Source organism: Streptomyces sp. NPDC057854, from assembly GCF_042797055.1.
Lineage (GTDB): Bacteria > Actinomycetota > Actinomycetes > Streptomycetales > Streptomycetaceae > Streptomyces.
Map to the genome: position 1 here is coordinate 123323 of NZ_JBHVMF010000007.1, position 169256 is coordinate 292578.

172 protein-coding genes, 3 pseudogenes and 1 riboswitch are annotated in these 169256 nt (G+C 74.7%); of the genes and pseudogenes, 97 read left to right on the forward strand and 78 right to left on the reverse strand.

What is annotated here, in order from left to right:
* The 4 genes from ACFVQZ_RS12655 to ACFVQZ_RS12670 all read right to left on the reverse strand — a co-directional run.
* Window positions 1–824: rod shape-determining protein MreC (locus tag ACFVQZ_RS12655; protein WP_383621507.1), on the reverse strand; the 824-nt coding region annotated here is incomplete at its 3' end.
* A gap of 111 nt (window positions 825–935) precedes the next feature.
* Window positions 936–2123 (reverse strand): globin domain-containing protein, encoded by a 1188-nt coding sequence (locus ACFVQZ_RS12660; RefSeq protein WP_383621509.1) that lies wholly within the window; start codon window positions 2121–2123, stop codon window positions 936–938.
* Window positions 2124–2194: 71 nt separating this feature from the next.
* Window positions 2195–2641 (reverse strand): RrF2 family transcriptional regulator, encoded by a 447-nt coding sequence (locus ACFVQZ_RS12665; protein WP_383621511.1) that lies wholly within the window; start codon window positions 2639–2641, stop codon window positions 2195–2197.
* An 81-nt stretch (window positions 2642–2722) separates the two neighbouring features.
* On the reverse strand, window positions 2723–3130 hold the full coding sequence (locus tag ACFVQZ_RS12670) for an SHOCT domain-containing protein (RefSeq protein WP_030493323.1): 408 nt from the start codon (window positions 3128–3130) through the stop codon (window positions 2723–2725).
* A 190-nt stretch (window positions 3131–3320) separates the two neighbouring features.
* Here ACFVQZ_RS12670 and ACFVQZ_RS12675 point away from each other — a divergent pair, with 190 nt between their 5' ends.
* Together ACFVQZ_RS12675 and ACFVQZ_RS12680 are read left to right on the forward strand one after the other, a co-directional pair.
* Window positions 3321–3758, forward strand: coding sequence for a DUF6325 family protein (locus tag ACFVQZ_RS12675; RefSeq protein ID WP_036413990.1), 438 nt, complete (start codon window positions 3321–3323; stop codon window positions 3756–3758).
* Window positions 3759–3761: 3 nt separating this feature from the next.
* Window positions 3762–4157 carry an SHOCT domain-containing protein gene (locus ACFVQZ_RS12680; protein WP_051787566.1) on the forward strand — a complete coding sequence of 132 codons (396 nt, stop codon included), beginning with the start codon at window positions 3762–3764 and terminating at the stop codon, window positions 4155–4157.
* A 31-nt stretch (window positions 4158–4188) separates the two neighbouring features.
* Here ACFVQZ_RS12680 and ACFVQZ_RS12685 read toward each other — a convergent pair whose 3' ends face one another.
* Both ACFVQZ_RS12685 and ACFVQZ_RS12690 read right to left on the reverse strand, forming a co-directional pair.
* Entirely contained in the window at window positions 4189–4647 is a 459-nt protein-coding gene (locus ACFVQZ_RS12685) for a peroxiredoxin (protein WP_030493326.1), read from the reverse strand.
* 87 nt (window positions 4648–4734) lie between these two features.
* Complete coding sequence (locus tag ACFVQZ_RS12690; RefSeq protein ID WP_030493327.1) at window positions 4735–5334, reverse strand: PadR family transcriptional regulator; 600 nt, start codon at window positions 5332–5334, stop codon at window positions 4735–4737.
* Between the two features lie 253 nt (window positions 5335–5587).
* On the opposite strand from ACFVQZ_RS12690, the gene ACFVQZ_RS12695 reads away from it, so the two are divergent.
* Window positions 5588–6076, forward strand: coding sequence for an SRPBCC family protein (locus ACFVQZ_RS12695; protein ID WP_030493328.1), 489 nt, complete (start codon window positions 5588–5590; stop codon window positions 6074–6076).
* Between the two features lie 145 nt (window positions 6077–6221).
* Window positions 6222–7544: an Ig-like domain-containing protein gene (locus ACFVQZ_RS12700; RefSeq protein ID WP_383621515.1), complete on the forward strand. Its 1323-nt coding sequence runs from the start codon at window positions 6222–6224 to the stop codon at window positions 7542–7544.
* Between the two features lie 32 nt (window positions 7545–7576).
* On the opposite strand, the gene ACFVQZ_RS12705 is transcribed toward ACFVQZ_RS12700, so the two are convergent.
* The 3 genes from ACFVQZ_RS12705 to ACFVQZ_RS12715 form a co-directional block, all read right to left on the reverse strand.
* A complete protein-coding gene (locus tag ACFVQZ_RS12705; RefSeq protein WP_383621517.1) occupies window positions 7577–7897 on the reverse strand; it encodes a cupin in 321 nt (106 codons plus the stop codon).
* 53 nt (window positions 7898–7950) lie between these two features.
* A complete protein-coding gene (locus ACFVQZ_RS12710) occupies window positions 7951–9351 on the reverse strand; it encodes a M20 family metallopeptidase (protein WP_383621519.1) in 1401 nt (466 codons plus the stop codon).
* 137 nt (window positions 9352–9488) lie between these two features.
* Complete coding sequence (locus ACFVQZ_RS12715; protein ID WP_030493332.1) at window positions 9489–10073, reverse strand: TMEM165/GDT1 family protein; 585 nt, start codon at window positions 10071–10073, stop codon at window positions 9489–9491.
* Window positions 10074–10465: 392 nt separating this feature from the next.
* On the opposite strand from ACFVQZ_RS12715, the gene ACFVQZ_RS12720 reads away from it, so the two are divergent.
* Both ACFVQZ_RS12720 and ACFVQZ_RS12725 read left to right on the forward strand, forming a co-directional pair.
* On the forward strand, window positions 10466–11575 hold the full coding sequence (locus ACFVQZ_RS12720) for a PP2C family protein-serine/threonine phosphatase (RefSeq protein WP_030493333.1): 1110 nt from the start codon (window positions 10466–10468) through the stop codon (window positions 11573–11575).
* Window positions 11576–11786: 211 nt separating this feature from the next.
* Window positions 11787–13667 (forward strand): CocE/NonD family hydrolase C-terminal non-catalytic domain-containing protein, encoded by a 1881-nt coding sequence (locus tag ACFVQZ_RS12725; protein ID WP_383621521.1) that lies wholly within the window; start codon window positions 11787–11789, stop codon window positions 13665–13667.
* A gap of 27 nt (window positions 13668–13694) precedes the next feature.
* On the opposite strand, the gene ACFVQZ_RS12730 is transcribed toward ACFVQZ_RS12725, so the two are convergent.
* Both ACFVQZ_RS12730 and ACFVQZ_RS12735 read right to left on the reverse strand, forming a co-directional pair.
* Window positions 13695–14285, reverse strand: a complete 591-nt coding sequence (locus tag ACFVQZ_RS12730) for a nucleosidase (protein WP_321192536.1) — start codon at window positions 14283–14285, stop codon at window positions 13695–13697.
* Window positions 14286–14329: 44 nt separating this feature from the next.
* Window positions 14330–14542, reverse strand: a complete 213-nt coding sequence (locus ACFVQZ_RS12735) for a DNA-binding protein (protein ID WP_030493336.1) — start codon at window positions 14540–14542, stop codon at window positions 14330–14332.
* Window positions 14543–14741: 199 nt separating this feature from the next.
* Between ACFVQZ_RS12735 and ACFVQZ_RS12740 the strand changes: the two genes are divergently transcribed.
* Together ACFVQZ_RS12740 and ACFVQZ_RS12745 are read left to right on the forward strand one after the other, a co-directional pair.
* Window positions 14742–15878: a PP2C family protein-serine/threonine phosphatase gene (locus ACFVQZ_RS12740; protein ID WP_321192537.1), complete on the forward strand. Its 1137-nt coding sequence runs from the start codon at window positions 14742–14744 to the stop codon at window positions 15876–15878.
* A gap of 183 nt (window positions 15879–16061) precedes the next feature.
* Entirely contained in the window at window positions 16062–16394 is a 333-nt protein-coding gene (locus ACFVQZ_RS12745; RefSeq protein WP_051787568.1) for a luciferase family protein, read from the forward strand.
* Between the two features lie 21 nt (window positions 16395–16415).
* On the opposite strand, the gene ACFVQZ_RS12750 is transcribed toward ACFVQZ_RS12745, so the two are convergent.
* On the reverse strand, window positions 16416–16934 hold the full coding sequence (locus ACFVQZ_RS12750; RefSeq protein WP_030493339.1) for a PaaI family thioesterase: 519 nt from the start codon (window positions 16932–16934) through the stop codon (window positions 16416–16418).
* Between the two features lie 116 nt (window positions 16935–17050).
* On the opposite strand from ACFVQZ_RS12750, the gene ACFVQZ_RS12755 reads away from it, so the two are divergent.
* Window positions 17051–17521, forward strand: a complete 471-nt coding sequence (locus ACFVQZ_RS12755; protein ID WP_030493340.1) for a helix-turn-helix domain-containing protein — start codon at window positions 17051–17053, stop codon at window positions 17519–17521.
* Between the two features lie 60 nt (window positions 17522–17581).
* Window positions 17582–18454, forward strand: a complete 873-nt coding sequence (locus ACFVQZ_RS12760) for a YhjD/YihY/BrkB family envelope integrity protein (protein WP_030493341.1) — start codon at window positions 17582–17584, stop codon at window positions 18452–18454.
* On the opposite strand, the gene ACFVQZ_RS12765 is transcribed toward ACFVQZ_RS12760, so the two are convergent.
* The 3 genes from ACFVQZ_RS12765 to ACFVQZ_RS12775 form a co-directional block, all read right to left on the reverse strand.
* Window positions 18423–18908, reverse strand: coding sequence for a DUF2267 domain-containing protein (locus ACFVQZ_RS12765; RefSeq protein WP_051787570.1), 486 nt, complete (start codon window positions 18906–18908; stop codon window positions 18423–18425). The two genes, ACFVQZ_RS12760 and ACFVQZ_RS12765, sit on opposite strands and share 32 nt — an antisense overlap.
* A gap of 81 nt (window positions 18909–18989) precedes the next feature.
* Window positions 18990–19388: a DUF2267 domain-containing protein gene (locus ACFVQZ_RS12770; protein ID WP_030493343.1), complete on the reverse strand. Its 399-nt coding sequence runs from the start codon at window positions 19386–19388 to the stop codon at window positions 18990–18992.
* A gap of 100 nt (window positions 19389–19488) precedes the next feature.
* Entirely contained in the window at window positions 19489–19923 is a 435-nt protein-coding gene (locus ACFVQZ_RS12775; RefSeq protein ID WP_030493344.1) for an Hsp20/alpha crystallin family protein, read from the reverse strand.
* Window positions 19924–20092: 169 nt separating this feature from the next.
* Here ACFVQZ_RS12775 and ACFVQZ_RS12780 point away from each other — a divergent pair, with 169 nt between their 5' ends.
* The 3 genes from ACFVQZ_RS12780 to ACFVQZ_RS12790 all read left to right on the forward strand — a co-directional run bounded on the left by ACFVQZ_RS12780 (window position 20093) and on the right by ACFVQZ_RS12790 (window position 21654).
* The gene (locus ACFVQZ_RS12780; RefSeq protein ID WP_030493345.1) at window positions 20093–20746 is read left to right on the forward strand and encodes a hypothetical protein; all 654 of its coding nucleotides are present in this window, start codon (window positions 20093–20095) and stop codon (window positions 20744–20746) included.
* A gap of 77 nt (window positions 20747–20823) precedes the next feature.
* Entirely contained in the window at window positions 20824–21042 is a 219-nt protein-coding gene (locus ACFVQZ_RS12785) for a hypothetical protein (RefSeq protein ID WP_321192538.1), read from the forward strand.
* 120 nt (window positions 21043–21162) lie between these two features.
* Window positions 21163–21654 (forward strand): peptidylprolyl isomerase, encoded by a 492-nt coding sequence (locus ACFVQZ_RS12790; protein WP_383621526.1) that lies wholly within the window; start codon window positions 21163–21165, stop codon window positions 21652–21654.
* Window positions 21655–21733: 79 nt separating this feature from the next.
* Here the strand turns inward: ACFVQZ_RS12790 and ACFVQZ_RS12795 are convergent, their stop codons facing one another.
* Both ACFVQZ_RS12795 and ACFVQZ_RS12800 read right to left on the reverse strand, forming a co-directional pair.
* On the reverse strand, window positions 21734–21982 hold the full coding sequence (locus tag ACFVQZ_RS12795; RefSeq protein ID WP_030493348.1) for a type B 50S ribosomal protein L31: 249 nt from the start codon (window positions 21980–21982) through the stop codon (window positions 21734–21736).
* A gap of 140 nt (window positions 21983–22122) precedes the next feature.
* Window positions 22123–24624: a SpoIIE family protein phosphatase gene (locus ACFVQZ_RS12800; RefSeq protein WP_383621529.1), complete on the reverse strand. Its 2502-nt coding sequence runs from the start codon at window positions 24622–24624 to the stop codon at window positions 22123–22125.
* Between the two features lie 139 nt (window positions 24625–24763).
* Between ACFVQZ_RS12800 and ACFVQZ_RS12805 the strand changes: the two genes are divergently transcribed.
* The 3 genes from ACFVQZ_RS12805 (at window position 24764) to ACFVQZ_RS12815 (ending at window position 27991) form a co-directional block, all read left to right on the forward strand.
* Entirely contained in the window at window positions 24764–25528 is a 765-nt protein-coding gene (locus tag ACFVQZ_RS12805) for an alpha/beta fold hydrolase (RefSeq protein WP_030493350.1), read from the forward strand.
* 155 nt (window positions 25529–25683) lie between these two features.
* Window positions 25684–26592 (forward strand): universal stress protein, encoded by a 909-nt coding sequence (locus ACFVQZ_RS12810; RefSeq protein ID WP_383621531.1) that lies wholly within the window; start codon window positions 25684–25686, stop codon window positions 26590–26592.
* A gap of 94 nt (window positions 26593–26686) precedes the next feature.
* Window positions 26687–27991 carry a phosphoribosyltransferase family protein gene (locus tag ACFVQZ_RS12815; RefSeq protein ID WP_383621532.1) on the forward strand — a complete coding sequence of 435 codons (1305 nt, stop codon included), beginning with the start codon at window positions 26687–26689 and terminating at the stop codon, window positions 27989–27991.
* Here the strand turns inward: ACFVQZ_RS12815 and ACFVQZ_RS12820 are convergent.
* Window positions 27985–28881, reverse strand: coding sequence for a LysM peptidoglycan-binding domain-containing protein (locus ACFVQZ_RS12820; protein WP_030493353.1), 897 nt, complete (start codon window positions 28879–28881; stop codon window positions 27985–27987). The two genes, ACFVQZ_RS12815 and ACFVQZ_RS12820, sit on opposite strands and share 7 nt — an antisense overlap.
* Window positions 28882–28885: 4 nt before the next feature.
* Window positions 28886–29072, reverse strand: a riboswitch (cyclic di-AMP (ydaO/yuaA leader).
* 351 nt (window positions 29073–29423) lie between these two features.
* Between ACFVQZ_RS12820 and ACFVQZ_RS12825 the strand changes: the two genes are divergently transcribed.
* The 3 genes from ACFVQZ_RS12825 to ACFVQZ_RS12835 all read left to right on the forward strand — a co-directional run bounded on the left by ACFVQZ_RS12825 (window position 29424) and on the right by ACFVQZ_RS12835 (window position 31991).
* Window positions 29424–30008 carry a hypothetical protein gene (locus ACFVQZ_RS12825; RefSeq protein ID WP_383621534.1) on the forward strand — a complete coding sequence of 195 codons (585 nt, stop codon included), beginning with the start codon at window positions 29424–29426 and terminating at the stop codon, window positions 30006–30008.
* Between the two features lie 109 nt (window positions 30009–30117).
* A complete protein-coding gene (locus ACFVQZ_RS12830; protein WP_030493355.1) occupies window positions 30118–31044 on the forward strand; it encodes a sugar isomerase in 927 nt (308 codons plus the stop codon).
* Window positions 31045–31154: 110 nt separating this feature from the next.
* A complete protein-coding gene (locus tag ACFVQZ_RS12835) occupies window positions 31155–31991 on the forward strand; it encodes a class II fructose-bisphosphate aldolase (RefSeq protein WP_030493356.1) in 837 nt (278 codons plus the stop codon).
* Between the two features lie 93 nt (window positions 31992–32084).
* Here the strand turns inward: ACFVQZ_RS12835 and katG are convergent, their stop codons facing one another.
* Window positions 32085–34310 carry a catalase/peroxidase HPI gene (gene katG, locus ACFVQZ_RS12840; protein WP_383621536.1) on the reverse strand — a complete coding sequence of 742 codons (2226 nt, stop codon included), beginning with the start codon at window positions 34308–34310 and terminating at the stop codon, window positions 32085–32087.
* A gap of 261 nt (window positions 34311–34571) precedes the next feature.
* Here katG and ACFVQZ_RS12845 point away from each other — a divergent pair, with 261 nt between their 5' ends.
* The 4 genes from ACFVQZ_RS12845 to ACFVQZ_RS12860 all read left to right on the forward strand — a co-directional run bounded on the left by ACFVQZ_RS12845 (window position 34572) and on the right by ACFVQZ_RS12860 (window position 37967).
* Window positions 34572–34991 carry a Fur family transcriptional regulator gene (locus ACFVQZ_RS12845; protein WP_030493358.1) on the forward strand — a complete coding sequence of 140 codons (420 nt, stop codon included), beginning with the start codon at window positions 34572–34574 and terminating at the stop codon, window positions 34989–34991.
* 131 nt (window positions 34992–35122) lie between these two features.
* The gene (locus ACFVQZ_RS12850; RefSeq protein WP_030493359.1) at window positions 35123–36079 is read left to right on the forward strand and encodes a helix-turn-helix domain-containing protein; all 957 of its coding nucleotides are present in this window, start codon (window positions 35123–35125) and stop codon (window positions 36077–36079) included.
* Window positions 36080–36230: 151 nt separating this feature from the next.
* Window positions 36231–37226, forward strand: coding sequence for a type I glyceraldehyde-3-phosphate dehydrogenase (gene gap / locus ACFVQZ_RS12855; protein WP_030493360.1), 996 nt, complete (start codon window positions 36231–36233; stop codon window positions 37224–37226).
* An 84-nt stretch (window positions 37227–37310) separates the two neighbouring features.
* Window positions 37311–37967 (forward strand): hypothetical protein, encoded by a 657-nt coding sequence (locus tag ACFVQZ_RS12860; protein ID WP_383621539.1) that lies wholly within the window; start codon window positions 37311–37313, stop codon window positions 37965–37967.
* Here the strand turns inward: ACFVQZ_RS12860 and ACFVQZ_RS12865 are convergent.
* The 5 genes from ACFVQZ_RS12865 to ACFVQZ_RS12885 are packed head-to-tail and all read right to left on the reverse strand — an operon-like array spanning window position 37957 to window position 43482.
* Window positions 37957–39051, reverse strand: a complete 1095-nt coding sequence (locus ACFVQZ_RS12865) for an acyl-CoA dehydrogenase family protein (RefSeq protein ID WP_383621541.1) — start codon at window positions 39049–39051, stop codon at window positions 37957–37959. The genes ACFVQZ_RS12860 and ACFVQZ_RS12865 overlap by 11 nt on opposite strands.
* Entirely contained in the window at window positions 39048–40424 is a 1377-nt protein-coding gene (locus ACFVQZ_RS12870) for an MFS transporter (protein ID WP_383621543.1), read from the reverse strand. Before ACFVQZ_RS12870 ends, ACFVQZ_RS12865 begins: the two co-directional genes overlap by 4 nt.
* 42 nt (window positions 40425–40466) lie before the next feature.
* Window positions 40467–41459 carry an acyl-CoA dehydrogenase family protein gene (locus ACFVQZ_RS12875; RefSeq protein ID WP_383621545.1) on the reverse strand — a complete coding sequence of 331 codons (993 nt, stop codon included), beginning with the start codon at window positions 41457–41459 and terminating at the stop codon, window positions 40467–40469.
* Entirely contained in the window at window positions 41459–42628 is a 1170-nt protein-coding gene (locus tag ACFVQZ_RS12880; RefSeq protein WP_383621547.1) for an acyl-CoA dehydrogenase family protein, read from the reverse strand. The genes ACFVQZ_RS12875 and ACFVQZ_RS12880 overlap by 1 nt, the downstream gene beginning before the upstream one ends.
* Window positions 42628–43482 carry an enoyl-CoA hydratase gene (locus tag ACFVQZ_RS12885; RefSeq protein ID WP_030493366.1) on the reverse strand — a complete coding sequence of 285 codons (855 nt, stop codon included), beginning with the start codon at window positions 43480–43482 and terminating at the stop codon, window positions 42628–42630. Before ACFVQZ_RS12885 ends, ACFVQZ_RS12880 begins: the two co-directional genes overlap by 1 nt.
* 45 nt (window positions 43483–43527) lie before the next feature.
* On the opposite strand from ACFVQZ_RS12885, the gene ACFVQZ_RS12890 reads away from it, so the two are divergent.
* The 4 genes from ACFVQZ_RS12890 to ACFVQZ_RS12905 are packed head-to-tail and all read left to right on the forward strand — an operon-like array spanning window position 43528 to window position 47307.
* Window positions 43528–44694, forward strand: a complete 1167-nt coding sequence (locus tag ACFVQZ_RS12890) for an acyl-CoA dehydrogenase family protein (protein ID WP_383621550.1) — start codon at window positions 43528–43530, stop codon at window positions 44692–44694.
* On the forward strand, window positions 44691–45482 hold the full coding sequence (locus tag ACFVQZ_RS12895) for an SDR family oxidoreductase (protein ID WP_383621552.1): 792 nt from the start codon (window positions 44691–44693) through the stop codon (window positions 45480–45482). Before ACFVQZ_RS12890 ends, ACFVQZ_RS12895 begins: the two co-directional genes overlap by 4 nt.
* Window positions 45479–46147 carry a TetR/AcrR family transcriptional regulator gene (locus tag ACFVQZ_RS12900; protein ID WP_321192540.1) on the forward strand — a complete coding sequence of 223 codons (669 nt, stop codon included), beginning with the start codon at window positions 45479–45481 and terminating at the stop codon, window positions 46145–46147. The genes ACFVQZ_RS12895 and ACFVQZ_RS12900 overlap by 4 nt, the downstream gene beginning before the upstream one ends.
* Window positions 46148–46149: 2 nt before the next feature.
* A complete protein-coding gene (locus ACFVQZ_RS12905) occupies window positions 46150–47307 on the forward strand; it encodes an acetyl-CoA C-acetyltransferase (protein WP_383621554.1) in 1158 nt (385 codons plus the stop codon).
* Window positions 47308–47389: 82 nt separating this feature from the next.
* Here ACFVQZ_RS12905 and ACFVQZ_RS12910 read toward each other — a convergent pair whose 3' ends face one another.
* Genes ACFVQZ_RS12910 through ACFVQZ_RS12925 form a run of 4 tightly spaced genes read right to left on the reverse strand, consistent with a single transcriptional unit; the run spans window position 47390 to window position 50857 of the window.
* Complete coding sequence (locus ACFVQZ_RS12910; RefSeq protein ID WP_383621556.1) at window positions 47390–48454, reverse strand: NAD(P)H-dependent flavin oxidoreductase; 1065 nt, start codon at window positions 48452–48454, stop codon at window positions 47390–47392.
* Window positions 48451–49227: a CoA-transferase gene (locus tag ACFVQZ_RS12915; protein WP_030493372.1), complete on the reverse strand. Its 777-nt coding sequence runs from the start codon at window positions 49225–49227 to the stop codon at window positions 48451–48453. Before ACFVQZ_RS12915 ends, ACFVQZ_RS12910 begins: the two co-directional genes overlap by 4 nt.
* Window positions 49224–50072: a CoA transferase subunit A gene (locus tag ACFVQZ_RS12920; RefSeq protein WP_030493373.1), complete on the reverse strand. Its 849-nt coding sequence runs from the start codon at window positions 50070–50072 to the stop codon at window positions 49224–49226. The genes ACFVQZ_RS12915 and ACFVQZ_RS12920 overlap by 4 nt, the downstream gene beginning before the upstream one ends.
* 14 nt (window positions 50073–50086) lie before the next feature.
* On the reverse strand, window positions 50087–50857 hold the full coding sequence (locus tag ACFVQZ_RS12925; protein WP_383621559.1) for an enoyl-CoA hydratase family protein: 771 nt from the start codon (window positions 50855–50857) through the stop codon (window positions 50087–50089).
* 78 nt (window positions 50858–50935) lie between these two features.
* Between ACFVQZ_RS12925 and ACFVQZ_RS12930 the strand changes: the two genes are divergently transcribed.
* From ACFVQZ_RS12930 to ACFVQZ_RS12975, 10 genes are all read left to right on the forward strand, one after another.
* Entirely contained in the window at window positions 50936–51715 is a 780-nt protein-coding gene (locus ACFVQZ_RS12930; protein ID WP_383621561.1) for an SDR family oxidoreductase, read from the forward strand.
* Window positions 51716–51779: 64 nt separating this feature from the next.
* Window positions 51780–52691, forward strand: a complete 912-nt coding sequence (locus tag ACFVQZ_RS12935) for an SDR family oxidoreductase (protein WP_383621563.1) — start codon at window positions 51780–51782, stop codon at window positions 52689–52691.
* Window positions 52692–52802: 111 nt separating this feature from the next.
* Window positions 52803–53588 (forward strand): 2-keto-4-pentenoate hydratase, encoded by a 786-nt coding sequence (locus tag ACFVQZ_RS12940; RefSeq protein WP_383621565.1) that lies wholly within the window; start codon window positions 52803–52805, stop codon window positions 53586–53588.
* A gap of 7 nt (window positions 53589–53595) precedes the next feature.
* Window positions 53596–54507: an acetaldehyde dehydrogenase (acetylating) gene (locus ACFVQZ_RS12945; protein WP_030493378.1), complete on the forward strand. Its 912-nt coding sequence runs from the start codon at window positions 53596–53598 to the stop codon at window positions 54505–54507.
* A gap of 13 nt (window positions 54508–54520) precedes the next feature.
* Entirely contained in the window at window positions 54521–55546 is a 1026-nt protein-coding gene (gene dmpG / locus ACFVQZ_RS12950) for a 4-hydroxy-2-oxovalerate aldolase (protein ID WP_383621567.1), read from the forward strand.
* A gap of 25 nt (window positions 55547–55571) precedes the next feature.
* Window positions 55572–56732, forward strand: a complete 1161-nt coding sequence (locus ACFVQZ_RS12955) for a Rieske 2Fe-2S domain-containing protein (protein ID WP_383621569.1) — start codon at window positions 55572–55574, stop codon at window positions 56730–56732.
* A gap of 1 nt (window position 56733) precedes the next feature.
* The gene (locus ACFVQZ_RS12960; RefSeq protein WP_030493381.1) at window positions 56734–56973 is read left to right on the forward strand and encodes a hypothetical protein; all 240 of its coding nucleotides are present in this window, start codon (window positions 56734–56736) and stop codon (window positions 56971–56973) included.
* Window positions 56954–58018 carry a 2Fe-2S iron-sulfur cluster-binding protein gene (locus ACFVQZ_RS12965; protein ID WP_383621571.1) on the forward strand — a complete coding sequence of 355 codons (1065 nt, stop codon included), beginning with the start codon at window positions 56954–56956 and terminating at the stop codon, window positions 58016–58018. The genes ACFVQZ_RS12960 and ACFVQZ_RS12965 overlap by 20 nt, the downstream gene beginning before the upstream one ends.
* 31 nt (window positions 58019–58049) lie before the next feature.
* Complete coding sequence (locus tag ACFVQZ_RS12970; protein WP_383621573.1) at window positions 58050–58826, forward strand: SDR family oxidoreductase; 777 nt, start codon at window positions 58050–58052, stop codon at window positions 58824–58826.
* A 28-nt stretch (window positions 58827–58854) separates the two neighbouring features.
* Complete coding sequence (locus ACFVQZ_RS12975) at window positions 58855–59301, forward strand: SRPBCC family protein (RefSeq protein WP_030493383.1); 447 nt, start codon at window positions 58855–58857, stop codon at window positions 59299–59301.
* Here ACFVQZ_RS12975 and ACFVQZ_RS12980 read toward each other — a convergent pair.
* The gene (locus ACFVQZ_RS12980) at window positions 59285–60172 is read right to left on the reverse strand and encodes an IclR family transcriptional regulator (RefSeq protein WP_030493384.1); all 888 of its coding nucleotides are present in this window, start codon (window positions 60170–60172) and stop codon (window positions 59285–59287) included. The genes ACFVQZ_RS12975 and ACFVQZ_RS12980 overlap by 17 nt on opposite strands.
* 193 nt (window positions 60173–60365) lie before the next feature.
* Here ACFVQZ_RS12980 and hsaA (ACFVQZ_RS12985) point away from each other — a divergent pair, with 193 nt between their 5' ends.
* The 10 genes from hsaA (ACFVQZ_RS12985) to ACFVQZ_RS13030 all read left to right on the forward strand — a co-directional run bounded on the left by hsaA (ACFVQZ_RS12985) (window position 60366) and on the right by ACFVQZ_RS13030 (window position 70184).
* A complete protein-coding gene (gene hsaA, locus ACFVQZ_RS12985; RefSeq protein WP_383621576.1) occupies window positions 60366–61535 on the forward strand; it encodes a 3-hydroxy-9,10-secoandrosta-1,3,5(10)-triene-9,17-dione monooxygenase oxygenase subunit in 1170 nt (389 codons plus the stop codon).
* 106 nt (window positions 61536–61641) lie between these two features.
* Window positions 61642–62808, forward strand: coding sequence for a 3-hydroxy-9,10-secoandrosta-1,3,5(10)-triene-9,17-dione monooxygenase oxygenase subunit (gene hsaA, locus ACFVQZ_RS12990; RefSeq protein WP_383621578.1), 1167 nt, complete (start codon window positions 61642–61644; stop codon window positions 62806–62808).
* A 12-nt stretch (window positions 62809–62820) separates the two neighbouring features.
* Complete coding sequence (gene hsaD / locus ACFVQZ_RS12995) at window positions 62821–63690, forward strand: 4,5:9,10-diseco-3-hydroxy-5,9,17-trioxoandrosta-1(10),2-diene-4-oate hydrolase (RefSeq protein WP_383621580.1); 870 nt, start codon at window positions 62821–62823, stop codon at window positions 63688–63690.
* Window positions 63691–63798: 108 nt separating this feature from the next.
* Window positions 63799–64692: a VOC family protein gene (locus ACFVQZ_RS13000; RefSeq protein ID WP_383621582.1), complete on the forward strand. Its 894-nt coding sequence runs from the start codon at window positions 63799–63801 to the stop codon at window positions 64690–64692.
* A complete protein-coding gene (locus ACFVQZ_RS13005) occupies window positions 64680–65162 on the forward strand; it encodes a flavin reductase family protein (RefSeq protein ID WP_030493389.1) in 483 nt (160 codons plus the stop codon). Before ACFVQZ_RS13000 ends, ACFVQZ_RS13005 begins: the two co-directional genes overlap by 13 nt.
* Window positions 65162–66043, forward strand: coding sequence for a MaoC/PaaZ C-terminal domain-containing protein (locus ACFVQZ_RS13010; protein ID WP_383621584.1), 882 nt, complete (start codon window positions 65162–65164; stop codon window positions 66041–66043). The genes ACFVQZ_RS13005 and ACFVQZ_RS13010 overlap by 1 nt, the downstream gene beginning before the upstream one ends.
* 10 nt (window positions 66044–66053) lie before the next feature.
* Window positions 66054–67724, forward strand: coding sequence for an FAD-dependent oxidoreductase (locus tag ACFVQZ_RS13015; RefSeq protein ID WP_383621586.1), 1671 nt, complete (start codon window positions 66054–66056; stop codon window positions 67722–67724).
* Window positions 67721–68524, forward strand: a complete 804-nt coding sequence (locus tag ACFVQZ_RS13020; RefSeq protein WP_383621588.1) for a glucose 1-dehydrogenase — start codon at window positions 67721–67723, stop codon at window positions 68522–68524. The genes ACFVQZ_RS13015 and ACFVQZ_RS13020 overlap by 4 nt, the downstream gene beginning before the upstream one ends.
* Complete coding sequence (locus ACFVQZ_RS13025) at window positions 68509–69273, forward strand: glucose 1-dehydrogenase (RefSeq protein ID WP_383621590.1); 765 nt, start codon at window positions 68509–68511, stop codon at window positions 69271–69273. Before ACFVQZ_RS13020 ends, ACFVQZ_RS13025 begins: the two co-directional genes overlap by 16 nt.
* The gene (locus ACFVQZ_RS13030) at window positions 69270–70184 is read left to right on the forward strand and encodes an alpha/beta hydrolase (protein WP_383621592.1); all 915 of its coding nucleotides are present in this window, start codon (window positions 69270–69272) and stop codon (window positions 70182–70184) included. Before ACFVQZ_RS13025 ends, ACFVQZ_RS13030 begins: the two co-directional genes overlap by 4 nt.
* A 75-nt stretch (window positions 70185–70259) precedes the next feature.
* Here the strand turns inward: ACFVQZ_RS13030 and ACFVQZ_RS13035 are convergent, their stop codons facing one another.
* The 4 genes from ACFVQZ_RS13035 to ACFVQZ_RS13050 form a co-directional block, all read right to left on the reverse strand.
* The gene (locus ACFVQZ_RS13035; RefSeq protein WP_030493395.1) at window positions 70260–71900 is read right to left on the reverse strand and encodes an NAD(P)/FAD-dependent oxidoreductase; all 1641 of its coding nucleotides are present in this window, start codon (window positions 71898–71900) and stop codon (window positions 70260–70262) included.
* A complete protein-coding gene (locus ACFVQZ_RS13040) occupies window positions 71897–73459 on the reverse strand; it encodes a FadD3 family acyl-CoA ligase (RefSeq protein ID WP_383621594.1) in 1563 nt (520 codons plus the stop codon). The genes ACFVQZ_RS13035 and ACFVQZ_RS13040 overlap by 4 nt, the downstream gene beginning before the upstream one ends.
* Before the next feature lie 220 nt (window positions 73460–73679).
* On the reverse strand, window positions 73680–75128 hold the full coding sequence (argG, locus tag ACFVQZ_RS13045; protein WP_030493397.1) for an argininosuccinate synthase: 1449 nt from the start codon (window positions 75126–75128) through the stop codon (window positions 73680–73682).
* A 92-nt stretch (window positions 75129–75220) separates the two neighbouring features.
* The gene (locus ACFVQZ_RS13050) at window positions 75221–76219 is read right to left on the reverse strand and encodes an endonuclease/exonuclease/phosphatase family protein (protein ID WP_383621596.1); all 999 of its coding nucleotides are present in this window, start codon (window positions 76217–76219) and stop codon (window positions 75221–75223) included.
* A gap of 159 nt (window positions 76220–76378) precedes the next feature.
* On the opposite strand from ACFVQZ_RS13050, the gene ACFVQZ_RS13055 reads away from it, so the two are divergent.
* Window positions 76379–77146: an NPP1 family protein gene (locus tag ACFVQZ_RS13055; protein ID WP_030493399.1), complete on the forward strand. Its 768-nt coding sequence runs from the start codon at window positions 76379–76381 to the stop codon at window positions 77144–77146.
* Between the two features lie 12 nt (window positions 77147–77158).
* Here ACFVQZ_RS13055 and ACFVQZ_RS13060 read toward each other — a convergent pair whose 3' ends face one another.
* A complete protein-coding gene (locus tag ACFVQZ_RS13060) occupies window positions 77159–78502 on the reverse strand; it encodes an ROK family protein (RefSeq protein WP_030493400.1) in 1344 nt (447 codons plus the stop codon).
* Window positions 78503–78675: 173 nt separating this feature from the next.
* Between ACFVQZ_RS13060 and ACFVQZ_RS13065 the strand changes: the two genes are divergently transcribed.
* The 6 genes from ACFVQZ_RS13065 to ACFVQZ_RS13090 all read left to right on the forward strand — a co-directional run bounded on the left by ACFVQZ_RS13065 (window position 78676) and on the right by ACFVQZ_RS13090 (window position 85996).
* Window positions 78676–79986 (forward strand): ABC transporter substrate-binding protein, encoded by a 1311-nt coding sequence (locus ACFVQZ_RS13065; RefSeq protein WP_383621598.1) that lies wholly within the window; start codon window positions 78676–78678, stop codon window positions 79984–79986.
* An 11-nt stretch (window positions 79987–79997) separates the two neighbouring features.
* Window positions 79998–80993 (forward strand): carbohydrate ABC transporter permease, encoded by a 996-nt coding sequence (locus tag ACFVQZ_RS13070; protein ID WP_383621600.1) that lies wholly within the window; start codon window positions 79998–80000, stop codon window positions 80991–80993.
* Entirely contained in the window at window positions 80986–81864 is an 879-nt protein-coding gene (locus tag ACFVQZ_RS13075) for a carbohydrate ABC transporter permease (protein ID WP_383621602.1), read from the forward strand. Before ACFVQZ_RS13070 ends, ACFVQZ_RS13075 begins: the two co-directional genes overlap by 8 nt.
* A 59-nt stretch (window positions 81865–81923) precedes the next feature.
* The gene (locus ACFVQZ_RS13080; protein WP_383621604.1) at window positions 81924–83291 is read left to right on the forward strand and encodes a GH1 family beta-glucosidase; all 1368 of its coding nucleotides are present in this window, start codon (window positions 81924–81926) and stop codon (window positions 83289–83291) included.
* A gap of 212 nt (window positions 83292–83503) precedes the next feature.
* A complete protein-coding gene (locus tag ACFVQZ_RS13085; protein ID WP_383621607.1) occupies window positions 83504–85690 on the forward strand; it encodes a discoidin domain-containing protein in 2187 nt (728 codons plus the stop codon).
* A gap of 135 nt (window positions 85691–85825) precedes the next feature.
* On the forward strand, window positions 85826–85996 hold the full coding sequence (locus tag ACFVQZ_RS13090; RefSeq protein WP_321192545.1) for a hypothetical protein: 171 nt from the start codon (window positions 85826–85828) through the stop codon (window positions 85994–85996).
* A gap of 38 nt (window positions 85997–86034) precedes the next feature.
* Here the strand turns inward: ACFVQZ_RS13090 and ACFVQZ_RS13095 are convergent, their stop codons facing one another.
* Window positions 86035–86619 (reverse strand): HAAS signaling domain-containing protein, encoded by a 585-nt coding sequence (locus ACFVQZ_RS13095; protein WP_030493406.1) that lies wholly within the window; start codon window positions 86617–86619, stop codon window positions 86035–86037.
* The gene (locus tag ACFVQZ_RS13100; RefSeq protein WP_030493407.1) at window positions 86616–86987 is read right to left on the reverse strand and encodes a PadR family transcriptional regulator; all 372 of its coding nucleotides are present in this window, start codon (window positions 86985–86987) and stop codon (window positions 86616–86618) included. Before ACFVQZ_RS13100 ends, ACFVQZ_RS13095 begins: the two co-directional genes overlap by 4 nt.
* A 115-nt stretch (window positions 86988–87102) precedes the next feature.
* On the opposite strand from ACFVQZ_RS13100, the gene ACFVQZ_RS13105 reads away from it, so the two are divergent.
* Together ACFVQZ_RS13105 and thpR are read left to right on the forward strand one after the other, a co-directional pair.
* Window positions 87103–88143: a hypothetical protein gene (locus ACFVQZ_RS13105; RefSeq protein WP_383621612.1), complete on the forward strand. Its 1041-nt coding sequence runs from the start codon at window positions 87103–87105 to the stop codon at window positions 88141–88143.
* 75 nt (window positions 88144–88218) lie between these two features.
* A complete protein-coding gene (thpR, locus tag ACFVQZ_RS13110; RefSeq protein ID WP_383621615.1) occupies window positions 88219–88800 on the forward strand; it encodes an RNA 2',3'-cyclic phosphodiesterase in 582 nt (193 codons plus the stop codon).
* Here thpR and ACFVQZ_RS13115 read toward each other — a convergent pair.
* A complete protein-coding gene (locus tag ACFVQZ_RS13115; RefSeq protein WP_383621618.1) occupies window positions 88787–89896 on the reverse strand; it encodes an Lrp/AsnC family transcriptional regulator in 1110 nt (369 codons plus the stop codon). The genes thpR and ACFVQZ_RS13115 overlap by 14 nt on opposite strands.
* A 110-nt stretch (window positions 89897–90006) precedes the next feature.
* Between ACFVQZ_RS13115 and ACFVQZ_RS13120 the strand changes: the two genes are divergently transcribed.
* The 5 genes from ACFVQZ_RS13120 to ACFVQZ_RS13140 all read left to right on the forward strand — a co-directional run bounded on the left by ACFVQZ_RS13120 (window position 90007) and on the right by ACFVQZ_RS13140 (window position 94112).
* Window positions 90007–91215, forward strand: coding sequence for a M20 family metallopeptidase (locus ACFVQZ_RS13120; protein ID WP_383621620.1), 1209 nt, complete (start codon window positions 90007–90009; stop codon window positions 91213–91215).
* Window positions 91212–92672, forward strand: a complete 1461-nt coding sequence (locus tag ACFVQZ_RS13125; protein WP_383621623.1) for an MFS transporter — start codon at window positions 91212–91214, stop codon at window positions 92670–92672. Before ACFVQZ_RS13120 ends, ACFVQZ_RS13125 begins: the two co-directional genes overlap by 4 nt.
* A 4-nt stretch (window positions 92673–92676) precedes the next feature.
* Window positions 92677–92997, forward strand: coding sequence for a hypothetical protein (locus ACFVQZ_RS13130; RefSeq protein ID WP_030493413.1), 321 nt, complete (start codon window positions 92677–92679; stop codon window positions 92995–92997).
* A complete protein-coding gene (locus ACFVQZ_RS13135; protein ID WP_383621626.1) occupies window positions 92984–93739 on the forward strand; it encodes an aspartate/glutamate racemase family protein in 756 nt (251 codons plus the stop codon). The genes ACFVQZ_RS13130 and ACFVQZ_RS13135 overlap by 14 nt, the downstream gene beginning before the upstream one ends.
* A gap of 64 nt (window positions 93740–93803) precedes the next feature.
* Window positions 93804–94112: an SH3 domain-containing protein gene (locus tag ACFVQZ_RS13140; protein ID WP_383621628.1), complete on the forward strand. Its 309-nt coding sequence runs from the start codon at window positions 93804–93806 to the stop codon at window positions 94110–94112.
* Between the two features lies 1 nt (window position 94113).
* On the opposite strand, the gene ACFVQZ_RS13145 is transcribed toward ACFVQZ_RS13140, so the two are convergent.
* The 9 genes from ACFVQZ_RS13145 to ACFVQZ_RS13185 all read right to left on the reverse strand — a co-directional run bounded on the left by ACFVQZ_RS13145 (window position 94114) and on the right by ACFVQZ_RS13185 (window position 102404).
* Window positions 94114–94494 carry a VOC family protein gene (locus tag ACFVQZ_RS13145; RefSeq protein ID WP_030493415.1) on the reverse strand — a complete coding sequence of 127 codons (381 nt, stop codon included), beginning with the start codon at window positions 94492–94494 and terminating at the stop codon, window positions 94114–94116.
* A gap of 41 nt (window positions 94495–94535) precedes the next feature.
* Complete coding sequence (locus ACFVQZ_RS13150; RefSeq protein WP_383621631.1) at window positions 94536–95198, reverse strand: hypothetical protein; 663 nt, start codon at window positions 95196–95198, stop codon at window positions 94536–94538.
* A gap of 120 nt (window positions 95199–95318) precedes the next feature.
* On the reverse strand, window positions 95319–96293 hold the full coding sequence (locus ACFVQZ_RS13155) for a Gfo/Idh/MocA family oxidoreductase (protein WP_383621634.1): 975 nt from the start codon (window positions 96291–96293) through the stop codon (window positions 95319–95321).
* A 1-nt stretch (window position 96294) separates the two neighbouring features.
* Window positions 96295–97599, reverse strand: coding sequence for a protocatechuate 4,5-dioxygenase subunit alpha (ligA, locus tag ACFVQZ_RS13160; protein WP_383621637.1), 1305 nt, complete (start codon window positions 97597–97599; stop codon window positions 96295–96297).
* 23 nt (window positions 97600–97622) lie between these two features.
* The gene (locus ACFVQZ_RS13165) at window positions 97623–98543 is read right to left on the reverse strand and encodes an amidohydrolase family protein (protein WP_383621640.1); all 921 of its coding nucleotides are present in this window, start codon (window positions 98541–98543) and stop codon (window positions 97623–97625) included.
* A gap of 2 nt (window positions 98544–98545) precedes the next feature.
* Window positions 98546–99235: a 4-carboxy-4-hydroxy-2-oxoadipate aldolase/oxaloacetate decarboxylase gene (gene ligK, locus ACFVQZ_RS13170; protein WP_383621643.1), complete on the reverse strand. Its 690-nt coding sequence runs from the start codon at window positions 99233–99235 to the stop codon at window positions 98546–98548.
* 22 nt (window positions 99236–99257) lie between these two features.
* The gene (locus tag ACFVQZ_RS13175) at window positions 99258–100283 is read right to left on the reverse strand and encodes an amidohydrolase family protein (RefSeq protein ID WP_030493420.1); all 1026 of its coding nucleotides are present in this window, start codon (window positions 100281–100283) and stop codon (window positions 99258–99260) included.
* Window positions 100284–100313: 30 nt separating this feature from the next.
* Window positions 100314–101522 carry a 4-hydroxybenzoate 3-monooxygenase gene (locus ACFVQZ_RS13180; protein ID WP_383621647.1) on the reverse strand — a complete coding sequence of 403 codons (1209 nt, stop codon included), beginning with the start codon at window positions 101520–101522 and terminating at the stop codon, window positions 100314–100316.
* A gap of 114 nt (window positions 101523–101636) precedes the next feature.
* Complete coding sequence (locus ACFVQZ_RS13185; RefSeq protein WP_383621650.1) at window positions 101637–102404, reverse strand: IclR family transcriptional regulator; 768 nt, start codon at window positions 102402–102404, stop codon at window positions 101637–101639.
* 122 nt (window positions 102405–102526) lie between these two features.
* On the opposite strand from ACFVQZ_RS13185, the gene ACFVQZ_RS13190 reads away from it, so the two are divergent.
* Window positions 102527–103222 (forward strand): substrate-binding domain-containing protein, encoded by a 696-nt coding sequence (locus tag ACFVQZ_RS13190; protein ID WP_030493423.1) that lies wholly within the window; start codon window positions 102527–102529, stop codon window positions 103220–103222.
* A 23-nt stretch (window positions 103223–103245) separates the two neighbouring features.
* Here ACFVQZ_RS13190 and ACFVQZ_RS13195 read toward each other — a convergent pair whose 3' ends face one another.
* Window positions 103246–103623: a VOC family protein gene (locus tag ACFVQZ_RS13195; RefSeq protein WP_383621653.1), complete on the reverse strand. Its 378-nt coding sequence runs from the start codon at window positions 103621–103623 to the stop codon at window positions 103246–103248.
* Window positions 103624–103654: 31 nt separating this feature from the next.
* The gene (locus tag ACFVQZ_RS13200) at window positions 103655–104281 is read right to left on the reverse strand and encodes a TetR/AcrR family transcriptional regulator (RefSeq protein WP_030493425.1); all 627 of its coding nucleotides are present in this window, start codon (window positions 104279–104281) and stop codon (window positions 103655–103657) included.
* Window positions 104282–104374: 93 nt separating this feature from the next.
* Between ACFVQZ_RS13200 and ACFVQZ_RS13205 the strand changes: the two genes are divergently transcribed.
* On the forward strand, window positions 104375–105220 hold the full coding sequence (locus ACFVQZ_RS13205; RefSeq protein ID WP_030493426.1) for an NAD(P)H-binding protein: 846 nt from the start codon (window positions 104375–104377) through the stop codon (window positions 105218–105220).
* Window positions 105221–105300: 80 nt separating this feature from the next.
* Here ACFVQZ_RS13205 and ACFVQZ_RS13210 read toward each other — a convergent pair whose 3' ends face one another.
* The 4 genes from ACFVQZ_RS13210 to lanL all read right to left on the reverse strand — a co-directional run bounded on the left by ACFVQZ_RS13210 (window position 105301) and on the right by lanL (window position 110182).
* Window positions 105301–106164 (reverse strand): ABC transporter permease, encoded by an 864-nt coding sequence (locus ACFVQZ_RS13210; RefSeq protein WP_383621658.1) that lies wholly within the window; start codon window positions 106162–106164, stop codon window positions 105301–105303.
* Window positions 106161–107210: an ATP-binding cassette domain-containing protein gene (locus tag ACFVQZ_RS13215; protein ID WP_383621660.1), complete on the reverse strand. Its 1050-nt coding sequence runs from the start codon at window positions 107208–107210 to the stop codon at window positions 106161–106163. The genes ACFVQZ_RS13210 and ACFVQZ_RS13215 overlap by 4 nt, the downstream gene beginning before the upstream one ends.
* A 93-nt stretch (window positions 107211–107303) precedes the next feature.
* The gene (locus ACFVQZ_RS13220) at window positions 107304–107459 is read right to left on the reverse strand and encodes a VenA family class IV lanthipeptide (protein ID WP_383621663.1); all 156 of its coding nucleotides are present in this window, start codon (window positions 107457–107459) and stop codon (window positions 107304–107306) included.
* Between the two features lie 44 nt (window positions 107460–107503).
* The gene (gene lanL / locus ACFVQZ_RS13225; RefSeq protein WP_383621666.1) at window positions 107504–110182 is read right to left on the reverse strand and encodes a class IV lanthionine synthetase LanL; all 2679 of its coding nucleotides are present in this window, start codon (window positions 110180–110182) and stop codon (window positions 107504–107506) included.
* A 271-nt stretch (window positions 110183–110453) separates the two neighbouring features.
* Between lanL and ACFVQZ_RS13230 the strand changes: the two genes are divergently transcribed.
* Together ACFVQZ_RS13230 and ACFVQZ_RS13235 are read left to right on the forward strand one after the other, a co-directional pair.
* Entirely contained in the window at window positions 110454–111128 is a 675-nt protein-coding gene (locus tag ACFVQZ_RS13230; RefSeq protein ID WP_383621669.1) for a HEAT repeat domain-containing protein, read from the forward strand.
* A 3-nt stretch (window positions 111129–111131) separates the two neighbouring features.
* Complete coding sequence (locus ACFVQZ_RS13235; RefSeq protein WP_383621672.1) at window positions 111132–112136, forward strand: HEAT repeat domain-containing protein; 1005 nt, start codon at window positions 111132–111134, stop codon at window positions 112134–112136.
* Window positions 112137–112186: 50 nt separating this feature from the next.
* Here ACFVQZ_RS13235 and ACFVQZ_RS13240 read toward each other — a convergent pair whose 3' ends face one another.
* The gene (locus tag ACFVQZ_RS13240; RefSeq protein WP_383621675.1) at window positions 112187–113242 is read right to left on the reverse strand and encodes a saccharopine dehydrogenase family protein; all 1056 of its coding nucleotides are present in this window, start codon (window positions 113240–113242) and stop codon (window positions 112187–112189) included.
* A gap of 119 nt (window positions 113243–113361) precedes the next feature.
* Here ACFVQZ_RS13240 and ACFVQZ_RS13245 point away from each other — a divergent pair, with 119 nt between their 5' ends.
* The gene (locus ACFVQZ_RS13245; protein ID WP_383621678.1) at window positions 113362–114324 is read left to right on the forward strand and encodes a helix-turn-helix domain-containing protein; all 963 of its coding nucleotides are present in this window, start codon (window positions 113362–113364) and stop codon (window positions 114322–114324) included.
* A gap of 30 nt (window positions 114325–114354) precedes the next feature.
* Here ACFVQZ_RS13245 and ACFVQZ_RS13250 read toward each other — a convergent pair whose 3' ends face one another.
* Entirely contained in the window at window positions 114355–116409 is a 2055-nt protein-coding gene (locus ACFVQZ_RS13250) for a phosphocholine-specific phospholipase C (protein ID WP_030493434.1), read from the reverse strand.
* Window positions 116410–116702: 293 nt separating this feature from the next.
* Between ACFVQZ_RS13250 and ACFVQZ_RS13255 the strand changes: the two genes are divergently transcribed.
* A complete protein-coding gene (locus ACFVQZ_RS13255; RefSeq protein ID WP_383621682.1) occupies window positions 116703–117515 on the forward strand; it encodes an SDR family NAD(P)-dependent oxidoreductase in 813 nt (270 codons plus the stop codon).
* 22 nt (window positions 117516–117537) lie between these two features.
* Here the strand turns inward: ACFVQZ_RS13255 and ACFVQZ_RS13260 are convergent, their stop codons facing one another.
* Both ACFVQZ_RS13260 and ACFVQZ_RS13265 read right to left on the reverse strand, forming a co-directional pair.
* On the reverse strand, window positions 117538–117927 hold the full coding sequence (locus ACFVQZ_RS13260) for an ArsR/SmtB family transcription factor (protein ID WP_383621685.1): 390 nt from the start codon (window positions 117925–117927) through the stop codon (window positions 117538–117540).
* Window positions 117928–118083: 156 nt separating this feature from the next.
* On the reverse strand, window positions 118084–118458 hold the full coding sequence (locus ACFVQZ_RS13265; RefSeq protein WP_030493437.1) for a hypothetical protein: 375 nt from the start codon (window positions 118456–118458) through the stop codon (window positions 118084–118086).
* Between the two features lie 225 nt (window positions 118459–118683).
* Between ACFVQZ_RS13265 and ACFVQZ_RS13270 the strand changes: the two genes are divergently transcribed.
* Window positions 118684–119352 carry a class I SAM-dependent methyltransferase gene (locus ACFVQZ_RS13270; protein WP_030493438.1) on the forward strand — a complete coding sequence of 223 codons (669 nt, stop codon included), beginning with the start codon at window positions 118684–118686 and terminating at the stop codon, window positions 119350–119352.
* Window positions 119353–119441: 89 nt separating this feature from the next.
* The gene (locus ACFVQZ_RS13275; protein WP_383621688.1) at window positions 119442–121946 is read left to right on the forward strand and encodes an ADP-ribosyltransferase domain-containing protein; all 2505 of its coding nucleotides are present in this window, start codon (window positions 119442–119444) and stop codon (window positions 121944–121946) included.
* 85 nt (window positions 121947–122031) lie between these two features.
* Here the strand turns inward: ACFVQZ_RS13275 and ACFVQZ_RS13280 are convergent, their stop codons facing one another.
* Both ACFVQZ_RS13280 and ACFVQZ_RS13285 read right to left on the reverse strand, forming a co-directional pair.
* On the reverse strand, window positions 122032–123633 hold the full coding sequence (locus tag ACFVQZ_RS13280; protein ID WP_383621691.1) for a glycerol-3-phosphate dehydrogenase/oxidase: 1602 nt from the start codon (window positions 123631–123633) through the stop codon (window positions 122032–122034).
* The gene (locus ACFVQZ_RS13285) at window positions 123630–124229 is read right to left on the reverse strand and encodes a TetR/AcrR family transcriptional regulator (protein ID WP_030493440.1); all 600 of its coding nucleotides are present in this window, start codon (window positions 124227–124229) and stop codon (window positions 123630–123632) included. The genes ACFVQZ_RS13280 and ACFVQZ_RS13285 overlap by 4 nt, the downstream gene beginning before the upstream one ends.
* Window positions 124230–124303: 74 nt before the next feature.
* On the opposite strand from ACFVQZ_RS13285, the gene ACFVQZ_RS13290 reads away from it, so the two are divergent.
* Both ACFVQZ_RS13290 and ACFVQZ_RS13295 read left to right on the forward strand, forming a co-directional pair.
* A complete protein-coding gene (locus ACFVQZ_RS13290; RefSeq protein WP_030493441.1) occupies window positions 124304–125899 on the forward strand; it encodes an FAD-binding oxidoreductase in 1596 nt (531 codons plus the stop codon).
* Between the two features lie 31 nt (window positions 125900–125930).
* On the forward strand, window positions 125931–126812 hold the full coding sequence (locus ACFVQZ_RS13295) for a diacylglycerol kinase family protein (RefSeq protein ID WP_030493442.1): 882 nt from the start codon (window positions 125931–125933) through the stop codon (window positions 126810–126812).
* A 32-nt stretch (window positions 126813–126844) separates the two neighbouring features.
* On the opposite strand, the gene ACFVQZ_RS13300 is transcribed toward ACFVQZ_RS13295, so the two are convergent.
* The gene (locus ACFVQZ_RS13300) at window positions 126845–127687 is read right to left on the reverse strand and encodes a dienelactone hydrolase family protein (protein ID WP_030493443.1); all 843 of its coding nucleotides are present in this window, start codon (window positions 127685–127687) and stop codon (window positions 126845–126847) included.
* A gap of 114 nt (window positions 127688–127801) precedes the next feature.
* Between ACFVQZ_RS13300 and ACFVQZ_RS13305 the strand changes: the two genes are divergently transcribed.
* Window positions 127802–128818, forward strand: a complete 1017-nt coding sequence (locus ACFVQZ_RS13305) for a helix-turn-helix domain-containing protein (protein WP_036414017.1) — start codon at window positions 127802–127804, stop codon at window positions 128816–128818.
* Here ACFVQZ_RS13305 and ACFVQZ_RS13310 read toward each other — a convergent pair.
* The gene (locus ACFVQZ_RS13310) at window positions 128803–129774 is read right to left on the reverse strand and encodes a WYL domain-containing protein (protein ID WP_030493445.1); all 972 of its coding nucleotides are present in this window, start codon (window positions 129772–129774) and stop codon (window positions 128803–128805) included. The two genes, ACFVQZ_RS13305 and ACFVQZ_RS13310, sit on opposite strands and share 16 nt — an antisense overlap.
* Window positions 129775–129897: 123 nt before the next feature.
* Between ACFVQZ_RS13310 and ACFVQZ_RS13315 the strand changes: the two genes are divergently transcribed.
* Window positions 129898–130293 (forward strand): RidA family protein, encoded by a 396-nt coding sequence (locus ACFVQZ_RS13315; protein WP_383621792.1) that lies wholly within the window; start codon window positions 129898–129900, stop codon window positions 130291–130293.
* Window positions 130294–130350: 57 nt separating this feature from the next.
* Here the strand turns inward: ACFVQZ_RS13315 and ACFVQZ_RS13320 are convergent, their stop codons facing one another.
* Window positions 130351–130749: a hypothetical protein gene (locus ACFVQZ_RS13320; RefSeq protein WP_321192550.1), complete on the reverse strand. Its 399-nt coding sequence runs from the start codon at window positions 130747–130749 to the stop codon at window positions 130351–130353.
* Between the two features lie 433 nt (window positions 130750–131182).
* Here ACFVQZ_RS13320 and ACFVQZ_RS13325 point away from each other — a divergent pair, with 433 nt between their 5' ends.
* On the forward strand, window positions 131183–131545 hold the full coding sequence (locus ACFVQZ_RS13325; RefSeq protein ID WP_030493448.1) for a hypothetical protein: 363 nt from the start codon (window positions 131183–131185) through the stop codon (window positions 131543–131545).
* A gap of 169 nt (window positions 131546–131714) precedes the next feature.
* Entirely contained in the window at window positions 131715–132275 is a 561-nt protein-coding gene (locus ACFVQZ_RS13330; RefSeq protein ID WP_030493449.1) for a dihydrofolate reductase family protein, read from the forward strand.
* A gap of 10 nt (window positions 132276–132285) precedes the next feature.
* Here the strand turns inward: ACFVQZ_RS13330 and ACFVQZ_RS13335 are convergent, their stop codons facing one another.
* Entirely contained in the window at window positions 132286–132837 is a 552-nt protein-coding gene (locus ACFVQZ_RS13335) for a DinB family protein (RefSeq protein ID WP_030493450.1), read from the reverse strand.
* Between the two features lie 133 nt (window positions 132838–132970).
* Between ACFVQZ_RS13335 and ACFVQZ_RS13340 the strand changes: the two genes are divergently transcribed.
* The 5 genes from ACFVQZ_RS13340 to ACFVQZ_RS13360 all read left to right on the forward strand — a co-directional run bounded on the left by ACFVQZ_RS13340 (window position 132971) and on the right by ACFVQZ_RS13360 (window position 138904).
* Window positions 132971–133588, forward strand: a complete 618-nt coding sequence (locus ACFVQZ_RS13340; RefSeq protein WP_321192551.1) for a hypothetical protein — start codon at window positions 132971–132973, stop codon at window positions 133586–133588.
* A 228-nt stretch (window positions 133589–133816) separates the two neighbouring features.
* Window positions 133817–134401: a hypothetical protein gene (locus ACFVQZ_RS13345; protein WP_383621699.1), complete on the forward strand. Its 585-nt coding sequence runs from the start codon at window positions 133817–133819 to the stop codon at window positions 134399–134401.
* Between the two features lie 82 nt (window positions 134402–134483).
* Complete coding sequence (locus tag ACFVQZ_RS13350; RefSeq protein ID WP_383621702.1) at window positions 134484–136526, forward strand: cytochrome c oxidase assembly protein; 2043 nt, start codon at window positions 134484–134486, stop codon at window positions 136524–136526.
* Entirely contained in the window at window positions 136523–137191 is a 669-nt protein-coding gene (locus ACFVQZ_RS13355) for a DsbA family protein (RefSeq protein WP_383621705.1), read from the forward strand. The genes ACFVQZ_RS13350 and ACFVQZ_RS13355 overlap by 4 nt, the downstream gene beginning before the upstream one ends.
* A 174-nt stretch (window positions 137192–137365) precedes the next feature.
* A complete protein-coding gene (locus tag ACFVQZ_RS13360) occupies window positions 137366–138904 on the forward strand; it encodes an alpha/beta hydrolase (RefSeq protein WP_383621708.1) in 1539 nt (512 codons plus the stop codon).
* 24 nt (window positions 138905–138928) lie between these two features.
* Here the strand turns inward: ACFVQZ_RS13360 and ACFVQZ_RS13365 are convergent, their stop codons facing one another.
* The 4 genes and pseudogenes from ACFVQZ_RS13365 to ACFVQZ_RS13380 all read right to left on the reverse strand — a co-directional run.
* Entirely contained in the window at window positions 138929–139714 is a 786-nt protein-coding gene (locus ACFVQZ_RS13365) for an alpha/beta fold hydrolase (RefSeq protein ID WP_030493457.1), read from the reverse strand.
* Window positions 139711–140988 (reverse strand): NUDIX domain-containing protein, encoded by a 1278-nt coding sequence (locus ACFVQZ_RS13370; RefSeq protein WP_383621712.1) that lies wholly within the window; start codon window positions 140986–140988, stop codon window positions 139711–139713. Before ACFVQZ_RS13370 ends, ACFVQZ_RS13365 begins: the two co-directional genes overlap by 4 nt.
* Before the next feature lie 38 nt (window positions 140989–141026).
* Window positions 141027–141437: a hypothetical protein gene (locus tag ACFVQZ_RS13375; protein WP_030493458.1), complete on the reverse strand. Its 411-nt coding sequence runs from the start codon at window positions 141435–141437 to the stop codon at window positions 141027–141029.
* Window positions 141438–141460: 23 nt separating this feature from the next.
* Window positions 141461–141760, reverse strand: a pseudogene (locus ACFVQZ_RS13380) (zinc-binding dehydrogenase); the annotation flags it as partial.
* Window positions 141761–141864: 104 nt separating this feature from the next.
* On the opposite strand from ACFVQZ_RS13380, the gene ACFVQZ_RS13385 reads away from it, so the two are divergent.
* Both ACFVQZ_RS13385 and ACFVQZ_RS13390 read left to right on the forward strand, forming a co-directional pair.
* Complete coding sequence (locus tag ACFVQZ_RS13385; protein ID WP_383621715.1) at window positions 141865–142536, forward strand: ArsR/SmtB family transcription factor; 672 nt, start codon at window positions 141865–141867, stop codon at window positions 142534–142536.
* Window positions 142533–143849 (forward strand): MFS transporter, encoded by a 1317-nt coding sequence (locus tag ACFVQZ_RS13390; RefSeq protein ID WP_383621718.1) that lies wholly within the window; start codon window positions 142533–142535, stop codon window positions 143847–143849. Before ACFVQZ_RS13385 ends, ACFVQZ_RS13390 begins: the two co-directional genes overlap by 4 nt.
* Before the next feature lie 95 nt (window positions 143850–143944).
* On the opposite strand, the gene ACFVQZ_RS13395 is transcribed toward ACFVQZ_RS13390, so the two are convergent.
* On the reverse strand, window positions 143945–145144 hold the full coding sequence (locus tag ACFVQZ_RS13395) for a S8 family peptidase (protein ID WP_383621721.1): 1200 nt from the start codon (window positions 145142–145144) through the stop codon (window positions 143945–143947).
* Between the two features lie 162 nt (window positions 145145–145306).
* On the opposite strand from ACFVQZ_RS13395, the gene ACFVQZ_RS13400 reads away from it, so the two are divergent.
* Window positions 145307–145594, forward strand: a complete 288-nt coding sequence (locus tag ACFVQZ_RS13400) for a hypothetical protein (RefSeq protein ID WP_030493462.1) — start codon at window positions 145307–145309, stop codon at window positions 145592–145594.
* Between the two features lie 99 nt (window positions 145595–145693).
* On the opposite strand, the gene ACFVQZ_RS13405 is transcribed toward ACFVQZ_RS13400, so the two are convergent.
* Complete coding sequence (locus tag ACFVQZ_RS13405; protein WP_383621725.1) at window positions 145694–146254, reverse strand: TetR/AcrR family transcriptional regulator; 561 nt, start codon at window positions 146252–146254, stop codon at window positions 145694–145696.
* 73 nt (window positions 146255–146327) lie between these two features.
* On the opposite strand from ACFVQZ_RS13405, the gene ACFVQZ_RS13410 reads away from it, so the two are divergent.
* From ACFVQZ_RS13410 to ACFVQZ_RS13420, 3 genes and pseudogenes are all read left to right on the forward strand, one after another.
* Window positions 146328–147524: an FAD-dependent monooxygenase gene (locus tag ACFVQZ_RS13410; protein WP_383621728.1), complete on the forward strand. Its 1197-nt coding sequence runs from the start codon at window positions 146328–146330 to the stop codon at window positions 147522–147524.
* 314 nt (window positions 147525–147838) lie between these two features.
* Window positions 147839–147967: pseudogene (locus tag ACFVQZ_RS13415) on the forward strand (response regulator transcription factor); the annotation flags it as partial.
* A gap of 210 nt (window positions 147968–148177) precedes the next feature.
* Window positions 148178–149413, forward strand: a complete 1236-nt coding sequence (locus ACFVQZ_RS13420; RefSeq protein ID WP_030493465.1) for a serine hydrolase domain-containing protein — start codon at window positions 148178–148180, stop codon at window positions 149411–149413.
* 170 nt (window positions 149414–149583) lie between these two features.
* On the opposite strand, the gene rpmF is transcribed toward ACFVQZ_RS13420, so the two are convergent.
* From rpmF to rpmB, 3 genes are all read right to left on the reverse strand, one after another.
* Window positions 149584–149748, reverse strand: coding sequence for a 50S ribosomal protein L32 (rpmF, locus tag ACFVQZ_RS13425; RefSeq protein WP_030493466.1), 165 nt, complete (start codon window positions 149746–149748; stop codon window positions 149584–149586).
* A gap of 144 nt (window positions 149749–149892) precedes the next feature.
* Window positions 149893–150198, reverse strand: a complete 306-nt coding sequence (rpsN, locus tag ACFVQZ_RS13430) for a 30S ribosomal protein S14 (protein ID WP_030493467.1) — start codon at window positions 150196–150198, stop codon at window positions 149893–149895.
* Window positions 150198–150434 (reverse strand): 50S ribosomal protein L28, encoded by a 237-nt coding sequence (gene rpmB, locus ACFVQZ_RS13435; protein WP_030493468.1) that lies wholly within the window; start codon window positions 150432–150434, stop codon window positions 150198–150200. Before rpmB ends, rpsN begins: the two co-directional genes overlap by 1 nt.
* A 68-nt stretch (window positions 150435–150502) precedes the next feature.
* Between rpmB and rpmG the strand changes: the two genes are divergently transcribed.
* Genes rpmG through rpsR form a run of 4 tightly spaced genes read left to right on the forward strand, consistent with a single transcriptional unit; the run spans window position 150503 to window position 152397 of the window.
* Window positions 150503–150667 carry a 50S ribosomal protein L33 gene (rpmG, locus tag ACFVQZ_RS13440; RefSeq protein WP_030493469.1) on the forward strand — a complete coding sequence of 55 codons (165 nt, stop codon included), beginning with the start codon at window positions 150503–150505 and terminating at the stop codon, window positions 150665–150667.
* A gap of 43 nt (window positions 150668–150710) precedes the next feature.
* The gene (locus ACFVQZ_RS13445) at window positions 150711–150956 is read left to right on the forward strand and encodes a type B 50S ribosomal protein L31 (protein WP_030493470.1); all 246 of its coding nucleotides are present in this window, start codon (window positions 150711–150713) and stop codon (window positions 150954–150956) included.
* Window positions 150956–152113 (forward strand): GTP-binding protein, encoded by a 1158-nt coding sequence (locus ACFVQZ_RS13450; RefSeq protein ID WP_030493471.1) that lies wholly within the window; start codon window positions 150956–150958, stop codon window positions 152111–152113. Before ACFVQZ_RS13445 ends, ACFVQZ_RS13450 begins: the two co-directional genes overlap by 1 nt.
* Window positions 152114–152160: 47 nt before the next feature.
* Window positions 152161–152397 (forward strand): 30S ribosomal protein S18, encoded by a 237-nt coding sequence (gene rpsR / locus ACFVQZ_RS13455; protein ID WP_383621735.1) that lies wholly within the window; start codon window positions 152161–152163, stop codon window positions 152395–152397.
* A gap of 60 nt (window positions 152398–152457) precedes the next feature.
* On the opposite strand, the gene ACFVQZ_RS13460 is transcribed toward rpsR, so the two are convergent.
* Window positions 152458–152901 carry a VOC family protein gene (locus ACFVQZ_RS13460; RefSeq protein WP_383621738.1) on the reverse strand — a complete coding sequence of 148 codons (444 nt, stop codon included), beginning with the start codon at window positions 152899–152901 and terminating at the stop codon, window positions 152458–152460.
* Window positions 152902–152985: 84 nt separating this feature from the next.
* Between ACFVQZ_RS13460 and ACFVQZ_RS13465 the strand changes: the two genes are divergently transcribed.
* Window positions 152986–153792: a DeoR/GlpR family DNA-binding transcription regulator gene (locus ACFVQZ_RS13465; RefSeq protein ID WP_383621741.1), complete on the forward strand. Its 807-nt coding sequence runs from the start codon at window positions 152986–152988 to the stop codon at window positions 153790–153792.
* An 11-nt stretch (window positions 153793–153803) separates the two neighbouring features.
* On the opposite strand, the gene ACFVQZ_RS13470 is transcribed toward ACFVQZ_RS13465, so the two are convergent.
* Together ACFVQZ_RS13470 and ACFVQZ_RS13475 are read right to left on the reverse strand one after the other, a co-directional pair.
* Window positions 153804–154856 carry an NEW3 domain-containing protein gene (locus ACFVQZ_RS13470; RefSeq protein ID WP_383621744.1) on the reverse strand — a complete coding sequence of 351 codons (1053 nt, stop codon included), beginning with the start codon at window positions 154854–154856 and terminating at the stop codon, window positions 153804–153806.
* Window positions 154857–154890: 34 nt separating this feature from the next.
* Complete coding sequence (locus tag ACFVQZ_RS13475; protein ID WP_030493476.1) at window positions 154891–156336, reverse strand: Gfo/Idh/MocA family protein; 1446 nt, start codon at window positions 156334–156336, stop codon at window positions 154891–154893.
* A 246-nt stretch (window positions 156337–156582) separates the two neighbouring features.
* Between ACFVQZ_RS13475 and ACFVQZ_RS13480 the strand changes: the two genes are divergently transcribed.
* From ACFVQZ_RS13480 to ACFVQZ_RS13490, 3 genes are all read left to right on the forward strand, one after another.
* The gene (locus tag ACFVQZ_RS13480; protein WP_383621747.1) at window positions 156583–157095 is read left to right on the forward strand and encodes a hypothetical protein; all 513 of its coding nucleotides are present in this window, start codon (window positions 156583–156585) and stop codon (window positions 157093–157095) included.
* Between the two features lie 75 nt (window positions 157096–157170).
* Window positions 157171–160716, forward strand: a complete 3546-nt coding sequence (locus tag ACFVQZ_RS13485) for a hypothetical protein (protein ID WP_383621750.1) — start codon at window positions 157171–157173, stop codon at window positions 160714–160716.
* A gap of 94 nt (window positions 160717–160810) precedes the next feature.
* Complete coding sequence (locus ACFVQZ_RS13490) at window positions 160811–161626, forward strand: SDR family oxidoreductase (RefSeq protein WP_383621753.1); 816 nt, start codon at window positions 160811–160813, stop codon at window positions 161624–161626.
* 15 nt (window positions 161627–161641) lie between these two features.
* Here the strand turns inward: ACFVQZ_RS13490 and ACFVQZ_RS13495 are convergent, their stop codons facing one another.
* Window positions 161642–162415: an AraC family transcriptional regulator gene (locus tag ACFVQZ_RS13495; protein ID WP_383621756.1), complete on the reverse strand. Its 774-nt coding sequence runs from the start codon at window positions 162413–162415 to the stop codon at window positions 161642–161644.
* Window positions 162416–162461: 46 nt separating this feature from the next.
* Here ACFVQZ_RS13495 and ACFVQZ_RS13500 point away from each other — a divergent pair, with 46 nt between their 5' ends.
* On the forward strand, window positions 162462–163679 hold the full coding sequence (locus ACFVQZ_RS13500; RefSeq protein WP_383621759.1) for an MFS transporter: 1218 nt from the start codon (window positions 162462–162464) through the stop codon (window positions 163677–163679).
* A 97-nt stretch (window positions 163680–163776) separates the two neighbouring features.
* Here ACFVQZ_RS13500 and ACFVQZ_RS13505 read toward each other — a convergent pair whose 3' ends face one another.
* Together ACFVQZ_RS13505 and ACFVQZ_RS13510 are read right to left on the reverse strand one after the other, a co-directional pair.
* Window positions 163777–164805 (reverse strand): hypothetical protein, encoded by a 1029-nt coding sequence (locus ACFVQZ_RS13505; RefSeq protein WP_383621762.1) that lies wholly within the window; start codon window positions 164803–164805, stop codon window positions 163777–163779.
* A 134-nt stretch (window positions 164806–164939) separates the two neighbouring features.
* Entirely contained in the window at window positions 164940–166124 is a 1185-nt protein-coding gene (locus ACFVQZ_RS13510; protein WP_383621765.1) for an alpha/beta hydrolase family protein, read from the reverse strand.
* 792 nt (window positions 166125–166916) lie between these two features.
* Between ACFVQZ_RS13510 and ACFVQZ_RS13515 the strand changes: the two genes are divergently transcribed.
* Complete coding sequence (locus ACFVQZ_RS13515) at window positions 166917–167492, forward strand: DUF4240 domain-containing protein (protein WP_383621768.1); 576 nt, start codon at window positions 166917–166919, stop codon at window positions 167490–167492.
* Window positions 167493–167632: 140 nt separating this feature from the next.
* A pseudogene (locus ACFVQZ_RS13520) lies at window positions 167633–168153 on the forward strand (transposase).
* Here ACFVQZ_RS13520 and ACFVQZ_RS13525 read toward each other — a convergent pair.
* The gene (locus ACFVQZ_RS13525) at window positions 168143–168373 is read right to left on the reverse strand and encodes a hypothetical protein (RefSeq protein WP_383621771.1); all 231 of its coding nucleotides are present in this window, start codon (window positions 168371–168373) and stop codon (window positions 168143–168145) included. The pseudogene ACFVQZ_RS13520 and the gene ACFVQZ_RS13525 sit on opposite strands and share 11 nt — an antisense overlap.
* Window positions 168374–169256: the final 883 nt, after the last annotated feature.

A 169256-nucleotide genomic window follows, 5' to 3' on the forward strand; every position in this document is an offset into this window, starting at 1 on the left:
GGGGTGACACCGCTGGGGAGGGCGGCGCACCTGATTGTGCCAGGGCGGCGGAGTGGCCCCCCCGGGCCCCCCCGGGCCCCCGGGTGGCGCAGGGCCGAGGCCAGCATCAGGCCGGCGCCCCGGACGACGCTGGTCGCCGGATCGTTGGCGAGCCGCACCCGGCCGCGCAGCACCTGCGCGAGCCGCGCGGTCACGTCGAGCCGCAGCGCGCCGCCGCCCGTCACCAGCACTCCCCGGCGCAGCGCCCCGCGGACCGCGCCGGTGCCGTCCTCGCGCCACATGTCGCTCACCATGTCGGCGGCGGTCCCTGCCACCGCCTCCGGCACCCCGCCGTGCGGCGCCGGGTCGTCCACGCCGAGTTCGGCGAGCCGGGCGTCCTGCACCTGTCCGTCCACGACGAGCGTCACCTCGGTCAGCCGGGCCCCCAGGTCCACCACCAGCAGCGGGCCGCCGCCGGGCGGCGCCGCGTAGGCGGCTGCGGCCCGCGCGCTGTCGACGGCGATGACCCGCACGGCGCCGAGCCCCGCGACCGCCCGGCGGGCCGCCTCGCGTTCCTCGGGGGCGGCGAGCACCGGATGGGTCAGCATCACGACGGTGTCATGGCCGGCGTCACCGGGCGCGGACGCGGCCAGACGCTTCAGGAGCAGCAGCTGCGAGGACGGGTCCGCGACCCGGCCGCGCCGGACCGCCGCGCTCGGCACGTCCGCGAAGACGCCCGCCCCCGGGGCCCAGGCCCGGGTGCGCGAGCTGCCGATGTCGAGGGCTATGCCCCGTACCGCCCGCCGCGGGTCCCGGTGGCCGCCGTCCGCTCCGTACGATCCCATCGTGTCCGTCCATGTCCGTGTCGGCCCACTGATCACGAGGCCGATCCGCGCCCACACTATGCAGGATCCGCAGCGGGAACGCCACGGCGCTTGCGGATCCAAGGATCATGGTCAGGCGGAGGCGCCCAGCCAGAGGTCCGGTCCGAAGACCTCGTAGTGGATGTCGGCGGCGGCGACGCCGGAGGCGACGAGGTCGCCGCGGACCGCGCGGAGGAAGGGCAGCGGGCCGCACAGGTAGGCGCTCGTGCCGGCCGGCAGCTCCAGCGCGGTCACGTCGGCGAGGCCCGTGCGGGCGCCGGACGTGCCCGGCTCCTCGTACCAGAGGTGCAGGCTGCCCTGCGGGAGCCGGCCGACGAGGGCGCGCAGTTCCTCGGCGTGGGCGTGCGCGGCGGGGGAGCGGTCGGCGTGGACGACGACGACCGGGCGCGCGGAGCCGGTGGCGGCGAGGTGGTCGAGCATGGCGAGCATGGGGGTGCTGCCGATGCCGGCGGAGGCGAGCAGCAGGGGCCCGTCGCCCTCCGGCAGCACCAGGTCGCCGAAGGGCACCGAGACCTCCAGGGCGTCGCCGGCGGCGGCGTGGGCGTGCAGCTGGTTCGAGACCTCGCCGGCCGGGTCGCCGTCGACCCGCTTCACGGTGATCCGCCAGCTCGGGCGGCCCGGCGCGGCGGAGAGGCTGTACTGGCGGATCTGATGGGCGCCGTCCGGCAGCGTCACGCGCACGCTCACGTACTGCCCTGGCCGGAAGGCGGGCAGCGGCGCGCCGTCCGGGTCGGTGAGCACGAAGGAGACGGTGTCCGGGGTCTCCTCGCGCCGTTCGGCGATCCGCACCGGGCGCCAGACCTGTCCGTCCGCGACGCCCGCCTCCTGGTAGAGGCGGCCCTCCAGCGCGATGAGCGCGTTCGCCATCAGCCAGTAGACCTCGTCCCACGCCCGGGCGACCTCGGGGGTGACGGCCTCGCCGAGCACCTCGGCGATCGCGGCGAACAGGTGCTCGTGCACGACCTTGTACTGGTCGGCGGTGACGCCCAGGGAGGCGTGCTTGTGGGCGATGCGGGAGAGCAGCGTGTCCGGGCGGGTGTCGGGGTGCTCCAGCAGGGCGACCGCGAAGGCGGCTATGGAGCCGGCGAGCGCCTTGCGCTGGTCGCCGCTGGCCTGGTTGCCCCGGTTGAAGAGGTCGCGCAGCAGCTCGGGGTGGGCGGCGAAGAGCCGCCCGTAGAAGCGCTCGGTGATGGCGTCGAGCGCTCCGCCGACGGCGGGCAGGGTGGCGCGGACGACGGGGACGGCCTGCTCGGACAGCATGGGGACTCCCAATCTGGTAGATGATCTTCGCATTTAAAGGGACGGGTGAGGGCGCCGGGTCGGGCGCCGGATCACGCGGGAGGGCGGCGGGGGGTGAGGGAGAGCAGCACCGGGCCGGTCGGCGAGCCGACGAGATCGGCCACCGTCAGCGGGTCGAGCGTGCGGTAGAAGGCGTCCTGCGCCTCCCGCAGAGCGCCCCGCAGCCGGCAGGCCGCCCGCAGCGGGCACGGCGGATCGGCCTCGCAGCCGACGACCTCCTCCTCGCCCTCCAGCGTCCGGGTCAGCCAGCCCACCGACGAGCGCCGCCCGAACGCGGTGAGGGCGAGCCCGCCCCCGCGTCCGCGCCGGGCCTCGACCACACCGAGGTGCTGGAGCCGGGTGACCACCTTCGCCATGTGGGCGTGCGGCACGGCCATCTCCTCCGCCACCGCGCGGGTGGTGACGGGTTCCTCGTCGTCGGCGACCGCCAGGCGCATCACGGCGCGCAGGGCCAGGTCGGTGAACTTGGTCAACCTCACGGCGTGACCGTATCAAAGCGGTGTCCCGGACTCGCATTAAGGGGGCGAGTCCGGGACACCGGGTTGATCAGGGGGCGGGGGTCAGGCCAGGACCTTGGCCTTCGCCTGCTGGAACTCCGCCTCGGAGATGGCGCCCCGCTCCTTCAGGTCCGCGAGCCGCGCCAGCTCGTCCGTGGCGCTGGGGGTGGCGTTCGCCGCGGCCTGGGTGCCGGCCGTCTGCCGGATGTACTCCTGGAAGCGGGCCTCCGCGTCCTTCGCCTGCTTCGCGTCACGCGCGCTCATGCCCTTGCCGCGGGCGATCACGTACACCAGCACGCCGAGGTAGGGGAGCAGGATGCAGAAGATCAGCCAGCCCGCCTTGGCCCAGCCGCTCAGCTCGTGGTCCCGGAAGATGTCCGTGATCACCTTGAAGAGCAGGAAGAGCCACATGATCCAGAGGAAGAACCACAGCATCGTCCAGAAGACGTTCAGGAGGGGGTAGTCGTCCATTCCTGCACACTCCGATCCGTCGCGTCCGGCCGGGGAGGCCGCGCGTTGGAGCGAGTCTCACCTGTCCGGCCCGCGCCCGCATGTCGGAGAGGGGCCGCCCGGGCTCCGCGTGCGGGCCCGCACGCGCCGTGTTCGGATGGGAACTCCCGTGCGCGGACGGGTCCGCGGGGACGACGAGGAGCGGAGTGCCATGGGACCGGTGGAATGTGTCGTGCTCGCCTTTCCGGGGGAGCGGCTGAAGGTGGCGGCGGTGGCCGCGATCGCGGAGCTCCGCAAGGAGGGCCAGGTCCGGCTGATCGACTCGCTCGTCGTCGTCAGGGCGCCGGGCGGCGAGGTCTCCACCTCCGAGCTGATCGAGTACGACGAGTACGACGAGGCCACGGCGGAGATCGGCCCGGAGGCCAACCTGCTGGGCCCGGAGGACGCGGCCGAGGTCGCCCAGTCGCTGGAACCGGGCTCCTGCGCGCTGATGCTGCTGGTCGAGCACACCTGGGCCGCGCGTGCGGCCGAGGCGATCCGCGAGGCGGGCGGCCGGATCGCGGCCCGGGTGCCCATCCCCGACGCGCACGTGGCGGAGGCGCGGGCCGCCTACGAGGAAGCGGTCTCCGCCGCCGCCGGAAGGAGCTGACGCATGTTCATGCGACGCCGTCCCCTCGTCCGCCCGGTCGTCCGGCCGGCCGGGGCCCCGCTCCTGCGCGGCGCCCTGGTCGGCGGAGCCGCGTACGCCGCGGGCCGCAGCGCCGCCCGGGCCGCCCGCCGCGAACAGGACCAGGAGCAGGCCATCGCCGACCTCCAGGACCGGCAGACCCAGGCAGCCCCGCAGGCCCAGGCCCCGCAGTCCTGGCCGCCCCCGCCGCAGCCGACCGCCCCGCCCGCACCGCCGTCACCGCCCGGCGGCCAGGCGCCCGGTGGTCAGCCCCCCGGCGGCCTCACCGAACAGCTGACCAGGCTCGGCGACATGGTCCAGCAGGGACTGCTCACCCCGGAGGAGTTCGCCGCCGCCAAGGCCCGGCTCCTCGGCACCTGACACCCGGCGGGCCGCCCCGCCCGAGCCCGGCTCAGGAGGCGCGGAGTGCCGCGAGCGCGGCGAGGGCGCGGTCCGCGTGGGCGGACATCCGCAGCTCGCTGCGGACGACCTCGCGGACGCGCCGGTCCTGTCCGATGACGAACGTGACCCGCTTCGTCGGGGCCAGCGAGAAGCCGCGGCGCACCCCGAAGCGCTCCCGGACCGTGCCGTCCGGGTCGGACAGCAGCGGATAGCCGAGCGAGTGGCGCTCGGTGAACTCCCGCTGCTTCTCCACGACGTCGCCGCTCACGCCCACCGGCAGCGCACCCGCCGCGCGGAACTCGGCCGCCAGGTCCCGGAAGTGGCACGCCTCGGCGGTGCAGCCGGGCGTCATCGCCGCCGGATAGAAGAAGAGGACGACCGGCCCCTCGGCGAGCAGTCCGGACAGGGAGCGCGGGGTCCCGGTCTCGTCCGGAAGGGTGAAGTCCTCGATGAGATCACCGACGTTCATGCGGTCCGCCCCTTCGTCGGGCGGACCGGCCTCCCGGCGTCCGCCCCGCCGTGCCCGCCGGCCTCCCCGGCGGACTACCCGAGAGTTCTACCGCAGGGTAGGAGCCGGCGTCACCCCGCCGCCGCCCCGCCCGGCCGCGATCCGCGCGTCGAGGACCGCGAGCACCCGCTCGCCCCACCGGAGGTTCTCCTGCTCCAGCAGCCGGCCGCGCATCAGCGTCAGATACGGCCCGACGCGTTCGGACTCGCGCAGGTACGTCTCCTCGTCGCGGTCGCCGAGCAGCCAGTCCCGCAGCCGGTCGTACCGCGCGAGCCGGTCCCGGGAGGCGTCCATCCGCCGTGCCACGAAGCCCCGTACGGCCTCCGTGTCGCCGCCGTCGCACGCCTGCACCTGCACCATCAGCTCGTCGCGCACCGCCGTCGGCCGGGGCGCCACGGAGGTGAACGAGTCCAGGTCCCGGCGTCCCTCCGGGGTGAGGCTGAACATCCGCTTGTTGGGGCGCCGTTCCTGCTCGACCACGCGCGCGGAGATGAGCCCGGCCTCCGCCAGCCGGTCGAGCTCGCGGTAGAGCTGCTGCGGGGTCGCGGCCCAGAAATTGGCGACGGACACGTCGAAGATCTTGGCGAGGTCGTATCCGGATGCCTCGCCCTCCAGGAGAGCGGCGAGGACGGCGTGCTTCAGCGACATTCCCGACACGCTAGCAGCCCGTTGAATAGTTTCTTCCGCACCTATTCAACGACCGGATCGACGACTCGACGGCCGGACCGACGCGTTCGACAGCCGGACCGAAGACGTCGACGGCGGGACGGACGACGTCGACGGTCGGACCGGCCGCCGGCCCGCACCGTCCTGCGTGGCACCCCGCCCCGGGCCTGCCTACGCTGGATCACCAGACACCGCGGGGGCGACGACCGGGGGAGCCGGAGGAGCGAGCAGCGCCATGGACACCGACGCGTACGTCTACACCAGCTACATCAGGACCTCCCCGGACGACCTTTGGAAGGCGCTGACGGAGCCGGAACTGACCCGGCGCTACTGGGGCGTGGCCTTCGACACCGACTGGACCCCCGGCGCGGTGATGGTCTGGGACGAAGGCGGCCGGCGCACCAGCGATCCCGAGCAGGTCGTCGTCGAGGCCGTGCCGGGCCGCCGGCTCGCGTACACCTGGCACACCTTCACACCCGAATGGGCGAAGGCGGTCCGCCTGGACGACGAGGTGTACGGACTCCTGTCCCGCGAGCGCCGCTCCACCGTCGCCTTCGACGTGGAGCCGTCCGGCGACGACATGGTCAAGCTGACCGTCACCCACGCGGACCTGGAGCCGGACGGCATCATGCGGGGGCTCATCGGCGAGGGCTGGCCCGCGATCGTCTCCAGCCTGAAGTCGCTCCTGGAGACCGGCGAGGAGCTGCCGGAACCGCCCCGCTGACCCATTCGAGTCGTCTCCGCGGCCTCTCGCCCGCCACGCCCGCCCCCTTGATCATCTTTTCGTCCCGTCGTCGGTTCTGATGAGCGGGCCGGTGCCCGTCCGCCGGCCGTCCCCCGGTCAGCGACGAAAGGCGAGGGTGTCCGACGTGCCGTCACGCCGATACGTACCGGGACGGGGAGCGCTCTCCCTCGCCGTCGGGGCCGTCCTCGTCACCACCGCCGCAGGCCAGGCCCCGCCCGCCGGCCGCGCCGGAAGCACGGCCCGACCGGGGCCGGCCGTCGTCACCGTCGACGCCTGTTCCGGCGCGGCCGGCCTCTGCCGGGTGCCCCGCACCACGATGGCCGTCGACGCGTCCGCCTCCGTCGACCTGCCGGCCGGCGCGGGCCCGCTCGCCCTCGTCCTGCGCACCCCCGGACGGCTCACCGACGCCACCGTCACCGACCGCCGCGGGCGCCGGGTCGCCGGGCGCGCCGACAGCACCGGCACCCGCTGGACCAGCGAGGTCCCGCTGCCCGCCGGAGGCGCGTACACCGCCCGGCTCGTCCTGGAGGAGCCCGGCCCGGCCGGGCCCAGGAGCCGGGTCGTGCGGGTCGCCGTCCGCACCGCCGCGGCGCCCGCCGGCGAGCGGCTGACCGTCGACTTCGGCCCCGGCGACGGACGTACGTACGGAGTGGGCCAACCGGTCACCGCCGCACTCAGCCACCCGGTCCCGGCCGGCGATCCGGCCGCCCGCCGGACCGTCGAACGCGCCCTGGAGGTGCGCAGCGAACCGCGTGCCGTCGGAGCGTGGCACTGGGTGGACGCCGACACCCTGCACTACCGGCCGCGCGACTACTGGCCGGCGCGCGCCACGGTCCGGGTCCGCTCCGCCCTCGCCGGAGCCCGTGTCACCGACCGGCTGTACGGCGGCCCCTCACGGCCCCTCACCTTCTTCACCGGTGCCCGCGTGGAGGCCGTCACCGACGTCGCCGCCCACGAGACGCGGGTCTACCGGGACGGCCGGCTGCTCCGCGTCATCCCCGTCACCACCGGCAAGCGCGGCTTCCGCACCCGGGTCGGCACCAAGGTCGTCCTCGGCAAGGAGGCCGTGGTCCGGATGCGCGGAGACTCGATCGGCATCGCGCGCGGCAGCCGCGAGTTCTACGACCTCAAGGTCCGCTGGGCCACCCGGGTGACGTGGAGCGGCGAGTACCTGCACGCCGCCCCCTGGTCGGTGGACGCGCAGGGCAGCGCCGACGTGAGCCACGGCTGCACGGGCATGTCCACCGAGGCGGCCCGCTGGTTCTTCCGCACGGTCCGCGAGGGCGACCCGGTCCGGGTCGTGAACGGGTACGGGGAGCGGATGGCGCCGTTCGGCAACGGCTACGGCGACTGGAACCTCGACTGGTCCGCGTGGCTGCGCGGCAGCGCCCTCGGCCCCGCCGCCTGCCGGGCCGCCGCCGGCAGCCCGCTCCGGCCCGCCCTCTGACGACCGATCGGCCCCCGTGCCCTCCGCCGCGGTCAGTCGTTGACGGCCGTCAGCAGCACCACGGAGTCGTCCACGGCCGTCAGCCCGTGCCGCTCCTTGGGGATCATCCGCAGCACCCCCGTGGCGAGTTCGTCCGTCCAGCCGTGCGTGGTCAGCCGCACCCGGCCGCTGAGCACCTGGAGGCTCGCCGCCGGGGGAGCGTTGTGCTCGTCCAGGGCCGTACCGGCCGTCAGCGCGATCACGGTCTGCCGCAGCACCCCGTCGTGCAGGACCAGATGGGCGCTGCGCCCGTGCGGGGCGTCGCGGGCGGCGGCCAGGTGCTCGTCGGCGAGGGCGGAGAGGTCCACGTTCATACCCCCCAGCCTCCCGGCCGGGCGCCCGGCCGCAACTCGGGCCGCCGCCCGGCTCACCCGGCGGGCAGCAGTGCCCCGGTGAGGTGGTCGTACGCCACGTGCGCGTGCAGCCGCACGCCGGTGACGAGGGTGTCGTCGTCGGCGTAGAAGTGCGGGTTGTGGTTGGTGACGAGGCCGCGCCCGCCCTCCTCCGGCACCGGCAGCCCGTCCGCGCCGAGCGTGGCGTCCTGGACGCCGAGCATCACGTACAGGCCGCCGAAGCGCGCGATGAACTCGGACACGTCGTCGTACCCGAGGGTCGGCCCGGTCTCGGTGACCCGTTCGTCGCCGGCGACCCGCCGGAGGGTCGGCAGCGCCGCCGTCACCCACGGCCCGGTGTTGTGCACGGGCGGCACCGGCTGCAGGTACGCCACGTCGGCCGTGGCGCCGTACGCCGCCGCCGAGTGCTCGGCCAGGCGCCGGAGCCGTTCCCGCACCTCGGTCATGTCGGACTCGACCGCGCAGCGGACGGTGCCCCAGAGCGTCACCGTCTGGCCGATGATGTTGAACCGGCCGACGTCCTCGACGTGCCCGATGCTGACGGTGACCGGGTCGAAGGCCGACACCTGGCGGTACAGCTGCCCGATCCCGGTGAGCACCGCCCCGGCGGCAGGCATCGGGTCGACGCCCTGCCACGGCGTGGAGCCGTGCACCTGCTTGCCGCTGATGGTGATCCGGACCAGCACGGAGGCGCCGTACTGGTTGCCCACCCGGTAGCCCACGTACCCCTTCGGGTACGGCGTGACGTGCATCCCGAACGCCATGGTCGGCACCGGGTCGGCGAAGGCGCCCGCCTCGACCATGGCGAGCGCGCCGCCGGTCTCGGTGACCGGCGGGCCCTCCTCGGCGGGCTGGAAGACGAGGACGACGGTGCCGGGCAGCCGGTCGCGGACGCCCGCGAGGACCGTCGCCGCGCCCATCAGCATCGCGGAGTGGCAGTCGTGGCCGCAGGCGTGGGAGACCGGGAAGGGCCCGCCGGGATAGTCCGCGTCCACCACCTGGGACGCGAAGTCGGCCCCGCACAGGTCCCGCACGGGCAGCGCGTCGGTGTCGGCGCGCAGCGCGGCGACCCGTCCGCCGCCGCCGGGCGCGGTGCCCCGGAGGACGCCGACCACGCTGTGTCCGGCGATCCCGGTGCGGACCTCGTCGAGCCCGAGGGCACGCAGATGGCTGGCGACGAGCCGGGCCGTGCCCTCCTCGCGGTTCGACAGCTCGGGGTGCCGGTGGAGGTGGCGCCGCCAGGCGATCACCTGCGCGGCGGTCTTCTCGGCGAGCCGGTCGAGCTCGGCGTGCACGGGATCGGCGTACACGGGGTCGGGGCGCACGGACTCGGGGCGTACGGGGTCGCGGCGCAGGGCGTCCGCGCGCCCCGGGTCGGGGCGGGTGGCGGCGGGACGGTCGGGGGCGTCGGGCATGGGCTTCCCTCCGGGTCGGTGTCCGCGGCCCGGCGCCGCTCGCCGCCGGACCCGGCGGCCCGGCGGCGGGAACGGAGGACCGGGGCCGTACCCATGGTGCGCGGGTACGGCCCCGGAGGGCGAGCGGACGGGCCGGGTCAGCCGGTGAACACCTCGACCAGCGACCACACCGCCAGGGCCGCCATGCAGACGCCGCCGACGCGCTGGACGGTCTTGAGCGGGACGCGCTTGGCGATGAAGCGGCCGGCGACCAGCGCCAGCGCGGAGACCGAGGTGAGCGCGAGGAAGGAGCCGATCGCGGTCGACGCGGTGCCGTTGGTGGCGGCGAGGTTGGCGGTGGTGATCTGGGTCAGGTCGCCCCACTCGCTGATGAAGACGGCCATGAACGCGGTGGAGAAGACCGGCCAGAAGCCGGTGACGGTCTTGCCGCCCGTGTCCTCCTCGTCGTCGTCGCCCCCGGCGCGCAGCAGCACGAAGGCGCCGAAGCCGAACATCAGCGCGGAGACGAGCTTGACGATCCAGCCGGGCAGCAGCCCGAGGAGGCTGCCGGCGCCGACGGCGATGCCGACGTGGACGGCGAAGGCGGCGGAGGTGCCGAACCACACGTACAGGGGACGCATCCGCGTGCCCATCGCGAGCGACGCGAACATCGTCTTGTCGGGAAGCTCGGCGAGGAAGATGAGCCCGAAGGCGGTGACGATCGCCAAGGGGTCGAGGTGCATACCGGCGCTCTCTGCTCGGTCCGGGCCCGCGTGGCTCCGCACGGCACCTCGGTGGGCGACGGGAGGACCACTCGGCCCGGCATGACGGACCACGCCCACAGGGGTGCGGACGTGGTGATGCCTGGCCGAAGGTCTCGCCCGTCCGCGTCACGCGCGGACCCGGTCACCGGGAACCCGGGGGCTCCAGTGTGTCGACGACCGGTTCGCAGGGCTACTCCCCTTCGCTGCACTCAGTGTAACCGACGGCCTTCCCGCACCCTGAACCTCAGGTTCAGCGTGAGCTCAGGGGCTCTGACGCTGCGGTCGACGGTGACGGGCGGTCGGTCCCCGGGCGGGACACGCCCGTCCCGCGCGCACCGGACGGCCGCGCCCGTTCTGCGTACGATGATCACATGCACGCAGCTGGTCCCCGGCCCCGGCCCCGACCCGCCGCGGCGAAGCGGACCCAGGTCCGGATCGGTCGCGCCGTGCCCGTCCTGGTCCTGCTCGCGGTCGTCGTCGCGGACCTGGTCACGCCCGACTCCGAGCGGGTCGACCGGCTGCTCTTCACGGTCCCGGCGCTCGCCGCCGCCACCTGGAGCGTGTCCGGCACCCTCGGCATCGGGGCCGTCGCCATGGCGGTGCGCGCGGTGCTCGTCGCGAGCCGGGGCACACCGGCCGAGGAGACGCTGCTCGCCAGCGAGGGCCTGCTCCTCGGCATCACCGCCGCCTCCGCGTGGGTCAGCGCCGTCCGCACCCGCTACGAGCGGGACCTCGCCGAGGTCACCGCCGTCGCCGACGTCGTCCAGCGGGTCGTGCTCCGCCCGCTGCCGCCCCGCCTCGGCCCCGTCGAACTGCACCTGCTGTACGTCGCCTCCGCGGCCAAGGCCCGGATCGGCGGCGACTTCTACGAGGCCGTGCGGATCCCCGGAGCCGTGCGGATCATGCTCGGCGACGTCCAGGGCAAGGGCCTCGGCGCCGTCGAGACCGCCTCCGTGCTCCTCGGCGCCTTCCGCTCCACCGCCTACGACGCCCCCGACCTCCCCTCGCTCGCCGACCGGCTCGACGAGGGCCTGTCCCGCTACGCCGCCTGGGACCCCGACTCCGACGCAGCCGAACGCTTCGCCACCGCCGTCCTCGTCGAACTCCCCGACGACGGCGGCACCGGCCGCCTCCTCAACTGCGGCCACCCGGCGCCGCTCCTCCAGAACGGCTCCCGGATCACCACCGTCGAGGTCGCCGAGCCGTCGCTGCCCCTCAACCTCGCCGGCCTGGCCGACTCCCGGCACCACGTCGAGGAGTTCCCGTTCGGCCCCGGCGACCGGCTGCTGCTCTACACCGACGGCGTCAGCGAGACCCGCGACCGCGCCGGCGTCTTCTACCCGCTGGAGGAGCGCGCCCGCCGGTGGGCCGACGCCCCCTCCGGCGAGGTCCCCGAACTCCTCCACCGGGACCTCGCCGCCCACGGCGCCGGCGGACTGGACGACGACGTCGCCGCCCTGCTGATCGCCCGCACTCCCTGACCCGGTCCGGAACCGGGACCCGGTCCGGAACCGGTCCGTCCGTTCCCGGACGTCTCCCAAACGTCGACTTCGGGGCGGCCTGGGTCGTTCCCGCCGCCTTGCGTGACGCGTGCGCCCTTCGTGCGCTCTGTTCGCACCTTTCCCGATACGTGAGGCTTGCGTCCGTCCGCACGGCGGACGGTCGTACTCCAGTCGAGAGGAACCGGTGCACGTGCCCCAGCCCCACCCCACCACCGACGGCTCGTCCGAGGCGTTCCCGGGCTTCCCCGGGCTCCGGACCACCCTCACCGAGGCCGACGCGGACCGCGTCGCGGCCGACGGCCTCTGGGCCTCCGGCGGCACGGTCCACCCCGAGGCCGTCCGGTTCGGCCAGACCGCCGTCACCGCCCTCCTCGCCGACGGGCCTCCGCACGAAGGGCAGCTCCCCGCCGCGCTCGCCGACGCCGTCGCCCGGGTCCGCGGGCTCGCCCTGCCGGGCTTCCACCGCGTCGAGACCACCGACGGCCACCGGCTCTCCGCGCTCAGCCTCCGGCAGCTCGGCCCCGGCCCGCACCCCCTCGTCGTCGTCCCCTCCGGCTGGACCCCCTACGGCTGGGGCCTCTTCCCCGGCCTCTACCTCGCCCTCGCCCTGCGCGGCTACCACGTCCTCGCCTACACCCCGCGCGGCCTCGGCATCCCCGGCCTGCCCACCACCTCCGAGGGGTACGTCGACGTGGCGGGGCCGCTCGACGTGGCCGACGGCTCGACCCTCGTCGACTTCGGCGTCGAACACTTCGCCCCCGCCGCCATCGGCTTCCTCGGCGCGTCCTACGGCTCCGGCATCAGCCAGCTCGTCGCCGCCCACGACGAACGCGTCGGCGCCGTCGTCGCCCTCAGCACCTGGGGCGACCTCGCCGCCAGCCTGTACGACCACCGGACCCGCCACCTCGCCGCCGTGAAGGCCCTCATCGGCTTCACCGGCGGACCCGTCGAGGAGAAGTTCGACGCGGAGAACCGGCGGATCCTCGACGACTTCCTGAACGACCGGAACCTGGACGCCGTCGTCCGCTGGGCCGAGGGGCGCTCACCGCGGACATACACCGACCTCACCGACGACCACGGCACCCCGACCTTCTGCTCGAACACCTGGCACGAGAGCCTGTTCCCGGTCAACCAGGCCGTCGAGACCTTCGACCGGCTCCGCGTCCCCAAGCGGCTCAACCTCTGGATCGGCGACCACGCCGCCCCCGAGGGCCCCGGCCTGCTCGGCGTCGCGCCCGGCGCGCCCGACCCGGTGCTGGACGAGGCGTACGCCTGGCTCGACCACCACCTGAAGGGCGAGCGCAACGGCGTGGACGCGTGGGACGAGGTCTGCGCCCAGGTCATGTTCACGTACGTCACCGAGCCCGTCGCCGACCCCGTCACCGGGAACCCCACCGGCGCGCGACGGATCGTCCGGCCCGCGGTCCGCGAGTCCCGCCCCACCTGGCGGGACGTCACCACCGGGCGCGAGGTCTACGGCCTCACCGGCGACGGCGCCGGCGGCACCGACGGCCGCCTCGTCGCGCCGGGCGCGGACGCGCGGACCACCGGCTGGCGCCGCACCTTCCTCGCCGGCGTCGACACCGAGGCCACCGCCATGGGCGAACCGCTCCGCACCGGCCAGGCCGAGTGGAAGGGCAGCCCCAAGCTCTACGACACCCGCAAGATCGACCGGCGGCACGCCCTCGCCTGGACCACCGATCCCCTCGTCCCGGCCGACGGCGGACCCGTCGGCCGCCGGATCCGCGGCTTCCCCCGGCTCCGCCTCACTGTCCGCTCCACCGCCGCCGCGGCCGGCCTGATCGCCCACCTCTTCGACGTGGCCGAGGACGGCACGGCGCACATCGTCACCCACGAGCCCCTGAACGCCTACGACCTGACGCCCGACCGGGACACCACCGTCACCTGGAGCCTCCAGGCCGCGGCGTACGACGTCCCCGCCGGGCACCGCCTGATGCTCGTCGTCGACAGCAAGGACCCGCTGTACGGCGACGCCTCCGTCACCTGGACGCAGACCGGGCTCGGCTCGCCGCCCGGGGCCGCGTCCTTCCTGGAGCTGCCCCTCGGCTGAGCCCGCGGCCGTCCCCGGCGGCCCCGGTCAGCCGCGGTACGCCGGGATGTGCGCCGCGGCCCAGTCCGCCAGCGCCCGGGAGCAGGCGGCGACCGACTCGCGCCAGGTGCGGTCGGCGCCCGCGCCGGCCTCGTCGCTGACGTGCTTCACGATCCGCAGCGGCACCCCGGCGAGCTCCGCGGCGGCGGCCAGGGCGTACCCCTCCATGTCGACCAGCGGGGCCTGCTCGGCCAGCCGGGCGCGGGTGGCCTCGTCGGAGACGAACGCGTCACCGGTGGCCAGCACCACGTCGCCGCCGTCGGGCAGCGCGATCGGAGCCCCGAAGGTCTCGCCCGTCGTCAGCCGCGCCAGCGTCTCGCCGTCCAGGTCGTGCTGGACGACCGTGCCGACGACGTGCGTGCCGGTCCAGCCGGCGCGCAGCGCGCCGGCGGTCCCGAGGTTCACCACACCCGAGGGACGCGGGCCCCGCGCCAGGGTGGCGGCGAGGGCGTTCGCGGCGTTGACCTTGCCGATGCCGGTGAGGAGCACCGGCAGCGACGTGTCCAGGAACTGCGCCTCCTCCTTGACGGCGAGGACGAGCAGCGGGCGGTCGGGGGCGATGTCTCCCAGGAGTTCCATGGGCCCCACGCTAGAGCCCCCGCCCCCGGACCGTACAGCGAGGGTCAGGCGAGGCCGGTGCCGCGCTCGGCCAGGGCCTCGGAGAGCACCCGCAGGGCCTTCGGGCCGACGCCGTGCAGCGCGGCCAGTTCGGCGGCCGGGACGCCCGCGAGCTGGTCGAGCCGGGTGTAGCCGGCGGCGGCCAGGGCGCGGGTCGCGGGCGCGCCGATGCCGCGCGGCAGGTCGGTCCCGGGGCGGTCGGATCCGTGCGTGGCCATGCGCCGATCCTGCCACGGCGGGGGCGCGAGGGGGCCGTACCGGCCGGTAGCCTCTGCGGGTACGCAGATCGTGTCCCGGAGCGCCGCACCACCGTTTCCGCGCCGTCGTCGCGCCGCGCGAGGATCGGCGCCCGCTGGTGCAATGGGGGTGAGCGGGCGCCCACCGCCCGTCCGGTGGCCGCGCGGCGGTGGAGGTGTCGTGGCGGAGAGCAGGGAACGAGCGGAGCGGGACGCACCCGGGCGGGGGCTGCCGACGGCCGCGGTCGCCGAGACCGGGCTCGCGGAGGTGGCGGGCGCCCTGGCGGCGGCGATCGGGGAGATCGGCACCACGCTCGACGAGGCCGTCACCCGCCGCGAACTCGTCGCCTTCCTCGCCCGCCACCCCGGCGGCACCGCCACCGTCGAGCCGGCGCCCGGCCCGGGCGAGCCCGCCGCCGCCCCCGCCCCGCGGCTCGCCCACACCCTCACCGCCCCGCTCGCCGTCGACCGCGAGCGGCCGCTGGGCACGGTCACCGTCACCCGTGCCGCGCCCCCGTACACCGACGCCGACCTCGTCGTGCTGCGGCAGGCGGCGCGGCTGGCGGCCCGGCACCTCCGGCACGCCCGGCGGCTCGCCGCGACCGAGGACGTCGCCCTGCACCTCCAGCGCGCCCTCGTCGCCGAACCCGGCCGGCCGCACCCGAACCTGGAGATCGCCGGCCGCTATCTGCCGGCCGGGCCGCGCACCCTGGTCGGCGGCGACTGGTTCGAGACGGTACGCCTCCACTTCGGCCGCAGCCTGCTCGTCGTCGGCGACGTCATGGGCCACGGCCTCGACGCTGCCGTCGACATGAACGCGTACCGCTCGGCGCTCCGCGAGGTCGCCGCCACCGACCTGCCCCCGCACCGGGTGCTGCGCCACCTGGACGCGGTCGTCGCGGAGGACGGCGCCCGCCGGCCCGCGACCTGTCTGCTGGTCCGGGTGGACCCCGGGCGGGGCACCGCCACCTTCGCCAGCGCCGGGCACCTGCCGCCGGCGGTCTTCGGGCCGGACGGGGTGGCCGAACTGGTGGACCTGCCGGTGGGACCGCCGCTCGGCACCGGCGTCGGGGGCTACGAGCCGGCCACCCGGGAGCTCGGGCAGGGCGACACGCTGCTGCTCTTCACCGACGGTCTGGTCGAGCGCCGGGGCGAGGACATCGACGCCTCGCTGGCCCGTCTTGCCGGACTGCGGCTGCCGCCGGAACCCGGGCCGCGGCAGGTCGTCGACGAGGTCCTGGACCGGCTCGACGCCCGCCGCGCCGAGGACGACGTGGCCGTCCTCGCGGCCCGCGTCCGGGCCCGTCCGGCGGGCTGACCCGGCACCCGTGACACAGTGCCGCGCCACCCGCACCGAGCGTGGTGACATGTCGTCATCTCGCCCTGTGCGGGCGTCGGTTTCCGGCCTCGACGGGATTCTTTCGCCAGGACGCTTGTGCCGGGCCCCGCGGCCCGGCACGCTCCTCGTATGAACACGGCCAGGCATGCCAGTGAACGTCTGATGAGCTGGCCCTCGCTGACCCGTGGCCGTACGCACTGCGGTGCCGAAATCGGCCTCGGGACGGCGACGGAGGAGATCGTCCACTTCCACGGCGAGCACGAGGCCGACGTCCACCTCACCCGCGCGATGGTCGCCCGGCTGCGGCCCGCGCTCCAGAACTCGACCGCGGTCCGGCTCCGGGCCGGTTCCGGCTGGGTGACCGTCCGGCTCGACGCCGGGTCCGACATCGACCTGCTCGCCACCCTGGTCAGCGCGGCGCTCCAGGCCACCGCGGCGCCGGACGCGGCCCCGGACCGCTGCACCCGCGCCCGTCCGGTCGCCGGCAGGCGCTGACCGGACGGACGCGGGCGGGCGTCAGGCGCGCGCGCCGTCGCCCGCCTCCCGGCCGGGAACCGGGAAGAGCATGCAGGTGCTGGTCGCGTGCGCGAGGAGGCGGTCCTTCCCGTCGTACAGCTCGGCCTCCGCGAGCGCGGTGCGCCGGCCCCGCGAGACGACCGTGCCGACGGCCCGCACCGTGCCCGTGTCCAGGGTGATCGGGCGCAGGAAGCGGGTCGACAGGTCGAGCGACGTGTACGCGGTGCCCAGCGGCAGCGTGGTGTGCACCGCGCAGCCCGCCGCCGAGTCCAGCAGCGTGGCGTAGACGCCGCCGTGCACGCTGCCGATCGGGTTGTAGTGCTCCTCGCCGGGCTCCAGGGCGAACACCGCCCGCCCGTCCCCGACCTCCTCCAGCGTGAACCCGAGGAGCGCCGCGATCGGCGGGCCCGGCAGCCTGCCCGCGACCATCTCGCGCAGGAAGTCGATCCCCGCCATCGACGCCGCCGCCCGGGCCGTGGCCCCGGCGTCCTGCCACTCGACCGTGCGCGACCTGCCCATGACCACTCCGCTCCGTCGTTCCGCGTCCGCCGTCCCGACGGCTGGCTCTGCAGCGCGAAGCTAGCCCCCGCGTCGGCTGACTGTCAACGGCGCAGTCAGCTCGCTAGAGTGGGACGATGAACTGGCTGGAGACGGACACCGAGAACTGCCCGGTCCGCCGCACCCTGGACCTCGTGGGCGAGAAGTGGAGCCTGCTCATCCTGCGCGACGCCTTCAACGGCGTCCGCCGGTACGACGACTTCCGCCGCCACATCGGCCTCTCGGAGGCCGTCCTCGCCGACCGGCTCCGCAAGCTCGTCGCCGCCGGCGTGCTCCGCAGCGTCCCGTACCGGGAACCCGGCGCCCGCACCCGTCACGAGTACCGGCTCACCCCCAAGGGCATCGACCTCTGGCCCGTGCTGCTCGCGCTGAAGCAGTGGGGCGACACCCACGCCGGCGACCCCGCGGGCCCCGTCCTGGACATCCGCCACACCGACTGCGGCGCCCCGGTCCGGGTCGTCGTCCAGTGCGCGGGCGACGACGCCGGGATCCTCACCGCCCGCGAGGTCACCGCCCGTCCCGGACCCGGCGCCCGGCGCCTGCCCTGACCCCACCCGTTCGGCCGCATCGCTGCGGGACCCGGCCCTCCGGCGGGTACCGGACCAGACATGCCCCCCACCCCCGGTACGCCGCGCGACGAGCCGCCGCGCGCACCCGCGCCCCCGGTCCGCCGGTGGCACGCCCGTCTGCTCGCGTCACCGGTGGCGCTCGCCTGGAACCGGGGGCGGGCCATGGAACTCATGCACCGCGCCATGGGGTTCGCCGCCCTCAGCCTGCTCACCCTGGTGCCGCTGCTGATCGTCGTGGCCGCCGCCGACCTGGCGCGGGGCCAGGGCTTCGCCCGCTGGCTCATCCAGGGCCTCGGCGTCACCGAGGTCTCTCAGGAGGAGGTCGAACTCCTCTTCGGCCAGCCCGGTCAGGCGCTCCAGCGCACCACGGCCTTCGGACTCGCCGCGCTCGCCGCCTTCGGCGTCACCTTCGGCTCCGCCGTCCAGACCGGCTACGAACGGGCCTGGGACCTGCCCACGGCACGCTGGCACACCATGTGGCGCCACATCGTGTGGCTCGCCGTCCTCGTCGCCGCCCTCCTCCTCTTCGTCGCCTTCCCCGCGCCCGCGAACGCCTCCGCCGGCGTCACGGTCCTCGTCGCGGGCGGGGACCTCCTCGGCACCTTCCTCTTCTTCTGGTGGTCGCAGCGCTTCCTGCTGTGCGGGCGGATCCGCTGGCGCGCCCTGCTGCCCGGCGCCGTGCTCACCGCCCTGGGCCTCCTCGGCCTGCGGGTCTTCTCCCAGCTCGTCTTCTCGCCGCTGATCGCCTCCAACGCGGTGACGTACGGCCAGTTCGGCACCGTCCTGGTGCTCCAGTCGTGGCTCGTCGGGGTCGGCTTCGTCGTCTACGGCAGCGCGCTGGCCGGCCGGCTCGTGCACGAGACCCGCGTCCGCCGCCGGCTCACCCGCTCGACTCCGCCGGGACCCCGCTGACCTCATGCGCGGGCAGCAGCTCGGGACGGCCGAAGAGGAGGGCGTAGCCGGACGGCAGCTGTCCGATCATGCGGTCGGTGAGCTCGGGTCCGGCGAGCCGGGCGACCGGGGCGAGGACCGCGCCGACGTCCCAGCGGGTGGTGGCGAGGCTGCCGCCGGTCCGCTCGGCGAGGTCCTTGACGAACTCCCAGCCGGTGAGCGGCGTGGTGGCGGGGATCTGGGCGGTGAGCGTCAGCGCGGCCTCGAAGGGCAGGCGGGCGGCGAGTTCGACGCGTTCGTCGCCGACGAGCTGCCGTCCCAGCGCGGCGAGCACGGCGCGGACGGCCTGCTCGGCGCGCTCCCGGGTCGGGTACGCGCCCTCGTAGCGGACGCGTTCGAGGAGCCCGGTGTACGAGGCTTCCTCCCGGACGGCCGTGGCGGCGGCGGGGAACGGGGTCTCGGTCTGGAGGGTCATGGTGGTGTGCGTCGCCGTTCTCTTCGGGCCCGGCCGGAGCGGCCGGGCGGAGCGAACAGGGGGAGGCCGGGCGGGCCCGGCTCAGCGGGGGAGGGAGGGGCGCCCGAAGAGCAGGTCGTACCCGGGCGGGAGCTGGAGGAGCATCCGGGCGGTCAGGTCCTCGCCGGCCGCGTCGGCGGCGACGCTCAGCACGGCGCTGACGTCCCAGGCCGCCGTCCGTTCGGTGGCCCCCTCGATCCAGGCGGCGGTGGCCCGGACGAACCGCTCCGGGGAGAGCGGTTCGGTCGCCTGGAGCGGGTTGAGCAGGACGACGGCGAAGGTCTCGGGCAGGCGGGCGGCGAGCGCGGCCCGCACGTCGCCCACCAGATGGGCGCCGAGCAGGGCCAGGACGACACGGGCGGCCCGTTCGGCCTCCTGCGGGGTGTCGTAGTCGCCGCGTTCCCGCACGCGGTCCAGGAAGGTCTGCCAGGGCAGTCTCATCGCGACCCCTCGTGTCAGTGCGGGGTGATGACGGGAGCGGAGGGGGGAGGAGGGAGAGGCTGTTCGGCCTCCGCCCTCCGCTCCCGGCCGGGGGAGCGGCTCAGCCGCTGATCTGGCGGCGGTCGTCGCCGCTGCCGATGGAGATCTTGCGGGGCTTCGCCCGCTCGGCGATCGGGATGCGGAGCGTGAGCACGCCCGCGGTGTAGTCCGCGGTGATCTTCTCGGTGTCCAGGGTGTCGGCCAGCATCAGCTGCCGCGAGAAGACGCCGAGGGGCCGCTCGGACAGCTCCATCTGGACGTCCTCGGCCTTCTGGACGGGCCGGCGCTCCGCCTTCACCGTCAGCATGTTCCGTTCGACGTCGATGTCGATCGCGTCGGGGGAGACGCCCGGCAGATCCATCATGATCACGTAGACGTCGCCCTCGCGGTAGGCGTCCATCGGGACGGCGGCGGGACGGGACCAGGTGCCGGTCGTGTTCAGCATCTGCTGGGTGAGGCGGTCGAGTTCGCGGAACGGGTCGGTGCGCATCAACATCGTGGAACACCTCCATCGGTTCAGGCAGTGGTTGCCAATGCGCTTCACCTGACATCCGTTGTAACATGTCGTCGGATGGATGACAACTTGGATGTCATCGAACCGACGACACCGCACATCACGACACGACGCCACGACGGCGACCGTCCTCGCAGGAGAGAGTGATCCCATGGCCGGAGGCGACGACCCCGTGAGCTCCCGCGCGGCGCTGGTCGCGCTCGCCGCGATCGACGAGGCCGTGCGCGCGGCCCGGTCCGCGAGCCCCCCGGCCGCGCCCGCCCGCACCTCCACCGAGGAGGCGCTGGCCGCGCTGCTGCTCCTGCGCGAACTGCGCGAGCAGCTCGCCGGGTGGGAGCCCGGCCTCATCGAGGCCGCCCGGGACGCGGGCGCCAGCTGGGCCGACCTCGCCAAACCCCTCGGCGTCACCAGCCGGCAGGCCGCCGAGCGGCGCTATCTGCGGGTGCGCCCCGGCCGCCCTGGCACCACCCGCGAAGAGCGCGTCCAGGCCACCCGCGACCGCCGCGCCGCCGACCGCACGGTCACCAGCTGGGCCCGGGACAACGCCGCGGACCTGCGCCAGCTCGCCGGACAGATCACCGCCCTCGACGGCCTCCCCGCCGCCCTCCGCCGCGAGCTCAGCCAGGCCCTCGCGGACGACGACCCGGCCGGCCTGCTGGCCCCCCTCGCCCGCGCCCGCACCGCCCGCCCCCCGCTCCCGGCCGGTCTCGCGGAGCGCGTCGACACCCTCGCCCGCCGCACCGCGGACCTCCGCAGCGAGAGCGACCAGCGCCGCTCCGGAGCCGCCCCGCCCGCCGCGACCTGACAGACCGGCGGACGGCCGGCGGACGGACGGACCGGGGCCGGCCGTAACCCTTTGCCGTCCCAGCAGTTGACCAGGGCATGAAGAAGCGCAGCATGCTCGCCATCGCCTCCCTCGCCGCAGGCGTCGTCACCGCCCTCGTCACCCCGCCGCCGCAGGCCAGCGCCGCGGAGAACCCCCTGAACCTCGGCGGGGCCACCGGCCTCCTGCAGGACGAGGGCACCGCCACCGTCCTGCACGAGACCGTCACCACCGTCGAGGGCGCCGTCACCGACGGCACCGCCCAGGGACTCCGCTGACCCGAGGCCCCCACCGCCCCCGGTGCCCCGCGCCCCGCCGGCGCGGGGCACCGGCGTGTCGTGACCCGCCGGGAGGCGGCCCGTGCGCGCGCGGTGCGCGGGTAATGACAGGATGTCCCCATGAGCAACAACGTTTTCTTCGACATCACCATCAACGACGAGCCGGCCGGCCGGATCGTCTTCAAGCTGTTCGACGACGTCGTCCCGAAGACGGCGCGGAACTTCCGCGAGCTCGCCACCGGCGAGCACGGCTTCGGCTACGAGGGCTCCTCGTTCCACCGTGTCATCCCCGCCTTCATGCTCCAGGGCGGCGACTTCACCGCCGGCAACGGCACCGGTGGCAAGAGCATCTACGGCGCGAAGTTCGAGGACGAGAACTTCCAGCTCAAGCACGACCGCCCGTACCTGCTGTCGATGGCGAACGCGGGCCGGAACACCAACGGTTCCCAGTTCTTCATCACCACGATCGTCACCGACTGGCTGGACGGCAAGCACGTCGTCTTCGGCGAGGTCGTCGAGGGCCAGGACCTCGTCAAGAAGATCGAGTCCCTGGGCTCCCCCTCCGGCAAGACCCAGGCCAAGGTCACCATCAGCAAGTCGGGCACCGTCTAGGACCCCCGGACCGGGGCGGCCACGCGGTGTCCGCCGGACACCGTCCGCCGCCCCGGCCCCGCCGCGAAAAGCGGGAGCCTCAGCCGCCCTCGCCGTACCGCCGCTCGAACTTCGCGATCCGCCCCTCCGTGTCCACGGTCCGCGCCTTGCCCGTGTAGAACGGATGGCTCTCCGACGAGATCTCGACGTCGACCACCGGATACGTCTCGCCGTCGTCCCACTCGATGGTCTGTTCGCTCGTCGCCGTCGACCGGGTCAGAAACGCGTACCCCGCCGAACGGTCCCGGAACACCACCGGCCGGTAGTCGGGCTGCTTGTCCTTCTGCACGGGACCTCCTCGCCTCGGGCGGCCGGCACCCGGCCACCCCGTCCAGTCCGGCCCGAACGGCACGGACCCCCTCCAGCCTCACCGGGCCCGCCCCCGCCGACCAGCGCCGCTGAGCCGACCGGGTGACCGCCGGGCACCCCCTACCCGCCCCTCTGCGGCCAGCGCGCCGCGAGCAGCAGGGCGATGTCGTCCGGCCGGTCCGACGCCCGCACCGCCTCGTGCATCAGCCGGTCCGCTGCCTCCGCCAGCGGCAGCGACCCCGTCGCCCCCAGCGTCCGCCGCAGCCGCTCCACCCCCTCGTCGATGTCCGCGCCCGGCCGCTCCACCAGCCCGTCCGTGAACAGCGCCAGCACCGCCCCCTCCGCCAGCCGCAGCCGCGTCACCGGATACGACGCCCGCGCGTCCACCCCCAGCACCACCCCGCCCGCGATGTCCAGCAGCTCCGCTGACCCGTCCGGATGCCGCAGCAGCGGCTGCGGATGCCCGGCCCGCACCGCCCGCGCCTCCCCCGTCCGCGCGTCCAGGACCACGTAACAGCAGCTCGCGAACTGCCCCGGGTCCAGATCGATGAGCAGCCGGTTGGTGCCCCGCACCACCTCCCGCGGCGGCAGACCGCTCAGCGCGAACGCCCGCACCGCGCTCCGCAGCTGACCCATCGTCGCCGCCGCCGCGACGCCGTGCCCCTGCACGTCCCCGATGACCAGCGCCAGCTCGCCCCGCGCCGTCTCCACCACGTCGTACCAGTCGCCGCCCACGTCCATGCCCTGCGTCCCCGGCAGATACCGGCCCACCGTCTCGACGCCCTGCCGCACCGGCAGCCGGTGCGGCAGCAGCGCGTCCTGGAGCCCGCGCGCGACCGCCGCCTCGGAGTCGTACCGGCGCGCCCGCTCCAGCGCCTGCGCGATCAGCCCCGCCAGTGCCGTGAGCACCGCCCGCTCCTCCGGGCCGAAGTCCCGCGGCCGGTCGAAGCCCAGGATGCAGGTGCCCACCGGCCGGCCCGAGGCGATCAGCGGCAGGAACGCCCGCGCGCCCCGCTCCGCGTCCACCGGCAGCCCCGGGTACGCCCGCCGCAGCGCCTCCACCGACTCGAAGAACAACGCCCGGCCACCGGTCAGCGCGTCCACCCCCGGCAGCCGGGCGTCCAGCGCCACCCCGTCGAACCGGTCCAGGAACCCCGGCGGGAACCCCGTCTCCCACGCCAGGTACAGCCGCCGGTCGCTCAGCAGGTAGATCGCCAGCTGCCGCCCGCCGAACGCCGGCAGCAGCTCCTCCGTCACCACCGCCGACACCTGGCGCGCCGTCACCGCCTCGGTCAGCGCGATCGCCAGCGCCACCGGCCGGTACAGCGACGCCGCCCGCGTCCCCTCGGACCCCAGCCCGTCACCGGACGGCGCCGGCGCCGCGGCCCCTTCCGCTTCCGGCGCCTCCTCCGGTACGAGCACCATCGTCACGCCGTCCCGGCCCGGGTACAGCGACACCGACAGCCACCGGCCGTCCTCCGGGCGGGCCAGGAACCGCACCGGCTCCGTCGACAGCAGCGCGGCCCGCAACTGCTCCTCGTGGAACGGGAGGGCGAACCACGGCAGCGCCTCCCACAGCGGACGCCCCGCCAGCGCCCCGCGCGGACGCCCCAGCAGCCGCTCGGTGCGCTCGTTCACATAGGTGACCCGGCCGAGCCGGTCGACCGCCAGGATCGCCCGCGGCAGCCGGTCCGTCGCGTCCGAGCCGACCAGCCCGGTGCCCAGGTCCACCAGGGCGCCCGCCAGGTGCCCGTGCCCGTCCGCCCCGGTGAACCGGGAACGCGCCGACACCTCCAGCAGGTGCAGCCCCCCGTCCGGCCCTTTCAGCCGCAGCCGGCGCACCGCACCGCCGCCGTCCGCGGCGCCCGTCCGGCGGGCCGCCGCCCACAGCGCGTAGCCGTCCTCCGGCTCCAGCCGCGAGGTCAGCGCCTCGACCGGCACCGGGGACGCGTCCGGCACGCCGAGGATCGCCCGCAGCCCGTCGTCCATCGTCACCGTCCCCGCCGCCAGGTCCCAGTCGAAGGACCCGAACCGCACCGGCGGCACCGCACCCGACGGCAGCTGCACACAGAGCGGTTCGCCCGGCCACCGCACCGCGGTCCCGGCCGCCGCGAGCCCCGCCAGGACCTCGCCCAGCCGCAGCGCCGCACCGGTCAGCCGCTCGCGGTCCCGCGCGCCCACCGGCACGCCGGGCGTCGGGGGCCGCAGCACCACCAGCACCCCGAACCGCTCCCCGCCGGCCGCCACCGGCGCGTACAGCGACGCGAACGGGAACGGCAGGCTCGCCACCAGCTGCGGGAACCGCCGCATCGACTCCTCGACGTCCGCCAGGTGCACCGGCTGCCCGGACCGGTGCACCTCGGCCACCGGGAACGGGCGGTTGGTGTGCATCCGCGACCAGGGCCGGAACAGCTCGCCCGGCAGGCCCGCCAGCACCGCGAGCCGCAGCAGCCCCTCCGTACCCGACCTCAGGTACACCCCGCCCGCGTAGCCGCCGACCTCCTCCACGGCGTCCGTCGCCGCCTCCGCCAGCGCCTGGACCAGGGCCTGCGGCGGCGCACCGGGGGGCGGCTCGTGCGGGGTCACACAGCCAGCATGCGCCCGCCGCGGAAACGGCCGCATCCCGGCGTACGGCCCCCGGCCCCGACGACCCGCCCCGCCGCTGTTGACCCGGCGCGTGCGGACCGTCACACTCGGTCGTCGTCCGCCGCCGCCTCGGCGCGGCGGCACCCACCCCACCACCTCGCGCGCAGGGGGCACCATGACCGGCCGGGTCCTTCCGTACGACGTCCACGGCGACGGGCCCGGGAGGGCCCTCGTCCTCCACAACTGGTTCGGCGACCGCAGCAGCTTCGACGCGCTGCGCGCCCACCTCGACCCGGCGGCGGGCAGCTACGCCTTCCTCGACTGCCGCGGCTACGGCGAGGCCCGCGACGCCGACGGCGCCTTCACCATGGAGGAGGTCGCCGCGGACGCCCTCGCCGTCGCCGACGACCTCGGCTGGGACTCCTTCTCCGTCATCGGGCACTCCATGGGCGGCAAGGCCGCCCAGCTGATGCTCCTCGACGCGCCCGGCCGGGTCCGCTCGCTCGTCGGCATCGCGCCGGTCTCCGCCGCCGGCTTCCCCCTCGACGAGGAGAGCCGGCGGCTGTTCGCCGGCGCCGCCGACGACCCGGCGCTGCGCCGGGCGATCATCGACCACACCACCGGCGGCCGGCACGACGGCCCGTGGCTCGACGCGGTCGTCGACCGCTCGGTGACCCGGTCCTCCGCGACCGCCTTCCGCGCCTACCTGGACTCCTGGTCCGGCGCCGACTTCCACGAGCGGGTCCGCGACAACCCGGCGCCCGTCCTGCTTGTCGTCGGCGCCCACGACCCGGCACTGGGCGCGGAGGCGATGGAGGCCACCTGGCTGCGCTGGTACCCCAACGCCCGTCTGGAGGTCCTGGCGGAGGCCGGGCACTACCCGCCGGAGGAGACGCCGAAGGACCTCGCCCGCGCCATCGAGGCGTTCCTCGCCGCCTGACGCCCCCCCGGAACGGCGGACCCGGAAGGGACCTTCCGCGGGGCCGCGCGGGACCTCCGGCCCGCGTGGCGCCCGGCCCGGCGGGCAGTCGACGGGTGTACTCGGTCACGAGGCCACCCGCGAGCGGCGGAGCACCACCGGAAGGAAGCACGGCGATGGGGCGCAGCGAGGAACGGATGACGGCGGCGGAGACGGACGGCGGACCGTTCGTCCTCGTCGGCACGGACGGATCGCCGTCGGCGCTCCGGGCGGTGGAGGCGGCGGCGCGGGAGGCGGGACAGCGCGGGGTGCGGCTGGTCGTCGCGCACGCGTTCGTCTGGCCGCTGTTCCGCGTCGGCCTGGAGCCGTCGCTGTACGGCCCGACCGAGAGCGGGCTGCGGCGGCAGGCGGAGATCGTCCTGGACACGGCGGTCGCCCGGGCCCGGGCCGTCGCCCCCGGCACGGAGGTCTCCGGCGAGCTGATCTCCGGCGAACCGCTCGTGGTCCTCGCCACCCGCTCGGCGGGGGCGGAGCTGGTGGTCGTCGGCAGCCGCGGCACCGGGGCCTTCGGCGCGCTGGTGCTGGGCTCCGTCGCCGTCCACCTCGCCGCGCACGCCGCCTGCCCCGTCCTGGTCGTGCGCGGCCGGGACGAGCCGGACGGGCCGGTGCTCCTCGCGGTCGACGGCTCCCCGGACTCCGACGCGGCCGTCGACTTCGCCTTCACGGAGGCGAGGGCGCGCGGCGCGGAGCTCGTCGCCGTCCACGCCTGGGCGCCGAGCACCGGCCCCGCCGACCTCACCCCGCTGTTCCAGAGCGCCGAGGAGGTGCACGCGGAGGCGGGCCGCGTCCTCGACGCCGCGCTGGCGCGGGCCGCCGCACGGCACCCCGGCGCGAAGGCCGAGCCGCGGCTGCTGCGGGGCAGCCCGCGCGAGGTGCTGCTGGAGGAGAGCGAGGGCGCCCAGCTGGTCGTCATGGGGGCGCGCGGGCGCGGCGGCTTCGCGGGCCTGCTGCTGGGGTCGGTGAGCCAGGCGCTGCTCCACCACGCCCAGTGCCCGGTCGCCGTCGTCCGGAACCCGGCCGGCTGACGCGACGGGTGCGACCCTGGAGGGAGGGGCCCGCCGGCCCCGCCGAGGGGGACGCGACCACGAGGGGGGACGCGAGATCGGGAAGGCGGCCGTCATGTACTTCGCCGACCGGGAGGACGCGGGGCGGCGGCTCGCCGCCCGGCTCGACCACCTCAGGGGCCGCGACGTGGTCGTCGTCGGACTGCCGCGCGGCGGCGTTCCGGTGGCGGCCGAGGTGGCGGACGCGCTGGACGCGCCGCTCGACATCTGCCTGGTCCGCAAGCTGGGCGTGCCGGGCCGGCCGGAGGTCGCCATGGGGGCGATCGGCGAGGGCGGGGTCCGGGTCGTCAACGAGGAGGTCGTGCGGCTCGCGGGCGTCAGCGAGGGGGACCTGGCGGACGCCGAGGTGCGGGAGCGGCAGGTGCTGGCCGACCGGACCCGGACGTACCGGGGCAGCCGGCGGCCGGTGCCGCTGGAGGGGCGGACGGTGGTGGTCGTCGACGACGGCCTCGCCACCGGGGCGACCGCGCTGGCCGCCTGCCGGACGGTACGGGCCGGGGGAGCCGCGCGGATCGTGCTCGCCGTGCCGGTGGCGCCGGACGACTGGGCGGCGCGGCTCGGTGGGGAGGCCGACGAGACGGTCGCCGTCCACACCCCGGCGGAGTTCGCGGCCGTCGGCCAGTTCTACCGGGACTTCGACCAGACGCCGGACGCCGAGGTGGTGGCCCTGCTCGACCGGAGCCGGGCGGGGCGCGCCCCGGTGGTCCGGAACACCTCCGTACGGATCGGGGTCGACGGCGTCGAGCTGCCGGGCGACCTCGCGCTGCCCGACGGGGCGGCCGGTCTGGTCCTCTTCGCGCACGGCAGCGGCAGCGGCCGGGACAGCCCCAGGAACCGGGCGGTGGCCGGCGCCCTGAACGGGGCCGGGCTCGGGACGCTCCTGTTCGACCTGCTCACGGAGGCCGAGGCGGCCGACCGGGCGCAGGTGTTCGACACCCCGCTGCTCGCCGGGCGGCTGGCCCGGGTGTCCGCCTGGGCGGCGCGGCGGCCGGAGACCGCGGCGCTGCCGCGGGGGTACTTCGGGGCGAGTACGGGCGCCGCCGCCGCGCTGTGGGCCGCGGCGGCGCCGGACGACGACGTGGCCGCCGTGGTGTCCCGGGGCGGCCGGCCCGACCTCGCGGGGGAGCGGCTGGCCGCGGTGCGGGCGCCGACGCTGCTGATCGTCGGCGGCGACGACGACCTGGTCCTGGACCTCAACCGGCGGGCCGAGGCGCTGCTGCGCTGCGAGAGCCGGCTGGAGGTCGTGCCGGGCGCCGGCCACCTCTTCGAGGAGCCCGGCGCCCTGGAACGGGTCGCGGAACTGGCCACCGCCTGGTTCACCGGCCGCTTCGCGGCGGTGACCGGCGGGGCCGGTCAGTAGGCGCCGTTGACGTTGTCGATGGAGCCGTACCGGTCGGCCGCGTAGTTGCAGGCGGCAGTGATGTTCGCGACGGGGTCGTACGGGTCGAGCGAGGTGCCCGGCACGTGGTAGGCCGCGAACGTCGGGTCGATGACCTGGAGCAGGCCCTTGGAGGGGGTGCCCTTGGCGGCGTTCGAGTCCCAGAGGTTGATGGCGCGGGGATTGCCGGAGGACTCGCGCATGACGTTGCGGAGGATGCCGTCGTACGTGCCGGGGATGCCGTAGCGGGCCATGACGTCGAGCGACTCGCGGATCCAGCCGTCCAGGTTGTCGGCGTACCGGGTGGCGGCGGGAGCGGCCTGCGGCGCGGCCTGTGCGACCGTCGCGCGGGTCTGCGCGGCGGGGGCCGCGGGGCGGGCGGCGGAGCGGCTCGCCCGTTCGGCGGAACCGCCGGCGGCGGGCTTCGCGGTGTCCTTCCGGACGGTCTTCCGCGGGGCGGGGACGGCCCCGGCGGAATCCCGACGAATCGTCAGTTCCAGGCCCGGATGAATGAGTGACGGATTGTCACCGACGGCGGTCCGGTTCGCCTGGTAAAGCGCCTTCCAGCCGCCCTGAATTCCCTTTCGGTGGGCGATCAGGGAAAGCGAGTCGCCCTGCACCACGGTGTACGCGCGGGGCGCGGCGGCCGGCGCGGCCGGAACGGTGGCGGGGGCCTGTGCCGGGGTGGCGGGAGCGGCGGCCGGGGCCGCGACGGCGGCGGCCGGTGCGGCGGTCCGCGCGACGGGCTCGGCGCCGGCGGTGGCCGGGACGACGAGGGGCAGGGCGAGGGCGACTCCGCCGGTGCCCGCGAAGGCGAGACCTCGGGAGACGGGGCGGCGTCGGGGGCGGCGGTGCTTGCCGTGAGCGGGCATGACGGTTTCCTCTCCGGCGCCTGCGAGGTGAGCTGTCGGGTTCGGACGGGGAGGTGTCCGGCCGCGCGCACGCGGCTTCACCCCGAGCCGTTCCGGTGGTCCGGACCGGCGGTGTGGTGGGTCCCCCGCTCCTGCCGTCGGGTGCAATGGGAGGTCGTCCGGGCGGTGGCAGGATTCGGCGGTCCGCCCGAATGGAGGTGACCGTAGGCGAGAAATGCGGCGCGGAACAAGACGCGCGGACACGGGAAAAGGAAGGGCAAAGATCGATGTGCCGGAATTCAAGATCGACCGTTCTCGCGGTGATTCCGGATTCCCTTGTGCGGCGCGGATTCTGACGGGGGCGGGGGCGGTGGCGGCGGAGGGAAAGTGAGTCGCGTCACGGGGTGCGTAATGTCCGAATAGGCCGCCTGGTTCTGTTCGTTGGAATGTGCTCCGTAATGCCCACGTGTTGGGGTGGCATGCGCGGTGCATACACGGCAAACCGGACACGCATCGCCAATCATGGGGGGATGTCCTCAACTGCCCCGCTTTCTCCCGCTTTGATGGATCCGGACACCCTCGACCGCGAGGCGGCCCGGCTCTACGAGAGCGCCGCCTGGGAGCGGCTGCTCGCGCCCGCCCCCGCGCCCGCCCCCGCGCCCGGCCCGGCCTCCGAGGCGTGGCGGAGCCTGCTGTCCGTCCCCGTGGACCGGCTCGTCGCCGACGCGCTCGACGCGCTGCCGGCGCCGCCGCCCGCCGAACGCCCGCTGCCCGGCCGGATCGGCGCCGCGCTCCCGGACCGGCTGCACGTCTGGCGCCGCATCGGCCGCCCGGACGTCCGGCCCTCCGTGCACCTGGCGTACGCGCGCCGGGTCCTGGAGGAGTGGGGCTGGCAGAACACCCCGTACAAGCTCCGGGACGCGCGCGGCGCGCGGTGCGTCTGCGGCGCGCTGCTCGCCGCCCACCGGCTCGGCCACGGCAGCGCCGCCACCATGAACGAGGCCGGTGCCTGGATCATGACCGAGCTGCGGTCCCGCGGCTGGCACGGCCTCATCGGCCCCTGGAACCGTGCCCCCGGCCGCACCGCGGCGGACGCGCTCGCCCTCCTCGACGCCACGATCCACCGCGCGTCCGTCGCCGGCCGCTGATCCAGGCCCCCGGTGGACTCTGGTCGACGGGTGACTGTATCTGCTTGAATGATGCTTGTTACGAGCAGCTTCACGCATTGATGTCAGTCCTTCCGTGCAAGGAGTGCGCATGGCCCCGTCCCGTACCGCCGCCGAGATCGCCACCCAGCCCGCCCTCTGGCGGGAAGCGCTCCGCACCCTGCCCGCGCACGCCGCCGCGCTGCCCCGGCGCGGGGAGCGGGTCGCCGTGATCGGCTGCGGCACCTCGTGGTTCATGGCGCAGGCGTACGCGGACCTGCGCGAGGCCGGCGGGCACGGGGAGACGGACGCGTTCGCCGCCTCCCGCTTCCCCCACGGGCGGCGGTACGACCGGGTCGTCGCGCTCACCCGTTCCGGCACCACCAGCGAGGTCCTGGCCGTCCTCGACCGGCTGAAGGGCACCGTCCCCACCGGCGCGATCACCGCCGACCCGGCCACCCCGGTGCGGGACGGCGCCGACGCCCTCGCCGTCCTCGACTTCGCCGACGAGGAGTCGGTCGTCCAGACCCGCTTCGCCACCACGGCCCTCGCGCTCCTCCGCGCCCACCTGGAGGCCGAGGATGCGCTCCCGGCCGGCGTCGGCTCCGTCGCCCGCGCCGCCGACGACGCCGAACTCGCCCTCGCCCGGCCGCTGGAGGACTCCGTGCGCGACGCCGAGCAGGTCACGTTCCTCGGCAGCGGCTGGACCTACGGCCTCGCCCAGGAGGCCGGGCTCAAGATGCGGGAGGCGGCCGGCGCGTGGACGGAGGCGTACCCGGCGATGGAGTACCGCCACGGGCCGATCAGCATCACCGGGCCCGGCCGGGTCGCCTGGACCTTCGGCCCCCTGCCCGGCGGCCTCGCCGAGGAGATCCGGGCGGTCGGCGGCACCCTCGTCGACGGCGGTCTCGATCCGCTCGCCGAACTCGTCGTGGCCCAGCGGCTCGCCGTCGCGGTCGCCGAGGCGCGCGGCCTGGACCCGGACCGCCCGCGGAACCTCACCCGCTCGGTGGTCCTCGCCGACGCCGGGGCGGCCTGACGCCCGCGGGCCCTACTCCGCGGAGCCGTAGCGAGTGAACGCCCTCCCCTTCGTATCCGTCCGCATCCCTCCGCATCCCTCCGTATCCCTTCGCGTCCCGGAGCAGGACCATGCCCCTGACCCAGACCCACGAGATCGTCCGGCGGGCCCGCGCCGCCGGTGCCGGTGTGGGCGCCTTCAACGTCCTCCAGCTGGAGCACGCGCAGGCCATCGTGGCCGGTGCCGAGCGGGCCGGCCGGCCCGTCGTCCTCCAGATCAGCGAGAACACCGTCCGCTACCACGGGGCCCTCGAACCCGTCGCGCTCGCCTCGCTGGCCCTGGCCCGCGCCGCCAAGACGCCGGTCGCCGTGCACCTCGACCACGCCGAGAACCCGGACCTCGTGCGCGAGGCCGTGGAACTCGGCCTGGGATCCGTCATGTTCGACGCCGCCAGGCTGCCGTACGACGAGAACGTGGCCGCGACTCGCGAGGTCGTCGAGCACTGCCACCGGCACGGGGTGCACGTCGAGGCCGAACTCGGCGAGATCGGCGGCAAGGGCGGCGCCCACGACCCCGGCGTCCGGACCGACCCCGAGGAGGCGCGCGCGTTCGTCGCCGCGACCGGCGTCGACGCCCTCGCCGTCGCCGTCGGGAGCGTCCACCAGATGGTCACCCGCGACGCGGTCCTGGACCTCGGCCTGATCGCCCGGCTGCGGGCCGCCGTCGACGTCCCGCTGGTGCTGCACGGCTCCTCGGGCGTCCCGGACGCGCTGCTCGCCCGGGCGGTCGCCGCGGGCATGACCAAGGTGAACGTCTCCACCCACCTGAACAAGGCGTTCACCGGCGCCGTGCGCGACCACCTCGCCGCCCACCCCGCCGAGGTCGACCCGCGCCGCTACCTCACTCCGGCCCGCGCCGCCGTCGCCGACGCCGTCGCCCACCTCCTCGGTCTGCTCGACCCGCACTGACCGCACCGACCTCCCCGAACGAGCGACGACGACAGCGCCCCCGCGACCGGAAGGTCGCGGGGGCGCTGTCGTCGAGCGGGGTGGTGCGGGGGATCAGCGGAGGTCGAAGCGGTCCAGCTCCATGACCTTGGTCCAGGCCGCGACGAAGTCCGTGACGAACTTGTCCCGGGCGTCGTCGCTCGCGTAGACCTCGGCGAGGGCGCGGAGCTCCGAGTTCGAGCCGAAGACCAGGTCGGCGCGGGTGCCGGTCCACTTGACCTCGCCGGTCGCGTCGTCGCGGCCCTCGAAGACGTTCGCGTCGCCGGAGACGGGGGACCAGGTGGTGCCGAGGTCGAGCAGGTTGACGAAGAAGTCGTTCGTCAGCTTGCCGGGGGTCTCGGTGAGCACGCCGAGGGAGGTCTGCGGCGCCGTGATGCCGAGGGCGCGCAGGCCGCCGACGAGGACGGTGAGCTCGGGGGCGCTGACCGTGAGCAGGTTGGCGCGGTCGATCAGCAGGTACTCGGCGGGGAGGCGGACGCCCTTGCCGAGGTAGTTGCGGAAGCCGTCGGCCTGGGGCTCCAGGGCGGAGAAGGACTCGATGTCCGTCTGCTCCTGGGAGGCGTCGACGCGGCCCGGGGTGAAGGGCACCTCGACGTCGCGGCCGGCGTCCTTGGCGGCCTTCTCGACGGCCGCGGAGCCCGCGAGGACCACGAGGTCGGCGAGGGAGACCTGCTTGCCGTCGGTCCGGCCGGCGTTGAAGGACTCCTGGACGCCCTCCAGGACGCGCAGCACCTGGGCGAGGTCGTCCGGGTTGTTGACCTGCCAGCCGCGCTGCGGCTCCAGGCGGATCCGGCCGCCGTTGGCGCCACCGCGCTTGTCGCTGCCGCGGAAGGAGGAGGCGGCGGCCCAGGCGGCGCCGACCAGCTGGGCGACGGTCAGGTCGGAGGCGAGGATCTGCTCCTTGAGGGAGGCGATGTCCGCCGCGTCGACCAGCTCGTACGTACGGGCCGGCAGCGGGTCCTGCCAGACCAGCTCCTCCGCCGGGACCTCGGGGCCGAGGTAGCGGACGACCGGGCCCATGTCGCGGTGGGTGAGCTTGTACCAGGCGCGGGCGAAGGCGTCCTCGAACTGCTCGGGGTTCTCGTAGAAGCGGCGCGAGATCTGCTCGTAGACCGGGTCGAAGCGGAGCGACAGGTCGGTGGTGAGCATGGTCGGGCGGTGCTTCTTCTCCGGGTCGTACGCGTCCGGGATGATCGCCTCGGCGTCCTTGGCGACCCACTGGTGGGCGCCCGCGGGGCTCTTCGTCAGCTCGTACTCGTACTCGAAGAGGTGCTTGAAGAAGTCGTGGCCCCACCGCGCGGGCGTGGTGGTCCAGGTGACCTCCAGGCCGCTGGTGATGGCGTCGGCGCCCTTGCCGGAGCGGTAGCTGTTCGCCCAGCCGAGGCCCTGGGCCTCGATCGGGGCCGCCTCCGGGTCCGCGCCCACGTTGTCGGCGGGGCCGGCGCCGTGCGCCTTGCCGAAGGTGTGGCCGCCGGCGATGAGGGCGACGGTCTCCTCGTCGTTCATCGCCATCCGGCGGAAGGTCTCGCGGATGTCGCGGGCCGCGGCGACCGGGTCCGGGTTGCCGTTGGGGCCCTCGGGGTTGACGTAGATGAGGCCCATCTGGACGGCGCCCAGGGGCTCCTCCAGCTCGCGGTCGCCGGTGTAGCGCTCGTCGCCGAGCCAGGTGGTCTCGGGGCCCCAGTAGACGTCCTCGTCGGCCTCCCACACGTCGGCGCGGCCGCCGGCGAAGCCGAAGGTCTTGAAGCCCATGGTCTCCAGGGCGACGTTGCCGGTGAGGATCATGAGGTCGGCCCAGGAGATGCTCTGGCCGTACTTCTTCTTCACGGGCCACAGCAGGCGGCGGGCCTTGTCCAGGTTGCCGTTGTCCGGCCAGCTGTTGAGCGGGGCGAAGCGCTGCTGGCCGGCGCCGGCGCCGCCGCGGCCGTCGCTGATGCGGTACGTGCCCGCGCTGTGCCAGGCCATGCGGATCATGAAGGGGCCGTAGTGGCCGAAGTCGGCCGGCCACCAGTCCTGCGAGGTGGTGAGCACCTCGGCGATGTCCCGCTTCACGGCGGCGAGGTCGAGCGCCTTGAACGCCTCGGCGTAGTCGAAGTCCTCGCCGAGCGGGTTGCCCACGGCGGGGTTCTTGGCCAGGATCCGCAGGTTCAGCCGGTTCGGCCACCACTGGCGGTTGCCGCCGCCCTGGGTGGGGTGCGCGGCGCGTCCGTGGGCGACGGGGCAGCCGCCCGTGGCCTCGGCGTTCGTGCCGCCGCCGGGTGCATCGAGCTTCTCAGACATGGGTATTCCTTCCGGACACGCGCGGGAAGACCGCGGACACGCCAGACCCGGCGCAGCGGTACCGTCCGGGGTTCTCCCGGTGGTACGCCACGTCCCCGTCTTCCGCCGTGCCGGGCGCTTCCTGTCCCTTGGCCATCAACGAAACAGATCCTACAATGGACGAAGTCCAAGTCAAGAACGACGTCAAAGTGAGGTGCCCGGCCCGGGCGGGACGCCCCCGCGCGCGCCGCGCCTCGCCGAGAAGGAACAGGTAGGCCCCCCATGAGTGACCTGCTGGAGCGGCTGCGGGCCCGCGGCTGGCGCATGACGTCGCAGCGGCGAGTCGTCGCCGAGGTCCTCGCCGGCGAGCACGTGCACCTCACCGCCGACGAGGTGCACGCGCGCGCCGTGGAGCGACTTCCCGAGATCGCCCGGGCGACCGTCTACAACACGCTCGGCGAACTCGTCTCCCTCGGCGAGGTCGTGGAGCTCTCCACCGACGGCCGCGCCAAGCGGTACGACCCCAACGCCCGCCACCCGCACCAGCACCTGGTCTGCACCGAGTGCGGCACCATCCGCGACGTCCGCCCCGCCGGCGACCCGCTGGCCGCCCTGCCCGACTCCGAGCGCTACGGCTTCACCGTCTCCAAGGTCGACGTCACCTACCGGGGCCGCTGCCCGTCCTGCGCCCGCACGGTCTGACGGGCGGACGCGCGCCGGGGCGGCGGCTTCCCGCGCCGCCGCTCCCGGGGTCGTACGCCCTGTGGCCGCCGCCCCCGGAGCCGTACCGAACGGACGGGCGACCCGGTGGGGGCGCCGCGTAGGCTCGTGGCGTGCCACCCACCCGTCTGTACCGCGTCGCCGTCCTCGTCCTCGAAGGCGCCAAGCCCCTGGACGTCGGCATCCCCGCCCAGGTGTTCACGACCCGCGCGAGCATGCCCTACGAAGTCCGCGTCTGCGGCGCCACCCCGGGCCTGGTCGCCGGCGGCGACGGGCTCTCCTACGACGTCGCCCACGGCCTCGACGCCCTCGGCTGGGCCGACATCGTCTTCGTCCCCGGCTACCGCTTCCCCGACCGCGAGGACCCGCCCCGTGCCGTCGTCGAGGCCCTCATCGCCGCGCACGCGCGCGGGGCCCGGCTCGCCGCCATCTCCACCGGCGCCTTCGCGCTCGCCGCCACCGGCCTCCTCGACGGCCGGCGCGCCACCACCCACTGGCACTACGCCCGCGCCCTCGCCGAGAAGTGGCCCCTCGTCCACGTCGACGAGAACGTCCTCTTCGTCGACGAGGGCAGCGTCCTCACCTCCGCCGGCGCCGCCTCCGGCCTCGACCTCTGCCTCCACATCCTCCGCGGCGACCTCGGCGTCGGTGCCGCCAACCACGCCGCCCGCCGGCTCGTCGCCGCCCCCTACCGCAGCGGCGGCCAGGCCCAGTACGTCCCCCGCAGTGTCCCCGAACCGCACGGTGAACGCTTCGCCGCCACCCGCGAATGGGTCCTCCACCACCTCGACGAACCCCTCACCCTCGACGTCCTCGCCCGGCACGCCGCCGTCTCCGCGCGCACCTTCTCCCGCCGCTTCGTCGAGGAGACCGGCTACACCCCCATGCAGTGGCTGCTCCGCGCCCGCGTCGACCGCGCCCGCGAACTCCTCGAACGCTCCGAACTCGGCGTCGAGCAGATCGCCGCCGAGACCGGCCTCGGCACCGGCGCCAACCTGCGGATGCACTTCCAGCGGATCCTCGGCACCACCCCCAGCGACTACCGGCGCACCTTCACCCAGGGCGACTGACGGCCCCTCCCGGGCGCCCCTCCCGGCCCCCTCCCCGGCGCGATCGCCAGATCTTGGCACGATCCTTGCGGACCATGGCGATCTCGCCCCTGCCGCGCGGAGGCGCGGCGCGCGAGGCTGGGTCCCGAAGAAACGGAAGGGACCCCGCATCATGACTCGCATCGCCATCAACGGTTTCGGTCGCATCGGCCGCAACGTGCTCCGCGCCCTCCTGGAGCGCGACACCACGCTGGAGGTCGTCGCCGTCAACGACCTCACCGAGCCCAAGGCGCTCGCCCGTCTCCTCGCCTTCGACTCCACCTCCGGCCGCCTCGGCCGCCCGGTCTCCGTCGACGGCGACACCCTCGTCGTCGACGGCCGCCGCATCAAGGTCCTCGCCGAGCGCGAGCCGGCCAACCTCCCCTGGGCCGAGCTGGGCGTCGACATCGTCCTGGAGGCCACCGGCCGCTTCACCAGCGCCAAGGACGCCCGCCTCCACCTCGACGCCGGCGCGAAGAAGGTCCTCGTCAGCGCCCCCTCCGACGGCGCCGACGTCACCCTCGCCTACGGCGTGAACAGCGACACGTACGACGCCGAGCTGCACACGATCGTCTCCAACGCCTCCTGCACCACCAACGCGCTCGCCCCGCTGGCCGCCGTCCTCGACGAGCTGGCCGGCATCGAGCACGGCTTCATGACGACCGTGCACGCCTACACCCAGGAGCAGAACCTCCAGGACGGCCCGCACCGCGACGCCCGCCGCGCCCGCAACGCCGCCGTCAACATCGTGCCCACCAGCACCGGCGCCGCGAAGGCCATCGGCCTCGTCCTGCCGCAGCTGGACGGCAAGCTCTCCGGCGACTCCATCCGCGTCCCCGTGCCGGTCGGCTCCATCGTCGAGCTGAACACCACGGTCTCCCGCGAGGTCACCCGCGAGCAGATCCTCGACGCCTACCGCGAGGCCGCGGCGGGCAAGCTCGCCGGCGTCCTGGAGTACTCGGAGGACGAGCTGGTCTCCTCCGACATCACCGGCAACCCGCACTCCTCCATCTTCGACGCCGCCCTCACCCGCGTCGACGGCCGCCACGTCAAGGTCGTCGCCTGGTACGACAACGAGTGGGGCTTCTCCAACCGCGTCATCGACACGCTGCAGCTGCTCGCCGGCTGACCCCGCGTCACCACGCCGCACGACGACGCCCCCTCGGCTCCGACCGAGGGGGCGTTGTCAGTGCCGCGTGCCACCATGTCGATCATGAGCCGAATCATCTCGTACACCACCGGCGACCGTGCCGAGGTCGTCGCGTACCTGGGCGCCGCCGACCGCCTCACCGACGACCAGCGGCGCGTGCTCGCCATGATGCGCGAGCGGGCCGAGGCCAGCCAGCGCGACCTCGACCGCCAGGAACTCGACTGGGACCTGACCGTTCCCGAAGCGCTGGAACACCTCATCGAGGGCCGCGCCGACGCGAAGGGCACGTACGCCGGGAAGGCGTACGCCCGGGCGCTCCAGCACATCATCGACTTCTGCGGATCCGACCCCGCCGACCTGGGCGTCTACTCCAAGCCCAGCACCTTCTTCGGCCTGCTCGACGACCAGTTGCGGCAGCACGGCGTGCCGGCCGGGCTGCTGCCGCACGGCTACCTCTTCTCCGGCCCGCCGGACGAGATCCCCTTCCCGATCCCGTACGCGATCGACGGCCCCGACATAGGGATGCTGCCGCTCGACAGGGCGAAGCCGGCCGTCGACGCCTACCGGGCGGTCCGCGACAAGATCGACCCGGACTTCGTGTACGACCTCGACCTCCTCACCGAGAAGCTGGAGTTCGAGCACGAGGAGTGGGAGTCCACCAAAGCGCGCGGGTACGACTGGTACACCCACGACACCGTCTTCTTCTCCATCAACGGCTGACCGGGACCGGACCGGGCAGGCCGAGGACGGCGGCCAGCCGTGCGCGGTGCCAGTGCGGCGGGCCGAAGAGCCGCCCGGAGCCGTGCGCCCGCTTGAAGTAGCGGTGGGCGTCGTGCTCCCAGGTGACGCCGATCCCGCCGTGCAGCTGGATCATCTCCCCGGCCACCTCCGAGAACGCCTCGGAGCAGACCGACCTGGCGGTGGCCGCGAGCCGCGTCAGCTCCGGCCCGCGCACCCCTTCGGCGGCGGCGAAGGCGGCGCCCAGCGCGGCGGAACGGGCCGACTCCACCCGCACGTACGCGTCCGCCAGCCGGTGCTTCACCGCCTGGAACGAGCCGATCGGGCGCCCGAACTGCACCCGCTCCCCGGCGTACGCCACCGTCCGCTCCAGGCAGCGCGCGGCGCCGCCCACCTGCTCCGCCGCGAGCGCCGCGCAGGCCAGGTCGAGGACGTGCCGCAGCACCCGCCCGCCGTCGCCGTCCGCGCCGACCGGCCGGCCCTCCGCCCCGTCCAGCACGATCCGGGCCTGCGCCCGGGTCGTGTCCATCGGCACCGGCTCCTCGACGCGGACGCCCGGCGCGTCGCCGGGCACCGCGAAGAGCGAGACCCCGGCGGGCGTCCGGGCGGCCACCAGCAGCGTCCCCGCCCGGGCCCCGTCCAGCACGTGCTGCTTCACCCCGGTGAGCCGCGAGCCGCCCCCCGGTCCGGGCACGGCCTCGGTCCGGACCGCGTCCGGGTCCCACGAGCCTGCCTCGGCCCAGGCCAGGGCCGCCGTCGCGCCGCCCGAGACCAGGCCCGGCAGCAGCGCGGCGCACTGCCCGGCGTCACCGGCGGCCAGCAGCGCCTGCACCGCGAGCACGGCGGAGCCGAGGTACGGGACCGGGCTCAGCTCCCGCCCCAGCTCCTCCATCACCACATGGACCTCGACGGCCCCGCAGCCCGCGCCGCCGTACTCCTCCGGCACGGCGAGCCCCGCCACGCCGATCTGCTCGGCCAGCGGCCGCCAGGCCGCCTCGCCCGGATGCCGCCGCAGCAACCGGCGTACCTCCGCGCCCAGTTCCTCCTGCTCCACGGTCAGCCTCATGCCTCTGCTCCCTTCTCGTGGGCGGGCGCGGTGGGGGTGCTCCCCGGCGCCGGGGCGTCCTCGGCGGACAGGTCCCGGCCCCGGGTCTCGGCGGTGCGCCCGATCGCGGCGGCGGTGACCAGGCCGCAGACGACGGCGAGGACCGCGAGCGGGGCGCTGCCGGCGCGGTCCGCGAGCAGCGCGCCGGCGACGAGCGGGGTGAAGCCGCCGCCGGCCAGGGCGGCCAGCTGGTAGCCGAGCGAGGCGCCGGTGTAGCGGACCCGGGTGCCGAACAGCTCCGCGAGCAGCGGTCCGAGCGGCGCGTACATCGCGGACTGCACGAGCTGCCCGAGGACCATGCCCGTGACCAGCAGCGCCGGCGTCCGGGTGTCGACCAGCGCGTAGACCGGGAAGGCCAGCACGACGATCCCGGTGGCGCCGCCGAGGACGACGGCCCGGCGCCCCACCCGGTCCGAGAGCGCGGAGAACAGCGGGATGGCGGCGAGCCCGGCGAGCGAGGTGAAGACCAGACCGGTCATCACCTGCGCGGTGGTGTAGCCGATGCCGGTGGCGTAGGTGAGCATGTAGGTGCTGACGAGGGCGGTCAGGGCGAACGGGCCGATGCCGACCCCGCAGGCGAGGAGCAGGGTCCGGGGCCGGCGCAGCACCCCGGCCAGCGGCATGCCGGCGGGCCTCGCGGCCGTGTCCCGTCCGGCCGCCTGCCGGAAGAGAGGACTCTCCGTCACGGAGAGGCGCACGTACAGGCCGACGGCCAGGAGCACCGCGCTGAACAGGAACGGCAGCCGCCAGCCCCATTCCAGGAAGGCGTCGCGGGGGAGCGCGGAGACCAGGGCGACGGCGACGGTGGAGAGCAGGAAGCCGAGCGGGGAGCCCATCTGCATGACGCCGCTCCACAGGCCGCGCCGGCGCGGGTCGGCGTGCTCCACCACCATGAGGGTGGCGCCCGCCCACTCGCCGCCGATGGCGACGCCCTGCACGACGCGGAAGAGGACGAGGAGGACGGGAGCGGCGACGCCGATCGTGTCGTACGTCGGCAGCACGCCGATGAGGAAGCTGGCCGCGCCCATCAGCACCATGGTGAGGACGAGCATGGACTTGCGGCCGAGCCGGTCGCCGAAGTGGCCGAAGACGGCGCCGCCGAGCGGCCGGGCCACATAGCCGGCGGCGAGCGTGCCGAAGGCGGCGATGGTGCCGGTGACGGGGTCGTCGCCGGGGAAGAAGAGCGGGCCGAAGGCGAGCGCGGCCATCGTGCCGTACAGCAGGAAGTCGTAGTACTCGATGACGGTGCCGAGCAGGCTGGACAGCGCCACCCGGCGCAGCAGGGCCGGGTCGGGGGCGCTCTCGGGGGTGTGCGGGGACGGTGCGGGGGACATGGGGCTCCCGGGTGCGGTGGGGAGGGGTGCGGTGGGGAGGGTTCACGGGGCGGGCGCGAGGACGCGGGCGCGGCAGGAGGCGGGGGAGCCCCAGGCGTCGCGGAGCGGGCGCGCCTTGCGGATCCACAGGGAGAGGTCCAGCTCGGCGGTGTAGCCGACGGCGCCGTGCAGCTGGAGGGCGGTGCGGGCGGCGGCGTGGGCGGCCTCGCCGGCGGTGACCTTGGCGGCGGCGATCTCCCGGGGCGCGGTGCCGTGCGCGGCCAGGGTCAGGGCGGCCTCGTACAGCAGCGGCTGGGCGAACTCCAGGGCGAGCAGGGTGTCGGCGAGCCGGTGCTTGACGGCCTGGAACGAGCCGATGGGGACGCCGAACTGGGTGCGCTGCCGGGCGTGGGCGACGGTCCGGTCGAGCAGTGCCCGGCCGAGGCCCAGGCACTGGGCGGCGGTGGCGAGGGCGGCGACCTCGGCGGCGTACCCGGTGGCGGCGGCGGCCTCGGCGCCGTGCGCCAGGACGGTGCCGCCGGAGGGTCGGGACAGCCGGCGGGCCGGGTCGGCGGAGGGCTGGACGGGGCCGGCGGTGGCGGTGAGGCGGACGGTGTCGCCGTCGGCGACGAGGACCGCGTCGGCGCTGTCGGCGTCGAGCGCGTAGGGGCCGGTGAGGTCCGGGACGCACAGCGACAGGGTCGCCTCGCCGGCGGCGACGCGCGGCAGCCACGCGGCGGAGGCGGTCTTGTCGCCGAGGCGGTCGAGGAGGGCGGCGGCGGCGACGGTCTCGGCCAGCGGGCCGGGGACGGCGTGCCGGCCGAGCTCGGTGAAGGCGACGGCCAGTTCCACCGGCAGCGGCCCCACGCCGTCGTACGCCTCGGGCACGGCGAGGGCGAAGACGCCCGCCTCCGCGAGCCGGGACCAGACGGCGCGGCCGGGACCGTGGTCGCCGGCGGCCCAGGCGCGGACGGCGCCGGGGGTGTCGGCGGCCGTCAGCAGGGCGTCCAGGGTGCGGGCGAACTCCCGCTGTTCGGCGTCGAGCAGGAAGCGCATCACCGGCGTCCCTTCGGCAGGCCGAGCAGCCGCTCGGCGATGATGTCGCGCTGGATCTCGTTGGTCCCGGCGTAGATCGGGCCGGCGAGGGCGAACGTGTGGCCGTCGGCCCAGCCGCCGTGCGCGGGTGCCTCCGGGGCCTCGTCGGACAGTTCGCCGTACGGTCCGAGGAGGTCGAGGGCGGTCTCGTGGAGGGCGATGTCGAGTTCCGACCAGAAGACCTTGTTGAGGCTGGACTCGGCGCCGATCGAGCCGCCGGCGGCGAGCCGGGAGGCGTTGGCGTAGGTGAACAGGCGGTAGGCGCGGGCGCCGATGACGGCGTCGGCGACGCGGTCGCGGACGGCGGTGTCGGCGGGGTCGGCGCGCTCCCGCCAGAGCGCGGCGAGCCGGTCGGCGGCGGCGGAGAACCGGCCGGGGCTGCGCAGGGTCAGGCCGCGCTCGTTCCCGGCGGTGCTCATGGCGACCCGCCAGCCGTCGCCGGGGGCGCCGATGACGTCCTCGTCGGGGACGAACACGTCGTCGAGGAAGAGTTCGGCGAAGGCGGGTCGGCCGTCGAGCCGGCCGATGGGCCGCACGGTGACGCCGTCGGCGTCGAGCGGGAACATGAGGTACGTCAGTCCCCGGTGCGGCCGGTCCGCCGCCGGGTCGCTGCGGAAGAGGCCGAAGGCGCGGTCGGCGAAGGCGGCCCGGGACGACCAGGTCTTCTGGCCGCGCAGCAGCCAGCCGCCGTCGGTGCGGACGGCGGTGGAGCGCAGGCTCGCCAGGTCGGAGCCGGCCTCGGGCTCGGACCACGCCTGGGCCCAGACGACCTCGCCGGACGCCATGGGCGGCAGGACGCGGGCGCGCTGCTCGGCGGTGCCGTGCTCGAAGAGGGTGGGGGCGAGGAGGTTGATGCCGTTCTGGCCGACCCGGCCGGGGGCGCCCGCGGCGTAGTACTCCTCCTCGAAGACCAGCCACTGGACGACGGAGCAGCCCCGGCCGCCGTACTCCTCGGGCCAGGAGACCACCGACCAGCGGTCGGCGGCGAGTTCGGCCTCCCAGGCGCGGTGGGCGGCGAAGCCCGCGGCGGTCTCCAGGGACGGCAGGGGCGCGGCGGGCACGTGGGCGGCGAGCCAGGCGCGGGCCTCGGCGCGGAAGGCGTCGTCGGCGGGGGAGAAGTCGAGGTCCATCAGGAGCCCGCCGCCTTCATGGCCTTGATGTCCATGCCGCCGAGGGCGTCGCGGGAGGTCTCGGCGTTGTGCGCGTGCGCGAGGTGGTGGAGGCCGAAGACGGCGTCCATGCCGGTGTGGAGGCCCTGGAGGTCCTCGGCCTGGTTGACGGCGCGCTTGGTGAGGGCGAGTCCCATCCGGGGCATCTCGGCGATCCGGTGGGCCAGTTCCATGGTGTGCGCTTCGAGTTCGGCGCGGGGCACGACCCGGTTGACCATGCCGACCTCGTGGGCGCGGCGGGCGCTCATCCGGTCGCCGGTGTAGAGGAACTCCTTGGCGATCCGGGGCGGCATCACCCAGGGGTGGGCGAAGTACTCGACGCCGGGGATGCCCATGCGGACCACCGGGTCGGCGAAGAAGGCGTCCTCGGAGGCGACGATCAGGTCGCAGATCCAGGCGAGCATGAGGCCGCCGGCGACGCACGCGCCCTGCACGGACGCGACGACCGGCTTGGGGAGTTCGCGCCAGCGGCGGCACATGCCGAGGTAGACCTCGGATTCGCGGGCGAAGCGGCTCTCCGCGCCCTCCTTGTCGGAGTGGTCCCACCAGAGGCCGGCCTTCCGCTCGAACGGCAGGTGGGCGTCGCGCTCGGGGGTGCCGATGTCGTGGCCGGCGGAGAAGTGCTCGCCGGCGCCGGCGAGGACGACCACCTTCACCTCGTCGTCGCCGGCCGCGCGGTAGAAGGCGCGGTCGAGGGCGTAGGTCATGGCGGAGTTCTGGGCGTTGCGGTACTGGGGCCGGTCCATGGTGACGACGGCGACGGGGCCGCGCCGTTCATAGCGGACGGGCTCGGACGTGGTGCGGGCAGCGGACATCCGCCCTCCTTCCCTAACAAGTGTTTGGTAGGTTAACGTACGGCCATGAGCAACGTCGAGGAGTTCCGCAGGGAGGTCCGCGGCTGGCTGCGGACCCACCTCACCGGAGAGTTCGCGGCCCTGCGCGGCCGGGGCGGCCCCGGCCGCGAGCACGAGGCACACGCCGAACGCCTCGCCTGGGAACGGCACATGGCCGCCCACGGATGGACCTGCGTCGGCTGGCCGAAGGAGTACGGCGGACGCGGCGCGAACCTGGAGGAACAGGTCGCCTTCCACGAGGAGTACGCCCTCGCCGACGCCCCCGCCCGCGTCGGCCACATCGGCGAACAGCTCCTCGGGCCGACCCTCATCGCCTTCGGCACCCCCGCCCAGCGCGCCCGCTTCCTGCCCCGGATCGTCGCCGTCGACGAACTGTGGTGCCAGGGCTACTCCGAGCCCGACGCCGGCTCCGACCTGGCCAACGTCCGCACCCGGGCCGAACAGGACGGCGACTCCTGGGTGGTCACCGGCCAGAAGGTGTGGACCTCAGGCGCCCACGAGGCCGACTGGTGCTTCGTCGTCGCCCGCACCGAGCCCGGCTCCACCCGCCACCACGGCCTCTCCTATCTGCTCGTCCCGCTGGACGCCCCCGGCGTCGAGATCCGGCCGATCGTCCAGCTCACCGGCACCTCCGAGTTCAACGAGGTCTTCTTCGACGGCGCCAGGACCGACGCCGGCCACCTCGTCGGCGCCCCCGGCGACGGCTGGAAGGTCGCCATGGCCACCCTCGGCTTCGAACGCGGCGTCTCCACCCTCGGCCAGCAGGTCGGCTTCCGCCGCGAACTGGAGGCCGTGATCGACCTGGCCCGCCGCAACGGCGCTGCCGCCGACCCCCTCGTCCGCGACCGGATCGCCCGCGCCTGGACCGGCCTGGAGACCATCCGCTTCAACGCCCTCCGGATGCTCAGCGGCGTCGCCGCCGGGGCCCCCGGCCCCGAGGCGTCCATCAACAAGATCTTCTGGGCCACCTGGCACCGCGAACTCGGCGAACTCGCCATGGACGTGTGCGGCGCCGGCGGCATGCTCGCCGCCGGGGAGCCGTACGACCTCACCGACTGGCAGCGCCTCTACCTCTTCTCCCGCGCCGACACCCTCTACGCCGGGTCCAACGAGATCCAGCGGAACATCATCGCCGAGCGCGTCCTCGGCCTGCCCAAGGAGGCCCGCCCGTGACCGGCACCCCGCCGCCCCCCTACGTCCCCGGCCACGGACTCCTCGCCGGCCGGTCCGCCGTCGTCACCGCCGCCGCCGGCGCCGGCATCGGCGGCGCCACCGCCCGCCGGCTCCTGGAGGAGGGCGCCCGCGTGCTCCTCTCCGACGCCCACGCCCGACGCCTGAAGGAGTCCGAGGCGGAGCTCGCCGCCGAGTTCGGCGCCGGCCGGGTCGCCGCCCTGCCCTGCGACGTCACCGACGAGACCCAGGTCGCCGCCCTCTTCGACCTCGCCGAGGAACGCCACGGACACCTCGACGTCGTCGTCAACAACGCCGGACTCGGCGGCACCGCCGACCTCGTGGACATGACCGACGCCCAGTGGGACAAGGTCCTCGAGGTCACCCTCAACGGCACCTTCCGCTGCACCCGTGCCGCCCTGCGCCGCATGAAGGCCGCCGGACGCGGCGGCACCGTCGTCAACAACGCCTCCGTGATCGGCTGGCGCGCCCAGAAGGGCCAGGCCCACTACGCCGCCGCCAAGGCCGGCGTCATGGCCCTCACCCGCTGCGCCGCGCTGGAGGCCGCCGCGTACGGCGTCCGCGTCAACGCCGTCTCCCCGTCGCTCGCCATGCACCCGCACCTCGTCAGGGTCACCACCCCCGAACTCCTCGAAGAGCTCACCTCCCGCGAGGCGTTCGGCCGGTACGCCGAGCCCTGGGAGGTCGCCAACGTCATCGTCTTCCTCGCCAGCGGATACGCCTCCTACCTCACCGGCGAGGTGCTCTCGGTCAGCAGCCAGCACCCGTGAGACCGGCGCCCGGGCGGCGCCGCGAACTCCTGGACACGGCCGCCGAGGTGTTCGCCGCGCAGGGGTACGACGCCACGACCGTCCGCCGGATCGCCGACGCGGCCGGACTCCTCGCGGGCAGCCTCTACCACCACTTCGACTCCAAGGAGTCGATGCTGGACGAGATCCTGTCCGGCTTCCTCGGCGACCTGGGCGGCCGGTACGACGCCGTGCTCGCCGCCGGTCTCGGCCCCCGGCAGACCCTGGAGGCGCTGGTCACCGCGTCCTTCCGGGAGATCGACCGGCACCGCGCCGCCGTCGCCATCTACCAGAAGGAGTCCCGGCAACTGCGCGACCAGCCGCGCTTCCGCTACCTCGCCGAAGCCCAGCGGAGGATCGAGCGCGCCTGGCTCCGCACCCTGGAGTCCGGCGTCGCCTCCGGCGACCTCCGCACCGACCTCGACGTCCGGCTCGCCCACCGCTTCGTCCGCGACACCGTCTGGGTCGCCGCGTCCTGGTACCGGCCGGGCGGCCGGCACAGCCCGGAGGAGATCGCCCGCCAGTACCTCTCGATGGTGCTGGAGGGCATCGCCCTCCGCGAACGCCCCCCGGCGCACCCACCCGCGCACCCACCCGCGCATCCCTCTCCACACCCGCCCACGCACCCACCCACGCACGAGGAGTGACCATGCCCGAGGCCTACATCGTCGAAGCGGTCCGCACCCCGGTCGGCCGACGGGGCGGCGGACTCGCCGCCGTCCACCCCGCCGACCTCGGCGCCCACGTCCTGAAGGCCCTGATGGACCGCTCGGGCGTCGACCCGGCGGCCGTCGAGGACGTCGTCCTCGGCTGCCTGGACACCGTCGGCCCGCAGGCCGGCGACATCGCCCGCACCAGCTGGCTGGCGGCCGGGCTCCCCGAGGAGGTGCCGGGCGTCACCGTGGACCGGCAGTGCGGCTCCTCCCAGCAGGCCCTGCACTTCGCCGCCCAGGGCGTCCTCTCCGGCACCCAGGACCTGGTCGTGGCCGGCGGCACGCAGAACATGTCGATGGTCCCCATCGCCTTCGCCAGCCGCCGGGCCGCCGTCCCGCTCGGCTTCACCGAGGGCCCCTACGCCGGCTCCGCGGGCTGGCGGGCGCGCTACGGCGACCAGCCGGTCGACCAGTTCCACGGCGCCGAGCTCATCGCCGACAAGTGGGGCATCTCCCGCCGGGACATGGAGGAGTTCGCCCTCCGCTCGCACCAGCGGGCCGTCCGCGCCGCCGACGAGGGCCGCTTCGACCGCGAGCTCGTCCCCTACGGCGACGTCACCGCCGACGAGGGCCCGCGCCGGGACACCTCCCTGGAGAAGATGGCCGGACTGAAGCCGGTGGTGGAGGGCGGACGCATCACCGCCGCCGTCTCCTCCCAGGTCTCCGACGGCGCCTCGGCGATGCTCCTCGCGAGCGAGCGGGCGGTGCGCGAGCACGGCCTCACGCCGCGCGCCCGGATCCACCACCTCTCCGTGCGCGGCGAGGACCCCATCCGGATGCTGTCCGCGCCGATCCCGGCGACGGCGTACGCGCTGAAGAGGGCCGGCATGACCCTCGACGACATCGATCTGGTGGAGATCAACGAGGCGTTCGCGCCGGTCGTCCTCGCCTGGCTGAAGGAGACCGGCGCCGACCCGGAGAAGGTCAACGTCAACGGCGGCGCCATCGCCCTCGGCCACCCCCTCGGCGCGACCGGCACCAAGCTCGCCGTGACCCTCCTGCACGAACTGGAGCGCACCGGGGGCCGCTACGGCCTCCAGACGATGTGCGAGGGCGGCGGCCAGGCGAACGTGACGATCATCGAGCGGCTGTAGCGCCGTCCGGGGCGCGCGCGGCGACGTCCGCCGGGGTGGTGGTGGCCACCCCGGCGGACGCCGTCGTGCGTGCGGCGGACGGTCAGTCCGGGCGGGGGAGCGCGCGGAGCGCCGCCGTCGCCTCGGCCATGATCCGGTCGACGAGTTCGGCGCACGACGGGAGGTCGCCGATCAGGCCGGCGACCTGCCCGGAGGCCATCACCCCCAGGTCGGTGCGGCCGTCCACCATCGACGCCTTGAGCATCATGGGGGTGTTGGCGGCGAGCAGGACCTGGCTCCAGGTCAGCTCCTTGCCGTGCCGCATCGCGAGGCCGTCGCGGACCATCCGCGGCCAGCTCATGCCGGACTCGCGGCGGAAGGCCGCCGCGTGCCGGACGGCCCGCAGCAGCGCCGCCGCCCGCCCGGAGCGTTCCAGCGCGTCGACCAGCTCGGTCCGGAGCATCCGGTGCGGCAGCCCGTCGACCTTCGTGGTGACCGTGACGTCGCCGACCCCCGCCGCCAGATAGCGGGCCTTGACCGGGTCGGGGACGGTCGAGTCGGAGGTCAGCAGGAAGCGGGTGCCCATCGCGACCCCGGCCGCCCCGTAGGAGAGCGCGGCGACCAGGCCGCGTCCGTCGTGGAAGCCGCCGGCGGCGACCACCGGGATGTCCACGGCGTCCACCACCTGGGGGAGGAGCACCGTGGTGGCGACGCCGCCGGTGTGCCCGCCGCCCTCCCCGCCCTGGACCACGACCGCGTCCGCGCCCCACGCGGCGACCTTCTCCGCGTGCCGCCGGGCGCCGATCGACGGGATGACGACGACCCCGGCGTCCTTCAGGCGGGCGATCAGCTCCCGCGAGGGCGCGAGCGCGAAGGACGCGACCCGCACGCCCTCGTCGATGATGATCCGGACCCGCTCGGCGGCGTCCCCGGCGTCGGCCCGCAGGTTGACGCCGAACGGGGCGTCCGTGCGCGCCTTCACCTCGCGCACGGCGGACCGCAGCCGGTCGGTGCTCATGGTCGCCGACGCCAGGACGCCGAGCGCGCCCGCGTTCGCGGCGGCGGAGACCAGCCGGGGCCCGGCGACCCACCCCATGCCCGTCTGCACGATCGGGTGGCGCACCCCGGTGAGCGCGGTGAACGGGGTGGCGAGGGTGACGTCGCTCATGCCCGGACCTCGCGGTCGCGCAGCCCCCGGGGGTCGATCTCCTCGCGGATCAGCCGCAGTTCCTCCGCCGTGGGGTCGCGGGTGTACGGCACCTCCCCGGGCACCTCCAGCGCGAAGCCGGTCGCCGCCCGCACCTCCTCGACGGTGACGCCCGGGTGGAGCGAGCGGAGCCGCATGACCCGGTCCGGGGTCGCGAAGTCGAAGACGCCGAGGTCCGTGACGACGTCCGCGATCCGGTGGTAGCGGGTCGCGGACGGGCCGGCCGCCGCGGCCCGGTCGTACCCGACGCCGCAGACCATGTCGACCCGCTCGACGAAGACCCGCGGAGAGTGCCGGGGGATCCAGTAACTCGTCGGATTGTTCAGCGTGTTGACGGGCGCGCCGCGGACGCCGAGGAGCTGGCGGCGGGGCCGCTCCCAGTCGCCGACACAGCTGATGTTCTGGTTGCCGTGCCGGTCGAGCTGGCTGGCGCCCATCATCACGTGCCGCCGCCCCGTGGCCACCAGGGCCAGGTGCTGCCGGTACGGCAGCCACCCCTCCACCACGCCGGGCGGGTCGCCGGCCGCCGGCACGTCGCCGATGAGCAGCGCCTCGCCGTCGGTGAGCAGCAGGTCGGGGGAGAAGGTGCGCTTGGCCAGCCGGGCGCCGATCAGCGGCACCGTGCCCATGGGGCTGGCCAGCACCTCGCCCGCGTCCCGCCACGCCTCGGCGCAGGCCACCACGCAGTACTCGGCGCGGGTCGCCGCGGTGGTCGTGCCGGTGCCGCCGCTCATGCTTCCTCCCCGTGGAAGGCCGCCACCGCGGCCTGGTACGCGTCCTCGTCGCCGGACAGGAACCGGGCGGTGAACGCCCGCCACGCCTCCGGGTCGCGGGCCGCCTCGACGTAGTGGCGCTGGAACGCCTCGTCCCGGTCGTGGTCGGGGGCGCACGAGGTGAAGTGCGCGCCGTTGGGGGTCTCGACGACCCCGTCGACGAACGCCCGCTTGAGCAGCAGCGTCTGCGGCCCGGCGTCCTTCAGCAGCTCGGAGGTCTCCACGATCCGCTCGCAGGAGACGTACGCGGCGTCCGCCGCCTCGCAGAACAGGTCGTCGAAGTACGGGTCGGGGCCCAGGTACTGGCCGTTGCCGTGCGCGTCGGCGCGGTTGAGGTGGACGAGCGCCGCGTCCAGGCGCAGCGCCGGGACGGCCACCAGCTCCTCGCGGTCGCCGTACGGCGAGGTGACCGTCCGCAGCGACGGGTTGACGGTCATGACGTCCGAGGCGAGTCCGGCCCGGATGGGCATGAACGGCAGCCGGTGCACGGCGGCCGTGAGTCCCCACATCATCATGGCCTCGTCCAGCTCGACCAGTTCGAACGCGCCGCGCTGCCGGGCCGCGACGAAGTGCGGCTCCAGCGGGACGGAGTCGAGCGTGGCGAACGCGGCGACCAGCTTGCGGATCTTGCCGGCGGCGGCCAGCAGCCCGACGTCGGGACCGCCGTACGAGACCACCGTCAGATCGGTGACGTCCGAGCGCAGCAGCGCCCGGACCAGTGCCATCGGCTTGCGCCGGGAGCCCCAGCCGCCGATGCCGACCGTCATGCCGCTGCGCAGCCGGCCGACGACCTCCTCGGCGGTCATCGTCTTGTCCTTGCTCACCGCTGCTCCTCCTTGTCGTCCGCCGGCTTCCCGGTGCCGAAGGTGTCGCGGACGCGGTCGGCGACGCCGCTGAGGTTGGCCTCGAAGGTGAAGCCCTGCTCGAAGCGGTAGCTGCGCCGCACGTCCACCGGGTCGATGCCGTTGATCGCGGCCTTGGCGAGCCGGATCAGCCGCCCGTCCTTGGCGGCGATCTCCCGGGCCAGGCCGAGGGCCGCCTCGCGCAGCCCGGCGCGCGGGACGACCCGCCAGACCGAGCCGTGCCGGTGCAGTTCCTCCGCGGTGACCGTGCGGGAGGTGTAGTACAGGGCCCGCATCAGGTGCTGGGGGACCAGCCGGGCCAGGTGGGTGGCGGCGCCGAGCGCGCCCCGGTCCAGTTCGGGGAGGCCGAAGGCGGCGTCGTCGGAGGCGACGATCGCGTCGGCGTTGCCGACGAGGCCGATGCCGCCGCCGAGGCAGAAGCCGTGCACGGCGGCGACGACCGGCACCTCGCACTCGTAGACGGCGGCGAAGGCGGCGGCGCAGCTGTGGTTGGCGCCGAGGATCGCCTCGGGGCCGGTCGCGCGCTGGATCTCCTTGATGTCGACGCCGGCGTTGAAGCCCCGGCCCTCGGCGGTCAGGACGACGCAGCGCACCTCCGGGTCGGCGCCGGCGGCGCGGACGGCGGCGGCGAGGTCGTACCAGCCCTGGACCGGGAGGGCGTTGACCGGGGGGAAGTCGACGGTGACGACGGCGACGCCGTCGTCCGGGGCGGAGGTGGAGACACCCATGAGCAGATCAGCTACCTTTCCACCTAACGTTTGTTAGGTGGAAGATAGCAGCGGGACGCCCGCTGCGGGAGGTGTCCCTTGCCCGTGACCATCGATCTGTCCGGCTCCGTCGCCGTCGTCACCGGCGGCACCCGGGGCGTCGGAGCCGGCATCACCCGCGCCCTGCTCGGCGCCGGGGCGGAGGTCGTCGCCTGCGCCCGGCGGGCGCCGGACGCGCCCCTGACCGCCGCCGGCCGCACCGCCCGCTTCCTCCCCGTCGACCTGCGCGACCCCGACGCCGTCACCGCCTTCTTCCAGCGCGTACGCGACGACCACGGGCGCCTCGACACCCTCGTCAACAACGCCGGCGGCACCCCGTACCGGACCCTCGCCGACGGCGCCCCCGCCCAGCACGCCCGGGTCCTCGAACTGAACCTCGTCGCCCCGCTGACCGCCTCCCTCGCCGCGTACCGGGTGATGAGCGGCCAGGACGGCGGCGGGTCGATCGTCATGGTCGGCAGCGTCAGCGGCACCCGCCCCTCCCCGGGCTCCGCCGCGTACGGCGCCGCCAAGGCCGGACTGGAGAACCTCGCGCGCTCCATGGCCGTGGAATGGGCGCCGCGCGTCCGGGTCAACACCCTGGTCCTCGGCATGGTCCGCACCGAACTGTCGCACCTGCACTACGGCGACGAGGACGGCATCGCCGCCGTCGGCCGCACGGTGCCGCTCGGCCGGCTCGCCGCGCCCGCCGACGTCGGCGACGCCTGCGTCTTCCTCGCCTCCGACCGCGCCGCCTACATCAGCGGCGCCGCGCTGCACGTCCACGGCGGCGGCGAACGCCCCGCGTTCCTCGACGCCGCGACCGCCCGCCACCCCTGACGGACAGCCCCGACAGACAACCCTGACAACCCCCTGACCACCACCTGAAAGGCAGGACTTCGCCATGACCGGACTCTGCGCGGAACGCGTCGTCGTCGTCACCGGAGCGGGCCGCGGCCTCGGCCGCGCCCACGCGCTCGCCTTCGCCGCGGAAGGCGCCAAGGTCGTCGTCAACGACCTCGGCGTCGGCCTCGACGGCAGCGGAGGCGGCGCCGGACCCGCCCAGGACGTCGTCGACGCCATCACGGCCGCGGGCGGCGAGGCGGTCGCTCACGGCGGCGACATCGCCACAGCCGACGGGGCCGCCTCGCTGATCGCCGCCGCCCTCGACACGTACGGACGCCTCGACACCCTCGTCAACAACGCAGGCTTCCTCCGCGACCGGATGCTCGTCAACCTCGGCGAGGACGACTGGGACGCCGTCATGCGCGTCCACCTCAAGGGCCACTTCCTGCCGCTGCGGCACGCCGCCGCGTACTGGCGCGCCGAGGCCAAGGCCGGCCGCACGCCCCGGGCGCGGGTCGTCAACACCAGCTCCGGCGCGGGGCTGCTCGGCAGCGTCGGCCAGGGCAACTACGCCGCCGCCAAGGCCGGCATCGTCGGCCTCACGCTCGTCGCGGCGGCCGAGACGGGACGGTACGGCGTGCAGGTCAACGCGATCGCGCCGGCGGCCCGGACCCGAATGACGGAAGCGGCCTTCGCCGACGCCATGGCCGCGCCGGCCGACGGCGCCTTCGACGCGATGGCGCCCGAGAACGTCTCGCCGCTCGTCGTCTGGCTCGGCTCCGCCGCGTCGGAAGGCGTGACGGGCCGCGTCTTCGAGGCGGAGGGCGGCCGGATCACCGTGATGGAGGGCTGGCGGCCGGGCCCCACGGCGGACAGGGGCGCCCGCCTCACGCCCGCCGAGGCCGGCGAAACGGCCCGGAAACTCCTCGCGGACGCCGAGCCGCCGCAGCCGGTCTACGGAGCCGTCTGAGCCTCCGCGCCCGGGTTTCCCGGTCAGCGGGAACGGCGGCTCCCTCCGGGGCGAGCGCCCGGCCTAGCCTCGCCGGACTGCCCCGACCGCCCCCCCCAGGAGGGACCCGCCATGCTCACGGACCGCCAGCGCCACGAGGCGGCCGAGCTGCTGCGCTCCGCCGAACTCGGCGTCACCCCCGTCGCCCCGCTGAGCGAGGCGTACCCCGGGATCGACACCGAGGACGCGTACGAGATCCAGCTCGTCAACATCCGGCACCGCCTCGCGGCCGGCGCCGAGGTGCGCGGCCACAAGGTCGGGCTGTCCTCGCCCGTCATGCAGCGGATGATGGGCGTCGACGAGCCCGACTACGGCCACCTGCTCCACGACATGGAGTTCGCGCCCGGCGCGCACGTCCCCACCGCCCGGTACTGCCGGCCCCGCGTCGAGGCCGAGATCGGCTTCGTCCTCGGCGACGACCTGCCGGGGGAGGGCTGCACCCCCGCGGACGTGCTCGCCGCGACCGAACGGGTCGTGCCCGCCCTGGAACTGATCGACAGCCGGATCCGCGACTGGCGCATCACGATCGCCGACACCATCGCCGACAACGCCTCCTCCGCCGGTTTCGTGATCGGCGAGGGCCGCGCCCCCCGCGGCCTCGACCTCCGGACGGTCGAGGCGCGCCTGACGGACGGCGCCGGCACGCTCCTCGCCGACGGCCGCGGCGACGCCGTCCTCGGCGACCCCGCCGCCTCCGTCGCCTGGCTCGCCCGCACCGTCGCCCGCTTCGGCGTCGCCCTGAAGAAGGGCCACGTGGTGCTGCCCGGCTCCTGCACCCGGGCCGTCGACGTCGAGCCCGGCGCCACCCGCACCGCCGACTTCACCGGGTTCGGCCCGGTCTCCCTCTCCTTCACCTGAGGTGATGATGACCCGCAAGACCAAGGCGACCGCCGCCATCGTCGGCTCCGGCAACATCGGCACCGACCTGCTCTACAAGCTGCTCCGCTCCGACCTCGTCGAACCCCGCTGGATGGTCGGCGTCGACCCCGGCAGCGACGGCCTCGCCCGCGCCCGCCGGCTCGGCCTGGAGACCACCCACGAGGGCGTCGGCCGGCTGCTCGCCCAGGACGAGCTGCCCGACCTCGTCTTCGAGGCCACCAGCGCCTCCGTCCACCGGGCCAACGCCCCCCGCTACGCCGCTCTCGGCATCAAGGCGGTCGACCTGACCCCGGCCGCCGTCGGCCCGGCCGTCGTCCCGCCCGCCAACCTGCGCGCCCACCTCGACCGGCCCAACGTCAACATGATCACCTGCGGCGGCCAGGCCACCATCCCCATGGTGTACGCCGTCTCCCGCGTCGTCCCGGTGGCGTACGCCGAGATCGTCGCCTCGGTCGCCTCCGTCTCCGCCGGCCCCGGAACCCGCGCCAACATCGACGAGTTCACCCGCACCACAGCCCGCGGCATCGAGACCATCGGCGGCGCCGCCCGCGGCAAGGCGATCATCATCCTCAACCCGGCCGACCCGCCCGTCATCATGCGCGACACCGTCTTCTGCGCCGTCCCCGACGACGCCGACCAGGCCGCGATCGCCGCCTCGGTCAAGGAGGTCGCCGGGCAGGTCGCCGCGTACGTCCCCGGCTACCGGCTGCGCGGGGAGCCGCAGTTCGATCCCGCCTGCCCCGAGAACGGCGGCATGGCGCGCGTCGCGATCTTCCTGGAGGTCGAGGGCGCGGGCGACTACCTCCCGCCGTACGCCGGAAACCTCGACATCATGACCGCCGCCGCCACCGAGGTCGGCGAGGAGTTCGCCCGTGCGCTCCTCGCGCCCGGCGAGTGAGGAGAACCCAGCCATGCCCTACTCGGACACCCTCGACATCCGGATCACCGACTCCTCGCTGCGCGACGGCTCGCACGCCAAGCGCCACCGGTTCACCGCCGAGGACGTGCGGTCCGTCGTCGCCGCCCTGGACGACGCCGGCGTCCCCGTCATCGAGGTCGCCCACGGCGACGGCCTCGGCGGCTCCTCCTTCACCTACGGCTTCTCGAGGACCCCCGAACAGGAACTGATCAAGGTCGCCGTGGAGACCGCGCGGCGGGCCCGGATCGCCTTCCTCATGCTCCCCGGCCTCGGCGTCAAGGACGACATCCGGGCCGCCCGGGACAACGGCGCCGCCGTCTGCCGGATCGCCACCCACTGCACCGAGGCCGACATCGCCGTCCAGCACTTCGGGCTCGCCCGCGAACTCGGCCTGGAGACCGTCGGGTTCCTCATGATGGCCCACCCCACCGGCCCCGGCGACCTCGCCCGGCAGGCCCGGATCATGGCCGACGCCGGCTGCCAGTGCGTGTACGTCGTCGACTCCGCCGGCGCCATGGTCATGGACGACGTCACCGACCGCGTCCAGGCCCTCGTCGCCGAACTCGGCGACGACGCCCAGGTCGGCTTCCACGGCCACGAGAACCTCGCCCTCGGCACCGGCAACTCGGTCGCCGCCGTCCGGGCCGGCGCCCTCCAGATCGACGGCTCCACCCGCCGGCTCGGCGCGGGCGCCGGCAACACCGCCGTCGAGGCCTTCACCGCCGTCTGCGCCAAGATGGGCATCCGCACCGGCATCGACGTCCTGAAGATCATCGACGCGGCCGAGGACGTCGTCCGCCCCGTCATGGACGAGGAGTGCCGGCTCGACCGGCTCGCCCTGCTCATGGGCCACGCCGGCGTCTACTCCAGCTTCCTCAGGCACGCCTACCGGCAGGCCGAGCGGTACGGCGTCCCCGGCGCCGAGATCCTGCTCCGGGCCGGCGAACGGCGTCTGGTCGGCGGCCAGGAGGACCAGCTCATCGACATCGCCCTCGAACTCGCCGCCGCCCGGAACTGAACCCACCCCACCCGAGGAGAACGTGATGACTGCTCCCGCCGACGAGGCCCGGGTCATCGAAGCCGGCCGCCCGTCCGCCCGGTTCGCCCGCGGCTGGCACTGCCTCGGCCTCGCCGAGGCCTTCCGGGACGGAAAGCCGCACGAGATCGAGGCCTTCGGCACCAGGCTCGTGGTCTTCCAGGGCGAGGACGACGGCAAGCTCCATGTCCTCAACGCCTACTGCCCGCACATGGGCGGCAACCTCGCCCACGGCACCGTCAAGGGCGACGCCGTCGCCTGCCCCTTCCACGACTGGCGCTGGTCCGGCGACGGCCGCTGCGCCGGCATCCCGTACGCCCGCCGGGTCCCGCCGCGCGCCCGCACCCGCGCCTGGACCGTCCTGGAGCGCAACCGGCAGCTCTTCGTCTGGCACGACCCCGAGGGCAACCCGCCGCCCCCCGAGGTCACCGTTCCCGAGATCGCCGGCGTCCACGGCCCCGACGCCGGTCTGTGGAGCGACTGGAACTGGAAGACGCTCCGCGTCGAGGGCTCGAACTGCCGTGAGATCGTCGACAACGTCGTGGACATGGCGCACTTCTACTACGTGCACTACGCCTTCCCCGAATACTTCAAGAACGTCTTCGAGGGCCACGTCGCCACCCAGTACATGGAGAGCAGCCCCCGCGGCGACATGGAGCTCGGCACCCTGAGCTCCGGCCGGCTCCGCTCCGACGCCTCCTACTACGGCCCCTCCTACATGATCGACCACCTCTACAGCGACGTCGGCGGCGGCCTGGAGATGGAGATCGTCCTCATCAACTGCCACTACCCGATCGACGCCGACAGCTTCATGCTCCAGTACGGCGCCATCGTCAAGCGGCTCCCCGGCATGACCGACGCGCAGGCCGCCGAGGCCGCCGCCGCCACCGCCGAGGGCGCCACCGTCGGCTTCGAGCAGGACGTCGAGATCTGGCGCAACAAGACCCGGATCGACAACCCGCTCCTCACCGAGGAGGACGGCCCCGTCTACCAGCTGCGCCGCTGGTACGAGCAGTTCTACGTCGACGTCGCCGACGTCAAGGACGAGATGACCCGGCGCTTCGAGTTCGAGGTCGACACCCAGCGCGCCAACCGGGCCTGGCGGGCGGAGGTCGACGCGAACCTGGCCCGCCGCGCGGCGGACGCCGGCGAGACCGGAGCGCCCTGAGATGCGGCCCGTCCAGTGCGCGGCCTGCGGCAACCAGGTCCTGTGCGAGAAGTTCAGCCCCGCCCACACCTCCGTCCAGTGGACCGCCGACGCGGCCGTCGCCTGCGCCGAGTTCCGCGACCGCGTGGACCGCGGCGCGACCAGCGCCCGGATCCGGACCTGCCGGGCCCTGCGGTCGAGCATCGAACGGGCGGTCGACGACGGCACCCTGGAGGTCGGCGATGTCCGTGTCGACGTCTGAACCCGCCGCCGGAAGCACCGGCGCCCGCACCCACCGGCTGCGGATCGTCGAGGTCGTCGTCGAGACGCCCGACGCCCGCTCCCTCGTCCTCCAGCCGCCGCCGGAGAGCGCGGCCCGCTTCGCCCACCGGCCCGGGCAGTTCCTCACCCTGAGGCTGCCCGGTCCGGACGGCGCGCCGGTCGCCCGCTGCTACTCGCTGGCCAGCTCGCCGCACACCGGCGAACCGCTGAAGGTCACCGTCAAGCGGGTGGCCGGCGGCCACGGCTCCAACTGGCTCTGCGACCACCTGGCCGCCGGCGACGAGGTGGAGGCGCTGCCGCCGGCCGGCACCTTCACCCCCGGCTCGCTCGACCAGGACCTGCTGCTCGTCGCCGGAGGCAGCGGCATCACCCCGGTCCTCTCCATCGCCAAGTCCGTGCTCGCCGCCGGCACCGGCAGGCTCGTCCTCCTGTACGCCAACCGGGACGAGGACGCGGTCATCTTCCGCGACGAACTGCGCGACCTCGCCACCGCGCACCCCGCGCGGTTCCTGGTCGTGCACTGGCTGGAGTCCCTCCAGGGGCTGCCGGCCCCCGACCGGCTGGCCGCCGCGCTCGCCCCGTACGCCGGCCGCGAGGCGTACGTCTGCGGCCCCGGCCCGCTCATGGACGCCGTCGAGCGGGCCCTGCGGTCGCTCGGCGCGCCGGGCGACCGGATCCACCGCGAGCGGTTCTTCTCGCTCTCCGGGGACGTCTTCGACGCCGCCCCGCCCGAGGCGGCGGGCGACGACGGGGCCGGCTCCGTGACCGTGGAACTCGACGGCGAGACCCGCACGGTCGCCTGGCCGCCCGGCGCCCCGCTGCTGGACGCGCTCCTCGCGGCCGGGGTCGACGCCCCGTACTCCTGCCGGGAGGGCGCCTGCAGCGCCTGCACGTGCCGGGTCACGGCCGGCCGGGTCGCGATGGCCCGCAACGAGGTCCTGGACGAGCGGGACCTCGCCGACGGCTACGTCCTCGCCTGCCAGGCCCGCTCGCTCACCGACCGGGTCGACATCACCTACTCCTGACGCCCGCCCCCTCCCGCCGAGGAGCCTTCCCATGCCCCGTACCTGTCTGGTCACCGGAGCCGCCTCCGGCATCGGCGCGGCCACCGCCGCCCTGCTGCGGGAACAGGGTCACACGGTCCTCGCCGCCGACCTCGCGGACGGCGACATCCACGCCGACCTGTCCACCCCCGACGGCCGGACCGCGCTCGTGGCCCGCGCCACCGCGCTCACCGGCGGCCGGCTCGACGCCGTCGTCTCCTGCGCGGGCGTCGCCCGCTTCGACCCGCTCACCATCCGGGTCAACCACTTCGGCGCCGTCGCCACCCTCGACGGACTCCGCCCGCTCCTCGCCGCCGGCACCCGCCCCCGGGCCCTCGTCGTCGGCTCCGTCGACTCCGTCCACCCCACCGACCCCGCCCTGATGGCCGCGGCGGACGCGCACGACGAGGACGCCGCGGTGGCCGCCGCCCGCGCGGCCGTCGACCGCGGCGAGGGCCACCTCGTCTACTCCTCCTCCAAGGCGGCCGTCTCCCGCTGGGTCCGCCGCACTGCCCCCGGCGACGCCTGGGCCGGCGCCGGCATCCCGCTCAACGCGGTCGCCCCCGGCGTCGTCGTCACCCCGCTGACCCGGCCCCTCCTCGACGACCCCGATACCCGCGCCCTCGTCGAACGGGCCGTCCCCATGCCCCTGCACGGCCACGCCCGGCCCGAACAGCTCGCCCCGCTGATCGCCTGGCTCGTCTCGCCCGAGAACACCCTCGTCACCGGCCAGGTCGTCTTCGCGGACGGCGGCGCCGACGCCGTCCTGCGCGGCGACCGCGTCTGGTGACCCGATCCCGCCGCGCCCCGGAGGCCCCATGCACCCCCGCACCCTGACCCGCTCCCTGGTGATCGCCGCCGACCCCGACGCCGTCTGGGCCGTCGCCGGCGGCTTCGCGACCCTCGCCGACTGGCACCCGCACGTCCCGCCCGCCGTCCTGGAGGCCGGCGCCGACCCCGACGCGCCCGGCGCCGTCCGCGCGTTCGCGGTGGACGGCGCGGTCGTCGCCCGCGAACGGCTGCTCAGCCGCGACCCCGCCGCCCACCGCTACTCCTACGCCCTCCTCGACCCGCTCGCGCTGCCCGTGGAGGAGTACGTGGCCACCCTCGCCGTCCATCCGCACCCGGACGGCGCCGAGGTCCGCTGGACCGCCGCCTACCGCGCACCGGACGCCCTCGTGCCGCAGGTCGAGGCGGTCTTCGGCGACGGCGTCTACGCCACCGGCCTCGACGCCCTCAGGGAACGCCTCACATCCACTCGCTGAACCGCAGCCACGCCATCATGTTGTCCATCGACGGCTGCGGCACGCCCGGTGCCGCGGCCGCCGCGTCCGGCCGCTCGCGCTGCTCCGCCCGGCGGCCCGGCCCGAACATCGACTGCCACACCGAGCGCGCGCAGGTCCGCACCGCCGGCGCGATCCGCTCCCGCTCCCGGTGCACGCCGTGCCCGCACACCGAGATCGCCGCCACCGCCCGGCCCGCCCCGCGCAGCGGCGCCGCCACGCAGAACACCCCCCGGAAGCCCTCCTCCTGGTCGAACGCCACCCCGCGCTCCCGGACCAGCGCCAGCTCGGCCCGGAACGGCTCGGGGCGGGTGATCGTCCGCGGCGTGCGGGGCCGCAGCCCGTTCCGTATCACCTGCTCCACCACGGCGGCGTCGCTGAACGCCAGGATCGCCTTCCCCGACGCGGTGCAGTACGCCGGCTGCCGGCCGCCCGTCCGCGACGGCACGCCCGAGTCGTCCGACCCGCCGATCCGCTCCAGATAGACCACCTCGGCCCCGTCCAGCACCGTCAGGTGCACCAGGTGCCCGGTCGCCTCGTGCAGGGCGTGCAGATGGGGGAGGGCCGCGCGGCGCAGCCGGTTGTGGTGCGACGCCGTCGCGCCGAGCTCCAGCATCCCCATGCCCAGCCGGTAGTCCCGGCCCTCCCGCTCCAGCCAGCGCAGCTGCACCAGCTGGTCCAGGATGCGGTGCGCGGACGACCGCCGGATCCCGGACCGCTGCACGACCTCGGTCAGCGTCAGGCGCGGCCCGCCGCTCTGGAACGCGCCGAGCACCTTCGCCGCCTTCTCCAGCAGCGACAGCGGCGGCACGGCGACCTCGGGCTCGATCCGCTCGGCGGCATGCGTCGTCATCGACACCTCCCCCACGGACGGCGCGACAGGGCACCAGCCCGGCAGCGTCCGTAATCTCCGGTATTGCGTGGAGCGTGCCAGAGCGGCGCCGGTACGGGGAAGAGGGTGTTCCGTCTCGGAACGGTAACGCGTAGGTTCCCTCTCGTCACCCGGACCGGCCCACGATCCGGACCCCGGATCCGAGAGGGACCCCATGCGCGACCACGACGTCCTCGACGCCGTCCGGGCCCTCGCCCCCGCCCTGCGCGCCCGCGCCGACCAGGCCGAGGAACTGCGCCGCGTCCCCGACGCCTCGATCGCGGAACTGGAGGCCGCCGGCTTCTTCCGGCTGCTGCGCCCCCGCGCCCACGGCGGACTCGCCGCCGACCCCGGCGTCTTCCACGCCGCCGTCCACGAGATCGCCAAGGCCTGCGGCTCCACCGGCTGGACCGCCGCCCTCCTCGGCGTCCACCCCTGGTACGCCGCCCAGTTCGACCCGCGCGCCCAGGACGACCTGTGGGCCGTCGGCGACCCCGCCCTGATCTGCTCCTCGCACGCCCCCACCGGCACCGTCACCCCCGTCGCCGGTGGCCACCGGCTCACCGGCCGCTGGCACTTGGCCGCCGGCGCCGACCACGCCGGCTGGGCCCTCCTCGGCGGCCTCGTCAGCGACACCGACGGCCGCCCGCGCGACCTGCGGACCTTCCTGCTGCCCCGCACCGACTACCGCGTCGACGACGTCTGGGACACCGTCGGCCTGCGCGGCAGCGGCGGCAACGACATCGTCGTCGACGACGCCTTCGTCCCCGCCCACCGCAGCCTCGGCTACGGCCCCGTCACCACCCTCCGCTGCCCCGGCCACGCCGCCAACCCCGAACCCGTCTACCGGATGCCCTACGCCGCCCTCTTCACCACCACCGTCTCCACCGTCATGGTCGGCATCGCCGAAGGCGCCTACGACCACCACGTCGGCACCGCCCGCGGCGGGCCCGCCCTCCCGCACGGCCGGCGCCTCGCCGAGGACCCCTTCGCCCAGGTCCGCGTCGCCCGCGCGGCCGGCGAGATCGACGCCGCCCGGCTCCAGCTCGCCCGCAACACCGCCGAGCTGTACGAGTCCGCCCGCGCCGGCACCGACCCCTCGACCGCGCTGCGCGCCCGCGCCCGCCGCGACCAGGTCCTCGCCACCGAACGCGCCCTCACCGCCGTCGACCTGCTCCGCGAGAACACCGCCGGCAGCCCCCTGCGCGGCGACGGCGACGTCCTCGCCCGCGCCTGGCGCGACCTGCACACCGGCCGCGGCCAGGCCGCCAACGACATCGACCGCGCCCTTGCCCTCTTCGGCCGCGCCGCCGTCGGCCTCGACGTCCACGACCCCATGCTCTGAACCCCGCGCACCGCCTTCCCGCTCAGTGGGAGCAGCGCGTTCACCCCGGCGACGGCTCCCCGTACGGTCCTGGCATTCCCCCACCACGACCCGAAAGGGGATGCCCATGGCCGACGACGTCCTGGCAGCGGTCCGCGACCTCGCCCCCGTGCTGCGCGAACGCGCCGCCGAGGCCGAGGAGCTGCGCCGCGTGCCCGACGCCTCCGTCAAGGAGCTGGAGGACACCGGGTTCTTCCAGCTCCTCCAGCCGAAGACCTTCGGCGGACGCGCCGCCGACCCGGTCGCCTTCTACACGGCCGTCAAGGAGATCGCCAAGGCGTGCGGCTCGACCGGCTGGGTCGCCTCCGTGGTCGGCGTCCACCCCTGGCACGTCGCCCTCTTCGACCCCCGCGCCCAGCAGGAGGTGTGGGGCGACGACCCCAAGACCCGCATCGCCTCCTCGTACGCCCCCACCGGCAAGGCCGCCGCGGTCGACGGCGGCTTCCGCCTCTCCGGCCGCTGGCACTTCTCCTCCGGCTGCGACCACGCCCGCTGGGTGCTCCTCGGCTGCCTCGTCACCGACGCCGAGGGCAACCCCGTCGACATGCGCACCTTCCTGATCCCGCGCACCGACTACCGGATCGACGACGTCTGGGACACGGTCGGCCTGCGCGGCACCGGCAGCAACGACATCGTCGTGGACGACGTGTTCGTCCCCGAGCACCGCGCCCTCAGCTTCGGCCCCGTCACCGCCCTCGACGTCCCCGGCCACGCGGTCAACCCCGAACCCGTCTACCGGCTGCCGTACGCCGGCGTCTTCACCACCACCATCGCCACCCCGATCGTCGGCATCGCCGAGGGCGCCTACGACTCCTACGCCGAGGCCACCCGCAAGCGGTTCCGCGTCTCCTACGGCCAGCAGGTCGCCGAGGACCCCTTCGCCCAGGTCCGCATCGCCCGCGCCGCCAGTGACATCGACGCCGCCTGGCTCCAGCTCACCCGCAACATCGGCGCCATGCACGCCCTCGCCGAGCGCGGCGAGACGATCCCCATGGAGCTGCGCACCCGCACCCGCCGCGACCAGGTCCTCGCCACCGAGCGCGCGGTCGGCGCCATCGACCTCCTCGTGGAGAACGCCGGCGGCAACGCCATGCGCACCGGCCCCGGCGCCGTCCAGCGCGCCTGGCGCGACGCCCACACCGGCCGCGGCCACGCCGCCAACGACCCCGAGCGCGCCCTCGTCATGTACGGGCAGTGCGCCCTCGGCATCGACATCCAAGACACCATGGCCTGAGAGGTGCCGCAGATGACCGAGCTCACCTTCGAGTCGACCTCCCGCACCGCCAAGGCGGCCGGCCTCACCCTGCACTACCACGAGGCCGCGCCCGCCGACCGGCCCGACGCCCCCGTCGTCGTCATGCTGCACGGCGGCGGCCCCGGTGCCTCCGGCTGGAGCAACTTCGGCGGCAACCTCCCCGTGTTCGCACGGGAGTTCCGCACCCTCCTCGTGGACCAGCCGTGCTACGGCCGCTCCGACAAGCCGGAACTCGACCGGGACTACTTCAGCTACAGCGCGCGCGCCGTCGCCGCCCTCCTGGACGAACTCGGCATCGCCCGGGCCCACTTCGTCGGCAACTCGCTGGGCGGCGGCACCGCCGTCCGGATCGCGCTCGACCACCCGGAGAAGGCCGGCAAGCTCCTCCTCATGGGACCCGGCGGCGTCTCCGTCAACCTCTTCGCGCCGGACCCCACCGAAGGCATCAAGCGGCTCTTCGAGTTCAACGCCGCACCCGAGCCGACGAAGGAGCAGCTGCGCGCCTTCCTCTCCGTCATGGCGTACGACCAGTCCGTCGTCACCGACGCCCTCGTCGAGGAGCGGTGGGCCTCCGCCACCGACCCCGCCACCCGCCTCGGCACCGCCCGCATGGCCGCCTCCTTCGCGAACCCCGCATGGGCCGCGGCCGCCCAGCTCTGGCGCGAGGCCCACCGGATCACCCGGCCGGTGCTCCTGACGTGGGGCCGCGAGGACCGCGTCAACCCCCTCGACGGCGCCCTCGTCGCCCTGAGGACGATCCCCGACGCGCGGCTCCACGTCTTCCCGCACTGCGGCCACTGGGCCCAGACCGAACGGGCTGACGAGTTCAACCGCCTCGCCCTCGACTTCTTCACCCACTGAGCCCCGACCTCCGGGGCCCCGAGCCACCGAGCCCGAGCTGCTGAGCCCCGGGCCCCCAGCCCCGAGCCCCCTCAGCCCCCGAGTCCCTTCACCGAAGAGGTGCCCGCCATGGACATTCGCGCACTCGGCTACCTGCGCCTGGAGACCACCCGCCTCGACGAGTGGCGCCGCTACACCCTCGACATCCTCGGCATGGCCGAGGCACCCGGCTCCACCGACACCACCCTCCTGCTGCGCCTCGACGACCGCGCCCTCCGGATCGCGATCCACGCCGGCGACGGCGACCGGCTGCTCGCCGCCGGCTGGGAGGTCGCGAACGCCCGCGCCCTCGCCGAGGCCGTCGCCGAACTGGAGGCGGCCGGCGTCGCCGTCAAGACCGCCGACGCCGCCGAACTGGCCGAGCGCCGCGTCCAGGGCCTCGTCCACCTCACCGATCCGTGCGGCAACCCGCTGGAGCTGTACTGGGGCCAGGCACAGGACCACACCCCGCTCGCCACCCCGTACGGCAACCGCTTCGTCACCGGCGACCTCGGCCTCGGCCACGTCGTCCTGCCCGCTCCCGACATCGAGGCCGCCCTCGACTTCTACGAGAAGCTCCTCGGCTTCCAGCTCCGTGACTCCATGAGGCTGCCCCCGCAGGCCGTCCCCACCGCCGCCGAGCAGCGCGACTTCCACTGGATGCACTTCCTCAGCCCCAACCGCCGCCACCACAGCCTCGGCCTCTACCCCGGCGCCCTGCCCCCCGGCATCGTCCACTTCATGGTGGAGCTGGAGACCCTGGACGACGTCGGCCTCGGTCTCGACCGCATGCAGGCCGCCGGTATCCCCATCGCCTCCAGCCTCGGCCGCCACACCAACGACCGCATGGTCTCCTTCTACGCCCAGGCCCCCGGCGGCTTCCAGGTCGAGTACGGCTGGGACGGCCTGGTCGTCGACCCCGCCACCTGGGTCGCCAAGGAGATCACCGCCGACAGCGTCTGGGGCCACCAGTGGAACGGCTGATCGACCCGGCGGTCTTCCGGGACGTCCTCGGCCGCTTCGCCAGCGGCATCACCGTCGTGGCGGCGCTCGACGGCGGCGAACCCACCGGCTTCGCCTGCCAGTCCTTCGCCTCCCTCTCCCTCGACCCCCCGCTCGTCATGCTCGCCGTCGGCCGCTCCTCCACCAGCTGGCCGCGGATCGAACGGGCCGGCCGCTTCTGCGTCAACATCCTCGCCGAGGACCAGCGGACCACCTGCGCCGCCCTCGGCCGCAGCGGCCCCGACAAGTTCGCCGGCGTCCCCTGGAGCCTCGGCGAGCACGGCACCGTCCGGATCGACGGGGCCCTCGCCTTCGTCGAGTGCGCGCTGCACGAGGTGTACGAGGCCGGCGACCACCACCTCGTCACCGCCCACGTCACCGCCCTCGACACCGGCGAGGACCGCCGGCCGCTGCTCTACTACCGCAGCCGCTACGCCGTCGGGGCCTTCTGATGCCCATCGACCCCGCCGAGGCCACGGCCGCGCCCCCGGTGCGGACCGAGGTCCGCTGGGACGCCCACGCCGTGCGCCTGTACCACCTGGCGCTCGGCGCGGGCGTCCCCGAGACCGACCCGCGCGAACTCCGGTACGTGTACGAGGGCCACCCGGACGGCCTCCAGACCCTGCCCACCTTCGGCGTCGTCGCCGGCGGCACCGGCGGCGTCGGCTTCCAGGTCTTCGACCACCCCGGCATCGCCGTCGACCTGGCCGCCGTCCTCCACGGCGGCCAGGAGATCACCGTCCACCGGCCCCTGCCGCCCGCCGCCCGCGCCACCGCCGTCACCCGCGTCACCGACGTGTACGACAAGGGCCGCGCCGCCGTCCTCGTCCAGGAGTCCACCCTCCTCGGCGAGGACGGCGCACCCCTCCTCACCCAGCGCAACGAGATCTTCGTCCGCGGCGAGGGCGGCTTCGGCGGCCACCGCGGCCCCTCCCGCCGCCTGCCCGCCCCGGACCGGGCACCCGACCTGGTCCTGGAACTCCCCACCCTCCGCCAGCAGGCCCTCCTCTACCGGCTCACCGGCGACTGGAACCCGCTCCACGCCGACCCGGCGACCGCCCGCCGGGCCGGCTACGACCGGCCCGTCCTGCACGGCCTGTGCACCTTCGGCATCGCCGTCAAGGCCGTCACCGACCGGCTGTACGACGGCGACGCCGCCGCCGTCACCGGCTGCCGCACCCGCTTCGCCGGCGTCTTCCTCCCCGGCGAGACGCTGCGGCTGCGCGTCTGGCACACGGCCGACGGCCACCTGCTGACCGCCACCTCCGCCGACCGCGACGACGCGCCCGTCCTCACCGACGCCCTCGTCACCGGACGCCGGCCCACCCCCTAAGGAGCAAGCGTTGGACACCCCGTGGGACCACACCTACGACGTGGTGGTGGTCGGCTCCGGCTCCGCCGGCCTCGCCGCCGCCCTCACCGCCCGGCTGCGCGGCCTGACCGCCCTCGTCGTCGAGAAGACCGGCGTCTACGGCGGCTCGACCGCCCTGTCCGGCGGCGCCATCTGGGTGCCGAACAACTTCCACCTCGACGAGGCCGGACTCGGCGACACCCCCGAGAAGGCCCGCGCCTACCTCGACGCCACCGTCGGCGACCGCGTCCCCGCGGCCCGCAAGGACGCCTACGTCGCCCACGGGCCGCGCATGGTCCGCGAGTTCCACGACCGGACCGCCGTCCGCTTCATGTACACCCCCGGCTACTCCGACTACTACCCGGAGCGCCTCGGCGGCTACCCGCAGGGCCGGTCCGTCGAGCCACGGGTCTTCGACCTCCGCAGGCTCACCCCCGAGGCCCGCGCCACCCTGCGCCGCGCCGGCCTGCCCACGTACGGACTCACCATCACCTCCAAGGACTTCCGGCAGCTCAACATGGCCGGCCGCACCTGGGCCGGCCGGCGCACCGCCGTGAAGGTCGGCGCCCGGGCCGTCGCGGACCGGCTCGCCCGCCGCCGGCCGGTCTCCCTCGGCGAGGCGCTGGTCGCCCGCATGCGGTACTCCCTCGACCGGCTCGGCGGCGACCTCTGGCTCTCCGCCCCCATGACCGGCCTCGTCGAGGAGGGCGGCCGGGTCACGGGGATCCGGGTCCGCCGCGACGGCCGCGACCTCGCCGTCCGCGCCACCGGCGGCGTCGTCCTCGCCTCCGGCGGCTTCTCCCACGCCCAGGACCTCCGCGAGAAGTACCTCCCCGCGCCCACCTCCACCGGCTGGAGCGCCGCCGCCGACGGCCAGACCGGCGACGCGCTGGAACCGGCCCTCGCCCTCGGCGCCGCCCTCGACCTGATGGACCGCGTGTGGGGCGCGCCGACCGTCGTCACCCCGGACGGCCACCCGTTCTTCCTCGTCGCCGACCGCGGCGTCCCCGGCATGGTGATCGTCGACTCGGCGGGGGAGCGGTACGCCAACGAGGCCGCGCCGTACCACGAGTTCGTCGACGCCATGTACGCCCACCAGGCCCGCGGCGGCGCCACCGCCGTACCGTCCTGGCTGATCCTCGACGCCGCCGCCAAGTCCCGGTACGTCTTCCTGGGCCTCCTCCCCGGGCAGCCGTTCCCCCGCCCGTGGGTCGAGCAGGGCCTCGTGAAGCGGGCCGCGACCGTGGAGGAGCTGGCCGCGCTCATCGGCGCCGCCCCGGAACGGCTGCGCGCCACCGTGGACCGCTTCAACGGCTTCGCCCGGGCCGGCCGGGACGAGGACTTCCACCGCGGCGACAGCGTCTACGACCGCTACTACGGCGACCCGACGCTGCCCAACCCCAACCTGGCGCCGCTGGAAAAGGGCCCCTTCCACGCCGTCCCCGTCCACCCCGGCGACATCGGCACCAAGGGCGGCCTCGTCACCGACGCCACCGCCCGCGTGCTGCGCGAGGACGGCACCACCATCCCCGGCCTGTACGCCTCCGGCAACGTCTCGGCCGCCGTCATGGGCGCCACCTACCCGGGCCCCGGCGCGACCATCGGCCCCGCCATGACGTTCAGCTGGCTCGCCGTCGGCGACATCGCGGGGGACCGGACGTGACCGGCGGCGGCACGGACGCCCTGCGCGGCAGGACGGTCGTCGTCACCGGCGGCGCCCGGGGACTCGGCGCGGCGACGGCGCGCGCCGCCGCCGCGGCCGGGGCCCGGGTGCTCGTCACGGACGTCCTGGAGGACGAGGGCCGCGCGGTCGCCGGGGAGCTCGGGGACCACGCCCGGTTCGTCCGCCACGACGTCACGTCCGAGGACGACTGGCGCGCGGTCGTGGACCTCGCGGAACGCACCTGCGGAGGGGTGCACGGCCTGGTCAACAACGCCGGGATCTCCGGAGGTTCGCACGCCCTGGAGGAGCAGACCGCGGAGGCGTTCCGCCGGGTCGTCGACATCGACCTCACCGGCGTCTTCCTCGGCCTGCGGACCGTCGTGCCCGCGATGCGGGCCGGCGGCGGGGGCTCCGTCGTCAACGTCTCCTCCGCCGCCGGCCTGACCGGCCTGGCCCGCACCGCCGGATACGGCGCGGCGAAGTGGGGCGTCCGCGGCCTCACCAAGATCGCCGCCGTCGAACTGGCCGCCGACCGGATCCGGGTCAACTCCGTGCACCCCGGCATGATCCACACCCCGATGACCGCCCACCTCGGCATCCCCGGCGGGGACGGCGGGTACCCCGCCGTCCCCGCCGGCCGGGTCGGGGTGCCCGACGAGATCGCCGGCGCGGTCGTGTTCCTGCTCTCCGACGCCGCCTCGTACGTCACCGGCGCCGAACTCGCCGTCGACGGTGGCTGGACCGCAGGACCCGTCCCCGCCGCCCCCGCTCGGGAGGACCGCCGATGCCCGTCGACCTGACCGGAAAGGTCGCCCTGATCACCGGCGCGGCCCGCGGCATGGGCGAGGCCGAGGCCCGCCTCTTCACCGCCCTCGGCGCCCGCGTCGTCCTCACCGACGTCCGCGAGGCCGAGGGCGAGGCCACCGCCGCCTCCCTCGGCCCGGCCGCCCGCTTCGTCCGCCACGACGTCACCGACGAACCGTCCTGGGCCGCCGCCGTGGCCGCCGCCCTCGACGCGTACGGCCGGCTCGACGTCCTCGTCAACAACGCCGCCGTCTACTCCACGTCCCCCATCGTGGACGAGGACCCCGCCCGCCTGGACACCCTCCTGCGGGTCAACCTCGTGGGCCCCTTCCTCGGCATCCGCGCCGCCGCCCCCGCCCTCCGGGACAGCGGCGGCGGCTCCATCGTGAACATCTCCTCCCAGGCCGGCCTCCAGGGCATCTGGGGCCACGGCGCCTACGGCGCCGCCAAATGGGGACTGCGCGGACTGACGAAGACCGCCGCCCTCGAACTCGGGCCGGACCGCATCCGCGTCAACTCCGTCCACCCCGGCGCCATCGCCACCGCCATGACCGCCCACCTCGGCACCGACCGCCACCCCGGGGCCCCGCTCGGACGGGTCGGACGGCCCGAGGAGGTCGCCCGGCTCGTCGCCTTCCTCGCCTCCGACGACTCCTCCTACCTCTCCGGCGCCGAACTCGCCGTCGACGGCGGCGCGTCCGCCGGCCGGATGCCGTTGCTCCCCGGAAAGGACACCGACGCGTGAAGCCGCCCGCACCCGAGGTCCGCGCCCTCATCGACCAGGCCGCCGCGCAGTTCCCGCCGATCGGCACGACGATGACCGACATCGCCGAGATCCGCGCCTTCTTCGCCGCCCGCCCCCGGCCTGCCGTCCCCGCGCTCCCCGTCGCCCGCGTCACCGACCACGACGCCGACGGCGTGCCCGTCCGCGTCTACGCCCCGGACGCCCGGCCCGACGCCCCCGTCATCGTCTTCTGCCACGGCGGCGGGTTCGTCCTCTGCGACCTCGACAGCCACGACCCGTTCTGCCGGAGCATCGCCGCCGCCACCGGCGCCACCGTCGTCGCGGCCGACTACCGGCGCGCCCCCGAGCAGCCCTTCCCCGCCGCCCCCGAGGACGCCTACACCGCCCTGCTGTGGGCGGCGCGGACGCACCCGGGCCGCCGCCTCGCCGTCGCCGGGGACAGCGCCGGCGGCCACCTCGCCACCGTCCTCGCCCTGCTGGCCCGCGACCGCGGCGGCCCGCCGCTCGCCTTCCAGGCCCTCTACTACCCGATGCTCGACCCCGCCCGCACCCGCCCGTCGCACCGCGAGCACGCCCAGGGCTGCTTCCTCACCGCCGACCACCTGCGCTGGTACTGGGACGCCTACCTGCCCGACCCGGCCGACCGCACCCACCCCCACGCGGCGCCGCTCGGCCACGCCGACCTCACGGGCCTCCCGCCCGCGCACGTCGTCACCGCCGGACTCGACCCGCTGCGCGACGACGGCATCGCCTACGCCGGAGCGCTCGCCGCCGCCGGCGTCGCCGTGCGGCACGACCACCATCCGGGCATGTTCCACGGCTTCCTGTCCATGGCCGGCGCCCTGCCCGAGGGCGCCCGGGCCCGCGAGGCCGCGTTCGCCGTGCTCCGCACCGCGCTCGACGGAGCCTGACCCCGCCCCGTACCCGCGCCCGCGCCCCCGCGCCCACCACCGGTGGACACGGGGGCGCGCGCCGTCCCCGGGATGTCACGGCCCGATCAGGTCGAACCCCTCGTAGCCCGCCTCCGCGACCGAGGCGATGATCTCCCCGTACACCGCGAAACCGCCGATGAACGGCATGAACACCCGCGGCTTCCCCGGGATGTTGGCCCCCTGGTACCAGGAGTCCGCCACCGGGAACAGGGTGGCCGCGGCCCGGTCCCGGCACTCCGCGACCCACCGCTCGACCGCCTCCGGCCGCGCCTCGATCGCCCGGAGGCCGTGCGCGTCCAGATGGCGCAGGCAGTCCGCCAGCCAGTCCACGTGCTGTTCGGCGCAGAGCACCACGTTCGCCATCACGGACGGGCTGCCGGCGCCCGTCAGGCTGAACAGGTTCGGGAAGCCGTCCACCCCCAGACCCAGGTACGTGCGCGGGCCCTCCGACCAGTGGTCCTTCAGCAGCCGCCCGCCGCGCCCCCGCACCTCGATCCGGTCGAGCGCGCCGGTCATCGCGTCGAAGCCGGTCGCGAACACCAGCACGTCCAGCTCCACCAGGGTGCCGTCGGCCAGCCGCACCCCGCCGCTCTCGACCCGCTCGATCGGATTCCGCCGCAGCCCCACCAGCTCCACGTCGGGCCGGTTGAACGCCGGGTAGTAGCCCGAGTCCGTGACGATCCGCTTGGTGCCGATCGGGTGGTCGGTCGGCACCAGCAGGTCCGCGACGGCGGGGTCCTCGATCAGCGCCCGCACCTTCTCCTCCCAGAACGCGCGCGCCGCGTCGTTCGCCTTCGGGTCGGTGAGCTGGTCGGGGAAGGTCTTGGAGTACAGCACCCCGCCCAGCCGCCAGCGCTCCTCGTACGCCGCCCGCCGCTCCTCGTCCGACACCTCGAAGGTCCGCGCCGGGTGCGCCTGGTGCGGCGAACCGCCGCCGCTGAGCCGGGAGAGCCGCCGCCGCTCGGCGTAGCCCGCCTTCTGCCGGGCCCTCGTCGTCTCGTCGAGCGGCCGGTTGCCGGCCGGGACGCTGTAGTTGGCGCTGCGCTGGAAGACCGTCAGGCGGGCCGCCCGCTCGGCGAGGACCGGCACCGCCTGGATGCCGGAGGACCCGGTGCCGACGACCCCGACCCGCAGCCCGGTGACGTCGACGCCCTCGTGCGGCCACGCCCCCGTGTGGTGGACGGGCCCGGCGAAGTGCGCGAGCCCCGGCAGCTCCGGCCGGTGCGCGGCGGACAGGCAGCCGACGGCGAAGACGCAGTACCGCGCCGTCACCGTCTCCCCACGGTCGGTGCGCACGGTCCAGGTGAGCGCCGTCTCGTCCAGCTCGGCCGAGACGACCGAGGTGCCGAAGGAGTAGGAGCGGCGCAGGTCGAAGCGGTCGGCGACGTGGGCGAGGTAGCGCAGGATCTCGGGCTGCGTGGCGTACCGCTCGCTCCAGTCCCACTCCTGCTGGAGGTCGTCGTCGAAGGAGTACGAGTAGTCCACGGACTCCACGTCGCAGCGGGCGCCGGGGTAGCGGTTCCAGTACCAGACGCCGCCCACGTCGTCCCCGCGCTCGAAGGCGCGGACGCGGAGGCCGAGGCCGCGCAGCCGGTGCACGGCGTACAGGCCGGTGACCCCGGCGCCGACGACGATCACGTCGACGTCGGCCTCGACGCCATCGTCGGCGGCGGGTGCGGTGGTGCTGTCGTTCACGTTCCTGCTCCTCGTCCGGTGGTGGTGGTGCCCGCCAGCCGTCGCAGCGCCCCCTTGTCGACCTTGCCCGCCGCGTTGTGCGGGAGGGAGGGGAGCGGGTGGAAGGCGCGCGGGGTCTTGAAGTTGGCCAGCCGTTCGCGGGTGTACGCGGTCAGTTCCGCGGCATCGATCCGGGCGCCGGCCGCGGGCACGCAGTACGCCACCCCGACCTCGCCGAGCCGTCCGTCGGGCGTGCCGACGACCGCCGCGTCCAGGACGGCGGGGTGGCCGCGCAGGACCTGCTCGACCTCGGCCGGATACACGTTGAACCCGCCGACCACGAACATGTCCTTCAGCCGGTCGGTGATCCGCAGGAACCCTCGGGCGTCGAGGACGCCGACGTCGCCGGTGTGCAGCCAGCCGTCCGCGTCGACGGCCTCGGCGGTGGCGGCGGGGTCGTCGAGGTAGCCGCCCATCACGTGGAAGCCGCGCGTCAGGATCTCGCCGGGCTCGCCCGGCGGGGCGTCGATCCGCAGCTCGGTGCCCTCCAGCGCGCGCCCGGAGGTCCGCGCCAGCGTCTCCGGCGACTCGTCGGGCGGGCAGACGGCGACCACGCCCGTCGACTCGGTCAGCCCGTACGCGGTGGAGACGGCCCGGGCGCCGAGGCCGGTCCTGATCTCCTCGATGAGGGCGGCCGGGATGTTCGCCGCCCCGGTGACCGCCATCCGCATCGCGCTCAGGTCGTACGCGGCGCGGCGCGGGTGGTGGAGGAGGGAGGTGAAGACGGTCGGCGCCCCGGTGAGGACGGAGATCCGCTCGTCCCGCATCCGGCCGAGGACGGCCTCCGCGTCGAAGACCCGCTCGGGGACGATCGCCGCCCCGTGCAGCAGGCACGCGAGGACGCCCGCCTTGTAGCCGAAGGTGTGGAAGAAGGGGTTCACCAGCAGGTACCGGTCGCCGCGCCGCAGGGTGACGGTGCGGGCCCAGGCGTCGTACACGCGCAGGTTCTGGCCGTGGGTGCTGGGGACGCCCTTGGGCCGGCCGGTGGTGCCGGAGGTGAAGAGGACGTCCGCGGGGTCGCCGGGGCGGACCGCGGCGGAGCGCGCCCGCCGCGCGGCCTCGGTGACCCGTGCGGCGCCGGCGAGGAAGGACGGCCAGTCGGCGGTGTGCAGGGCCACGGTCCGCTCCAGGAGCGGCAGTTCCTCGCCGGACCCGGCGAGCAGCGCGCGGTAGTCCGTGCCGAGGAAGTCGTGCTCGGTGAAGAGCAGCCGGGCGCGGGAGCGGCGCAGGATCTCGGCGGCCTCGGCGGCCCGGTAGCGGGTGTTCACCGGGACGAGGACGGCGCCGGCGGTCACCGCGCCGAGCGCGGCCACCACCCACCGGGCGCTGTTGGGCGCCCACACGGCGACCGTGTCACCGGGCCGGATCCCCTGGGCGATCACCGCGCGTGCCGTCTCGCCGACGCGGTCGCGCAGCTCCCGGAAGTTCCACCGGTCTCCGTCGAAGACCAGGGCCTCCTCGTCGCCGTACGTCTCGGCGGCCCAGTCCGCGAGCCCGGCCAGAGTCTCAGCGCCCCTCATGATCCGTCACGACCTCCCTGCGTGGCTGCACGACGGAGGGAGCGTGGCAGGCGCGGGCGGCCGGGCGCAGGAGCGGTTTCCCGCTGACCGGGAAGACCGGCACGGGGCCGGGGGGGGCGGGCAGGAGGGCGACCGGGAACGGGCAGCAGGGGCGGCGGGGAACGCGAAGGAGGGGCGGCCGGGGCCGCCCCTCCCGGGGTGTCGCGGGTGGTGCCAGCGACTAGTCGGTGCCGGTCTCCATGGCGGCGCGGTCGAGCGCCGTCTCCTCGCTGTCGGGGGTCTCGCCGCGCGAGGCGATCGCCTCGGCGCCGCCCTCCGGCATCGCGCCGATCAGACCGGTCGCGGCGGCCTGCGCGGCGCCGATGGCCGGGCTGCCCGAGCCGATGAGACCGATGCCAGCGTACTGCTCCAGCTTGGCGCGGGAGTCGGCGATGTCCAGGTTCCGCATGGTCAGCTGGCCGATCCGGTCCAGCGGGCCGAAGGCGGAGTCCTCGGTGCGCTCCATGGACAGCTTGTCCGGGTGGTAGCTGAACGCCGGGCCGGTGGTGTCGAGGATCGAGTAGTCCTCGCCGCGCCGCAGCCGCAGGGTGACCTCGCCGGTGACGGCGGCGCCGACCCAGCGCTGGAGCGACTCGCGGATCATCAGCGCCTGCGGGTCCAGCCAGCGGCCCTCGTACATGAGGCGGCCGAGCCGGCGGCCCTCGTTGTGGTACTGGGCGAGGGTGTCCTCGTTGTGGATGGCGTTGACGAGGCGCTCGTAGGCGGCGTGCAGCAGCGCCATGCCGGGGGCCTCGTAGATGCCGCGGCTCTTGGCCTCGATGATCCGGTTCTCGATCTGGTCGGACATGCCCAGGCCGTGCCGGCCGCCGATGGCGTTGGCCTCCATCACCAGGTCCACGGCGGAGGCGAACTCCTTGCCGTTGATGGTGACCGGGCGACCCTGCTCGAAGCCGATCGTCACGTCCTCGGCGGCGATCTCGACGGACGGGTCCCAGAACCGCACGCCCATGATCGGCTCGACGGTCTCGATGCCCGTGTCCAGGTGCTCCAGGGTCTTCGCCTCGTGGGTGGCGCCCCAGATGTTGGCGTCGGTGGAGTACGCCTTCTCGGTGGAGTCCCGATAGGGGAGGTCGTGGGCGACCAGCCACTCCGACATCTCCTTGCGGCCGCCGAGCTCGGTGACGAAGTCGGCGTCCAGCCACGGCTTGTAGATCCGCAGGTGCGGGTTGGCCAGCAGGCCGTAGCGGTAGAACCGCTCGATGTCGTTGCCCTTGAAGGTCGAGCCGTCGCCCCAGATCTGGACGTCGTCCTCCAGCATGGCCCGCACCAGCAGGGTGCCGGTGACGGCCCGGCCGAGCGGGGTGGTGTTGAAGTAGGCCCGGCCGCCGGAGCGGATGTGGAAGGCGCCGCAGGTGAGCGCGGCCAGCCCTTCCTCGACCAGCGCGGCGCGGCAGTCGACCAGGCGGGCCACCTCGGCGCCGTACGTCCGGGCGCGCCCGGGCACGGAGGCGATGTCGGGCTCGTCGTACTGACCGATGTCGGCGGTGTACGTGCAGGGCACGGCGCCCTTGTCACGCATCCACGCGACGGCGACGGAGGTGTCGAGACCACCGGAGAAGGCGATGCCGACGCGCTCGCCGACGGGAAGGGAGGTGAGAACCTTGGACATGGCAATAGTATGCATGAATCTGCATGGCTATGCAATGCCTGTCGTGGAGGCCCGGACGGTCCGGCCGACTGGCCCGGTTCCAGGGCTGACGCCTACCGCTCCGCGTCCAGGGCGACCCGGGCCAGCAGGGGCACGTGGTCGCTGCCGGTGGACGGGAGCGCGCGGATCGCGGGCACGCGGGCGCCGCGGGCGAGGACCTGGTCGATCCGGGCCACCGGGAAGGCCGCCGGGTAGCTCAGCGCCAGCCCGCGCTCCGGGGCCGCGAGGCGCGAGGTCAGCGGGGCGAGGCCGCGGTCGTCGACCGTGCCGTTGAGGTCGCCCGCCAGCACCACCCGGCGCGCGGGCTCCGCCGCCAGGAGCCGTCCGAGGCGGGCGGCGCTCTCGTCGCGGCGGGCGGACCCGAGACCGCCGGGCCCGAGGCGCACGGACGGCAGGTGCGCGACGTACACCGCCACCTCGCCGTACGGAGTGCGCACCTCGGCCCGGAGCGCCCGCTGCCACGGCCCGGCGATGCCCGCCGGCCGGATGTCGAGCGCGCGGTCGCCGTCGAGCGGGTGCCGGGACCAGAGGCCGACGGTGCCGTGCACGGAGTGGTACGGGTAGCGGGGCGCGAGTTCCCGGCGGTAGACGGCCGGCGCCGGGTCGACCAGCTCCTGGAGCGCGATCAGGTCGGCGCCGGAGTCCGCCAGCGCCCGGGCCGTACCGGCCGGGTCGGCGTTGTCGTCCGCCACGTTGTGCTGGACCACGGTCAGCTCGCGGGGACCCGGCCCGTCCGCCGGCAGCAGCAGCGGACCGAACGCCACGGTCCATGCGACGACCGGCAGGAGCAGCACGAGCAGCGCCGTCCGGGCGCGCCGCACCGCCGCGCACAGGAGGAGCGCCGCGGTGAGGGGGCCGAACCAGAACAGGAACGTCTCCAGGAGGCTGCCCAGCCGGCCGGGGGTGTTCGGCACGAACCGGTGGAACGCGAGCAGCGCGGCGGTCGCCCCGCCGAGCGCCGCGAGCACCCGGCCGCGCCGGCGCCCGCCGTCCGGCGCGCGCCGGACCCGCCACGGCCCGCGCCCGCCCGGTTTCCCTTCCCGTCCCGCCACGGCCACCCGTCCTTCCCCCGGCCTTCCGCCGGCATCCCTGATCAGGACGTTTCGGCCGGCCGGGCGGTTGCCGGCCGTTTGACGGGGGCTTGGAGTGGGCATGTCAGCGCGCGGCCGTCCGTCCCGCGGCCACCCCACGACCCCCTCAGGGAGCCGGAGTTGAAGACCTCGCGCCGCGTCACGAAGGGAGCCGCCGTCCTCGGCAGCGCCCTCGCCCTCCTCCTCGCCGTCCCGGGCACGGCCCTCGCCGCCCCGCCCGCCGCGCTCCCCGCGAACGCGGACGCCCTGGAGCAGACGTACCAGCCCGCGTACGACTACGACACCGACGGCTGCTACCCGACGCCGGCGATCGGCCCCGACGGCACCCTCAACCCCGGCCTGAGCCCGTCCGGCACCGTCAGCAGCCAGTGCCGGGACTCCGGGGACCTCGCCGCCACCAACGGCTACGCCCGCGCCCGCTGCAACAACGGCTGGTGCGCGGTCCTCTACGGCCTCTACTTCGAGAAGGACCAGGCCGTCTGGGGCAGCGGCCTCGGCGGCCACCGGCACGACTGGGAGCACGTCGTCGTCTGGATCCAGAACGGGCAGGCGCAGTACGTCTCCACCTCGAACCATGGCTCCTTCACCGTCCACGGCCGCAGCGCGATCCGCTGGGACGGCACCCACCCCAAGGTCGTCTACCACAAGGACGGCATCGGCACCCACTGCTTCCGGGCCGCCAACGCGAACGACGAGCCGCCCGAGAACCACCGCGGCACCTGGCAGTACCCCGCCCTCGTCGGCTGGAACGGCTACCCGCCCGGCATCCGCGAGAAGCTGAGCCAGGCGGACTTCGGCAGCGCCCACTTCGGCCTGAAGGACGGCAGCTTCGCCGACCACCTCGCCAAGGCGAAGCCGGCCGGCATCCCCTTCGACCCGTACGCGTGACGGGCGCGGGCCTCAGCCGGAGACCCGGTCCCGCAGCGCCGTCTGCCAGGCGGGCGCCGGCGTGCTCGGCGCCCGCTCGGGACGGCGCCCGCCCGAGGCGAAGAAGTCGACCAGCGGCAGCAGCCCGGCCCCGACGGTGACCGCCTCCGGCCCGAGGGTGCCGAGCGTGATCTCCGTGCGTCCGCCGGGGTGGCGGAGCGCGTATGCGCGGGCGTACGCCGCCACCGGGGCGAGGAACCGGCTGCCGAGCTGGAGCCCGGCCCAGCCCCCGACGAGGATCCGCTCCGGCTGGAAGAGGTTGATGAGGTCGGCCAGACCGGCGCCCAGGTACTCGGCCGTCTCGTCGAGCACGGCGAGCGCGCCCCGGTCGGGCGCGCGGCCCCCGGCTCCCGGCCGGTCCGGGTCCGCTGGGTCGGCCGGGTCGGCCGGATACGCCGCCGCCAGCATCGCCGTCAGGGCCGTCTCCTCGTCCGCGCCGGCCGGCGGCTCGCCGCCCGCCTCCCGCCAGCGTTCGAGCAGCGCCTCCGCGCCGGCGTACGCCTCCAGGCAGCCCTGGGCGCCGCAGCGGCAGCGCCGGCCCCGCACCCGTACCGTCAGATGGCCCCACTCCAGGGCCTGGCCCGGGCCCAGCGGGTCCGTGACCACGCACGCGCCGACGCCGGAGCCGAAGAGCACGACCACCGCGCTGCTCGCCCCCCGGCCGGCGCCGAACCACATCTCGGCCTGGCCCAGCGTCTTGGCGCCGTTCTCGATCCGGTACGGCACCTCCGCCGGCAGGTCGACCTGCTCGCGCAGCAGCCGTTCCAGCGGCACCGCGTCCCAGCCGATCGTCTGCCCGTGCACCACCGCCCCGTGCTCCGCCGTCCGCTCGACGATGCCGGGGACGCCGATCCCGACGCCGAGCAGGCGCTCCGCGGGCACCCCCGCGGTGCGCAGCACCTCGGCGATGCCGTCCCGCAGGTGGTCCACGACCACCGCCACCTCGTACCGCGCGGTCCTCGGCCCGGACGGCGCGAGCGGGCGCTCGGTGCGGGCCAGTTCGGTGAGTGCGAGGTCGAACAGCTCGATCCGCACCCGGGTCTCGCCGACGTCGACGCCGATCACGCAGCCGCTGTCCGGCGCGATCCGCAGCAGGGTGCGCGGGCGCCCGCCCGCGGAGCCGACGCTTCCGGCCTCCTCGACCAGGCCCTCGGCGACCAGTTCCGCGACCACGTTGCTGATCGACCCCGAGGAGAGCCCGGTCGCGGGGCCGAGCGCGAGCCGGCTCGTCGGCCCGTCGAAGTAGAGCCTCCGCAGCACGGCCGTCCGGTTCTCGCGCCGCAGGTCGCGCACCGTGCGGCCACTCTTCGCGTGCACTGCCGCCCCCTCCGTCGTAGTCGTCCGCCGCAACATACCCCCACGGCAAGGCTTGACGCGCCCTTCTCATGGAGTTTAACTCACACCCTGAATTAAGCCGGTGGAGCGGTGGGCGGTCCGGGCGCCCCCCTCTCGGTCCTTCCTCCCACCTTCCCTGAAAGGGACCAGGAGCCATGCGCAGAATCAGAGCCGCCGTCACGGGTGCCGTCACCCTCTCCCTCGTCCTCACCGCGACCGCCTGCGGCGGCGGGGGAGCGGACGGCGGCGGCGGGGCCACGAAGACCCTCACCTACTGGGCCTCCAACCAGGGCTCCAGCCTGGAGGCCGACAAGAAGGTCCTCCTGCCCGAACTGGACGAGTTCGAGCGGCGCACCGGCATCAAGGTCGAACTGGAGGTCATCCCGTGGTCCGACCTCCTCAACCGCATCCTCACCGCCGCCACCTCCGGCAAGGGCCCGGACGTCCTCAACATCGGCAACACCTGGAGCGCCTCCCTCCAGGCCACCGGCGCCCTGCTGCCCTGGGACGCGAAGAACTTCGGCGCCATCGGCGGCAAGGACCGCTTCGTCGCCTCCGCGCTCGGCTCCACCGGAGCCCCCGGCCAGGACCCGGCCGCCGTCCCGCTCTACTCGATGGCGTACGCCCTTTACTACAACAAGCGGATGTTCAAGGACGCCGGCATAGCGAAGCCGCCGACGACCTGGGACGAGGTGATCGCCGCCGGCAAGAAGCTCAGCAAGGACGGCAAGTGGGGCATCGGCGTCGAGGGCGCCAACCTCTCCAACAACATCCACCAGGTCTTCGTCCTCGGCAAGCAGCACGGCGCCGACTTCTTCACCGCCGACGGCAAGCCCGACTTCACCTCCGACGGCGCCGTGGCCGCCGTCAAGCAGTACGTGGACCTGATGGCCACCCACAAGATCGTCGCCCCCGGCAACGCCGAGTACGCCCAGAACCAGTCCCTCAGCGACTTCGCCAAGGACAGGACGGGCATGGTCCTGTGGCAGACGCCCTCCCAGACCTTCGCCTCCCAGGGCATGTCCGAGGAGGAGTGGGGCGTCGTCCCCGCCCCCGTCCCCTCCGGCAAGCCGGGCACCGGCACCGCCACCAACTCGATGGTCGCCGGCATCAACATGGCCGTCTTCAAGAACACCGACAACCTCGACGGCGCCCTCAAGTTCGTGCAGTTCATGACCAGCGACGAGGAACAGGTCGCCCTCAATAAGACGTACGGCTCCGTGCCCCCGGTCAAGAGCGCCCAGCAGGACCCCGCCTTCTCCGGCCCCTCCCTCGCCGTCATCCGCGACACCCTCGCCACCAGCGCCGCCGCCCTCCCGCAGGTCCCGGAGGAGTCCCAGTTCGAGACCGTCGTCGGCACCGCCGTCAAGAAGCTCTTCGCCGACGCCGCCGCCGGACGCCCCGTCACCACCGAGTCCGTCCGCGCCGAGCTCGACAAGGCCCAGCAGCAGATGCCGAAGAAGTAGGCACCGCCCCCATGACCCAGACCGCCGTCACCACCCCCGCGCGGGAACCGGCGGTGCGCAAGCCCCCGCCCGGAGGGGCGCGCACCGCCCGCCGCTCCGGGCGCCGCCGCGTCGCACTGCCCTACCTGCTGCTCCTGCCCGCCCTGCTCCTCGAACTCCTCGTGCACCTGGTGCCGATGCTCATGGGCCTCGCCATGAGCTTCAAGGAACTCACCCAGTTCTTCCTCCGCGACTGGACGGCCGCCCCCTGGGCCGGACTCGACAACTTCTCGGTCGCGCTCGACTTCGACGCGGCCGTCGGCAAGTCCCTGCTGGCGTCCTTCCTGACCACCTGCCGGTTCACCCTGCTCTCCGTGGGCCTCTGCTGGCTCCTCGGCACCGCCGCCGCCGTCCTCCTCCAGGAGAACTTCCGCGGCCGGGGCTTCCTGCGCACCCTCTTCCTCGTCCCGTACGCCCTGCCGGTCTACGCCGCCGTCATCACCTGGGCGTTCATGTTCCAGCGCGACAACGGCCTCATCAACCACGTCCTGCACGACCAGCTCGGCATCGGCGACAGCCCCGCCTTCTGGCTCATCGGCGACAACAGCTTCTGGGCCCTGCTCGCCGTCTCCGTCTGGAAGGGCTGGCCGTTCGCGTTCCTCACCGTCATGGCCGGACTCCAGAACATCCCCCGCGACCTGTACGAGGCCGCCGCCCTCGACGGCGCCGGCGTCTGGAAGCAGATCCGCCACGTCACCCTGCCGTCGCTGCGCCCGATCAACCAGGTCCTCGTCCTGGTCCTCTTCCTGTGGACCTTCAACGACTTCAACACGCCGTTCGTGCTCTTCGGCAAGGCGGCCCCGGAAGCGGCGGACCTCATCTCGCTCCACATCCACCAGGCGTCCTTCCAGACCTGGAACTTCGGCTCCGGATCCGCCATGTCCGCGCTCCTGCTGCTCTTCCTCCTCCTCGTCACCGGCGTCTACCTCCTGCTCACCACCCGCGGAAGGAAGACCACCGATGGCTGACACCACGGCCGCCCGCCGGCCGCGCTCCCCGATGGCCCCGCCGCGCTCCTTCCTCTGGACCCGCCGGATCGTCCTCACCCTCCTCACCGGCTTCGTCCTGCTGCCGGTGTACGTGATGGTGTCCAGCTCGCTGAAGCCGCTGGAGGACGTCTCGGGACGGTTCGCGTGGATCCCCTCCGCGTTCACCCTGCGCCCCTACGCGGACATCTGGGAGACGGTCCCGCTCGCCGACTACTTCGTGAACTCGATCGTCGTCTCCGCCGCCGCCACCGTCCTGTCCGTGGCCGTCGCCGTCCTCGCCGCGTACGGCGTCAGCCGCTACACCTTCCGCGGCAAACGGGTCTTCACGGTCACCGTCCTGTCGACGCAGATGTTCCCCGGCATCCTCTTCCTGCTGCCGCTCTTCCTCATCTACGTCAACCTCGGCAACGCCACCGGGATCGCCCTCTTCGGCACCCGCGAGGGCCTCGTCCTCACCTATCTGACCTTCTCGCTGCCCTTCTCCATCTGGATGCTCACCGGCTACTTCGACGCGATCCCGCGCGAACTGGACGAGGCGGCCAAGGTGGACGGCTGCGGCCCGCTCCGCGCGCTCTTCCGCGTCGTCGTGCCCGCCGCCCGCCCCGGCATCGTCGCCGTCGCCGTCTACGCCTTCATGACCGCGTGGGGCGAGGTCCTCTTCGCCTCCGTGATGACCGACGACACCACCCGCACCCTCGCCGTCGGCCTCCAGGGCTACGCCACCCAGAACGACGTCTACTGGAACCAGGTGATGGCCGCCTCCCTCGTGGTGAGCGTCCCCGTCGTCGCCGGCTTCCTGCTCCTCCAGCGCTACCTCGTCGCCGGCCTGACCGCGGGCGCGGTCAAGTGACGACCCCCGCGCGCCCGGGCGCGCCCCGCCCCCAGCCCCGTACCGCAGAAAGGCACCCCGTGTCCGACCCCACCGCCGCCCCGCTCGACCTGGCGGCCTTCCCGCCGTCCTTCGCCTGGGGCACGGCCACCTCCGCCTACCAGATCGAGGGCGCCGTCGCCGCGGACGGCCGCACCCCCTCCATCTGGGACACCTTCTGCCGCGTCCCCGGCGCGATCGACAACGGCGACACCGGCGACACGGCCTGCGACCACTACCACCGCTGGCCCGAGGACATCGCCCTGATGAAGGAGCTCGGCACCGGCGCCTACCGGATGTCGATCGCCTGGCCCCGGGTCGTCCCCGGCGGCGACGGACCCGTCAACGCCGCCGGACTCGACTTCTACGACCGGCTCGTCGACGCCCTCCTCGACGCCGGCATCACCCCCAACGTCACCCTCTACCACTGGGACCTGCCGCAGACCCTCCAGGACCGGGGCGGCTGGACCTCCCGCGCGACCGCCGAACACCTCGCCGCGTACGCCTCCGCCGTCGCCGGCCGGCTCGGCGACCGCGTCACCCGCTGGGCCACCCTCAACGAACCGCTCTGCTCCGCCTGGATCGGCCACCTGGAGGGCCGGATGGCGCCTGGCCTCACCGACCTGACGGCCGCCGTCCGCGCCTCGTACCACCTGCTCCTCGGACACGGTCTCGCGACCGCCGCGATCCGGGCCGCCGCGCCCGGCGCCTGCGTCGGCCTGGTGACCAACCACTCCACCGTCGAGCCGGCCTCCAGCCGCCCCGAGGACGTCGCCGCCGCCCGCCGCATGGACGGCCACACCAACCGCTGGTGGCTCGACCCGGTGTACGGCCGCGGCTTCCCCGCCGACCTGCGCGAGCTGTACGGCGTCGCCCTCCCCGAACGCCCCGGCGACCTGGAGACCATCGCCGCCCCGCTCGACTGGCACGGCCTCAACTACTACTTCCCGGTGACCGTCGAGGACGACCCCGGCGGCCCCGTCCCGTACGCCCGCGAGGTCCGCCTCCCCGACGTGCCCCGCACCGGCATGGACTGGCAGATCGGGGCCGACGGCCTGGAGAGCCTGCTGCTGCGGCTCACCGAGGAGTACGGCGTCCGCGAGCTGTACGTCACCGAGAACGGCTCCGCCTTCCCCGACACCGCCGGCCCCGGCGGCGCCGTCCACGACCCCGAGCGCACCCGCTACCTGGAGGAGCACCTCGCCGCCTGCGCGAGCGCCCTCCGCAAGGGCGTCCCGCTCGCCGGCTACTACGCCTGGTCGCTCCTCGACAACTTCGAGTGGGCGTACGGCTACGACAAGCGGTTCGGCCTCGTCCACGTCGACTACGCCACCCAGCGGCGGACCGTGAAGACCAGCGGCCGGCGCTACGCCGCCCTCATCCGCGCCCACCGGGAGCTGCACGGCTAGCCGCCCCCTGCCACCGCCGGAGACCGGTCCGACGCACCTGACGGACCGGTCTCCGGCATGCCCGCGCCCTGCCTGCGAGCAGGTCGATCGATGCTTAATGCAAGCCAAAAGAAAAGAGGTGTCGCATGCCTTGACCGTCCCCTGGCGGCGCGGGCAAGGTTTCGGCGAGCGCTCGCCCCCAGGCATCCACCCCCTCCCCCCGAGGAGATCCCATGTCCTCCGCCGCGCCCCCACCCGCACGCCGGCGCCGTGCCCCGGCACTCCGCCGCCCCACCGCCGGGGCCCTCGTCGCCGCCCTGGCCGGAACCCTGCTCGCGGTCGTCCCCACCGCCCCGGCCCAGGCCGCCGAGACCCTGCTCTCCCAGGGCGGGACGGCCACCGCCTCCACCCTCGAAGGCGCCGTCTTCCCCGCCTCCGCCGCCGTCGACGGCGACTTCGGCACCCGCTGGGCCAGCCAGTGGGCCGACCCCCAGTGGCTCCAGGTCGACCTCGGCGCGAGCCGGCAGCTCAGCAGGGCCGTCCTCACCTGGGAGGCCGCGTACGGCAAGAGCTACGAGATCCAGGCGTCCGACGACGGCACCAGCTGGCGCACCGTCACCGCCGTCACCGGCGGCGACGGCGGCACCGACGAGGTCACCCTGTCCGGATCCGGCCGCTACGTCCGCATGAACGGCCTCACCCGGGGGACCGGATACGGCTACTCCCTCTGGGAGTTCCAGGTGTACGGCTCCACCGGCACCACCGGCCCGACGCTCCCCGGCGGCGGCGACCTCGGCCCGAACGTGCACGTCTTCGACCCGTCCACGCCCGGCCTCCAGGCCAAGCTGGACCAGGTCTTCCGGGAGCAGGAGTCGGCCCAGTTCGGCCCCGGCCGCCACGCCTTCCTCCTCAAGCCCGGCACCTACAGCGGCCTCAACGCCCAGCTCGGCTTCTACACCCAGATCGCCGGCCTCGGCGTCCGCCCCGGCGACACCACCGTCAACGGCGACGTCACGGTCGACGCCGGCTGGTTCAACGGCAACGCCACCCAGAACTTCTGGCGCGGCGCCGAGGGCCTCACCCTCAACCCCGTGAACGGCACCGACCGCTGGGCCGTCTCCCAGGCGTCCTCGTTCCGCCGCATGCACGTCAAGGGCGGCCTCAACCTCGCCCCGAACGGCTACGGCTGGGCCTCCGGCGGCTACATCGCCGACTCCAAGATCGACGGCCAGGTCGGCAACTACTCGCAGCAGCAGTGGTACACCCGCGACAGCTCCATCGGCGGCTGGTCCAACAGCGTCTGGAACCAGGTCTTCTCCGGCACCGAGGGCGCGCCCGCGAACGCCTTCCCCGAGCCCCGCTACACCACGCTCGACACCACGCCGGTCTCCCGCGAGAAGCCCTACCTGATCTGGCAGGACAACCAGTACAAGGTCTTCGCCCCGGCCAAGCGGACCAACGCCCGCGGCACCACCTGGGCGAACGGCACCCCCCAGGGCGAGACGATCCCGCTCACGCAGTTCTACGTCGTCAAGCCCGGCACCAGCGCCGCCACCATGAACCAGGCCGTCCAGCAGGGCCTGCACCTGCTCTTCACGCCCGGCGTGTACCACGTCGACCGGCCCATCGAGATCACCCGCGCCAACACCGTCGTGCTCGGCCTCGGCCTCGCCACGATCATCCCGGACAACGGCGTCACCGCGATGAAGGTCGCCGACGTCGACGGCGTCCGCCTCGCCGGCTTCCTCGTCGACGCCGGACCGGTCAACTCCCCGGTCCTGCTGGAGATCGGCCCGCAGAACTCCGCCGCCGACCACGCCGCCAACCCGACGACCGTCCAGGACGTCTACCTCCGCATCGGCGGCGCCGGCCCCGGCAAGGCCACCACCAGCATGGTCGTCCACAGCGACGACGTCATCGTCGACCACACCTGGGTCTGGCGCGCCGACCACGGCGAGGGCGTCGGCTGGGAGACCAACCGCGCCGACTACGGCGTCCGCGTCCACGGCGACGACGTCCTCGCCACCGGCCTCTTCGTCGAGCACTTCAACAAGTACGACGTCGAGTGGTACGGCGAGCGCGGCCGCACGATCTTCTTCCAGAACGAGAAGGCGTACGACGCCCCCAACCAGGCCGCCATCCAGAACGGCACCACCAAGGGCTACGCCGCCTACCGCGTCGACGACTCGGTCGACACCCACGAGGGCTGGGGCCTCGGCAGCTACTGCTACTACAACGTCGACCCCACCATCCGCCAGGACCACGGCTTCAAGGCCCCGGTCAAGCCCGGCGTCAGGTTCCACAGCCTGCTGACCGTCTCGCTCGGCGGCAACGGCCACTTCGACCACGTCATCAACGACACCGGCGCCCCCACCGAGGGGACCTCCACCGTCCCGTCCACGGTCGTCCACTTCCCCTGACGACCCGCCGGTCCTCCGTGACCGTCCGGCCCCGGTGCGGCGAGACCGCCCGGGGCCGGACGGCGATTGCGGGCGGTCCCGGCGCGGCGGACGATGGAAGGAGGACGGGCCGAGAAGGACCGGAGGAGAGACGTCATGGCCGAAGAGCAGGGCGACCCGCTCGCCGCCTGGACCGAGCGCCTGCTCGCGCTCGGGACCGGCATCTCGCCGGAGGACGCCGAGGCGTTCGTCCACGACCTCTACACCCACGCCCAGGCCGCGCTCGACGAGGAGCGGGCCGAAGTCGAGTACCAGCGCGAGGAGTAGCCCGGCGCGGGCGCCGCCCCGCGCCGGACCGTGCGGGGTCAGTCCCGGAGGGCCCGCAGCAGGACGGCCGCGCCGGCGGCGGGCACGGCGACCAGGAACACGCCCAGGAGCAGCACCTCCAGGGGGCCGATCCGGCCCCCCGCGAGCATCAGCCCGCCGAGCAGCAGGAGCGCCGGCACGGCGACCGCCGTGGCCGTGCCGATCCGCTTGTGCCGGGCGGTCCACAGCGGCGACATCCAGAGCAGCGCCAGCCCGATCGCGAGGACCAGGGCGCCCAGGGCGGGCTGGGCCAGGACGACCAGGCCGCCGAGCGCGGGCAGCGCGGCGATCAGCCGGGCGGCCTGCCGGCCGGCCAGCGGCCCGGCGGGCGCGGGAGCGGCGGGGGCGGCCGGTGCGGCCGGGCGCGGGCCTTCCTCGGCGAGCGCGGAGGCGGCCACCGTGCGCGGCTCGCCCAGCTCGGCGAGGACCGCGCGGATCCCGGCGTCGTCGCGGGCGTCGCTCACCTCGATGTGCTCGCGGAGGTCCGCGAGGAGTTCGGCCCGGCGGTCGGCCGGGAGTTCGGCGGTCTCCCGGGCGACGGCGTCGAGGTAGGCGGCGACGAGCGGGTGGTCGATGGCGTTCATGCGGGGTCCCCCTGCGGGTCGTGGAGAAAGTGGTCGACGGCGTCCCGGAAGTGCGGCCACGCGCCGGTGAACTCGGCGAGCGCGGCCCGGCCGAGGGCGGTCAGCGCGTAGTAGCGGCGCGGCGGCCCGCTCGGGGAGTCGCGCAGCTCGGTGTCGACGTAACCCTCCCGCCGCAGCCGCGACAGCAGGGGGTAGATCGTGCCCTGACTGGTGGACATGACGCTGACCGCGGACAGCTCGGCGAGCAGTTCGACGCCGTACTTCGGCGCGTCCCTGAGCAGCGCGAGGACGCAGTACTCCAGCACCCCCTTGCGGAGCTGGCTGGAGACCTTGCCCCCCGCCTCATTGCTTGCGTTACCAGGAACCATGCAATGCAAGATAGCTCCGGAGGGCGCCGCCGACAAGCCGCGGTCCGGCGGGAACCGGCCGCTCCGGCCGATCGTGTTACGGGGGACGGGCCCGACCGGGACGAGGGGAGACGCGGTGGCCGCCACCGAGGCGAGGATCGACAGGGACACCCTGCTGCTGGGAGACGGGGTGCGGGTGCGCTTCATGCGCACGCTCCGGCTGCCCGAGACCGGCACCCACCGGCTGCCCCCGGGGCTCGGCACCTTCCCGCTCCGCCGCGTCCAGGACCACCTCGACACCGTGCCCGAGGCATGGCGCGCCAAGGGCGGCGTGATGATGCCGGTCTACCTCCGCGAGGCGATGTGGCTCAGCTTCGCCGGCAGCCCCGAACCCGCGGCCCTCCAGGTCGGCGTTGGCAAGGTCTGCGCGATCTCCGGCAGGAAGTGGACCGGGAAGCTGTCCCGCCGCCCGCAGAACTACGTCGTCCTGCCCCGCCAGCCGTGGCTCGACGGCATCAACTCCGGCAAGGGCACCGTGCGCCAGTTCGTCGCCGTCCCGCACGGCATGGGCGCCACCGTCGAGGGCCAGGTCACCGGCGAGGAGACCGTCGGCGGCCTCCAGCTCCAGGCGTTCCCGCTCGCCCCGGAGCCCCGCGCCGCCTGGCGCGAGGAACAGCGCCGCCTCGCCGAGGCCCGCGCCCGCTTCGCCGCCCCGGGGATGCCCGCCGCGTACGGCGCCGCCCCCGCCATGCCGATGGCCGCACCGGCGGGCGCGCCGCCGGCCGGCGCGGCGATGGGCATCGGCGCCGGCGGCACCATGCGCCAGGAGGTGTACGAGGACGACCGGCCGGCCCGCGACTGGTCCGGCACCCCCGACGCGCGGGTCTTCGTGCACCTGGTGACCCCGCCCGAGTGGCGCCGCATCACCGGCGAGGAGCCCCCGCCGTCCCCCGCCGACCGCGCCGCCTACACCCGCGCCGGCCTGCCCTGGTACGACTACTTCGACGCCGACGGCACCGACCTCGCCCCCTCCGGCACGCTCGCCGACGTCAAGCCCGTGGGGGAGTGGCTGGGCGACGACCTCGACCCCTGGACCCCGCCGGCCCCGCACCAGATCACGCCGCTCGGCCCGCCGCCGCCCCCGCCCGGCGCCACGATCGCCGACGGCGACTGGTGACCCGGACCCGGTAGGGGGCGCCCTACCGGGGACCCCGCCCGCAGGGCCGCGGCCCCGGCACGGTACGAAGACAGGGTGAACGACTCGATCCGCCCGGCCACCATCCGCGTCTTCATCGCCCTGGCGCCGCCCGACGACGCCAAGGACGAACTGGCCCGGGCCCTGGCCCCCGCCTATGCCGCCCACCCCGGCATGCGCTGGAACCGCATCGAGGACTGGCACATCACCCTCGCCTTCCTCGGCGAACTGCCCGTCACCGCCGTCCCCGCCCTGCACGCCCCCCTCGCGGACCTCGCCGCGGCCCGCCGCCCCCTCGGACTCGCCCTCCGGGGCGGCGGCCACTTCGACTCCCGGGTCCTGTGGAGCGGCGTCGCCGGCGACGTCCCCGGCCTCCACCGCCTCGCCGACGACGTCCGCACCCTCGTCAAAGAGGCCGGCATCCCCTACGAGGGCCGCCCGCTGCGCCCGCACCTGACCCTGGCCCGCGCCCGCAGGGGCGACCTCACCTCCGTGCCGGAAGCCGCCGCCGTCCTCGACGGCTTCGCCGGCCGCCCCTGGCCGGCCGCCCGCCTCCACCTCGTCGGCAGCGACGACGCCCGCGGCCCCGCCCCCGTCCGCTACCGGGACATCGCCTCCTGGCCGTTCACCGGCCCCTGACCCCGGGTGGGGGCTCGTCGTCCGGCGCCGGCGGACGCGGGGCGCGCAGCCGGTCGAGGAGCGCGGACTCGGCCGTCTCCGAACGGGGGTCGGTCCAGCGGGCCAGAGGCACCGCGCGGAGGTGACGCCCCCGGGGGTCGAGCAGATGGCCGCCCAGCTTCATCGGCCACAGGGTCAGCGCCCGGTCCGTCACCAGCAGTTCCGGGAACCGCTCGGAGAGCCGCGCCTCGAACGGCGCGATGTCGTCGACCGACCGCAGCCAGGCCGCCAGCAGCAGGTTGTACGGCCCCGACAGGGACGCGCACATCCGGATCTCCCGCAGCGCGCTGATCCGCTCCGCCAGCCGGGGCGCCCGGCTCTGCGGGACCGTCGCCCACAGCGACACCGACACCGGCCACCCGGACAGCGACCGCGCCACCTCACAGCGGTACACCAGCGCGTGCTCGGCCTCCAGCCGTTCCAGCCGCCGCCGCACCGTCGTGGGACTGAGCCCGGTCCGCTCCGCCAGCCGGGCCGCGGACTGCCGGGGATCCTCGCTCAGCACCCGCACCAGCTCCAGGTCCCGCCCCTCCAGCGGCCGCCCGCCCGCGGACCGGACCGGCGCCGGACGGGCGGGCCCCGTGAGCCGCCGCCGCTGCTCCTCGGTCAGCCGGTCCAGCCGCCACCGGCTCCCCTCGGTGTGCAGGGTCGTCGCCACCTGCGTCCGGGACGCGGCCACCCCGTCCAGCGCACCCAGCCGGAAGCCGACGTACCGGGCGAGCTCGGCCTGGTCGGTGAAGACGGCGGTCACCAGCAGGTCCCGGCCGCCGCTGACGTGTTCCAGGTTGAAGACGTGCGGATCCTCCGCCACCGCCGCCGCGACCTCGTGCAGCCGGCGGGGCGCGCAGTCCACCTCGATGTACGCGATCACCGCCGGTGCCTGCGCCCGCACCGCCGGGTGGACGCTGATCCAGGCGTTGCCCGACCGCGACAGCCGCGCCCAGCGGCGGGCCACAGTCGAGGCGTCGAGACCCAGCGCCTCGCCCACGGTCTGCCAGTCGGCCCGCGGAGCGACCTGCAGGGCCGTCACCAGCAGATAGTCCAGCTCGTCCAGCAACGCCCACCACCCCATCCGCGAAACGGCTCATTCGCGCAAACGATCAACCGGAAGCGGCGGATCCCGGCGAGAAAGGGCCGTTCATCCGCGGGATCGGCACTATACCCGCCATGTTCACGCACAGCGACGTCCTCCCGTACGCCGACTCCCTCATCGCCCTGCGCCACGCCCTCCACCGAGAACCCGAACTCGGCCTCGACCTGCCCCGTACCCGCCGCAAGGTCCTCGACGCCCTCGCCGGACTCCCCCTGGAGATCACCCTCGGTGAGCGCCTGACCTCCGTGACCGCCGTGCTGCGCGGCGGCAAGCCCGGCCCCGCCGTGCTGCTGCGCGGCGACATGGACGCCCTGCCCGTCCAGGAGGACACCGGCGTCCCGTACGCCTCGGCGGTCCCCGGCCGGATGCACGCCTGCGGGCACGACCTCCACACCGCCGGGCTCGTCGGCGCCGCCCGGCTGCTCGCCGCCCGCCGCGACGACCTCCCCGGTGACGTCGTCCTCATGTTCCAGCCCGGCGAGGAGGGCATGGGCGGCGCCGGCCTGATGATCGAGGAGGGCGTCCTCCACGCGGCGGGCCGCCGCGTCGAGGCGGCCTACGCCCTCCACGTCACCTCGACCCTGCTGCCCACCGGGTACGCGGCCGTCCGCCCCGGCCCCATGCTCGCCGCCTCCGACGCGGTCACCGTCACCGTCCACGGCTCGGGCGGACACGGCTCCTCGCCGCACGCCGCGAAGGATCCCGTGCCCGCCCTGTGCGCGATGGTCACCGCCCTCCAGACGATGGTCACCCGCACCGTCGACGTCTTCGACCCGGCCGTCCTCACCGTCGGCTCCCTGCACGCCGGTTCCGCCGGGAACGTCATCCCGGATCAGGCCGTCCTGGAGGCGACCGTCCGCTCCTTCTCCACCGCCACCCAGGCCGCCGTCCGGGCCGGAGTGGAGCGCGTCGTCCACGGCGTCGCCGCCGCCCACGGCGTCCGGGCCGACCTCGACTACCGGGAGACCTACCCGGTCACCGAGAACGACCCGGCCGAGGCCGCGTTCGCGCTCCGCACCGCCCAGGGCCTCCTCGGCACCGACCGCGCCTTCGAGGCCCCGCGCCCGCTCACCGGCTCCGAGGACTTCTCCCTCGTCCTGCGCCAGGTCCCCGGCGCGTATCTCGGCATCGGCGCCTGCCCGCCCGACCGCGACCCGGCCACCGCCCCCATGAACCACTCGCCCCAGGCCGTCTTCGACGACCGCGCCGTCCTCGACGCGGCCGTGCTGCTCGCCGAACTCGCCGCCCGCCGCCTCCAGAACGCCGCAGAGGAGCCCGCATGACCACCGCCGAACGCCCCGACACCCCCGGAGCCGACTCCGGAGCGGCAGGCACCGGATCCGTCCGCGCCGTCGTCGGGCTCCTCGTCCTCTTCGAGCTCACCAGCGGCTTCCTCCAGGGCGGCATCGCACCCCTGCTACCAGAGATCGGCCGGGAGCTCGACATCCGCGACGCCGACCTCGCCTGGGTCGTCTCCGCCCAGCTCCTCGCCGCCGCCGTCGGCGTGCCCGTCCTCGGCCGGCTCGGCGACCTCCACGGCCACCGCAAGGTGCTGCGCTGGTCCCTCGTCGCCGTCGCCGCCGGCTCGCTCCTCGTCGCACTCGCCCCGAACCTGCCGGTGCTGCTCGCGGGCCGCGTCCTCACCGGCCCGCTCGCCGCCCTGCTGCCGCTGGAGATCGCCCTCGTCCGCGACCGGCTGCCCCTCGGCCCGGCCCGCGCGGCCATCGCCCGGCTCGTCGGCGCGCTCGCCCTCGGCACCCTCCTCGGCGGCGTCGTCACCGGCGCCGTCCAGGCCCTCACCGACGACGTCCGCCTCACGCTCCTCGTCCCGGCCGCGCTCGCCGCCGCCTGCGTCCCCGTGTCGTTCCTCGCCATCCCCGAGACCCGGCGCCTCGCCCGCGGCCGGCTCGACCTGCCCGGCGCGGTCCTGCTCAGCCTCACGATGCTGCTGCTCCTCTCCGGCACCGCCACCGCCAAGGACCACGGCCTCGGCCTCGCCGCCGGGACCCAGCTCGGCCTCGCCGTGCTGCTCGGCGCCCTCTGGACGCGCGTCGAACTGCGCGCCTCCCAACCGCTCGTGGACGTCCGCGCGCTCGCCGACCGCCGGGTCGCCCCCTTCTTCCTCTGCGCCTTCGCCTTCGGCGTCGTCTACTTCGGCGGCCAGGCGCCGGACGCCACCTTCCTCGCGGCGGACCCCGCCGTCACCGGCTACGGCTTCGGGCTCTCCGCCCTGGAGATCTCCCTCGTGGCGCTCCCGGCGGCGGCGACCGCCGTCGTCACCGCCTCCCTCACCGCCCGCATCGCCGGCCGGACCGGCTACGTCCCGGCCCTCGCCGTCTCCTTCGCCCTCGTCGCGGCGAGCTTCCTGACGACGGCCGCCCTGCACTCCGCGGTCTGGCAGCTCGTCGCCGCGAAGATCCTCGCCGGGCTCGGTCTCGGCGTGGCGCTCGGCGCCATGCCCACCGTCATCGCGGAGGCAAGCGACCCCTCCCGGACCGGCGTGACCACCGCCCTCTACAACAACGTCAAGACGCTCGGCGGCGCGGTGGCCGGCGGAGCCATGGCCGCCGTCCTCACCGCCTCGGCCCCGCACCCCGGCGCCACCCCGACCGAGCCGGCGTACGTCACGGTATGGCTCCTCTGCGCGGCGCTGGCCGCCGCGGCGGCCGCCCTCACCCTCGTCGCCCGGCCCGCGCCGGCGAAAACCGCTCGCGCCGCCGCCCCGCGTCCGGCACCCTGACCCCATGTCCCGACGCCTCATGTTCGTCCAGCTCAAGACGGGTCACGACACCGACCGGGGGCCGTCCTGGATCGGCTGGGTGGACTTCTCCAAGACCTGGAGCACCGCGTACTTCCAGGGCCGCACGCTCCGCCGCGCGGGCGGGCTGTTCGACGCCAACTTCCACGACGTCGACTCCGGCGAGGAGTTCTGGCTCTCCGGTCCCAAGCGGGACCGCACCGACACCCGTTACGGCCCCGCCGTCACCGAGGTCGCGCCGGACGCCGCCGACGCCTACCGTGCCTTCCTGGACGGTGCCCCCCTGCCCGGCCGTGCCCGCGGCTGAGCACTGGGGAGCGGTGCCGGCCGGCGGGGCGGCGGGCCGCCGCGCGACCCTCGTCGCGGTCGTCAACCCCAACACCGACACGGCCACCACCGCGATGATGGCCGCCATCGCCCGCCGGACCCTGCGCCCGGAGGACGGCTACGAGGTGCGCGGCGTCACCGTGGCGGCGGGCCCGGCGATGCTCGTCGACGAGGAGGCCCTGCGCGCCTCCGCCGGGCACGTGCGCGACGCGGCCGACCGTCTCCTCGCCGGGCCGGACGGCGCCCGTGTGGCAGCGGTCGTCGTCAGCGCCTTCGGCGACCCTGGCGTCGAGGAGCTGCGCACCCGCCTGTCCGTCCCGGTCGTCGGCATCGCCGAGGCCGCGATGCGGGAGGCGGGCGCGGACGGCCGGCGCTTCGGCATCGCCACCACCACACCGCGCCTGGCCGCCGCGATCGACGCCCGCGTCCGCCGCCTCGGCTGGTCCGCCCAGTACACCGGCGTCCACCTCACCCCCGGAGACCCCAGGCAACTCGCCACCGCGCCCAAGGACATGACGGACCGTCTGGCCGAGGCCGTCGAGCTCTGCGTACGGGAGGACGGCGCCGAGGCCGTCGTCATCGGCGGCGGCCCGCTCGGCGAAGCCGCCGAAGCCCTCCGCGACCGCTCCCCGGTCCCGGTCGTCGGACCGATCCCGGCCGCCGCGCGAGAGGTCCGGCGGCTGCTCGGCCGAACCGCCCCGGCGCCCCGGTGTCCGCCATAGGGGTGAACGGGCACGCCGTACCCGTAACACCCGGCGGGGGAGCGGGCGTTGCTCCGGCATGCGCATGACGTCGATGCTCGGGGTGGTCCTGACCGCCGTGTTCCTGGCGGCGGTCGCCCCCGCCCCCGAGCGGCCCGGCCCGTGCGGGGACGAGGCCACCGGCACGACCTCCCTCCGCACCGGCCCGCACACCGCCCGCCCGGCCCTGGGCCACCTCCGCGCCGGCGACGGCCTCACGGTCGTCCGCGCGTCCGGCGACTGGTACCGCGTCCGCCTCGACGAGCGCTCCCGCACCGGGCTGCGCGCCGGCACGGAGGGCTGGACCGAGCGCCGGCACGTCGGACCGCGCCCCTGCCCCCGTCCGCGCGGCTAGCTCAGGACGCCGCCGCGCGGTCCGCGTCGCTGCGGAGCACGCAGAACTCGTTGCCCTCCGGGTCGGCGAGGACGGCCCAGCCCGCGCCGTCGGGCTCGCGCAGGTCGCTGACGAGGGTGGCGCCGAGCCCGAGGAGGCGGGCGACCTCCTCGTCGCGGGTCGTCGTGGGGCGCAGGCACAGATGGAGGCGGTTCTTGACCGTCTTCGGCTCCGGGACCTCGTTGAAGTACAGCACCGGGCCCTCCGGCAGCGTGACCTGCGTCTCGCGGGAGCCCGGCCGGTCCTCGGGATGCAGCGGACCGCCGGTCACCTCGCTCCAGAAGCACGCCAGCCGGTAGGCGTCCGCACAGTCGATCGCGACGTTCTGCACCACGGAATACATGCGGCCGATCTTGCCCGAGGGCCGTGCGCCGGCGCCAGCCGTCAGCCCCGCGCGGCGGGTGCGTCCCCGCAGGACGCGCGGGCCGCCGCCAGGGCGGCCTCGCTGTCCTCCAGTGCGCTGCGCGGCTCGTCGCAGTCGAGGACGCCGGTGCCGTCGACGGACCAGCCGACCGCGGTGCCGGTGGACGGCTCGCCGCCCGGGCAGGTGAGCCGGAAGGCGCCGGTGACCTCGCGGACGTACGCGTACCACACGAAGGTGCCGGCGCCGTCGACGTCGGTGCCGCTCGCGCCCAGGTCCGGCGCGGGCTGCCCCGGGTCGGCGAAGGCGTCGTCCTCGCCCGCGCCGCCGACGCGGGCGCCGAGGGAGCGCAGGGTCGCCACCGGGTCGGCCTTCGGGCCGGACTCCGTGTCGACCGCGGTCCGCGGGGTGTGGACGCGCCGCAGCGGCTCGGTCAGCTTCCCGCCTCCCGCGCCGAGGACCTGCCGGTCCGCGACGCCGGTCAGCACCGCCCGTTCGACGACGTCGGACCAGGCGTACGCACCTCCGGCGCACGCCGTCGCGCTCGGCGCGGCCGTCGTGGGCCGCCCGGTCGCGGTCGCCCGGCCGTCGCCGCCGGACGTGCAGGCGGCCGTGCCGGCGAGCAGCGCGACCGTCGCGCACACCGCGAGCCGGTCCCGCGCGGTCCTCATGGTGGTCGTCGTCATGATGGTGTCTCCCCCGTGTCGCCATGGGTCGATGGCGGTCCCGACCCTGCCCGCGACCGGAGCACCCTGACAAGCGAATTGAGCGACTTCTGAGCCGCCCGCCGGGACCGAAGGGCCCCGTCAGGCGCCGCCCGCCGCGTTCAGCTGCTCCTCCAGGTCCGCCAGCGTGCGGTAGCAGGCCAGGACCTGTGCGACGGAGGAGTTCGGCACGCGCCCCTCGCGGATCGCGGCGACGAACTCGCGGTCCTGGAGCTCGATCCCGTCCATGGACACGTCGACGCCGCTCACGTCGATCGGCTCGTCCCGGCCGGTGACCAGGTCGTCGTAGCGGGCGATGTAGGTGCCGGTGTCGCCGATGTAGCGGAAGAACGTGCCGAGCGGACCGTCGTTGTTGAACGACAGCGACAGGGTGCAGATCGCGCCGTTCGCCGCGCCCAGCTGGATCGACATGTCCATCGCGATGCCCAGCTCGGGGTGGATCGGCCCCTGGAGCGCGTGCGCCCGCACGATCGGAGAGCCGGTCTGGTACGCGAACAGGTCGACGGTGTGCGCGGCGTGGTGCCACAGCAGGTGGTCGGTCCAGGAGCGCGGCTCGCCGAGCGCGTTGAGGTTCTTCCGGCGGAAGAAGTACGTCTGCACGTCCATCTGCTGGATCGAGAACGCGCCCGCGTCGATCCGCCGCTTCACCCACTGGTGGCTGGGGTTGAACCGGCGGGTGTGGCCGGCCATCGCGACCAGCCCGGTGCGCTCCTGCGCCGCCACGCACGCCTCGGCGTCGCCGAGGGAGTCGGCGAGCGGGATCTCGACCTGCACGTGCTTGCCGGCCTCCAGGCAGGCCAGGGTCTGCTCGGCGTGCAGCGGGGTGGGGGTGGCGAGGACGACGGCGTCGATGTCGTCCATGGCCAGCACGTCGTCCAGGGTGGCGACGGCCCGTCCGACGCCCTGGTCGGCGGCGAACTTCCGGGCGCGGTCGAGGCTGCCGCTCACGACGGCGGCCACCTCGACGCCCTCGATGCGCCGCAGCGCGGCGGCGTGCTTGGCGCCGAAGGCGCCGCCGCCGGCCAGGGCGATCCGCAGGGTCCGGTCGTCAGTCATGTCACTCCTTCTCGGCGGGCGCGGCGGCCCGGGGACGGTTTTCCAGGATCAGGTGTCCGACGGCGGTGTTGGACGCCGGCACGTGGTAGAAGCGGTGCTTGACCTCGACCTCTCCCGAGCCGTCGACGTCGCTCAGGGCGCCGCGGGCGATCAGCCACATGACCAGCTCGATGCCCTCGGAGCCGGCCTCCTCCACGTACTCCAGGTGGGGGACCTCGGCCAGTCCGGCGGGGTCCTCGACGAGCCGGTCCAGGAAGGCGTTGTCCCACTCCCGGTTGATGAGCCCGGCGCGCGGGCCCTGGAGCTGGTGGCTCATGCCGCCGGTGCCCCAGATCTGCACCCGGAGCGGCCGGTCGTACGACTCGACGGCGCGGCGGAGGGCCTGGCCGAGGCGGAAGCAGCGGGCGCCGGACGGCACCGGGTACTGCACCACGTTGACGTGGAGCGGGATGACCTTGCACGGCCACTTCTCGACGTCGCCGAACATGAGGGACAGCGGGACGGTCAGCCCGTGGTCGACGGCCATCTCCTGGGCGAGGGTGAGGTCGAAGTCGTCCCGGATCAGGCAGTGCGCGAGGTGCGCGGCCAGGTCCGGGTCGCCTTCGACGGCGGGCACGGGCCGGGGGCCGTACCCCTCGTCGGCGATCGGGTAGGACGCGCCGGTGCCGAGCACGAACGTCGGGACCAGCGACTGGTCGAAGGCCGTGGCGTGGTCGTTGTAGACCAGCAGGACCACGTCGGGGACGTTGTCCCGCTGCCATGCCCGGGAGTACGCGTACCCGGCGAACACCGGCTTCCAGTAGGGCTCTTCGGTCTTGCCGTGGTCGAGGGCCGCGCCGATCGCCGGTACGTGCGAGGTGAACACGGCGCCGGTGACCGTGGCGTGGACCTCCGGGGCCGCCGGCGCGTGGGCGGCCTCGAGGACGGCGTGGTCGATGCGGTTGCCGTCGACGGACCGGCCGCCGCCGGCCATCATCGCCCGGTACTCCTCCTCGGTCATGCCCGTCATGGAGCCGGCCATCTGCTGGAACGAGAAGCCCAGCGTGGCGCCCCACTTGGCGAGGAAGTAGATGTTGCCGCCCTCGCACATCGCCGCGTTGAGGTCACGGTCGAGCAGGGCCCGCTTCTGCTCCTCGCGCAGCGGCCACGCGTCCAGGTAGGCGCGCTCGTCGGCGAGGTACGCCGCCCGGTTCTCCGCGGTCATCAGCGACATGCAGAACTGGTTGAGGTGGTAGCCCTTCGCCGACTGCTCGGCGTCGAAGACCGTCGTCCCCGGGACCAGTCGGTACGTCTTGTCCAGCGCCATGCGGCACTCCCATCGTGAAAGGGTCACCCGGCGTCGGGCCAGTACAGGCGCGTCGGGTTGTCGACCAGGAGCTTCCGCCGCAGCTCGGGCGTCGGCGCGATGTGCGGCAGGAAGTCGACGAGCAGCCCGTCGTCGGGCATGTGGTCGGTCAGGTTGGGGTGCGGCCAGTCGGTGCCCCACAGCACCCGGTCGGGGAACTCCTCGACCACGCGCCTCGCGAAGGGCACGACGTCGCGGTACGCGTTCCGCTCCCCGTCCAGGGCCGGCGGGCCGCTCACCGTCAGCCGCTCCGGGCACGTCACCTTGCACCAGATGTCGTCGCGGGCCCGCAGGAAGTCCAGGAACGCCCCGAAGCCGGGCCCGTCCGGGTCCTCGGTGACGTCGGGCCGGCCCATGTGGTCGACGACCAGCGGCACGGGGATCGCCAGGAAGAAGTCCCGCAGGCCGGCGAGGTCGGCGGCCTCGAAGTAGACGACGGCATGCCAGCCGTACGGCGCGATCTTCCCGGCGATGTCCAGCAGGTCCTGCCGGGGGGCCGCGTCGACGAGCCGCCTGACGAAGGTGAACCGCACCCCGCGGACGCCCGCCTCGTGCAGCGCCCGTACCTCGGCGTCGGTGACGTCCGGCCGCAGCGTCGCCACGCCCCGGGCCCGGCCGCCGGAGGCCCGCAGCGCGTCGACCAGGGCGCGGTTGTCGGCGCCGTGGCAGGTCGCCTGCACGATGACGTTCCGGGTGAGGCCGAGGTGGTCGCGGAGCGCGAACAGCTGCTCCTTGGAGGCGTCGCACGGCGTGTACTTGCGCTCGGGGGCGTACGGGAACGTGTCGCCCGGCCCGAAGACGTGGCAGTGCGCGTCGACGGCGCCCTCGGGGAGCCGGAACGCGGGGCGGCTCGGTCCGGCGTACCAGTCCAGCCAGCCGGGGGTCTTCTCGTGTCCGGTGGCCATGCTCAGTCCTCGTACCGCAGGCCGAGCCCGGCCAGCGGGCCGCGCATGCCGTACAGGTCCAGGCCGAGTTCGCCGGCGCGGAACCGCGCGCGCTTGTCCTCCTCCTTCGCCTCGCGGGCGGCGGACGCGGCGGCCACCTCGGCGGCCCGCTCGCGCGGCACGACGACGACGCCGTCGGCGTCCGCGACGACCGCGTCACCGGGGCGCACGAGCGCGTTGCCGCAGACCACGGGCACGTTGACGGAGCCGAGCGTGGCCTTGACGGTGCCCTTGGCGTGGACCGCGCGGGCGAAGACGGGGAAGTCCATGTCCTCCAGGTCGGCGACGTCCCGGACGCCGCCGTCGATGACGAGGCCGCGGCAGCCGCGGGCCCGGAAGGAGGTGGCGAGCAGCTCGCCGAAGAAGCCGTCCTCGCTCTCGGTCGTGCAGGCCGCGACGACGACGTCGCCGTCCTGGATCTGCTCGGCGGCGACGTGCAGCATCCAGTTGTCGCCGGGCTGGAGCAGCACGGTCACGGCCGTGCCGCACAGCCGCGCCTTCGGGTAGACGGGCCGCAGGTAGGGGCGCATCAGCCCGGTCCGGCCCATGGCCTCGTGGATCGTGGCGACGCCGAACGCCGACAGCGCGGCGACGGCCTCCGGGTCGGCCCGGTCGATCCTGGTGTGGACGACGCCGATCTCGGTGTGTTCCATGCGAGCTCTCCTGGGTGCGGGGTCAGCGGCCGGCCGCGGCGAGGCGGGCGGCGAGGCGGGGGTAGACGCGCAGGGCGTTGCCGGAGTAGACGGCCGCCCGCTCCTCGTCCGTCAGGTGCGGGGTGGCGTCCACGTACCGCCGGGTGTCGTCGAAGTGGTGGCCGGTGCGCGGGTCGACGTCGCGGACCGCGCCGATCATCTCGCTGGCGAAGAGCACGGACCGGCTGGGGATCACCCGGGTCAGCAGGTCGACGCCGGGCTGGTGGTAGACGCAGGTGTCGAAGAAGACGTTGTCGAGCAGCGCCTCCGGGTCCGGCCGGCCGAGCGCCATCGCCAGGCCGCGGAACCGGCCCCAGTGGTACGGCACGGCGCCGCCGCCGTGCGGGACGACGAACCGCAGCGTCGGGAAGTCCGCGAACAGGTCGCCCTGCACCAGCTGCATGAAGGCCGTGGTGTCGGCGTTGAGGTAGTGGGCGCCGGTGGTGTGGAAGGCCGGGTTGCACGAGGTGCTGACGTGGATCATCGCGGGGATGTCGTACGCCGTCATCGCCTCGTACAGCGGGTACCAGCTGCGGTCGGTCAGCGGCGGCGCGGTCCAGCGGCCGCCCGACGGGTCGGGGTTGAGGTTGACCGTGACCGCGCCCAGCTCCTCGACGGCGCGGCGCAGTTCGGGCAGGCACGTCGCCGGGTCGACGCCCGGCGACTGCGGCAGCATCGCGCCCATGGCGAACCGGCCGGGGTAGAGGGTGGTCACCCGGTGGACCAGGTCGTTGCAGATCCGCGCCCACTCCGAGGAGACGGCGAAGTCGCCGATGTGGTGGGCCATGAAGCTGGCACGCGGCGAGAAGACGGTGAGGTCGCTGCCGCGCTCGTCCATCAGCCGCAGCTGGTTGGCGTCGATCGCGGCGCGCAGGTCGTCGTCGGTGATGACCAGCTCGGCCGGGTCGGGGGCCGGGCCGCGGCCCTCGGCCGCCGCGATCTGGCGGTCGCGCCACCGGCCCAGCTGCGGCGGGGCGGTGGTGAAGTGACCGTGACAGTCGATGATCATGGGAAGCCTCGCAGTCGTCCGGGTCGGTGGTCAGTGGCCGCGGGCCGGCCAGCCGGTGTACTGCTCGGCCAGATAGGCGCGGCCGGCGTGCGTGCCCACCACGTTGTCCAGCTCGCCGAGCTGCCGCCGCAGGTCGAAGGCCGACGCCCCGGGCGCGGTGTGGAGCAGCCGCGTCATCCAGTACGAGAAGTTCTGCGCCCGCCAGATCCGCTGGAGCGCCCGCGGCTCGTACGCGTCCAGCGCCGCGTCCCCGGTGCCGCCGAGCGCCTTCAGCAGCACGTCGGCGAGGATCTTCACGTCGTGCAGCGCCAGGTTGAGCCCCCGGGCGCCGGTCGGCGGCACCGTGTGCGCGGCGTCACCGGCCAGCAGCAGCGAGCCCCAGCGCATCGGCTCCTGCACGAAGGAGCGGAAGCGCAGCACCGTCTTCTCGGTGATCGGCCCCTCCGCCAGCCGGAAGCCGTCCTCGCCGGCCACCCGCGCCTGCAGGGTCTCCCAGATCCGGTCGTCCGGCCACGCGTCCGTGGACGCGTCGGGGGCGCACTGGAAGTACATGCGCTGCACCGACTCGCTGCGCTGGCTGATCAGCGCGAAACCGTGCTCAGACCGGGCGTACACCAGTTCGGGCGCGCTCCTCGGCGCCTCGGCGAGGATGCCGAACCAGGCGAAGGGGTACGCGGTGCCGTACCGCACGCGCCGGTCCTCCGGCACCAGGTCGCGGCACATGGACCGCGAGCCGTCCGCGCCGACCACGTACCGCGCCCTGATCTCGTGCCGGGTCCCGTCGGGTGCCGTGTAGCGGACCCGCGGGGCGCCGGTCGCGCAGTCGAGGACCTCGGTGTCGCGGACCCCGAAGTGGACGGTGCCGCCGTCGCGTTCGCGGGCGTCGGCCAGGTCGGTGAAGACGGCCGTCTGCGGATAGAGCCAGGTGGACGCGCCGACGAGCTTCTTGAAGTCGATCCGGTACGGCCGTCCCGCCGACCGCACCTCGATGCCCTCGTGCTCGTCGCCGTCCCGCAGGATCCGGTCCGACACCCCGGTCTCGACCAGGTCGCGGGCGACGTCGGCCTCCAGGATCCCGGCCCGCTGGGTCGTCTCGATCTCCCGCCGGGTGCGGGTGTCGAGGGCGATCGTCTCGACCCCGGCCCGGCCGAGCAGGTGCGCCAGCATGAGGCCCGCGGGCCCCGCGCCGACCACCGCGACCGGGATCGGGACGACCGAGTCGACGGGGGCGTCGGCCATGGCATCTCCCGAGTGGCTGTGAGCGGTCCGAACAGTTCGGAACGGCCCGAACGCTGCCAGCCTGCCCAGCCCCCGGTCAGCGGTGTTTCCGTCAGACGGAAGCCGGTCCGGAACTCAGCCCGTCGTCCGGGTACGCCTGCCGAGCTCGTCGGAGATCCCGTACGCGGCCCGCAGCAGCGGCTCGCGCAGCGCCCGCGCCCTGCTCGCGCCCCGCGCCGTGATCACGATCCCCAGCGCGGCGCTCACCGGGCCCTTCCGCCCGATCCGCACCGGCGCCGCCACCGCCACCGTGCTCTCCGACAACTGCCGGTCGCTGACGAAGACCTGCTCGCGCCGGATCCGGTCCAGCTGCGTTCGCAGCGTCCTCGGATCGGTGACCGTGTGCCGGGTCCACGCCCGCTGCGGCGCGTCCAGCACCTCCTCCTGGATGTCCGCCGGCGCGTGCGCCAGCAGCACCCGCCCCATGCCCGTCGCCCCCACCGGGAACCGGGTCCCGACGCCCGTCAGCAGCTCCACCGACCGGTGCCCGGAGATCCGCTCCACGAAGACGAGTTCGGTGCCCTCCCGCACCGCCAGCTGCACGTTCTCGTGCGTCGCCTCGTACAGGTCCTGCATGAACGGCAGCGCCACGTCCCGCAGGATCTGCGTCCGGGGGCAGCCCGCGGCGATCTCCCACAGCCGCAGCCCCACGTGCCACGACCCGTCCTCGCCGCGCTCCAGCGCGCCCCACGCGGCCAGTTCGTTCACCACCCGGTGCGCGGTGCTCAGGGCCAGGCCGGTGCGCTGGGCGATCTCGGATAGTGTCTGGGCGGGGTGCTCGCGGTCGAAGGCCGCCAGGACCTCCAGGACCTTTCCCGCCGCCGTGCTCCGGGTCGTGCTCACGCCGCCAGTCTCGCAGACCGGTACGAGCCCCAGGGCCGGGCGTGCCCACCCTCCTTCCACCCCCCTTCCACCCCCCTTCCGCCTCCCGCAGGCGACGCAGACATCACGACCGAGGAGTCGACGTGCACCGTGAACTCGTGGGGCTGTCCTCGATGGCGACCCGTCCGATACTCGCCGACCTGTCCGAGCACCTCCGGCGCGCCCACGGCACGCCGGTCCGCTTCGAGTCCGCCGGCGGCGTCGAGATCGCCCGCCGGGTCCGGGAGGGCGCCCGGGCGGACCTCCTGGTGCTCGCCGAGGGCGCCCTGGCCGCCCTGGACCGGGAGGGCCACCTGCTCGCCGGCTCCGCGCGTCCCCTGTGGGTCTCGCAGGTCGTGGCCGCGGTGCCGGCCGGCGCCCCGGCGCCCGCCCTGGACTCGGTGGCCGGCCTCCGTACCGCCCTGACGTCGGCGCGGAGCGTCGCGTACTCCACCGGCCCCAGCGGCACCGCCCTCCTGGACCTGCTCGACCGCCTCGGCCTGGCCGGCGCTCTCGCCGGCCGCCTCGTCCAGGCCCCGCCCGGCGTCCCCGCCGGCACCCTCCTGGCCTCAGGCCGTGCCGACCTCGCCTTCCAGCAGCACAGCGAACTGATGGACCTTCCGGGCGTCACCGTCCTCGGCCCGCTGCCGGGCGACACGGCGATCACCTCCGTCTTCGCTGCCGCCGTCCTGGCGTCGTCCGCCGACCCCGCCCCCGCCCTCGCCGCGCTCGACCTCCTCGCCACGGAGGAGGCGACGCGCCGCGCCGCCGCCCGGGGGATGACGCCGGCCGGTCCCTGACCGGCGGCCCGCGCCGCCGGCGCTCACTCCCGGACCAGGCAGAACGGGTGACCCGCCGGGTCGGCGTAGACGCGCCAGCTCCGCTTGCCGTCGCCGTCGTCGAGCAGGGTCGCGCCCAGCGCGAGGGCCTGCGCGTGGGCGCCGTCCAGGTCCGCCACGCCCAGGTCCAGGTGGAACTGCGCCGGGTGCGCGGGATCCGGCCAGCGGGGCGGACGGTGGTCGGCGACCCGCTGGAACGCGAGCACCAGGCCGCCGTCGGTGTGCAGCGTCGACCAGTCGTCGTCGAGCGACCAGCGGGGATCCGGGCGGTCGACGTCGCCGCCGAGCAGCCCCTCGTAGAACCGGGCGAGTTCCCTGACGTCCGGACAGTCCAGCACCACGCACTGCAGTTTGGCCTTCACGCGGGCAGCCTAGAGGACACGGGCGGCGCGGTCAGGCGGAGTCGTCGCGCGGCACACCGGTCTCCGGCCCGACCGCCGGCAGGGAGTCGAGCCAGGCGAGGAGGCGGTCGCCCTCGCGGGTCATCACCTCCGGGTCGCGCAGGGCGTTGGCCATGAGGGACATGCCCTGGTAGCCGGAGACGAGGGTGAGGGCCAGGCCGTCCGGGTCGGGCAGGCCGAGCGCCCGGAACTGCCGCGCCGCCCAGTCCAGCAGGCGGCGGATCACCGTGCCGGCCTCGGCGTCGAGGGTTCCGTCGGCGCGCTTGTCGAGCTCGACGGCGAGCGTGCCGGTCGGGCAGCCGAAGCGGGCGGCGGTGTCGCGCTGGGCGACCCAGCCCTCGACCAGCGCCTTCAGGCGCTCGCGCGGATCGTCCAACTCGTCCAGGCGGGCGGCGAGTTCGTCCAGGTGCGCGGAGTGCTCGCCGAGCGCGGCCCGGACGAGCTCGTCCTTGGTCTTGAAGTAGTAGTAGACGTTCCCGACGGGGACGTCGGCCTCGCGGGCGATGTCGGCCAGGGTGGTCCGTTCGACCCCCTGCTCGTGGAGGACCTTGGCCGCCGCGGCCGTGAGCCGCCGCCGCTTCTGGGTCGCCTGTTCCCGCCGGTTCGGTGAGTTGGTCACCCGACTGACTATAGACAGCCCGGGGTGGGGGCGTGCTACGGTCATGCCCAAGCAGTCAGTCAGTCAACTAACTCACTCACTTCGGGGGTTCTCATGATCACGGTGACCGGCGCGACGGGCAACATCGGCAGGACGCTCGTGGAGCTGCTGACCGGCGCGGGCGAGGAGGTCCTCGCCGTCTCGCGGCAGCCGCGGCCGGCCGAGCCCGCGGCCGGGGTCCGCTGGATCCAGGCCGACATGGGCACGCCGGCCGGACTGCGGTCCGCGCTCGACGGGTCCCGCGCCCTCTTCCTGCTCGTCGGCGGCGAGCTCAACAGCCACGGCGAGGACCCGGCCGTCCTCCTCGACGCCGTGCGGGACTCCGGCGTCGAGCGGATCGTCCTGGTGTCGTCGCAGGTCAGCGTCACCCGGCCGACGGCGCTCTCGCACGCCCGGCTGCGCGCGTTCGAGGCCGCCGTGCGCGCCACCGGACGGGACGCCACCGTCCTGCGCCCCGGCGGCTTCGCGTCCAACGCGTTCGCCTGGGCCGAGACGGTCCGCACCCGGCGTACGGTCCTCGCCCCGTTCGGGGACGTGGCCCTGCCGGTCGTCGACCCGGCGGACATCGCCGCCGTCGCGGCCGTCGCCCTGCGCGAGGACGGACACGCGGGCCGTACGTACGAGCTGACCGGCCCCGAGGCCATCAGCCCGCGCCGGCAGGCGGAGGTCCTGGCGGAGGCCCTGGGGGAGGAGGTCGCGTTCGTGGAGCTGTCCCGGGCCGAGGCCCACGCCCACCTCGCCGGGTTCATGCCGGAGGACGTCGTCACCGGCACCCTCGACGTCCTCGGCGTCCCGCTCCCGGAGGAGCAGAAGGTCAGCCCCGACGTGGAGGCGGTCCTCGGCCGGCCGGCCGCGCCCTTCGGCGCGTGGGTGGCCCGCAACCTCCCCGCCTTCCGGTGACCCGGGGCCGCCCCGGTCACTCGGGGCGGCCCGGGGCCACCCGGTCGGCTGCCCGGGGCGGGTCGGCCACCCGCCCCGGGTCACTCGGGGCGGCCGAAGCGGCGGGCCGCCCACAGCAGCGCCAGCACGCCCGCGGCCAGCAGCAGACCCGCCTCCAGAACCAGCGGCGGCTGCTGCCCCGCCCATTCGACCGTCGCCGCCGACGGAGGGCCGGGGACCCGCAGGTCGACGGAGCGGCGCAGCACGTCCACGCCGTACGCGAGCGGGTTCGCGGCGGCCAGGGCCTGCGCCCACCCCGGCAGCGACCCCAGCGGGAAGAAGCCGCCGGACAGGAACAGCAGCGGCATCATCACCAGGCCCAGCAGGGTGTGGAACGTCTCCGGACCGCGCAGTCCCACCGCCAGCGCCAGGGACAGCGCGGTCAGCGTGAACGAGACGAGGAGCATGCCGCCGAACAGCATCACCAGCAGTACCGGGTCGTACGGCAGCCCGACCGCGCCCGCCAGCGCGAGCAGGACCGCGCCCTGCACCGCCGCCACCAGCGTCCCGCCCGCGCAGCTCCCGAGCAGCAGCGTCGTCCGCCCGACCGGGGCCATCAGCAGCTCGCGCAGGTACCCGCTCTGACGGTCCGTGATCAGCCGGATGCCGACCATGATGGCCGGCGTCTGCACGGTCATCATCAGCATCCCCGGGTACAGGTACGTCCGGTAGCCGACGCCCAGCGCGGCCTCCGGGATCAGCGCGGCCAGGCCGCCGCCCAGCAGGAACAGGTACAGCACCGGGTGGAGCAGCATCACCGCGGTGGGCACGCGCTGCCGGGCCAGCCGCAGCAGGTCCCGGTGGACCAGGGCGTGCACCGCGCGCAGTTCGCGCCGGATCCGGGACGGACGGGACGTGCGGGGCGGGGCGGCGCCGTCGGGGCGCGTCAGCGGGAGCGTCGTCATCGGCCGCCGCCCCCCGTCCCCTCCGGACCGGTCATGCTGCGGCCGGTGTGGTGGAAGAAGACGTCGTCGAGGGTGGGCGGGGTCGCGGAGGCCGCGTGCACGGCGACGCCGTGGACCTCCAGCGCCGCGCACAGCCGGGGGATCCAGGCGCTGCCGTCCGGCAACCGCAGCCAGATCCCGTCCGCGTCCGCGTGGACCGTGCACTCCGGCGGGACGAGCAGCCGGACGACCCGGCGGGCCGCCGCGTCGTCGTTCGTCCGCAGCACCACCCGGTCGTCCCCGATCGCCGCCTTCACCCCGGACGGCGTGCCCTGCGCCACCAGCCGCCCGCCGTCGATGATCGCGAGCCGGTCGCAGTGCTCCGCCTCCTCCAGGTAGTGCGTCGTGACGAACAGCGTGCTGCCGTTCCGTTCGCGCAGGGCCCGCAGGTGCTCCCAGATCAGTGCCCGCGCGTGCGGGTCGAGGCCGGTGGTCGGCTCGTCCAGGAACAGCACACCGGGCTCGTGCAGCAGCTGGCGGGCGATCTCCAGGCGCCGCCGCATGCCGCCCGACAGGGTGCGGACCGGCGAGCGCCGCCGGTCCGCGAGACCGGCCAGGTCCAGCACCTCCGCCGTGCGGCGGCGCACGTCGGCGCGGCGGAGCCCGTACAGGCGGGCGTGGACGCGGAGGTTCTGCTCGGCCGTCAGATCGGGGTCGAGGGCGCTGTGCTGGAAGAGCAGCCCGACCCGGCGGCGCACGCGCTCGGGCTCGGCGACGACGTCGGCGCCCGCCACGGAGGCCCGGCCCGACGTGGGACGGGCGAGCGCGCACAGCAGGGCGATGGTGGTGGACTTGCCGGCGCCGTTGGGACCGAGGAAGGCGAAGGTCTCGCCCCGGCGCACGTCCAGGTCCAGGCCCCGCACCGCGTGGGTGAGGGTGCCGTCCGGTCCGCGGTAGCTCTTGACCAGCCCGCGGGTGCTGATGGCGTACGCGGCACCGGCCGGCGCGGCGGCGGGCGGGCCGGGAGCGGCGGGGGCGGTCTCGTGGTCACGGGCGTCGAGCTGCATGGTCCGGTCCTCGTCCAGGCGGTCGGGCGGGCGGGGCCTCCCCCGGCCCGCGGCTGCCCCGGGACAGCCGCGGACCGGGGGAGACGGGACGCGCTACGCGCAGCTCACACCGATACAGACGGTGTTGAGGAGCGTGAGCAGGCCGACGCACTCGCAGGTCGCCGCGAACGGCGCCCCGTCGACGCCGACCGGCTCGGTCTCCGGAAGGGCGTGCAGGCGGGCGAGCAGTTCGAGGTCCTGGTTCTCCATGGCAATCTCCTTCTTCCGTGAGGTGGCGGCAGGCTCTCTGCCGCTCAGACCGGCTGCTGGACCATCCAGTGCCGGGGCTCCGAGGGGTGGCGCACCCGCATGAGGAACGCCAGGATTCCGGCGGATCCGTCGCTCCACCCCGTCGACACGTCCCCGTACTCGTTGGGGAACACGACGTGGGCTCCGCGGTGGGACCGTTCGGAGACGATGAGACGGGCCAGCGCCTCCGCGCCCGCCCGGTGGGCCGGGTCGCCGGTCGCGTCGGCCAGGTCGAGCAGCAGGTCGCCGTTGCCGGCCAGGCCGTGGCACTGCGTGAGCGCGGCCCGCGAGGCCCGCTCCACCACGGCCGGCGCGGACCGGCGGGCGAGGTCGCCGAACCGGTCGTCGCCGGTCGCCCGCCACAGCCGCACCAGGAACGCCCCGATGCCGCCCGAACCGTGGCACCAGTACGGCGCCGTGGGCACGTCCCCGGCCTGCGCCGGCCACTGCGCCGCGCCGCCGACGTCCACGGCGTGCGCCACCAGGTGCTCGCCGGCCGCCACGGCCAGCGCGCGGTGCGCCGGGTCGCCGGTGACGGACGCGGCGGCCAGGAGGAAGCAGCCGATGCCGGACGTGCCGTGGGCGAAGCCGAGGTACCGCTTGCCGGCCTCCTCCGCCACCGCCTCCGCCGGCACCGGCCAGCTCGCCCCCGGACCGTCGCGGTCCGCGGCGTCCGCCAGCCGGCCGGCCGCGTCCGCGACCACGGCGGCCAGGCGCGGGTCACCGGTGCGGTGCCACAGGTGGACGGCGGCGAGCCCGCCGCCCGCCGTGCCGTGCGTGATGTCGTGGCTGGGCGTCGGCTCCTGCGGCGCGAGCGCCAGGGCCAGCGCGTGGTCGGTCAGCTTCCCGTCGCCGAGGACGCGCCCGGCCTCGTACAGCGCCCACGCGGTGCCCCGGGTGCCGAAGTGCAGACCGGGACGGGCGGACCGCGCGTCCGTGCGGTCGGCGATCCAGCGCCCCGCCGCGGCCAGCGTGTCCGGCAGGCGCGGATCGCCCGTGAGCGCGAAGTACCGGGCCAGCACCGCCAGGACACCGGCCGCGCCCTGCTGCACGGTGCACGGATCGGTCTCGCCGGCCCGCGTGGACACCGGCCACAGACGGTGGTCGTCCTCGGGCGTCATGGTGTCGACGAGGTGCCGCACGATCCCGGACACGACGGCGTCGAGGGAGGGTGGCACTGCTGTCGCCGCGTTGTCGCGCCGCGCCGGGGCGGCGGCGGAGGACGGGCGGGCCGCGGCCTCCAGGACCGCGCGGGCCCGGGCCGGGTCCCACCGGGCCTCCGGGTCGTCCCGCATCAGCCCGAGGATCACCTCCCGCATGCCGTCCGGGAGGCGTACGGACCCGGCGCAGGCGGTCAGCCAGTCGGCGAGCCGCTCCTCCGCGGGCCGGTCCGCAGGCTCCTCGTCCAGCAGGTTCGGCACCTTCCCCGTCAGGACGAAGCACACGGTGGCGCCCAGGCTGTAGGCGTCGGCCGTGGGGGAGACCGGCGCGTCCCGCAGCCGCTCGGGCGCGCTGAACCCGGGCGTCCCCACCCGCGTCGGCAGCGCCTCGTCCTCCGCCAGGACGGCCAGCTCCAGGTCGATGAGGCGCAGTTCCCCGTCCGGGCGGACCATCACGTTGCCCGGCGTGAAGTCCCGCAGCACGCACCCGTGGGCGTGGGCCGCAGCCACCAGCTCGACCAGCCGGCCGGCCTGCGCGACCGCGGCGGCCCCGTACCGCTCGGCGCCCACGTCGCGGAAGTGCTCGGCGACCCAGGTGCGCAGCGGGACGCCCGGCACCTCCTCCTGGGCCAGGAACAGGTGCCCGCCGTGCTCGAACATCGCCAGCGGCTCCGGCGCCAGGCCGGTGCCCCGCAGCTTCTCCAGCGCCCGCGCCTCGGCGCGCAGCCAGTCGCGGACGTCGAAGCCGGAGGCGTCCGCCTCCACGTGCGGCCGGGTCTCCTTGATCACGACGGGCGCGCCGGTGCGGACGTCGCTGCCCCGGTAGACGCCGCCCTTGTTGGTGTGCCGGATCGCCTCCCGTACCGCGAACCGGCCGCCGAGCACCAGCGGACGGGCCGCCGCCCCGGCCGGGGGAGGCGCGGCGGCCGCCGGCGCGGGGAACGGGCTGACCGCCCACTCCGGCGGCGTGTACCGGCCGGTGCGCCGGTCCTCCACCGGGTTGCCGTCCGGGTCCTCGACGTACCAGACCAGCAGCCCGTCGGCGCCCAGCCTGCGCCGGGCGACGAACGCGCCGTACCGGTAGTGCACCAGGCTGCCGGCCGCGTACTGCTGGTCGGACAGGATCCGCGGCCCGGCCAGGCCCGCCGTCGCCCGGTGCAGCTCCGCGGCGAGGCGGGCCGCGTCGGCGTCCGACCGCGGGTAGACGGTGACGAACTTCCCGGAGCTCCCCCGGGGGGTGGCACGGGAGTTGAGCGCGCTCACCTGCTCCAGGGACCGGGCGAACTTGAACCCCGACGTGTCCCGCAGCAACACCTCCAGGGACCGTTCCAGGACCGCCGGCGCGGAGCCGGCCGTCGCCGACACGTGGAGCTTCCACCCCTGCGTCCGCCGCTCCCCCTGGCGCGGGGCCACCCGGCACCACTGGGCGTCGGAGTCGGTCGTCCAGCGCGCGCCCGTACCCGTGGCGTCCAGCGCTCGATGGAGGAGGTCTTCCAGAACGGTGTCGGTGGCCTGGCTCGTCATGCCCATCCCTCTCGACTGCGGGAACCGCTGGCCGGAAGGTGCCCGGAGCACGTGCCGACCCCACACGCCCGCCCCCGGATTCACCGGTTCCGGCGAGCGCGCGCCGGAGTTGTCCCACCGAGAGGCGCGCCCGGCGCGGAACGGCGCACAGCGGCTCGCTCGGGGGCGGTCACGGCCTTCGAGGGAGGGCGGGGAGCGGGCGGCGGGCCGTGGGGCGCTTGACCTTGACACGGTGACAAGGTCTTCACTGCGGGGCGAGGAGGTGGTCCCGATGACCATGACGGAACAGGACCCCGGCGGCGTACGGCGGGCTCTGCGGGCGCTGGAGGACGCGAACGCGTCGGTGCGGCTGCGGGCCGCGCTGGAGGCAGGGTCGGCGCCCGACCCGCGGTACGTGGACGCGCTGGTCGAACGGTGCGCGGTGGAGCCCGAGTTCTTCGTCCGCGACATGCTGACCTGGGCCCTGACCCGGCACCCGGTGGAGCGGACGCTGCCCCGGGTGCTCGGCGAGCTGGGGGCGGAGTCCGCGCGGGCCCGGAGCCAGGCGCTGCACACGCTCTCCAAGCTGGGCGACCCGCGGGCCTGGCCGTCGATCACCCGCGGGCACCTGACCGACGCCGACGACGAGGTGGCGCGCGCGGCCTGGCGGACGGCGGTCCTGCTGGTCCCGGACGGCGAGGAGCGGGCCCTGGCCGAGGTGCTGGCCACCCAGCTCGGACGCGGCGGGCGGGAGACGCAGCTCAGTCTCAGCCGCGCGCTGACCGGCCTCGGCTCCGTCGTCGAGCCGGTGCTGCGTGCCGCCGCACGCCACCCCGACCCCGGCGTCCGCGCGCACGCCCTCGCCACCGAGCGGCTGCTGCGCGACCCCGGCGCCGGGTTCGGGTACGCGATCGAGGAGGCGAAGCGCGTCGTGGCGCTCGGCGGCGCGGCGCCCGGGGGAGACTAGGGCGTGTTGATCGGTGAGGTGGCACGCCGCTCCGGCGTCAGTGCCCGCATGCTCAGGCATTACGAGTCGCTCGGCCTGGTGCGGCCCTCGGGCCGCACCGGCTCCGGCTACCGGGAGTACCGCGAGGAGGACATCCGGCGGATCTTCCACATCGAGAGCCTCCGCTCGCTGGGGCTGTCGCTGCGGGAGATCGGCCGGGCGCTTGACGACCCCGGCTTCACGCCGGAGCGGCTCGTGGGCGACCTCATCGAGCAGACCCGGGCCCGGGTGGCCGCCGAGACCGAACTGCTCACCCGGCTCCGGCGGATCGCCGCCGCCGGCCCCGCCAGCTGGGACGACGCCCTCCAGGTCGTCGCCCTGCTCCAGGCCCTCGGCTCGGCCAGCAAGGACGCCCGCCAGCGCGCCGCGCTGTCCTCGGGCGACGAGGTCCCCGTACCGGCGGAGGCGCTGGTCGAGGCGGCCCTCGGCGAGACGGAGCCCAATGTCGCCGGCGCCCTCCGCTGGGCGCTGGCCCGTTCCGGCGACGGCTCCGCCGCCCTCCTGGCCCGTGCGCTCGACTCCCCGTCGGCGGCGGTCCGGGAGCGGGCCGTCCGGGCCCTCGCCGCGCTCCCCGGCGACGAGGCGTCGGCCCGGCTCCACGACGCCCTCGGCCACCCCGACCCGGTGGTGCGGGGCCAGGCCGCCCTGGCGCTCGGCGGGCGCGGCGAGCCCGACGCCGTCCCGGAGCTCGTGGAGATGGTCGTGGACGGCCGGAACGACACGGACGCGGCCGACGCCCTCGGCGTCCTCGCCGCCGACGACGGCGCGGCGGACGCGATCGCGTCCCGGCTCGTCGGCCGGCTCGCCGACGCGGCCACCGGCGCGCCCGCGCGGGGCCGCCTCACCCAGGCGCTCGCCGACGTCCCCGGCCCCGTCGCGTGCCGTGCCCTCGCCGACCTCACCGGCGACGCCGACCCCGCCGTGGCCCTGACCGCGACCTATCTGCGCGGTCTCCGCGACCCCGGCTGAACGGGTGGGACGTCACCGGCGGTCTGCTTCCTTGCTGAGCGGGCCGCTCGTCACCGGAGGTCTCCCTCGTCCTCGGTGACCTCCCAGGTGAGGTGGCCGGCGGCGGCGAGGGAGCCGAGGAAGCCGGCCGCGTCGAACAGCTCGCCGGCCGAGGCGACCCCGGTCGTGCGGGTCCGGCCCGTGAGGATCCGGTGCACGGCCTCCACCGCGAGCGGCGCCGTCACGGCGTAGATGTCCTGGCCGGCGGCGACGGCCCGCCGGGCGGCGCCGCCGGAGCGGACGACGACGTCCACGAGGAAGGTCTGGCCGGACCGGCCGCGCTCGTCGACCGCCGTCGGCGCCGGCGTGTCCGCGCCGGTCACGCCGCCGGCCGCCTCCGTCGACATGTAGGTGCGCACCAGGGGGACCGACAGATGGCTGGGGATGGTCACGACATCGGCCATCGTGAACTCGCCGACGACCGCGCGCGGTCCCATCGGCGCGGGGAACGGCCAGGTCAGCACGGGCAGTTCGTCGGTGTGGTACTCCAGGCGCCCGTCCGCGAACCGGACCCGCCGGCCGCCCCGGCGCTCCGCCGAGACCTTGCCGGCGAGCCGGGTGCCCTCCGTGGGCTCCCAGCCGCTCAGCCCGTACGCGACGTGCGCCTCGTCCGCCGCCGTCCAGTCGCCGGCCGCGGCGGTGGCCAGCAGGTCGCCGAGACCGCCGTAGAAGGCCATCGCGGGGAGGACCACCGTGCCCGCCTCCCGCGCGGGGCCGGCGAACCGGGCGAAGGTGTCGGCGTTGGCCTCGATCTCGGCGGCCACGTCGACGTACGGGATCCCGGCCCGCAGCGCCGCCTCGACCAGCGGCCCGGCCGTGGTCGCGAAGGGGCCCGCGCAGTTGACGACGGCGTCGGCGCCCGCCAGCGCCCGGTCGAGCGCCGCCGGGTCGTCCACCGCCGCCGGCCGCACGGCGAGACCGGGGTGCTCCTCCGCCAGCCCCTTCAGCTTCGTCGCGTCCCGTCCGGCGAGGACCGGGACGAAGCCGCGCTCCCGCAGGTGCGCCACCACGAACCGGCCCGTGTGGCCGTACGCGCCGTACACCGTCACCGTCTGTCCTGCCGCCATGAGGTATCGCTCCCGGTGCTGTGCCGCGTCCCGTCGACTGCGGCCCGTGCGACCATCCTCGAATAGTTGAAGGTGCAACGGTGAGTGTCGGAAACGACATGCCCCGTACACTTCCGGACATGACCTCCGTCGCGCTGGCCGTCACCGACGGCATGCTCCACTTCGAACTGGCCATCGCCCACGAGGTGTTCGGCTCCGCCCCCGACGCGGTGACCGTCCCCTGGTACGACCTCGCCGTCTGCGGACCCGGCCCCGTCCCCTTCGGCCCCTTCCGACTGGAGCCCGACCACGGCCTCGACCGACTCCGGGACGCCGACACCGTCGTCGTCCCCGGCTGGGCCGACGTCGACGTCCCCCCGCCCGCCGCACTCGTCGACGCCGTCCGCGCCGCCCATGCCGCCGGCGCCCGCGTCGCCTCCCTCTGCACCGGCGCCTTCGTGCTCGCCGCCGCCGGACTGCTCGACGGCCGCCGCGCCACCACCCACTGGGCCCACACCGACGCCTTGGCCGCCCGCCATCCCGCGATCCAGGTCGACCCCGACGTCCTCTACGTGGACGACGGCACCGTCCTCACCTCCGCGGGGAAGGCCGCCGCCCTCGACCTCTGCCTGCACCTGGTGCGCCTCGACCACGGCTCGTCCGTCGCCAACACCGTCGCCCGCCGGCTCGTCGTGCCGCCCCACCGGTCCGGCGGCCAGGCCCAGTTCGTCACCGCCCCGGTGCCGGACCACGAGGACCACCCGCTCACCGCCCTGTTCCCCTGGGTCGTCGCGCGCCTGGACCGGCCGCTGACCGTCGAGGACCTGGCGCGCCGGGCCGGGATGAGCTCGCGCCACCTGACCCGCCACTTCCGCGCCGCCACCGGCACCACGCCGCTGCAATGGCTGCTCGCCCAGCGGATCCGGCGCGCCCAGGAACTCCTGGAGCGCACCGACGACAGCGTCGACGCCATCGCGACGGCCACCGGCATGGGCACCGCGACGACCCTGCGCCGGCACTTCAACCGCACCCTGGGCGTCCCGCCGGACAGCTACCGGCGCACCTTCCGCACCCGCACGGCCGCCACGGCGCCGTCGCCCTGACGACGCCGCGGCCCGGCCGCGACCGGTCCGTCAGTACGTGAGGATCCCCGGGTCCGTCACGCCGTCCGCGCCCGTCTCCACGTGCCCGGCCAGCCGCCGCACGTAGTCGGTGTGGGCGGCGGACGTGATGGTGACGTCGTACCACCGCCCGGACGCCGAGAGCGGCACGGAGTGGGTGACGGTCGCGCCCCGGCCGACCGCCAGCGTCCGGGTGCCGCCCCCGTAGGCGTGGGTGAGGGTCACCGTCGTCGCCGGGCCGGCGTTGGTGAAGGTGAGGTCCAGGGAGCCGGTGGTGCCGTTGTGACGGGCCGTGACCTCCGGGACGGCGGTCTTGCCGGGGGAGCGGAAGCGGCGCAGGAAGCCGTTCGGGCCGTGCACGGTGAGGTCGGTGGTGCCCTTGGAGTACCTGGTGTTCCAGGTGTCCGCGATCGACGTGCCGGCCGCCGCCGTGTACGTCCACGGGGCGTCCGTGCGGTTCGCCGACGTCACGTAGAACTGGGCGCCGGCGGCCGGGCCGCCGCTGAAGGAGAGCCGGAAGGTGCCGGCCGTGGTGTCGGCGCTGCCGTCCACGTACGGCGCGTACTTCAGCGGACGGGTCGGCTTGGCGCCGGGCTCCTGGCGCGGCATGGTGCCGACGGCCGGCGCGGTGGCCGGGAAGTCCGGGTGGCGGTCGCGGTCGGGCGGGTAGTAGCCGGCCGTGGACGGCAGCGCGACCGGCTGCGGCTGCGCGCGGGTGAAGTCGAACGCCGAGGTCAGGTCGCCGCAGACGGCTCGCCGCCACGGCGAGATCTGCGGCTCGTGGACGCCGAAGCGGCGCTCGATGAAGCGGATCACCGAGGTGTGGTCGAAGGTCTCGGAGCAGGTGTAGCCGCCGGTCGACCAGGGCGACACGACGATCATGGGGACGCGCGGCCCGAGCCCGTACGGCCCGGCGACGTAGCCCGTCTTCCCCGGGAAGTGGTCCAGCGCGGTCGGGGTCGTCGACAGGCCCTGCGCCGCCGAGGCCGGCACGTACGGCGGGACGACGTGGTCGAAGAAGCCGTCGTTCTCGTCGTACGTGATGAACAGCGCCGTACGGGCCCACACGTCCGGGTTCGAGGTCAGCGCGTCCAGCACCTGGGCGATGTACCAGGCGCCGTAGTTGGACGGCCAGTTGGAGTGCTCGGAGAACGCCTCGGGCGCGGCGATCCAGGAGACCTGCGGCAGCCGCCCGGCCTGCACGTCGGCGCGGAGCCGGTCGAAGTAGCCCTCCCCGGCCTTTGCGTTCGTGCCCGTACGGGCCTTCTCGTACAGCGGGTCGCCGGGCCGGGCGTCGCGGTAGGTGTTGAAGTACAGCAGCGAGTTGTCGCCGTAGTTGCCGCGGTACGCGTCGCTGATCCAGCCCCAGTGGCCGGCCGCGTCCAGCCCGTCGCCGACGTCCTGGTAGACCTTCCAGGAGATCCCGGCCGCCTCCAGGCGCTCGGGGTACGTCTTCCAGCCGTATCCGGCCTCCGCGTTGTTGAGGACCGGGCCGCCGCCCGTGCCGTCGTTGCCGGTGTGACCCGACCACAGGTAGTAGCGGTTCGGGTCGGTCGAGCCGATGAACGAGCAGTGGTAGGCGTCGCAGATCGTGAACGCGTCGGCGAGCGCGTAGTGGAAGGGGATGTCGTCCCGGGTCAGGTACGCCATCGTCGCCTTGGTCTTGGCGGGTATCCACTGGTCGTAGCGGCCGTGGTTGAACGCCTTCTGGCCGCCCGCCCAGTCGTGGTTGAGCCCCTGGAGGAACTCCATGCCGAGCCGCGCGCTCTCCGGCCGGAACGGCAGCGTCACCTTCGTGCCGTCGGCCTGGTGCCACACGGACTTGCCGCTCGGCAGCGTGACCGGACGCGGGTCGCCGAAGCCGCGGACGCCCTTCATCGCCCCGAAGTAGTGGTCGAAGGATCGGTTCTCCTGCATGAGGACGACGATGTGCTCGACGTCCTGGAGGGTGCCGGTCGACCCCTGCGCGGGGATCGAGGCGGCACGGGCGATGGACTCGGACAGCGCGCTGAAGGCGACGGCGCCGCCGGCGAGCTGAAGGAACCTGCGGCGATCGAGATCGGCCATGGGGGAGCAGTCCTCCGGAAGTCGAGGGGACGGATACGGAGCGGCGGCCGGAGACCGGCGCGGAGCGCCCCAAGAAGAGCGCCCGGGAGCCACTGGCCCACGACCGTCCCGTGACTTCCCGCTGTACACCCGGCGAAATCCCCCGGGGCGCGGGCCGCTGACGCGACGCCGAGGCCGGGGGCGGGGTGGGAGGGCCGGCCCGGCGTCGCGGGCGTGGTGACATGTCCGGACAGGTGCGGCTCGTCGTGCCGTGCGCCCTTCCGCCGGGGTGCCGGCTCCGTGAAGCTGTACGCATGGACGACGACGTACGGGAACAGGACGCGCGGGACGCGTGGGGGCCGGTCGCCGTGGTGACCGGTGCGGCGCAGGGGATCGGCCGTCAGGTCGCGGAGGCGCTGGCGGGAGAGGGGTACGCCCTCGTCCTCGCCGATCTGCGGGAGCCGGCCGGGACGCTGGAGGCGGTGCGGAAGGCCGGCGCGGAGGCGGTCGCGGTGGTCGGCGACGTGACCTCGGACGCCTGCGTGGCCGAGCTGACCGCGCGGGTCTCGGGGCGGTTCGGCCGGGTCGACGTCCTCGTCAACAACGCGGGCGTCTCCCTCCTCGCCCCCGCCGAGGAGACCACCGCCGACCAGTGGCGGCGGGTCCTGGAGGTCAACCTCACCGGCCCCTTCCTGCTCTCGCGGGCACTGGGGCGGCTGATGCTGGAGGCGGGCGGCGGCTCGATCGTCAACATCGCCTCCATCGCCGGGCTGCACGCCGTCGCGGACCGGGCCGCCTACAACGCGAGCAAGCACGGTCTGATCGGCCTCACGCGGACGCTCGCCGCCGAGTGGGGCGGCCGGGGCGTGCGGGTGAACGCGGTCTGCCCCGGGTGGGTCAAGACCGAGATGGACGCCGCCGACCAGGCGTCCGGCGGCTACACGGACGCCGACATCACCGACCGGGTGCCGATGGCGCGGTTCGCCGCCCCCGGCGACATCGCCCAGGCCGTCGCCTTCCTCGCGGACCCGGCCCGGTCCGGCTTCGTCAACGGTGTCGCGCTGCCGGTCGACGGCGGCTGGACCGCCGACGCGAGCTGGAACTCCCTCCGGCTGCGCAAGCGCTGACCCGGTGCCGGGTGCCGTCTTGTCATCGCTCGCGCGGCGCCGGGACGGCACCGGCAGGGGAACCGGAACCCGCGCCGGGACCGGCGTCGGCGTGGCGCAGCTCCTCCAGGAGCTCGCTCTGCCCCACCAGCAGCTCGGTGAGGATGCGGCGGGCCGCCTTCAGCAGGTCCGCCACGTCGCCGCCGGCGAGGGCGTAGCTGACCGTCGACCCCTCCCGGACGGACACCACGATGCCCGACCGGCGCAGCACCGCGAGCTGCTGGGAGAGGTTGGACGGCTCCACCTCGATGTCCTTCAGCAGTTCCCGTACGGGCAGCGGCCCGTTCTGGAGCAGTTCCAGGACGCGGATCCGGACCGGGTGCCCGAGCATGCGGAAGAACTCCGCCTTGGCCTGGTACAGCGGCACCTGCACGCGACGACACTCCTTCCATGATCCACAGCTGGCGGCCATTGTCCCGCCTCCCGGTCCCGCCCGCCCTCGACTGATCATTTTCGGATGTGCCGAGTTGAAGATCTCTTCAAGTCGAGGGCGCACGGAGCCGCGAGGAAGAAGCCGGGGGAGGGGAGGCTACAGCTCCAGGTCCGCCTCGATGCGCTTGAGCTGGTGCCGGGCCATGGCCAGGTTCGCCCTGCCCTTGTCCAGGACCATGTACAGGAACAGGCCGTTGCCGCCCCGGCTCTTGATCAGCCGGATCAGGTGGTACTGGCTGTCCAGCGTGATCAGCATGTCCTCGATGCCGTCGTTGATCCCCAGCATCTCCATCGTGCGGATCTTCGCCCGGACCACGTCGGTGTTGCCTGCCGCCGCGACCGTCAGGTCGAGGTCCTTGCTCCCGCCGAGCGTGCCCAGGGCCATGCCGCTCGTGTAATCGACCAGCGCCACCCCCACACTGCCCTCGATCGACGTCATCGCCTCTTTCAGAGACGTCTCCACACTCGCCATCTGTAGGTGCTCCCTCGGTACTCGACGGCCCGGCACGGCGACGCGTCCGCGCCCGGGCCGGGCGGTGATCACGGACGCATCCCACTAGACACCAAGTGAGCCGCCCGCGGAGGGCTTTCGCCGGAAGACGATGCCGCGGGCATAGGACGGCACGCCGTCGCCGCGCCCCGCGCGGACCCGGACCCACCCGGGCGGGGAACGGCTCCGCCGTCCTATCGTGTGCCGATGACCTCGCACTCCATCGACCGACCGGCCGACCTCGACGCCGTACGCGACTCCTACGACCGGGTCGCCGACACCTACGCCCACATGATGCTGACCGAGGGCATGGGCGACATCCGCGTCCACCCCTGGCTGAAGGCGTCCGTCGACGCGTTCGCGGACACCGTGGGGACGCTCGGGCCCGTCCTCGACGTCGGCTGCGGCCCCGGCACGGTCACCGGCTACCTCGCGGAGCGCGGACTCGACGTCTCCGGGGTGGACCTCTCGCCCCGCATGATCGAGAACGCCCGCAGGCTCTACCCCGGGTGCCGCTTCGAGGTCGCCTCCGCCACCGAGCTCGCCCTCGGCGAGGCCACCCTCGGCGGGGTCCTCGGCTGGTGGTCGCTCTTCAACCTGCCCCGGGACGTGCTCCCCCAGGTCCTCGCCCACTTCGCGCGGGCGCTCAAGCCCGGCGGCTCGTTCCTCACCGCCACCCACGTCGGCGACGAGGACCTGGTCCGCACCGAGGCGTACGGCGGCGTGCCCGTGCGCTGGACGACGCACAAGTGGCGGCCCGAGGCGTTCGTGGCGCTGATCGAGGAGGCCGGACTGCGGACCGTGGCCGAGCTCCGGCTCCCCGGCGACCGGTTCTCCGGGCCCGGCGTCGTCGTCATGGCCCGGAAGCCCGACTGAGCCTCAGGCCGACGGCGGCCGAAGGGCGTTGTCAGTGGTGCCCGCTAGTTTCGGAGGCGTTCCAGAGGACGTTCCGACAGGGGGCTTCGATGACGCACGACCAGACGGGCACCGCGCTGCGGGTGGTACTGACGGATGTCAGCACGGCGGTGGTGGCGGCGTGGCGCGCCGCCTTCGCCGACGTGCCCGGCATCGAGATCCGGCGGGGCTCGATCCTCGACGCCGACGTCGACGCGTGGGTCACGCCCACGAACGCGGCGGGACGGATGGACGGCGGCGTCGACGCGGCGATCAAGCGGCACCTCGGCGCCGGGATCCAGCTGCGGGTGCGGCGGGCGATCGAGGACCGGTTCGGCGGGACCATGCCCGTCGGCAGCGCGGTGTGCGTCCCGTCGGGGGCGACCGTGCCGCGCTTCGTCATCTCGACGCCGACCATGGTCGCCTCCTCGCAGAACGTGAGCGACACGCTCAACGTGGCCATGGCCTGCGCCGCCGCCTTCCAGGCCGTCCACCGGCAGAACCGCAAGGCACCGGGCAGCATCCGCTCCGTCGCGCTCGTCGGGATGGGCGCCCGCACCGGCCGGGTGCCGGCCCGGGTCTGCGCCAACCTGATGTGGACCGGCTACACGCTCTTCCACGACCACTGGTTCGAGGACGACGACGAGCTGCGCGCCACCATCACCGCCCAGCTCGCGGGCATCGAGCAGACACCGCACACGACCCGGGTACGGATCACCCCGCCCCAGGGGGCACCGGCCAAAGGAGCACCGGCCAAAGGGGATCCGGCCAAAGGAGTACCGGACGGGGGAGTTCTGAGCGGCAACGCTTCCTCCGCGGCTGAACCGGGCCCGCAGCCGCAGCCGATCCAGAATCCGGCGCACCCCGCACCCTCCTCCGATGCCGCAGGTACGACCCCCGGGAGTTCCCCCGCCATGAGCGACGCGACCGCGCCCTCCACCTCCTCGCCCGCTCCCCAGCCCGACCCGAACGACCCCCTCGCCCTCGCCGAGCTGTTCACCGGCGGCGGCGAGCCGTGGCTTCCGCTCCTCAAGCCCGTCATCGAGGCCCGCCCGGACGCCCCCCAGTTCATCGGGCCCGGCCGCAGCCCGCAGGTCGTCCCGGTCCGCGAGCTCACCTTCCAGGCGCTCAAGCCCCACCCGCCGCACAAGTGGAAGGTCGTCGTCTTCGGGCAGAACCCCTACCCGCGGCCGGAGAGCGCCACCGGCATCGCCATGTTCGACAACACGTTCAACGACTGGAAGGACAGCCAGTTCGGACGGGTCGTCAGCATCCGCTGCCTCATCAAGGCGGCGGCGATGTGGAAGTACGGCATCGCCAAGAAGACGCCCATCGCCGACGTCCGCGCCCTGCTGAAGGAGCGCGAGACTGTGCAGCCGCCCGAGTGGTTCCAGGCCATGCTCACCCAGGGCGTCCTGCTCCTCAACGCCTCGCTGACCGCCAGCGCCGACGGTGCGATGGCCACCGACCAGCACACCGGCTTCTGGCGCCCCGTCGCCGAGCGGATCGCCGAGGAGATCCTGCGCGCCAAGCAGGACGCGGAGGACCCCGAGGACCGGGGCGTCGTCTTCGCCTGGTGGGGCGCGCACGCCCGCAGCCTGAAGCGGGTCGTGCAGCGGCTGGAGAAGAAGTACCCGGGCGTCGAGGTCCGCCACCTGGACCACGCCAACCCGGCCGCCCAGGGCGACATCTTCTGCGACGGCGACCACCTCGCCACGGTCAACGACGCCCTGCTGTCCCTCGGCGCCGACCCGGTCGACTGGCTGCCGAGCAAGGGATGGAACCAGCCCCCGGCGGGCGCCGACGCGGGCGCGGCCGGCGGATCCGGCGGGCCGGACGCCGATGTCGCCGCCCGGATGGGCGCCTTCATCGCCTCCACGATGGAGCTCCACCAGCTGTACCTGGAGCGCCTGACCAGCGTCCGCGACGAGGGCCAGGTCCTGCCGCCGCTGACCGGTGTGTTCGACACCCCGCTGATGCCGTTCGAGGACGCCGTCGGCCCCGTCACCAAGGTGCTGCGGGGCCTCGGCGGCCACATCGACCGGTCCCGCGAGTTCGGCAAGCGGCGCGCGGACGAGCAGGCCGGCGCCGGACTCTCCGCCGACGCCATCGCCGCCCTGTACCTCTACACCTGCGAGTCCGGCTTCTACCGGAACATCAACGCCGTCCTCCGCTCCCCGGACCGCGCCCGGGTAGTCCCGTACCTGCCGTACCTGCGGCTGCTCTTCGACGCGGTGGAGGCCCTGCCGGCCCGCACCGCACCGTTGTGGCGCGGCGTCGCGCTCGACCTGCGCGGCCAGTACCCGGTCGGCGAGACGGTCACCTGGTGGGGCGTCTCCTCCTGCACCTCCGAACTCGGCGTCGCCCGCTCCTTCCTCGGCAGCCGGGGCAAGCGGACCCTCTTCGAGGTGACGCCGGCCCGCGCCGTCGGCATCCGCAGCTTCTCCGCCTTCACCGGCGAGGAGGAGTACATCCTCGCCCCCGGCACCCAGCTGGAGGTCACCGACGTGAAGGCCGAACGCGGCGGCCTGTGCACGGTGAAGCTCAGGGAGGTGGACACCCGCCTCGTCTCCTGACACCGGCCGATGTCGCCGGACGGCCGCGCCCCGGCGCCGCACGACCCGCGCCGCCCGGCCGCCCGCCTCCGCCGCCCCGCCCGGTTCAGCGCACCCGGGGCGTGTCGGCCAGGGCGGCGCGGGCGGCCGCCTCGGCGATGGCGCGGTCCTCCGCGACCAGGCCGATGCGGGTCCGCCGGTCGAGGACGTCGTCCGCGTCGAGGGCGCCCTCGTGCCGGACGGCCCAGACCAGTTCGGCGCCGGTGACCGGGTGACCGGGCACCACGGGCTCGGCGAGCGCCGGGTCCTCGACGCCGAGGGCGTGGACGGCCGGGGCCTCGGAGCCGTACCGGTGGACGAGGCGGGCCGGCACGTCGAGCCCGGCGAGGACCCGTGGCGCGGCGGCGCCGACCAGCGGCACCGACGCGGTGCGGCACGGACCGGCCTCCAGGCCCCGGGCGGCCACGGCGGCGTCGACGGCGTCCTGCGCCATCCGGCGGTACGTGGTCAGCTTGCCGCCCACGACGGTGACGACCCCGTCGGGCGAGGTCAGCACCGCGTGCCGGCGCGAGATGTCGGCGGTCCGGCCCGCCGCGTCCCGGGTGTCGAGCAGGGGCCGCAGCCCGGCGAACGCGCCGACGACGTCGGTGCGCCGGACGGAGACGTCCAGCGCCGAGCCGAGCACGTCCAGCAGGAAGCCGATGTCCGTCTCGGGGACCTCCGGCACGTCCGGGACGGGGCCGTCGACCGGCTCGTCGGTGAGGCCCACGTACACCCGGCCGTCGCCCTGGGGGAGGACCAGCACGAAGCGGTTCGTCTCGCCCGGGATCGGGATGTGCAGGCCGGTGGAGAGCCGGCCCAGCGTCTCGGCGCGCAGCACCAGGTGGGTGCCGCGCGAGGGGCGTAGCCGTACGTCGCCGACGAGGCCGCCCGCCCACACCCCGGCGGCGTTGACGACGGCGCGCGCCCGGACGCGCAGCGTCTCGCCGGTGGTCTCGTCGCGCAGCAGCGCGCCGTCGCCGTGGAGTTCGAGGGCGCGGGTACGGGTCAGGACGCGGGCCCCGTGGGCCGCGGCGGTCCGCGCGATCGCGGTCACCAGGCGGGCGTCGTCGGACAGCCGCCCGTCCCAGGAGAGCAGCCCGCCGCGCAGCCCCGTCGGCCGCAGGGCCGGTGCGAGGTGGCGGGTCTCGACGGCGGACAGGGCGCGCGGCCGGGGCAGGGTGCCGCGCGAGGTGCGCGCCCCGACCCGCAGCAGGTCGCCCGCGAGCAGCCCGGCCTGCGCGACGGCCGCCTGCGCGCGGCCGACCAGCGGGGTGAGGGGCAGCACGAACGGCTGGGCGCGCACCAGGTGGGGAGCGGTGCGCTCCATGAGGACGCCCCGCTCCACGGCGCTCTCGTGGGCGACGTCCAGTTGCCCCGAGGCGAGGTAGCGCAGCCCGCCGTGGATGAGTTTGGAGCTCCAGCGGGAGGTGCCGAACGCGAGGTCGTGGGCGTCGACCGCGACGACGCTCAGCCCCCGGGTGGCCGCGTCGAGCGCGGCCCCGGCGCCGGTGGCGCCGAGTCCGACGACGAGCACGTCGACCGGGCCGCCGGCGTCCGCCAGCCGGTCGAGTTCCCGCCGGCGGCGCTCGGCGTGCAGCGAGGAACCGGGCAGTGGGGAGCCGGGCAGCGAGGAGCCGGGCAGGGCGGTGCCGCTCGTGGGGTTCACGGGGTGAGGGTCCTCTCCAGCAGGGTGCGCAGCTCGCCCAGGAAGGCGGCCTCGCTCAGTTCGGGATCGGTCTCGTCGGTCATGGTGCGCAGCGAGAGCGTGAAGGACTGGACGACCAGCAGCAGGGAACGGGCCTGGAGTTCCACCCGTCCGGGCCGCACGGACCCGTCCGCGTGCCCCTCCTCCAGGGCGGTGTGGAGGAGCCCGAGCAGGGCGTCCTGGCTGGCGCCGCGCCGGTCGAGGACGTACGGCAGCAGCAGTTCCGGGTCCACGTCGAGGATCTTGTGGAAGAGCGGGTGCGCCCGGAAGGCGGCGGCGCCCGCGACGAGCCCTTCGACGATGCGCTCCCGCACCGGCCGGTCGTCGTCGGGCGGGGGCATCGCCCCGGCGGCGACGCCGATCCACTCACGGGTCATCAGATCGCCGACGAGGCTGCGCACGTCGGGCCAGCGCCGGTACAGGGTCATCCGGGAGACGCCGGCGCGCCGGGCGACGTCGGTGAGGGTGGTGCGGCGCACGCCGACGGCGAGCACGCAGTCGCGTGCGGCGTCGAGCACGGGATCTGCGTCTGCATGGTTGTGACGAATGGGCGTCATCTGTCACAGTGTAATGCCAGTGCGGGCCGAGCGGCAGCGCCGCCCGTGAACCAGACCGTGAGGAACCTCTCGAAGTGGACATGTTGTGGAGCGGCTGGGGCGACCCGGCCAAGGCGGCCCCCCTGCCCGACGCGGTCACCGGCCTCCTGCGCGACCTGCTCGGCGTCACCCCCCGCGAAGGCGGCCCCACCGACCTCGCCGCCGTCGCACCCCCCGCCCCCGCCCTCACCGACGAGGCCCGCGCCGCGCTCCGCAAGGCCGTCGCCGCCCCCGACGGCGTTCGCGACGACGCCGAGTCCCGCATCCGTCACACCCGCGGCAAGTCCACCCCCGACCTGCTCCGCATTCGCGCCGGCGAGGTCGACGACGTCCCCGCCGCCGTCGTCCTCCCCGCGGGACACGACGAGGTCCTCGCCGTCCTCGCCGCCTGCGCCGAACACGGCCTCGCCGCCGTCCCCTTCGGCGGCGGCACCTCCGTCGTCGGCGGCCTCGCCCCCACCACCGACCGCCCGTTCGTCGCCCTCGACCTGCGCCGCATGGACCAGCTGCTCGCCGTCGACGAGGTCTCCCGCACCGCCACCCTCCAGCCCGGCCTGCGCGGCCCCCGCTGCGAGGAACTGCTCAACGCCCGCGGCTGGACCCTCGGCCACTTCCCGCAGTCCTTCGAATGGGCCTCCGTCGGCGGCTTCGCCGCCGCCCGCTCCAGCGGCCAGGCGTCCGCCGGCTACGGACGCTTCGACGAGATGGTCCTCGGCCTCACCGTCGCCACCCCCGAAGGCACCCTGGAGACCGGCCGCGCGCCCCGCTCCGCCGCCGGCCCCGACCTCCGCCAGCTCGTCCTCGGCTCCGAAGGCGCCCTCGGCGTCATCACCGCCGTCACCGTCCGCATCCGCCCCCTCCCCGCCCGCCGCGTCTACGAGGGCTGGCGCTTCGCCTCCTTCGAGGCCGGCACCGCGGCCCTCCGCCGCCTCGCCCAGGACGGCCCCCGCCCCACCGTGCTGCGGCTCTCCGACGAGTCCGAGACCTTCGTCGGCCTCGCCCAGCCCGACGCCATCGGCAGCGGCGCGCTCCCGCCCGACCCCGGCTGCATGGCGATCGTCGGGTACGAGGGCACCGAGGAGGACACCACCGCCCGCCGTGCCGCCGCCCGCGAGGTCCTGCTCGCCTGCGACGGCACGTACCTCGGCGAGGAGCCCGGCGACCGCTGGGAGCACGGCCGCTACCACGCCCCGTACCTCCGCGACGCCCTCCTCGACGCCGGCGCCTTCGCCGAGACCCTGGAGACCGCCGCCTTCTGGTCCGCGATCCCCGGCCTCTACACCGCCGTCCGCGACGCCCTGACCACCACGCTCACCGAGGCCGGCACCCCGCCCCTCGTCATGTGCCACATCTCGCACACCTACGAGAACGGCGCCTCCCTCTACTTCACCGTCGTCTCCGCGCAGGGCGACGACCCCGTCGCCCACTGGGAGCCGGCCAAGCGGGCCGCCAACGACGCCATCCTGACGGCAGGCGGCACCATCAGCCATCATCACGGCGTCGGCACCGACCACCGCGACTGGTACGCCCGGGAGATCGGCCCCCTGGGCATCCGCGTGCTCCAGGCCGTCAAGGCGGAGATCGACCCGTCCGGCGTGCTCAACCCCGGCGTCCTCGTCCCCGTCCGCTGACCCCCTCTCCCGCCGCCCGGAGGTCCGATCCATGCGCCAGTTCACCGCCGTCGTCAACCCCACCGCAGGGGGTTCCAGCGGCACGGCCGGCCTGCTCCCGCTGGCCCGGCTGCTCCGGGAGGCGGGCGCCGGCCTCGACACCGTCTACAGCCGCAGCCTGGAGCACGCCCGCGAACTCGCCCTGCGGGCGGGGGAGCGGGGCCACGTGGTCCTCGCCGTCGGCGGCGACGGCATGGCCGGCGGGATCGGCGGCGCGCTCAGCGGCACCGGCACGGTGCTCGGCCTCGTCCCCGCCGGCCGCGGCAACGACTTCGCCCGCGCCCTCGGACTGCCCACCGACGCCCCGGGGCTCGCCGCCGTCCTCCTCGGCGCCGAGCCCCGCGCCGTCGACACCATCGAGGTCGAGTCCGCGCGCCACCCCCGGACCTGCGTCCTCGGCAGCGTGTACGCGGGTGTCGACGCGGTCGCCAACCGGCACGCCAACGCCTCCCGGATCCTGCGCGGCGCCGCCTCCTACTACGCCGGCGGCCTGCGGGCCGTCCTCGCCTGGAAGCCCGCCGCCTACCGCGTCACCGTCGACGGCGTCCGCCACGAACGCACCGGCTACACGGTCGTCGCGGCCAACTCCGGCTTCTACGGCTTCGGCCGGAACATCGCCCCCGGCGCCCGCCTCGACGACGGCCTGCTCGACGTCGTCGTCATCCAGCAGGCCCCGAAGCACCTCTTCTTCACGATGATGAACGAGCTGAAGACGGGCGCGCACCTGAACCGCCCCCAGGTCGAGATCCTGCGCGGCAAGGAGATACGCGTCGAGGCCGACCGCCCCCTGCCGTACGGCGCCGACGGCGAGGTCGACGCCACCCTCCCGGTCACCCTCAGGGTCCGCCCCGGCGCCCTCCGCGTCCTCGCCTGACCACGCCGGACCCCAAGTCCCCGCCCGTGGCGTCACGGCGCCACGGGCCGGCCCGGCGGCCCGGCCAGCCGCTCCGCCAGGAACGCGAGGATCTCGTCCCGGGCCCGCACGGTCGGATGACCCTCCTCGTCCACCAGATGCGCCGTCACCACGCTGTGCGCGCACCCCACGACCTCCCGGAAGAACGGCGGCGGGTCCGGGTGCGCCGCGCCGGCGGGCAGCACCCGCCCGTCGAACGCGTCCCCCAGGAGCGCCCGGTACGCGGCGAACCGCCGGCCCGTGCACCACCGGTCGCCCTCGAACCGGTACGCCAGCACCTTCAGCCCGTCCCGCCGCACCCGCTCCGCCACCGCCGCGGCGTCCTCCGCGCCGAGTTCGAGCCCGCCGGGATCGTCGAGCGGCAGCGACGGATGGTTCACCACCGGCGCCACCACCGCCGGCTCCAGCGTCATCGACAGCGCGAAGTTCCCGGTGAAGCACAGCCCGACCGCCCCCACCCCCGGCCCGCCCCGCTCCGCGTGCGCCGCCCGCGCCAGCCCCCGCAGCCACCCCACCACCGGACTCGTCCCGCCGCCGGCGAACGCCCGGAACTCGGCGGCCACACACGCCCGCCGCACCACCGTCCCGGCCGCCTCCGCCCGCGGATAGGCCCCGTCGACCCCGAACAGCGACGGCAGGTACACCGAGAACCCCGCCTCCCTGACCCACCGCGCGAACCGCGCCACGTCCGGGCTGATCCCCGGCATCTCCGGCATGACCACCACCGCCGGCCCCGCCCCCGACACGTACACGCGCTTGCTCACGCCCTCCACCACGACGTCCCGGCGCGCGAAGTCGTCCAGCGGATCGTCGTCCTGCCTCCGTGTGCTTCCCATACGGGCAGGATGAGGGGGCAGCGGCCCCCGGAGAACCGGCGATATCGCCGGATCTCCGGGCCATCCCGCCACCCGCACCCGTTCCGCCGTTCCACCGACCCGCCGGAGGCACGCATGACCAGTCCCCTGCGCGTGAGCGTGCTGGCCTACCCCGGCTGCTTCGCGTCCGAGGTCTTCGGCGTGCCCGACCTGCTGACGATGGCCGCGCACGTCGCCGCCGCCCAGGGCCGGCCGGAGCCCGCGTACGACACCGCCGTGGTCTCCCCGCGCCGCCGCGTCCACGCCTCCGGCGGCTCCCGCATCGACGTCTCCGCCCTCCGCCCCGCCGACGTCCTCGTCGTCCCCGGCTTCGAACCGGCCCCCGGGCCCGACCCCGACGCGACCCTCGGCCGCCTCGCGCCCGAGACCGCGGCCATCCGGGACCACGCCGAGGCCGGCACCGCTGTCGTGTCGATCTGCGTCGGCGCCTACCTCCTCGCCGAGGCCGGCCTGCTCCACGGCCGCGAGGCCACCACCAGCTGGCTGTACGCCGACCGCTTCGCCCGCCGCTACCCCGACGTCCGGACGCGCCCCGACCGCCTGGTGGTGACCGACCGCGGAGTGACCACCACCGCCGCCTTCAGCGCCATGTACGACTTCGCCCTCGGCCTCGTCCGCGACCACGACGGCCCCCGCGTCGCCCGCGGCACCGCCCGCGTCGCCCTCCTCGACGACACCCGCGCCACCCAGACCCCGTACGTCGACCCGGACCTCCTCCCGGCGACCGGCCACGCGTTCTCCGCCGCCGTCATGCGCCGCCTCGACCAGAACCTCGCCGCCCGCTACGACCTCCCGGCCCTCGCCCGCGAGTTCGGCGTCAGCACCCGCACCCTGCTGCGCCGCTTCCGCGCCGAGACCGGCCGCACCCCCCTCGCCCACCTCCAGGCCGCGCGCGTCCGCCGCGCCCGCCACCTCCTGGAGACCACCGACCGGACCGTCGCCGCCATCGCCGCCGCCGTCGGCTACCGCGACCCCGGCACCTTCACCGCCCTCTTCGTCCGCCACACCGGCCGCCGCCCCAGTGCCTGCCGCGCCCCGCAGACCCCGGCCCCGGAGCACCGCGCCGCGGAAGGACGTCAGGGCGAGGCGTAACGGGCCGCCAGCCCGGCCGCCCGGTCGCGCAGCGCGGCACGCAGCGACGGCGGCGCCAGCGCCTCCGCGTCCGCGCCGAGCCGCCACAGCGCCCACTCGGCGTGCCGCGCGTCCTGGAAGACGACCTCCAGCCGCAGCCGGCCGTCCTCCTTCGGCTCCTCCGCGCGGACCGCGAGCACCGTGTCCAGCAGCTCCTCCCGGCGCGCCGGGTCCAGCAGCAGCGGCACGGTGACGTGGTCGCCGCCGGACAGGAACCGCGCCGACCGCTCCCGCCAGATCCGGTCCAGATCGACCTGGCCGGGCCGCTCCGCCGCCTCGGGCAGCTCCTCGGCGGCGAGGACCCGCGACAGCCGGTACGTCCGGTCCTCGCCGGACCGCGTGGCCAGCAGGTACGACGTGTCGCGCACGGTCACCAGGCCGATCGGGTCCACGGTGCGCCAGCGCGGGGACTGGCCCACGGCCGCGTAGCGCAGCCGCAGCTTGCGCCCGGCGAGCACGGCGCGCCGGACCGCGCCCATCGTGCCGCCCGGGACCTCCTCGGCGACCGTCCGCCGCGCGAGGAGGTCGGTCTCGGGCTCGACCAGGAAGCGCCGGGCCGCGTCGCTCGCGGTGGCCTGGTGGGTCTCGGGCAGCGCGTCGATCACCTTCCGCATCGCCGAGGCGAGGGCCGAACCGAGGCCGAACGCCCGCTCCGCGCGCCCCGTTCCGGCGGTCAGCAGGGCCAGGGCCTCCTCGTGGTTGAGGCCGGTCAGCTCGGTGCGGAATCCGGGCAACAGGGCGAAGCCGCCGTGCCGGCCGCGCTCGGCGTACACCGGGACCCCGGCCGCGGACAGCGCCTCGATGTCGCGCAGCACCGTCCGGGTGGACACCTCCAGTTCGCGGGCGAGCGCCCCGGCCGTCATCCGGCCGTGCCGGCGCAGCAGGAGGACGAGGGACACCAGCCGGTCGGCGCGCATGCGGAAGACCGTACCGAATACATGACACAGGGTGTCGTGATGCCCGGAGAGGCTTCCTCCCAGGGACGACGTCCCTCAACGCACCCGTCGAGACGACACGAGACGAACGGAGCCGGCATGACACTGCGACGTACGGCGGTCAACCCCGTGACATGGTCGGTGGAGAAGGGCTTCCACCAGGGCGAGGTGGTATCCGGCCAGACCCGCACCCTGTACCTCTCGGGCCAGACCGCGATGAGCGAGAAGGGCGAGCCCCTGCACGACGGCGACATGGCCGCGCAGCTGGCGCTGAGCGCCGACAACGTGGAGGCGGTGCTGGCGGAGGCCGGCATGAGCCTCGCGCACCTCGTCCGCCTGAACGTCTACACGACCGACGTCGACCTGCTGTTCCGGCACTACGGGGTGCTGGCGGCCCGGCTGGCCGCCGCGGGCGTGGCGCCCACGACCACGATGCTCGGCGTGACGCGCCTGGCGATCCCCGGCCAGCTGGTCGAACTGGAAGGCACGGCGGTCGACTGACCCGCCGTCACCCCGCCGCCCGCCGCCGGAGAACCCTCCGGCGGCGGGCGGCGGCGCTTACCGGCCGGCGGGCACGCGCAGCGCCCGGCAGGAGCGGAGGGCCATGTCGACGAGTTCCGGGAGACCGGCGGACGGCATGAGCGCGGCGAGCCGGTGCATCGCCAGCGCCGCCTCCCACGCCGAGGCCCGGGCGGGCGAGCCGTGCCAGCAGACGGCGTCGAGCCGTGACCAGAGGTGGGCGCCGAACCCCAGATGAATCGTTCCTGCCCTGGCGGTCTCCTCGTCCAGCGCCCCGCGCACCGCCGTCAGGAACGTCACGGCGTCCTCCGGCCCCAGGGCGTCCACCACGATCCGCAGATAGGGCGCGATGAGCACGGTCGCCTCCGGCCACCCGGCCTCGTCGCCGCATCGTTCGCGCAGGTGTCCGTACAGCGGGTGTTCCATGTCATGGGTCATGGAACGAGAGATACGTTTCGCTCGCGGGTCTCACGGGCGACGACACGCGGAATCCCCGCCCCGCCGCTCGGATGGACGGCGGACGACGACGCGCGCCCCCGCCGCCGCGCCGACGAGCACCGCGCGGACCCCGCGCCGGCCGCGCGCCGGACCCGCGCATGGCTCCGCACACTCCCGCGCTGACCCGCACAGTCCCCGCGTATGGCTCCGCGCAGCCCCCGGGCAGTCTCCACGCAGGCGCCGCCGAAGGCCGCGCGCGGACCTCGCCCCGCCCCCCCGCTGCCGACGTCGCGACACCGCGCGGCCTCGGCCGAACGGGTGACAGACCGCCAACACGCGGCGCCCGCCGATTCGGCGGATCGATTCGCCTGCCACCTCGCTTCGTAAGGTGACCTCTGCCTTCTCGATCATCTTTCGAAGGGATCATCCGCCCATGAAGCTGCGCAGCACCCTCGGCGCCTCGCTCGGCGCCCTCGCCCTCGTCCTGTCCACGGCCGGCTCGGCCCACGCCGCCCAGGGCGAGTTCCACTACAAGTACGTCGACGGCTTCGGCCAGGAGCGTCACGTCACCCTGCACGACCCGCACAGCGGCAAGTGCGTCAACCTCTACGCCGTCGGCGACGAGGACGCGCTCCCCGGCTATGGCCCCCACAACAACACCGACACCGCCGTCACCGTCTACGTCGGCGCCGGCTGCGAGGGTGACTCGTGGCGCCTCAAGGCCCACGGCAAGCCCGCCAAGGACACCCTGGAACTGCGTTCCCTCCGCTTCGACGCCCCCGCCGCCGCCCAGTAGCGGCCACCGGCACCCGAAGGGCCGTCCCGAGCGCGCGGGGGCGGCCCTTCGCCCTGCCGGGGGAACACGGCGAAGGACGCCCCGGAGACCCCCCGAGGTGTGGTTCCCTCGGAAGACGCGCCCCCGGCGCGCCAACCGGCGAACCCCTACCCGAGGTGGTCTTCTCCCGATGCGTAACGTGACCTATTCGATGGGCGTCTCAGTCGACGGCTACATCGTGGGACCCGACGGCGACTTCGACTGGACGGACCCCGGCCAGGCGGACTTCCGCTTCATCATGGACGAGATCCGCGGCGTCGGCGTCCACCTGATGGGCCGGCGCCTGTACGAGACGATGCTCTACTGGGAGAACGTCGACCTGGACACCCTGGAGCCCATCGAACAGGAGTGGGCGGCGCTCTGGAACCCGATCCCCAAGGTCGTCTTCTCCCGGACGCTCACGACGGTCCAGGGCAACGCCCGCCTCGCCACCGGCGGCCTGGCCGAGGAGATCGCCCGCCTCCGCGCCGAGCCGGGCGACGGCGACATCGCCCTCGGCGGCGCCGACCTCGCCGCGCAGGCCGCCGCCCTGGACCTCATCGACGAATACCGCGCCAGGATCTACCCGGTGCTCGTCGGCGGCGGCATCCCGTTCTACCCGAGGGACGAACGCAAGGTCGACCTCGACCTCGTCGACACCCGGACGTTCGGCGACCGCACGGTCTACGTCCGCTACCGCGTCAAGCACTGACGCCGGGGCGTCACCGCGGAGGGTCCTCGCCCGTCAGGCCGTCGACAGACTCGCGGATCAGGTCGGCGTGGCCGGCGTGGCGGGCGTACTCCTCGACGAGGTCGAGGAGGATGCGCCGCAGGTTGGGGCGCTCCCCGCCGCGGGTGGTGTACGCCCCGAGCTGGTCCAGGCCGCCCGCGGCGAGGGCCTCCGCCACGACGGCGCGGGAGCGGGCGACCGACTCCCGCCAGAGGGCGAGCAGTTCCTCAGGGGAGTCCTCTGCCGCGGAGCGGTAGTCCCAGTCGGGCGTGCTGTCCCAGTCGACGGCGTCCCACGGGGCGCCGACGGGAGCGCCGAGCCACAGGCGGGCGAAGTGCCGGTCCTCCACGTGCGCCAGGTGCTTGAGGAGACCGCCCAGGGTGACGGCGGACGTGCCGAGCGTGGCGCGCAGACCGGCCGCGTCCAGTCCGGAACACTTCCAGGCCACGGTCGCCCGCTGGCGTTCGAGCGCCCCCAGGACGGCGTCCGCCTCGGTACCGGCGAGCGGGGGTTCGGGCCACGTCGAGACGTCGAATGCAGTCATGGGCGCAGACGTTAACCCACGACACGGACACGCCGTCCTCCTACGTCCGCCACGTCCGCACCGGCGTACTCATGCCGCACTCTGAGTACGCGAGCGGTACCCGGCGGAACGGGGGTCCGGTGGGATGGGCCCCATGAGCAGCACGCCGCCCGCCCCCGCCGCGCCCGTCCCCGCCACGCCCGCCCCCGACCCGCGCCCGCGCCATCGCTTCCGCCTCGCCGCACTGACCCTCGGCACGGTGGCGACCGTCGGACTGATCGCGCTGCTCGCCGCCGGATGCGAGTCCCTGGCCGGCGGCCCCGTACGGTCCGAGGCGGCGTTCCGCGCGCACCTGCGGCACACCGAGGAGGCCGGCGAGGCGGCCGTACGGCTGATCGGCGCCGACCCCGCGGCCGTGATCGCCCAGAAAGAGCTCGGCGGAGCCTCCTGCAAGGACGAGTTCGGCTCGGACGGGCAGGGCGTCACCCGGGACCAGCCCGTCGTCACGTGGCGGCCTGACTTCGCTGACACCGCCCGGTACCGCGCCGCCCTCGACACCCTCCGGAACGCGTGGTCGGCGCGCGGACTGGACGTCGAGGAAATCCCCGCCCGCGAGCAGGGCGAGCCGGGCGCCGGCCTGGCGGGCGTCAGCACGACGGACGACCGCGGCATCGCGGTGTCCCTGCGCCCCGACTGGTACACCGGCGAACCGGTCCTGACGGCCGACGGCGGCTGCGTACGGCACCAGGGCCACCTCGTCGCGTGGGACTGACCGCGCGGACCCGCCCCCACGCGCCGCACGGGGAGGGCGGCTCCCCGGCGCCGTGAGCCCACGGGTTACGCTGCCCGGGCACCCGCCGGAACCTTCCGGCACGCCCCGTACGAAAGCGACACCGACCCGATGGCCTCCCCGCTCCCCGCACACCGCGCGGCACGCGCGCGTGGCGTCGGGCGCGGACTCGGGGCCTCGGCCGTCGCCGCGCTGTGCGTCCTGCTGCCCATGACCGGACACTTGCTGACGCAGGGTCACCTGCCGCGGTGGGCGCTGCTCTCCGCGCTCGTCGGCGGACCGGCCGCCGGCGCCTGCCTGCTGTCCCGGCGGCGCCTGACCGACCCGCAACTGCTCGCCGCGCTCGTCGGCGCCCAGCTCGCCTACCAGGCCGCCTACGCCGTACCCGGCGTGTGCGCCCTCGCCGGACTGCCCGGCGGCGACACGACGGCGACGGCGGGTCACGCCGCCACGGTCGGCGCCCCGCCCGAGGCGTTCCTGGCGGGACACCTGATCACCCTCGTCCTCGCCGTGCGCCTCCTCGGTGTCGCCCAGCGGCTGCGCCGGCACACCGAACCCGTCCTCGCCGTCGTCGCCGCGCTCCTCGGCTTCCTCTGGCCGCTCCTCACCGACCGGTCCACCGGCCCCGCCCCGGCGCGCCGCCCCGCCGACGTACGGCTCCCGCACTCCGCTCTCGTCCCGCAGCCGGTCACCGGCCGGGCACCGCCGCGCCGCCCGCGTGGCCCCCTCGGCCACGTCCCGCGCCACGACCGGGCCGAGACCCGTCCGTCGCCTCCGTACGCCCTCGCGGCGTAGCGGGGGAGGGGAGGGCGGACTCGGCGCTGCCCGACCCGCGCGCCTTCCGCGGCGGGTCCCGCCCAGAGAGTTCAGCGACGCCATGACCGAGCGGTACGCCAAGGTGGCGCTCACCGCCCCCGACGGCACCTCCGCCGGGCAGGGCGCCCCGGCCGTCGCCGGGCGGACGGCGACCCTGACCGTACGCCCCGGACCCGGCGCCGCCGGCGCGCTCGCCGTAGCCGCCCTGGGGGTGTCGCCCTGGCCGCCGGCGTCCTGGCGGTCCGGCTGCGGAGGTCCCGTCGTGCCCGCTGACTTGGCCCGCGTCGCGCGCCCTTCGGCCGTCCTCACCGGGACCGGGCTCCTCGCGGTCGCCGTCACCGCCGGCACCCTGGGGGTGCTCGGCGGCGGTACGGCGCCGGTTCCGGGGATCGCGGACGCCGGCGCCCTCACGGACCGGGGGCTTCCGGTCGCCCGCGTGGCCGCCGACGCCGCCTCGGCCGCCGCCGGCGTGGCCGCGCTCGTCGCCACCGCGGGACTCGGCGTCACCACGGTCCGCTGGGCGAGGGCGGTCCTCGTGCTCGCCGTCGCCGGCGTCCTGCCGCCCGCGTTCACCGGGCACGCCGCCGGCGCGGCGAACCACGACGCCGCCGTCACCGCCCTCGCCCTGCACGTCGCCGGGGTGGCGCTGTGGACCGGCGGCCTCGCGTTCCTCGTCGTGGCCGCGCTGCGCCGCGAGGACGGCCTTGCCGTCGCGGCCCGGCGCTTCAGCGTCCTGGCAGGCGGCGCCTTCCTCGCCGTCGCCGCGAGCGGCGCGGTCGGCGCCGTCGTGCGCCTGCCGTCCTGGAGCGCGCTCCTCACCACCGCGTACGGCGTGCTGGTCACCGTGAAGCTCGGCGCGCTGCTCGTCCTGGGCGCGTGCGGCCGGTGGCACCGCCGCCGCACCCTCGCCGCGCTCGCCGCGGGCGGCAGGAGACCGTTCCTGAGGCTCGTGGGCGGCGAGGTGCTGCTGATGGGCGCGGCGACGGGTCTGGCCGTCGGCCTCTCCCGTACCCCGCCTCCCGCGTCCGGCGGCGCGCTCACCCCGGCCGGGCAACTGCTCGGCTTCCCGGTGCCGCCGCCGCTCGGCGACTTCCCCTGGACACCGCTCCTCACCCCGTGGCACTTCGACCCGCTGTTCGCCTTCGGTACCGGCGCGGCCGGGCTGCTGTACGCCGCCGGGGTGCGCAAGCTCCGCGCCCGCGGCGACGCGTGGCCGGTCGGCAGAACCGTCGCGTGGACGGCCGGACTGGCGGTCACCGTGCTCGCGACGATGAGCGGACTGGCCGTCTACGGCAAGGTCATGATGAGCGTCCCCATGGGCCAGCACATGATCCTGGCGATGACGGTCCCGATCCTCCTCGTCCTGGGCGCACCGGCCACCCTCGCGCTGCGCGCGCTGCCCGCCGCCGCTGCGGGGGGCCCCGACGGGCCCCGCGAACGGCTGCTCCGGCTCCTGCACAGCCGGTACGTGAAGGTCCTCTCACGCCCGGTGACGGCGAGCGCCCTCTTCATCGGCAGCGCCTTCGCCGTCTACTACACGTCCCTGTTCGCGACGCTGATGCGCAGCCACCTCGGGCACATGCTGATGCTCGTCCACTTCCTCGCGGCGGGACTGCTGTTCTTCCGGGCCGTCATCGGCGTCGACCCCGGGCCGCGCCGGCCGCCGCACCTCGGCCGCCTGTTCGTGCTCATCCTGACGATGCCGTTCCACTCGTGGTTCAGCATCTCGCTGATGAGCTCCGTCGCCGTCCTCGGCGAGGACTGGTGGACCGCCGTCGCCCGCCCCTGCGGCCCGTCGCTCCTCGACGACCAGTACAACGGCGGCGCGATCGCCTGGGCCACGGGCGACATCCCCGTCCTGATCACGACGATCATCCTGGCCGTGCAGTGGGTCCGCTCCGACGCCCGCGAGGCGAGACGGGTCGACCGCCAGATCGACCGCGGCGACGCCAACGACCCGCTGGCCGCCTACAACGCCTACCTCGCCGCCCTCCAAGCCCGCGACCGCCCACCCCGCCCGCCCCAGCCCGCACCTCCGGCAGGCCCCGAGCCTCCGGCAGCCCCCTCTCCCTCCGTTCCCTCCTCACCCACCGAGGCATCATGACCAAGCTGAAGAAGAACCTCCTCGCCGCCGCCGTCCTCGTCGCCGCGCTGGCCGTCGCGTTCGGCTCCTTCCTCTTCTTCGCGCCGCAGGACGGCACGACGGCCCTCGACACCGAAGCCGCCGTCGACGCCCGCCCCGTCCGCGACTCCAGCCACCGGCTCACCTCGCCACGGAAAAGCGAGCTGACGGTCGTGGAGTTCCTCGACTTCGAATGCGAGGGCTGCGGTGCCGCGTACCCCGTCGTGGAACGGCTGCGCGGCGAGTACGGCGACCGCGTCACGTTCGTCGCCCGCTACTTCCCGATGCCCGGCCACCGCAACAGCACGACCGCCGCGTTGGCCGTCGAAGCGGCGGCCCAGCAGGGCGAGTTCGAGGCGATGTACGCGAAGATGTTCGCCACCCAGAAGCAGTGGGGCGAGGCGAAGGAGTCCAAGGCGGACCTCTTCCGCACGTACGCCGCCGCCCTCGGCCTGGACCTGGCCCGGTACGACGCCGCCGTGAAGGCGCCGGAGACCCGCCGCCGGGTGGAGGCGGACCAGCGCGACGGCCTCGGCCTCGGCGTCCAGGGCACCCCGACCTTCTTCCTCGACGGAATCAAGATCCAGACCCCGGGCTCGTACGAGCAGTTCAAGGCCCTGATCGACGCGAGGCTCGCGGCCCGATGAGGCCGAAGGAGCCGCTGAGCGACGCCCTCGCGCGGTCCAGGGAGGGGCGAGCACCGGCGGAGCCCCCGGCGGCCCGCGCGGCAACCACCCCGCACGAGCCGGGGGGTTGGCCCCACCCCCGGAAGGCCCGGTGACGGGATGGGCCGCAGCGGAGCCGCCCGGCAGGCTGGCGCCATGACAACAACACACCGTGTCCGTACGTCACTTGCCGCTTCCGCCCTGTCCGTCGCCGCCGTCGCCTCCACGGCCCTCGCCGGCCTCGTCGCCACCGGAGGTTCCGCGAACGCGACGGGCGCCGCCGCGCCCGGCGGCCCGCTGCGGTGGGGCGCGTGTCCCGCCTCCGTCCAGCCGGCCGACGGGCAGCAGTGCGCGACCCTGTCCGTGCCGCTCGACCACGCCGACCCCGGAGGACCGCGCGTCGAACTCGCCGTCTCCCGCCTGGCGAGCACCCGCCCCGAGGCCCGGCGCGGCACGCTGCTCGTCATCCCGGGCGGGCCCGGGGGCTCCGGGGTGCAGCGGCTCGCGCAGAAGGGAGCCGCGCTCGCGAAGGAGACCGGCGGGGCGTACGACCTCGTGGCGTTCGACCCGCGCGGGGTCGGCGGCTCGGCGAAGGCGCGGTGCGGGCTCGCGGAGGAGGACCGGCGGATGGTGACCCTGCGGTCCTGGCCGGCCGCCGACGGCTCGATCGGCGCCAACGTCGAGCGGGCCCGGCGGATCGCCGACGCCTGCGCCCGCGACGGCGGCCCCCTGCTGCGCAGCCTCACCACCGCCCACCAGGTGCGGGACATGGAGCTGCTGCGGCGGGCGCTCGGCGAGGAGAAGCTGTCGGCGTGGGCCACCTCGTACGGCGCCTATGCCGCCGCCCGGTACGCGCAGGAGTACCCCGGGCGCACCGACCGCTGGGTCCTGGACAGCAGCGCCGATCCGGACCCGCGCCGCGTCGCGTACGGCTGGCTCGCCGACATGGCGCGGGGCGCCGAGGACCGCTTCCCGGACTTCGCCGCCTGGGCGTCCCACCCCGACCGCGCGGCGGACGGGCTGCGCCTGGCCGGCACCCCGGAGGGCGTACGGGCGCTGGTCCTCGACCTCGCCGCGCGACTGGACCGGACGCCCCGGGCCACCGCCGTCCCGGGCGCGCCGCTCACCGGCGCGGCGTTCCGGCAGGCGCTCCAGAGCGCGCTCTACTCGGACGCCGCCTTCCCCGGTTTCGCGCGGCTCACCGCCCAGGCCCTGGACCCGCGGGGCGTGCCCGTCCTGCCGCCCGAGCTGTCCGGCCCGATGCCCGACGAGGCGGCCGCCGTCACCGTGGGCGTCATCTGCAACGACGTCGACTGGCCCCGCTCGGTGCCGGCGTACGCCCGCGCGGTGGCCGCGGACCGGATCCGGCACCCGCTCACCGGCGGCATGCCCGTCAACGTCACGCCGTGTGCGTTCTGGAAGGGTGGCGCGGTCGAGAAGCCGGTCCGGATCACCGACGACGGCCCGTCGAACATCCTCATGATCCAGAACCTGCGGGACCCGGCGACCCCGCACTCCTCCGGCCTCAGGTTGCGCGAGGCGCTCGGCGACCGCGCCCGGATGGTGTCGGTCGACCGGGGCGGCCACGGCTCCTACCTGGTGAGCGCGGGCGGAACGGGGAACGCCTGCGGCGACCGGACCGTCACCCGCTTCCTGCTGACGGGCGCACGACCGCCGGCGGACGTCCGCTGCTGACCGCGGCACCGCCCTCCCGCCCCCTCACAGTGAGCCGAGAAACCCTCCCACCACGGCGGCGAACTCCGCCGGCACCGTCTCGTGGACGGTGTGCCCGGCGGGCAGCTCGACGAGCCGGCTGCGGGGCCGCCGGGCCACCATCTCCCGCGCGTGCCGCGCGCTGAGCACCTGGCTGCGGCTGCCCCGGACGAGGAGGGCGGGGCAGTCGCCGGCGAGCCAGTCGCTCCAGTGGTCGCCGTTGAGGAGCCGCTGCGAGGTCACCATGTCCTCGGGTGCGAAGGCGAGACCCCAGCCGTCGGCGTGCTCGCGGACGGCGTCCCCGAGGTAGACAGCCGACGCGCCGAGCCCTTCCAGCAGCTCGGCGCGGGTGGCGGCCCGGCGCGGCCACGACAGGCCGAAGGACAGGTCGTCGTCGACGACGGCGCCGATGTCCTCGACGACCAGCGCCGCCACGAGACCGGGATACCGGGCGGCCAGCTGGTAGGCGTTGACGCCGCCCAGGGAGTGACCGAGGACGACCGCGCCGGCGATGCCCAGATGGTCCAGCAGCGCGGCGGCGTCCTCGACGTACCCCGTACGGGAGAACTCCGGGGGACGGTCGGAGCGTCCGTGTCCGCGCTGGTCGGGCGCGACGACGCGCCAGCCGGCGCCGAGCTCCCGGGCCAGCCGCGTGAACGTCCGCCCTTCACCGAAGTGCCCGTGCAGGGCCAGCAGAGGACGGCCCGGACCCCCGAAGTCCAGATAGGACAGACGGCGCCCCGAGACCGTCAGCGCGGCCCGTACCGGCTCGGGCGAGAGGGACGACGTCACGCCTGGCACCTCCGTCCGGCGTCCTGGAGCTTGCGGGTGAAGCGGTGCATGTGCGGATCGAGCTGGTCGAGGGATTCCTGGAGCACCTGCTCCTCCGTCAGCCACCTGATCGCGGCGAACTCGCCCCGGTCGAAGGACGTGACGGAGCCCGCGTCCGCGGCGAGCACGTACCACAGCGACACGTCGGTGTGCGGGTCCGCGCCCCGGGTGCGGGTGACGGTGAGGAAGAACGGCCGCTCGCCCGTGACCGACGCCGCGGTCGCCTCGATGGCCAGCTCCTCCCGGCACTCCCGCACCACCGCGTCCCACGGATCCTCGTCCGGCTCCACGTGCCCACCCGCCGGCAGCCACAGCCCCGCCTTCCGGTGCGCGGACAACAGCAGCCGCCCCCGCGCCTCGTCGCGGACGACGAAGTAGCACACCAGATGCATCGCCGGCACATCAGGCGCCCGCACCCGGTAGAGCGGCGCCCCGCCCGCGATCCACTCGGTGGCGGCGGCCAGATGGTCCCGCTCCAGCTCATCCCAAGGCTCGATGGCCCCCACCACCTGCAACAACCGCGCACGTGCCCGGTCGGTGCGGGTGCGGGTGCGGGGGCGGGCGGAAGGCGGGGCGTCGTTCGCGGTCATCTCCCCAGACTGACAGGGGGGTCTGACATCGCCCCGCGCGGCGGCTTCTGGTGGCCGTGCCCCAGGCGCGGCTCCGCGGATGGTCACCACGGACGGCCCGGCAGGCGGCACCAGCTCCCTGGAGGAGACCTCGACAAGGTGCGCGGGAGCATCGCCACCCTGCAAGGCGGATACGTACTCGATGACCTGAGCAGGGGAGAGCCCCGGCACTTGCCGGCGCAGGGTGTGCATGGCGAAGATCCGCCCACGAGCGTCTGCCGCCGCCCGGACCTCGTCGTGCAGATCGTCCACCGCGGTCCGCGCGACCTGCCCCCGAATACGGCCTCGATAGTCCGCCTCCCACGCGCCCGACATCGCGTCGACGACACCGATCCGGTGCAGGCTTCCGTCGACGCGGTCGACCAGGTACGGCCCGTTCCCGGCCAGCGCGGCGCTCGGGTTCCGGGTGCGCAGGTACTCCTCGGACGTCCAGGAAACGATCCACACCAGTTCATGCCGCTTCACATGCGACACCGCCATGCGGATCGGGACCATCCCCAGGGACAGCTCCCGCTGGTAGACGCGTTCCAGCTCTTCTTCGACGAGGTGAACCGCGGCATCCCGTTCGATCACTCCGGCAGCATCTCGTACGGCCCGGACAGCCACCACCGAGTTTCCCCGAGCCGGGGGAGCCGTCACCCGAGCTACAAGTACACCCGCCACCACCGGTCGCCCTCAGCGCGCGCCACCTCGGCGTCGTACTGACCCGCATCGAAGTGGAGCTCCGGCGGAGGGTGCGGCACCGCGGTGTGCGCAGGCCACGGAACCTCCCAGTCCGACCACTGCACGATCTCCCCGAACCTCTGCACCACCACCGTCAGGAAGCCGCAGCAGCCACCCGTGCAGTCCGGTTCTCCCAGCTCCAGGCGGCGCGCCTCGCCGGTCGCCCGGAGAGGGCTGGGCCGACCGGCCGGCAGCGCCTCCGCCGCGTACGGCCCGCGGCCACCGTGACCGACCGCCTCCTCGACCACGTCCTCTCCGTTGACCCAGAACCGCACCTGGGCGGAGAACCGCGGCCCCGGCGGCAACACACTGATCTCCAGACGATCGAACATCCCGCCAGCCTACGGGAGTGTGCCGTCGTCGCCTCCGCGAGCGGGAAGACGGCGTCGACGTGGGCGCGGAGGGCGCCCGAGGCGACCGGCTCGGCGACGGCGTTCATGCCGGAGTGGTCCGCTGCCACGAGCAGGGTCTCGACGCGCCCCCCGCGCGGCGGCCTTCGCGGCCTCGTCCGGATCCGTCCCCGGCAGGAGCGACACGAGCACGCCGCCCGGCCGCAGGACGTCGAGGAAAGGAGCCGGGTGTCGCCGGACAGGGGGTCGAGCACCATGCCGACGTCCTGGACGACGTCGCGGAAGTCGGTCGTAAGCCGCTTCACATGGAGATCCCCCCGCAGCGAAGTCCTTCGCGGAGAGTTCTTCGCAAAGACTTCTTCGCGAAGAACTCTTTGCGAAGAAGTCTCCGCGAACTACCGTGTCTCGTATGGCAGATGAAGCAGAAGCACCCCACGGCGACGCGCCGACCGCCCTCGTCCGGAGCGTGCCCGCCGCCCCAGACGCTGTCGTCCTGGACGCGAAGGGGCTGCGCGCCCTGGCTCACCCCGTACGCGTGCAGTTGGTCGGTGAGCTGCGCAAGTACGGGCCCTCGACGGCGACGCGCCTGGCGGAGCGGCTGGGGGTGAACTCCGGTACGGCCAGTTACCATCTGCGGCAGCTCGGCGCGGCCGGGTTCGTCGAGGAGGACGCCGAGCGCGGCAACGCGCGGGAGCGCTGGTGGCGTTCGGTGCACCGGACGACGTGGTTCGACGACCCGGAACTCGCGGACCGCGAGCCCGAGGCCGCGCTGGCGTACCAGCAGTCCGTCGCCGCGATCTATGCCCTGCGCACCCAGCAGGCCCTGAACAGCCTCCAGACCATGCCGCGCGCGTGGCGTTGCACCCTCGACCTCAGCGACTGGGCCCTGCGGCTCACGCCCGAGGAAACCGTCCGGCTGTACCGGGAGGTGGCGGAGGTCATCGGACGCTACCGGCGAGACGTACCGGAGTCGGCGGCCGACGCCCCCGAAGGCGCCGAACGAGTCGCCGTGATCACTCAGTTCCTGCCCGAACTGGACGTTCCCGCCCCGCAGGAGCCGCGAGGAGGCCCGACGCCATGACCGACGACACGCCGGAGAGGGAGGGAAGCTCCGAGGGTGACACGTCGGGCCCGCGCTCCTTACGCCCGCTGGCCGGAGTGCTCGCCGCCATGGCGGTCTCGCTGACCGGCACCCGGATATCCGTCGTCGCCCTGCCGTGGTTCGTCCTTGTCACGACCGGCAGCGCCACCCGCACCGGCCTGGTCGCCTTCTGCGAGATGGCCCCGTACGTGATCGTGAAGGCGTTCACCGGGCCGCTGGTCGACCGCGTCGGTCCACGGGCCGTCTCCTGGACCACGGATCTCGCCAGCGCGACCGCCGCCGCGGCGGTACCTCTGCTCCATGCTCTGGACCTGCTGACCTTTCCCCTTCTTCTGGTCCTGGTCGCGCTCATCGGCGCGGCGCGCGGGCCGGGGGACCTGGCCAAGGAGGTCATGGTCCCGGAGGCGGCCGAGCGCGGCAGGGTTCCGCTGGAGCGGGCCACCGGGCTCTCCGGAGTGGTCGAGCGCCTTGCTTCGACTGGCGGCCTGGCGGCCGGCGGGCTCCTGGTCACGCTGCTCGGGCCCGTGACCGGTCTCGCCGTCAACGCGGCCTGCTTCGCCGCCGGGTCGGTGCTCATCGCGTACGCGCTGCCGCGTGACGCCGGGCGTGCGGCGGACGGAGCAGGCTCCCCCACCGTCGAGCCGGAAGGCTACTGGCAACGGTTCGGCGAGGGCCTGGCCTTCCTGCGCGGCGACCGGCTGCTGCTCACGGTCGTCGTCATGTGCGGCCTCACCAATCTGCTGGACGCCGCGCTGGCTTCGGTCCTCGTTCCCGTCTGGGCCAAGGAGTCCGGTCACGGGCCCGCCGCGATCGGTCTGGCGGGCAGCGTCATGGGGGCCACGGCGGTGGGCGGGAGCCTCATCGCCGCGCTGGTCGCGCACCGGCTGCGGCGGCGGATGGTCGTGCTCGGCGGATTCCTGCTCGTGGGGGCGCCCCGCTTCCTGATCCTCGCCGCCGACGCCCCGCTGGGCGCCGTCCTGGCCGTCTTCGCGGTCGGCGGATTCGGCGCCGGCTTCGTCAACCCCGTCCTCGGAGCCGTCCTCGTCGAGCGCGTGCCGCGCAGGATGCTCGGCCGGGTCAACGCACTCGGCGACGCGCTGTCCTGGGCGGGCATCCCGCTCGGAGGTCTCCTCGCCGGCGCGGCGGTCGCCTCCGCCGGACTCCTCCCGGTCCTGCTGGCCTGCGGAGCCGCGTACTTCCTCACCACGAACCTGGCCGGACTGCGCCCGGAATGGCGCGAGATGGACCGGACACGCGGCCGAGGCGCCGCACAGTCACACGCGGCGACCTGAGGGCAGGGCGTCCGGTTGGACAGGTTGTGACGGGAAGGCGCGAGGGCCCGGGGCGGTGGTGCCCCGGGCCCACGTGGGTGGTGTGCGGCAGCTGGCTACAGGCCGCCGGTGTAGAGCAGCTTGTTGGGGGAGCCGGGGCTGACGTTCGTCAGCAGGTCCTTCGACGACTGCTCGTCGAGCCACGCGGCGACCTCGGCCGGCGTCGCCGTCGGGTGCGCGGCCTTGTACAGCGCGGCGACACCGGCGACGTGCGGCGCCGCCATCGACGTACCGTTCAGCGCGACCGAACCGCCGCCCATCCGCGCCGACACGATGTCCTGGCCGGGCGCGTAGATCTCCACGCAGTGGCCGTAGTTGGAGAAGGACGTCTCCTCGTCCCACGCGTTCGACGCGGCGACCGTCACGGTGCCCTCCGCCGAGGCGGGCGAGACCGTGCAGGCGTCCTTCGCGCTGTTGCCGGCCGCGATGACGGGCAGCACGCCCACCGCGCGGAGCGCCGTCGCCGCGTTGTTCAGGGCCGTGGACCGGTCGCCGCCCAGGGAGCCGTTCAGGACGGCGGGCTGCTTGGCGTTCCGCGCGACCCAGTCGAACCCGGCGATCATCCCCGAGTACGAACCGCGCCCGTCGCAGCCGAGCACACGGACGCTCACCAGGTTGGCCTTCCGGGCGACGCCGTACGTGCTGCCTCCGACGGTGCCGGCCACGTGCGTGCCGTGCCCGTTGCAGTCCTGCCCGGCACGCCCGTCGCCCATGGCGTCGAAGCCGAACGTGGCCCGGCCGCCGAACTCGTCGTGGGCGTAGTCGATGCCGGTGTCGAGGATGTACGCGGTGACGCCGGCGCCGCTGCCCTCGGTGGTGAAGTCGTTGTCGAGCGGCAGGCTCCACTGGTCGATGCGGTCCAGGCCCCAGGAGTTGGCCGGGCTGCGGTCGTCGGCCGGGACGGCGGGCTGCGGCGGCGCGAGCGTCACCGCGTCCTGCTCGACGGAGGTCACGCCGGGCGTCTTGCGGACGATGTCCAGCTGCGCGGTCGTGAGGGGTACGGCGAACCCGTTGAGGGCCTTCTCGTAGACGAACGTCGGCTTCAGCTTCAGGCGCTCGGCCGCCTTGGCGGCGTCGACGGTCCGGTCCAGCGTCACGATGTACTTGCCGGGCACCGCGTTGGCGGCGGTGACGAGCGGCGCGAGACCGGGCTCCGGGACGGCCGCGGCGGAGCCGTACGCCGTCGCGCTCGGAGCGGAGAGGGCCAGCGCGGACAGGGCGGCACTCGCGAGAGCGAGTCTGGTACGTGTGTTCACGGAGGTGAGGGCATCATGCAGAAACGATCACCTTCTAGGACATCCGCTGACTATTCGGGTGGATGAACGAAACATCACCGCAATGCCGCTATGGCTGCGGTGGTGGGGGCCGCCGTCCCGTCGGCCGTTCCGCCGGTCGGGCGCGCGTGAGAAGATCCCCGCATGAGTGGCGACCTGGAAGTGAGTGCCCTGGCGATCAACGTCACGATCCCCGAGGAACTGCGCTGGACGGACACCCGGCGAGGTGAGGCGTTCACCCTCACCACCCTCAACGTCCGGCTGCTGCCGGACGGACACCTCGCCGTGAAGGCGTACGGCCGGCCCGTGGCCGGAGGCCGGGGCGCGTACGTCTCGTTCCCCGTCCCCGACAAGCCCGAGCTGGCGACCCTCGTCTCCGAGGCGGCGGGCCGCGCCGGCACCCTCTGGGCCGCCCACCGCGGCCTCGGCTGACCGGACCGGCATCCCGCCCGCGCACCCCATCCGCCCGCGCACCCCCATCCACCCGCGCGCCACCGCGCCCCGCACCCGCCCGCGAGCCCCCGCACCCGATCACGGGCGTAGGGCCGCGGCGACCAGCCCCTCCAGCGCCTCGCGCGGTACGTCGCCGCCGCTCACGAGCCGGTCGAACACCAGGCCGTCGACGCAGGTCAGCAGCGTGTGCGTACGGTTGTCCAGATCCGGGACGCCCCGGCCGGCGAGGAACAGGCGGACGGCCTCGCGGCCCGCGTTCTCGCGCGGGACCAGCAGCTCGCGCAGCTCCGGGTCGCGCACGCTCTCGACGGCGCAGGCGTATCGCGCCAGCGAGCGGCGGCGCCCCTCCCCGGTGAGGCGGCGGCGCGCGAGCAGCGCCAGACCGTCCACCACCTCCCCGACGGTACGGAGCACCGGCAATTCCCCCGCCACGGCGCCGAGTTCCGCCTGGTCGCGCTCGACGAGCCGGGTGACGAGGCCGGTGAGCAGCGCGGCCCGGGTGCGGTAGTACGCCGACGTGGTGCCGGCCGGCAGCGCGGCGCGCCGGTCGACGGCCCGGTGGGTCAGGCCGCGGATGCCTTCGTCGGCGAGGACGTCGAGAGCCGCGTCCGCGAGGAGAGTGCGTCGGTCGGAAGCCATACCCCTCTTTCTACACCTGTAGAGGTTCGGTTAGCCTCGTTCTTCTACAGATGTAGAAAGGCGAGGGTTCGGCATGGGCAACACAGCAGTGGTCGTCGGCGGCGGCATCGGCGGACTGGCCGCGGCCATCGGACTGCGCCGCGTCGGCTGGGAGGTGACCGTCGTCGAGCGCGCACCCGTGCTCGACGACGCCGGCGCGGGCATCTCGCTGGCCGCCAACGGTCTGCGCGCCCTGGACGCCCTGGGCGTCGGCACGGCGATACGCGAGGCGTCGCGGGGCCAGTACAGCGGCGGCACCCGCACCCCGAGCGGCCGGTGGCTGACCCACATGGACGGCGCGGCGCTGGAGCGGGCGGTCGGCACCCCGATCATGGGCATCCCCCGCTCCACCCTGCACCGGCTGCTGCGCGACGCCCTGCCCGCCGACGCGCTCCTGATCGGCGCGGAGGTGGAGTCGGTCACGGGCTGGGAGGAACCCGGCCCCGACACGCGTAACCCCACCACCGCACCCGGACCCCTGCGCGTCCGGTGCGCCGGCGGCCGGGTCCTTGACGCCGACCTCGTCGTCGCCGCCGACGGCATCGGCAGCGCACTCCGCCGCCTCCTCTTCCCCGCCCACCCCGGCCCGGTCTACAGCGGCTCGACCGTGCTCCGCGCCCTCACCGAGAAGCCGGTCGACCCGCGCACCGACTTCGAGCTGACCTGGGGCCGCGGTGCCGAGTTCGGGCACATCGCGTTCACCGACGGACGGGCCGAGTGGCACGCCGTCCTGAACCTCCCCGCCGGCGTACGGTTCCCCGACCCGCTGGCCGAACTGCGCCGGCGCTTCCACGGCTGGCACGACCCGATCCCCGCGCTGCTCGACGCGACCCGTCCCGAAGCCGTCCTCCACCACGACGTCAACGAACTCCGCACCCCCCTCCCGTCGTACGCCGTCGGCCGCGTCGCCCTGCTCGGCGACGCCGCTCACGCGATGACCCCGCACCTCGGGCAGGGCGCCTGCCAGGCGCTGGAGGACGCGGTCGCCCTGGCCGCCGCCCTCGCCGCCGCGCCCACCGTCGAGTCGGCGCTGGCCCGCTACGACGCCGAACGCCGCCCGCGCAGCCAGGCGGTCGCGCGCGCCGCCCGGCAGGCCGGCCGGATGGGCCAGCAACTCGCCCACCCCGTGGCCGTCGCCCTCCGCAACACGGCGATGCGGCTCACACCGTCCCGCACCGCGACCCGCATGATCCTCCGCCACCACACCTGGGTCCCGCCCCGACTCGCCTGACGCACGGCGCCCCGCTCCGGCGGCCGAACGGGCGGCGCACGACCGCGTCCGGATCCGGACGCGAGTAATGCGACGGCTCCGGACCGGATGACGCGCGGTATACGACCCGGCCCCGGATCCGGACGGGCGCGCGCAATGCGCCCCGCTCCGGATCCGACGGGAGTCGCACGCGAGGCCCGGCCGTACGACCAGGGGTCGACCCGCAGAGGTGGCCCCAGCTCCGACGACACCGCCCGCCCGCCGGAACCATCGTGGCCGCATGACCCCGACGACGACCACAACCGCCCCTCCCACCCAGCCCCAGGCGTCCACCGCACCTCAGCAACGGCACCGTCAAGACCCACATCGGCCGCCTGCTCAGCAAACTTGGCGCACGCGACCGCGCCCAACTGGTCATTCACGCCTACGAATCGGGTCTCGTCGGCACCACGGACGCCCCGTGAGCGGCAGGGCAGGGCCGGCCACGTGACCGGACAGCCCCCGCGTGGTCACCCGATCAGCCGCACAGCGCCGACGGGCGGTGCCTTCTGCCGGGGGGTTCGACACCGCCGGGTGGCGCAGGGCGGCTCGCCCGGACCGGCGGTGGGCGGGCGGTACGCCGAAGCTGGACGGGTCGGCGCGTTCGGTCGCCGGTCCGTCCAGGAGGTCCCCGCATGCCCCGATCCGCCCCGGCCCCGCGCCCGTACCGCCGCCCGCGCCGCGCCGCCGTCACCGCGCTGCTCGTCGCCGCCGTCCTGACCGCCCCCGCCCTCCCGTACGCCACCGCGGGCGAACGGCCCGCCCCGCGCGCCGGCGCGGCCGGCGGCGGTCAGGACGAGGAGCTGCGGCGCGCCCTCGCGGACCTCGTCGCCGCCCCCGGCGGACCGCCCGGCGCGATCGCCGTGCTCACCCGGGACGGCGTCCGGGAGGTCTACCGGGCCGGCACCGCCGAGGTCGGCACGGCGAGGCCGCCCCGCCCGCACGACCACATGCGGATCGCGAGCGCCGCCAAGGCGTTCAGCGGGGCTGTCGCCCTCGGTCTCGTGGACCGCGGAGCGCTCCGCCTGGACACCACACTCGGACAGCGGCTGCCGCATCTTCCTTCCAGCTGGCATTCCGTGACACTTCGTCAGCTGCTCCAGCACACCAGCGGCCTCCCCGACTTCAGCAAGAGCGAGCGCTTCCAGGCGATCGTCCGCGCCGACCCCCGCCACCGCTTCGACTCCCGGCGCCTGCTGGAGTTCGTCGCCGACCAGGGACTCGCGTTCCCGCCCGGCAGCCGGTACGCCTACTCGAACTCCGACAACATCGCCGTCGCCCTCATGGCCGAAGAGGCCACCGGGCAGCGGTACGAGGACCTTCTGAAGGAGCTCGTGTACCGCCCGCTCGGCCTGCGCGACACCAGCCTCCCGTCCGGCTTCCGGATGCCCCGGCCGTACCTCCACGGCTACGACACCGCTCCCGGCGAGGCACCCGAGGACGTCAGCGAGGCGGTCAGCGCCTCCGGCGCCTGGGCCTCCGGGGGGATCGTCTCCACCCCCGCCGACCTGGGCACCTTCTTCGGCGGCTACGCGGGGCCCGCCCTGCTGTCCCCGGTGACCCGGCACGCGCAGACCCGCTTCGTCCCCGGCGACTCCCAGCCGGCCGGCCCGGGCGTGAACGCGGCGGGCCTGGGCCTCTTCCGCTACGCCACCCGCTGCGGCACCGTCCTCGGCCACACCGGGAACACCCCCGGCTACACCCAGTTCGCCGCCGCCACCCCGGACGGCCGGCGCACCGTGACGGTCTCCGTCACCAGCCAGGTCCCGCTCGACCCCGCGCTGCTCCGCCGCCTGCGCGCCGCCGAGGAGCGCTTCGTCTGCGCGCTCCTGGAGGAGGCACCCGGCGGCTACGGCGACGACGCGGCCTGAGCGGCAACGCAACCGCCCGCCCGGACATACGGGCCGGGCCGGACGGTGCCGTGGCTGCGACCACCGTCCGGCCCGGAGTTCATGGGGCGAGGCGAAAGAGGGGGAGAGGGAGAAGGCGGAGGGGGGAGGGGGAGGGGGAAGGGGTGGCGAGGGCGGGTCCGCCTGTGACCCTACGGGCGGACCAGACCGCGCTCGTACGCCTTCACCAGCCGCTGCGGCACCTGGTGGACGACCCCGTCGACGGTGACCGCGACCAGCTGCGGCGTGCTCGCCTTCCACTGGGCGCGGCGGTGACGGGTGTTGCTGCGGGACATCTTCCGCTTGGGGACGGCCATGGTGGGGCTCTTCTCTGTCCGGGGATCGACCAGGCGACCCTACATGAAAACGAATGTCATTAACAAAGCGCAGGCGGCAAGGCCGGCGGACGGGCCGCGGCGCACGGCATGCGCACGCGGCTCGTCCATCCGTTCAGCCATCCGTCACCAGGAGGACTTGGTCACCCCCGGCAGGAACCCGGCATGCGCCTGCTCCCGCGTGCGGACCCGCGAGAGCCCGAACTGCCGCAGGTAGCCGCGCGGTCGGCCGTCGACGCTGTCGCGGTTGCGTACGCGGGTGGCGCTGGCGTCGCGCGGCTGCCGGCGCAGCTCCGCCAGGGCGGCCTCGCGGTCGGCCGGCGGGGTGGACGGGCGGCGGATGATCTCCTTCAGCTCCGCCCGCCGCGCGGCGTACCGCTCGACGACCCGCTTGCGGCGCTCGTTCCGCGCGATCTTGCTCTTCTTCGCCATCAGACCTTCCCTCCCCGCGCGCGGATCCGGGCCACGGCGGCCTCGATGCCGATCGCGTCCACCGTCTTGATCGCCCGGGCGCTCAGCGTCAGGCGCACGTGGCGCCCCTCGCTGGGCAGCCAGTAGCGCTTGCGCTGGATGTTGGGGTCGAAGCGGCGCGAGGTGCGCCGGTGCGAGTGGGAGATGGTGTTGCCGAATCCCGGCTTGGCGCCGGTCAGTTGGCAGTGTGCGGACATGGGTGGGGCGTCCCTTCTCACAGTCCAGTGGTGCTGGAAATGGAAATCATTGTCATATACTAGCGGCCATGGCACGCAACGAGATCCGCCCCGTCATCAAGCTCCGCTCCACCGCCGGCACCGGCTTCACCTACGTGACGCGCAAGAACCGCCGCAACGACCCCGACCGGATGGTGCTCCGCAAGTACGACCCCGTCGCCCGGCGCCACGTGGACTTCCGCGAAGAGCGCTGACCCCACACCCCCTTCACCCGACCCGCCCCCGAAAGGCCCTGCCATGAAGCCCGGAATCCACCCCGCCTACGAGCCCGTCGTCTTCCGCGACTCCGCCTCCGGCACCGCGTTCCTCACCCGCTCCACCATGACCAGCGACAAGACCATCGAATGGGAGGACGGCAACACCTACCCCGTCGTCGACGTGGAGATCTCCTCCGCGAGCCACCCCTTCTACACGGGCACGGCCCGGGTGCTCGACACCGCCGGCCGCGTCGAGAAGTTCCAGCGCCGCTACGGAGCCCGCTGATGGGACACCCGTACGCCCCCCAGCTCCCGGTCGTGATCGTCGCCGGCCTGCACGCCGACGCGCGGACCGAGGTCGTCGACCGGCTCCTGCGGGCCGTCCCCGGCAGCGTGGCGCTCCACCACGACCTGGCGGCGGCGCCCGACGGCAGCGTCGCCCGCACCGTCCGCGACGCCGACGGCACCGTCTCCCGCGGAGACACCCCTCTCGTCAACGACTGCGCCTGCTGCGCCCTCCGCGAGGACCTCGTCCCCGAACTCCTGCGGCTCGCCGACGGCGGCCTCACCCGCCTCGCCGTCGTCGAACTCTGGGACTCCGTCGAGCCGAAGGCCATGGCCGAGGTCATCGCCGGACACGCCGGCGACCGGCTCGCCCTGACCAACGTCATCACCGCCGTCGACCCCGCGCTCGTCCTGCCCTGCCTCGCCAACGGCGACGACCTCGCCGAAGCCGGCCTCGCCGCGGCGGCCACCGACCAGCGGACCGTCGGCGACACCTGGGCCCGGCAGCTGGAGTACGCCCCCGTCCTCGCCGTCATCGACAACGACGCCGCCGACGACGAGGACCACGCCCTCCTCGCCCAGCTGCACCCCACGGCCCTCCGCGTACCGGCGGCCTCGCCCGAACTCGCCCGGATCGCCCTCGCCGGCTTCGACGTGGAAGCGGCCGCCGCCGCCCAGCACCCCGCCTGCGCCCTCCTGCCCCAGGAGGCCGACGAGGCCGGGGTCGCCACCCTCGTCTGGCACCGCAGGCGCCCCTTCCACCCCGAGCGCCTCTACCAGGCGCTGGAGGACCTGTGCTGCGCCGCCGCCCGGAGCCGCGGCCGGTTCTGGCTCGCCGACCGCCCCGACACCCTGCTCGCCTGGGACGCGGCCGGCGGCGCGCTCAGCGTCGAGAACGCCGGCCCCTGGCTGGCGTCCCTGCCCGACGCCGCCTGGGAACTGGTCCCGCCCGTACGGCGGGCGGCGGCGGCCCTGGACTGGCACCCCGAGCACGGCGACTGCTGCCAGCACCTCGTCTTCACGTCACCCGGCCTCGACCGCGACGGCCTGGAACGCCTGCTGGACTCCTGCCTCCTCACGGACGCCGAGTACGCCTCGGGCCGCGAGGCGTGGAAGAACCTCCCCGCCGCCTTCGACACCCTCCTCGACGCGGCCTGACCCACCCCCCTGTACGACCCCCGACCTCCCCAAGGAGAGACGCCCCCATGGCCCGACGCCAGGACCCCCGCAAGCCCGTCAAGAGCCGCCCGAACCCCCTCGACGCCGCCGGGATCACGTACATCGACTACAAGGACACCGACCTGCTGCGGAAGTTCATCTCCGACCGCGGCAAGATCCGCAGCCGCCGCGTCACCCGCGTGACCGCCCAGCAGCAGCGCGCCCTCGCCACCGCCATCAAGAACGCCCGCGAGATGGCGCTCCTGCCGTACACCGGCCGCTGACATCGCCGGCGCCCCGCCCGGGCGGACCTCACGGACGCGCCGGGAGGTCCGCCCGGCCGTCTACCGCCCCCAGGTGCGGGAGCAGAGGACCAGGCGGTAGCCGTCCGGGTCCTCGACGGTCACGCCGTACTCGTCCCAGTACGGGTTCCGCGACACGACCCGGGTGCCGCCGGCGGCCACCAGCCGCTCGACCAGGGCCTCGTCCGGCGGCTCGCCCAGGTAGACGACGAACAGGTCCTCGACCGTGGGCGCCGGGTCCAGGGGATCCGCCGGGTCGCGGGTGAGCTCGAAGTGCCAGCCGCCGCCCTCCGGGCCGACCATGAGCAGGTCGTGCTTGCCCGGCTCGCTCGCGGTGGACCGCCAGAGCAACGCCAGCCCCAGCCCGCCGACGTAGAAGCGCTCGGCGGCGGCGAGGTCCCGCGAAGGGCGGGCGACCCGGACGTGGGTGGTGGGCGTGATCGCGTGGACGCCGTCGGTGGCGGCGTTCGGCTGCGTGTCGGTCATGGGACGACCTTACGATCACGGGCCCGGGCCGGGAGTAGGGTGGGCCGACACGGTGCGGGTCGGAGGGCGAAGGAGTTCCGGGGCATGTCCAAGCGGGAGAGGTGGAACACGCTCCTCGAACTGCTCGCGGCCGCGGGCAGGCTGGAGGTCGAGGAGACCGCCGCGGCGCTGGACGTCTCGGCCGCGACGATCCGGCGCGACCTCGACGAGCTCGCGGAGCAGCGGATGCTGGTCCGGACCCGCGGCGGCGCCGTCGCGCACGGCGTCTCGTACGAGCTGCCCCTGCGCTACAAGTCGTCCCGCCACGCCTCCGAGAAGCAGCGGATCGCCGCCGCGGCCGTCGAACTCGTCGGCGAGGGCGAGGTCGTGGGCCTCAACGGCGGGACCACCACGACCGAGGTGGCCCGCGCGCTCGCCCTGCGGGCCGGCGGAGGCCGGCACGAGACGCCGGACGCGGCGGACGTCACGGCCCCCGTCTTCACCGTCGTGACCAACGCCCTCAACATCGCCGGCGAACTCGCCGTGCGTCCCCAGGTGAAGCTCGTCGTCACCGGCGGCGTGGCCCGCCCCCAGACGTACGAACTGGTCGGCCCGCTGACCGCCGGAGTGCTCAACGAGGTCGTCCTCGACGTCGCCGTCCTGGGCGTCGACGCCCTCGACCCGCGGCTCGGCCTGATGACACGCCAGGAGGACGAGGCGAGCATCAGCAGGCTGTTCGCGGAGCGCGCCCAGCGGGTCGTCGTGGCCGCGGACTCGTCGAAGCTGGGCCGGCGGGCCTTCGCCCGCATCTGCGGACTCGACGCCGTGGACGTCGTCGTCACCGACGCCGACGCCCCGGCGGACGCGGTCGCCCGCCTGGAGGACGCCGGCATCAAGGTCCTGAAGGTCTGACGGCCTCAGGGTCAGGGGGCGATCGCCATGTCGAAGACGTGGACGTTCCCGTTGGCCGGCAGCACCACGAACTCCACCTGCTTCGCGGGGTCGAGCGGCACCGAGTGGGCGAAGACGCGGTACGCGATCCCCGCGTTGCCGTACCCGCTCGGCCGGTTGCGGCCGTCGCTCGACGCGACGAGGGTCGCGCCGTGGGCGTTCGCGGGGTCGAAGGACCAGTTCGGGAACCCGATCACGCCGGTCCCGCTCGTCCCGTCCGCGTAGTACACGGTCACCGTGCCGGACGCCCCGCTCGTGACGCCCGAGCCGAGCAGGACCAGCCGGCTGCCCTTACCGGACAGCGCGACGGCCTGGCCCGCGGCGGAGACGTTGTTCCTGGTGCCGCTCGGGACGTCCGGCCAGCGGAGCGTGGCGCCGAGGGCCGTGACGGGCTCCCCGGGGCGCAGGCCGGCGTCGGCGAGCTTCTGCGCGGAGAAGCTGTTGCCCTCGCCGTCGTAGTCGCCCGGCCGGGTGTCGCTCTCGTCGGTCACGCCCACGTTGTTGTAGGCGGCGGCCAGGTTCGGCAGGGGAGTACCGCTGCGCTGGGTGCGCGTCGCGGTGGCGGACCCGGCGCCGTCGCCGCCCCGGTACGTGGCCGTCGCGGTGAACGTGCGCACGGTGAACCCGGCGCGCGGCTCCGGCACCTGGATCCGGAACGAGGCCACGGCGGAGGCACCGGGGGCGAGCGCCCCGTCCACCTCGACAGCCGACGGCTGCACCGCCCAGCCGACGGGCCCGCCGAAGGTCACCTTCAGCCCGCGCATCCGCTCCGGCCCGGCGTTCGTGACGGTCACCTTCACCGTCGAGATGGCCGGCCCGTTCAGGTCGACGGGGGAGATGGCCACCTCGGTCCCGGCGGTGACGGGCCGGCTCGGGGACGGAGCCGAGGCGGCCACGCTGGTGGCGACAGGGGTGGTGACCGGGGTGGTGGCGGTGGCCGGCGAGGCCGGGGCGAAAGCGAGGGCACCCGCCACGGCCAGCGCCCCGAGCGTTCTCAGCGATCCGGACAGTCCTGCTGGTCTCACGTGCTGCTCCTTCGGGGGAGGGGAGGAGGCCGCGTCAGGCGACGGGGGGCATCTCGGTGACGCGCGAGTCGAGGCCCGTACGGAGGTTGACCCAGGCGCCGCGCGTGAAGTCGGGGATCTCCACCGGACGTCCCTTCGCCGCCAGGGACATGACACTCAGGGGGACGGGGGCGCACCAGGCGGCGGAGTCGTACACGTCGATGTCGGGCACCAGACCGGCCCGCATGAGCTGCACGGTCCGCCACTGCAGCACGTAGTCCATGCCGCCGTGGCCGCCGTTGTTGGCGGCGTCGTCACCGATCTTCTTCCACAGCCAGTGGTCGAACTCCTTGCGGTACGAGCCGAAGTCGCGCCACGCGTGCCCGCTGTGGTCGGGCTCCACGTAGATCCGTCCGCCGCCGGCCGACACCACGCCCGCGTAGTCCTCGAAGATCCCGCGCGTGCCGGCGAGGCTGTTGATCCGGCTGTACGGGCGCGGCGAGCTCACGTCGTGCTCGGCGCGGATGATCCGGCCCTTCGCCGTCTCGATCAGACAGGTGACCAGGTCGCCGTTGACGTACGTCTCCCGCCACGACGGGTGGTTCGCGGGGACGAACCGCGCCCGGTAGTCGGCCAGGCCTCTCGGTTCCGTCGCGGTGGCGGTCAGCGTGGTCATCCGGTCGCCGCGGTTGATGTCCATGGCCGCCGCGATCGGCGCCAGGCCGTGCATGGCGTAGAAGGACGCGGTGCTGCGGGTGTGCCACAGGCGGCGCCACGCGTCGGTGTAGTACGTGTCGGAGAACAGCAGTGCGCGCAGGTCGTGCAGGTAGCCGCCGTGCCCGTTGGTGAGGTCGCCGAACAGGCCTTCGTGCGCCATCTTCAGCATGGCGAGCTCGTTCCGGCCGTAGCTGCAGTTCTCCGAGAGCATGAGGTGCCGGCGGGTGCGCTCGGAGGTGTCGACGAGGTCCCACAGCTCGTCCAGCTCGGTGGCGATGGGCAGTTCGACGATCACGTGCTTGCCGGCGAGCAGCGCGGCCTTGCCCTGCTCGTAGTGGAACTCCCAGGGGGTCGCGATGTAGACGAGGTCGATGTCGTCGCGTTCCAGCATCCGCGCGTAGGCGTCGGCGGAGCCGCCGTACTCGGCCGGGCGGGGCTTGCCGGCGGCGGCGAGCCGGTCGGCGGTCCGCGTGGCCCGGTCGGCCCGGACGTCGCAGACGGCGGTGACGACGCAGCCGGGGACGACGGACCAGCCCGTGGTCATCCCCGAGCCGCGGTTGCCGAGTCCGATCACCCCGACCCGGACCGTCCGGTGCACGGGATACGGCACGTCGATCATGGACTTCTGTCCCGGCCGCCGCGGCGGCACGGGAGCCGCCGCGGGCGCGGCGGTCGCCGCTGCTGCGGCGGCGGAAGAGGCCCCGGCCCCGGTGGCGAGCGCCCCGGTGGTCGCCAGAGCACCCCCCAGGAGCAGGCGGCGTGAGACGGCGCGGAAATCGGACATGTTCGTCATCGCTCCTCGGTCCGTACGGGCGGCGGGTGCGGCAACGACTCTGACGGGGCGGTCGCAGGCATGTCAATAGATGCTCAGAACCCTGCCGTTCGAAGCATTCGCGAGCAACAACGGCGCGGAATCACGCATGTACGAGGCGGCCGAGGGCACTGATGAGGGAACCGTTCCGCGCCGACGCACGCGAACCCGCGTCAAAACGGCGTGCACCGAGACACGAGGAGGCCGCACACTCCCCGCATGGCCTCCACACCCCCGGTCCGCTTCCGCGATCCGCGCAGCAGGGACATCGACTTCCTCCGCTCGATCATGGTCCGCTGCCCGGCCTGCGCGCGCTGCGCCCGCGTCGTCCCGGCGCCCGTCGCGGACGCCGGCCCCGGCGGCGGCAGGACGCCGTTCCTGCCGCGCCGCCATGTGTGCCGGGGCTGCGGACTGTCGCGCGAGGGGAGCGGGCAGGTCGTCAGGCGGTACGGCCGCACGGACGCGCCGATGACCGACCCGTACGTCGGTGCGGCCCTGTGGCTCCAGACGGAGACGCGGCACGGCCGCCTGTGGGCGTACGACCTCGCACACCTCGACCTGCTCCACCGGTTCGTCCGGGCATCGTTGCGCGAGCGGGCGCCCTGGTACGACACGGGCCAGAAGATGACATTGATCGCGCGCCTCCCCGCCTGGATCAAACACGCGAAGAACCGCGACGAGATCCTGCGCGCCCTCGCCCGCATGCGGCGGTCGCTCGTCGACGCGGGGTGACACCGCACACCCCAGACCGTTTCCGACCCGCCGCCGTCTCATGCCCTCCTGATCCGCCCCACTAGCATGACGGCCATGACGACGGCGCAGGTGGGAGAGGCGGAACGACTGCTGCGGGCGTGGACCGCGCCAGGCCGGCCCGCGCGGGACGCCGGCACCCCGAGCGGCACCGACGCCGCCCTGCGAGCCGTGGAACAGGTGCGCCCCGCCCGCTCGGTGGCCGCCAAGGTCACGGAGGCGGGAGGAGCGGACGAGAAGGCGTCAGCGGTTCTACGGGAATTGACAGAGCGTCACCTCGCCGGCGCCCCCACCCGCTGGAGCACCCTGCACGACGCGCTGACGGGACACCGGGGCACCCTCCCCGACCTGCTGGCCACCCACCTGCCGCCACTGCCACAGCCGCAGCTGCAGAGACAGTCGCAGTCCCCGTCGGCCCATCGCCCGGCGCACCCGCCCGCACCCCCCGTCACCTCCCGCACGCCACGTCCCCCCGCGCCCCGCAGCGTCCACCTCACCCTCGGCCTCCTCCTGGCCCACACCGCACCGCAGCACGCCGCCGCCGCGCTCGCGGCACTGCCCGAGCGGGTCACGACGGAACTCCTGGCCGGCGGGGCCCTCCCGGCACCCGCCCTCGTCACCGCCGTGCTCGACCACGGCGACACCCGCACCCGGGCCGCCCTCGCCCGCCACCCCCGCCTCGACGCCCGCGTCCTCGCCCGGCTGGCCGAGGCCGGCGACCCCGAGGTCACCGCCGCCGTCTACCGCAACCCGCGCACCACCCCGTCGCTGCGCCGCGCCATCGCGCACCGGATCGACACCGCACCGCTCGACGCGGCCCTCCGCGCCGAGCTGACGGCGCCGCGCGGCGACATCCCCCGCACCTGGCTCACCCCCCTGCTCGGCTCGGGCGACCCGCAGCTCGTCGCGACGGCCCTGCGCGGAGGCGTCGTCCGCCGGGTCGCCCAGGAGTACGCCCTGCTGAAGGTCTGGGAGCGGAACGGCCCGGAGGCCGTACGCGCCCTGCTCGCCACCCCCGCCGCTACCACCGGGCTGAGCCAGGCCACCGTCGACACCGTCACCGAAGCCCTCGCGGCTCCGGACGGCGAGGGCCCCCGCCTCCTGCGCGAGCGGGGCGAGCCGTACGAGGACCCGGCCCGGCTGCCCGCGCTCCTCGCCACCGCCCGCGGCACCAGCACCCTGCGCGACCTGCTGTCCGAGCCGTACGTCCACGACCTCGACGCCCTCGCCGCCGCTCACGCCGAGACCCCCTTCATGCCCCGGGCGTGCGAGGAACTGGCCCGCCACGAAGCCGCGACGGACGCGCAGCGCCACGCGTTCCGGCTCAGCGTGCTCAACGAGCCGTGGCGCGCCGGAGGCCGCCGCGCCGGCAACACCACCCCGCCCGCGCGCCGCCTCGCGGAGGAGGAACTCGACGGGAGCGCCGCCGACTGGGCGGAGGGCATGGCGTCGGCCGGGCTCCTCGACCCCGTCGACCTGATCACCACCGCCCGCCCCGCCGCCCACGCCCTGGCCGCACTCGCCCGCCTCGCCGACCGCGACCTGCTCACCCCCGAGACGATCACCGACCTGACCGCCCGCACCACGACACACCTGAGGGACCAGGCCGCCGCCTGGGCGGTCCTCGACACCCTGCTTCCCGAACACTCCGGCACCCTGGCCGAGTTGATCGCTGAGGCGGGCACGCGGGCAACCGCAGGCGAGGCGCCGCCGCCCACTGAGCGTCCCACCCCGCCGACACGACCGACCGAGCAGCCCTCGCCCGCGCTGCCCGTCACACCGCCTCCACCCGTTCCCGCGCCCCGCCGCCCCCTCCACCGCCGCGACCAGGCCGACGCCGTCGCCGCGCTCGACCTCCTGTACTCCCTCGCGCCGCCGGACGCGCCCCGCCCGGACGACCCCGGCCTGCTGCGTACCCTCCGCGCCTACGCGCCCGCGCCCGCCCCCACCCTCGCCGAGCTGCGCACCCGGCCACCCGAAACCCACGGATCCGGCGCCGGCCACACTGAACGCGCCTACGTCGAGGGCGTGTTGCCCGCAGAGGAACTGCTCGCCCTGCTCCCGGCCCGCCGTCTGCTCCTGCTGCCGCACGACTGGCGCCGGCTCGCGTTCGCCACCGCGTGGCGGAACGCGCTCGCCCGCACCCTCCACGCCACGCTCGGCACCGATCCCGATGCCTGGCTCAGCCTCGCCGCGACCGTGACCGCCTCCGAAGCCGCCTCGGAAGGACTGACCTGGGCGCAGCTGCTGGAGCGGTGCACCGGCTCCGACACGGCCCCGCCACCACCCGTCGACGCGGCCACCGGCAGGCCCCGGCCGTCCACCCCCGACGAGGCCCTCCGACTGCTGGAGCGCGGCGACCACCTGTGGGCCTGGCCGGAGGGCACCCTGCTGTGCCTCGCCGACCCGGACGTCGTCGCCGCCGTCCTGCCGCGCCTCGGCCCGGACGGCCCCTGGCTGCTCGCCGCGTACCTCCTCCGTTACGACGACACCCCGCGTACCGCCCTCGACCGGCTGCTCGCGGACCGCGACCCCGACGCGCTGCGCGTCCTCGCCGCCCAGTCCCGGTGGATGAGGCGGAGCGGCGGGGTCGAGCGCCTGGTCGACCTGGACGATCCCGAGGTCGACCTCACCCTCCTGCGGCAGGGAACCCGCCGCCCCGTCACCCACCGCATCGTGACCCGTTCGCGGCCCGCCGAGGGTGCTCCGTCCCTGGGCGCCCGCGTGCTCGCCGCGTGGCGCGCCGACGGTTCCGCGCGCCCGCCCGGCGGCCTCATGTGGCTGTGCTCGGCCGAACCCGACCTCGTCGAGGAACTGCTCGCACGGGAGGGCGCGAAGCTCGTCCTCGGGCACCAACTCCGCGGCTGCCTCAGCCTGTACGAGCACGGCGGACCGGACCGCCTGGCGCGGCTCGTGGCCCGGGACGCGCTCGGCCGCACCGCCACGACCGTCTGCGCCAAGGCCCTGGCCTCCGCCGATCCCGCCGCCGTCCTGCGCGCCCGCCTCGACCGCGAACTGGCGCCCGGGAAACTGGTCCGGAAGCTGCGGCGCGCCCGCACCGCCGCCCACACCCGCGACCTCCTCACGTCGCTCCCGCCCGGCGAGCCCGTCGACTGGACCGCCCTCGAAGCCGCCCACGCCGAGGAACCGCTCCCGCACTGGCAGGACATCGTCCGCCTGGACGGCGCCCCCGACGACGTACGCCTGCGCCACGCGGCCCTGCTGCCCGAGCCCGGCCCCGACGGCCTGCCCGGCGGCGTACGGGTCACCCGCGAGCGGGCACGGCACGGCCTCGGCGACCACTTCCCCTGCGCCCCCACCACCCAGCTGGACGGCCTGCTCACGGCCGGCCTCCTCGCCGCCCACGACCTCCTCCACCTCGCGGCCCCGGCCGCCCGGCTGCTCGCCTACCTCGGCGCCGCGGCCCGCCGCACCGACGCCCCGCCCCAGACCGCCGAGGCCCGCACCGCCCTCGCGGAACTCGTCCGCACCGGCCCTGGCACCGACCCCACGGCCTGGCGCCGCATCGCCGACCGTCTCACCGGCCTCGACCCGGAGTGGAACCCCGTCTCGACGGTGAAGGACCTGCTCACCGTTCCCTGAAGCGCCACACACCAGGAGCAACCACACGCCACGACCAACCACCCTCCCCGGATAACGAGTTGCCCGGCGAGGCCCCGACTCCGACGATGACGCCGTGACCCACTCACACTCACACGGACAGCAGCCCCACCCCGCCCCCTCCAGCAGCCCCGACGCCGCCCGCCCGGTCGCCCTGGTGACCGGCGTCGGCCGCACCGTCGGCATCGGCGCGAGCGTGGCGCTGCGCCTGGCCCGGTCCGGCTGGGACATCGCCTTCACGTACTGGACGCCGTACGACGCCCGGATGCCCTGGGGCGCCGAGGCCGACGCGCCGGACGCCATCGCCCGGGCCCTCGCGGAGCACGGCGCCGAGACGGCGGCGGTGGAGGCGGACCTCGCGGACCCGGACGCGCCCGAGCACGTCTTCGACGAGGTCGAGCAGCGGCTCGGCGGCGTCACCGCCCTGGTGATGTGCCACTGCGAGTCGGTCGACTCCGGCCTCCTCGACACGACCCTGGAGAGCTTCGACCGCCACTTCGCCGTGAACGCGCGCGCCACCTGGCTGCTGATCCGCGCCTACGGCCGCCGCTTCGCCGGTACGCCGGGCACGGGAAGGATCATCAGCCTCACCAGCGACCACACGGCCGGCAACCTCCCCTACGGGGCCAGCAAGGGCGCCATGGACCGCATCACCCTCGCCGCCGCCCACGAACTCGCCCACCTCGGCGTCACGGCCAACGCCGTCAACCCCGGCCCCGTCGACACCGGTTGGATGACCGAAGACCTCCGGGAACACATCCGCGCCCACACCCCGCTGAGCCGCCTCGGCACCCCGCAGGACACGGCGCACCTCGTGGACTTCCTGTGCTCGCCGGAAGGCCAGTGGATCAACGGCCAACTCCTCAAGAGCAACGGCGGCCTGGCCGGCTGACGACCCTCCGACCGCTCAACCGGCACAGCCCGAAGCCGCCTTCGGCATCCGGACCGCCCGCGCCCCAGGCGTGTACCCGAAGGCGCGACGGAAGACGCCGATGAAGGTGCTGGCGGAGGACCAGCCGCACCGGTGGGCCACGGCGGTCACGGGCAGACCGTCGGCCAGCAGCACGAGCGCGTGGTGCAGCCTGATCTGGGTGCGCCACTGCGGATACGTGAGCCCGAGCTCGGCGCGCAGATGGCGCGACAGGGTGCGGGGACTGGCGCCGATCTGCCGCCCGAGTTCGTCGAGCGACCGGTTGTCCGCCGGGTCCGCGCACAGGACGGCGTGGAGCTCCCGGAGCAGCGGACCGGCGGGCGTCGGCAGGTGCAGCGGCTGCTCGGGGGAGACCGTGAGCTGGTCGAGCAGGACGGCGCGCAGCCGCCGACGGGGCGGACCGTCGTCCTCGGGGGTGCGCGTGTAGGCGACGATGAGTTCCCGCAGGAGCGGGCTGACGGCGAGGACGGCCGGCCCGTCGAGACCGAGCGGATTCACCTCGGCGGGCAGCCCGACGAGGTGCAGGTCGAGTGCGCCGTGCGCCTGGTGCCGGTGGACGGTGCCCGCCGGGATCCAGATCGCGCGCGTCGCCGGCGCGACCCACGAACCGGCGTCGGTCGTCACCGCGAGGGCGCCCTGCCCGGCGTAGGCGATCTGGTGGTCGTCGTGCCGGTGCGCGTCGATCGTGCCGCCGGACGCGAGACGCTGCGTCCGGGTCGGCGCGACAGGAGTGTGGCGGACTTTCTGCATCACCTGGCAATCTACCGAAAGCGCGACACCGCCCGTCTCTCCCAGCATGGGACGGGTGCGAACGAACGTGCAACCGAACCCCTCGATCCCCCTGCTGGCCGTGGGCCACGCCTGCGTCGACGTCTACCAGGGCGCCGTCGCGGCGCTGATCCCGTACTTCGTGGCCGAACGCCACTACACCTACGCGGTCGCCTCCGGTCTCGTCCTGGCCGCGTCCCTCCTCTCCTCGGTGGCCCAGCCGCTCTTCGGCGCGCTCACCGACCGGTGGCCGCTGCCGTGGCTGCTGCCCGTGAGCACGCTGCTCAGCGGTGCCGGCATCGCGCTGAGCGGCCTGGCCGACTCGTACGGATGGACGCTGTTCTTCATGGCGGTCTCCGGCGTCGGCGTGGCCGCCTACCACCCGGAATCCGCCCGCGTGGCCCGCCTGGCCGCAGGAGCAGGAGGCAGCCACCGCGCGATGGCCGGCTTCTCCCTCGGCGGCACCCTCGGCTTCGCGCTCGCCCCGCTCCTCGTGTCCGCCGTCATCGGCCAGGGCTCCCTCCGCTGGACCCCGGTCCTGGCCCTGCCCGCCCTCGCGGGCGCCGCCCTGACCGTCCCCGTACTCCAGCTGTACACCCGCCCCCGAAGCCGTACCGCCCACACACCCCAAGCCAGCGGCACCGACGACGTGGCGTCGTTCGTCCGCCTGTCCCTGGCGGTCGTCTGCCGCTCCGTCGTCTTCACCGGCCTGAGCACCTTCCTCGCCCTCCACGCCCGAGAGCGCACCGGCGGCAGCGCCACCGCCGGAACCGTCGCCCTGTTCCTGCTCTTCCTGGGCGGCGCGATCGGCTCCGTGCTCGGCGGCGCCCTGGCCGACCGCTACGACCGGGTCCGGGTCTGCCGCTGGTCGTACCTCCTCACCATCGTCGCCGTCGCGGGCGTCATCCACGCACCCGCCCCCGCCCTCTACCTCTGCGCGGCGCTCACCTCCGTCGGCCTGTATGTCCCCTTCTCCCTCCAGGTCACCCTCGGCCAGGACTACCTGCCCTCCCGCACCGGCACCGCCGCCGGCGTCACCCTCGGCCTCACCGTCAGCATCGGCGGCCTCATCAGCCCCGTCCTGGGCCGCCTGGCCGACGCGACCACCCTCCGCACCGCCCTCACCCCCCTCATCGCCATGCCCGCCCTGAGCTGGCTCCTCTTCCGCACTCTCCCGGAACCGCCCGCACCAGCACCCTCACCCGACCACACGCGGAAGGGCCCCCTACGAGCCGGAGATCCCTGACGCGGCGAACACCGCCACAACGACCACGAACCGACGCCCGCACACACGCTCCCAGGCACCCCCCCGGGCACACGCGCCCACCCACCGCCCAGCGCGGCTACCCGGCGGACGCGCCAGGAGCGCGCCCGTCCTGCGCCTCCTGCGCACGGGCCGCCACCAACCGCAGGAACTTCTCCAGCAACTCCACCTTGAAGTCGCTCCCGCCGTTGCCCTCCTCCTCCGCCCACACCACGGTGGTGCCCACCCGGGCGAGGGCCTGACCCATACGGCGGGAGACCTCGAAGGCGGCGGACTCCTGACCGAGCGCCGGTACGGCCAGCGGCTTGGCCTCCGTGTTCCCCTGAGGCTCCGAGATGAGCTCCGCATAGACGCGCCCGGCGTCGTCGGCGGAGGCGCAGGCGACGACACCGAAGTTCACGGACTGGCTGGACGGCCCGTCGAACGACGACCGAGCCACATGCAGAATCCCGTCGCAAGACGTCGCCAGGAACTCGCACGCCCCGCTCCCCGAGGTGAGCGACGGCTCGGAAGCGAGCGCCCAACCGGCCGGCATGCTGTGCAGGTCGGGGGCGGCCGCCTTCACCACCTCAGGATCCGAGAGAACGGCGACCCGCCCCTCGGAGCCCGATCCCGACCACCCGCCCTCGCCCTCGTCGCCACCGGTGAGCCCGGCGAGCCCGTAGATCGCCAGCGCCAGCACGACGACCACCGCGACGAGGGCGAGGAGCGCCGCCGGATCCCCCTTCCGGATCCTGGTGACCGCCTGGTCGCCGAGAACGAAGGTCCCGCGCGCCCGGGCACTCCGGTCGATGTGGATGCTGCCGATGTTCGTCGGCGGATGCGCGGGTTTGGGCGGCGCCAGCAGGCTCGCCAGGTACGCCGCGAACGCCGGGTCCTCCGCCAGCACCCCCGCCAGCTTCTCCCGCAGCCGGTCCCGTGCGTCGGCGTCGTCGGGCGCCTGCTCGACGGCCTCCAGCGCCTCCGGCCCCTGATCGACACCGCGCAGCCGCCCGCGTACCAACTCCACCGCCATGCCGCCGACCGCGCCACCGGCCCCGGCCACCGCGGCACTCCCGGCCTGAGCGACCAGCCCCACCACGGCACCCGCCAGATCCACCCCGCTCACCGCCCGCCCCCACCTCTCCGAGAAGCCCAACACCCCTTATCGGTAAGGTGGTTGATCCCCTGAGCGCCGCGAAGGAAACCCAGGGGACCACAGCGGACCGTCAGGCGCCCCCGTCAAGGGCCATGGCCCTGACCTCAGGGCCGGTGGAACCGAACCTCCGGATGCGCCGGATCCGGCCCGTCGAGCAGCGGCTGCTCCCTGTCCCGCAGATGCTCGTCGAAGAACGCGCCGACATACGCGCGCGTGACGGCCACGGCACGGTCCGCGGCGAGGTCGCCGTAAGGGAGACCGAGGTGGCGCAGCAGCACGGGCGCGTCGGAGAAGCCCAGGTGATCGGCCCCGTCGACGGTCAGCCAGTACGAGTCCTCCCCGCCCACCCCCTTCCAGGTGGCGTCCCAGGACGTGTCCTCGCCACCCGGCCGGTGGAACTCACCGGTCCCCAGCATCAGGAACGGACGCCCGCCGAGACCACCGGCCGGCAGCGAGTCCCAGAAGGTGCCGTCCATGTTCACCCCGGCGTCGATCCGCCGGTCGGCGGCCATGACGGGAACTGCGCTCGCGCCGCCGATCGAATGCCCGGCCATCCCGATCCGCCGCGCGTCGATGGACGACGCGTACTTCCAGGCGGGCCGGGGACCGGTCAGCCGGTCCAGCACGAACCGGGTGTCGTCGGCCCGGGTCCCGGTCACCAGCGAACCCTTGGACCAGCCGTTCTCCTCCATCACCGTGCACGCCACGCAGGTCAGGGCGCGCCCGTCGGGGACCGACGTACCGGCCGACTCGTAGGCGTGGTCGATCGAGGCGACGACGTACCCGCGGGAGGCGAGGTCCTCGGCGAGGCTGGTCAGCGTGTACCGCCCCATGCCGAACCCGGGCGAGAGCACCACCAGCGGATGCCGCCCCGGCGCGGGACGGGCGTCCACGGCACTGTACGTACGGATCCGGGCCACGTCCCGCTTCAGCGCGGGATCGTCGACCGGCACGTCATCGAGCAGCAGCCGCACCTCGTCCCGGGTGGCGTACGGCACCGGCCGCCCCGCCGCACGCGCGGCGGGGTAGTGCATCGTGACCATGAGCTCGCGCCCGCCGGCCGTGGGCACCCAGGGATCGGTCCGCGACCGGTCCACGAGGTACAGGACCGAACTCCCCACCCCGTACGCCCCGGTGGGCGCCGGCATCCGCAGCCGCTCCCCCTCCTGACCACGCACGGCCCCGGAGGCCCCCGAGGAAACGTCAGCGGCGGTGGCGGTCGCGGCGGCAGGTAACGCGACGGCGCAAGCGAGAAGGGCGGCGGCGGCCGCCCGCATCATCTTCTTCATGCCCCAGACGCTACGACCCCCACCCACCCCCCGACGTCCCCCCAAGGTCGCAACCCACCCCACCCCTCGTACAACCCCGGTCGGACAACAACCCCGCCAGCTCACGCCGCAACGAGATCGCCCGAACGACCAACCGGTTCAAGAACTCCCTGGCCCTCGTGACCCGCTACCGACAAAGGGCCAACATCCTCCACGGCATTGTCACCACTGCAGCGATCCCGCTAAGGCCTCAGTGCTGACTGGCGCCCCGGGAAGAGTCGCCAGGGGATGCGAAGCCGGCGGCAGGAACGCTTCATGACGGATCCCGCGCCAAAGTCCGCTGACGAGCACGCTGATCATTGACCGCGAGGAGGGCCGAGGCGATCAACGGGGTGCTGGGGCGGCCGTGGACCGGGGCTCCGCGGCGTGATCTGCCCGAGCAGCGGTACGCACTTTCGCAGACCGCCTAGGAGGGGTTCGCCGGCCGGGAAGCGGAGGGGACCCGGGCGAAGCTGCTCGAACACGTCCAGTTCCGCGACGACGGGGTGGGCCGGTCGGAGTGGAACGTCGCCGCCGACACCAAGGTCCACCGTCCCCATCAACACGCCGTCGGCAGCCAGGTACGAACTCAAAGGTCCGGGCCTCAACCAGCTGCGCCCGGACCCGGCCGCTCCGAGGCGGGCTGACGTCATTCCCGAGCGGGAACGCCACCACGCCTTCGAACCCCTCGCCGCATCCTCGTTCGAGGACTTCTCGCCGCCGAGGTACGTCGGCGTTGGCCGCTGTGTCAGCGGTGCTTGCCACCCTGGGCCCATGGATAAGAAGACGTTCTGGGCGTTGATGGATCAGCTCAGCTGCCGCGCGGGTGACCGGCCCGAACGACTGGAGTGGCTGCGCGGAGAGCTTCGCCACCAGCCAGCCGCCGCAGCCGTGACGTTTCAGGCGTACGTGGAGGCTGCGTGCGCTGACGTCACCATGGCGGCGCTGGAGCGAGCGGTGAGGCAGATCGAGGGCGGCTTGTGCTCGGACGACGGTTTCGACTACTTCGCGCTCTGGCTGGTAGCCCAGGGACAAAGGACATACGAGGCAGTGCTCGCCGACCCGGACCGCCTCGCTGATGTCGCGGAGGTGCAGGCTCTGGCGGGACGGCCCCCACAGCAGTGGCGTGACGACGAATGGCCTGAATGGGAAGAGCTCGACTACGTAGCCCAAGAGGTGTACGCCGAACTGACGGGCCAAGCAGACGACTGCACCGAAGCGTTCTACGAGGCCTTGGACGCCGTCCAGGAGACAGGGATGCGACTGAGAACCGGGATCGTCACCAAGGCCGGGCAGCGCACCGAAACGCCCCGACTCGACGCCCTCTTCCCTGTAGGCACCAGTACCTGACTGTCACGCGTCCTGATGTCGCTGGCTTGGGTCCTGCCCATCACAGCTTCGGCCGCCGAGGGTCGTCGACCGCCGACCTGGGCAGTGCGACAGGGGGCCTAGACGTCGCTCTCAGAGCCTGACCGTCCGTTCAGCCGCGCATGACCGATCTCGTTGCGCGACTGGCGCCGCCGGCAGCGATCACGCGTCCGCAGGGTGGTGGACGACGGCGGGCAGGGGACCGTGACGCTCTGGCGGTGATCATCTTCGTGGCGACCTCAGGCTGCACGTGGCTGCAGCTGCCCTCAGCGTTCGATCCCACCCGACCCGCGTTCCGCCGCCGGTTTGCCCCAGTGGCGTCGGCACCGGGCCTGGGCCAGGCTCCACTGGACGCGCGGCATCCTGCGCATCCGGTCCCGCCGCGGCCCTCAGCGCCGGAGGCTGGCGCCACTGCACGCGCACAAGGGATACGACGACAACCGCGCCGATGGCTGCGCCGGCTGCGCATCCGCCACCGGGTCGGCAGGCATCGCTGCCTGGTCGTAAGCACCGTGTCCTGACAAGCGGGCTGCCGACGCCTCCACCATCGGTACGAGCGCAAGGTGGAGGACGTCCCGTCTTTGCCGGCATAGACGCGCCCCTGATCGGCTACCGCCGCCCGGCGGCCCTGCTCACGGCCTGAGCGGGTCCTGCCGCACGTCGAAACAGACCAGCCCCATGGACTCCGCCACGGCCGCTGCGTAGGCCGACGCCTCCTCGGCCATGCTCCACCGCATGGCGAAGTAGATCAGCGGACCGGTCGACCAAGGCGAGGCGTCCTCTTCGTCCTCGGTGACATCGCACCACCGCTCGAGCAACGCGGCCACGTACCCCGCGATGCGTTCGGACGGAGGCTCCTCCACCTAGCCGTCGATGTACCGGTCGAACAGGCTGCTGAAGACCCGACCGGCAGCCTTGTCATCCGCCGGCCTTTCGCCTTCCCAAACAGCCAGGTCGTAGCTCATGCCCCGCAGACTCCCACTCCGCCCCCAGCCAGAGGGAACGACGTCAATACGCGTCGTGGCACTCCTGGCTGTCCGGTGAGAGAACGAGATGAGGACGCCCGTGATGTCGGCGCCGGCACCAACGGCCGGCGGTGCCCGCCTTCGACCTGGAGGCCGCCGTCGTGCTGCCCCAGGCCATGAAGGCTTCACGAGGAGGCCGCGAGCATGATCGGCTGAGCGGCCTGGAGCGATGGAGGGGGCTCAGCTCCCTGAGTTGACAGAGGTGTACCCCATGCGTAGTCTCCTCCGAGTTGTCCAGCGTGAGCACCGACCCCGGTCGGCCCCGGACAGCCATTCCGCAAGAACCTCCGAGCCTGACGGCCGCGATTCGTCGTGCCGTTCTGCTTTCCGTGCGTTTTTGCGAAATGAGGAATCCGCGTTCGAAGCATCGGACGCAGGCCCCGATTCGCATCGGAGCCCGGGAATCCGCTAAAGTCTCACTCGTCGGAACGGCCCAACAGCCGGGAAGACAAACCCCGCTGACTGGGAATCAGACACCGAAAGGATCTGATAGAGTCGGAAACGCCGGAAGGGCCCGGAGCGAAAGCGAAAGGGACCGGAAAGCGCCGAGGAAATCGGATCGGAAAGATCTGATAGAGTCGGAAACGAAGGAAGCGCCCGGAGGGCCTGGAAACAGGAACGAAGGCAGCGTCCGCACCTTGAGAACTCAACAGCGTGCCAAAAATCAACGCCAGATTAGTTGATACCCCGTCCAGCCGGATACCGGTTGGTCGAGGTTCCT

What these genes read in the sequence shown, in the direction of transcription:
- ACFVQZ_RS12660 (WP_383621509.1), bottom strand. Translation starts at nt 2,123, where the DNA reads ATGCTGTCCGAGCAGGCCGTCCCCGTCGTCCGCGCCACCCTGCCCGCC.
- ACFVQZ_RS12670 (WP_030493323.1), bottom strand. Translation starts at nt 3,130, where the DNA reads ATGGACGACTACCCCCTCCTGAACGTCTTCTGGACGATGCTGTGGTTC.
- ACFVQZ_RS12675 (WP_036413990.1), top strand. Translation starts at nt 3,321, where the DNA reads ATGGGACCGGTGGAATGTGTCGTGCTCGCCTTTCCGGGGGAGCGGCTG.
- ACFVQZ_RS12680 (WP_051787566.1), top strand. Translation starts at nt 3,762, where the DNA reads ATGTTCATGCGACGCCGTCCCCTCGTCCGCCCGGTCGTCCGGCCGGCC.
- ACFVQZ_RS12685 (WP_030493326.1), bottom strand. Translation starts at nt 4,647, where the DNA reads ATGAACGTCGGTGATCTCATCGAGGACTTCACCCTTCCGGACGAGACC.
- ACFVQZ_RS12690 (WP_030493327.1), bottom strand. Translation starts at nt 5,334, where the DNA reads ATGTCGCTGAAGCACGCCGTCCTCGCCGCTCTCCTGGAGGGCGAGGCA.
- ACFVQZ_RS12695 (WP_030493328.1), top strand. Translation starts at nt 5,588, where the DNA reads ATGGACACCGACGCGTACGTCTACACCAGCTACATCAGGACCTCCCCG.
- ACFVQZ_RS12705 (WP_383621517.1), bottom strand. Translation starts at nt 7,897, where the DNA reads ATGAACGTGGACCTCTCCGCCCTCGCCGACGAGCACCTGGCCGCCGCC.
- ACFVQZ_RS12710 (WP_383621519.1), bottom strand. Translation starts at nt 9,351, where the DNA reads ATGCCCGACGCCCCCGACCGTCCCGCCGCCACCCGCCCCGACCCGGGG.
- ACFVQZ_RS12715 (WP_030493332.1), bottom strand. Translation starts at nt 10,073, where the DNA reads ATGCACCTCGACCCCTTGGCGATCGTCACCGCCTTCGGGCTCATCTTC.
- ACFVQZ_RS12720 (WP_030493333.1), top strand. Translation starts at nt 10,466, where the DNA reads ATGCACGCAGCTGGTCCCCGGCCCCGGCCCCGACCCGCCGCGGCGAAG.
- ACFVQZ_RS12730 (WP_321192536.1), bottom strand. Translation starts at nt 14,285, where the DNA reads ATGGAACTCCTGGGAGACATCGCCCCCGACCGCCCGCTGCTCGTCCTC.
- ACFVQZ_RS12735 (WP_030493336.1), bottom strand. Translation starts at nt 14,542, where the DNA reads ATGGCCACGCACGGATCCGACCGCCCCGGGACCGACCTGCCGCGCGGC.
- ACFVQZ_RS12745 (WP_051787568.1), top strand. Translation starts at nt 16,062, where the DNA reads ATGAGCTGGCCCTCGCTGACCCGTGGCCGTACGCACTGCGGTGCCGAA.
- ACFVQZ_RS12750 (WP_030493339.1), bottom strand. Translation starts at nt 16,934, where the DNA reads ATGGGCAGGTCGCGCACGGTCGAGTGGCAGGACGCCGGGGCCACGGCC.
- ACFVQZ_RS12755 (WP_030493340.1), top strand. Translation starts at nt 17,051, where the DNA reads ATGAACTGGCTGGAGACGGACACCGAGAACTGCCCGGTCCGCCGCACC.
- ACFVQZ_RS12760 (WP_030493341.1), top strand. Translation starts at nt 17,582, where the DNA reads ATGCCCCCCACCCCCGGTACGCCGCGCGACGAGCCGCCGCGCGCACCC.
- ACFVQZ_RS12765 (WP_051787570.1), bottom strand. Translation starts at nt 18,908, where the DNA reads ATGACCCTCCAGACCGAGACCCCGTTCCCCGCCGCCGCCACGGCCGTC.
- ACFVQZ_RS12770 (WP_030493343.1), bottom strand. Translation starts at nt 19,388, where the DNA reads ATGAGACTGCCCTGGCAGACCTTCCTGGACCGCGTGCGGGAACGCGGC.
- ACFVQZ_RS12775 (WP_030493344.1), bottom strand. Translation starts at nt 19,923, where the DNA reads ATGTTGATGCGCACCGACCCGTTCCGCGAACTCGACCGCCTCACCCAG.
- ACFVQZ_RS12780 (WP_030493345.1), top strand. Translation starts at nt 20,093, where the DNA reads ATGGCCGGAGGCGACGACCCCGTGAGCTCCCGCGCGGCGCTGGTCGCG.
- ACFVQZ_RS12785 (WP_321192538.1), top strand. Translation starts at nt 20,824, where the DNA reads ATGAAGAAGCGCAGCATGCTCGCCATCGCCTCCCTCGCCGCAGGCGTC.
- ACFVQZ_RS12790 (WP_383621526.1), top strand. Translation starts at nt 21,163, where the DNA reads ATGAGCAACAACGTTTTCTTCGACATCACCATCAACGACGAGCCGGCC.
- ACFVQZ_RS12800 (WP_383621529.1), bottom strand. Translation starts at nt 24,624, where the DNA reads ATGCGGCCGTTTCCGCGGCGGGCGCATGCTGGCTGTGTGACCCCGCAC.
- ACFVQZ_RS12805 (WP_030493350.1), top strand. Translation starts at nt 24,764, where the DNA reads ATGACCGGCCGGGTCCTTCCGTACGACGTCCACGGCGACGGGCCCGGG.
- ACFVQZ_RS12810 (WP_383621531.1), top strand. Translation starts at nt 25,684, where the DNA reads ATGGGGCGCAGCGAGGAACGGATGACGGCGGCGGAGACGGACGGCGGA.
- ACFVQZ_RS12815 (WP_383621532.1), top strand. Translation starts at nt 26,687, where the DNA reads ATGTACTTCGCCGACCGGGAGGACGCGGGGCGGCGGCTCGCCGCCCGG.
- ACFVQZ_RS12820 (WP_030493353.1), bottom strand. Translation starts at nt 28,881, where the DNA reads ATGCCCGCTCACGGCAAGCACCGCCGCCCCCGACGCCGCCCCGTCTCC.
- ACFVQZ_RS12825 (WP_383621534.1), top strand. Translation starts at nt 29,424, where the DNA reads ATGGATCCGGACACCCTCGACCGCGAGGCGGCCCGGCTCTACGAGAGC.
- ACFVQZ_RS12830 (WP_030493355.1), top strand. Translation starts at nt 30,118, where the DNA reads ATGGCCCCGTCCCGTACCGCCGCCGAGATCGCCACCCAGCCCGCCCTC.
- ACFVQZ_RS12835 (WP_030493356.1), top strand. Translation starts at nt 31,155, where the DNA reads ATGCCCCTGACCCAGACCCACGAGATCGTCCGGCGGGCCCGCGCCGCC.
- katG (WP_383621536.1), bottom strand. Translation starts at nt 34,310, where the DNA reads ATGTCTGAGAAGCTCGATGCACCCGGCGGCGGCACGAACGCCGAGGCC.
- ACFVQZ_RS12845 (WP_030493358.1), top strand. Translation starts at nt 34,572, where the DNA reads ATGAGTGACCTGCTGGAGCGGCTGCGGGCCCGCGGCTGGCGCATGACG.
- gap (WP_030493360.1), top strand. Translation starts at nt 36,231, where the DNA reads ATGACTCGCATCGCCATCAACGGTTTCGGTCGCATCGGCCGCAACGTG.
- ACFVQZ_RS12860 (WP_383621539.1), top strand. Translation starts at nt 37,311, where the DNA reads ATGAGCCGAATCATCTCGTACACCACCGGCGACCGTGCCGAGGTCGTC.
- ACFVQZ_RS12865 (WP_383621541.1), bottom strand. Translation starts at nt 39,051, where the DNA reads ATGAGGCTGACCGTGGAGCAGGAGGAACTGGGCGCGGAGGTACGCCGG.
- ACFVQZ_RS12870 (WP_383621543.1), bottom strand. Translation starts at nt 40,424, where the DNA reads ATGTCCCCCGCACCGTCCCCGCACACCCCCGAGAGCGCCCCCGACCCG.
- ACFVQZ_RS12875 (WP_383621545.1), bottom strand. Translation starts at nt 41,459, where the DNA reads ATGCGCTTCCTGCTCGACGCCGAACAGCGGGAGTTCGCCCGCACCCTG.
- ACFVQZ_RS12880 (WP_383621547.1), bottom strand. Translation starts at nt 42,628, where the DNA reads ATGGACCTCGACTTCTCCCCCGCCGACGACGCCTTCCGCGCCGAGGCC.
- ACFVQZ_RS12885 (WP_030493366.1), bottom strand. Translation starts at nt 43,482, where the DNA reads ATGTCCGCTGCCCGCACCACGTCCGAGCCCGTCCGCTATGAACGGCGC.
- ACFVQZ_RS12890 (WP_383621550.1), top strand. Translation starts at nt 43,528, where the DNA reads ATGAGCAACGTCGAGGAGTTCCGCAGGGAGGTCCGCGGCTGGCTGCGG.
- ACFVQZ_RS12905 (WP_383621554.1), top strand. Translation starts at nt 46,150, where the DNA reads ATGCCCGAGGCCTACATCGTCGAAGCGGTCCGCACCCCGGTCGGCCGA.
- ACFVQZ_RS12910 (WP_383621556.1), bottom strand. Translation starts at nt 48,454, where the DNA reads ATGAGCGACGTCACCCTCGCCACCCCGTTCACCGCGCTCACCGGGGTG.
- ACFVQZ_RS12915 (WP_030493372.1), bottom strand. Translation starts at nt 49,227, where the DNA reads ATGAGCGGCGGCACCGGCACGACCACCGCGGCGACCCGCGCCGAGTAC.
- ACFVQZ_RS12920 (WP_030493373.1), bottom strand. Translation starts at nt 50,072, where the DNA reads ATGACCGCCGAGGAGGTCGTCGGCCGGCTGCGCAGCGGCATGACGGTC.
- ACFVQZ_RS12925 (WP_383621559.1), bottom strand. Translation starts at nt 50,857, where the DNA reads ATGGGTGTCTCCACCTCCGCCCCGGACGACGGCGTCGCCGTCGTCACC.
- ACFVQZ_RS12935 (WP_383621563.1), top strand. Translation starts at nt 51,780, where the DNA reads ATGACCGGACTCTGCGCGGAACGCGTCGTCGTCGTCACCGGAGCGGGC.
- ACFVQZ_RS12940 (WP_383621565.1), top strand. Translation starts at nt 52,803, where the DNA reads ATGCTCACGGACCGCCAGCGCCACGAGGCGGCCGAGCTGCTGCGCTCC.
- ACFVQZ_RS12945 (WP_030493378.1), top strand. Translation starts at nt 53,596, where the DNA reads ATGACCCGCAAGACCAAGGCGACCGCCGCCATCGTCGGCTCCGGCAAC.
- dmpG (WP_383621567.1), top strand. Translation starts at nt 54,521, where the DNA reads ATGCCCTACTCGGACACCCTCGACATCCGGATCACCGACTCCTCGCTG.
- ACFVQZ_RS12955 (WP_383621569.1), top strand. Translation starts at nt 55,572, where the DNA reads ATGACTGCTCCCGCCGACGAGGCCCGGGTCATCGAAGCCGGCCGCCCG.
- ACFVQZ_RS12960 (WP_030493381.1), top strand. Translation starts at nt 56,734, where the DNA reads ATGCGGCCCGTCCAGTGCGCGGCCTGCGGCAACCAGGTCCTGTGCGAG.
- ACFVQZ_RS12965 (WP_383621571.1), top strand. Translation starts at nt 56,954, where the DNA reads ATGTCCGTGTCGACGTCTGAACCCGCCGCCGGAAGCACCGGCGCCCGC.
- ACFVQZ_RS12970 (WP_383621573.1), top strand. Translation starts at nt 58,050, where the DNA reads ATGCCCCGTACCTGTCTGGTCACCGGAGCCGCCTCCGGCATCGGCGCG.
- ACFVQZ_RS12975 (WP_030493383.1), top strand. Translation starts at nt 58,855, where the DNA reads ATGCACCCCCGCACCCTGACCCGCTCCCTGGTGATCGCCGCCGACCCC.
- ACFVQZ_RS12980 (WP_030493384.1), bottom strand. Translation starts at nt 60,172, where the DNA reads ATGACGACGCATGCCGCCGAGCGGATCGAGCCCGAGGTCGCCGTGCCG.
- hsaA (WP_383621576.1), top strand. Translation starts at nt 60,366, where the DNA reads ATGCGCGACCACGACGTCCTCGACGCCGTCCGGGCCCTCGCCCCCGCC.
- hsaA (WP_383621578.1), top strand. Translation starts at nt 61,642, where the DNA reads ATGGCCGACGACGTCCTGGCAGCGGTCCGCGACCTCGCCCCCGTGCTG.
- hsaD (WP_383621580.1), top strand. Translation starts at nt 62,821, where the DNA reads ATGACCGAGCTCACCTTCGAGTCGACCTCCCGCACCGCCAAGGCGGCC.
- ACFVQZ_RS13000 (WP_383621582.1), top strand. Translation starts at nt 63,799, where the DNA reads ATGGACATTCGCGCACTCGGCTACCTGCGCCTGGAGACCACCCGCCTC.
- ACFVQZ_RS13010 (WP_383621584.1), top strand. Translation starts at nt 65,162, where the DNA reads ATGCCCATCGACCCCGCCGAGGCCACGGCCGCGCCCCCGGTGCGGACC.
- ACFVQZ_RS13025 (WP_383621590.1), top strand. Translation starts at nt 68,509, where the DNA reads ATGCCCGTCGACCTGACCGGAAAGGTCGCCCTGATCACCGGCGCGGCC.
- ACFVQZ_RS13040 (WP_383621594.1), bottom strand. Translation starts at nt 73,459, where the DNA reads ATGAGGGGCGCTGAGACTCTGGCCGGGCTCGCGGACTGGGCCGCCGAG.
- argG (WP_030493397.1), bottom strand. Translation starts at nt 75,128, where the DNA reads ATGTCCAAGGTTCTCACCTCCCTTCCCGTCGGCGAGCGCGTCGGCATC.
- ACFVQZ_RS13065 (WP_383621598.1), top strand. Translation starts at nt 78,676, where the DNA reads ATGCGCAGAATCAGAGCCGCCGTCACGGGTGCCGTCACCCTCTCCCTC.
- ACFVQZ_RS13070 (WP_383621600.1), top strand. Translation starts at nt 79,998, where the DNA reads ATGACCCAGACCGCCGTCACCACCCCCGCGCGGGAACCGGCGGTGCGC.
- ACFVQZ_RS13075 (WP_383621602.1), top strand. Translation starts at nt 80,986, where the DNA reads ATGGCTGACACCACGGCCGCCCGCCGGCCGCGCTCCCCGATGGCCCCG.
- ACFVQZ_RS13085 (WP_383621607.1), top strand. Translation starts at nt 83,504, where the DNA reads ATGTCCTCCGCCGCGCCCCCACCCGCACGCCGGCGCCGTGCCCCGGCA.
- ACFVQZ_RS13090 (WP_321192545.1), top strand. Translation starts at nt 85,826, where the DNA reads ATGGCCGAAGAGCAGGGCGACCCGCTCGCCGCCTGGACCGAGCGCCTG.
- ACFVQZ_RS13095 (WP_030493406.1), bottom strand. Translation starts at nt 86,619, where the DNA reads ATGAACGCCATCGACCACCCGCTCGTCGCCGCCTACCTCGACGCCGTC.
- ACFVQZ_RS13100 (WP_030493407.1), bottom strand. Translation starts at nt 86,987, where the DNA reads ATGGTTCCTGGTAACGCAAGCAATGAGGCGGGGGGCAAGGTCTCCAGC.
- ACFVQZ_RS13120 (WP_383621620.1), top strand. Translation starts at nt 90,007, where the DNA reads ATGTTCACGCACAGCGACGTCCTCCCGTACGCCGACTCCCTCATCGCC.
- ACFVQZ_RS13125 (WP_383621623.1), top strand. Translation starts at nt 91,212, where the DNA reads ATGACCACCGCCGAACGCCCCGACACCCCCGGAGCCGACTCCGGAGCG.
- ACFVQZ_RS13130 (WP_030493413.1), top strand. Translation starts at nt 92,677, where the DNA reads ATGTCCCGACGCCTCATGTTCGTCCAGCTCAAGACGGGTCACGACACC.
- ACFVQZ_RS13140 (WP_383621628.1), top strand. Translation starts at nt 93,804, where the DNA reads ATGACGTCGATGCTCGGGGTGGTCCTGACCGCCGTGTTCCTGGCGGCG.
- ACFVQZ_RS13145 (WP_030493415.1), bottom strand. Translation starts at nt 94,494, where the DNA reads ATGTATTCCGTGGTGCAGAACGTCGCGATCGACTGTGCGGACGCCTAC.
- ACFVQZ_RS13150 (WP_383621631.1), bottom strand. Translation starts at nt 95,198, where the DNA reads ATGACGACGACCACCATGAGGACCGCGCGGGACCGGCTCGCGGTGTGC.
- ACFVQZ_RS13155 (WP_383621634.1), bottom strand. Translation starts at nt 96,293, where the DNA reads ATGACTGACGACCGGACCCTGCGGATCGCCCTGGCCGGCGGCGGCGCC.
- ligA (WP_383621637.1), bottom strand. Translation starts at nt 97,599, where the DNA reads ATGGCGCTGGACAAGACGTACCGACTGGTCCCGGGGACGACGGTCTTC.
- ACFVQZ_RS13165 (WP_383621640.1), bottom strand. Translation starts at nt 98,543, where the DNA reads ATGGCCACCGGACACGAGAAGACCCCCGGCTGGCTGGACTGGTACGCC.
- ligK (WP_383621643.1), bottom strand. Translation starts at nt 99,235, where the DNA reads ATGGAACACACCGAGATCGGCGTCGTCCACACCAGGATCGACCGGGCC.
- ACFVQZ_RS13175 (WP_030493420.1), bottom strand. Translation starts at nt 100,283, where the DNA reads ATGATCATCGACTGTCACGGTCACTTCACCACCGCCCCGCCGCAGCTG.
- ACFVQZ_RS13180 (WP_383621647.1), bottom strand. Translation starts at nt 101,522, where the DNA reads ATGGCCGACGCCCCCGTCGACTCGGTCGTCCCGATCCCGGTCGCGGTG.
- ACFVQZ_RS13205 (WP_030493426.1), top strand. Translation starts at nt 104,375, where the DNA reads ATGATCACGGTGACCGGCGCGACGGGCAACATCGGCAGGACGCTCGTG.
- ACFVQZ_RS13210 (WP_383621658.1), bottom strand. Translation starts at nt 106,164, where the DNA reads ATGACGACGCTCCCGCTGACGCGCCCCGACGGCGCCGCCCCGCCCCGC.
- ACFVQZ_RS13215 (WP_383621660.1), bottom strand. Translation starts at nt 107,210, where the DNA reads ATGCAGCTCGACGCCCGTGACCACGAGACCGCCCCCGCCGCTCCCGGC.
- ACFVQZ_RS13220 (WP_383621663.1), bottom strand. Translation starts at nt 107,459, where the DNA reads ATGGAGAACCAGGACCTCGAACTGCTCGCCCGCCTGCACGCCCTTCCG.
- lanL (WP_383621666.1), bottom strand. Translation starts at nt 110,182, where the DNA reads ATGACGAGCCAGGCCACCGACACCGTTCTGGAAGACCTCCTCCATCGA.
- ACFVQZ_RS13230 (WP_383621669.1), top strand. Translation starts at nt 110,454, where the DNA reads ATGACCATGACGGAACAGGACCCCGGCGGCGTACGGCGGGCTCTGCGG.
- ACFVQZ_RS13240 (WP_383621675.1), bottom strand. Translation starts at nt 113,242, where the DNA reads ATGGCGGCAGGACAGACGGTGACGGTGTACGGCGCGTACGGCCACACG.
- ACFVQZ_RS13245 (WP_383621678.1), top strand. Translation starts at nt 113,362, where the DNA reads ATGACCTCCGTCGCGCTGGCCGTCACCGACGGCATGCTCCACTTCGAA.
- ACFVQZ_RS13250 (WP_030493434.1), bottom strand. Translation starts at nt 116,409, where the DNA reads ATGGCCGATCTCGATCGCCGCAGGTTCCTTCAGCTCGCCGGCGGCGCC.
- ACFVQZ_RS13255 (WP_383621682.1), top strand. Translation starts at nt 116,703, where the DNA reads ATGGACGACGACGTACGGGAACAGGACGCGCGGGACGCGTGGGGGCCG.
- ACFVQZ_RS13265 (WP_030493437.1), bottom strand. Translation starts at nt 118,458, where the DNA reads ATGGCGAGTGTGGAGACGTCTCTGAAAGAGGCGATGACGTCGATCGAG.
- ACFVQZ_RS13270 (WP_030493438.1), top strand. Translation starts at nt 118,684, where the DNA reads ATGACCTCGCACTCCATCGACCGACCGGCCGACCTCGACGCCGTACGC.
- ACFVQZ_RS13275 (WP_383621688.1), top strand. Translation starts at nt 119,442, where the DNA reads ATGACGCACGACCAGACGGGCACCGCGCTGCGGGTGGTACTGACGGAT.
- ACFVQZ_RS13285 (WP_030493440.1), bottom strand. Translation starts at nt 124,229, where the DNA reads ATGACGCCCATTCGTCACAACCATGCAGACGCAGATCCCGTGCTCGAC.
- ACFVQZ_RS13295 (WP_030493442.1), top strand. Translation starts at nt 125,931, where the DNA reads ATGCGCCAGTTCACCGCCGTCGTCAACCCCACCGCAGGGGGTTCCAGC.
- ACFVQZ_RS13300 (WP_030493443.1), bottom strand. Translation starts at nt 127,687, where the DNA reads ATGGGAAGCACACGGAGGCAGGACGACGATCCGCTGGACGACTTCGCG.
- ACFVQZ_RS13305 (WP_036414017.1), top strand. Translation starts at nt 127,802, where the DNA reads ATGACCAGTCCCCTGCGCGTGAGCGTGCTGGCCTACCCCGGCTGCTTC.
- ACFVQZ_RS13310 (WP_030493445.1), bottom strand. Translation starts at nt 129,774, where the DNA reads ATGCGCGCCGACCGGCTGGTGTCCCTCGTCCTCCTGCTGCGCCGGCAC.
- ACFVQZ_RS13320 (WP_321192550.1), bottom strand. Translation starts at nt 130,749, where the DNA reads ATGACCCATGACATGGAACACCCGCTGTACGGACACCTGCGCGAACGA.
- ACFVQZ_RS13325 (WP_030493448.1), top strand. Translation starts at nt 131,183, where the DNA reads ATGAAGCTGCGCAGCACCCTCGGCGCCTCGCTCGGCGCCCTCGCCCTC.
- ACFVQZ_RS13330 (WP_030493449.1), top strand. Translation starts at nt 131,715, where the DNA reads ATGCGTAACGTGACCTATTCGATGGGCGTCTCAGTCGACGGCTACATC.
- ACFVQZ_RS13335 (WP_030493450.1), bottom strand. Translation starts at nt 132,837, where the DNA reads ATGACTGCATTCGACGTCTCGACGTGGCCCGAACCCCCGCTCGCCGGT.
- ACFVQZ_RS13340 (WP_321192551.1), top strand. Translation starts at nt 132,971, where the DNA reads ATGAGCAGCACGCCGCCCGCCCCCGCCGCGCCCGTCCCCGCCACGCCC.
- ACFVQZ_RS13345 (WP_383621699.1), top strand. Translation starts at nt 133,817, where the DNA reads ATGACCGGACACTTGCTGACGCAGGGTCACCTGCCGCGGTGGGCGCTG.
- ACFVQZ_RS13350 (WP_383621702.1), top strand. Translation starts at nt 134,484, where the DNA reads ATGACCGAGCGGTACGCCAAGGTGGCGCTCACCGCCCCCGACGGCACC.
- ACFVQZ_RS13355 (WP_383621705.1), top strand. Translation starts at nt 136,523, where the DNA reads ATGACCAAGCTGAAGAAGAACCTCCTCGCCGCCGCCGTCCTCGTCGCC.
- ACFVQZ_RS13360 (WP_383621708.1), top strand. Translation starts at nt 137,366, where the DNA reads ATGACAACAACACACCGTGTCCGTACGTCACTTGCCGCTTCCGCCCTG.
- ACFVQZ_RS13375 (WP_030493458.1), bottom strand. Translation starts at nt 141,437, where the DNA reads ATGTTCGATCGTCTGGAGATCAGTGTGTTGCCGCCGGGGCCGCGGTTC.
- ACFVQZ_RS13385 (WP_383621715.1), top strand. Translation starts at nt 141,865, where the DNA reads ATGGCAGATGAAGCAGAAGCACCCCACGGCGACGCGCCGACCGCCCTC.
- ACFVQZ_RS13390 (WP_383621718.1), top strand. Translation starts at nt 142,533, where the DNA reads ATGACCGACGACACGCCGGAGAGGGAGGGAAGCTCCGAGGGTGACACG.
- ACFVQZ_RS13400 (WP_030493462.1), top strand. Translation starts at nt 145,307, where the DNA reads ATGAGTGGCGACCTGGAAGTGAGTGCCCTGGCGATCAACGTCACGATC.
- ACFVQZ_RS13405 (WP_383621725.1), bottom strand. Translation starts at nt 146,254, where the DNA reads ATGGCTTCCGACCGACGCACTCTCCTCGCGGACGCGGCTCTCGACGTC.
- ACFVQZ_RS13410 (WP_383621728.1), top strand. Translation starts at nt 146,328, where the DNA reads ATGGGCAACACAGCAGTGGTCGTCGGCGGCGGCATCGGCGGACTGGCC.
- ACFVQZ_RS13420 (WP_030493465.1), top strand. Translation starts at nt 148,178, where the DNA reads ATGCCCCGATCCGCCCCGGCCCCGCGCCCGTACCGCCGCCCGCGCCGC.
- rpmF (WP_030493466.1), bottom strand. Translation starts at nt 149,748, where the DNA reads ATGGCCGTCCCCAAGCGGAAGATGTCCCGCAGCAACACCCGTCACCGC.
- rpsN (WP_030493467.1), bottom strand. Translation starts at nt 150,198, where the DNA reads ATGGCGAAGAAGAGCAAGATCGCGCGGAACGAGCGCCGCAAGCGGGTC.
- rpmB (WP_030493468.1), bottom strand. Translation starts at nt 150,434, where the DNA reads ATGTCCGCACACTGCCAACTGACCGGCGCCAAGCCGGGATTCGGCAAC.
- rpmG (WP_030493469.1), top strand. Translation starts at nt 150,503, where the DNA reads ATGGCACGCAACGAGATCCGCCCCGTCATCAAGCTCCGCTCCACCGCC.
- ACFVQZ_RS13445 (WP_030493470.1), top strand. Translation starts at nt 150,711, where the DNA reads ATGAAGCCCGGAATCCACCCCGCCTACGAGCCCGTCGTCTTCCGCGAC.
- ACFVQZ_RS13450 (WP_030493471.1), top strand. Translation starts at nt 150,956, where the DNA reads ATGGGACACCCGTACGCCCCCCAGCTCCCGGTCGTGATCGTCGCCGGC.
- rpsR (WP_383621735.1), top strand. Translation starts at nt 152,161, where the DNA reads ATGGCCCGACGCCAGGACCCCCGCAAGCCCGTCAAGAGCCGCCCGAAC.
- ACFVQZ_RS13460 (WP_383621738.1), bottom strand. Translation starts at nt 152,901, where the DNA reads ATGACCGACACGCAGCCGAACGCCGCCACCGACGGCGTCCACGCGATC.
- ACFVQZ_RS13465 (WP_383621741.1), top strand. Translation starts at nt 152,986, where the DNA reads ATGTCCAAGCGGGAGAGGTGGAACACGCTCCTCGAACTGCTCGCGGCC.
- ACFVQZ_RS13475 (WP_030493476.1), bottom strand. Translation starts at nt 156,336, where the DNA reads ATGTCCGATTTCCGCGCCGTCTCACGCCGCCTGCTCCTGGGGGGTGCT.
- ACFVQZ_RS13480 (WP_383621747.1), top strand. Translation starts at nt 156,583, where the DNA reads ATGGCCTCCACACCCCCGGTCCGCTTCCGCGATCCGCGCAGCAGGGAC.
- ACFVQZ_RS13485 (WP_383621750.1), top strand. Translation starts at nt 157,171, where the DNA reads ATGACGACGGCGCAGGTGGGAGAGGCGGAACGACTGCTGCGGGCGTGG.
- ACFVQZ_RS13495 (WP_383621756.1), bottom strand. Translation starts at nt 162,415, where the DNA reads ATGCAGAAAGTCCGCCACACTCCTGTCGCGCCGACCCGGACGCAGCGT.
- ACFVQZ_RS13500 (WP_383621759.1), top strand. Translation starts at nt 162,462, where the DNA reads ATGGGACGGGTGCGAACGAACGTGCAACCGAACCCCTCGATCCCCCTG.
- ACFVQZ_RS13510 (WP_383621765.1), bottom strand. Translation starts at nt 166,124, where the DNA reads ATGAAGAAGATGATGCGGGCGGCCGCCGCCGCCCTTCTCGCTTGCGCC.
- ACFVQZ_RS13515 (WP_383621768.1), top strand. Translation starts at nt 166,917, where the DNA reads ATGGATAAGAAGACGTTCTGGGCGTTGATGGATCAGCTCAGCTGCCGC.